The organism is Microbacterium aurum (assembly GCF_016907815.1).
Classification (GTDB): Bacteria; Actinomycetota; Actinomycetes; order Actinomycetales; family Microbacteriaceae; genus Microbacterium; species Microbacterium aurum.
In genome coordinates this window covers 1,743,522-1,970,230 of record NZ_JAFBCQ010000001.1, presented here as the reverse complement: position 1 = coordinate 1,970,230, position 226,709 = coordinate 1,743,522, and the positions used below count along the sequence as shown (strand labels likewise).

Here is a 226,709-nt window from a genome sequence, read left to right as displayed (position 1 = left end):
GCAGTTCGGAGATGTCGGGGTACGCCGTCACGTCGATGACGCGGGCGCCCTCCGCATCGGAACCGGGGAGCAGCGTCCGGGAATGGCCCCGCACGATCACGACGGCGTCGGTGTCGCGGGCGAGTCGTTCCAGATCGAGGAAGTCGACGATCTCGTCGCGGTCGTCGCGCCACGTCGGCGCGTAGAGCAGCACGCGGGCGTCCGGCGCGATCCCCAGCGCCGCCCGGACGGCGGCGCCGTCGCCGGTGACGAGCACGTCGTTGCGGGGGTAGCCCTCCACCCAGATCGGGCGTCGCAGGAAGACGTAGGCCTTGCGCAGGATGCGGGCGCCGTAGGCGTTCTGCGCCAGCAGCACGTCCCACCGGCGACTCTCGCGGATCACCGCGACGATCCGCCGCGGATCGAACCCGGGCCGGTGCAGCGCGAGGCGCTTCAGGGGCGTGCCGTGCCAGGTCTGCAGCACGACTTGGCCCGGCTGGCGGGTGTACCGCCGACGCAGCCAGTCGTTGACGACGAGCAGGCGGGCCGCTCCCCGTGCCCGCCACCACTGCGGGCTGCCCTCGATCACCGGGATGGCGCCCTCCGGCACGGCGACCGACAGGTCCACGACGCTCCAGTAGCGGGTGACACCCGGAGCGACACGGGCGAGCTCCCGGTCGATGGCCCGCGGATTGCAGCTCGCGTTTCGGCCGTAGAAGCTCTCGAAGAAGACGGCGTTCTCCAGCTCCGCACCGGGCGGGCGCGTCGCGTAGCGGCGCTCGAGCGCCGCCTGACCCTCCCCGGAGTCGTACGCCGGGTCGATCGGCGGCCGTACCGTGAGGCGATCGCCGTCCAGGCGTGCCCGCAGTGTCGCCGCGGCCGCCTCCGCGACGGTCGCCGGCACCTCCCGCACCGCGCCGTCCGCGTCGGTGAGGCGCACCTCGTACGCCCCGCTCGGCAGCGGAAGCGGCTGGCTGCCCCACCGCGCCGCGGCGAGCGGAAGCTCCACCGACCACTGGCCCTCACCGGCATCCTGCGGCGTCGCGGCGACGCGGGCGCGACGCCCGACGAGTTCCGCCGCGGCGGGAGCGGTGCCGTCACCGTGCAGGACGAGCGCGGGAGCCGGATCGATGTCGATGCGGGCGGTGATCGTCATGAACGCCTCTCTGCGGCCAGGGCGGCCTGTACGGCACGGTACACGCGCGCGGTGTTTTCGCCGTCATCGAACGCGTGCACCCTCGCGCTGAGCGCCCGCGCCCGCGCGACCCGGCGATCCCGCTCAGCGGGGTCGGAGAGGACAGCCCGCACGAGCGCCGTCGCCTGCGTCCAGTCCTGCGCGATGTCGTCGCCGGCGACCTCCGCGTAGGTGCCGTAGAACCCGCGGGATCGCGCGTAGTCGGCGAGGTCGGGCGCGAGGAACAGCGTGGGAACCGGGACGAGCGCGGCATCGAACGCCAGCGACGAATAGTCGGTGATGAGCACGTCGACGGCGGGTAGCAGCGGCGTGACGTCGACCACGAGGTCGCTGCCCAGCATCCGCCCCCCGGCGCCGAGGGCGGCCGCGTAGTCTCCCGCGCCGAGCGGATGCGAGCGGACGAGGAGGATCGCCTCGGCGTCTGTCAGGACGGTCCGCAGCGCCGCCGCCTGCGCCGCATCGGGCGCGGCCGGGTCGGGCGCGCCGTCGCGCCAGGTCGGGGCGTACAGCACGATGCGACGGTCGCCGATGCCCGGAACGAGCTCGGTCAGCCGCGCCCGGGCGAACGCCCGGCGCTCGGCATCCGTCCCCCGCGAGAGAACGTCGACGCGCGGCTCGCCGGTGACCGGGACGCGGTCGTCGGGAAGTCCGAATGCCGACTCCAGCCGCCCCCGCACCATCTCGGAGGCCGCCGGCAGCACCCGGATGCGGCGTTGCGTGCGCCGGTACGACGTCGCCAGCAGGCGTCCCAGGGCGCGGCGGACGACCGCCGGCGCACCGGGGAGGGGCGCCTGCGTCGTGACCGGCGCGTCGAGCCCGATGCGCTTGAGCGGGATGCCGTGCCACAGCTGCACGATCACCCCGCCGGTGGCGGCGTAACGGTTGACGTCGCCGAACCCGTGGGTGACGACGGTGACCGCAGCGCGCGCGGTGAGCCAGAGTCCGCGCAGCGAACCCTTGCGAGCCGAGGGGATGCCGCGGCGCCGCGCCTCCGCGTCCTCGGCCGGACTGCCGGTGAGCCACACCGCGTGCTCGCCGCGGTCCGCCGCGTGCTCCCACAGCGCCCACGCCCCGTCGGCGAGCCCTACGGCGCACCCGAACACCCAGAGGTCGCGCGTGCGCGGGATCGCGAAGGTCAGCGCGCGACCGAGTCCGTACAGCGGGATGCGAAGGAGCTTCCCGGCGTTGCCGGCGCCGAACGAGAAGGACGCCACCCGGCGAGCCTATCGTCCGGTGGCGTCCTTTTTTTCGAGCGGCCCCGGCGTCGCGATGACGCCGGGGCCGCGTGTCGAGTGTTACTGCGTGAGCGTGCCGAGGGTCACGGTCGCCGACAGCGTCTTGCCGTCGCGCTCGTACACGATGGTCGCCTTCGATCCGGCGGCGAGGGCGCGCACCTGAGCGGTCAGATCGGTCGCGTCGCTGATCGGCACCCCGTTGAACGACGTCACGACGTCGCCCTTCTGTAGCCCGGCCTCGGCGGCGGCGCCGCCGGCGGTGACCTCGCTGATGTAGGCGCCCGCGGTGGTCGCGCCCTCCTGCGCGGCGGCGTCCATCACGCCGGCGCCCAGCAGGCCGTGAGTGGCGGCACCGTCGGCGATGATCTCGTCGGTGATGCGCTTGACGATGTCGGACGGGATCGAGAACCCGACCCCGATCGACCCGGACGGGCTCGAACTGGAGCTGCCGGTCGAGGCGATCGCCACATTGATGCCGATGAGCTTGCCCTCACCGTCGACCAGTGCGCCGCCGGAGTTGCCGGGGTTGATCGCGGCATCCGTCTGGATGACGGCGATCGAGATCGTGCTCGTCGCGGAGGACTGCTGCTGGCCCTGACCGAAGTCGAACTGGAACGGCGAGTCGCCCTGGCCCTGCTGCGTGTCGTCGCCCTCGGGAGCGGCGGACGAGGCGATCTGGATCGAACGGTTCAGCGCGCTGACGATGCCTGTCGTGACCGTGTTGGACAGTCCGAGCGGGGCGCCGACGGCGACGGTCTGGTCGCCGACGTTGAGCTTGCTGGAGTCGCCGAACGTGATGGGCGTGAGACCCGACGCGTCGTCGAGCTTGATGACCGCGAGGTCGTAGGTCGGGTCGGTGCCGACGATCGTGGCGGAGTACACCTTGCCGTCCGAGGTCGTGACCGTGAGCTTCGCGTCGGAGGTCTCGCCGTCGAGTGTCACGACGTGCGTGTTGGTCACGACGTAGCCGTCTTCGCTCAGGATGACCCCCGAGCCGGTGCCGCCCGACGATCCGGAGGATGCCGAGATAGTCACGACGCTCGGCACGACCTTCGCCGCGATCGCGGTGGTCTGGTTCACCGAGTCGGTGTTGTTGACCGTGACGGCGCCGGGGCCGGTGGTGACGACCGTCTGCGGCTGCGCGAAGAACGACGTCCCCGCGGCGGCACCGCCAAGGCCGGCCGCGCCGCCGACGAGGGCGGCGGCCACCATGATGCCGACGATCTTGCCGGCACCGACCTTCGCCCCGGGAGCCGCGGTGTGACCGCTCGCGCCCGCGTCGTGCCCGTGCAGGCTGTGACCCTGGGTGGGGAGTCCGGATGCCGGGGCCGTCGCGTAGGCGTCGGTGGGCTGCTGCGCGTACTGGCCGTGCTGGCCGTGCTGACCGTAGGCGGGCGCGCCAGCGGGGGCGCTCGGCGCGGTGTAGGGAGCCTGCGACGCGTACGGCTGGGCGCCGGCCTGCGGCGCGGGCGCGGCGGCGGGCTGGCCGGCCGGCGCCGCGGCGGCGTGGGCGGCCGGCTGCTGCGGCAGCGGCGGGCGCGCGGGGGTGGCCGCGGCATCCTGCGATGCGGCGTCCTGACCCGGCTGGGGCTCGACGTTGGAGGGGATGTTCTCGCTCATGGCTGCTTTCCTTCTTCCCGGAACGACACCAGGATGACGCGGGTTCCTGTGCGTTGCTTATGCCGCCACCCGGCGCAGCCTATGCATGTAGCCTGAGCGCGATGCGAGACATTCCCGGAGCATGGCGCCGCACCGCGCGCGGTGCCGGCCTGCTGTCGCCCGACGGCGCGGCGGCGCCGACGATCTTCGCCGAGATGACGGGCCTCGCCCTGCGGACGGGCGCGGTGAACCTCGGGCAGGGCTTTCCCGATGAGGACGGTCCCGCGGAGGTGCTCGCCGCCGCCGCAGCGGCCATCGCCGCCGGGGAGAACCAGTACGCCCCCGGCCGCGGAGTCCCCGCCCTGCTGCAGGCGGTCGCCGACCATCAGCGACGCTTCTACGGCATCGAGCTCGATCCTGCCCGCGAGGTCCTCATCACGGCGGGCGCCACCGAGGCACTCGCCGCGACGCTTCTCGCCCTCATCGACTCCCCCGACGACGAGGTGGTGGTGTTCGAGCCGTACTACGACTCCTATGCCGCGTGCGTCGCACTCGCCGGCGCGAAGCTCGTCACGGTGCCCCTGCGGTGGCCCGATTTCCAGCCCGATCCGGATGAGCTCGCGGCGGCCGTCGGCGACCGCACCCGGCTGATCCTCGTCAACGACCCGCACAATCCCACCGGCGTCGTCTTCTCGGCCGCCGTGCGCGAGCAGATCGTCCGTCTCGCCGACCGTCACGACGCCATCATCGTCACCGACGAGGTCTACGAGCATCTCGTCTTCAACGGCCCGCACACGCCGATCGCGACGATGCCGGGGGCCGCCGCGCTCACCCTGTCGATCTCGTCGGCCGGCAAGACGTTCTCCACGACCGGCTGGAAGATCGGGTGGGTCACGGGACCCGCTGACCTCGTCGACGCGGTCCTGGCGGTCAAGCAGTTCCTCACGTACACCAACGGCACGCCGTTCCAGCACGCGATCGCCGCGGCTCTCGGCCTCCCGGACGCGTACTTCGACGGTGCCGCGGCGACGCTCCGCGACAAGCGTGACCTCCTCGGCGAGGGCCTGCGCGCTGCCGGCTTCGCCGTGTCGGTCGCCGCCGGGTCGTACTTCACGGTGGCCGACGCCGCCGATCTCATGGCCCCGGGCACGGATGCCGCGGACTTCTGTCGCACGCTCCCCGAGCGCGCCGGGGTGGTCGCGATCCCGCTCACGGCGTTCGCCTCCACCGAGCGACGCGGCCAGTACGCGAGTCTCGTCCGCTTCGCGGCGTGCAAGCGCACCGAGGTGATCGCGGAGGCCGGGCGCCGACTGGCGGCGCTGGCCGACGCCTGACCCGACGAGGTCAGCGGGGGTCGACGCGGAAGCGCCGCAGGGACAGCGCCGGATTGACGCGCCGCACCCGCTCGACGCTGCCGGCATCCGCGAAGGCGACCGCGACGTCCGTGCCGGTGCCGATACCCGCGATCTCCACACCCTGCGGATCGACCACGACGGAGGCGCCCACGCCGAGGGGTGGCGGGTGATCGGCGCCCGCGACGTACAGGGTGTTCTCGATGGCCCGGGCGCGCAGCAGCGTCCGCCAGTGGTGCTCCTTCAGCGGACCGCGCACCCATTCCGCGGCCACCAGCACGACGTGGGCGCCGGCGTCGGCGAGCCGCCGCGCGACCTCGGGGAAGCGCAGGTCGTAACACGTCATCAGGGCGAACCGCAGACCGCCGACCTCGAAGGTCTGCGGATCGGTGATCTCACCCGGCTCGACCCAGTCCGATTCGCGCTGCCCGAACGCGTCGTACAGGTGCAGTTTGCGCGACACCGCGCGGAGGCCCTCGGCATCCACCGCGATGACGGCATTGCGCACCCGCTCTCCCTCCCCGCGCTCGACGAGCCCGGCGACCACGACGACCCCGTGGCGGCGTGCGATCTCCCGCAGCGTCTGCGCGAACGGGCCGTCCAGGTCCTCCGCGTGCGCGGCCAGGGAAGGGTCGAACGGGTCGACGAAGTAGCTCGCGTACTCGGGGAAGAGCACGACTTTCGCGCCCCGGGCCGCGGCACGGGCGGTGAGATCCGCGATCGTGCGGAGGTTCGCCGCGGTGTCGGCGGTGGGGGCGAACTGCGCCACGGCGATCCCGACGGCATCCTCGCTCACGATCGCCCCCGCACCCGCAGGATGACCGGGACCATGCCCCAGAGGGTGATGAGCACGACCGCGGCGGCGATGCCGATGATCCATGAGGCCGCCGCCCCCAGCACGACGTCGAAGACGAAGGCGACCACCCCGACCAGCAGCACCGACACCGTCACGAGCGCCGTGATGAGCGCGATATGGCCGTATCGCACGACCGTTCCCTTCTCGCGGCGGCCGAACACCATGCGGTGCAGCGCCACCGGCGCCAGCGCGATCACCGCGCTGAGTGTCGCGAGCACCACGAGGACGAGGTAGAAGACGCGCTGACCCTGATCGAGATCCGCGAACGCCGGCTGGAAGGCGAGCGCCAGCAGGAACCCGGTGAGGATCTGCGTGCCGGTCTGCAGGACGCGCAGCTCCTGCAGCACTTCGGTCCAGTTGCGGTCGGCGCGCTCGTTGGGTGTCTCGTCGCGCCCGTCGGCGCGGTCGTCCCCGGGCACGCGGTCGCGCAGCATCGGGGGCTCGGTCATGCCTTCATCCTGGCGCGCTCAGCCGTCGGAGGGCAACGACGCCCGCCGGATGCGACCGCCGCCTCGAACCCGTGTTAGGCTATTCAACGTGCCGCGGGGTGGAGCAGCTCGGTAGCTCGCTGGGCTCATAACCCAGAGGTCGCAGGTTCAAATCCTGTCCCCGCAACGAAAGAAGAAGGCGTCCCGCACGGGGCGCCTTCTTCGTTTCCGGTTCGGGCGTCCTCCCGCAGCGCGGAGCCGACGGCGGCGCCGGTCTCAGCCCAAGGCCTCCTCCATGTCGCCGAGGAAGCGGATGACGGCGCGCAGCTCATCATCGCTGTAGTCGGCCATCGACTCGCGCATCCGCACCATCCGCTCCCCGAAACGGCGGTAGAACTCGCGGCGGGCGTGCTCGGTGATGGCCACGATCCGCGCGCGTCGGTCGTGCGGGTGGGGGCGGCGCTCCACGTGTCCGCTCTCGCTCAGCCGGTCGAGGAGCTTCGTCGTCGACGCGGTCGAGATCGCCAGGTGCTCGGCGATCTCGTGCGGGGACACCCACTCCCCCCGCTGCTCGCGCACGATCAGCATGCGCAGCGCCGCGAGGTCGGTCGCGTTCATGTCCATGTCCGAGCGGATGCCGCCGTGCATCCGGTCCATGGCGTCGGTGAACGAGCGCACCGAGGCCATCGCCGCCATCACGAGCTCATCGCGCTCGGTGCGCGGCACCCATCTCTCCACCACGGTGGACACCTCCCCTCGTTCAAAGGTAGTATCACTGGAAATCGCTAGCTAAACTAGCAATAGGGAGAAGATGGTGTCGGCGACAGAATACGTGGTGCTTCTGGACGAGGACGGGCAGGAGATCGGAACCGCCCCGAAGGCGAGCGTCCACGGCACCGAGACCGCCCTGCATCTGGCCTTCTCGTGCCACGTCTACAACTCACGCGGCGAGACGCTCGTCACGCGCCGGGCGCTCGACAAGCAGACCTGGCCCGGCGTCTGGTCCAACTCTTTCTGCGGCCACCCTCGTCCCGCCGAGCCGGTCTCCGACGCCGTCCACCGGCGCGCCGCGGAGGAGCTCGGCCTCGAGCTGCACGACGTGCGGCTCGCCCTCCCCCTATTCCGCTACCGCGCGGTGGACGCCAGCGGCATCGTCGAGTACGAGATCTGCCCTGTCTACACCGCCCTCGTCGACGCGGAACCGCGACTGAACCCGCGCGAGGTCGCCGACGCGCAGTGGGTCGACCCCGCCGACCTGGCGGTCTCGCTGCGGGCGACGCCGTGGGCGTTCAGCCCCTGGCTCGTGCTGCAGGCCGAGCAGCTCGGCATCTTCGACACCCCGGCGCCGCCGGCGGCGCGATGGGACCGGGCGTCGTGATCGCGCTCGATGCCCCCTCCCGCGAGCGGGTGGATGCCGCGATCACGGCGGCGCTGTCCCGGCTCGAGCAGCGCTCCGCGCGCCTGGGCGACGGCGCCGCGGCCCTCGGGGCGGCCACGCGCGCGGCGGCGGCCGACGGCAAGCGACTGCGCCCCGCGCTGCTCGTCGCCGCCTTCCGCGCGTTCGACGGCGACGCCGACCGCCAGCCGGGCGTCTGGGACGTCGCGGCGGCCCTCGAGCTGCTGCACACCGCGTTCGTCGTGCACGACGACCTCATCGACGGCGATGTGGAGCGGCGCGGCGCCCCCACTGTCGGCGGACGCTTCCGCATCCGCGCCCGCGATTACGGCGCCGACGCGCGTCAGGCCGCCGCTGTCGGCGACGCCGCGGCCGTGCTGGCCGGCGACCTCCTGCTGTTCGAGGCGTCGCGCCTGGTCGCCACCGCGGCGATCGACGAGGGCGCCCGCGCGGCGATGTTCGACCTGCTCGACGAGGCGATGCTCGTCTCCGCGGCCGGTGAGCTCGCCGACGTCGAACACGCCGCCCGTGCCGACTGCCCCGGCACCGACGCGCTGCTGAGCGCGGCCCATGACAAGACCGCGACGTACTCCTTCGAAGCTCCGCTCCTGGCCGGTGCCATCCTCGCCGGCGCCCCCGACGCCGCGCGGCAGCCACTGGCGGCGGCAGCGGCCGACCTGGGACTGGCGTTCCAGCTCGTCGATGACCTCATCGGGACCTTCGGCACCCGCCGGCAAGCGGGGCGCGCCCCCGGCGCAGACCTTCGAGAGGCCAAGCGCACCCCGCTCATCGCGCTCGCCCGCGACACCGCCTCGTGGCCCCAGGTCAGCTCGGCACTCGCCGTGGCCCACACCGGCCCCATCGCCGTGCGGCGCGCCCAGCGCGAGCTGGAGGCCAGCGGCGCCCGCGACGATCTCGTCGCCCTCGTGACCGACCGCCTGCGGCGCGCCCGCGGGCACGCTGCCTCGCCGGAGCTGCCGGCCGCCGCAGTCACACTCCTCGCGACCGTCGCCGCCGCGATCGAGGGGCGCATCCCGTGACGACCCTCTACGATCGCTGCGCGCAGGATGCCGCGGCATCCGTCATCGCCGCCTACTCCACCTCGTTCGCGCTCGCCTGCCGCCTGCTCGGTCCCCGCGTGCGCAGCCACGTCCGGAGCGTCTACGCCCTCGTCCGCGTCGCCGACGAGATCGTCGACGGCGCCGCCGAGAGCGCCGGCGTCCCGGCGACCACGCAGCGGCTGCTGCTCGACGCCTTCGAAACCGAGACCCTGGCCGCCATCGACCGCGGGTTCAGCACCGATCTCGTCGTGCACGCCTTCGCCCTGACCGCCCGCGAGTGCGGCATCGACGACGAGCTCGTGCGGCCGTTCTTCGCCTCGATGCGCACCGATCTCACCCGCACGCAGCACGATGGCGCGTCGCACGATGCCTACGTCTACGGCTCCGCGGAGGTCGTCGGCCTCATGTGCCTGCAGGTCTTCGTGAACGCCGGACGGCGGACGCCGCTCGCCCCTGCGCCGCACCTCGTCGAGGGCGCGCGGCGTCTGGGGGCGGCGTTCCAGGACGTGAACTTCCTCCGCGACCGCGCCGACGATGAGAGCCGACTGGGCCGCGATTACCTGGGCCTGCAGGGCGACCGCGGCGACCGCGCGGCCGTGCTCGCCCGGATCGACGCCGACCTCGCCGCGGCGGCTCGCGCGATCCCCGACCTCCCCGCCGACTGCCGCCGTGCCGTCGCGACCGCGCACGGCCTGTTCGCCGAGCTCGCACGGCGGCTGCGCGTCGCCGACGACAGCGTGCGCGTGTCGGTCCCCGCGCCCGTCAAGGCCTCGATCGCGGCGCGCGCCGTCATCGGCCTCCCGCCGCGGCAGCGCGTCGCATGAGCCGCTCCGCCGTCATCGTCGGCGCCGGGATCGCGGGACTCGCGACCGCCGCGCTCCTCGCCCGCGACGGGTGGGATGTCACGGTGCACGAGGCGCGAGACGAGATCGGCGGACGCGCCGGCTCGTGGCAGCAGGACGGGTTCCGGTTCGACACCGGCCCCAGCTGGTACCTCATGCCCGAGGTCTTCGAGCACTTCTTCCGCCTGTGCGGCACGACGGCCGCCGCCGAACTCGACCTCGTGCCGCTCACCCCCGCCTACCGTGTCTACCCCGAGCCGGACGCGGGCGCAGGTCCTGCGACGCCGGTGGACGTCGTCTCGGGACGGGCGGCCACGCGCGCGCTGTTCGAGTCCCGCGAGCCGGGAGCGGGGGCGGGTATCGACGCCTACCTCGACTCCGCGGCCGACGCCTACCGGCTCGCGGTCTCGCGATTCCTTTACGACCCGTACACCTCCACCCGCGGGCTGCGCGACCGCGCCGTGATCCGGCAGCTCCCCCGCCTCGTCCCCCTCCTCGTCCGCTCGCTGCACCGCCACGTCGCCCGACGCTTCCGCGATCCGGTGCTCCGGCAGATCCTCGGCTACCCGGCGGTGTTCCTCGGCACCTCGCCGTTCGACGCGCCGAGCCTGTACCACCTCATGAGCCACCTCGACCTCGACGAGGGCGTGCTGTACCCCCGCGGCGGATTCACCGAGGTCATCGCCGCCGTCGCCCGTGTTGCGCGGGCGCAGGGCGTGCAGATCCGCACCGGTTCGCCGGTGACCCAGATCATGACGGATGCCGGGCGGGCCACCGGCATCCGCCTCGCGGACGGCACCGTCCATGACGCCGACGTCGTCGTGTCGGCGGCCGATCTGCACACGACCGAGACCCGCCTGCTGCCCCCGTCGCAGCGCACCTACTCCGAGCGGTGGTGGCGGCGGCGCAATCCGGGTCCGGGGGCCCTGCTCGTGCTGCTGGGCGTCGACGGCGAGCTGCCCGCGCTCGCCCACCACACGCTGCTGTTCTCCCGCGACTGGCGCAAGAACTTCGGGGCCGTGTTCGGCCGCGGCGACGGCTCCCGCATCCCCGATCCGGCGTCGCTGTACGTCTGCCGCCCGTCCGCGACCGATGTGACCGTCGCCCCCGCCGGTGGGGAGAACCTCTTCGTCCTCGTCCCCATGCCGGCCGACCCCGCGCTCGGTCACGGCGGTGTCGACGGGGCCGGGGCGCCCGCGATCGAGGCCGCCGCCGACCGCGTCATCGCGCAGATCGCCGAGTGGACCGGCATCCCCGATCTCGCCTCCCGCATCCGCGTGCGCCGGACGATCGCGCCCGCCGACTTCGAGGCCGACCTCGGCGCGTGGCGGGGCGGTGCGCTGGGCCTGGCCCACACCCTCCGCCAGAGTGCGCTCTTCCGTCCGCGCAACGCCTCGCGGAAGGTCGCAGGGCTCTATTACGCCGGCACCTCCGTCCTCCCCGGGATCGGACTGCCGATGTGCCTCATCTCCGCCGAACTGGTCGCCAAGCGCCTGCGCGGAGACGCCACGGCGGCCCGGCTGCCCGAGCCGGGGACGACCCGCGCGACCGACCGGACGGTCTGACGTGCCGGGACTGTACCTCCTCGCCCTGCTCGTCTCGGCGGCAGGCATCGCCGCCCTCGATGCGCGCTTCCGCCTCGCGTTCTGGGCGGCGCCGGGGCGCACCGCCGGCGCGATCGTCCTCGGGACCGCGTTCTTCGTGGCGTGGGATGCCGTCGGCATCGCCACCGGGGTCTTCGTCAAGGGCGACAGCCCCGCGCTGCTCGGCCTCGACCTCGCGCCGCACCTGCCGCTCGAGGAGCCGGTGTTCCTGGCCTTCCTGTGCTACCTCGCCCTCGTCGTCGACGCCGCGGCGCGGCGGCGCGTCACCCGTCGGCGTGATCCGGCGACCCGCTCGGCGGAGGCACCGTGACGTACGCGCTCATCATCGTCCCGTTCGCCCTCCTCGCCGCGATCGTCGTCGCCGCGGCCGCCGTGCGGGTGCGCCGGCCCCGCCTCGGGCGGCGGCTGGCCGCCTCCGCCGTCACGGCGGTCGTGCTGGTGCTCCTCACGATCGTCTTCGACAACCTCATGGTCGCGGCGGGCCTGTTCACCTACCCGGAGCACCTCATCAGCGGCATCCGCGTGGGACTCGCCCCCGTCGAAGACCTCGCCTATCCGGTCGTCGCGGCCTTCCTGCTGCCCGCGATCGCGGACCTCCTGCGGCGGCCCGGCAACGTCCGGACCGCCGGCTCCGCGGCGCGGAACCCGAAAGAGCCCGCCTCGTGAGCGCGGTCGCCACCATCCGTCAGCTGCTCGTCGCGTCGCGCCCGGTCAGCTGGGTCAACACGGCCTACCCCTTCGCGGCCGCCTACCTCCTGACGACGCGCGAGATCGATGCCGTGCTCATCGTCGGCACCCTGTTCTTCCTCATCCCGTACAACCTCGCGATGTACGGGATCAATGACGTCTTCGATTACGAGTCGGACCTCCGCAATCCGCGCAAGGGCGGTGCGCACGGCGCGGTTCTGGACCGGCGCTTCCACCGGATCACCCTCTGGGCGGCGGGACTGTCGTGCGCCCCGTTCGTCGCGTTCCTCGTCGCGGTCGGGTCGCCCGCATCCTGGCTCGTGCTCGCCGCGAGCCTGTTCTTCGTCGTGTTCTACTCCGCGCCTCCGCTGCGCCTGAAGGAGCGTCCGGTGGCGGACTCGGTCACCAGCAGCATCCACTTCTTCTCCCCCGCGGTCTACGGGCTAGTCCTCGCCGGCGCGACCTGGACCTGGCCGCTCGCGGCGATCATCGTGGCATTCGCCCTGTGGGGTGTCGCCTCACACGCGTTCGGCGCCGTGCAGGACGTCGTCGCCGACCGCGAGGCGGGCATCGGCTCCATCGCGACCGCGTTCGGCGCGCAGCGCACCGTCCGTCTTGCGTTGGGCTGCTACGCGCTCGCGGGCCTCGTCATGCTGGCTGCGAGCTGGCCGGGCCCCCTGGCGGCGCTGCTGGCGGTGCCGTACCTGGCGACGGTCTGGCCGTATCGCAGCGTCGCCGACGCGGATGCCGCGACCGCCACCCGCGGCTGGGATCGCTTTCTCTGGCTCAACCAGTTCACCGGCTTCGCCGTGACGCTGCTCCTCATCTGGTACGCCCTGGGCGCCTGACCCCGCCACACCTGACTCCGCCGAGCGGCGTCAAGCCGAGTGCGCCCAATGTCGTCGAGTGCGCCCGCTCCCGCCCGCCGTAGCGGGCCCGCTCGGCGAAAGCCGGCCCGCTCGAGGAGCGGACCGGCTCGCGACGAGGATGCGGGTCAGTCGCCGCTCAGCTGCAGCAGCTTCTCGACGGCGGCGGTCAGCCGGGCATCGGCCTCGCCGTACTTCGTCCAGTCGCCCGCCGTCAGCGCCGCCTGGCGGTCGAGCATCGCCTGCTGCGCCTCCTGCAGTGCCGCCTGGAACGCGACGTCCGTGCCGGTGCCCGAACCGCCGTCGGTGGCACCGCCGTCACCGGGCTCGCCGGACTCGGTCGGTGCCGGCGTCGGGGTGACCTCGGTGCCACCGTCGCCCGCGTTCGCGCCGGAGTCGCCGCCGAAGAGCACGTCCAGCGCGCCCTGCAGGGTGTCCTCGAACGCGATCTGGTCGCCGAAGCCCACGAGCACCTTCTGCAGCGTCGGCAGCTTCGTCGAGCCCGAGGACTGCACGAACACCGGCTGCACGTACAGCAGGCCGCCACCGACCGGAAGGGTCAGCAGGTTGCCGTTGAGCACCTCCGACTGGCCCTGCTTGAGGATGTTGATGAACGCGGAGACGTCCGGGTCGGCGTTGAACGTGTTCTGCACCTGACCGGGGCCCGGGACGGGCGTCTCGGCGTTGATCTCCAGCATCCGGAGCTTGCCGTAGTTCTCGTTCCTCGTGCCGTCCTCGGCCCCGGCATCCGAGTCCACCGACAGGTAGCCCATGAGGACGTTGCGCGTGTCGTCGCCGCCGGGAATGAACGTCGTGAACATGGAGTAGCTCGGCGCATCCTGATCGGGCATCTGCATCGTCAGGTAGTACGGCGGCTGCAGCACGGGGTTCGTCTGGGTCGGGTCGTCCGGCGTCTTCCAGGCGTTGTCGCGCTGGTAGAACGACTGCGCGTCGTCGACGTGGTAGGTGCCGAGCATGGCGCGCTGCACCTTGAACAGGTCGGTCGGGTAGCGGACGTGGCTCATGAGGTCGCCGCTCATGTCCGAGACCGGCTTCAGCGTCGACGGGTACACCTTCTGCCACGCCTGCAGCAGCGGGTCGGTCTCGTCCCACGCGTACAGCGTCACCGAGCCGTCGTACGCATCCACGGTCGCCTTGACGGAGTTGCGGATGTAGTTGACGTCGTCCAGCGCGACGCGCGGCGTCGTGTTGGTGGTGTCGCTGATCGCGTCGCGCAGGCTCACGACCTGCGAGTACGGGTAGTCGGCGCTCAGGGTGTAGCCGTCGATGATCCACACGATCCGGCCGTCGACCACCGACGGATACGGGTCGTTGTCGAGCTCGAGGTACGGCGCGACCTTCTGCACGCGCTCGACGGGGCTGCGGTCGTAGAGGATCTGCGACTCCTCGTTGATCGCGTCGGAGAAGAGGATGTCGGTGGACTGGAACTTCAGCGAGTAGATCAGCCGGTTGAACGGATCGCCGATGTTCGGCCCGCCGTTGCCCGAGAAGGTGTTCGTGGTGCGCGCACCGCCGTCGGTGCCGCGCGGATAGTCCAGCTCGATCGAGTCGCGACCCTCCGGGGCGCCGACGATCGAGTACGTCGGCGAGGACTCGCCGAAGTAGACCCGCGGCTCGTACTCCTCCCCCGTGGTCAGGGCGCCGGTGGTGGGGATGCCCCGCTCGACGAAGACGGGGTTGCCGTCGGCGGTGCGCTCGTTGCCCTTCGCGGCGACCATGCCGTAGCCGTGGGTGTATACGAGGGTCGTGTTGTACCACGACGCCGCCTGGCCGAGCTCGTCCATGTTCAGCTCGCGCACCGAGACGACGGTGTCCTGGCTCTGCCCGTCGATCTGGTAGCGGTCGACGTCGAGCGGGTCGGTGAACTTGTAGTACGCCCGGTACTGCTCGAGCTGCCGCACGGTCGGCGAGATGATCGCGGGGTCCATGATGCGAATGGATGCCGTGGTCTCGGCATCGGCCCGCAGTTGCCCGGGCTCGACGTCGGTGACCGCCTGGAAGTCGTTCTTCTCCAGCCCGTCGATGCCGTACGCGGCCTTCGTGGCGTCGATGTTGCGCTGGTAGTACGGGCTCTCGAGCGTCTCCTGGTTGGGGCGCACCGAGACGTTGAAGAGCACCCACGGGTAGGCGACGGTGACGATCAGCGAGGAGATGATGAGCAGGCCCGTGCCGATCAGCGGGAAGCGCCAGCGCCCCACGATCGCGGTGACGAAGAAGAGCGCCGCGACGATGACCGCCGCGATCGCGAGGATCGTCAGGCCCGGGATGATGGCGTGGTCGTCGACGTAGCTGGCGCCGGTGATCCGATCGCCCTGCGACGTGAGGGTCTTGTACCGGTCGACCCAGAGGCTCACCGCCTGCACGAGCAGGTAGAGCCCCGCAAGCACCGCGAGCTGGATGCGCGCGGCCTTGGAGATGCGCAGCTCCCGCTGCCCGACGCGCACCGACCCGTAGAGGTAGGCCACCAGCGCCGTCACGATGAGGCAGACGAGCAGCACCGCCGATGCGAAGCCGAGCACCGTCGTGAAGAACGGCAGCGAGAACAGGTAGAACCCGGTGTCCATCTGGAACTGGGGGTCCGGGACACCCGTGTCCACGCGGTTGGCCCACAGCCACACGGTCTCCCACTGCGCCGATGCGGCGAAGCCGGCGAAGAACCCGAAGAAGACCGGGATGCCCCACATGGCCAGGCGCCGGAGGGGCTCCACGACCTCCTGGTAGTGGTCGAGCTGCGACGTCAGCCGTGCGTAGACCGGGCGCAGCCGGTACGCGAGCTGGATCGCCACGAACACCGGCACGGCCATCGCGAGGAACCCGATGACGAACATCACCACACGCGCGGTCCACTGCGTCCACAGCACGCTCGAGAAGCCCAGCTGGTCGAACCACAGCCAGTCGGCGTAGAGACTCGCGAAGACGAAGAACCCCACCACGATGGCGGCGATGACGGCGAGCGTGATCGCGATCGCGCGACGGAGGGGATTGGGCGTGGCCTGGTTCGGCGCTGAGGTCGTGGTCACCCGTCCATCTTAGGCGGGCCGACTCTGGGCGGATGCTGTGGCTATTCGCAGGTGGGCAGCGCGTCCAGGTCGCCGTCGCCGCGGATGGCGGCGAGCACGTCGAGCGCGTCGTCGAGGGTGGCGACCGAGAACACGCGCAGCCCCGCGGGGATGTGCCCGACGACCTCGTCGCAGTTGTCCTTCGGGGCGAGGAACCACGTGGCGCCGGCATCCTTCGCGCCGTACATCTTCTGCCGGATGCCGCCGATCGGCCCGACCGTTCCGGAGGAGTCGATCGTGCCCGTTCCGGCCACCTCCTCGCCCCCGTTGAGGTCCCCGCCGCTGAGGGTGTCGATGATCCCGAGCGCGAACATCATGCCCGCGCTGGGTCCGCCGACGTTGTCGAGCTGGATCGTGACGTCGATCGGGAAGTCGTAGTCGTGCAGCGTCGTGATGCCGATGAGCCACGTCGTCTCGCCGTCGACGGTGGCCTGCTTCGGGGTGATGCTCTCGGTGAGCGTCTGGCCGCCGCGGTCGATCGTGAGCTGCACCGGCGCCCCGTCGGCGTCGTTGATGATCGCCCGCAGCTCATCGGTCTCGGTGATGGGCTGTCCGTCGGCGGCACGGATGATGTCGTCGGGTTCGAGCACGCCTGCCGCCGCCGAGTCGTCGGTCAGGGCGTAGACGCGGACCATCGGCTTGACGTCGTAGCCGAGTTCCGTCAGCGCCGCAGCGGTCGCCTCCTTCTGGGAGTCGACCATCATGACGGCGCTCTCCTGATTGCGCTCCTCGGTGCTCTGTCCCTGCGGGAACACCTGATCGATCGGGATGACCGCCTTCGACGGATCGAACCACGCCAGGGCCAGCTCGAACCACGACGGCGTCCGGTCGCGGTTGCCGACGACCTGCACGGTCAGCAGGTCGAGCGAGCCGGAGGTGGGGAAGGTCTCCGCGCCGGACACCGAGATCAGCGGCACCTCGTCGCCGGCGGCGTCGGTGGAGGTGCCGAGCGTGTTGAAGACGGGACCGGGGCGCTGGATGACGAACGACGTAGGGATGAGGGTGAGCGCCAGCAGCGCCACGAGCGCGACCGCGAGCGACCAGACGCCGATGAGCGTCGTGCGGCTCATGGGCGCGCGACGCGCGGGCACGATCGTCGTGTTCTCGTCGAACAATGCCACGTCAGACCTTTCCGGCCGATCGTTCGCGATCGGCGTACACGCGACATCCTCCGTGGCGGGCCTCGGCGGCCGTGCGGGGAAGTGCTGCGACTAGCGTAGGACGGGACGAGAACCGCCCGCTGAAAGGCGCCTGACATGACTGATGACGACAGCCCGGACCGTTCCGGAGACGACGAGTTCCAGGAGCTGCTGCGCAATCTGCTCGGCGGCGGCGCGGCGGGCTTCGACCCCGCTCAGCTGGAAGGACTGTCCCGCATGGGCGTGGACCCGGCGATGCTGCAGCAGATCATGGCCCAGCTGCAGCACGCCTTCACCAGCGGTGGCGGAGCGGCCGACGGGATCGACTGGAGCGCCGCGAAGACGCAGGCGCTCCATCTGGCCAACAAGGACGGCCTGAGCATCACCACCGGCACCAAGCACGACTTCGACCAGGCGTTCTCGCTCGCGACGCTGTGGCTGAGCGAGGCCACGACGATCTCCGATCTCGCCGCCCCGCCGCAGGCGATCACACGGGGCCAGTGGGTGGAGCAGACGCTGCCGGTGTGGCAGGAGCTCGCCGAGCCGGTCGCCGACTCCATCGCCGGGGCGCTCACGTCCGCTCTCGACGAGCAGACCCCGGAAGAGATGCGCCAGCTCGTCGCCGGCGCCGGAACCTTCATGCGGCGCGTCGGCGGCTCGCTGTTCGCGGCCCAGCTCGGCGGCGTCATCGGGCGGCTGTCGCTCGAGGTGGTCTCCGGCGGCGATGTCGGCATCCCGGTCATGCCCGACGGCGTCGCGGCGATCCTGCCGCAGAACTTCGCGGACTTCTCACGCGATCTCGACGTGACCGACGACCAGCTCGCGCTGTACCTCGGTACCCGGGAGCTCGCTCATGCGCGCCTGTTCCGCCACGCGCGCTGGCTGCGCCTGCACGTCATCTCACAGGTGACGGAGTTCGCCCGCGGCATCCACGTCGACACCGGCGCCCTCGAGGAGCTCGCGTCGCGCTTCGACCCGTCCTCCCCCGAAGAGCTGAAGGCCGCCATCGAGTCCGGCGCCCTGCTGCCGCAGCGCACGCCCGCGCAGGATGCCGCCCTGACCCGCCTGGAGAATCTGCTCGCCACGATCGAAGGATGGGTCGACGTCGTGACCAGCGACGCGACCGGGCGCCTCCCTGCCGCGGCGAAGATCGCCGAGGCGGTGCGGCGGCGCCGCGCCGTGGGCGGCCCCGCCGAGCAGGCGATGGCGTCGCTCGTCGGGCTCGAGCTGCGCCCGCGGCGCCTGCGCGAGGCGGCCGCCATGTGGCGCGCGGTGACCGACGCCGTGGGCATCGAGGCCCGCGACAGCCTCTGGGACTACCCCGACCTCATGCCGGCGGCCGAGGACATCGACGACCCGCAGGCGCTGATCGCTCGGCTGCAGGCGCGCGCCCGCGGCGAGGAGCCCGCGCGCGACGCGTTCGATGAGGCGCTGGACGAGTTGCTGGCCCAGGCCGCGCAGGACCCGGCGGATGCCGCGGGTCCGGGTGCTACGAATACCCCGGCCGCCCCGGAGGATCCGGGCTCACCGGAGAATCCCGGCACCCCGGAGGATCCTCGCCCGGTCTGATCCGCCGCGCCGCAACACGCACCGCGCCGCAGCAGGCCCCGACGCCGAACCCTCACCTGTGCACCGAGCCCTCACCGCTGGGCGCGTCTGAGCGCGAGGGTTCGGCGCGGGGGTGAGGATTCGGCGAAGACGCGTGGGCACACGGGCTGATCCGCCGCGGTGATCATCGCCTCCTCCACAGGCGGCCGATTCGGCGGATCTCGAAACGGGCCTGTGGACAGCGCGCCCGCCGCGGGTGCGAGGCGGGCATGATCGGGGCATGCTCCGACTGGCCCCCTCGCACCCGCCCCTGTGGCGCACGCCCTCCAGCCTGCAGTTGGGGACCGATCAGGCGGTGCGCGTGGACGATGTCACCGGCTGGCAGGAGCGACTGCTCGACGCGCTGACCGACGGCATCCCCGATGCGATGCTGGTTCCGCTCGCGCGCACGATGGGCGCCGACGGCGACGACGCCGAGCGGTTCGCGGCCCGCATCGGCGGGGCGCTCATCACCGATGACGCGTCGGCGCCGGTCGTGCGGCTGGAGGTCCCCGAGAGTCTCGGCGTGGCCGGCCACGAAGCGCTCGAGGCGGGGTGGCGGGCCGCCGGCGTCCACGTCGCGTCGCTGACGCGCTGGGAGAGCGCGCCGCCGCCCTCGCGCCTTCCCGTGGTCGTCGTCGCCGAGCGGATGCTGGATCCGCGCCGTGCTGCCCGGCTGATGGCCGCCGACATCGTGCACCTGCCGATCGAGCTGGCGGGCGATCGGGTGCGCGTCGGTCCCCTCGTCGTCCCCGGACGCACCGCCTGCCTCGCGTGCGTGCACGCGCACCGCACCGACGCCGACCCGACGTGGCCGCTCCTGGCCGCGCAGCTGCTCGGGCGCGAGCCCACGCACACCGATCCGGCGCTTCTCGTCGAGGCGGCGGTCCTCGGCGCCCGCATGCTGCGCGGCATCGCCGTCGCCGACGCCGCGGGCGTGTCCGTGACGATCAGCTCGGACGACGTCCGGCGGATGTGGCACGCGCATCGCCCGCATCCGGCGTGCCTGTGCCGGACCGTCGAGGACCCGCCGCTCGACCCGCCGGCGGACGGCGACCACCGGTCGCGATCGGCCCCGGACCGATCTCCTGCAGAAAGCGAGAGCGCTGGCGCTGCCGCGCCCCCGATCGCTCCGACCAGCTCAGCGACAGCGTGCGCGCAGCCCGCGTGATGCCCACGTAGGTCAGCCGCCGTTCCTCGTCGATCGCCTCGGACCCGGTCGCGTACGAGATGGGCAGCAGGCCCTCCGCCAGGCCCACGAGGTGCACGTGATCCCACTCCAGGCCCTTCGCGGCGTGGAGCGTCGCGAGGGTGACCGTCCGCAGCGAAGGCTCGTGCTGGTCGCGACCGCGGGCGAGCAGTTCGTCGGTGAAGCGCCGCAGCGTCATGTCCGCCGGCGCCTCTTCGGCCAGGCGCAGGACGGCCGCGCGCGCCTCCCAGGCGTCGCGCAGCGCTCCACCGGCCGGCGGCGGGTCGTCGGTGAGGCCGAGGGAGCGCAGCACGTCGCGGACCGCCGCGAGGAACGTCGTCTCGACGGGCGCCACCGAGGCGCCCCGCAGCGCCATCACCGCCTGGCGCACCTCCGGCAGGTCGAAGAAGCGCTTGCCGCCCAGCACGGTCGCGGCGATCCCGCGCGAGGCCAGCGCCGCCAGCAGCGGCGCGGACTGCGCGTTGGCGCGGTACAGCACCGCGATCCGGTCGGGCTCGATGCCCGCCGCGATCTGCGCCGCGATCGCCGCGGCGACACCGTCGGCCTCGGCGCCGTCGTCCTCGTACGCCGTCACGACGGGGACCGGCCCCGCCCGTCGCGCCGACCGGAGCTCCAGTGCACCCGCACGCCCTCGCATGAGCGCGTTCGCGACGTCGAGGATCGCGGGGTCGGAGCGGTAGTTGCGCTCCAGCCGCACGACGGTGGCGTCCTCGTACCGGTCGGCGAACTCCAGCAGGTAGTGCGGGTCCGCCCCCGCGAACGAGTAGATAGTCTGGCTCGCGTCGCCGACGACACACAGATCGCGGCGATCGCCGAGCCACAGTTCCAGCAGCCGATGCTGCACGGGCGAGACGTCCTGGAACTCGTCCACCGTGAGGTGGCGGTACTGCTCGTGGACGGCGGCGGCGACACGGGGCTCGGACTCCAGCATCCCCGCGCACGCGAGCAGCACGTCCTCGAAGTCGAGCTGGCGGCGCTCGTCCTTGAGCTTCTCGTACCGGTGCTGCAGTTCCGCGAGCGCGTGCGCGTCCAGAGCCTGCGAGAGCCCCTCGGGGTGGGCCGCGGCATCCTGCTCGATCGTGCGCATCGCGACTTTGCGCCACTCGATGCGACTCGCCACATCCCGCAGGGTCGCGCCGTCCAGGCGCAGGCGCAGCGCATCAGCGGCCTGGCCGAGCACCCGCACCTTGTTGTCGATGATCGACGGCGCGGTGTCGTTCGCCAGCTGCGGCCAGAAGAAGTTCAGCTGGGCGAGCGCGGTCGCGTGGAACGTGCGCGCCGCAACGCCCTCCACGCCCAGGGCGCGCAGACGGCCGCGCATCTCCCCCGCCGCCTTGGCCGTGAACGTCACCGCCATGACCCGGCCCGGCGAGTAGGCGCCGGTGTCGACGCCGTGCGCGATGCGCCGGGTGATGACGCGCGTCTTGCCGGTGCCGGCGCCGGCGAGCACGCACACCGGTCCCCGGAGGACGGATGCCGCTTCGCGCTGCTGCTCGTCGAGTCCCTCGAGCGCCCGCTCGCTCATTCCGGCATCGCCACCCAATCGGCGATGAGGCGGTGCGCGATGGACGCCGTGCCCGGCAACGCGAAATCCGCCTCACCGGCGAACGCGGCGGTCAGCTCCGCGCGGGTGAACCAGCGGACATCGACGATCTCCTCGCCGTCGGCGCGGGCGGCCTCGGGGTCGGCGGCGGTCGCGTGGAAGCCGAGCATCAGCGAACGCGGGTACGGCCACGCCTGCGAGCCGCGGTAGGCGGCGGCGCTGACGGTGACGCCGGCCTCCTCCGCCACCTCGCGCACGATCGTCGCCTCCAGCGACTCCCCCGCCTCGACGAATCCCGCGAACGTCGAGTACATGTTGCGGTCGGCCCACAGGGCGTTCTTGCCGAGCAGCAGCCGCTCCCGGTCGGGCGTCGTGACCGCGACGATCACGGCGGGATCGGTGCGGGGGAAGTGCTCCCGCCCGCACGACGGGCAGTGCCGCGACCAGCCGGCGCTGCGCACCTCGGTGCGCCCACCGCACGCCGAGCAGAATGGCGCCGCCACGAGCCAGCCGCCGAGCGCGACAGCCTCGACGAACACCCCCGCGTCGACAGCGGGCATCTCCCCGCCGACCGCGCGCAGCGCGCCCCACCCGTCGGGCGCGGCTCCCGGTGCGCCCTCACCGGGGTCGGCGCGCAGCGGCGACGGGGCCTGCGCCCCCGCCGCGGCGACGAGGAGCGCGCGGCCGGTCTCGTCGCGTCCGAGAAAGCCCCACTTCACGCCGTCGCGGATCGCCTCGACCGCGACCGTGCGCAGGCTGCCGTCCGCCGTCAGCGGCGCGCGGTCGCCGTGGACGGCGACGACACGCGTGTCCGCATTCCCGCGCAGGCGGTCGATGAGCCCCGCCTCGGCGCGCTCCTCGGCGGCACGGTCGATGCCGGCGCGCGCCAGCGGCGGAGCCGAAGCTGCGGCATCCGGATCGGGAGACGGCGTCATCCGGGACCTTCCTCGCCGGGCGTGGCGCACACGGGGACGGGGCGCGGCACACCTACCCTGGGGGCATGGCACGCTCACCCCTCACTCTAGCCGCGTCGGTGACCTCCGCCCTGCCCCGCGTCGCCGTGGTGGGTGTGGGCCCGCTCACCGAGGGCGCCTCCGGACGCTACGACAGCGCCATCGCCGATCTCGACGACGGCCGGCGCGTCGTCGTGCGGGTGCCGGTGGACGACCGCGCCGACGCCGACCTGCGCGGTGAGGCCCGCGCGCTGGCCTCGCTGACGGCGGGCGTCCGCGGCGTGCTGCCCTTCGGCGCACCCGACGTGCTGGGTCAGACGACCGTCGACGGACGTCACACCCTCGTCCAGACCCTCCTGCCGGGGTATCGCGTCGACGCGGCGCACGTGCCCTCCGGCCGCGGCGTCGCCACGGCGCTCGGCGCCGCGATCGCCGCGGTCCACGATCTGCCGGTGACGGTGATCCGCGACGCCGGCCTGCCGATGCAGACCGCCGCGCAGGTGCGCGACGAGGCGGAGCGTCTGCTGGACCGCGCGGAGGCGACGGGCCTGCTTCCCTTCGGCCTGCTACGCCGCTGGAGCACCGCGCTCGGCTCGGACCCGCTGTGGCGGTTCGAGACCACCGTCGTGCTGGGCGGCGTCGACCCGGCATCCTTCGTCTTCGAGGACGACGCCGACGGGGTGCCCGTCGTGACCGGCCTGCTGAGCTGGGGCGGCCTGGGCGTCGGCGACCCCGCGGTGGACCTCCGCTGGACGGCGTCGGCGCCGGCCGCGCAGGCCGACGTGCTCGACGAGTACGGACACCGCTCGCATCGCGCCCCCGACGCGCTCGTCGCCGAGCGTGCGCGCCTGCACGCCGAACTGGAGTTCGCGAAGTGGCTCGTCCACGGCCACGCCACCGGCGACGAGACCGTCGTGACGGATGCCGTGGCCCTGCTCGAATCGCTCGACGAGAGCGTCCGCGACGAACCCGTCCGCGCGCGCGACGAGGTCACCGCCGACGACGCGATCGCGGCGACCGAGCGGGTCCCCGCCGGCTCGGGTGACGCCATCGACACCTCCATGCAGACCGACAGCTTCGACGCCGATACCCTCGCCGCCTTCCTCGCGGAGGAGGCCGGGGAGGAGCAGTCCGGGCAGATCGAGACCGTCCCGATCGAGCTGTCGGACTTCTCGCCGGCGCACCCGACGACGCCGGCGCCGCGGGAGGGCACCCCGGTGGCCTCCGCGCCGACCGGCGCCGACGAGCGCGACGCGGCATCCGCCGACGTCTCGGCGTACTCGGCGGACGAGATCGACCGCGACACCGCCGCGCAGAACGCGCTCCGCCGCTGGACCGGCACCGCTTGACCCGACGCCGCCCGGCAGGAGGGGGCGACGCCTGACCCGGCGCTGCCTCAGCCGCGCAGGATGAGCCCGTCGGCGACGTAGAACAGCACGACGTCGATCTGGTCCACGGGCACGCCGTGCTTGGCGTGGTAGGCCTGCCGGTACAGCTGCAGCTGCAGCATCCGCTCATCGCGCTCGGCCGCCGTGCGCGGCGCGCGCCCCGTCTTCCAGTCGACGATCTCGATGCGGTCGCCGCGGCGGTAGACCGCGTCGAGCTTGCAGATGATGACGTGAGGGCGGCCGTCGCCGAGCGCGTCGGGCATCGCGACATCGATCTCGGTCTCGACCTCGATCGGCTGCAGGTGTGCCCACTCCGACGCGAGGAAGCGTTCCTGCAACTGCGCGAGCTCGCTCGCCTCGGGTGCCGCACCGCTGCCGGCATCCTCCGCGGCGGCGTCGTCCCACAGCGCGTCGTCCAGCGTCGCCCCGGCCGCGACGACGCCCGCGCGCTGCTCGACCCACGCGTGGAACAGGGTGCCGAGCCGGGTCTGGCGATACGGCCGCTCCGGCAGCGGCCGCTGCAGCGCGGGCGCGGCGCCCAGGTAATCCTTGAACCGGGACGCCGGGATGCGCACCGGCGCGTCGGGCGCCGGCGGATTCTCCCGTGCGGCGCGTTCAGCCAGGAGCAGCGCCAGCTCCGGAGTCGGCTCCGGCGGATCGGCCGCTGCCTCACGGGCGCGCTTCGCCGCCTGTTCCACGATCGCTCGCCGGCTGCCGAGCGGGTCGAGCGGCCACTGCAGCAGGCGGCGCTGCCCCTCGTACGGGTTCTCGCCGGTGTCGTCGGGCTCCGCCAGCGTGATCTCCAGTGCGTCGGCGATCTCACGCAGGAACGGGCTCGGGGCTCGGGAGGACTTCGTGCCCGACCAGCTGGAGCCGGTGAGCAGCAGGTGATCGCGCGCCCGCGTGACCGCGACATAGGCGAGGCGCCGTTCCTCCTCGATCTGCCGGGCGCGTCCCGCCGCGACGAACTCGGCGAGGGCGTCTTTCAGGTCCTGCTGGGTCGGCGCGTCCGCCGCGCGCCACCGCAGCGCCGGGAGCCAGGGGGCGTCGCCGCGGAACTCGTACGGCAGCACGCCGAATCCCAGCCAGCCCTGCGTGTCCTTCGCCCGCGTCGGCAGTTCGTCCGCCACGAAGCGCACGACCGCGACGGCGTCCCACTCCAGGCCCTTCGAGCCGTGGATCGTGAGGAGCTGGACGACGTCGTCCTCGGGAGGCTCGGTGCGCGGCGCGAACTCGTCGAGTCGCTCGGCGTGGTCGAGCCACGCCAACAGGCTCGGCAGCGATCCGTGCTCGTCGGTCGCGAGGAAGCCGTGCAGCTCGTCCACGAACGCACGCAGCTGATCGCCGGCGGTGCGTGCCGGCCCGCGCGCCTCGTTCGCGGCGAGCTCGATATCGAGCCGCAGTTCGAGCTCGATCGTGCGCACGAGCTCGGGGATCGGCAGGGTCGCCTGCCGCCGCAGCCCGGCGAACACGGCGGCGGCGTCGCGCAGGCGTTCGCGGGCGGCGGGGGTGAACCCGGTGAGCCAGCCGTGGTCGAGCGGATGCCGGGTGAAGAAGTCGAGCGCGTCGATGAGCGACCCCTGCTCGTCGCCGGCCGACGTGCGCATCCGCTCGACGACCTCGGGGGCGAGCGGCTGCAGGGCGCTGTCGTGCCGCGAGATGCGCCGTGCGAGCTCCGCCAGCGCCCGGAGGTCCGCGAGCCCGATCGCCCAGCGAGGACCGGCGAGCAGCCGGATGAGCGCGGAGCCGGCGCGGGGATCGCTGATCACCCGGAGGGCGGAGACGACATCGACCACCTCGGGTGTGGACAGCAGCCCGCCGAGCCCCAGGATGCGATGCGGGATGCGGCGACGCCCGAGCGCGTCGGCGAAGCGGACCATGTGCTTCTTGCTGCGGAAGAGCACCGCACCGGTGGTCTTCCGTCCGGCCTGTGCCCGGGCGGCGCGCGTGGCGGCGAACCATTCCGCCACACGGTCGGCCTCGGCGTCGATGTCGGACTCGAAGCCGATCTCGACCTCGCCGGCGGGCGCGCCCGGTCGCGCCCGCAAGGGCTCGACGGCGACCGGCGCCGATGCCGCCAACGGCGCCAGGACCGCTCCGGCGGCATCGAGGACGCGGGCGCTGTTGCGCCAGCTGGTCATGAGGGAGAACGACACGGCCTCTCCGGAGGACGAGAACGCGGCCGCGAACCCGCCGAGGTTGCCCGCGCTCGCGCCGCGCCACCCGTAGATCGACTGGTGCGGATCGCCGACGGCCATGACCGCGGCATCCCGGAACGCGGCTGCCAGCAGATCGGTCTGCACGACGGAGGTGTCCTGGTACTCGTCGAGGAGCACCACCCGGTGGCGTTCGCGCAGCTCCGCCGCGACCGCCGGCTGCCCGGCCAGCACGCCGCACGCCCCCGCCACCTGGTCGGAGAAGTCGATGACGCCGCGTCGCCGCTTGCGATCGGCATACTCCCGCGCGAGGTCGGTGAGCACCGCCAGCCCTCCGACGCGGGCCGCCGCTCGGGCGATGTCGGCGTACACCCCGACACCCGCCTTCGCCGAGGGGCGTTCGAGGACCTCGGCGAAGGCGTCGGGGAAGGCGGCGAGCTCGTCGAGATCGACGCGGTTGTCGACCGCGTCGCGCGCGATGCGCAGCGCGCCGTCGATGATCGTCCGCAGCGCCTCCTCGCGCTGTTCCAGCCGTGCATCGTCCGACTCGAGCACGACGCGCCGCATGAGCAGCCACGCCGCGGACTCGCTGAGCACGGCGGCTTCGGGATCACGGCCGACGCGGACGGCGTGCTCACGGACGATGGCGTCGGCGAAGCTGTTGTAGGTCGCGATGGTGGGCCGGTGCAGGAGCGCGTCGGCGTCCGGCGCCGCGTCGGCGCTCGTCGCCCCCGTCAGCGCCACGAGCTCGTCGAGGACGGCGCGGCGCGCGCTCTCGGGCGCGCCGGCCCCCTCCATGTCGACGAGCATGTCCAGCCGTCCGGCGGCGTGCAGTGCGTCGAGGTGGGGCACGAGGCCGCGGCGCTCGAACTCCGCGAGGCGGTGCAGGCGTCGGTGGATGCGCTCGGCGAGTTCGCCCGCGGCCTTGCGGGTGAAGGTGAGCCCGAGGATCTCGTCGCGGCGGACGGCGCCGGTCGCGACGAGCCAGACGACGCGTCCGGCCATCGTCTCGGTCTTGCCGCTGCCGGCGCCGGCGACCACGAGCGCGGGCGCCAGGGGGGCCGCGATGACGGCCGCCTGCTCGGACGTCGGCGGGAACTGGCCGAGGGCCGCCGACAGGGCGGCGGGAGAGACCGTGACCGTCTCGACGAGGGCGGATGCCGGGGCGTTCACGAGGCGCTCACCGCCCCGATCGTGTGGATGCGGCAGAGTCCGTACGCGTAGTCGTCACGGCAGTGCTCCTCGTAGGGCGCGGCGAACGTGGTGCCGCTCATGACGTCGACGGCGGCCCGCACCCGCGCGAGGAACGCCGCGGTGGCCTCCGCATCCATCGGCGCCTGACGGGGCTCGACGTAGTCCTTCGTGGCCGCCGTCGGGCGCAGCACGAGTAGCTTCGCCCCGCCCGGGGTGAGGCCCTCCGCGGCGGGGATCGCTCCCTCCGCGAGAGCGAGCTGGTACGCCGCGAGCTGGGGGTTGTCGGCGACCTTGGCGTCGGTCTGCGGTTCGCGCTTGCCGGTCTTCAGGTCGACGATGACGACCTCGCCCGCGCCGGTGCGCTCCACCCGGTCGATGTATCCGCTGACGACCGCGCCGTGCGCGCGCGGCGGATCGAGGGCGACGGGCACCTCGAAGTGCGGCTCCGCCCCGAGCAGGGTGCCGCCGTCGGCCTCGAACCGCCGCAGGTACAGGGCGAGACGTCGCACGAGGTCCCGCGCACGCTGCTGCTCCGCGCGGTCCCGCCACGGCGACTCGAAGTCCAGCTCCCCCCACCGCTCGGCCACCACCGCCCACAGCGCCGCCTCGTCGATGCCGTCGGCGTGCTCCATGGCGGCGTGCACGAGCGTCCCGAGCCCGGCGACGGCTCCCCCGGCACCCGCCCCCAGGTCGCCGATCACCCAGTCGAGTTGGCACTCCTCGAGGGCCTGCAGCCGCGACGGCGAGACGCGCACATCCTCGCGGTCGAGGTCGCGCAACGGCGCGGTCGAGCTCGGCGGCAGAATGCCGAACCACTCCTCGGGCGCGGCACCCGGCACCCGCGCGGCGGCGAGCACGGCGAGCTGACCGGCCGCCGCGGCGGCCGCGGTGTCGGGGACATCCTGGCGCGTGAGGGTGCGGCGGTGCGCGGCGACGAGACCCCGCAATGACAGCGGATGCTCGGGTCCATGCGCCGCGGTCTCCGGCGGCGGCAGGAGTTCGAACAGCGGGCTCGGGCCGGTGTCGTCGTCGTCGACCGCGGTGACGACGAGCAGTCGGCGTGCCCGCGAGCACGCCCGCGCGAACAGGCGGAGCTCGTCGTGCAGCACATCGCGGCGCCGATCGAGGGTGCTGGCGGCGGCATCGGCTCCGCTCGCCGCGGCGGCGAGCCGCCAGGTCTGCAGCAGACTGCCCCGTGACCGCAGGTTCGGCCAGACGCCGTCCTGCACGCCCGCGACCACCACGGTGTCGAACTCGGCGCCGAGGGCTCCGGCGGGGGTGAGGATGCGAACGGCGTCCGCTCCGTCACCGGCACCGAGCCGATCCTCGGCGACGTCGGAGTCGAGCACACCGCGCAGGAACCCCAGCGCCGTGGTGCCGTCGGCGCGCTCCCCGTGACGTTTGGCCGCCTGGAACAGCGCGACGACGGCGTCGAGTTCTCGCCCGGCCTGCGCCGCGAGGGGTCCGGTGCCCGCCGCCGCGGCCGCCCAGCCGCGCTCCGCGCCGAGACCCTCCCACGCCGTCCACAGCAGCTCGTGCGCCGTCGCTCCGGTCGCCGGATCGGCGAGCCCCCGCTCCCACTGCTCCCGCAGCCGTTCGAGCGTCCGGGCGATGCGCTCGGCCCGCCGGCCCTCGCGCGTGTCGAGCAGCGCGAAGGCGATCGGGTTCGCGAGCGCCGCGCTCAGCAGCTCCGCGCCGGTCCGTGGGGCCGCGGAGTCCTCCGCCGGCGCGGATGCCGCGGCATCCTCTCCCGCCGCATCAGCGCGGAGCGAACCCGCTTCCGCGCCGTCCCCGGCGAGGTCGGCCGCGAGCGCTGCGTGCCGCAGCGCCGTGCGCAGCCGCCGGATCTCGACGGGGTCCATGCCGCCGCCGGACAGGGCGGCGATCACGTCGTCGTTCGACCATTCCGCCGCGGGTCGGGCCGCGAGCACGACGAGTCGGAGCAGGTCGGCGACGGCGCGGGTCTCGGCGAGCGGCCGCACCTGGCCCGTCGCGCGGGTAGGCACCTCCCGCGCCGCGAGCTCCGCCTCCAGCGCCGTCACCTGCCGGGTGTCGTGTGCGATGACGGCGCACGCGCGCCACGGCACGCCGTCGTGGACGTGCCGCTCCCGCAGCAGCCACGCGATCATGTCGTGCTCCTCGCCCGCCGAACGGGCGGACAGCGTCCGCACGCTCCGATCGGCCTCCGCGATCTCGTCGGTCGCGTCGGCGGGGAGCGGACGCCGGTGCGCGACGACGCCGACGGCACCGATCCGCGCGGTGATGCCCGCGACCAGCCGTCGCTGGGCCGGGGTGCCGCGATGGCCCTCGGGCAGCACGAACAGCGGGCTGGAGGCCGCCAGCCGCGCGAAGTTGGCCGGGCTCGCGCCGCGGAACGCGCCCGACCCGACGTCGGGGTCGCCGAACGCGAGCACGGCGACCCCGCGCGCCCGGCAGGCCTCGAGCAGCTCGACGCCGCCGAGGGTGAGCTCCTGGGCGTCGTCGACGACGATCGCGGCGAGGCGCTCGACGGCTGCGAGCGCCGGCGATCCCGCCGGCTGCGTGCGCACAAGGCCCAGCGCCTCGCGCACGAGTCCCGCCGCGTCGCGGTGCGCCCCGCGCAGCTGGTCGCGCACCGACAGATACTCCCTGGTGAAGGATGCCGCGGCCGCCCACTCCTCGACGCCGGTACGGGCGGCCAGGTGCGCGAGCCGGTCGGGCTCGATGCCCAACTGGGCGCACTCGGCGAGGAACGCGCGCAGCTCGGTGCGGAACCCGCGGGTGGCGCGCACCTGCGACGGCAGCGTCGACGGCCAGCGCCGGATGCCGTCGGCCTCATCCTCGGCGTCGCCGTCGAGCAGGTCGGCGATGAGCTGATCCTCGTCCGCGCCGGTGAGCAGCTGCGGCGGCTCGGCGCCGGTGTGCACGGCGTGCGCGCGGACGATCTGATACGCGAACGCGGCGAGGGAGCGTGCCAGGGCTCCGGGAGTCGCGATCCCCACCGCGAGGGCCAGCCGGTCGCGCAGCGCCGTCGCGGCGGGCCGCGTGGGGGTGAGCACCACGACCTGTTCGGGCTGGAGCGGGGGCACGACGCCCACGTCGGCGGGGGCACCGCCAGGGGCCGCGGGGCGCAGCAGCGCCGCCACGCGCGCCACGACCGTCGTGGTCTTGCCCGATCCCGGGGCACCGGCCACGACGCCGGAGACGTCGACGGGAAGGTCGGCCACGGCGCGCTGCGCGGGGTCGAGGACGGGCTCCGCGGCGGGGGCGACGGGGGCGGCATCCATGCTCTTCACGGTAGCCGCCCGCGCCGACACCGCCCCGCCGCGGGACGTTCGCGCACAGCGAGCACCGCGGCGGCCCACGCGCGGCCGTGACGGCGCAGCCGTGTCGTAGAGTCGAGATGCGGCCGGCACCTCGGTCGCATCGTCTTCAGCAAAGCGAGGCAGTCACCCGTGGAGATCCGCATCGGCATCGCGAACACGCCGCGAGAGCTCAGCTTCGAGTCCGCCCAGTCGGCGGCCGACGTCACCAAGACGGTCGAGAAGGCTCTCGACTCCGAGGTCTCGTTCGTGACCTTCACCGACGTCAAGGGCAACACCTACATCGTGCCGACGGCGGGCATCACCTTCATCGAGGTCGGGACCGAGGAGTCCCGCCGCGTCGGCTTCGTCGCCTGACCCGGCCCGCGCCGACGTGGACATCCTCCTCGCCCTCATCTTCGGCGCCGCCTACGGCGGCGTGCTGCACTTCCTCATGCCCGGCCGCACCTCGCGCGGCGCGGCCCTGGCGCCGATGATCGGCGCCGTGACCGGCGGGGCGACCTGGCTCGCGCTCACCTGGGCGGGGCTCGTGACCACCGATGCGTGGCTGTGGATCATCTCGCTCGCCGTCCCCGTCGCCGTGGTGCCCGTCGTCCTGACGGTGCTCACCCGCACGCGTGCGTCCCGCGACGCGCAGGAGCGCATCCGGCTGAAGATCGCCTGACTCCCGACGCGTCAGGCGTCGAGGTCCATCGCCGCCATGCGGCGGGAATGCGCGCCGAGCAGATCGGTGAACACCGGCTCCACCTTGCGCTCCTCCGCCGCATCCAGCGTCTGCGGGCGCAGCGCGCCGCGGGCGATGAGAAGCGTGTCGCCCACGAGGCGGCGGCCCCACAGCGCCAGCAGCGACTTCCACTCCTCGTCTGAGGCGATCGCCTGCGCGATGATCGCGACGAGCGCCTGCCGGTCGTCGTCCTGACCGAGGATCCGTGCGACCCGGTCTCCTGTGGCCCCGTAGCTGGCCGACAGCGCGACGTAGAAGTCGTCGAGCATGCCCGCCGTGATGTGCACCGACAGCATCGTCTCCAGCGGCCGTGCGCCGTGCGTCGCCCGCCGGAACGCGTCCAGCGGCTCGCGGAAGGGCAGCATGAGGTCCAGCGGGTCGTCGCCGCGCTCGCGGATCACCTCGACGAGCTCGCGGTGCTTCAGCAGCGCGGCACCGGCCGCCCGCGACAGCGACTCCTTGTGGCTGAGCTCCGGGGTGGGGGCGATCAGCGCGCTGAGGGTCTCGAAGAAGCCGAGCTGCAGGTAGGCCGCCTGACCGAGGAACGTGTCGATCGCCGGTGCCAGCTCGGCGAAGTCGACGCGACTGACGTCACCGAAGTCGCCGCGCGAGCGCACCTTCAACGTGCGGGCGGCGGTGCGATCGCGCTGCCAGGGCCAGGTCACCACGTCTACAGCCTACGGCCGCCGCCGTGCGCACCGCGGCATCCGTGTGCCGCGCGCGGCCCGCTTCCGCGGCCCCGCCGGCCGCCTCCGCTAGGCTGGTGGGGTCCCGGCGACGGATCGGGACCACCGCGCCTGTGGCTGAGTGAAGGGCGTGGACTTCTTCACCCGGCGGCTTCTCACCGCCAGACAGGCATGACAGCATGACGACTTTCGCAGAGCTCGGCGTCGACCAGGACATCGTCGATGCCCTCGCGGCCAAGGGCATCACCGACGCGTTCCCGATCCAGGAGCAGACCATTCCCCTGGGCCTTCCCGGCCAGGACATCATCGGCCAGGCCAAGACCGGCACCGGCAAGACCTTCGGCTTCGGCATCCCCGTCGTCCAGCGCCTCGGCCTCGACCCGGAGCCGGGTGTCAAGGCCCTCATCGTCGTGCCGACGCGCGAGCTCGCCGTGCAGGTCTACGAGGACATGGACATGCTGACCTCGAACCGCTCCACGAGCGTCGTCGCGATCTACGGCGGCAAGGCCTACGAGGGCCAGATCGACCAGCTGAAGGCGGGCGCGCAGATCGTCGTCGGCACCCCCGGGCGCCTTATCGACCTGAACAACCAGCGTCTGCTCGACCTGTCGCACGCGACCGAGGTCGTGCTCGACGAGGCCGACAAGATGCTCGACCTCGGCTTCCTCGCCGACATCGAGAAGATCTTCCAGAAGGTCGCCCCGGTGCGTCACACGCAGTTGTTCTCGGCGACCATGCCGGGGCCGATCGTCGCGCTCGCGCGGCGGTTCATGTCGAACCCCATCCACATCCGCGCCACCGACCCCGACGAGGGCCTGACGCAGGCGAACATCCGCCACCTCGTCTACCGCGCGCACTCGCTCGACAAGGACGAGGTCATCGCCCGCATCCTGCAGGCCGAGGGTCGCGGCAAGACCGTCGTGTTCACCCGCACCAAGCGCGCCGCGCAGAAGCTCGTCGATGAGCTCAACGACCGCGGGTTCAACGCGGGCGCCGTCCACGGCGACATGAGCCAGGAGGCGCGCGAGCGCTCCATGGCGGCGTTCAAGGCCGGCAAGAAGGACGTCCTCATCGCGACGGATGTCGCCGCGCGCGGCATCGACGTCGACGACGTCACCCACGTCATCAACCACACGATCCCCGACGACGAGAAGACCTACCTGCACCGCGCGGGGCGCACCGGCCGCGCCGGCAAGACCGGCATCGCGGTGACGTTCGTCGACTGGGACGATCTGCACAAGTGGGCCCTCATCAACCGCGCGCTGGAGTTCGGCCAGCCCGAGCCCGTCGAGACCTACTCGTCGAGCCCGCACCTGTACACCGACCTCGACATCCCCGCCGGCACGAAGGGGCGCATCGCGAAGGCACCGCGCACCGAGTCGGTCCGCACGCAGCAGCAGCCGGCGCGCGCCGCCGACGCCGCGGCCGAGGGCACCGGCGAGGGCGGCTCGCGCCGCCGGCGCCGCCGTCGCACCGGCACCGAGCAGGTCGGGGCGAGCTTCGCCGAAGGCGCGGATGCCGCGGCATCCGCCTCGGGCACGGGCGTCGCGACGGCGGAGCGCGACGCGGACGGCGCCGGCACGCACGACGGCGCCGGCCGCGAGCACCACGATGGCAAGCCCGCCCCCGCACGCCGGCGGCGTCGCCGCCGCGGCGGTGGCGGTGGCGCCGCGGGAGCCCCGGTCGCGGGAGCCTGAGCCCCGACCGCTCATCCGACGCGGGCGAATCCGGGCCTCCTCTTCCGGCACCGGGCGCGCCCGGGGTTCTCGGGTGAGCGCAAGCGGCATCCGCCGCCCTGCGTATCCGGAGAGGCTGTCATGCGCGTGTGGGACGCTGCCGTGGAGTACCGCGGCTTCTGGGGATCGTTCGCCGATCTCATCTGGTGGTTCCTGACCATCTTCATCTTCGTGGCGTACCTGTTCGCCCTGTTCGCGATCATCGGAGACCTCTTCCGCGACCGCAAGCTCTCGGGCGGGTGGAAGGCGGTCTGGATCTTCTTCCTGATCTTCTTCCCGATCATCACCGCGCTCATCTCCCTGATCGCGCGCGGTCGGGGCATGGGCGAGCGTCAGGTCGAGGCGGCGCAGCAGTACAAGGCGGCACAGGACGACGACATCAAGCAGGTCGCCGGCACGAGCCCGGCCGAGCAGATCGCCCAGGCCAAGAGCCTGCTCGACTCGGGCGCGATCTCGCAGGCCGAGTTCGACGCACTGAAGGCCAAGGCCCTGGCGTGACCGCCGGGCGCTGAGTGCCCAGCGAGCGCCCTCGTCTTTCCTCAGGGGAAGACGGGGGCGCTTCCCGTTGCGCGGTCGATGATGCGGGCGACCATGTCGTCGCCGGTCGTGTGCTCCCCCGGCAGGTTCGGCTTGCCGAGCCCGTGATAGTCGCTGGAGCCGGTGACGATGAGACCCTCGCGGGCGACGAGCTCGCGCAGCGTCGTCAGCGCCGGCTCGACGTTCTCGCGGTGGCCCAACTCGAATCCCGCCAGGCCCGCCGCCAGCATCCGCTGGACGAGCGGTGCCGGCAGGAGGCCCGCCCGCCCCGCGGGATGGGCGATGATCGGCACGCCCCCCGCGCCCGCGATCGCCGCGACCGCGGTCACCGGATCCGGCGCGTAGAGGTCGACGTAATAGGGGCTCCCCGGGTGCAGGATGCCGGCGAACGCCTCGCCGCGGTCGACGACGTGCCCCTTCGCGACGAGCGCATCCGCCAGGTGCGGCCGGCCGACCGTCGCCCCGGCGGCGGTCTGGTCCTCGATGTCCGCCCAGGACAGGTCGTAGTCGCGGCCGATGAGCTCGGCCATCGTGCGCGCGCGCGTGAGGCGGGAATGGCGGATGCGGTCGGTCAGCGCGCGCAGGTCGCCGTCATCCGGATCGAACAGGTAGCCGAGCACATGGACGCTGCGCCACTCGTGACGCGCCGACAGCTCCATGCCCGGCAGGAACGTCATGCCGAGGGATGCCGCGGCCTCCGCCGCCTCGGCCCAGCCGGACGTCGTGTCGTGATCGGTGAGCGCGGCCGTGCGCAGCCCCGCGCGGTAGGCGGCGGCCATGACGGCCGCGGGCGGCTCGGTGCCGTCGGAGTGGTCGGAGTGCAGGTGCAGGTCGCTGGGGCCGCGAAACCGTGCCCCGGTGGGCTCCTCGGAGTCGGTGTCCGTGACCATCCTCCGAGCGTACCGGCCGCCATCGGGAGGAGCCCGTGCGGACGTCGGGGTTCTTTCAGATGCGCTCCCGTAGAGTCGCTGACGTGCTGCGCCTGCTCGGAATCCTTCTCACCGTGGCCGCGGCGATCGCCGCCGCGATCGTGACGTGGCCGCAGTTCTTCCGCCTGGAGCGCAGCTACCCGTTCGCGCAGATCGTGTCGCTGCGCGGGGTCGTCGTGCTCGTGTTCGGCGCCGTGCTGGTGCTCGCGCTCATCGCGTGCCTCAGTCGCCGCACGCGCGCCTTCGCCGGCTCGATCGCCGTCATCGCACTCGTCGCCGGCGGCGTGAACGCCGGCATCCTCGTCTCCCGCGGGGTCGGCCCCGGCGCACTCCCGGCCCAGACCGAGACGAGCATCCGGGTGATGACGTGGAACACCGCCGGCGATGCCACCGACGCCCACCTCATCGCGCAGACCGCCATCGCGATGCAGGCGGACATCGTCGCCCTGCCCGAGACGACGATCGAGACCGGTGAGGCCGTCGCGATCGCGATGCGGGAGATGGGCTCGCCGATGTGGGCGCACCACGAGAACTACGGGGAGCGCGAGGGATATCCCGACTGGGCCGCGAACTCGACGACGCTGCTGATCTCCCCCGACCTCGGCGATTACGCCGTCGTGGACTCGACCGCCGACGGCACCACCAACACCTCGTCGGTGCCCTCGCTGGTGGCCATGCCCGTCGACGGCGCCGGACCGACGATCGTCGCCGTGCACGCCGTCGCCCCGCGGCAGGCGTTCATGGCCGATTGGCGCAGCGACCTGCAGTGGGTCGCCGACCAGTGTGCCGGCGGCGACGTGATCATGGCGGGCGACTTCAACGCGACCGTCGACAACATGGCACGCCTGGGGACCGGCTCCGGCACGCTCGGCGCCTGCCACGATGCTGCGGCGCAGACCGGCACCGGCGCGCTCGGCACGTGGTCGACCGACTGGCCACGCCTCATCGGCACGCCGATCGACCACGTCATGGCCACCGACGCGTGGACGCCGGTCGGCTCGGTCGTGCTCGACTCCCTCGACCCCAGCGGCAGCGACCACCGCCCCCTCGTCGTCCAGTTCGAGCCCGCCGGCTGACCTCCCGCGCGCGGCAAGTGGGAGACTGGGAGTATGAGCGAGACGACGCAGGCGAGCGAGACGGTCACGAGCGAGCAGCAGACGGCGCAGGCGTCGGCGGAGAACACGAACCGCAAGCAGCCCTTCCCGAAGGGGTTCCTCGAGACGATCTCCACCGGATGGGCCGAGCGCCCCGACCTCACCCCGCCGCAGCGTGCGCAGGCTCCCTACGCCGCCGCCCGTCGCGACGCCGTCTCGGCCGCCTTCCCGGGCAAGCGGCTCGTGATCCCGGCCGGCTCCTACAAGCAGCGCTCCAACGACACCGACTATCCCTTCCGCGCGCACTCCGCGTTCGCGCACCTCACCGGCTGGGCCAGCGACAGCGTGCCCGACTCGGTGCTCGTCTTCCAGCCGCGCGAGGACGCGGCATCCGGCCACGACGTGACCCTCTACCTCCGTGAGCGCGCCGACCGCACGACCGCAGAGTTCTACGGCGACGCCACGATCGGGGAGTTCTGGATCGGCCCGCGCCCCGCGTTGGCGGGCGTCGCCGCGGACCTCGGCGTGCCGACGGCGCACATCGACGAGTTCACCGCGACCGAGGGCGACCTCGTCCTCGATGAGGATGCCGACCTCACACGCTTCGTGTCGGAGCTGCGCCTGGTCAAGGACGAGTACGAGATCGCGCAGTTGCGCCTGGCCGTCGCGGTCACCGCGCGCGGGTTCGACGACATCGTCGCCGATCTCCCCCGCATCATCGACACCCCCCGCGGTGAGCGCGCCGTGGAGGGCGTCTTCCACCACCGCGCACGCATCGAGGGCAACGGCGAGGGCTACGACACGATCGCCGCCTCGGGGCCGCACGCCTGCTACCTGCACTGGACGCGCAACGACGGTGCGGTCGTGCCGGGCGACCTCATCCTCATCGACGCCGGCGTCGAGGTCGACAGCCTCTACACCGCCGACATCACCCGGACCCTGCCCGTCAACGGCACGTTCACGTCGATCCAGCGGAAGATCTACGAGACCGTCCGCGAAGCCGCCGACGCCGCGTTCGCCGCGGCGCGGCCGGGCGTGAAGTTCCGCGAGGTGCACGAGGCGGCCATGCGCGTCATCGCCGATCGCGTCGCCGAGTGGGGCCTGCTGCCGGTGACCGCCGACGAGGCGCTGGACGCCGACCGCGGCGGGCAGCACCGCAGGTACATGGTGCACGGGACGAGCCACCACCTCGGCATCGACGTGCACGACTGCGCGCAGGCGCGCCGGGAGATGTACTACGACGGCATCCTGGCGCCCGGCATGGTCTTCACGATCGAACCGGGACTGTACTTCCAGATCGATGACCTGACCGTGCCGGAGGAGTACCGCGGTATCGGCGTGCGGATCGAGGACGACATCCTCATGACCGCGGACGGGCCGGTAAACCTGTCCGCCGGCATCCCCCGCACCGCCGACGAGGTCGAGGCCTGGATCGCGCGCCTCGCGCGCTGACCCGGCTCGGTAGGACGCGCACCCCGCGGCAGAGGAACGTCAGGGCGGCGCACCGCAGCCGCCGATTCGGTCAGGCGAACCGGGCGCGCAGCCACGGCAGGATGGATGCCGCGACCTCGGCCCCGGTGACCTCGGGCGCCCGCCGCGCGCCGGCGACCTCGAACGAGTGGCCGCCGCCGTCGAGCCACAGCACCTCGGCATCGGGGCACGCGTCGACGGCATCCGCCAGCTGCGACACGGGCTGGACGAACGGGTCCCTCGTCCCCGACACGAACAGCTGCGGCGCCGTGACGAGCGGCAGGTGCGACACGCGCACCTTCTCGGGCTCGCCGGGCGGATGCAGCGGGTAGCCGAGGTACAGCAGCCCTGCCGGAGCGATCGCCCCCTCGGCCGCGGCCATGGACGCCATCCGGCCGCCGTAGGACTTGCCGGCGGCGATCAGCGGAACGCCGGGCGCGAGGTCGCCGAGCGCGGGCATGACCGCCTGCCAGGTGGCCACGGCGTGGGCGGCCGGTCCCGGCATCCGCCGACCCGCCTCGGCGTAGGGGAAGGCGAAGCGCAAGACCGTGACACCCGCGTCGGTCAGGGCACGGGCGAAACCCTCGAGGAACGGGTGGGTCATCCCGGCGCCCGCACCGTGCGCGAGCGCGACGGCCGCCCACGGCCGCGACGGCGACGTCGACAGCGTCGAGACCGTCACCGCCCCCTTCGGCAGCGCGACCTCGATCGCGCCGGGTTCAGCGGTCGTCGGCATCCGGACCCGTCGCCGGCGGCGCGGGCTCGTCGTCCGGGAGCCGCGGCGGATCGACGCGCTCACCGTACTGCGGGGGTGCGGGGTCGACCCGCTCGCCGTACTGCGGCGGCACGGACGGGTCCACCGGCGGCTGCGGAGCGGCCGGGGCCGGTGCCGCCGGCGCGACGGCCCGTCCGACGATTTCGCGCGCGCGGTGGATGCTGCGGGGCAGCACCGTGACCTCGTAGCGGTCGGCGAGGACCTGCGTCACCGACGTGTAGTCCCGGCGCCGGCGCACGATCGCGTACGTGATGAGACTCATGAGCATGCCGAGCGCGATGCCGACGAACATGACGCCGACGAACAGCTGGATCGCGGCGTTGGGCGTGCCGAGGACGAAGATCGCCGAGAACAGCAGGCCCAGCAGGATGCCGTTGATCGCGCCCGACCGGGCGGCGGCGGCGTAGCCGAGGCGTCCGGTGACCGTCTCGACGGAGCGCAGGGCATGGCCGATGATCGCGATGTCGCGAGCCGGGATGTCGGCCTCGACGAGCTGCGACACGGCCTTCTGAGCGGCCTGATACGTCGCGTAATCGGCGATCTTCTCGCCGTGTTCCTGAGGAATGCCGCCCACCATGCTCACCGTCCCATCTTGTCACGCCGTGTTCAGCGCCGTCCCCGTCCGGCCGGAGGCTCCCGGACTACGCTGGACGAGTGAGTACGCAGAGGGTTTTCGTGGCACGCCTGGTCGGCTGCACCGTCTTCGACCCCGCGGGCGACCGGCTCGGCAAGGTCCGTGACGTCGTCGTCATCTACCGAAAAGACGATCCGCCGCGAGTCGTCGGCCTCGTCGTCGAGATCCCCGGTCGCCGGCACGTCTTCCTCTCCATCGGGCGCGTCACGTCCATCCAGTCGGGTCAGGTCATCACGACCGGACTCATCAACGTGCGCCGCTTCCAGCAGCGCGGTGGCGAGGTGCGGGTGATGACCGAGCTGCTCGGCCGCAAGGTGTACTTCACCGACGGCTCCGGCGAGGCCGTCATCGAGGACGTCGCCATCGAGCGCGATCGCCTGGGCGAATGGGACATCGGCCAGCTGTTCCTGCGCAAGCCCAAGACCAGCGCCTCGCCGTTCGCGAAGGGACCGACGACGTTCGCGAACTGGACGGATGTGCGCGAGCACCTGTCCCCCGGTGAGTCGCAGTCGGCGGAGCAGCTCGTCGCCACCTACTCCGAGCTCAAGCCCGCCGATCTCGCCAACACGCTGCTGGATCTGCCCGAGGAGCGTCTGCTCGAGGTCGCCGAGGAGCTCTCCGACGACCGTCTCGCCGACGCTCTCGAGGAGATGCCCGAGGAGGAGCAGGTCCACATCCTCGAAGCCCTCGGCGATGAGCGCGCCGCCGACATCCTCGACCAGATGGAGCCCGACGACGCGGCCGACGTCCTCGCACAGCTGCCCGAGGAACAGCGCGAAGAGCTTCTCGAACTCATGGAGCCGGAGGAGGCCGAGGACGTGCGCGCCCTCCTGAAGTACGGCCCCGACACCGCCGGCGGCCTCATGACGAGCGAGCCGATCGTGCTCTCGGCCGACGCCACTGTGGCCGAGGCCCTCGCCCTCATCCGCCGGCATGAGCTGCACCCCGCCCTCGCCGCCGCCGTCTTCGTCACTCTCCCGCCGTACGAGACGCCCACCGGGCGCCTGCTCGGCACGGTCCACTTCCAGCGGATGCTGCGCTATCCCCCGCACGAGCGGCTCGGCGCGATCATCGACGACACCGTCGACGCGCTGCCGGTGACGGCCTCGGCCGCCGAGGTGGCGCGCCTGCTCGCGAGTTACAACCTCGTCTCGGTCCCGGTCGTCGACCAAGCCCATCGCCTCGTCGGCGCGGTCAGCGTCGACGACGTGCTGGACTACCTCCTGCCGGAGGACTGGCGCTCTCACGACGGCGATGAGGCGGATGCCGCGGCATCCGGCCCCGCTCCGGTGCGGCCGGGGGTGCGGCTGTGATGGCGCGGAAGAAACGGCAACCGGTTCTCGATGCGCCCCTCGGGCGCGGGACGCGGCGCGCGCCGCAGCCCTCGCGCGACCGGTTCGGGCGCTTCTCCGAGGCGTTCGCCCGGGCGATGGGCACGAGCGGATTCCTCATCGGGATGACGGTCTTCGTCGCGGTATGGCTGATCTGGAATACAACGGCGGATCGGCAGTGGCAGTTCGACCCCGCCGAGACGAACTTCACCCTGCTGACGCTGATCCTGTCGCTGCAGGCGTCGTATGCCGCTCCCCTGATCCTGCTCGCACAGAACCGGCAGGACGACCGCGACCGCGTGCAGATCGAGCAGGACCGTCAGCGCGCCGAGCGCAACCTCGCCGACACGGAGTACCTCGCCCGCGAGGTCGTGGCGCTGCGGATGGCGCTGACGGACGTGTCGGGACAGGTCGTGACGCGTGACGTGCTGCGCCAGGAGTTGAAGTCGCTGCTCGCGCAGCTCGACGACAGCCGCGATGCCCGCGAGAGCGCCGAACCGGCCGCAGGCAGTCGCGAGCCGTGACCGGCGACCTCTCCGCCGCGGTGCGCGCGGCCGTGGGCGCCGTCACCGATCCGGAACTGCGCCGGCCGCTCGCAGAGCTCGACATGGTGCGTGGCGTCGAGGTCGACGGCACCGTGGCGCACGTGCACATCGCGCTCACGATCGTCGGCTGCCCCGCCGCCGACCGGATCTCCCGCGAGGTGACGGATGCCGCGGCATCCGTCCCGGGCATCGACGAGGTCGACCTGTCGGTCGGGGTGATGACGCCGACGGAGCGCCAGGCGCTGACCGAGCGCCTGCGCGGCGGCCGCGCGGCGCGGCAGATGCCGTTCGGTCCCGACAGTCTCACGCGCGTCGTCGCGGTCACCAGCGGCAAGGGCGGCGTCGGCAAGTCGACGCTCACCGCGAACCTCGCCGTCGCGCTCGCCGCACGGGGTCTCGCCGTCGGCCTCATCGACGCCGACGTGCACGGCTTCTCGATCCCGGCGCTGCTGGGCCTGACGGACGACGACGGTCGGCCACCCGCGCCCACGCGCATCGACGACCTCATGCTGCCCCCGGTCGCCTACGGCGTGAAGACCATCTCCATCGGCATGTTCCTGCCGCGCGACCAGCCGGCCTCGGCGGCGGTGGCGTGGCGGGGGCCCATGCTGCACCGGACGGTGTCGCAGTTCCTCACCGATGTGTTCTTCGGCGATCTCGACATCCTCCTGATCGACATGCCGCCGGGCACCGGCGACGTCGCGATCTCGGTGGGGCAGCTGCTCCCCCATGCCGACGTCCTCGTGGTCACGACGCCGCAGACCGCGGCATCCGACGTCGCCGTGCGCAGCGGACTCGTCGCCGCACAGACCGGACAGCGCGTCATCGGGGTCGTGGAGAACATGGCGGCGATGACCCTGCCCGACGGCACGACCCTCGACCTGTTCGGCTCCGGCGGCGGCGCCGCCGTCGCCGCGGCACTGTCCACGACCGGGGGTGCGGGCACCGGGGGCCCGGATGCCGGGGGCGCAGACGCCGCAGGTCCGGACGCGGGGGCGGTGCCGCTCCTCGCCTCGGTGCCGCTCAGCCCCGCGCTGCGCCGCGGCGGCGATGCCGGGGTGCCGGTCGTCGTCGCCGAACCGACCGACCCGGCTGCCGTTCAGATCGCCCGCGTCGCCGACGCGCTCGCGATGCATCCGCGGGGCCTCGCCCGTCGGCCGTTGCCCTTCACGCCGCGCTGACGCGCGCGACGCACCGGAGACACCTGGGCGCGCGCGTCAGGTGGCCTCGTTGTCGAACGGGACGTCGCGCTGCGGGTCGAAGGAGGCCGCGAGCGGCGTCGTCGCGGTCGCGGCGATCGCCGTGCCGACGGCGGCGGCCTGCACAGTGGGAACCGGGGCGTCCTCGAGCAGCGCATCGCGGATGATCCGTCGCGGGTCGTACTGACGCGGGTCGAGCTTGCGCCACTCGACGTCGTCGAAGTCGTCGCCCAGCTCCTCCTTCACGCGCGTCTTGGCACCGCTCAGCCACTCGCGGGCGCGCACCGTGAGCCGCGCGAGCGACTCGGCGTAGCGCGGGAGGCGCTCGGGTCCCACCAGGAGTGCGGCCACGATCAGGATCAGGACGAGTTTGTCCCAGTCGAGGCCGAAGAACATGCCTCAAGGTTACCCGTGCGCCTGCGGGGCACCGCGCTCCGCGCGACGTACGCTGGCAGGGGAGGAAGCACATGGCCGATCACGACGCGATCCGCAGGTACGTCGACGAGGTGACCGTCGAGCCCGACCCCATCGAGCGGGCGCGAGCCCACGCTCTGGAGCTCGGCGCCGCCCCGGTCAGTCCCGCCGTCGGCGCGCAGATCGCCGTCATCGCCGCCGCGACCGCCGCCTTGAACATCGTCGAGATCGGCACCGGCGCGGGGGTGTCGGGCCTGTGGCTGCTGCGCGGCTCGCCGCGGGCGACCCTCACGACCATCGACAAGGAGCCCGAGCACCTCGCCGCCGCCCGCGCCGCCTTCGTGGACGCGAAGGTGCCGCCGGCGCGCGCTCGATTCATCACCGGCCGCGCCGCCGATGTGCTTCCCCGCATGAACGAGGCGTCGTACGACATCGTCCTCGTGGATGCCGACGAGGAGGGCGTCATCGACTACGTCGAGCACGGGCTGCGCCTGGTCCGCGCCGGCGGCACCGTGCTGATCCCGCGCGTCCTCGCCGGGGGCGCCGTCGCCGACCCGGTCCGCCGCGACGCCGTCACGACCGCCTACCGCACCCTCATTCAGGAGACGCAGGCCTCCCCCGCCGTCCTCGGCGCGCTCTCGATCGCGGGCGAAGGCCTGCTCCAGCTGACGACGGTGGCGGCGGAGCAGCGCTGAGACGCCGCGGAGACGACGAATGGCCGGTCCGCAGACCGGCCATCCATTCGTGAGCTGAGGTGTCAGGCGGCGCCGACGACCTCACCGAGCACTCCGTGGAGTTCCTTCGCCTCTTCGTCATTGACAGAGACGACGAGTCGTCCGCCGCCCTCGAGGGGAACGCGCACGATGATCAGGCGCCCCTCCTTCACGGCCTCCATCGGTCCGTCCCCGGTTCGCGGCTTCATGGCTGCCATTGCGGCTCCCTTTCGTCATCGGACTACACATCAAGTTTATCGGTACGCTGACAGTCCCGGCCGCCACACCGATACGCCTGAATACGGTCACGGGATCTGGGTATAGGAGTTGCCGAGGGCGAGCATCTCGTAGATCCACCACCATTGGCCGAGAAGGCCGAGCCCCAGCATCCCGAGCCGCCATGCCGGATGCCGGGGACCGGCGATCGCGCCGTATAACGGTGCGAGCGGCAGCAGCAGCCGGAAGATGCTCGACTGCGGGAAGAACACCAGCAGCAGGTACACGAGGTAGCTGGCCGACCACAGCCGCACCTCCGGACCCAGCCGTCGTACGTGGGGCTCGAACAGCAGCAGCGCCGCCAGGGCGAGCACCGCCGCCCCCAGTGCGACGTAGCCCAGCACCTCGGGCAGGCCCCACAGGCGGAACCACAGGGCCGCCGCCTGCACGAACCCCGACAGCGGCACGAACCCGCCGTCGCCCTCGCCGATCCAGCCGCGCCGCCACGACAGCTCGGTCTCGAGATACGCGCTCGGGTCGCCGGTGACGTAGCCGGCGATCACCTGCCACGAGAATCCGATGAGCACGGCGAGCAGGCCCAGCAGCACGATGTGCACGGCCTCGGGCGCCGGCAGCGGGTCGGCGCGTCGTCGCCACCAGCGACGGATGCCGTACAGCCCCAGCAGCAGCGCGAACGCGAGCACCCCGGGACGGGTGTATCCCATGAGCGGAATGAGGAGGTACAACCAGCCGAACCGGCGCTGCACGAGCAGCCACAGCGCGAGGAACAGCCAGAGCAGGAAGAGGCTCTCGGCATAGCCCATCTGGAAGATGGCGCCGAGCGGGGATGCCGCGAGCAGCGCGACCGCCCAGAGCGCGGTGCCCTTGCCGATGCGCTCGCGCAGCAGGTGGAACAGCACGAGACAGGCGAAATAGCCCGCGACGATGGCCAACATGACAGCCGCGAGCGGGTACTGACCGCCGAGCACCACCGACAGCGCGCGCGAGAGAGCGGGGTACACCGGCATGAACGCCCAGGCGTTGTTCGTCACGGTCCCGGCGTCATCGAGCGGCAGGTCGGTCGGGTAGCCCGACGTCGCGACCACCCAGTACCACTGCGCGTCCCAGCCCATCGAGAGCGTGCCGAGGGTGGCATCGGCTCCGAAGCGCGAGGTGGGACCCGACAGCCCGGCCGCGATGATCAGGAAGAGCGTCGTGATGATGCGCGCACCGGCATACAGCACGGCGACGGCCAGCGCAGGACGCAGCGCGAGCAGGCCCCGCTCCGGTGCGGGCGCCGCGGCATCCGACGTCAGCGCGCGCTCAGCCACGCGCGCAGGCCCCGCTCGACGTCCTCGATCTGCGCGTACGGCACGCGCTCCTCGTCGTGGTGAGCAAGGCTCGGGTCGCCCGGGCCGTAGTTGACGGCGGGGACGCCCAGCGCCGCGAAGCGCGCCACATCGGTCCAGCCGTACTTCGGCCGCTGCTCGGCGCCGACGGCGGCGAGGAACTCCTGCGCCAACGGGGCGTCCAGGCCCGGGCGGGCACCGGCCGCGCCGTCGACGACCTCGACCTCGAAGCCCTCCAAGACGGCGCGCACGTGCTCCGCTGCCTGCTCGAGGGTGCGGCTGGGCGCGAAGCGGTAGTTGATCTCGACGTCGCAGCGATCGGGGATGACGTTGCCGGCGACGCCCCCGGAGATGCGCACCGCGTTCAAGCTCTCCCGGTAGACGAGACCGTCGACCGCGACCTCGCGCGGACGGTACTCGGCGAGGCGGGCGAGGATCGGGGCGGCGCGGTGGATGGCGTTCTCCCCCATCCACGCCCGCGCGCTGTGCGCGCGGACGCCGTGCGTGCGGGCGACGACACGCAGCGTGCCGTTGCAGCCGCCCTCGACCTGACCGTTCGAGGGCTCCCCGAGGATCGCGAAGTCGGCCTCGAACAGGTCGGGTCGGCTGCGGGCGAGGCGCGCGAGGCCGTTGAGGTCGGCATCCACCTCTTCGTTGTCGTACCAGAGCCAGGTGATGTCGACGCGGGGCGCGACGAGCTCGGCGGCGAGGCGCAGCTGCACCGCGGTGCCGCCCTTCATGTCGACAGTGCCGCGGCCCCAGAGGTACGGCTCGCCGTCGATCTCGATGTCGCGCGTCGGGAGGTTATCGTTGATGGGCACCGTGTCGATGTGGCCGGCGATCGCGACCCGCTGCGCGCGGCCGAGCCGGGTGCGCGCCACGATCGTGTCGCCGTCGCGGTACACGTCCAGGTGGTCGAGGGCGCTCACGGCCCGGAAGATCGCATCCGCGAGCGGGGTCTCCTGCCCCGACACGCTGGGGATGTCGCAGATCGCGCGCGTGAGGTCGACGGACGTGGCGGTGAGGTCGAGCTCGGGCATGGCGTCGATTCTATCCGCGGCGGTCGGGCACGACCCGGGGCGGGATGCCGGCGGGACGCCGATACGCTGGATGCATGACCGACGAACGATGGATCTGGGGTGCCGGCCTTGCCACGCGGGCCGCCGACGGCACCGTGCTCGACACCTGGTACCCCGCCCCCGAGGCCGGGCGCGCCCCGGCATCCGCCGACACCTCGGCCTTGGAGCCGTTCGCCGGGCCCGACGAGCGCCGCGAGGTCACGGTCGAGGTCGTCGTGGTCGAGATCGACCTCGATGCCGCCCCGAGCAGCACGAGCGACGCCTACCTGCGTCTGCACGCCCTGTCGCATCTGCTGGTCGCGCCGAACGAGCTCGACCTCACGGGCATCTTCTCCCATCTGCCGAACGTCGCATGGACGACGGCCGGGCCCGTCCACCCCGAGGCGGCGGCACGCCTGCGTCCGGCGCTGCAGCGCGCCGGCATCCAGACCCAGGGCATCGACAAGTTCCCGCGCCTGACGGACTACGTCACCCCCGCCGGCGTGCGCATCGCCGATGCCTCGCGCGTGCGGCTCGGCGCACACCTGGCGCCCGGAACGACGGTCATGCACGAGGGTTTCGTGAACTTCAACGCCGGCACGCTCGGCGCCTCGATGGTCGAGGGTCGCATCTCGCAGGGCGTCACGGTCGGCGACGGGTCGGACATCGGCGGCGGCGCATCCATCATGGGGACGCTCTCGGGCGGCGGCACGCACCGCGTGTCGATCGGCGCGCGGACGCTCCTCGGAGCGAACGCCGGCATCGGCATCTCGCTCGGCGACGACTGCATCGTGGAGGCGGGCCTGTACGTCACGGCCGGGTCGAAGATCGTGCTCGCGAACGAGGCGCCGCTGCACGACGGCACCCGCCCCGTCGTCAAGGGCGCACAGCTGTCGGGTCAGAACGGCATCCTGTTCCGCCGTAACTCGCTGTCGGGTGCGATCGAGGCCGTGCGCCGCGAGGGTAAGGGCGTCACGCTCAACGAGGCGCTGCACGCCTGAGCACCACTACGCTCGACACATGAGCGAGCGGATGCCGAAGAAGGTGTACGAGAAGGAGCTGAAGGCCCTGCAAGCCCGGCTCGTCGATATGCAGGCCTGGGTGCAGGCAAGCGGCGCCCGTGTCGTCGTCATCTTCGAAGGGCGCGATGCCGCGGGCAAGGGCTCGACCATCAGCCGCGTCTCGCAGTACCTCAATCCCCGCGTCACGCGGGTCGTCGCCCTCCCGACACCGACCGAACGCGAGAAGACCCAGTGGTACTTCCAGCGCTACGTGCCGCATCTGCCGGCCGCCGGCGAGATCGTGCTGATGGATCGCTCCTGGTACAACCGCGCGGGCGTCGAGCACGTCATGGGCTACTGCACCAACATCGAGTACCACCGGTTCCTCCACCAGGCGCCGATCTTCGAGCGGATGCTGGTCGAAGACGGCGTCCTGCTCCTGAAGTACTGGTTCAGCGTGTCCGATGTGGAGCAGGAGAAACGGTTCCGCTCACGCAACGACGATCCGCTGCGGCGGTGGAAGCTCTCCCCCAACGACGTCCTGTCGATCACCAAGTGGGAGGACTATTCGCGCGCGAAGGACACGATGGTCGTGCACACCGACATCCCCGAGGCACGCTGGTTCGAGGTCGACAACGACGACAAGCGCCGCGGGCGGATCAACATGATCCATCACCTGCTGTCTCAGATTCCCTACGAGCATGTCGAGCGCGCCCCGATCGTGATCCCGCCGCGCCCGCCGTCGGGCGGATACGAACGCCCTCCGCGCGAACTGCAGAACTACGTGCCCGACTACGTCGCGACCATTCTCCCGGATGACGCCGCGGCGGAGTGATCCGGGTCAGGGTGCCCGGTCCCACGGTCCTTCCGGGGCATGCGCCTGCCAGTGCACGCGCGGGCCTTCGACCTCGCGCACGAGGCCGGTGAGCCAGTAGGTCTCGTCGGGGCCCCACCCACCGATGACGCTCGAGTACTCGGCATCCACCTCGATCTCGCGCGTCGCGGCGGTCAGGTAGGCGAGGCCCGTGAGGTGCACGGCGTCCCACTCCTGTGCGACGCGCGTCCAGTCGGGCAGCAGCCACCGGCCGTCGCGACCGGTGACGCGGTACCAGTCGTGGCGGCGGCCGGCCGTGACCCCGAGCGGGAAACGCCGACACAGCTCGGCCCAATCGTGGGCGGTGCGGATCTCGAACGTCCGGCCTGCGCCGCGTACCGGCACCGCGACCGCGTGGGTCCAGCCGAGGCCGTCCTCGACGAACGGGATGCCGGCGGGAACCCCCGTCGGCAGAGCGCCGGTCGTGTGCGGACAGCCCCACGGGTGTGACCACCACGTGCCGCTGTAGTTCGCCGTGACATCCGACGGGCGCTCGGCGCGAGCGTGTGCCTCTTCTGCGACGGTGTTCTCGCGCCACTTCTGCGCGCCGTCGGGAGCCGCATCGAACGGCGCGCCGTTCCCGCTCGGATCGAACTCGACGGCCCACTGCTCCGCCGTGCGATCGCGACTCCACCACGCGGTCTCGGGGAGCGCGGCAACCGCCCCGGCGATCGCGGCCAGCGATGCGCACACGGCGGCATCCGCCGCGATGGTGTCTTCACCGTCGGGCTCCTGCCAGTACCGCGCGCTGTCGACGGCGCGCAGCATCGCCGCGTACAGGTCGTCGGTGGTCGGCGTGAAAGCTCCCACCGCGCGGATCGCGTCGGCCAGCGCGGCCGTCGTCGCCGACGTCTCGACCTGCCCGCGCGTCTCGAACGTCGAGCCGTCGTCGTTCCAGCCGAACAGCACGACCGCGGCTCCGGCCGCGACGTCGGCGTTGTACGCGAGCTCGTGCAGCAGGCGGCGCACGGTGTCGGATACCTCGCACGCCAGTTGCAGACACAGGCGACGCCCGCGCGGACCGCTCAGCAGATCAGGGGTCATCCCTCGATCTTGGCAGTCGGGTCAGATGCCGGGGTAGTTGCGCTCGCCCGCGCCGATGTAGAGCTGCTGCGGGCGGCCGATCTTGGTCTGCGGGTCGTTCTGCATCTCGGTCCAGTGCGCGAGCCAGCCGGGCAGACGCCCGATCGCGAACAGCGGCGTGAACATGCGCGTCGGGAAGCCCATCGCCTTGTAGATGACGCCCGTGTAGAAGTCGACGTTCGGGTAGAGCCGGCGCTCCTTGAAGTAGTCGTCGCTGAGGGCGATCTCCTCGAGCTCCTTCGCGAGATCCAGCAGCGGGTCATGCACGCCGAGCTCGGCGAGCACCTCGTCAGCGGACTCCTTCACGAGCTTCGCGCGCGGGTCGTAGTTCTTGTAGACGCGGTGCCCGAAGCCCATGAGCTTGACACCGTCCTCCTTGTTCTTGACGCGCTCGACGAAACGCTCAACGCTCTCGCCGGAGTCGCGGATGCGCGCCAGCATGTCGAGCACCGCTTCGTTGGCGCCGCCGTGCAGCGGGCCGTACAGAGCGTTGATGCCGGCGGAGATCGACGAGAACTGGTTGGCGCCGGTCGATCCGACGAGGCGCACGGTCGAGGTCGAGGCGTTCTGCTCGTGGTCCTCGTGCAGGATGAGCAGCCGCTCCAGCGCGCGCGAGGTGACGGGATTGACCTCGTAGACCTCGGCGAGGTTGCCGAAGTTGAGCTTGAGGAAGTTGTCGACGAAGCTCAGCGAGTTGTCCGGGTACAGGAAGGCCTGGCCGATCGACTTCTTGTGCGCGTACGCCGCGATCACCGGGAGCTTGGCCAGCAGGCGGATCGTGTTGAGCTCGACGTGCTCGGGGTTGTCCGGGTCGGACTGGCCCTCGTAGTAGGTCGAGAGCGCCGCCGTGGCCGCCGACAGCACCGACATGGGGTGCGCCGTGTGCGGCAGCGAGGAGAAGAAGCGCTTGAGGTCTTCGTGCAGGAGCGTGTGGTGGCGGATCTCGTCGTCCCACTTGGAGAGCTGATCAGCCGTCGGCAGTTCGCCGTACAGCAGCAGCCACGCGACCTCGAGGTACGTGCTGTGCTTGGCGAGCTGTTCGATCGGGTAGCCGCGGTAGCGGAGGATGCCCTGATCTCCGTCGATGTAGGTGATGGCCGACTTCGTCGCCGCCGTGTTGACGAAGCCGTAGTCGAGCGAGGTGTGCCCGGTCTGCTTCGTGAACGTCGAGAAGTCGACGCTGGGGACGCCCTCGGTGCCGGTCAGGATCGGCAGTTCTGCGGTTCTGTCACCGACGGTGACCGTGGCCTTCGGGGGGTTTCCCACGTCGCTCACGAAGCCTCCTTGCGGTCGTTGGGGGATCCTTTACAGCCTACTGGCCGTGCGGGCCTACTCAGATCCACGGCAAAGGATCGGCGGATGCGTAGGAGGAAACCTACGACTGCGTCAGGCGTTGCGCCGCCGCCGCGATGCGCTCGTCGGTCGCGGTGAGCGAGAAGCGCACGTGCTGCGGGAAGTGCGTGCCGTAGAAGTGCCCGGGGCCGGCGAGGATGCCGAGGTCGGCGAGCCTTGCCATGCTCTCCCACGCGTCGACGCCTTCGGTGGCCCACAGGTACAGGCCGCCTTCGGAGTGGTCGATGCGAAAGCCCGCCGCTTCCAGTGCCGGCTTGAGCACGGCACGGCGCGCCCGATACCGCTCACGCTGCTCCGCGACGTGCGCGTCGTCGGCGAGGGCCACCGTCATCGCGGCCTGGACCGGAGCCGGCAGCATGAGCCCCAGGTGCTTGCGTGCCGTCACCAGCGCGGCGACGATCCCGGCATCCCCCGCGAGGAACGCCGCGCGGTAGCCGGCGAGGTTCGACTGCTTGCTGAGGGAGTAGACCGACAGCACACCCGAGCGGTCGTCGCCGACGACGCGGGGATCGAGGATGCTGGGGACGCGCTCCCCCGCCCACGGTCCCTCCCAGCCGAGCTCGGCGTAGCACTCGTCGCTGGCGATCACGGCGCCGAGCTCCCGCGCGCGGGCCACGGCGGCCCGCAACTCGGCGATATCCAGGACGCGACCGTCGGGGTTTCCGGGCGTGTTGAGCCAGACCAGGCGTGTGCCGTCGGGCCATTCGGCGGGGTCATCCGAGGCGAACGGCGTCGCGCCGACGAGCTTCGCGCCCACTTCGTAGGTGGGATAGGCCGCGCGCGGGTGCACGACGACGTCGCCCGCGCCGATGTCCAGCAGCAACGGCAGCAGGGCGACGAGTTCTTTGGAGCCGACCGTGGGCAGCACCTCGCCGACTCCCAGTCCGGGCACGCCGCGCCGGCGGTCGTACCAGGCCGCGATGGCTTCGCGCAGGGCCGGGGTGCCGACCGTCTGCGGGTACGCGTGCGCGTCGGTGGCCGCGCGCAGCGCGTCGGCGACGACGGCGGGGGTCGCGTCCACGGGCGACCCGATCGACAGGTCGACGGCACCCCCGGGGTGTGCGGCGGCGCGGCGCGCGTATGGGGCGACGGCGTCCCAGGGGTAGTCGTCGAGGTCGCGGACGGCCACGAAGGTCAGTGCTCCTGGGGCGGGAGCGCGGCGATGATGGGGTGGTCCTTCGGGATCACGCCGACCTTGGCAGCGCCGCCGGGCGAGCCGATGTCCTCGAAGAACTCCACGTTCGCGGTGTAGTAGTCCTGCCACTCGTCGGGCAGGTCGTCCTCGTAGTAGATCGCCTCGACGGGGCAGACCGGCTCGCAGGCACCGCAGTCGACGCATTCGTCGGGGTGGATGTACAGCGAGCGCTCGCCTTCGTAGATGCAGTCGACGGGACACTCGTCGATGCAGGCACGGTCCTTCACATCCACGCACGGCAAGGCGATCACATATGTCACGCCTTCGAGTCTAGTTCGTGGTGCCGGCCTCGGCGTCCGGCGCCGCCGGCACGGCCCGGTCGGATGCCGGGGAGGACCCGCTCGACCGCAGGGACGGCCAGGCGACGACGAGAGCGGTGAGGATCGGGACGGCGATGGTCCAGATGACGCCGGTCGAGATCGTGCCCTCCGCCGGCGCGGGCACCACGACCGATCCGCCCGGGCCGCGCCCGGAGAAGACGAGCGTCGCGATCATGGCACCCATTCCCGCCGCGAGGGCGGACCAGCGGTCGAGCGTCAGCAGTCGCACGGCGAGAAGCAGCGCACCGGTGCCGACGATCGCCACGATGAGGCCCACCGGCAGCGCACCCCACATGGCCGCCTGCCCGATGGTGCCGGCGACGCCGTAGACGAGCCCGATGACGACGGACACGACCCACGTGCCGATGCGCGCGATACCCACGCCGGGAGTCTACGCGGCGGCATCCGTTGGAGAGCCGGGAATGGCGATCCGGATGCCGGATTCACAGCCCGTGGCGCTTTTCGAACGGGCCCGCGGCGATCACGCGGCGAGTCCCCAGAGCCGCAACAGGGCTGCGACGAGCGCGGCGGCGACCACGACGACGAGGAACGGCGCCCGCACGATGAGGAGCCCGGCCGCCACGACGAGGGCGGGCACCCGCGCGTCGAGCACGATCTGCTGACCGACGCCGAGCGTCTGCACCGCCACGAGGGCGCCGAGGAGCGCCACCGTGAGCAGGTCGACGATGCGCGACGGCGCCGGCGCCTCGAACCATCGGGGCGGGATGAGGTAGCCGACGGCCTTCAGCGCGAAGCACAGCAGCGCCGCGGCCAACACGGCGGTCCAGAGGGTCACGTCCCCTGCCCCGGTCCCTCGGGCCGCCGCGGGGCGGGCGCCTCGCCGAGGACGGGCGCGGGCGTCGCAGACGCGCCGAGCCAGTTCGTCCATCCCACGACGATCGCGACGACCGCCGCGACGAGCACCGGCATACCCGGCATGAGCACCGGCGTCAACACCGTCGCGACGACCGCCGCCGCGATACCGACCGCGATCGCCTGCCGCTGCCGCAGCCGGGGCCAGAGCAGGGCGAGGAAGGCCGCGGCGGCCGCCGCATCCAGTCCGTACGCGCGGGGGTCGCCGAGCACATCGCCGAGGAGCGCACCGAGGAGCGTCGTGAGGTTCCAGCCGACGTAGATGCCGATCCCGGTCACCCAGAAGCCGACCCGGCGGGCGCGCGGCTCGGTGTGCGCCAGCGCGACGGCGGTGGATTCGTCGATCGTGAAGTGCGGCGCGATCAGTCGGCGCAGGCGGTCGACGCCGACGACCGGCGCCATGCGCAGTCCGTACGCGACGTTGCGGATGCCCAGCAGGCCCGCCGAGGCGATCGCGGCCGGGGCCGCCGCGACTCCCCCGGCGCCGATCACCCCGATGAACGCGAACTGCGATCCGCCGGTGAACATCACGAGGCTGAGCACGCAGGTCTGCCAGATATCCAGACCGGATGCCGTGGCGAGCGCCCCGAACGAGATCCCGTAGGCGCTCGTGGCGAGGGCGACGCCGAGCCCTTCGCGCCACGCGCGACGCGAGGCGTCCGCGGCGGCATCCGTACTCACCCGCCCGAGCCTACTGGGCTGGCGTACCCTGGCAGGCATGGACACCAGCGAGCTCGCGCAGAAGCGCATCCGCGCCCTCACCTTCGCGTCGGTCTACCCGCTGTACATCCAGAAGGTCGAGCGCAAGGGACGCACGAAGGCCGAGGTCGACGAGGTCATCCGCTGGCTCACCGGGTTCGACGACGCCGACATCGCCCGTCACGTTCGCGACGGCTCGACGTTCGTCGAGTTCTTCGACGACGCGACGCTCAACCCCCACGCGGGGCTCATCACCGGGGTCATCTGCGGGGTGCGGGTCGAGGAGATCGACGACCCGTTCATGCAGAAGCTGCGCTACCTCGACAAGCTCGTCGACGAGGTCGCCAGGGGCAAGGCGATGGAGAAGATCCTCCGCGCCTGACACACCCCGGCGGCGACCCGGCGGTCAGGCGCTGGCGTCCTGGCGCTTCGCGCGGGCCGTGGCGCGGCCGCGCTCGGTCGCGTCGAGCACGACCTTGCGGATGCGCACCTTCTCGGGGGTGACCTCGACGCATTCGTCGTCGCGGGCGAACTCGAGCGACTCCTCCAGCGAGAGCACGCGCGGCGGAGTCATCGACTCGAAGGAGTCCGACGTCGACGAGCGCATGTTCGTCAGCTTCTTCTCCTTCGTGATGTTGACGTCCATGTCGTCGGCGCGGGAGTTCTCGCCGATGACCATGCCTTCGTAGACCTCTTCGGTGGGCTGCACGAAGAAGCTCATCCGCTCCTGCAGCGCGATCATCGCGAAGGGGGTGACGACACCGGCGCGGTCGGCGACGATCGAGCCGTTCTGGCGCGTCGTGATCTGGCCCGCCCAGTCGTCGTATCCGTGCGAGATGGCGTTGGCGATGCCGGTGCCGCGGGTCGTGGTGAGGAACTCGCTGCGGAAGCCGATGAGGCCGCGGGAGGGGACGATGAACTCCATCCGCACCCAGCCGGTGCCGTGGTTGGTCATCGTGTCCATGCGGCCCTTGCGGGCGGCCAGCAGCTGCGTGATCGCGCCGAGGTACTCCTCGGGCGCGTCGATCGTGAGGTGCTCGAAGGGCTCCTTGAGCTTGCCGTCCTCGCCGCGGCGGGTGACCACCTGCGGCTTGCCGACGGTGAGCTCGAAGCCCTCGCGGCGCATGTTCTCGACGAGGATGGCGAGGGCGAGCTCGCCGCGGCCCTGCACCTCCCACGCGTCGGGACGGCCGATGTCGACGACCTTGAGCGAGACGTTGCCGATGAGCTCGCGGTCGAGGCGGTCCTTGACCATGCGGGCGGTGAGCTTGTGGCCCTTGACCTTGCCCATGAGGGGCGAGGTGTTCGTACCGATCGTCATCGAGATCGCGGGGTCGTCGACGGTGATCGCCGGCAGCGGGCGGACGTCCTCGGGGTCGGCGATGGTCTCACCGATCGTGATCTCCTCGATGCCGGCGATCGCGACGATGTCGCCGGGGCCGGCCGACTCGGCCGGGTAGCGCTCGAGGGCCCGGGTCTTCAGCAGCTCGGTGATCCGGGCGTTCGAGTGCGAGCCGTCGTGGCGGACCCACGCGACCGTCTGCCCCTTCTTCAGCGTGCCGTTGAACACGCGCAGCAGGGCCAGGCGCCCGAGGAAGGGCGAGGAGTCGAGGTTCGTCACCCACGCCTGCAGCGGCGCCTCGTCGTCGTACGACGGGGCGGGAACGTGCTCCAGGATCGCCTCGAACAGCGGCTCGAGGTCGTCGTTGTCGGGCAGCGACCCGTTCTCGGGACGGGTGCGGGATGCCGCGCCCGCCCGCCCGGACGCGTAGACCACGGGGACGTCGAGCAGCGCGTCGACGTCGAGGTCGGGCACGTCGTCGACGAGGTCGGAGGCGAGGCCGAGCAGCAGGTCGTGCGCCTCCTCCTCGACCTCGGCGATGCGGGCGTCGGGGCGGTCGGTCTTGTTGACGAGCAGGATGACCGGGAGCTTCGCCTCGAGCGCCTTGCGCAGCACGAAGCGGGTCTGCGGGAGCGGGCCCTCGGAGGCGTCGACGAGCAGGACGACGCCGTCGACCATCGACAGTCCGCGCTCGACCTCGCCGCCGAAGTCGGCGTGACCGGGGGTGTCGATCACGTTGATGGTGACGGGCGCGTCGGTGTGGATGCCGTTGTAGGTGATCGCCGTGTTCTTGGCGAGGATCGTGATGCCCTTCTCACGCTCCAGGTCGTTCGAGTCCATCGCCCGCTCTTCGACGTGAGCGTGCTCGCCGAACGAGCCGGTCTGGCGCAGCATCGCGTCCACGAGGGTGGTCTTACCGTGGTCGACGTGCGCGACGATCGCGACGTTGCGGAGGTCCGGGCGGAGGGCGTGCGCCATGAAGTGCCTAACGAAGAGTGGGGAAAGTCGGTGAGACGGCCCGGGCTTGCCGAAGGGGCCGACGTTCCAGGATACCGCAGTGAGGGGCGGGGCCCGCAGGCCCCGCCCCTCACCAGGCGTTCTCTAGGTTTGCTCAATAGAGCGAGTATCGAATGCCCCCTCCTCCGCCGGCCGGCGGCAACGCCGCCGCAGCGCAGGACCAGTACGTACGAATGTCGAAGCACCCGGCCAACCAGGCAATTCCAGCAAACGCATGAAACATCGTCACACCTCACTTCTCTGATCGGTTTGCGAGTGTAGATCGACGACGATGGCGAGGCAATGGCCTTGTTACGGGGCACGCAATTCGCCCGTGAGCCCCCAGGATCCGTAAGGTCGCGAAAGGGGCGGGCTCCCTACGGAACCCGCCCCCTCACGTGACGATGTGTACCGTCAGTGGATTAGGACTTCGCCCAGCCGACGATGGTCCAGTCGACGGTCGACGACACGCCGAACATCGTGGCGCCGTAGTTGACGAGGCCCTTCTTGACTGCCCACACCTCGGGAAGCGGCGCGATCGGGAACATCGGAACGTAGGCCCAGATGGCCTCGTTGATCTGGTTCGCGATCTCGATGCGCTTGTCGGGGTCAAGCTCCGCGTTGGCCTTCGTCCACAGATCGCCGAGCGAGTCGTCGGTCGTGCCGGTGAAGTTCTGACCGGAGTCCAGCGGGTAGAACAGCGCCTCCGACGACGAGATCGGGAACGCCGTACCCTGCCACGAGAAGCTGACCATCTCGAAGTTGCCGGGGATCACGTAGTCGCTGAAGTACTGCGCAGCAGGAACTGTCGTGAGCTCCACGGGAATGCCGAAGTCACCGAGGTCGGCCTGAACCTGCTCGGAGCGCTGAATGTTGGTGGCGGTGTCGGCCGGGACGGTGATCGTGAGCTTGAGCTGCTCGCCGTCCTTCGTCCAGCTGTCGCCGTCCTTCGTGTATCCGGCATCCTTCAGGAAGCCCTCGGCGGCGGTCAGGTCGTGGGGGTATGCCTTGTCCTCATAGCCGGCTTGGCCGTTCATGAAGATGTAGTCACCCTGTGTCACCGCGGGGACGCCGACCGGCGTGTTCGCGGCGGCCGCGATCTGCTCGCGGTTGACGATCGACGCGACGGCCTTGCGAACGTTGACGTCGGAGAGCGGGCCCTCCTTGGCATTCATCGTCACGTGCGTCCAGGTGAGACCGTTGGTGGCCTGCAGCTCGGCGTCGTCACGCGACTTCGCGGTCGCGTAGAGGTCGGCGTTGGCCGAGATCTCCAGCGCATCGATCTCCTTGTTGGCGAACGAGGAGCCCTGCTGGTCCTGGCTCACGACCTTGAAGAGGATCGTGTCGAGCTTCGGCTTGTCGCCCCACCACTTCGGGTTGGGCGTGAGCGTCACGACCTGGCCCGTCTGGTCGATGTTCGAGATGACGTACGGCCCGACCGAGGGCATCGGCTTCGACGTGAAGCCGGTGTTGAACGCGTCGGCGCTCTCGGTCACCGACGCTGGCAGGACAGTACCGAGGATCGACTGCCAGTCAGCGAACACCGAGTCGAACGTGATCTTCACGTCGAATTCGTCGGTGCCCTGCTCGACCGAGGCGATCTGGTCGTAACCCGTGGTCGAGACGACCTGATAGGCCTCGTCCTTGCCGCTCATGACCTGGACAGTGGCCTGCCAGTCCTTCACGGTGATGGGCGTGCCATCCTCCCACACCGCGTTCGGGTTCAGCTTCATCTCCACGACCTGCGGCGAATCGCTGATCAGCTCGACCGAAGACGCGTAGTTCTGGTTGACGAAGGGCTCACCGTCGGTGTTGATCCCGATAGGGCCACCCTGCGTCGCTGACAGGATCGTGTTGGTGTCGACGTCGTTGCCGTCGATCTGCAGGTTGTTGTAGTTGACGGGCAACGCGTTGACCGCGAGGTTCAGCGTGCCGCCGTCCTGAACGTCGGCGGCATCCGCCGCATCCCAGTCGACCGTCGGGAGTTCAGCGGCCGGTGTGCCACTCCCGCCATCACTGGGTGCCGTGTTGCCGGCGGCGCAGCCAGCGATGAGCAACGCCGCGGCGCTGAGCATCGCGAGAGCGCCGAGCGACTTCGCACTCCGTGTCCTCATGTGATCATTCCTCTCGTATTCCTTCTGGGGACCTCGACGACATGGTGCCGCCGTCGAGGGGGTCTGTCATGACACAGCAGCTAGCGCCGCCTGCTCGACCATCGCGGAACGGTCCACGTGGTGGCACGCAACACGCGCCCGGCCGTGGGGCGTGAGCGAGGGGTCCGACTCGCGACAGAGTCGCTGCGACGATTCGTCGAGCAGCGCGTACAGGGGGCACCGCGTGCGGAACCGGCATCCCGTGATCTCCTGTGTCGGACTCGGCAGGTCACCATTGAGCAGGATCCGCGTGCGCTCGCGCTCAATCCTCGGATCGGGGATCGGCGCCGCAGAGATCAGAGCCTTGGTGTACGGATGCCGCGGCTGATTGAACACTTCGGCGATGGGGCCCTGCTCGACGATCGCACCGAGATACATCACCGCGACGTCGTCGGCGATCTGACGCACGACGGCCAAATCGTGCGCGACGAACAGGTAGGACAAGCCGAGGCGGTCCTTGAGATCCTCGAGCAGATTGATCACGCCGGCTTGGATCGACACGTCGAGCGCGGAAACCGGTTCGTCAAGGATGAGCACGGCCGGGTTGGTCGACAGGGCGCGTGCGATGCCGATGCGTTGGCGCTGACCACCCGAGAACTCGTGCGGGTAGCGGTCCGCCATGGCGGGGTCGAGACCGACCAGTTCCAGCAGTTCCGTCACGCGCGCGTCGCGCTCGGCCTTCGGGACACCCTGCACCCAGAGCGGTTCGGTGATCACTTCGCCAATGGGCAGTCGAGGGTCGATGGCACCCATGGGGTCTTGGAAGACGATCTGCACGTCGCGGCGGAGAGCGGCGATCTGCTTCTTCGACGCCGACGCGACATCGGTGCCCTCGATGACGATCGAGCCCGACTGGGGCGCCGCCATCTCCATGATCTCGAGAATCGTCGTCGTCTTGCCGCAGCCCGATTCGCCCACGAGTCCGAGCGTGCGAGCAGGGCGCAGAGCGAAGGAGACGCCGTCCACGGCGCGCACCGTGCCGACGCGCCGAGCGAACACGGAGCCGCGCATGAGCGGGAAGTGCCGCTTCAGATCGGTCACCTCCACCACGGGGGCGCTGTCGGTCTCCGCGCGCTCCTCGGCGGGGAGGGGCTCCGGACGAGGAAAGACCTCGGCTCGACGGAGCTCGGCGCGGACGATCTCGCCCGCCCGAATGCACGCGGCGACGTGATCAGGAGCGCCGGGATCGTAGGCCAAGAGCGAGGGCTCGATCTCGCGGCACTCGTCGACCGCGATCGGGCAGCGGGCGGCGAAGGGGCAGCCCTGCGGCAAACTCGCGAGGGATGGCGGGCGTCCCTCCAGCGGCACGAGCCGCTGCGTTCCCGCCGTGAGCATGTTGGGCACCGACCGGAGAAGCCCGATCGTGTACGGCATCTGCGGGGCTGCGAACACTTCGTCCGTGGTTCCGAGCTCAACGAGCTTGCCGGCATACATGACGCCCACGCGGTCGGCGTGGCCCGCGACGACCCCGAGATCGTGAGTGATCAGCACGACGGCGGCGCCGGTGATCTCCTTCGCCTTCTCGAGCACCTCGAGGATCTGTGCCTGGATGGTCACGTCCAGGGCCGTCGTCGGCTCGTCGGCGAGAATCACCTTGGGGTCGTTCGCGATCGCCATCGCGATCATCGCGCGCTGGCGCATGCCTCCGGAGTACTCGTGGGGGAAGGCCTTCGCGCGACGCTCGGCGTCCGGGATGCCGACAGTCTTCAGCAGCTCGACGGCACGTGCGGCTGCCGCGTGCACCGACAGTCTGCTGTCGTGGAGGCGCAGCGCCTCGCTGATCTGGTCTCCGACGGTGTACACCGGAGTCAGCGCCGACAGCGGGTCCTGGAACACCATCGCCAATCCCTTGCCCCGGATGCGGGAGAGCTTCGCGTCGTCCATGCCGAGGAGGGATTGTCCCTCGAACTCGATCGCGCCGGTGATCTCGGCGGTCGAGGGCAGCAGCCCCATGACCGCGAGCGACGAGACCGACTTCCCTGATCCGGACTCTCCGACAATCCCGAGGAATTCACCGGGATGCACGTCATAGGAGATGCCCCGCACCGCTTGCACAGGGGCACCGTCGCGCTGCGGGAAGGTCACGCTCAGATCACGTACGGACAGTAGCGGCGCGCCGGCGGGGCGACGATGAACGGGGCTGGTGATCAGGGCGTCAGTCACGGTTCATTCCAGAGGTCGGGTCGATGGCGTCGCGCAGCGCGTCACCGACAAGGCTGATCGCGAACAGCAGGACGATGAGCACCATCGCGGGGAAGACGAACAGCCACGGCCTCGTCACGGCCGCCGCCGTGCCGTCTGCCAGAAGCGTGCCGAGCGACACGTCGGGTTTCTGGATGCCGAATCCGAAGTAGCTGAGGGCGGTCTCCGACATGATTGCCGACACCACGCCAAGCGTCGCGTCGATGATGAGGAGGGAGGCCATGTTCGGGATGATGTGGCGGCCGAGGATGGTGCGCGTCGGCATCCCCATGTAGCGCGCCGCACGCACGAAGTCCCGGTTGCGCAGGGAGCGGGTCTGGCTGCGCACGACCTGCGCCATGATCATCCAGCTGAACAGGGCGATGTAGAACATCAGCACCACCCAGGAGAGCCCCTTGATCAGCGGGCTCAGCAGGATGAAAAGGAAGAAGGCGGGAATCACGAGCAGCAGCAGGATGAACCACTGGATGACGCGGTCGACCCAGCCGCCGAGGTAGCCAGCTGTCGATCCGACGATCGCGGCGATGAGGGTCGCCGCAGGTCCCGCGACGAATCCGATCACGAGCGACTTCTGCAAACCCGAGAGGGTCTGCGCGTAGATGTCCTGCCCGATCGAGTTCGTCCCGAACCAGTGCAGCAGCGTCGGGCCCATGCCCATGTTCAGCGGGTCGCGGTCCGTGATCCCGTACGGGTAGAGGAAGGGGCCGATGAAGGCCCACAGCACGATGAATACGACCACCGTGATCCCGATCCAGAACCGCGGCATGCGCTTCAGGCGCAGCCACACCAGACCGCTGCGTGAGAGCGGCTTGCGCGTCGCGGTCACCTCCTTGCCCGGGTCGAGCGGCGCCGCGAGGGCGGTCTCCTGCATCACCGACATGTCAGCTCCTCACTCTCGGGTCGAGTGCGGCGTAGAGCACTTCGGAGAGCGTCGACGAGATCAGGTAGAGCACCGCGACGAAGAGCGCGGTGCCGGCCACGGCGTTGATGTCGTTCTTCACGATCGCCTCGATCTGGAACTGGCCCATCCCCCGCCAACTGAAGACGATCTCGAGCATTGCGGAGCCGGCGATGAGCGTGCCAAAGCTGTAGGCGAAGAACGTCGACATCGGGATGAGAGCGAGCCGGACGCCGTGGCGGAAGAGCGCCTTGGTGCGCGGGAGACCCTTCGCACGCGCGGTGCGGATGTAGTCGGCGCCCAGGACGTCGAGCATGACGCTGCGCTGATAGCGCGAGAACGACGCGGCGCTGATGAGGACGAGAGCGATCGTCGGCAGCAGCAGGTGGACCGCTCGGTCCACCGCGAGATCCCACCAGCTCCCGCTGATGCCGGCGGTGTACTCGCCGGTGAAGTTGATCAGCTGCACCCCGGCGAGGTTGTTCAGCTGCGTCGCGAGGATCATCAGCAGCACACCGATCACGAACGTCGGCGTCGCGAACACGACGTACGAGGCATACGTCACGATCTGATCGCTCAGACGGTACTGCCGTACCGCTCCCCAGACACCCAGGAGAACCCCGAGGATCGCTCCGATGATCGAGCCGATCAGCAAGAGACGCAGGCTGGCCCCCGATCGCGCGGCGATCTCGGCGGTCACCTGCGCACCGCCGACGGTGGTCCCGAGGGAGAACTGCGTGAACAAGTCCACCAGCCAGTGCCAGAGGCGCACGAGAACGGGGACAGCAGGGTTCACGCCCATCGCGTCCAGCGATGCGTCGATCGACGACTGCGGCGGGCGAGGGTTCATGCCGTAGAACCGCGCGGCAGGGTCCAGCACGACACTTGCAAGCACATACGCCATGCACGTGGCGATGAGACTCAGGATGGCGTAGTTGACGAATCGCCGGAAGATGTAGACGGTCACAGGCGCCCGCCCGGGTTTCCTGCAGCGGCGGTCGAACTCAGCATGACCACTTCCTCGTCCAGCGTCCGGCGCCTGGTGGGCGCCGGTTCGATGATCCCCGGAATGTGAACCCGGTGAATCGACCCTAACTCTGGGATCGGCTGTGATCGTGAGCCGACATCAGTCTTTGCAGGACCGTAACATTTCGTGACGCGCTCGCAAAATGACTCCGATAAGGATGCCGGAGTATGCACAGCGATCACGCCGGTCCCCCGGTGATCAGCAATGCGATCACCGCCCATGCGACGAGCGCGGCGAACGCCGCGATCGCGGCCACATCCCACGTCTTCGTCGGCGCCGCCGAGGCGGCGGCCGGTGCTCCGGCGTCTGCCGCGGCATCCCACTGCTCGCGGATCTCAGACAGCTCGCGCAGCGCGGGCGGCTCGCGGCGCGGAGCGTCGCGACCCGGTGCCACCCGGGCGGGACGCCCCGCCACCGGGCCGCCGAACGCCTTGACCTGCGCGCCGGAGTGCAGCACGAACACCACCTGATAGTGCAGGCGGATGTCGCTGACGGCACCCCAGGGAACGCGCGTGCGGCGGAGGAAGTTCTGCACGGTGGCGCCGCCTGCATCCGTCTGGATCATGGAGGCGTACATCACGGTGTAGACCGTCCAGACCGCCAGCAGCACCCAGGGCGCCAGCAGCAGCATCTCGCCCCAGCCCGCGCGCAGCACCGCATCGCCGAGCAGGACGATCGCGACGACACCCGCCACGATCAGCGTGACCGTCCCCGACCAGGCGCGGTAGACGCGCCCGGCCCCGTGGGGTCCGGGGCCCGGAGCGCGTCCGGGTCCCGGGATCCGCCCGATCAGCTCACGCCGCCCAGGGGGATCGACGCTCCCGGAATCGCATCCAGCAGCCGGCGCGTGTACTCCTCGGCGGGGTTCGCGAAGATCTCGTCGACGGTCCCCTGCTCGACGACACGGCCGCGCTCCATGACGCACACGAGATCCGCGGCGACCCGGACGACGGCGAGGTCGTGGGTGATGAACAGGTACGTCAGCCCGAGCTCGGACTGCAGGTCGGCGAGCAGCTTCAGGATCTGGTCCTGCACGAGCACGTCGAGCGCCGAGACCGCCTCGTCGAGGATGACGATGTCGGGTTTCAGCGCCAGGGCGCGCGCGATGGCGACACGCTGACGCTGACCGCCGGAGAGTTCATTCGCGTAGCGCGAGGCGAGGCTCTGCGGCAGCGACACCTGATCGAGAAGCTCCCGCACCCGCTGGCGGCGCGATGCCGTGTCGCCCACCTTGTGGATGTCGAGGGGCTCGGCGATGGTGTTGCCGATGTTGCGCATCGGGTCCAGCGACCCGTACGGATCCTGGAAGACCGGCTGCATGCGGCGGCGCAGGTCGAACGTCCGCTTGCGGGACAGCCCCGCGACGTCGACGCCGTCGACCTCGATGGACCCCGACGTCGGGTCCTCCAGCTTCAGCACCATCTTCGCGACGGTCGACTTGCCCGACCCGGACTCCCCCACCAGCGCGAGCGTCTTGCCTCGCGGGATCTCGAACGACACGGCATCCACGGCCCGGAAAGGCTCGCTGCGGAACGCGCCCTGGCGGATCTTGTAGTCCTTGGTCAGGTCGCGCACGCGCAACGTCGGCGCGGCGTCGGCGACGTCATCGATGGTCTGCACGCCGCGGTCCTCCACGACCGCCTGGATGCGCTGGGAGGCGATGGAGGGCGCCGCCGACACGAGACGCTGCGTGTAGGGATGCTGCGGATTCTCGAGGATCAGCCGGCTCGGGCCGGACTCGACGATCTCGCCGTCCTTCATGACGATGATCCGCTCGGCGCGCTCGGCCGCCAGGCCCAGGTCGTGCGTGATCAGCAGCACCGAGGTGCCCTTCTCGCGCGTGAGCTTCGCCATGTGGTCGAGGATCACCCGCTGCACGGTGACGTCGAGGGCCGAGGTCGGCTCGTCGGCGATCAGCAGCTTGGGGTCGGCCGCGAGGCCGATGCCGATGAGGGCGCGCTGGCGCATGCCGCCGGAGAACTGGTGCGGATACTGGTGCATCCGCTTCTCGGCGTCGGCCAGGCCGGCCTGCTTCAGCACCTCGATCGCGCGGGCTTCGACCTCACGCTTGCCGGAGGCGATGCCGTTGGCGCGCACGGCTTCTTTGACCTGGAAGCCGATCGACCAGACCGGGTTGAGGTTCGACATCGGGTCCTGCGGCACATAGCCGATCTCGCGTCCCCGCACGTACTCCATCTGGGAGCGCGAGTACTCGGTCAGCTCGGCACCGTCCAGCGTGATGCTGCCGGAAGTGACATGCCCGGTGCCGGGCAGGAGGCTCACGACGGCCGAGGCCGTCGTCGACTTGCCCGAGCCCGACTCCCCCACGATGGCGACGGTCTCGCCCGGAAAGATGTCGAAGCTGATGCCGTGCAGCACCTCGCGGGTGCCCGACTGGGAGTCGAACGCCACACGCACATCGCGCAGGCTCAGCAGCGGCGCACGGGTCGCATCGCTCATCGGCGTGCCCTCGCTCTCGGGTCGAGGGCGTCGCGGATGAGCTCGCCCAGAAGGATGAATGCCAGCACCGTCACCGTCAGGATGATCGACGGGTAGATGAGCGCCATCGGCGCCACGCGCAGCGACTGCTGCGCCTGGCTGATGTCATTGCCCCACGACATGACGTCGCTGCCGAGGCCCACGCCGAGGAACGACAGGGTCGCCTCGGCGACGATCGACGCCGCCAGGCTGATGGTCGTGATGACCAGCAGGGGTGCGATCGCGTTGGGGACGACGTGGGTGACGAGCGTCATGAACCGCGACTGCCCGAGGGCGCGGGATGCCGTGACGAAGTCGGACTGGCGCACGCGCAGCACCTCTGCGCGCACGACGCGCGCCGTCGACGCCCAGGCGAACCCACCGATCGCGAAGGCGAGGGTGAAGACGTTGCGGTTCGTGGAGAACACGCTCATCACCACGACTGCCGCCAGGATGTACGGGATCGAGAAGAAGATGTCGCCCACGCGGGAGAGCACCGAGTCGAGCCAGCCGCCGTAGAAGCCGGCGATCGCACCCATGATGAGGCCGATGACGGTGCCGATGAGGGTGGCGAGCAGACCCACCGTGAGCGACGTGCGCGCACCCCAGACCATGCGGGACCAGACATCGCAGCCGAGGAACGTGAAGCCGAGCGGGTGCCCATCGGTGGGGCCACCGTTGGAGTTCGCGAGCTGGCAGTCGTTGTTGGGCGGCACCTGTGTGAACAGCGTCGGCCAGATCGCCATCAGCAGCACGATCGCGACGACGAGCAGGCTGATCCAGAACGTGGGACGGCGGCGCAGGTCATGCCACGCGTCGCTCCACAGGTTGCTGGGCTTCTCGTCGACCTTCACGGCGTCGACGACGAGGGTCGTCGACGCCACCGGTGCGACGTAGTGGTTCACCCCCGTGGGGTCGTTGCGATCACTTGACATAGCGGATCCTCGGGTCGAGCAGGCCGTAGAGCAGGTCGACCAACAGGTTGACGAGCACGTAGATGATGACGAAGACGGTCACGAAGGACACGACCGTGGGTCCTTCGTGCTTCAGAATCGCGTCGAACAGGGTCTTGCCGACGCCCGGCACGTTGAAGATGCCCTCCGTGACGGTGGCTCCCACCAGCAGCACCCCGAAGTTGGTCGCGGAGTTCGTGATCACCGGGATGAGCGAGTTGCGCAGCACGTGCACGGGGATGACGCGCGAGCGCGACAGACCCTTGCTGTATGCGGTGCGCACCCAGTCCTGGTTGAGCGTGTCGATCACCGAGCTGCGCATCAGGCGCATGCTCGTGGCGTACAGGCTGAACCCGAGCACGATGGCCGGAAGCCACAGGTCACCCCAGTCGTTCTGCGCGCCCACCGTGGGCCGGAACCAGCCCCACTGGATCGCGAGGAAGTACTGCGCGAGGAAGGCGAAGACGAAGATCGGCAGCGCGACGAAGATGAGCGCGATGACGAGCATCGTGTTGTCGAAGACCTTGCCCTTGCGCAGGGCTGAGGCGGTGCCGATGATGATCGACAGCACGAACTCGATCGCGATCGCCATCACGGCCAGGCGCCCGGTCACCGGGAGGGTGCGGGCGAGCACGTCGTTGACGGACTGACCCGAGAAGGTCACCCCGAGGTTCCCCTGGAAGATGCCGGAGATGTAGTAGAAGTACTGCACCAGGAACGGCTCGTCGAGGTGGTACTGCGCGCGCAGCTGCGCGATGACCGCCGGGTTGGGAGTCTTGTCGCCGAAGAGGGCGAGGATGGGGTCTCCGGGCAGAGCGAAGACCATGAAGTAGATGAGCAGCGTTGCCCCGAAGAACACGGGTATGAGCTGCAACAGGCGTCTGAGGATGTATGCGGGCATCCCCTCTCCCTCCAGATGTGGGGTGCGTCCGGGACGGCGATCGGCGCATCCGGCGCACCCGCTAAGAGCATCGTGCCGTGTTACGGGTTCCGGCGCGATACCTGGGCGGACAGACCGCGAGGCGGTGACGTGTCGTCACCGCCTCGCGGGTCGATCGGATTACTTGGTGATCTGGTAGTACAGCGGCACCGAGTTCCAGCCGAACTCGACGTTCTGCACGCCCTCGGCGTAACCACCGGTCACGTTCGAGTACCACAGCGGGGTCGCCGGGAGGTCCTGCAGCAGGATCTCCTGCGCCTTCTGGAAGTCGGCGTTGGCCTCGTCGGGGTCGGTGGACGAGATGCCGGCCGTCAGCAGCGCGTCGAACTCGGGGTTCGAGTAGTCACCGTCGTTCGAGCCGGCGTTGGTCGCGTACAGCGGGCCCAGGAAGTTGTACAGACCCGGGTAGTCCGCCTGCCATCCGGTGCGGAACGCCGTCTGGATGGTGCGACCGGTCACCTCGGAGCGCAGCGACGCGAAGTCGACGTACGGGGCGCCGGACGCGTCGATGCCGAGCGTGTTCTTGATCGAGTTGGTCACCGCGTCGACCCACGTCTGGTGGCCGCCGTCGGAGTTGTACGCGATCTGGAACGAGCCCGACCACGGCGAGATGGCGTCGGCCTGGGCCCACAGCTTCTTCGCCTCGTCGGGGTTGTAGGCCAGTACCTCGGAACCGGCCAGGCTGTCGGACCAGCCCGCGATGACCGGCGACGTGAAGTCGCTGGCGGGGGTGCGGGTGCCCTGGAAGACGACCTTGGTGATCTCCTCGCGGTTGATCGCCATCGAGATCGCCTGGCGGCGCAGCTTACCCTCTTCACCCGAGAAGTGCGCGAGGCGCTCCGGGACGGTGAAGGACTGGAAGATCGCAGCCGGCTGGTTGACGGCTCGGTCGCCGAGCTCCGACTCGAACGTCGCGAGCGCTGCCGGCGGGATCGCGTCGATCACGTCGACGTTGCCACCCTGCAGGTCGGCGTAGGCGGCATCCTGCGTCGCGTAGAAGATGATGTCGAGTCCACCGTTCTGGGCCTGGCGGCCACCCTGGTAGTCCTCGTTCTTCACGAGCGAGATCTTCACGTCGTGCTGCCACGCGTCATCGCCGGCGAGCTTGTACGGGCCGTTGCCGATCGGGTTCTGACCGAACGCGTCCATGTCCTCGAACGCGACGTCCGGGAGCGGGTAGAACGCCGAGTAGCCCAGGCGTAGCGCGAAGTCGGATGCCGGCTTGTTCAGCGCAACGGTGAACGTGTAGTCGTCGACCTTCTGCAGGCCCTCCATGTCGCCGACGGCACCGTAGATGTCGTCATCGGTGCCGGCCTCGCCATCCGGACCGTCGTTGATCTGGAAGCCCTCGATGTCCTCGAAGAAGTAGCCCGACAGCTGAGCGTTCTCGCTCTGCGCGCCGTAGTTCCAGGCCTTGATGAAGTTGTCGGCCTTGACCTCGGTGCCGTCAGTGAACTTCTGGCCTTCCTTGAGCTTGATCGTGAGGTGCTGGGGGTCCTCGGTGGTGATCGACTCGGCCATGTCGTTCTGCGGCTCGCCCTTGGCGTCGTAGTAGACGAGGCCCGCGAAGATCTCGTCGAGGATCTTGCCGCCGCCGACCTCGTTGGTGTTGGTCGGGATGAGCGGGTTCTGCGGCTCGGATCCGTTCGTCGTGATGATGGCGGTGCTGCTTCCGCCGCCCGATGCGCTCGGGGTGCCGCTGCCGCTGCCGGAGCAGCCCGCGAGGGCGAGGCTTCCGGCGGCCAGCAGCGCGATGCCCGCGAGGGCGATCTTTGTGCGCTTCAAGGTGTTCCTCCTGTGCAAGGGTGATGCACCCACAGCGGTGCTGCGAGCTGGGGTGCGGATAGGGAAACACTAAGTAACTGTTCAGCCTGTGACAAATCACTCCCAGAAAAAGTTACAGACCCTTAACTCACGGTGTCGGCAATGTGGCAATCTGACAAGGTGACCGCGCAGGGAGCCTCCGACGGCCAGCCGGATCCGGCCGGTCTTGACTCGGCATCCGCATTTCTGCTGCGTCCGTCGCGGACCCGCCTGTGGTGGGAGATCGCGATCGTGCTCGCCCTGTCGGTGGGGCGCTCGGCGGTGTACTCCGTGCTCTCACTCGTGCAGGCCCTCACCCGGGAGCAGTCACTCGGCGACCAGTCGACATCGCTCAATCCGGGCGCGAACGCGCAGCAGTTCTGGGATGTGCTGTACCAGTTCGTCGCGCAGTTCTTCGCCCTCGCGCCGATCGCGCTGGCGATCTACCTGCTGTGGGAGCCAGGCGTCTCCGCGTTCCGGCGGATCGGGCTCGATTTCCGCGCCTTCGGCCGGAATCTCGGCGGGGGCGTGCTGCTGGTGGCGGTCATCGGCATCCCCGGGCTCGGTCTGTACGTCGCCGGCCGCGCGCTCGGAATCACGGTGCAGGTCGACGCCTCTCCGCTGGATCCGTCGTGGTGGACCGTCCCGCTGCTGCTGCTGGCCGCGGTGCGGGCCGGGCTGACGGAGGAGGTCATCTTCATCGGATACCTCTTCGACCGGCTGCGGCGCCTGGGCTGGGGCACATGGGCGATCATCCTGTCGACGGCCGCCCTGCGCGGCGCGTACCACGCGTACCAGGGCTGGGGTTCCCTGGCGGGCAACATCGCGATGGGCATCGTGTTCGGCTGGGTGTACCACCGCTGGGGCCGCGTCATGCCGCTCGTGATCGCCCACACCCTGATCGACGTCATCGCGTTCGCCGGCTATCCGCTCGCCGCCGCGTGGTGGCCGACCCTGTTCAGCTGAGCCCCGGCATCCGGTCGCGCCCGGGCGCCCGCGCCCGCCCGCGCCGCGCCCTTTTCCGCGAGAGAACAACTGGGCGCCGAGAGAACGGGTAGCACCCACACCCTCGGCGTGCAGTTGTTCTCTCGCGGGGGGGCGGTGGCGGGGGCGGGGGCCGGGACGCCGGAGCGAGCGGGGTTATCCACAGGCGCCGACGGGCGCGAGTTGTCCACGGATGCCGCGGAGACGGCGCCGCCGTCCGCGCCGACGAGGCACAGTGTCGCCATGCTGACGCTCTTCCCCTCGATCACGATCGTGTCGTCGCCGATCTCGCTGCTGCGCCCGGACGACCTCCCGCATCCGGAACGAGCTCTCGCGCAGGGCGAGGTCGTGCGCGTCCGTCGCGGCGTGTACGCCCCCGCCGCCCCGTGGCGGGCGTTGCGTCCGTGGGCGCGATATCTGGCACGGGTCCACGCCGTGGCGCTGTGCTATCCGGACGCGATCTTCACCCACGAGTCAGCCGCCGCATTGCTCGGCATGCCGGTCATCGGCGACCCGGTCACCGTGCACGTGTTGGTGTCATCGACGGATGCCGCGAGGGAATCCAGCGGCATCCGTACTCACCGCACGACTTCGCTGCCAGAGATCATCGCGATCGGCGGCGTGCTCGTCACATCACCCGCGGCGACCGCGGTCTCGCTCGCCAGGTACCGGCACCGCGCCTTCGGGCTCGCCGCGGCCGATGCCGCGCTTCGGATCGATCCCGCGATCACCCGCGAGGGACTGCTCAACGCCAACGAACGCCGGTCCAGCAGTCGCGGTCGACGCACCGCGCGCTGGTCTCTGACCCGCGCGACGAGCGCGCGGGAGAGCGTCCTCGAATCGATCAGCGATGCCGCGCGGGAGTGGCTCGGATTCCCTCCGCCGGAACTCCAGCACACGTTCATCGCCGCCGACGGCAGCGTGGATCGCGGCGACCAGTGGTGGCCCGAGATCGGCCTTCTGGGCGAACCCGACGGCGAGTTCAAGTACGACGGACGCTTCGGCGACCCCGCCCTGCTGCTGCGCCAGCGGCGTGCTCGCGACCGCCGGCTGCTGCGACAGGAAGTGAAAGCCGTCGCGCACTGGGGCTGGATCGAAGTGGCCCAGGTCTGGCCGCTGCAGAACATCCTCGCGGGCCACGGCCTACCGCAGCTCTACCCGGTGCAGCACGCACCACTGCGGTCGTTGATGGCCCTCCTACGCCCCTACGACGTGCTGCTCTTCGACGGCGCCCAGCGACGCGGGCACAGCACGCGTGCGTTCGAGAGAACAACTGGCGGCCGAGGGAACGGGTAACACCCGTTCCCTCGGCGCGCAGTTGTTCTTTCGCGAAATGGGGAACGTTGTTCTCTCGCGAAATGGGGGCGCCGCACCGGCCTAGGCGAAGGCCTCCGGCGGCGGGCAGGCGCAGACGAGGTTGCGGTCGCCGTAGGCGTTGTCGATCCGGCGGACGGGGGGCCAGTACTTCGTGCGAACCAGGGTGTGCACGGGGTAGACGGCCTCCTCGCGCGAGTACGGATGCTCCCACGCGCCCTCGATGACCGAGGATGCCGTGTGCGGAGCGTTCACGAGCGGGTTGTCGGCGGCATCCCACTCGCCCGCGCCCACGCGCGACGCCTCGGCACGGATCGCGATCATCGCCTCGATGAACCGTTCGATCTCGCCGAGATCCTCCGACTCCGTCGGCTCGACCATGAGCGTCCCCGCGACCGGGAACGACATCGTCGGCGCGTGGAAGCCGTAGTCGATCAGCCGCTTCGCGACGTCGTCGACGGTGACCCCGGTCTCCTCGCGCAGCGGTCGCAGGTCGAGGATGCACTCGTGCGCGACGAGCCCGCCCTCGCCCGAATAGAGCACGGGATAGTGCTCGCGCAGCCGCGTTGCGATGCAGTTCGCCGCGAGGACCGCGGCTCCCGTCGCCTCGCGCAGACCCGCCGCGCCCATCATCCGGATGTACGCCCACGAGATCGGCAGGATGGATGCCGACCCGTACGGCGCCGCCGAGATCGGCCCGCCGTCGAAGACGTACCCGCCCGCGTGCTCCGCACGCTGCGCGAGCGGGTGCGACGGCAGGAACGGCGCGAGGTGCGCCTTCGCCGCCACCGGCCCCACCCCGGGGCCGCCCCCGCCGTGCGGGATCGCGAACGTCTTGTGCAGGTTGAGGTGCGACACGTCGCCCCCCAGGTCGCCGAAGCGCGCGAACCCGACCAGGGCGTTCATGTTCGCCCCGTCGACGTAGACCTGGCCGCCCGCCTCATGCACGGCGGTCGTGATGTCCACGACGTCCTGCTCGTACACGCCGTGCGTTGACGGGTAGGTGATCATGAGGGCGGCGAGCGCATCGGCGTGCGCCGTGATCTTGGCGCGCAGGTCGCCGAGGTCGACGTTGCCCGCGTCGTCGCATGCCACGACGACCACCCGCATGCCGGCGAGGACCGCGGATGCCGCGTTGGTGCCGTGCGCCGATGACGGGATGAGGCACACATCGCGCTTCACGTCGCCGCGGGAGTGGTGGTATCCGCGGATCGCGAGGAGGCCCGCGAGCTCGCCCTGCGACCCGGCGTTCGGCTGCAGCGACACCGCGTCGTACCCGGTGATCTCGGCGAGCCACGACTCGAGCTGCTCGATCAGCACGAGGTAGCCGGCGACGTCCTCGGCGGGCGCGAACGGGTGCACGCGGGAGAACTCCGGCCATGACACGGCCGCCATCTCGGTCGCCGCGTTGAGCTTCATCGTGCACGACCCGAGCGGGATCATGCCGCGGTCCAGCGCATAGTCACGGTCGGCGAGCTGCTTGAGATAGCGCATCATCGCCGTCTCGGAGTGGTGCACGTGGAAGACCGGGTGCGTCAGGAACTCGTCCTCGCGACGGAGTCCGTCGGGAATGTTCGGCTCGGATGCCGCGACGAGCGGCTGGACCGCGAACGCCTCACCCATGCTCCGGACACCGCGCATCGCGTCGTCCGGAACCCCGAGCGCGCGGGCGACCGCGACGAGCTCGCCGATGGTCGTCGTCTCGTCGACCGACACCCCGACCGAGTCGCTGTCGCGGAACCACAGCTGGAATCCGCGCTCACGAGCCGCGGCGATGATCGCCTCGGCCCGCCCGGGCACCGCAACGACGATCGTGTCGAAGAACGCCTCGTGCAGCACCTGGCCCCCGGCGTCCACGATCCAGTCGCGCAGCAGCGCAGCCTTTGCGGCGATGTCCCCGGCGATGCGGCGGAGTCCGTCGGGGCCGTGGTAGACCGCGTACATCGACGCCATGACCGCCAGCAGCACCTGCGCGGTGCAGATGTTCGACGTGGCCTTCTCGCGGCGGATGTGCTGTTCCCGCGTCTGCAGCGACAGGCGATAGGCGGGCTTGCCCTCGGCATCCTGCGACACGCCCACGAGCCGACCCGGCAGCTGCCGCTCGAGACCCGCCCGCACGGCCATGTAGCCGGCGTGCGGCCCGCCGAAGCCGAGCGGCACGCCGAAGCGCTGCGTCGTTCCGACGGCGATGTCGGCGCCCAGTGAACCCGGCGACCGCAGGAGCGTGAGGGCCAGCAGGTCGGCCGCGACGACAGCGAGGCCGCCCTGGGCCTGCACGGCGGCGATGGCCTCCGACGGGTCCCAGACCCGCCCGGTGGCGCCGGGGTACTGGATGAACGCCCCGAAGACCTCGACCGGTGCGGGCGCCCCCGCCGCGACCGACCCCGCCGCGGGCTCAACGCCCGGTGCGGGCGCCCCCGCCGCGGGCGCCACGACCGACCCCGCGAAGTCGGTCTCGACGAGCTCGATCCCGAGCGCGGCGGCGCGATGCGCGAGCAGCGCCTTGGTCTGCGGCAGCGCGTCGGCGTCGACGAGGAAGACGTTCGACGTCGACTTCGAGGCGCGGCGCGCCACCAGCATCCCCTCGACGACGGCTGTGGACTCATCGAGCATCGAGGCGTTCGCCGTCGCGAGACCGGTCAGGTCGGTCACCATCGTCTGGAAGTTGATGAGCGCCTCGAGGCGACCCTGCGAGATCTCCGGCTGGTACGGCGTGTAGGCGGTGTACCAGGACGGATTCTCGAAGACGTTCCGCGCGATGACCGACGGCGTGATCGTGTCGTAGTAGCCGAGCCCGATCATGGGCCGGGCGGGGCGGTTCAGGGCGGCGAGCGACCGCAGCTCCGCGAGCGCCTCGGACTCCGTCGCCGCCGGCGGCAGCACCGAATCGGCGATCGGCGCCGCGTGGATGGATGCCGGGACCGCCCGCTCCACGAGCGCCTCGACACTGTCGTAGCCGAGCGCACCGAGCATGGCGGACCGTGCCGCGGCGTCGGTGCCGATGTGACGGTCGACGAACGCGGTCACGCCTCGCCGCCCGTGAGCGCGACGTAGGCGGCGCGGTCGAGAAGCGCGGCGACGTCGGCGGGGTCGACCTGGATCTTCACGAGCCAGGCGCCGAACGCGTCGGCGTTGACCTGCGACGGGTCGTCGACGACGGCGTCGTTGATCTCGACGACCTCGCCGGTGAGCGGCGCGTACAGCTCGCCCACCGACTTCGTCGACTCGATCTCACCGCAGACCGCGCCGGCGGTGACGGTCGTGCCGACTGCCGGGAGGTCGACGTAGACGACGTCGCCGAGTTTGTCGGCCGCGTAGTCGGTGATGCCGACGGTGGCGACGTCGCCGGACAGGGCGACCCACTCGTGCTCGGCGGTGTACTTGAGGTCGGTCAGCTCGGTCATGCGGTCCTCCGGTAGAAAGGCAGTGCGGTCACGGTTGCGGAAATGCGGGTTCCCCGCACGTCGATGAGGAGCGAGGTGCCCACCGCGGCGGATGCCGGGGCGACGAACGCCAGCGCAATGGGGTAGCCGAGGGTGGGACTGAGCGCGCCGCTCGTGATCTCGCCGACGGGCACGCCGCTGTCGGCATCGAGCACGGCGTAGCCGGCACGGCCGGCGCGGCGTCCGTCGGCGACGAGACCGACGAGCACCGGCAGGTCGTCGGATGCCGCGGCCAACGCCGCCTTGCCGATGAAGTCCGCTTTGTCCATCGCGACGACGCGGCCGAGACCCGCCTGCGCCGGCAGGATGTCGGTCGACAGCTCGTGTCCGTGCAGCGGCATGCCCGCCTCGAGGCGGAGCGTGTCACGGGCGGCGAGACCGGCGGGAACGAGCCCGAGCGGCGTACCGGCCACCAGCAGCGCGTCCCACAGCGCCGGCGCGAGCGCGTTCGGGATCATGAGCTCGAAGCCGTCCTCGCCGGTGTACCCGGTGCGGGCGATGAAGAGCGGCTCCCCCTGGAATGTGCCGCCCGACCAGGCGTAGTAGCCGAGATCGGCGAGCGCCGGGGCGACGTCGGCGATGCCCGCGGTGGTCTCGACGATCTCGAGGGCGCGGGGTCCCTGCACGGCGATGAGCGCGTACGCGTCGGAAACGTCCTCGACGGCGGCGTCGGCGGCGTGGCCGCGCACGCGCTCCGCGAACGCCGCGGCCACTGCCTCGCGGTTGCCGGCGTTGGAGATCACGAGGAACCGCTCGTCGGCGAGGCGGTAGACGATGACGTCGTCGAGAACGCCACCGGCATCCGTCAGCAGCAGCGAGTACTTCGCCTTGCCGGCCTTCATGGTCGAGATCCGGCCCGCGAGCGCGTGGTCGAGGAAGGTGCCCGCGCCCTCGCCGGTCACCAGGAACTCGGCCATGTGCGAGATGTCGAACAGGCCGGCCGCCTGCCGCACCGCGTGGTGCTCGGCGAGGTCGGAGGTGTAGCGGACGGGCATGTCCCAGCCGCCGAAGTCGGTGAAGGACGCGCCGAGCGCGGCGTGGCGCTCGTGCAGAGGGGTGGTGCGGGTGGCGGACATGAGTTCTCCCGTCGCGGGCGGGCGGATGCCGGGACCGGCAGCCGGGAACTCCCCCTCTGTCATGGGCCTGAGAGCTTCACCCCGTGGGGCTTTCACCGTCGGCGGATCGTGAGCGTGGCGGGAAGATGTCCCGCTGCGCTCGAAATCGCTTTTCAGAGCGGCCGGACGAGAGCGGTACGCGGACCTGAGAGATTGGCGGGGAGGCTTGCTCCTTCGGTGCCCGGTCCACCAGGGGCGGATGCCGGGGCTCTCCCGCACTCGTCATGCGGCCTGTGTTCGGTTGTCGGGCCAGCATATCGCGCGGCGGCGCCGGGCACGACGCGGGATTTGCCCTTCAGGTCGAGGTGACTATAAGATCGACGAGAGGTTATGGTCACTATGACTCAAACACACGCAGCCCCCACCGCCGCCGGCGACATCCGCGTCGCCGTGTCGACCGTGATCTTCAGCCTGCGCCGCGACCCCGGCAGCGACCGCGCCAGTGTCGTCCTGCCCCTCGTCCGGCGCACCCGCGATCCGCACGAGGGCGCCTGGGCGCTCCCCGGCGGCTGGCTGGACACCGCCGAAGAACTGGAGACCGCGGCATCCCGCACCCTCGCCGAGACGACGGGACTGGCGCCGAGCTACCTCGAACAGCTGTACGCGTTCGGCGATGTGCACCGCTCCCCCACGCGCGTCGTGTCGATCGTGTACTGGGCGCTGTTGCGGGAGGGACCGCTGCTGGCGCCGGCATCCGAGAACGTCGCGTGGTTCGACGCGGCCACGCTGCCGCCCCTCGCCTTCGATCACAACCACATCGTCGACTACGCGCTGTGGCGCCTGCGCAACAAGGTCGGCTACAGCCGCATCGCCCACGGGCTGCTGCCGGAGCTGTTCACGCTCGCCGACCTGCGCGAGGTGTACGAGGCGATCCTCGGCCGCGACCTCGACCCCGCCAACTTCCGGCGCCAGGTCGAGAACTCCGGCACCCTCATCTCCACCGAGCAGTTCCGCACCGGCAGTCACCGTCCGGCGCGGCTGTACCGCTACAACCACGACGTCGAGCTCGCCGAACGCGGGCCACTGCCGACCGAACCCCACCCGGAGGTGCTGTCATGACCGCCCTGCCCCTCACCCTGCAGCCGCGCCCCGCGGAGCCCGTCGACCCGAGCGTCGACCACGCGATCCTCGCGATCGTCTCCGGAGCCTCGACCGCGGCGACCTGCACGACCGACCTCGCCGCCGGCCCCTGGGACTTCGACACGCGGCCCGGCTACGGTCCCGGCTCGTCGATGGGTGACGTCATCCCCACCGGCGCGCCCCGCCAGGGCGAGCTGCCGGCGGAGTACCGCGAGGCGTCGGAGGCCGAGCTGCACGCCCGCATCACCGCCGCCAAGGAGGTGCTCGGCGACCGGGTCGTGGTGCTCGGCCACTTCTATCAACGCGAAGAGGTCGTCACCCACGCCGACTACGTGGGCGACTCGTTCCAGCTCGCGAACGCCGCGCTCGAGCACCCGCACGCGGAGGCGATCGTCTTCAGCGGCGTGCACTTCATGGCCGAGACCGCCGATCTGCTCTCGCGTCCCGAACAGGCCGTGATCCTGCCGAACCTCGCCGCCGGCTGCTCGATGGCCGACATGGCCTCGATCGACGACGTCGAGGAGTGCTGGGAGCAACTGGCGGACCTCTACGGGCCGCTCGAGGTCCCGGACGCGGACGGGCTCGTCCCCGTCATCCCCGTCACGTACATGAACTCGTCCGCCGCGATCAAGGGCTTCGTCGGGCGGCACGGCGGCATCGTCTGCACGTCGTCAAACGCGCGCACCGTGCTGGAATGGGCGTTCGCCCGCGGCCGCCGCGTGCTGTTCTTCCCCGACCAGCACCTGGGGCGCAACACCGCGAAGGCGATGGGCGTCCCCCTCGAGCAGATGTCGATGTGGAACCCGCGCAAGCCCCTCGGCGGGTCGTCCGCCGCGGACCTCGCCGACGCCCGCGTCATCCTCTGGCACGGCTTCTGCTCGGTACACCGCCGGTTCACCGTGGAGCAGATCGAGCGCGCCCGCGCCGAGCACCCGGGCGTCCGCGTCATCGTGCACCCGGAGTGCCCGATGGCGGTCGTCGATGCCGCCGACGAGGCCGGCTCGACCGACTACATCCGCAAGGCGATCGCCGCGGCGACCGAGCCGACGACGTTCGCCATCGGCACCGAGATCAACCTCGTCCAGCGGCTCGCGGCGCAATTCCCGCAGCACGAGATCTTCTGCCTCGACCCGGTCGTCTGCCCGTGCTCGACGATGTACCGCATCCACCCCGGCTACCTCGCCTGGGTGCTGGAGCGACTCGTCGCGGGCGAGGTCGTCAACCGGATCACGGTGCCCGCCGACGTCGCCGAGCCGGCACGTCTCGCGCTCGAGCGGATGCTGGCGGCGAAGCCGTGACACGCGGCGACCTCGAGCGGGCGCAACCCGGCGACGACCCGACATCGCCGCGGGTCGTCGTCGTGGGCTCCGGCATCGCCGGGCTCACCGCGGCGCTGCATGCCGCGGCATCGGGCTGCGCGGTCACCGTCGTGACGAAAGACGTCCTCGAGCACGCCAACACGCGATTCGCGCAGGGCGGGATCGCCGGGGTCATGTTCGACGACGACAGCGCCGCCGCGCACGAGCGCGACACCCTCATCGCGGGGGCGGGTCTGTGCGACCCGGACGCCGTGCGGGTTCTCGTGACCGAGGGGCCGACACGGATCCGGGAGCTCATCGCGCTCGGGGTCGCGTTCGACCGCGCCGCCGACGGCACGTATGTCAAAGGGCTCGAGGCCGCTCACTCCTATCCGCGTGTGCTGCACGCCGGGGGCGACGCGACCGGCAGCGTCATCGAGAAAGCGCTCGTGGCGCGCGTGCGCGCCAGCGGGGCGCAGATCATCGAGCACGCGTTCCTCGTCGACCTCCTCCTTCGTGGCGGCCGGGTCGCGGGGGTCGACCTGCTCGTCGACGACCGGCGCCGCGCGGCGATCGAGGCGGATGCCGTCGTGCTCGCCACCGGCGGCGCCGGCTGCCTCTACGCGCACACGACGAACCCGTCGGTCGCCACCGGCGACGGCATCGCCGCGGCGCTCCGCGCCGGGGCGACGGTGTCGGACCTGGAGTTCTTCCAGTTCCACCCGACGGTGCTCGCCGACGGCGACGCCTTCTTGGTGTCCGAGGCCGTGCGCGGCGAGGGCGCCGTGCTCCGCGACGAGCAGGGACGCCGGTTTATGCTCGACGTGCACCCCGACGCCGAGCTGGCGCCGCGCGACGTCGTGGCCCGCGCGATCGCGGAGGCGATGGCGGGGCAGGGTGCTCGACCGGTGCTCCTGGACGCCACCGGCCTGCGCCCGACACGCAAGCAGACGGCATCCTTCCTCGCGCAGCGCTTTCCGACGATCGACGCCGCCGTGCGCGCGCGAGGGCTCGACTGGGCGCGCGAGCCCATCCCCGTGACGCCCGCCGCCCACTACCTGATGGGCGGCGTCGACACCGACCTGCACGGGCGCACGGACATCCCCGGGCTGTACGCGGTCGGCGAGGTCGCCCGAACCGGTGTGCACGGCGCCAACCGGCTGGCGTCGAACTCGCTGCTGGAGGGCGCGGTGTTCGGCGCTCGCGCCGGCGACGCGATCGCGTCCGACGCCGCCGGGTCGAGCTGGCCGGCCGCGGCCGCCGCCCCCGGAGCAGCCGCCCCCGCCGCGCCCGCGCCCGCCGCTCCCGCCGCGACTGCGTCCGCCGACCCGGCACCGGGTGCCGGTGTGACCGCCACGCACCGGCAGCCTGCGCCGGATCCCGTGCCGGCGTTCACGCGACGGGCGCTGCAGGAGCTCATGTGGCAGGAGGCGGGGCTCGTGCGCGACGGCGCGGGCCTCGCGCACGCCGCGTCCGTGCTCGATGCCTGGCGCGCGCAGCCGCGCACCCCCGCGACCGAGGCCGAGTTCGAGGACGAGAACCTGCTGCAGGTCGCCGCCGCCCTGGTCGCCGCCGCCCTCGCGCGTACCGACTCGGTGGGTGCACACGTCCGGCGCGACGAGACTCCACGGATTCGTGCGCTCACACCCGCAGAAGGGCCGGAAACGGCCGCGGAGCGCACGGATCCGTGGAGTTCGATCACCGCCGCCGCGCAGAAGGAGTCGGCCGCATGCTGAGCCGCAGCCACATCGACACGGTCGTGCGCGCCGCGCTCGACGAAGACGCCCCCTGGGGCGACCTCACGAGCCAGACCCTCATCCCGGCGGACGCCGCGGCCACCGCCGACCTCGTCGCGCGCGAGGACGGCGTGTTCAGCGGCGGCGAGGTCTTCGCCGCCGCCTTCACGCTGACCGACTCGCGCATCGCGGTCGAGGTGCACGCCGCCGACGGTGACGGGTTCGCCGCCGGCGCCGTGCTCGCGAGCGTCACGGGCCCCGCCCGCGGCGTGCTGACCGCGGAGCGGATCGGGCTCAACTTCGTGCAGCGGATGAGCGGCATCGCCACCCTCACCCGCCGCTACGTCGACGCCGTCGCGGGCACCGGCGCGCGCATCGCCGACACCCGCAAGACCACGCCCGGCCTGCGCGCCCTCGAACGGCATGCCGTCCGCAGCGGCGGCGGCCACAACCACCGGTTCTCACTGTCGGACGCGGTCATGGCGAAGGACAACCACCTCGCCGTGCTCACGGCGGACGGGCAGAGCATTCCCGACGCACTGCGCGCCGCGATCGCCGCGCTCCCCCACACCGCGCACGTCGAGGTGGAGGTCGACCGGCTCGACCAGATCGAGCCGGTGCTCGCCGCAGGAACCGGGCCGCGCGGGGTCGGCACCATCATGCTCGACAACTTCTCCCTCGCCGATCTCCGCGCGGGCGTCGCGCTGATCGCCGGTCGCACGACGGTGGAGGCGTCCGGGGGTGTGAGCCTGGAGACCGTGCGCGCGATCGCCGAGACGGGCGTCGACGTCATCTCGGTCGGGGCGCTCACGCACTCCGCCCGCGCGCTGGACCTGGGCCTCGACGTACGCATCGCGCTGCGGGGCTGAACCGCCGATGCGCTACCTGGATCACGCCGCGACCACGCCAGTGCGCCCCGAGGTCCTCGAGGCGATGCTGCCGTTCCTCACCGACCGCTTCGGCAACCCGTCGAGCCATCACACCGTGGGCGAGGCCGCGGCATCCGCCCTCGACGACGCCCGCCGTCGGGTCGCGCGCATCGTCGGCATGCGCCCCGGCGACATCGTGTTCACCTCGGGCGGCACCGAGGCGGACAACCTCGCGATCAAGGGCCTCGCCATCGGCGCGGCCCAGCACCGGGGCGCGCCGGTCCACGTCATCACGACGACGATCGAGCACGAGGCCGTGCTCGCGTCGTGCGACTACCTCGAGCGCGTGCACGGCTTCGCGGTCACCCGCGTCGGCGTCGACGCCGACGGTCGCGTCGACCCCGCCGACATCGCGGCGGCGCTCCGGCCCGACACCGCGCTCGTGACCGTCGGCTACGCCAACAACGAGATCGGCACGGTGCAGGATGCCGCGGCCATCGCCGCGGCGCTGCGCACGGCATCCGCGGCGGTCCCTCTTCACCTGGACGCCGTGCAGGCGGCGGGGTGGCTGCCGCTGTCGGGGACCGGCGCCGACGCCCTGTCGATCGCCGGCCACAAGGTCGGTGCGCCGCAGGGGATCGGCGTGCTCGCCGTCCGCGGCCGCCTGCCGCTGGAGCCGCTCCTGCACGGCGGCGGTCAGGAACGGGACCGGCGCAGCGGCACCGAGAACGTCGCCGGCGCCGTCGCCATCGCCACCGCGCTGGAACTCGCCGAGGCCGAGCGCCCCGCCGCGGCCGACCGCGTGGCGCGGCTGCGCGACGGGTTCATCGCGCGGGTGCTCGAACGGGCCCCCTCCGCGCGCCTGACGGGGCACCCGGTGCACCGGCTGCCGGGAACAGCGAGCTTCACGTTCGCCGGCACGAGCGGCGAAGCGGTGCTGCTCGAGCTGGAGCGCCGGGGCATCGTCAGCTCCAGCGGCTCGGCGTGCGCGGCCGGCAGCGACGAGCCCTCGCACGTGCTGCTCGCGCTCGGCATCGCGCCCGAGGTCGCGCAGACCGCGGTCCGCTTCACGTTCGGTCACGACCTCGGACGGTCCGGACCGCACCGCGCCGCGGGCGCGCCCCGCATGCCGAGTGAGGCCCGGGACGCGGCCACGGCGGACCTCGCCGCTGTCGCCGACGCGGTCGCCGCTGCCATCGCGGCGGTACGATCAGGCGCGTGAGCCCGACACCCGCCGGCCCGATCGTCACCGTCATCGTTCCGGGTCGCGACGTCGCCGCCTACGCTGCCGAAGCTCTCGCCTCGCTGCAGGCACAGAGCCTCGACGCGTGGCGGGCGATCCTCGTCGACGACGGGTCGACCGATGCCACCGGGGCGCTGTTCGCGCAGGCCGCGGCATCCGACCCCCGCTTCACCGTTGTCACCCACCCGACCCCGCGCGGACTGGGCGCGGCGCGCAACGCCGCGCTCGATCTCGTCGAGACGCCCTTCGTCGGGTTCCTCGATGGCGACGACGTGCTCACCCCCGACGCGCTGCGACGGCTCACCGCGACGCTCACCCGCAGCGGCAGCGACATCGTGGCGGGGGCCTACGTGCGGCTGCGGCCCGACGAGACCGGCGGCTACACCCCCGGGATCGTGCAGCCGTGGGTGCGGGCGGCGACCGAACCGGAACGGCTCGGCGTCTCACTCGCCGAGCATCCCGACGTGTCGGGGAACATCGTCGCGTGGTCCAAAGTGAGCCGCGTCGAGCTGTGGCGCCGCGCCGGCATCCGCTTTCCGGAGGGCAGGCTCTACGAGGACCAGGTGGTCGCGCAGCGCCTGTACACGACCGCGCGGGCGATCGACGTGATCCCCGACGTCGTGGTGCGCTGGCGCGAGCGCGCCGACGGCTCGTCCATCACCCAGCACAAGGACTCCGTCGCGGTGCTGACGGACTACCTCGAGGCGATGCGTGCCGGAATCGCCGTGCTCGACGCCGCCGGCCATCGCGCCGCCGTCCGCGCCCGCGTGCGCCTCATCCTCGACATGGATGTGCCGCCCCTCGTCGCGATCGCGCAGCGCCACCCCGACGACGCCTACCGGCGGGCGCTCGGCGCGTTCGTGGCCGAACTCGCGACGCGGGCGGATGCCGAGGACATCGCTCTCGATGATGCGACGGAGTCGCTGCGTAGCGCCGCCGTGCTGTGGTGACAACCCCCGGGTGCGCCGCCGCATCGCGCCGTGAGAGTGTGCGCATGAGCGACACTCACGCGATCCCCGAAGAACCCCACGGCCCCGACCTGACCGAGCTGCGTGCGGAGATCGACGAGCTCGCCTCGCAGTCGACGGAGGAGCTGGTCAGCCCGGCCCCGAAGATCGTCGAGGAGAACGAGCCGACGCCCGCGCCGACCGACCCGGTCGGCTCGGAGGACTGGGACGACACCGAGCCCGCCTGAGCCGCGGTCACTCCAGCGGCGGCCACCCCGCCTCGTCGACCGCCCTGTCGGCTGCGCCTGTCGGATCTGCCACGAGCCGCGCCGCGTCGGCCCCCGCGGCGCCCGCCGGCGCCCGGTCCGCGCGCCGGTCCGGGAGGTCCGCCGCGGGCTGAGCCTCTTCGAGACCCTCGATGCGCGCGGCGGCCATCTGCTGGGCGGCCAGTTCGGCGTAGAGGCCGCCGAGCGCGAGCAGTTCGGCATGGGTGCCGGACTCCACGATCCGGCCGGCTTCGATGACGTGGATGACATCGGCGCCGATGACCGTGGACAGCCGGTGCGCGATCGACAACGTGGTCCGGCCCTGCGCGACGCTGTCGATCGCCTCCTGCACGACGCGCTCCGACACGGTGTCCAGCGCGCTCGTCGCCTCGTCGAGCAGCAGCACCGGCGGGTCCTTCAGCAGCACCCGTGCGATCGCGATCCGCTGCTTCTCACCGCCGGAGAGCCGGTAGCCGCGCTCCCCCACGATCGTGTCGTAGCCGTGCTCGAACCCGGTGATGATGTGGTGGATGTTCGCGGCGACGCAGGCGGCCTCCACCTCGGCATCCGTCGCATCGGGCTTGGCGTACCGCAGGTTCTCGCGGATCGTGGCGTGGAAGAGGTAGGTCTCCTGCGACACGATGCCGACGTGGTCGATGATCGATTCGTGCCGCAGCGACCGCACGTCGGCGCCGCTGAACAGCACGCTGCCGGCGGAGGCCTCGTAGAACCGCGGTGCGAGGTAGAGCACCGTCGTCTTGCCCGCCCCGGAGGGACCGACGAACGCGACATGCTGTCCGGGTTCGGCGACGAACGACACCCCGCCCAGCGTGGGGCGTGCGTCGGCGGCGGCGTCGGGATAGCGGAAGACGACGTCCCGGAACTCGATCCGCCCGACCGGTCCCGGCGCCTGAGCGACGTCGATCGCGTCGGGGGCATCGCTGATGGCGGGGACGAGATCGAGGTACTCGAAGATGCGGGCGAACAGGGCGCGCGAGGTCTGGAGGTCCAAGGCGACGCGCATGAGCCCCATGAGCGGCTGCAGCAGCCGTGCCTGCACCGTCGTGAACGCGACGACGGTGCCGGCGGTGATCGCGCCGCTGCCGCCGGCGATCAGGTATCCCGACACGAGGTAGATGACCGCGGGCACCGATGCCATGAGCACCTGCACGACGGCGAAGAACCCCTGGCCGCTCATGGCGCGCTGCACCTGGAGCCGCACCTGGTTGACGTTCTCGTCGCGATAGCGCTGCGACTCGGTGCGCTGCCGGTTGAACGCCTTCGACAGCAGGATGCCGCTGACCGACAGCGTCTCCTGGGTGATGCTGGTCAGCTCCGACAGCGACTCCTGCGTCTGCCCCGCGATGCGCGCCCGCACCTGACCGACGCGTCGCTGCACGAAGATGAGCACCGGCATGAGGATCACGGCGATGAGGGTCAGCCGCCAGTCGATGAGGATCATCGCGACGAGTGCGGACACGACGGTGACGGCGTTGCCGAGGATGCTCGTGACGGTGTTCGTGAGCACGCCCGAGACGCCGCCGACGTCGTTCTGGAGGCGCGACTGGATGACGCCGGTCTTCGTCCGCGTGAAGAACCCGAGCTCCATCGCCTGCAGATGATCGAACAGCTTCGCCCGCAGATCGCCCGTGACGCGGTTGCCGACGGTGGCGGTCAGCCACGTCTGCGCGACGCCGAGCACCGCCGACAGCAGGAACAGCCCGATCATCGCGGCCACGAGGCGGACGAGCAGACCGAGGTCGGGCGCGCCGCCGGCGGTCGGGAACAGCGCGTCGTCGAAGATGCGCTGCACGATCAGCGGCGGGATCACCCCGATGGCCGCGCCGGCGACGACGAGGATGCCGGTGACGACGATCCGGCCGAGGTACGGCCGGAACAGTGCCATGACGCGCGCGCCGAGGTCGGGGATCTCGGGCGCCTGCGCGTTGAGCCGGCGCTGGGCCGCCTCGTCGACGCCGCGGAAGGCCGCGCCGCCGCGGCCGGCGGGACCGCCGCCCCCTCCGCCCATTGCCATGATCGCCAGCCTACGACCGGATGCCGACAGCCCCGCCCGGTCGCATCACGCGCGCCTCAGCCGAGCCCCGCGACGAGGTTGATGACGGTGGCGAGGATGACGGCGCCGAACAGGTAGGCCAGCATGGTCTGCCCGATGACGATGCGCCGGATCGCTCTCGAGCCGACGTCGGTGTCGGCGACCTGATAGGTCATGCCGAGCCCCACCGAGAAGTAGGCGAAGTCGACGTAGCTCGGGTCCTCGTTCTGGTGGAAGTCGATGCCGCCGGAGGGGTGGGAGAAGAACAGGTGCGCGTAGCGCAGCATGTAGTCCACCTGGATGAGCGCCCACGACGACGCGACGGCGATGACGGCGAGGCCCGCGAGCACCGAGGCGCGCACCGGGTCGGCATCGCGGGTCTGGATCAGCACGATGCCGACCGCGCTGAGGCTCACGAGGCTTCCAGGGCGCGACCGCGATCGCGACGACGACGCCGATCACGATGCTCACGGTCCCGCGGAGGAGGAGGGTGTGGTGCGGCGGGGTCTTCATGGACCGATGGTGCAACTGGAGGCGGGAATGCGATGTCGCACCGCGCGGTTATCGTTGAGGTTCGCCCGGCTGACCGCGGCGCGCTCCCGCTGCCTGCACGACACTCGAGGAGACACCGCCATGACCGCGACCGACACCGTGAAGACGACCACCGGCCCGATCCTCACCCCGGCGCAGAACCGCGTCGTGTGGCTGCTGCTGGCGGCGGCTTTCGTCGCGATTCTCAACGAGACGACGATGGGCGTCGCGATCCCGCACCTCATCGACGACCTCGGCATCACCGCTGTCGCCGCGCAGTGGCTGACGACGGCGTTCATGCTCACGATGGCCGTCGTCATCCCGACCACCGGCTTCCTGCTGCGCCGCTTCACGACCCGCGCCATCTTCGGCGCGGCGATGGGGCTGTTCTCGACCGGAACGCTCGTCGCCCTTCTGGCTCCGGGGTTCGAGGTGCTGCTCGTCGGCCGGGTCATCCAGGCGTCGGGCACGGCGATCGTCATGCCGTTGCTCATGACGACGCTGATGAGCGTCGTGCCGGCTCAGCACCGCGGCCGAATGATGGGGCGCGTGAGCGTCGTCATCTCGCTCGCACCGGCGATCGGGCCGACGATGGCGGGGCTCGTCCTCGACAACCTCACGTGGCGGTGGATCTTCGCGATCGTGCTGCCGGTGGCCATTGCGGCACTCATCGCGGGCGTGCGCTGGATCCCGAACATCGGCGAGCAGACGCACGCGCCCATCGATGTGCTGTCGGTCGTGCTGTCGGCGCTCGGCTTCGGCGGTCTGGTGTTCGGTCTCAGTCAGATCGGCGGCGGGGGCCACGGCACCGACCCCGCCGCGCTGGCCGCGGCGACCGCCGCCACCACCACTCTCGTGGTGGCTCTCGTGATCGGCGCCGTGACGCTGGGCCTCTTCCTGTGGCGTCAGGTCGCGCTGCAGCGCAAGGACGACGCGCTGCTGGACCTCCGCATCTTCCGATCCGGCAACTTCTCACTGTCGGTCGCGCACTTCGCCGTCATGTCGATGGCCTTCTTCGGCACCATCACCGCCCTGCCGCTGTACCTGCAGAACACCGTCGGACTGTCGGCGAGCGAGTCGGGTCTGGTCGTCCTGCCCGGTGCGCTGGCGATGGGACTGCTGGGGCCCGTGATCGGGCGCATCTACGACCGCTGGGGCACGCGTGTGCTCCTACTGCCGGGGACGATCGTCGTGCTGGCGATCCTGTGGGGCTTCACGACGCTGACCGAGTCGACGCCGGTGTGGATCCTCGTGGTCACGCAGACGGTGCTCTCGATCGGGCTGGCGATGTCGTTCACGCCGCTGTTCACGGCATCCCTCGGCTCACTCGAGCCGAAGTACTACTCCTACGGCAGCGCGACGGTCTCGACGGTGCAGCAGGTCGCCGGGGCTGCGGGGATCGCGGTGCTCATCGCCGTCATGTCGTCGGTGTCGCAGGCCGCCGTGGACTCCGGTGCGGCGGATGCCGCCGCGGGTGCGGCCGGGGCGCGCGCGGCGTTCCTGCTGGCCGCGATCATCGGGACCCCCCTGCTCATCAGCGCGTTCCTCATCCGCAAGCCGGCCGACGCCCCCGAGGGGATGCCCGCCGCGCACTGACGCGGCTCGATGTATCCGGCGGGCACTGCCCGCACTCCTCTCAGCGACGACACCGGCGTACCATCGGCGGTGCGAGAAGGAGACGGTCATGATCATCACGACCCCGGACCCCGCTGCTGCCGCCGGCTACGTTGCCGACCTCTATCGCGAGGACCTGGAGACGGACGGGTTCGTCTTCAGTCACACGCGTGCCATGGCCGTGAACCCGGAGGCGCTGCAGGCATTCGAGACGCTGATCCACGCGATCGTGCCTTCGATCGGGATCCGCACCTACGAGCTGGCGACGCTGGCCGCGGCCGCCGCGATCGGCTCACCCCACTGCCTGCTCGCCCACGGACGCAAGGCGCTGCGTGCCGAGGCGGTGGACGAGACCCAGTTGGCGAACATCGTCACGGGAGCGGACGATGAGACGCTCAGCGCGGCCGACCACGCCGTCCTCGATTTCGCTCGCCGACTGTCGACCGATCCCGGCGACATGACCGACGCCGAGGCGCAGGCGCTGCGCGACGTGGGATTCGACGACCGTCAGATCGTCGACATCACCCTGGCGGCCGCCGCGCGCAACTACTTCAGTCGCGCGCTGCAGGCGCTCGCCGTTCCTGTGGAGGATGGCCTGGCCGGGCTCGACCCGCACCTGCGCCGCGTGCTTCGCGCCGCCGGAGGACCGGAGGCGGACGCCGCCGCGGAGGCGTGAGGCGAGGCGGTCAGTTCGTGCCGCAGCATCCTCCGCCGCAGCAGGACGCGCCGTCCTCGACGACGGTCAGCAGGTTCTTGTCATCGCTGACGGGCTGGAGCTGCGGGGTGGGGAGGTTCGAGGTCGCCATGAATCGATGATACGTCGCTGTCAACCCCCGGGCGCGGCGGCAGGCCGGGACGTAGCGTCGATGTCATGAGCACTCTGACAGGGAAGAAGGTCGCGTTCGTCGCGACCGACGGTTTCGAAGACAGTGAGCTGACCTCGCCGTGGAAGGCGCTGACGGATGCCGGCGCCACAGCGGTCCTGGTCTCCCCCGAGTCCGGAAGCATCGAGGGAAAGAACGGGCATTCGCAGTCGGTGGACCTCGCCTCGCGCCACGCCAGCGCGTCGGATTTCGACGCGCTCGTGCTGCCGGGCGGCGTCGTGAACGCCGATCATCTGCGGATGGACGAGGCGTCGGTCGCGTTCGCGCGCGACTTCTTCGCGCAGCACAAGCCGGTCGGCGCCATCTGCCACGCGGCGTGGCTTCTGATCGAGGCCGACGTCGTCGATGGGCGCACGCTCACGAGCTACCCCAGCCTGAAGACCGACCTCGTCAACGCCGGGGCTGAGTGGGTCGACGAGGAGGTCGTCGTCGACCAGGGGCTCGTCTCGAGCCGCACGCCCGACGATCTGCCCGCGTTCAACGCGAAGGTCGTCGAGGAGATCGCCGAGGGCGAGCACGCCGGTCAGACGACCTGACACCTGCGACCGACAGACGGATGCCGCGGCGAGATCGATCTCGCCGCGGCATCCGTCTGCGTGTCGGTCAGTCCCAGTCGAGGTAGTCCTCGATGAACCAGGAGGTCTCGCCGGGGTGCGTGAGTGCGAAGAAGTGCCCCGCGCCCTCGACGCCCTTGACGCTCACCAGACCCGGCGCCGTCGCTTGCAGCGCGGCACCGTTGTCGGCGGGGGTGACACGGTCATCGGCGCCCTGGATGACGAGCACCGGCGTGCCGTCGGCGATGGGCGCCCACTCGTCGGCCGGCGTGGCGGCCAGCGCCGCGGTCTGGACGGCGGCGAGCTCGGCCTGCGGCGCGAAGCTCTCACCGAAGACGGCGGCGAGCTCGCCCGTGAGCTCATCGGCGGTGGCGTCGCCGGTCTCGACGCCGAGCAGCAGCACGCCGTTCACGCGGTCGTGATGGTCGAGGGCGATGGTCCGCGCGACGGCGCCGCCGAAGGCGTGCCCGCCGACCCACGCGTCGTCGACGCCGAGCCCCGTGAGCACGTCGACGACGTCCTGGGCCAGGTCGTGCAGCGTGACGGCATCCGTCTGCGCGGTTCGCGTGCCGATGCGGATGACGCGGAAGTCCTCCTCCACGAGGATGCTGCCCAACGTGCCGAGGTAGGCGAAGTCGAGGCCCGCGGCGGGCAGGAGGACGACCACGGGGCCGGCGCCCTCGTCGAGGTACGGGACGGCGCGGCCGTCGGGTTCGAAGATCTGGCGCTCGGTTGCTGTCACGGTTCTCCATCTTAGGTGGACCTTCCCTGTCGCTCGGAGCCCGGCGGGGGCGGCGGGGGCGGCGGGGGCGGCGGGCAGTGAGCATCCCGCCGATCGCGATACGGTCGAGCGGAGCGGAGGCGACGTGAAGATCAAGAACCTGACGGCGTTCGTCGCGGTGGTGGATGCCGGAATGCACGCGCCGCGGGCGGCGCAGGCGCTGGGGGTGCCGCTGGCGTCGATCCACTCCTCGATCGAGAAGCTCGAAGACGAGGTCGGGCACCCGCTGATCGGGCGGGATGCCTCCCCGTGGCGGCTGACACCGGCGGGCGAGCTGCTGCTCGACGAGGCACGGCGGAGGATCGCGGACTCGCCCGCATCCGCGCCGCCTCGCACCACCGGCGGCGGCAAGGCCAAGGCCTCGAAGGGCACGGGCCGCGCGCCGATCGTCAAAGGTCAGCCGAAGCCCTACAAGAAGCGCCAGGGCCGCTGAAAGCAACAGCGGCGCGCCGCCGCGTACGCCTCGAGGCACTCGGACCCGAGCCGCAGCCGGGCGTAGACGTCGATCGTCTCGAGCGCGGCTTTCACGTCGTCCCGCGTCCCGCACAGGGTCAGCTTCCGTCCGAGCACCTTCGACACCCACGCATCCGCACCGAGGGCGATGCTGAAGCCCCAATTGCCGCGGCCGTAGTCGTCGTACGCGTCGCCGGGGGGATCCGGCCCTCGGCGACGTCGATGTGCTGGCGGTTCCCGGTACGCGGAACTTGCCCAAAATCGCCTCGAGGCCGTTCGGATTGTGCACGCTCGAGTCGAGGAGGTCGAAGTAGTTCCGGTCGCTGATCCCCGGCGGCTTGCGGATCGCGCTCGGCGCGTAGGGAACCGTCGAGGGTCAGGGTCGCGGGACTCCGACCGGGTCGAACGCGTCCAAGCCTCTCACCTTGAGGAGGAGGATGTGGACGTGGTCATCAGACGTTGACGCGGAACTGGAGAAAGTGCCTCTCGTGCACTTCCGGCTTCGAGGGCCAGACGTCGTATCGTTCAACGCCGAGTGCGTGCACGATGCGAACGGCAAGTCCGGTCTCCTCCAGGACCTCACGTACGACGGCAGCCGCCGGCGTCTCGCTCTGCTCGATCGTCCCCGCTGGCACCTGAACACCCGCCACGTCGAGCGGCACGCCGTCGTGCGTGAACACAAGGAGCTGGTCGTCATGCACGACATCTCCGACGACCTTCCGAACGGGCCTGCGTTCCGGACCGCCGCTCATGCATCGCCCCGACGGGCCACGCCCGTATCCAACGGGCCGGGCGCGATCACGTCGAGCCCTACCTCACCCGCAGAGTCGCCGAGCCGCTTGTCGTACGTGAGGATGGCGTCGACATCCAGGCGAATCGCCGCCTCGAGATGCAAGGCGTCGAGGGTGCGTAGGTACGGCATCGGCAAGAACCCGGCGGATCGGTACGTTGCTCGGTCGAGCGCCGCGAGCGACACGCCATCGAGGATCGCGCTGACCTTCGCTTGATCCCGCCCTTCCCGCACTGCCATGCGACGCAGTTCGGTTTCGAGCAGATCGCTTGAGACGAGCCTGGCGCGCGTCTGATCGAGCCAATCCAGCAGGGCTCGCGTTTCCGGCTGCAGGACGAGCAGCGCTCCGAGCGCAGACGTGTCGGCATAGACGAGCGGAACACCGCTCACGCGCGGTCCTCACGTAGCTCATCGATGATCTGAGTCATTGGGCGGTCGTTTTCGGCTCCCGCCGGCTTCAGCGCAGCCCAGCCACCGACGCGCTTCGCATGACGAACGATCGGCAACGTGGGGCTCGGCGCATCGAGGGGGACGATACGGCCGACGGGAATTCCGCGGTTCGTCAGCACGAACGAATGCCCCTCGCCCACCTCCCGAAGCACGCGCCCGGACTCGTTGCGCAACTCGCGCTGCGACAGGCTCTCGATCTGCGGCTCGCCTGCACTCATGAGCACGATCGTAGCACCCGCGCTACACGTTGAAGCGGAACTCCACGACGTCGCCGTCAATCAACCGATCACAAGTCCCGCCCCGCACCGACTCATCACGCTGCCGGTCATGGTTAGTCCGCCGATTGCGCTCGACCGCGCGTCGAACCGGACGTCTGTGCCGCCAACGACCATGGCAATCTCAACGGTCACGAGCGGATAGGAAATCTCGTCCCCAAGAACGAGGATTCTCGGGTGCTTGAGGGCCAGGCTCTCCGCCGAATCCCACTGCCGAAACTGGACCTGAACATCATCGCCGTTCGGGTAGCGCACGCGAAGATAGCTCCCGTTCGGCGGGCTCTCGACATCTGACGGGTCACCCGCGATATCCCAGTCATTCGCGAGGAGTTGAGCGCGGCCCTCGTGCGATGTCGTTAGCATCCGCATGCTGAGGAGAAGGTAGCCCTCCTCATCGCGCTCAAACCAGATCAGCGGCGCGCCACGAAAGACGACCATGTGAGGGGTCTCGTGATAGTAATTGCCGCCCACAATCGCGACGACCTCACGTCGCATCCACTCGAACCGACCGCGCACGGTAGAAGATTGCGGCTTCGCCTTGAGCTCTCGACATTGCTCGGCGGTCAGAGCATCGGCCTTCGCGTGGTGAGTCGCACAAAGGGCGAGCATCCCGGCTGGATTGTGATGCGGGCCTTCATGCCAGGGTGGATCGAAGTGGTGATACTCGAGGTAGGGATTCCCGCACCCGACCACGGGGCAGCCGAAGCCGACTTCACGCCGCAATTGCCGCCGTACATCAGCGGGAGGTCGGCGCGGAATGTCTTGCATTATCGGGATCTCCTGATACCTAACTGTGGCGGAACTCCACCACGTCGCCGTCCTGCATGATGTAGTCCTTGCCCTCCAGGCGTGCCTTGCCGGCGGCGCGCGCCGCGGCGACGGATCCAGTCTCCACGAGGTCGTCGAACGAGATGACCTCGGCCTTGATGAAGCCCTTCTCGAAGTCGGTGTGGATGACGCCGGCCGCCTGGGGAGCCTTCCAGCCCTTCCCGATCGTCCACGCCCGCGCTTCCTTCGGCCCGGCGGTGAGGTAGGTCTGCAGGCCCAGCGTGTCGAACCCGATGCGGGCGAGCTGGTCGAGCCCGGACTCGTCCTGACCGGTCGAGGCGAGCAACTCCGCGGCATCCTCCGGATCGAGGTCGATGAGCTCGGACTCGATCTTCGCGTCGAGGAAGACGGCTTTCGCGGGGGCGACGAGCTCCGCCAGCGCCGCCTTGCGCGCGGCATCCGTCAGCACCGCCTCGTCGACGTTGAAGACGAAGATGAACGGCTTGGCCGTGAGCAGGCCGAGCTCCTTGATCGGCGCGAGATCGAGGCCGGATGCCGAGAGCAGCTCACCCCGCTGCAGCGCGTCACGCGCCGCCTCGGCCGTGGCGAGCACCGAGGGGTCGAGCTTGCGGCCGCGCACCTCCTTCTCGTAGCGCGTGATCGCCTTCTCCAGCGTCTCGAGGTCGGCCAGCTGCAACTCGGCGTTGATGGTCTCCATGTCGGATGCCGGGTCGACCTTGCCGTCGACGTGCACGACGTCGTCATCGGCGAAGCCGCGCACGACCTGCGCGATCGCGTCGGCCTCGCGGATGTTCGCGAGGAACTTGTTGCCGAGCCCCTCGCCCTCGCTCGCGCCGCGCACGATGCCGGCAATGTCGACGAACGAGACCGGAGCCGGGAGGATCCGATCGGAGTGGAAGATCTCCGCGAGCTTGGTCAGCCGCTCGTCGGGCAGGTTCACGACGCCGACGTTCGGCTCGATCGTCGCGAACGGATAGTTCGCCGCGAGCACCTCGTTCTTGGTCAGCGCGTTGAACAGGGTCGACTTGCCGACGTTGGGAAGACCCACGATTCCGATGGTAAGAGCCACGGGATATCAGTCTACGTGGCTGCGACTACGGCCTCCGCGCCCGGTACGCGTGCGTGACATACGGCAGCGCTACGCTCTGGTCTCCGACCGCGCCGACCTCGTCGAACAGCGCGCCGATCTCGCGGTCGATGCGCGCTCGCTCGTCGGCGGATGCCGTGATGATGTAGCTCCGGGAGTGCACCATCGCCGTCAGGGTCTGCCGCGTCACCGGGCGTTGCCAGCGCCAGGTGCGCGTCTCCAGCGGCCCGAAGGCGACGCCACGACCGGTCCATCGCCCGCCAGCAGCTGCTCCGCGTGGCTGCCCTTCATGATCGCCGTCAGCCGCGCCACCCACGGCACCGATTCATCGCGGATGTTCCAGATGAGCCCCAGCACCCCGCCGGGGCGGAGCACGCGACCGATCTCCGCGCTCCCGGCGACGGGATCGACCCAGTGCCAGGCCTGGCCCAGTACCGCGGCATCGAGGCTCTCGTCGGGAAGGCTCAGGGTCTCCGCGGCGCCGATCAGCGTCTGCACACCCGGCACCACGTCGCGCAGGCGCGCGAGCATCGCGGCATCCGGGTCGACCGCGACCACGTCGGCGCCGAGCGTCGCGACGACCTTCGTGAGCTTGCCCGTCCCCGCACCGATATCGGCTACGCGCGGGCGACGACCTGCCGGCTCGAGCAACCACGCCACGGCCTCGGCGGGATAGTCCGGCCGGCCCTCGTCATATGCCCCGGCCGCCGCCCCGAAACTGGTCGCCATCTCGTCGCGCGTCGCCATGATCCCGACCCTACGCGTCGCCTCGCCCCCGGAGGGCGTTCCGAAAGCAGGGTCGATCGGCACACACGCCGCCCGAGGACCTCGTCTGGACCGATTCGCCCTGTTTCGGAACGGACAGCGCCCGAGACCCGGCTGGCCGCCTCGGCCGCCGGGCCGCCGGGTCGCCGGGCCACCGGGGTCGCCGACCGCTGCTCCCCCGGGACGAGGTTCGAGACGGCGCGGCGCGCCTCCGCCGGACGACCGCGCCGGCGACGGAGGCTGTGGGCGTGGCCCTGGACTTCACCGCGATCGACTTCGAGACGGCCAACAATTCCAGCGCCTCGGCGTGCGCCGTCGGCCTCACCCGCGTCCGCGACGGTCGCGTGGTCGCCACCGCCGGCTGGCTCATCAAGCCACCGGCCGGGCACGACCGCTTCTTCGAGCTGAACATCGGCATCCACGGCATCGGCCCCGCTGATGTCGTGGACGCCGCCGACTGGACGACGCAGCTGGCCGACCTCACCGCCTTCATCGGCGACGACGTGCTCGTGGCGCACAACGCCGGTTTCGACATGACGGTCCTGCGTCGCGCGTGCGAGGTGACGGATGCCGAGTGCCCGCCATACCGCTACGTGTGCAGCTTGCAGGTGTCGCGGAAGACGTACGACCTCGCGTCGTACCGGCTCCCCCTTGTCGCAGCAGCCGCCGGTTTCCTCGACTTCGCCCACCACGACGCCACCGCCGACGCCCTGGCCTGCGCGCACATCATGATCGACGCGGCGCACCGCGCGGGCGCGCAGGACGTCGTCGAGCTCGCCATGCTCCTGGGGCTGCGCGTGCCGCAGATCCCGGCCGCTGCGCCGGCCGTGACGGCGGCCGTCTGACCCGCCGTCTGGGCGGTGTCGCAGGCGCATGCGCCGCGATGTCGGAAGGGTGCGGCACGCTGTGATCATGGATGCCGTCATCGTCACCGCCCTCGTCGTCGCGAGCCTGTTCGCCGGCCTGCTGGCCGGCTGGTTCGCCGGCGCGGCCCGCGCGTCCGAGCGCGCCGCGCGTGAGCGCGCCGACCTCGTCGCGCGCGTGGCCGCCGCCGACGCCTCTGCGCGCTCGCTCGCCGACCAGCTCGAGCAGCAGCGCTCCCTCACCCGCGAGCTCGGCGCGCAGTCGCGTGCGGAGCAGCTCGCCCAGCAGGAGCGCGATCGCCGCGAGCAGCTCGTCCTGCGGGCGCTGGCGCCGGTCCAGGAGTCGCTGCAGTCGATGCAGCACAAGGTCGACGAGCTCGAGCGCGAGCGACAGACCCAGTACGGCTCGCTCGCCGAGCAGCTGCGTCGCTCCCACGAGGCGGACGAGGCGCTGCGCGCGACCACCGAGTCGCTCGCCGGGGCGCTGCGCTCCAACGCGACGCGCGGCGTCTGGGGCGAGACGCAGCTGCGCCGGGTCGTGGAATCGGCAGGACTCACCCGCTACGTCGACTTCGACACGCAGTCCACGCTGACCTCGGATGCCGGGGCGGGTCGCCCCGACCTCGTCGTGCGCCTTCCTGGCGGCAAGGCGCTCGCCGTCGACGCGAAGGTTCCCCTGGATGCGTATCTCGAGGCATCCGCCATTCCGTTCACCGCCCAGGGGGAACAGGGCGCCCGACGCGCGCAGCTGCTGCAGAAGCACGTCAAAGCCGTGCGCGCCCACGTCGACGCGCTGGCCGGCAAGCGGTACTGGACGGGATTGGACTCCAGCCCGGAGTTCGTGGTCTGCTTCATCCCCAGCGAGTCGCTGCTGGCCGCCGCGCTCGAGGAGGATCCCAGTCTGCTCGACTACGCGTTCTCGCGGCGCGTGGCGCTCGCCTCGCCCGTGAACCTCTGGGCGGTGCTGAAGACCGTCGCCTACACCTGGACGCAGCAGGACGTCTCCACCGAGGCGCGGCGGCTGTTCGACCTCGGCAGCGAGCTGTACCAGCGCCTCGGCGGGCTCGCGTCGCACGCCGAGGACCTGCGGCGGGCGATCGAGCGGACGGTGGACAGCTACAACCGCTTTGCCGGTTCGCTGGAGTCGCGCGTGCTCGTCAGCGCGAGACGGTTCCCCGGCATCGATGACACGAAGCTCGAGGCGACCGCGGCCCCGGCTGTCATCGAGAAGACGCCGAGGAAACTCGTCGCTCCCGAACTCGTGGAAGGCATCGCGGCAGATGTCGGCGCGCTGCGCGATCGCCTCTCAGCCGCCGGGGAAGAAGTTCAGCAGGCCGATGACGGAGAGGGAGACGGCCACGAACGCACCGATCATCCACCAGGCACTGATCTGATGGCCTTCCGGCAGGCGTCGGCGCAACAGGACGTCCGGTCGCCGCGCGGGGTCGACGGGAACCGCGATCTGCCCTGTTCTCGGACTGCTCGATGCTGCGGACACTGTGACCCCCGGATTGCGTGATGCGAACGTGTCGCCGGTGACACCGCCTCATATTCTGCCAGACGCACCCCTCGTTGTCCCTGGAGGCACCCCGGGAAAGGCGTCAGCCGGTCACAGCCATTTCGAGGTGAGGTGCTCGGAGGAGATGCGCCGCAGCGTCCCCGAGGCGCCGCGCAGCACCACGCTCTCGGTGTAGACGAAGTCGCCGTCGCGACGCACGCCCCCGACGAGCTCGCCGTTGGTGACACCGGTGGCGACGAAGATCGTGTTCTTGCCGGTGACGAGTTCGTCGGCCTCGTAGACGTAGTCGTCCAGGCGCAGTCCGGCGTCGATTCCGCGCTGCTTCTCGTCGTCGTCCCGGGGCCACAGCCGCCCCTGGATGTGACCGCCCAGCGCCTTGATCGCGCACGCCGTGGCGACACCTTCCGGACTGCCCCCCACCCCGATGCACATGTCGGTGCGGGCATTGTGCCGCGCTGCGTTGATGCCGCCGGCGACATCGCCGTCGCTCATCAGGCGGGTTCCGGCACCGGCTTCGCGGATCTCGTCGATGAGACGGGAGTGGCGCGGCCGGTTCAGCACCGACACGACAAGCTCTTCGACGGGCTTGCTCAGCGCCTTCGCGAGGCGGCGGATGTTCTCCCCGACGGGAAGGCGGATGTCGACGACTCCGATGCCGGCGGGGCCGGTGACGATCTTGTCCATGTAGAACACGCTCGATGCGTCGAGCATCGAGCCCCGGTCCGAGACGGCGAGCACGGACAGGGCGTTGTTGCGCCCCTCCGCGGTGAGTGAGGTGCCGTCGATGGGGTCGACGGCGACGTCGCACTGCGGGCCGCGCCCGGTGCCGACGTGCTCGCCGTTGAACAGCATGGGCGCGTTGTCCTTCTCCCCCTCCCCGATGACGATGACGCCGTCGAAGTTGACCGTCGTGAGGAAGGCGCGCATCGCATCGACGGCAGCACCGTCGGCGAGTTCCTTCTGACCGCGGCCGATGTAGGGCACCGAGCGGATCGCCGCCGCCTCGGTCGCGCGCACCAGTTCGAGTGCGAGGTTGCGGTCAGGGTGCAGAGGACTCATGTCCGCGGTCAGGCTCACCATGCCGCCAGCCTAGGCCGCGACCGCCCCCGCCGAACAGGATTCCGGTGGCACGGACGTGAAGGAACCGCGTTTCTTTCCACGTCGGCAAGCCGCCCGGGCGCGCGTTTTGTCCGGCGGCCCCCTCACGGGCCGGTGGCGTGCTTCGCTAGGCTGGGCATGCAATCGCCGCAGAACGTCAGGAGCAGAAGTGCCAGTCGCAACCCCCGAGCAGTACGCCGAGATGCTGGACAAGGCGAAGGCGGGCGGATACGCCTTCCCCGCGATCAACGCCGCCAGCTCGCAGTCGGTCAACGCCGTGCTGCAGGGCCTCACCGAAGCAGGCTCCGACGGCATCATCCAGGTCACCACCGGCGGCGCCGATTACTTCGCCGGGCACACGGTCAAGGGTCGCGCCACCGGCGCCATCGCCTTCGCGAAGTTCGCCACCGAGGTCGCCAAGAACTACCCGGTCACGGTCGCGCTGCACACCGACCACTGCCCCAAGCCGGCACTCGAGGACTTCGTGCTTCCGCTGATCGCGGCATCCGAAGAAGAGGTCAAGGCCGGTCGCAACCCGATCTTCCAGTCGCACATGTGGGACGGCTCGGCCGTGCCGCTGGACGAGAACATCGAGATCGCGAAGCAACTGCTCCCCCGCATGAAGAACATCAACGCGATCCTCGAGGTCGAGATCGGTGTCGTCGGCGGCGAGGAGGACGGTGTCAAGCACGAGGGCTCCAACGAGGCGCTCTACACGACGATCGCCGACGTGGCGAAGTTCGTCGAGGCTCTGGGTCTCGGCGAGAACGGCCGCTACCTCGCGGCGCTGACTTTCGGCAACGTGCACGGCGTCTACAAGCCGGGCAACGTGAAGCTGCGCCCCGAGCTGCTCGGTGAGATCCAGGCCGCTATCGCGGAGAAGTTCGGCACGGGCCCCAAGCCCCTCGACCTCGTCTTCCACGGCGGCAGCGGCTCGACCCCCGAGGAGATCGCGCTCGCGGTCGCCAACGGCGTCGTGAAGATGAACATCGACACCGACACGCAGTACGCGTTCACGCGCTCGGTCGCGGGCTTCATGTTCCGCAACTACGACGGCGTCCTGAAGGTCGACGGCGGCGTCGGCAACAAGAAGGTCTACGACCCGCGCGCGTGGGGCAAGGTCGCCGAATCGGGGATGGCCGCCCGCGTCGTCGAGGCCACGCAGCAGCTGGGCTCTGCGGGTCACTCGATCAGCGCCTGATTCCGCGCGCCGCGCGTTCGCGCGGTCGAAAACAGCATGCGCGCCCGATTGTTTCGGGCGCGCATGCTGTTTTGTGGCACGCATGCCGCGAGCGGGAGCGGATGCCGGGCCGCGTTGCCCCGGGTCCCGCAGGCGCAGGTGGGCGGATGCCGAGCCTCGCGGCGCCGGGCGCTATGCGCCGAAGTGGCTCGCGACGGCGGGGTCTCCCAGCAGCGGGACCGTCAGGCAGATGCTCGCGATCACGAAGGTGACGATCGCGCCGACCAGCGGGATCCACCAGCTGAGGCGGCGTGCCACGAGCGAACGCCAGGCCGTGACGGCGGTGGCGACCCACCCCACGACGAACACCACCGCACCGATGCGTCCCCAGAGGTCCCCCTGCGCGGTGTTGGTGAACGTCTCGTCGATACCGGCGACCTGCATCCAGGTCTGCGCGAAGTCGGTGAAGTGCCACAGCTGCGGCACGGCGCTCAGCACGGTCACCAGACCGTAAGCGAGCAGCGCGACCGTGATGATGCGGTCGGCGGGGCGCGTCGGGCGCGCCGGCGCGGTCGTCGGACGCGCCGCCGGCGGATGCGCCGGCGCCGCGGGCGGGGCCGCGACGGGGGCGGGAACCTGCGGCAACGGCTCGCGGATCGCGGCGCGCTGCTGCTCGGGGGTGGCGTACTCGCCGTACTGCGGCCGGTCGGGCAGCGTGCTCGCCGCCGGCGACGTGCTCGCCGCGGGGACCGCGGCGCCGTGCGGTCGGGCGGCCGCGGCATCCGCACCGGGCGTCACCGAGCGCTCATCCGCCCCGGGCGTCCCGGGTGCCGGTCGCGGCTGGGGGGCCTGCTCGCTCACGCGCGCGACCGTCCCCCCAGCGCGCGCTCGTCGCGACGACCGCTGGAGTCCTGGCGCAGCTCCTTCGGCAACGAGAACATGAGGTCCTCCTCGGCGGTGCGCACCTCCTCGACGTCGCGGTACCCCGCGCCGGAGAGCTCAGCAAGCACCTCCTGCACGAGCACCTCGGGAACCGATGCGCCGCTCGTCACACCCACGGTGACCACGCCGTCGAGCCACGACTGCTGGATCTCGTGCGCATAGTCCACGCGGTAGGCGGCCTGTGCGCCGTACTCCAGCGCCACCTCGACGAGCCGCACGGAGTTGGACGAGTTGGCCGATCCCACGACGATCACGAGGTCGGCATCCTTCGCGACCTTCTTGATCGCGACCTGGCGGTTCTGCGTCGCGTAGCAGATGTCGTCCGACGGCGGATCGTGCAGTTCGGGGAACCGCTCGCGCAGCCGCCGCACGGTCTCCATGGTCTCGTCGACGGACAGCGTCGTCTGCGAGAGCCACACGACCTTCGACGGATCCTTCACTTCGACCCGGTCGGCCTCGTCGGGCGAGTTGACGACGGTGACGTGATCGGGCGCTTCTCCGGCGGTGCCTTCGACCTCCTCGTGACCGTCGTGGCCGATCAGCAGGATCTCGAAGTCGTCGCGGGCGAAGCGCACCGCCTCGCGGTGCACCTTCGTCACGAGCGGGCAGGTCGCGTCGATCGCCTGGAGACCCCGATCGGATGCCGCGTTCACGACCGCGGGAGAGACGCCGTGCGCGCTGAAGACGACGTGCGCGCCGCTGGGGACCTCGTCGACCTCCTCGACGAAGATCGCCCCCTTAGCCTCGAGCTCGGTGACGACGTGGATGTTGTGCACGATCTGCTTGCGCACGTAGACGGGGGCGCCATAGCGCTCGAGCGCCTTCTCGACGGCGATGACGGCGCGGTCGACGCCGGCGCAGTAGCCGCGCGGCGACGCCAGCAGCACCCGCTTGGCGCCGGCCACCGGGTTATCCTGAAGCCGTCCGCGCGGCCCGGGAATGTGGGGCGTCGGAAGACGGATCGCGGTGCTGGTCACCTCTCGATTCTAGAGAGCCCACACTGAGCGACGGCCGCATGCGCGGCGGAAAGGCAGTCGATGGCTTCGTTCGAGCCCGCCCCGGGGCAGACTCCGCCGCCGGACTCGGTGCATCCTCGCGAGTCCTCCCCCGACGCGCCGACGTCGGTGTCGCGGCTGAACGAGACGATCCGCGGCTTCATCTCCGGGTGGGGCTCGGTCTGGGTCGAGGGCGAGATCACGGCGTGGAACCTCCGCGGCGGGCACGTGTTCGGACGGCTCAAGGATGCGTCCGGCGACGCCATGATCTCCTTCCGCCTGTGGTCCTCGACGCTGCAGCGGCTGCCCGCCGATATGCGCGATCTGAAGCTCGGCGACCGGGTCGTCGCGTGCGTGAAGAGCGACTACTTCGTGAAGTCGGGCGACTTCACCTTCACGGTCTCCGCGATGCGGCACACCGGGCTCGGCGATCAGCTCGAGCGTCTCGAGCGCCTGCGCGCGCAGCTGCGCGCCGAGGGCCTTTTCGATCCGGCGCGCAAGAAGCGATTGCCGTTCCTGCCGCACGTCATCGGCCTCATCACGGGCGAGCGCAGCGACGCCGAGAAGGACGTGCACCGCAACGCCGAGCTGCGCTGGCCGCAGGTGCGGTTCCGCACGATCCACGCCGCCGTGCAGGGCGACCGCTGCGTCCCCGAGACGATCGCCGCGCTGAAGGTGCTCGACGCCGCCCCCGAGGTCGACGTGATCGTCATCGCCCGCGGCGGCGGCGACCCGCAGACGCTCCTCGGGTTCAGCGACGAGCGACTGCTGCGGGCGGTGGCCGCGGCATTCACCCCCATCGTCTCCGCGATCGGCCACGAGAACGATCACCCGCTCCTCGATGACGTCGCCGACCTCCGCGCATCGACGCCGACGGATGCCGCCAAGCGCGTGGTCCCGGATGTCGCCGAGCAGCGCGCGCTGGTCCAGCAGCTGCGGGCCCGCGCGCGCACCCGGTTGACCCAGCGCGTCGCCCACGACATCGCCCAACTGGAGCAGCTGCGCTCGCGCCCCGTGCTGCGCACCCCGGAGTCGATGCTCACGGCGCGCTCGCACGAGATGTGGACGCTGGTCTCCCGCGGCCGCGAGATCGTCACTCGGCGGGTGGATGCCGCGGACCGCCAGTCGGCGCAGCTGCGGGCGTCGCTTCGCGCCCTCTCCCCCGGCGCGACCCTCGCCCGCGGCTACGCCATCGCCCACGTCGGCGACGGCGTCATCGTGCGCGACGCGGCGCAGGCGCCCGCCGGCGCCGCCGTCACGGTGACCGTCGCTGAGGGATCCTTCGCCGCCCGTTCGGAAGGTCCCGTCGCCGAAGGCCGCGCCGACGCCGACCAGTGAGGCGCGCGCACGTCACGTCGCCGTTGCCGCGCGGCGGGGCCGTCACCGCTCCCGCCTAGAATGGACGCCATGACCAGCGACAGCGCCGCCGACGTCGCGGACCTCACGTTCGAGCAGGCCAGGGACGAGCTCGTGCGCGTCGTCGCCGAGCTCGAACAGGGCGCCCCGACCCTGGAGCACTCGCTGACGCTGTGGACCCGCGGCGAGGCCCTCGCGGCACGCTGCGAGGAGTGGCTGCTGGGCGCGAAGCGTCTGCTCGACGCCGCCCGGCCGACGGACACGGCGTCGTGATGGCCACGACACCGCGCGTCGTCGCCGAGCTCGGTCGCCCCGAGACCCCGCAGGAGACCGCCGACCGCAAGGCCGCGTCCTCGCAGGCGTACCGCCAGAGCAAGACCTTCCGCAACTTCGTGACCGCTCTGCTGGTGACGGTGGCGATCGTCGCGGTGGTGTACTTCGGCGTCCCCCGGGGATCCCTGCCCGAGCCGGAGCCGGTCGACGTCGCCGCAGCGGCGGAGAGCGCGTCGGCATCCATCGGCCACCCCGTCCTCGTCCCGACGGTGCCGGACAGCTGGCGCGCGAACTCCGCGCGGCTGGAGGGCAGCAGCATGTGGCGCGTCGTGTACGCACCGAAGACCGGCTACATCCGCATCGCGCAGGGCATCGGGCAGTCGGCCGACGCCGACGCCGACGCGTGGACATCTCGCATCCTCGGCGGATTCGCGCCGACCGGCACGGTGAACATCGACGGCATCGAGTGGGACGAATACACGATCGCCTCATCGGCACGTTCCGACACGGTGTCGTATGCGATCTCGACGGATGCCGGGAGCGATGTCGTCCTGATCTACGGCGCGACCGACGCCGACACGGCCGCGACAGCGGCCGAGGGTGTCGCCGACCAGATCCGCGACCTGCGGGAGGAGACCCGATGACCGATGCCGTGCGCCCCACCCCCGCGAGCGTCTGGGCCGAGATGCGCGAGGGCAACGAGCGCTTCGTGACGGGCGCGCCCCGGCATCCGCGTCAGGACGTCGACCGTCGCGCCGAGCTCGCACACACGCAGACCCCCCGCGCCGCGCTGTTCGGCTGCTCCGACTCGCGACTGGCGGCGGAGATCATCTTCGATCAGGGGCTCGGCGACCTGTTCGTCGTCCGCAACGCCGGCCAGGTGGCGTCCGACTCCGCGATCGCCAGCCTCGAGTACGCCGTCGCGGTGCTCGACGTGTCGGTGATCATCGTCCTCGCCCACGACGAATGCGGTGCCGTGCGCGCCGCCATCGACTCCACGGCGATCGACTCCCCCGAACTCCCGCCGCACATCTGGCGCCTCATCGCCAAGATCGTGCCCGCCGCCCGCACCGTCCTGCGCGCGAGCGACGCCATCGACCCGCGGTCGCTCGATGCCGAGGACGTCGGCATCGAGCACCTCGGCAACACGATCGAGGACGTGCTGGCCAGCTCCCGGCTCATCTCCGACGCTGTCGCCGACGGGCGCCTCGCCATCGTGGGCGCCAACTACCGCCTGAGCGAGGGCCGGGCCATCCCCCACGTGATGGTCGGGCTCGACGCCTGACCCGCCGACACCCGCACTGCACCCGCAGCCACCAGGAAACGAGGACGTGACCGCCATGACCGACACCGCCGACTACCGCATCGAGCACGACACGATGGGAGAGGTGCGCGTCCCGAAGGACGCGCTGTACGCCGCGCAGACCCAGCGCGCCGTCGAGAACTTCCCCATCTCGGGCACGGGCCTGGAGTCGACGCAGATCGCCGCGCTCGCCCGCATCAAGAAGGCCGCCGCCCTGGCCAACAAGGAGCTCGGCACGCTCGACGGCGCGATCGCGGACGCCATCGCCTGGGCGGCGGATGAGGTCATCACCGGCCGCTACGACGCGCACTTCCCGGTCGACACGTACCAGACCGGCTCGGGCACGAGCTCGAACATGAACATGAACGAGGTGCTCGCCACCCTCGCGACGCAGCACCTCGGCGCCACCGTGCACCCCAACGACCATGTCAACGCGTCGCAGTCGTCGAACGATGTCTTCCCCACGTCCGTGCACATCGCGGTGACGCAGGCCCTCATCGACGACCTCATTCCGGCGCTCGACCACCTCGCCGTCGCCCTCGAGGCGAAGGCAGAGCTGTGGAAGGATGCCGTGAAGTCCGGCCGCACGCACCTGATGGACGCGACGCCGGTCACCCTCGGCCAGGAGTTCGGCGGGTACGCCCGCCAGATCCGCCTCGGCATCGAGCGCGTGCAGGCCGTCCTCCCCCGCGTCGGCGAGGTTCCCCTCGGCGGCACCGCCGTCGGCACCGGCATCAACACCCCGCTCGGCTTCCCGCAGAAGGTGATCGAGCTGCTCGCCGCGGAGACCGAGCTGCCGATCACCGAGGCGAAGGACCACTTCGAGGCGCAGGCGAACCGCGACGGTCTCGTCGAGGCATCCGGTGCCCTCCGCACCATCGCCGTCTCGCTCACCAAGATCAACAACGACCTGCGCTGGATGGGCTCGGGCCCCAACACCGGCCTCGGCGAACTGCACATCCCGGACCTGCAGCCCGGGTCCTCGATCATGCCCGGCAAGGTGAACCCGGTCGTCCCCGAGGCGACCCTGATGGTGTGCGCGCGGGTCATCGGCAACGACGCGACCGTCGCCTGGGCGGGCGCGTCGGGCTCGTTCGAGCTCAACGTCGCGATCCCCGTCATGGGCACCGCACTGCTGGAGTCCATCCGGCTCCTGTCCAACGCGATGCGGGTGCTCGCCGACAAGACGATCGACGGCCTCGTCGCCAACACCGAGCGCGCCGCCGCGTTCGCCGGCATGTCGCCGTCGATCGTGACCCCGCTGAACAAGCTCATCGGCTACGAGGCGGCCGCGAAGATCGCCAAGCACGCCGTCGCGAAGGGCATCACGGTGCGCGAGGCGGTCATCGACCTCGGCTACGTCGAGCGGGGCGAGCTGACCGAGGCGCAGCTCGACGAGAAGCTCGATCTGCTGTCGATGACCCACCCGGGTTGATAATCGGAGAGTGAACCGCACCGCCAGCACCACACGGGCCGTTCCGGCGCGGCGCGTGCGCACGCTGGTGCTCCTGCTCGCCGTCGTGGCGGCGGGGTTCGCGGTCACCGCGCTGGCGCTGCTCGTGCTGCACGCGTTGACCGCGTTTCCGCTGTCGTGGGCCGGAGTGGCGGTGTTCGCGGCATCCGCCGTGATCACGCTCGCCGTCATCGGAGTCGTCGGGTGGACGCTGCTCGCCGACGTCCCCGCCGCCGACACCGCGGAGGGGTCGTTCGACGCCCACCGGCGCCTGCTCGACGACGTGCGGCACGAGCTGAAGACCCCGATCACGATCGTGCGCGGCCACCTCGAGGTGATGAATCCCACCGACCCCGAGGACGTCGCCGCGATCCGGGCGCTCGGCATCGCCGAACTCGACCGCATGACCCGCCTCATCGGCGACATCGATCTGCTCGCCACCGTCGAAACCGACCAGCTGACGATCGGCGACGTGGAGCTCACGGGCCTCACGCAGCGCATCGCCGAGATGGTCGCCGTGATCCCAGGGCACGACTGGGCCGTGGAACAGACCGCGCAGGGCGTCATCCGCGGCGACCGCGATCGGCTGCTGCAGGCGTGGCTGCAGCTCGCCGACAACGCCGCCAAGTACACCGCTCCCGGCACGCCCATCGAGCTCGGCAGCGCCGTGTACCCCTCCGGAGCGCAACTGTGGGTGCGTGATCACGGCCCCGGCATCCCTCCCGCGATGCGCCATCGCATCTTCCGCCGCTTCGACCGCGGCGTCGGCCGCCGCACCGTCGGCGGGTCGGGATTGGGGCTCGCGATCGTCGATGCCATCGCGAAATCGCACGGCGGGCGGTGCATCGTCGCCGACACCCCCGGCGGCGGTGCTACGTTCACGGTGGAGATCCCGATCGGCACCCGAGCGACCCTCCCGACGCCGGTGCGTGCCGGCGACGTCGTTCTGCAGCGAGAGGCCTCTGGATGACCCGCATCCTCGTCGTCGACGATGAACCGCACATCGTCTCCCTCGTGACCCGGGCGCTGCGCGCCGAGGGCTTCGACACCGTCGACGCGGACGACGGCCAGGCTGCGCTGGACCGCGCGCTCGCCGGCGACATCGGCCTCATGATCCTCGATGTGGGCCTGCCCACGATGGACGGCTTCGACGTGCTGCGCCACCTCCGCGCCGCGGGCGAGACGCTGCCGGTCATCATGCTCACGGCGCGCAGCTCGGCCCACGACGCCGTCGACGGGCTGGATGCCGGGGCCAGCGACTACGTGCCGAAGCCGTTCTCGGTCGCCGAGCTCATGGCCCGCGTGCGGTCGCGGCTGCGGGAGCGCACCGGCGCCATCACGATGATCCTGACGCAGGGCGAGGTGACCCTCGACATCCTCGCCCGCCGCACGACCGTCGCGGGTCGCGAGATCGACCTGTCGGCACGGGAGTTCGCCCTCGCGGAGCAGTTCCTGCGCCACCCCGGCGCGGTGCTCACCCGCGAGGAGCTGCTGAGCCGCATCTGGGGGCTCGATTTCGATCCCGGATCCAACGTCGTGGACGTGTACGTCCGGTATCTGCGCACGAAGCTCGGCGCCGACCACATCGTGACGGTGCGCGGCGAGGGCTACCGCTGGGAGTAGTCCCCACCCCGAGGCAGTAACCGCGAGGGCTGTGGCCCCGAGGCCGACGCCCCGGGGCCACAGCGGGTCAGCCGAGCTCCCCCTGCTCCAGCAGGTCGGTCACGAGCGCCGCGATCGCCGAGCGCTCGGAGCGCGTGAGCGTGACATGCCCGAACAGGCCGTGGCCCTTGAGGGTCTCGATGACCGACGCGATGCCGTCGTGGCGACCGACGCGCAGGTTGTCGCGCTGGCCGACGTCGTGGGTGAGGACCACGCGCGAGTTCTGCCCCATGCGGCTGAGTACCGTCAGCAGCACGTTGCGCTCGAGAGACTGCGCCTCGTCGACGATCACGAACGCGTCGTGCAGCGAGCGGCCGCGGATGTGGGTGAGCGGCAGGACCTCGAGCAGTCCGCGGGCGACGACCTCCTCCAGGACGTTGCCCGAGACGACCGACCCGAGGGTGTCGAAGACCGCCTGACCCCACGGGTTCATCTTCTCGGCCTGGTCGCCGGGCAGGTAGCCGAGCTCCTGCCCGCCGACGGCGAACAGCGGCCGGAAGACGATGATCTTCTTCTGCTGCTGCCGCTCCAGCACCGCTTCCAGACCCGCGCACAGCGCGAGCGCGCTCTTACCAGTGCCGGCGCGCCCGCCGAGGGACACGATGCCGACCTCGGGGTCCAGCAGCAGGTCGATCGCGATGCGCTGCTCGGCCGAGCGGCCGTGCAGCCCGAACACGTCGCGGTCGCCGCGGACCAGGCGGTACTCGCCGTCGCCGGTGACGCGCCCGAGGGCCGACCCCCGCTCGGAGTGGATGACGAGGCCGGTGTTCACGGGCAGTCCCTTGACCTCCTCACCGGCGGCGACCTCGCTCTCGTAGAGATCGCTGATCTCGTCGCCCGACACGTCGATCTCGGCGATGCCCGTCCAGCCGCTGTCGACGGCCTGCTCGGCGAGGTATTCCTCCGCGTGGATGCCGAGGGATGCGGCCTTCACGCGCATCGGCAGATCCTTGGAGACGACGGTGACCTCCTGCCCCTCCTGCGCGAGATGCATGGCGACGGCGAGGATGCGCGTGTCGTTGTCGCCCAGCCGCATGCCGGCGGGCAGGACCGTCGGGTCGGTGTTGGTGAGCTCGACCCGCAGGGTGCCGCCGTCGCCGACGGGCACGGGGAAGTCCAGGCGGCCGTGCTCCACGCGCAGCTCGTCGAGGTGGCGCAGCGCCTGACGGGCGAAGTAGCCGATCTCGGGGTCGTGCCGCTTGCCCTCGAGCTCGGTCACCACCACGACCGGGACGACGACGGAATGCTCCGCGAACCGGAAGAAGGCCCGGGGATCGCTCAGCAGGACCGACGTGTCCAGCACGTAGGTGCGGAGGTCCTCATCGGCGTAGTCCGCGTCGTGCCGCTGGATCTGCCGCTGCTGCTGTGGTGCTCGTGTGGTCACAACCCGCTCCCGCCCCGGGGGTCTCACCCGGAAATCTCGAGTCGGCCGTGAGCCACGAGTCAGTGGAAGGCCGACCCGACCGGGCGCCTTGCCCGATGTGATGAACGTACGTCCGCCCGGGGGTCGGCAGCATCCGCGACACGCCGCGCGGAGATGACGGGGACGTTAACTTTCGAGAGCGCCGAGATCGAGTTCGCCGGTGGGCGCGTCGATCACGACGACGCGCGTCGTCGCCACCTGGGCTAGCGCGTCGCCGAGCAGCTGCAGGCTGTCGGCACCGGTGCCGATGTGCGGCGACACCCGGATGGTGGCGCCGCGGGCGGTGACCGTGACCCCGTGGTTGGCGAGAGCCGCCGCGAGGGGAGCTGCGTCCTGCGGATCCGGCAGCAGCGTTACGATGCCGGCGTGCCGGTCGCGAGGCGTGAGCACCGGAACGCCGTAGCGGTCGGCGAGGTTCATGACGTCCTGTGCCCGCGCGCGCAGCTCCGCCGCGACGGCGGGGATGCCGGCATCGACCACATCGCGCACGGCCACCGCGAGACGCGACGCGGCCAGCGGGTCGCTCGGCGCGATCGAGTACGCGCCGGCCGTCGGCAGCGGCGGCGGGAAGCCCGTCGTGGCCGCGTCGCCCTGCATTCCGGAGATGCCCGACAGCACGGGCTCGATGCGCTCGCGCGCCCGGTCCGAGAAGCGCGAGAATCCCGTGCCGCGACCGGCCCGCAGCCACTTGTACCCGTTGCCGCACACGACGTCGGCGGCCGCCCAGTCCACATCCACGACGCCGAAGGCCTGCACGGCGTCGACGATGAGCAGGCGATCGCCGATGAGCTCGCGCAGCCCCGACAGGTCGGCGAGGGCTCCGGTGCGGAAGTCGACAAGGCTGACCGCGACGGCGGTGACGTCGTCGGTGAGGGCTTCGGCGACCGCGTCGACGGTGACGATGCCGTCGGCGGGGTCGATCTCGCGCACGGTCAGCAGGCCCCGCGCGTCCTGCGCGCGGCGCGCGGTGATGCGCAGGGCGGGGAACTCCTGCGCCGACACGACCACCGCCCCTGTCAGGCCCTGCATCGCGTGCAGGAGACCGTGGGTCGTCGAGGGCTGCAGGACGACCTCGTCGGCGGCGCAGCCGAGGACCGTCGCGACCAGCTCGCGGGCTTCGTCCACGCGGGAGGCGACGAGGTCGATGCCGGTGCGTCGACCGGTGCCGAGGAGCGCCGCGTCGGCGTTCATCTCGGCGCGCACCGCGGGAGAGAGCGGGCCGAACGCCGCCCAGTCGAGGTATCCGGCGGCGGCGTCGAACGTCTCGATCAGCGGTTCCAGTTCACTCACGCCTGCCATTGTTTCACTCCGCGCGCATCAGGGAGGGCGGCGGAGGGCGACGCCCCGCCGCCCGTGGCGAAGCGAGGGGCGACGAAGCCGCGATCAGCCGCCGAAACGGCGGTCGCGCGTCGCGTAGTCGCGGATCGCGCGCAGGAAGTCCACCTCGCGGAGGTCGGGGCCGAGGGCCTCCACGAAGTAGAACTCCGAGTGCGCCGACTGCCACAGCAGGAAGTCGCTCAGCCGCTGCTCACCCGAGGTGCGGATGACGAGGTCGGGATCGGGCTGCCCGCCGGTGTAGAGGTGCTCGCCGATCTGCTCGGGCGTGAGGCTGGCGGCAAGGTCCTCGAACGAGCCGCCGCTCTGCTGGTGCTGCGCGATGATGCTCCGCACGGCATCGACGATCTCACCGCGTCCTCCGTAGCCGACGGCGAGGTTGACGTGCAGGCCGGTGTTGCCCGCGGTGCGGTCCTCCGCGGTCCGGAGCACGCGCGCGAGGTCGGGCGGCAGGATGTCGTCGCGGCCCACGTGCTGCACGCGCCAGCCCGGCTCGTGGGAGAGCTCGTCGGCGAGCTCGGCGATGATCTCGATGAGGTCGGCGAGCTCCTGCGAATCGCGCTTGCGCAGATTGTCGGTGGACAGCAGATACAGCGAGACCACGCGGATGCCGAGGTCATCGCACCAGCGCAGGAACTCGTGCATCTTGGCGGCGCCGGCGCGGTGCCCGTCGGCGACGGTCGCGAAGCCGTACTGCCGCGCCCAGCGGCGGTTGCCGTCGATCATCATCGCGACGTGGTGCGGCACCGTCTCGGGGGTCAGCGCGCGGCGCAGCCGTGAGCTGTAGAGGCGATACAGGAAGCCCTTGCCCTCGCCCGCGCCGGTCGCTGTCACGCCCCTACGCTATCGCGCCGACGCGCGTGCCGATCCGGGACGGCGTATGTGCATGCCCGGGCATGCACCCCGGCGTATGCTCATGCCGTGACCCGAGCCACGCACGACGAGGGCGCCGAGATGCCCCAGCTTCCCCTTCTCGAAGCCGCGTCCGTCAGCGCGCAGGTCGACCTGCGGCCGACCTGGCGCGGCTGGATCCACGCCGGTACTTTCCCCGTTGCGATCGTCGCCGGGATCGTGCTCATCGTCGTCGCCGAGGGCGCGGCAGCGAAGTGGGCCGCCGCGGTGTTCATGGCGACCTCGCTGCTGCTGTTCGGCAACTCCGCGCTGTACCACCGGTTCGACTGGGGGCCGACGACGAAGGCGGTGCTCAAGCGCATCGACCACGCCAACATCCTGCTGCTGATCGCGGGCACCTACACCCCGATCGCCGTGCTCGCCCTGCCACCGGGCAAGGGGACGCTGCTGCTCGTACTGGTGTGGTCGGGCGCGCTCGCCGGCATCCTGTTCCGTGTCTTCTGGATCCATGCGCCGCGCTGGCTCTACGTGGCGCTGTACCTGCTGCTCGGCTGGGCGGCGGTGATGTATCTCGTCGACCTGATGAACGCGAACCTCGCCATGATGATCCTCGTGATCGTCGGCGGCCTGCTCTACACCGGCGGCGCGATCGTCTACGCGATGAAGAAGCCGAACCCGTGGCCCGGCCACTTCGGGTTCCACGAGATCTTCCACGTCTGCACCGTGCTGGCCTTCCTCTGCCACTGGACGGCGTGCCTGCTGATCGCGCTCGACCCGCTCCGGCCCTCGCTCGGCGCCTCCTGAACACGCGGCGCGCGTCGCCGCCGCGCGTTCAGCGCTGCTGCGGGTCGATGTCCTGATCGTCGACGTCGCTGGCCCGGGTGGCCTCCTCCGCCTGCCGGGCGGCCTCCTCCTCGGCATCCAGCTCTTCGCGGATCTCGGCGCGGTAGCCCGCGCGGCGGATGCGGCGGAGCATGTCGATGATGAGGAAGATGACGACGACCGCCAGCAGCGCGATCGCGACGAATCCGGCGAACCCCGGCGTGATGCTGTCGGGGTCGTAGGTCGGGGTGGGCGACGGCGTCGCCGTGGCGGCGCGCACCAGGGCGAGCGGCAGTTCGGGCATCGTTCCTCAGTTCCGCGCAGAGCGCATAGCCTGGAAGTCCAGCCTAGAACCTCGGGAATGCCATGACTCTCACCCGCACCCAGCAGGAGCTCGACGATCGCTACGGCCGCGCCCGCGGCAGCCGCGGTCGCCGCTGGGCCTGGATCGGCGTCGGCGCCGTCGCCGTCGCCGTCGTGGGCTACCTCGGCTGGACCACGGTGGCGCAGACGACGGATGCCGTGGACATCGACGTGACGGGATTCCATCTCGTCGACGAGCACCGCGTGACCGTCGACTTCCAGGTGACGCTGCGGCAGGGTGAGCCGGTGACGTGCATCATCGAGGCGCAGGACACCGAGCACGGCATCGTGGGCTGGCGCGTCGTGGAGTACCCCGCCGACCCCGCCCACACCCGCCGGTTCAGCGAGACGGTGCCGACGACGGCGGAGGCGACGACCGGTTTGGTGCCCTCCTGCTGGATCCCGTAGGCTGATCCGACATACACGCGCCCTGGCTGCTGCCGGGGCGTTTGGCTTACACCCCGGGCGGCGCGATGCGGCCCGGACGAGTCCATGAGACTCGACCCGACTCGACCAAGGAGACGACGTGCCCGAGAACACGGAGACCTTCCTCACCCAGGACGCCTACGACCGGCTCGCCGCCGAGCTGGAGCACCTGTCGACAACGGGACGCGAGGAGATCGCCAAGCGCATCGAGGCGGCGCGCGAAGAGGGCGACCTGAAGGAGAACGGCGGCTACCACGCGGCGAAGGACGAGCAGGGCAAGCAGGAGGCCCGCATCCGCACCCTGCAGCAGCTGCTGAAGGAGGCCGTCGTGGGCGAGGCGCCGGAGTCCGACGGCACGGTCCGCAGCGGCACCGTCGTCACCGCGATCGTCGCCGGCGGCGAAGAGGTGTTCCTCCTCGGCAGCCGCGAGATCGCCGCAGGATCCGAGCTCGACGTCTACAGCGAGGCGTCGCCGCTGGGTGCGGCGATCCTGGGCCTCGCCGAGGGCGAGAAGACCTCGTACACCGCGCCCAACGGCCGCGAGATCGCCGTCGAGATCATGAAGGTCGACACCTACAACGGGCAGTGACCCGACCGGGCGAGGTCAGTCCTGCACGACGCGGGGGTGGAAGCCCGCCTCCTCGAGCACGCCGATGACGTGCGCGCGGTGCTCCTCACCGCGCGTCTCGACGCTCAGCTGCAGGATGACCTCGCTGATCTGCAGGCCCTGGCCATGCCGGGTGTGCAACACCTCGATGACGTTCGCTCCGGCGATCGACAGCAGCTCCGACACCCGGGCGAGCTGGCCGGGTCGATCCGGCAACGGGATCTGCAGGGTCATGTAGCGACCGGATGCCGCGAGTCCGTGCGCGACGACACGCTGCAGCAGCAGGGGGTCGATGTTGCCGCCGGACAGGATCACCGCGGTCGGACCGGTCGCGGTGACCTTGCCGGAGAGGATCGCGGCGACGCCGACGGCACCGGCCGGCTCGACGACCTGCTTCGCGCGCTCCAGCAGCACCAGGAGCGCTCGGGCGATGTCGTCGTCCGTGACGGTGACGACCTCGTCGACCAGCTCGCTGATCACCTCGAACGGGATGTCGCCGGGTCGGGCGACGGCGATGCCGTCGGCGATCGTCGGCGAGGTCTCCACCGTCAGCGGCTCCCCCGCCGCGAGCGATGACGGGTAGGCGGCGGAGTTCGCCGCCTGCACGCCGATCACGCGGACGGTGCGCCCGGCCGCGGCGGCGCGGGCCTTGACGGCCGCAGCGACGCCCGCGATGAGCCCTCCCCCGCCGATGCCGACGATGACGGTGTCGAGCTCGGGCACGGCATCCCACAGCTCGAGGCCGAGGGATCCCTGCCCGATGATGACGTCGCGGTGGTCGAACGGGTGGATGAGCACGGCGCCGGTGCGCTCGGCGAACTCGGCGGCCAGCCGCAGCGGCGTCTCGACGGTCGCGCCCTCGAGGATCACCTCGGCGCCATATCCGCGGGTGGCGAGGAGCTTGGGGACGGGGACGCCCAGCGGCATGAAGATCGTCGCGGGGATGCCGAGCTTCTGCGCCGCCAGCGCGACGCCCTGCGCGTGGTTGCCGGCCGAGGCGGCGACGACACCGCGCGCACGCTCGGCGGCCGTCAGGCGCGAGAGCCGGTACGTCGCCCCGCGGATCTTGAAGGATCCGGTGCGCTGCAGGTTCTCGAGCTTCAGGTACACCGGCGCTCCCAGCACCTCGGTGAGGTGCTCGGAGACGTCGAACGGGGTCTTGACGACGACACCGTCGAGCACGGCGGCGGCGTCCTCGAACTCCGCCAGGGTCGGGATGTTCACGCGGGGGTCCTCCTGCTGCGGGGCACGGTGCTCCAGATGAGATCGACGTCCTCGGGCGAGACCGGCGGCCCGACGCCGTCCCGGCGGCGCCCGAGATAGACGGCGACGACGTTGACGAAAGCCGCCAGCGGCACGGCGAACAGGGCGCCCGGAATGCCGGCGATCATCGCACCGCCGGCGACGACCAGCACGACGGCGAGGGGGTGCACCTTGACGGCCGATCCCATCAGCAGCGGCTGCAGGATGTGCCCCTCGATCTGCTGCACCGCGAGGACGACGACCAGCATCCACAGCGCGATCCACGGCCCGTTGTAGACGAGCGCGAGGAAGACCGCGAGGGCGCCGGTGACCACGGCTCCGACGAACGGGACGAACGCCCCGAGGAAGACGAGGACGCCGATCGGGATCGCGAGGGGCACCTGCAGCAGGAACGCGCCCAGCGCGATGCCCGTCGCGTCGATGGTCGCCACGAGCAGCTGCGTGCGCGCATAGGTGACGACGGTGCGCCACCCGGCGCGGCCGGCGCCGTCGACATCGGCGCGCGCACGCCGCGGGAACAGGCGCACGACCCACCGCCAGATGCCGGCGCCGTCGGCGAGGGTGCACAGCAGGATGAACAGGGCCAGCACGGCGCCGGTGACGACGTGGCCGACGGTGGAGCCGACGACGAGGGCGCCGGACCAGAGCAGCTCGACCTGCTGCTGCAGGAAGGCCCCCGCCTGACTGAGCAGGTCGTCGATCTGCGTGGAGGTGAGGTGCAGCGGTCCATCGATGAGGTACTGACGCAGGCGCGCGACGGACTCGACGGTGCGGTCGCGCACACTCGCCCACTGCCGCGTGATCTGCCAGACCGCGAGCCACATGAGGCCGCCGACGATCGCGATCGTGCCGAGCACCGACACCACGATCGCGAGCCACTTCGGCACGCCGCGGCGCAGCATCCAGCTGAACGCCGGCCACAGCAGGGCCGTCACCAGGAGCGCGACCAGCAGCGGGATCACGAGCAGCTTCAGCTGGATGACGAGCCAGATCAGGATGCCGACGGCCACCGCCAGAACGACGAAGCGCCACGCGTACGCGGTGGCGACCCGCAGGCCGCGCGGCAGACTCGCGTCGATCTCGGTCGTGACGGTGCGATTGCGGATCGCGTCGAGGAACGTGCCGCGATCGGTGTCCTTCGCCTTGTCGCCGGAGCCGCTCATCCCGCCAGTCTAGGACGCCGCATATTCCGTGCCGGGTGTGGGATGCCGGGGTCACCGGCGGCGCGCACCGGCGGCCGCCGGCGGGCACCGCCGGCGTGTCGGCGGCCGTGCGTAGGCTGAGGCGCGTGCCCGCCTTCCGCTCCGCCGTCCCGGTGCTCAGCCGCGCGCAGGCGCGCCGGATCGCCCTCGCAGCGCAGGGGTTCGGGCGTGCCCGCCCGGCCGCCGACGCGCCACCGCCCGGGCCACGGCTGCTCGCGGGCACGCTGCAGCGCATGGCCGCGCTGCAGATCGATTCGGTCAACGTCTTCGCCCGCTCGCACTATCTCCCGCTGTTCTCGCGACTGGGTGCCTATGACGCCGACCGCCTCGACCGGATGCTGATGGCGCGCCGCTCCGCCTTCACCGAGTACCGGGCGCACGAAGCGGCGTTCATCCCGCGCCGGGACTGGGGCCTGTTCGCGTTCCGCATGCGCGCGATGCGCGAGAAGTACGGTCCGGGCACCGACGGGTTCGTCGACCACCACGCCGCGATCGTGCAGTGGGTGCGCGACGAGCTGGCCGCGCGCGGACCGCTCCGCCCGGCGGAGTTCGACCACGAGCTGCGCCGGGTGCCGCGGGGTCCGTGGTGGGACTGGGATGCCGTGAAGAACAGCCTCGAGCACCTCTGGCTGTTCGGTGAGGTCGCGATCGCGGGCCGGCGCGGGTTCGAGCGCGTCTACGCGCTCGCCGAGCAGGTGATCGGCGACGACGCGCGCGCTGAGGTGCCGCGCGCGGACGCGATCCGCGAGCTGGTGCGCCGCGCGGCGCGCGCCTACGGGGTGGCCACGGCATCCGACCTCGCCGACTACTGGCGCATCCGCGACCGCGCCGCCGTCCTCGACGCCCTCGCCGATCTCGCCGACGCGGGCGAGGTGGAACCCGTGCACGTCGCGGGGTGGGAGCGCGCGGGTCGGCCGCTGCCGGCGTGGCGCCACCGCGATGCCGTCCTGCCGCGCCGGATCGAGGCGGCGACGGTCCTCACGCCCTTCGACCCTGTCGTGTGGTTCCGCGACCGCGCGGCACGCCTGTTCGACTTCGACTACCGGATCGAGATCTACACGCCCGCCCCCCAGCGTCGGTTCGGCTACTACAGCCTCCCCGTGCTGATCGACGACGACCTCGTGGGACGCGTCGACCTCAAGGCCGACCGCGGGCGGTCGACCCTGCTCGTGCAGTCGGCGTGGTGGGAGCGGCCGGCGGCGGGGGCGCCGCACCCGCGCGACGCGGTCGAGCGCATCGGGGCGGCCCTGCGGGATGCGGCGCGCTGGCAGGGCCTGGAATCGGTCTCGGTGGGCCGGTGGGGCGACGCCGCCGACGAGGTCGCCGGCGCCCTGGGCGCCGTCCGCCACGAGCGCGCCACGGGTCGCTGACCCGCCCGGCCGGTCAGCGCGCAGAGGAGACCCCGCACCCCGTCAGAATCGGTCGCCCATGTGCTGCAGCCGCGCGATGCGGTCCGGGATCGGCGGGTGGGTGGCGAACAGCCGTGACACCGCGCCGGGGCGCAACGGGTCACTGATCCACAGGTGGGCCATCGACGTGTTGGCTTTCGCGAGGGGTCTGCCGTACTCCCCCAGCTTGCCGAGGGCGGACGCGAGGCCGTCGGGGTCGCGGGTCGTCAGGGCGCTCGTCGCGTCGGCGAGGTATTCGCGCTGGCGGGAGATGGATGCCTGCACGACACCGGCCAGCAGCGGCGCGACGATCGCCGCCACGAGTCCGAAGACGAGGAAGAGCACCTGCGTCTGGTTGTTGCCCCCGCGCCGGGCACCGCCGAAGAAGGCGAAGCGCATGAGCAGGTCGGCGACGAGTCCGACCGCGACGACGAGTCCGAACACGGCGAGCGAGACGCGGATGTCGTAATTGCGGATGTGTGCGAGTTCGTGACCCAGCACACCTTCCAGCTCCCGGTCGGTCATGATCTCGAACAGGCCGGTGGTCACGGTGATCGCGGCCTTGTCGGGCGTGCGGCCGGTCGCGAACGCGTTCGGCGCCGGGTCGTCCACGACGTACAGCGCGGGCATGGGGGTTCCCGTCGTGATGCAGAGATTCTCGACGAGACGGTAATAGCGCGGCGCTTCCTCACGCGTGACCGGTTGCGCGCCCGAGAGGGCGATGGCCTCACGGTCGGCGAGGAAGTACTGCGCGGTGGCGTAACCGGCAGCGCCCACGAGGACGAACGCGGTGACCCACCAGTTGTTGCCGGCGAGCCACCCCGCCGCGAGGCCGATGAGGCCGAGCACGACGACGAAGCCGCTGAGAATCAGCCAGGTGTTGCGCTTGTTCCGCGCGATCGCGGAGTACATGCGCTCAGAACTGGATTCGCGGCGGCTCGGCGATGGCCGCGCCGTCGACGACCTCGAAGAACTCGCGCTCGTGGAAGCCGAGGTTGCGCGCGAAGAGGTTGTTGGGGAACACCTTGATCTTCGTGTTGAGCTCGCGGACGCCGCCGTTGTAGAACCGGCGCGACGCCTGGATCTTGTCCTCGGTGTCGACGACCGACTGCTGCAGCTGCAGGAAGTTCTGGCTCGCCTGCAGCTGCGGGTAGGCCTCGGCGACGGCGAACAGCGACTTCAGCGCCTGCTGCATGTGCCCCTCGGCCACTCCGGCCGCGGCGGGAGATTCGGCGGTGAGCGTCTCGGCACGAGCACGGGTGACGTTCTCGAACACCGCTTTCTCGTGCGCCGCGTAGCCCTTGACCGTCTCGATGAGGTTCGGCAGGAGGTCGGCGCGGCGTTTGAGCTGCACCGTGATGTCACTCCAGGCCTCGTCCACCCGCACGTTCAGCGCGACGAGCGAGTTGTACGTCGCCCACAGGTAGATCCCGACGATCACGACCAGCGCGACGACGATCAGGACCGGGATCAGCCATTCCATACGACTCCCATCGACTGAGGCTCATCTTATCGGCGCGGATGCCGGGGGCTTCCTCCCGTGCCCGCACTCTCAGGCGTTTTCCACCCTCGTCCGCACCATGGGGCCAGGGCGGCGGCGCGCGCCGATCAGGCGCCGAGCACGCGGTCGAGGTAGGGGTTGCGGAACCGGCGCTCGGGGTCGACCCGGTCGCGCAGCGCGATGAACTCCTCGAACCGCGGGTAGCGGGTGCGCAGCGCCGCGGCGTCGAGCGTGTGCATCTTGCCCCAGTGCGGTCGGCCATCGTGGGCGAGCATGACCTCTTCGACCGCGGCGAAGTAGTCGGTCGGGTCGGCGCGCCAGTAGCGATGGACCGCGATGTAGCCGCTGTCGCGGCCGTGCGCCGTCGACAGCCACCGATCGTCGACGGCGGCGGCGCGCACCTCGATCGGGAACTCGATGCGCCAGCCGTTCGCGTCGATGACCCGCTGCACGGCGGCGAACGCGTCGGGCAGGCGCTCGAGGGGGACGGCGTACTCCATCTCGCGGAAGCGGACGCTGCGGCTGGTCGCGAAGACCCGGTGCGACAGGTCGGAGAACTCCCGGTCGCCCCAGACCCTCGCCGACAGGCGATTGATGCCGGGGACGAGGGCCGGCACCGCTCGACCGGCGCTGCAGACGGCCTGGTGCACGCCGTTGCCGATCAGCGCGTCGTCGACGAACCTCGTGACGGCGCCGAGCGGGTGGGTCGCGGCATCCGACGGCAGACGCGTGTTGGTCTTGGTGAGGGCGACATCGGTGTGCGGAAACCAGTAGAACTCGAAGTGGTCGGCATCCTTCACCCGCTCGCCGAAGCCTGCGACGACGTCAGGCAGCGGCTCGGGACGCTCGACCGCGCGCAGGACGAAGGCGGGGACGCACTGGATCGTGACGTCGACGAGGATGCCGAGGGCACCGAGTCCGAGGGCGACGGCCGGAAGCAGTTCGGCGTTCTCCTCCTCATCGACGGTGAGCAGCTCGCCGTCGGCGGTGACGAGGGTGGCGCCGACGACCTGAGTGGCCAGTCCCCCGAAGCGGAGTCCCGTGCCGTGCGTGCCGGTGGAGACGGCTCCAGAGATCGACTGCCGGTCGATGTCGCCGAGGTTGGTCATCGCGAGCCCGTAGGGAGCGAGAAGAGCGGGGATGCGGTGCAGCCGCGTTCCCGCGAGCAGGCGCACTCGCGAACGCTCGCGGTCCACCGAGACGAGGCCGGACAGGTCGCTGAGATCGAGCAGGGTGCCCGGCGCGACGGCGATGCCGGTGAAGCTGTGACCCGCGCCGACGGCCTTGATCGCGCGGCCGCGGGCGGAGGCCGAGCGGACCGATCGGCGGACGGCGGAGATGGTCGTCGGGTACTCTACGAGCTGGGGCCGCACCTTCTCGGTGCGTCCCCAGTTCTGCCAGGTTCCGCCGGGCCTCGTCACAGGAACGCCTTCCCCTCGCCCCGGTAGGTCGGCGCCTCGCCGACCAGGCGATCGCCGGAGGTCAGGTGGTAGCGGTCGACGCGTTCGGCCAGCTCGCCGCTCTTCGCGTGCCGGAACCACACCCGGTCGCCCACCCGCAGGCCGCGCGCCGCCTCGCCCTGCAGCGGGGTCTGCACCTCACCGGCGCCTTCGCGGCCGAGCGTGTGCAATCCCTCCGGCCAGACCGGCAGGGGCTGGCGGCTCGCGACGGGCGGGCCGGAGGCGATCCATCCGCCGCCGAGGACCGTCGCGATGTCGGGGGTGGGCTTTCGGACGACCTCGAGGGCGAACGCGGCCGCGGGCGCCGGCGTGAAGGCGCGGTAGCCGTCGAACAGGTGGCCCGCGAGCAGTCCGCTGCCGGCGGTGGTCTCGGTGACGGCGAGGTCGGATGCCGTGGACTCCAGCGATCCGGTGCCGCCGCCGTTGACGAACTCGACGGGCGCGATCTCGCGGAGGGCGGCGACGATCGCGCCGCGACGGTCCAGCAGCTCCTGGCCGGAGCGCCGCTGCATCCATCGGATGACGGCGTCGCCCGAGCCGGTGTCGTCGGGCTGCCCGGCGATCTGCGCTTCGTACATCATGAGCCCGACGAGACGGAAGCCGGGGCGCCGGGCGATGCCGCGTGCGAGCCGGGCGACCTCGGCGGCGTCATGCACGGGCGACCGGCGGACGCCGATGTGGCCGAGCACCGGTGCCCGCCAGGAGGCGTCCGCGTCGATCGCGACGCGGATCTCGGCGCGGGATGCCGGCGCCGCGACGGCGTCGACGAGGTCGAGTTGGGCGAGGTCGTCGACCATGAGGGCGATGCGGGACGCCGCCTCCGCATCGGCGGCGAGGGTCGCGAGCGCGGCGCGGTCGACCGTCGGGTACCCGAGCACGATGTCATCGTGCGTCTCGGCGAGCCAGAGCGCCTCGGGGAGGGTGAAGGCGAGGATGCCCCGGTACCCGGGCAGGGCGAGGGCGGCGTCGAGCACGTCCCGGACACGGATCGACTTGCTGGCGACGCGGATGGGGACGCCGCTGGAGCGCACGACGAGGTCGAAGGCGTTGTAGCGGAGCGCGTCGACGTCGATGGCCGCTACCGGGCCGGAGAGACCTGCGATGGCGGCGGTGCGTTCGCGCCACGACGTCGCAGGGTCGCGCCACGGCTCGGCCGTGGCGGGCGCAGCGGCGCTCGCGGGCGTGGGGGGGAGCAGGTCGAGGCTCATGGATCGGGCTCCTTCGCGCGGGTGCTCTCAGCGTAGTTGAGCCGCAGTGTCACGCACGCGAGGACGCGGGTTCACCGCAGCGCAGACGTCCCGTCGGCGGCGCGGCTCGCGGCATCCGCGAATCGTTCCGCGAGCGTCGCGCAGGCCGCGCTGAGTTCTGCGGGCCCGATGACCTCCATCGGCGCGTCGAAGCGTGCGAAGGATGCGGCAAGTGCGACCCACGACCACGATCCCGCCTCGAGCGTGCAGGCCTCGTCGCCGATCGCGACGACGATGCCGTCACCGGCGAAGGGCAGCACGTCGCGCGCCGGCAGGCGCAGGAGCACCGTGCCCCGGCACGGCCATTCGCCGCTCTCCGAGCCGCGGAACCGCCCCGAGACGAACGCGGCGGCGTCCCCGCCGGGCACCGGGCGGGGCGCGAAGCGCGCGCCGTTGTGGGTGCGCAGCCGCAGCCGATCGAGCGCGAACACCCGCCAGTCGACGCGGTCGACGTCCCACGCCAGCACGTACCAGCGCCCGCCGGCGGTCACGAGATGGTGCGGCTCAGCCCGTCGCGGCGGGCGGGCGGTATCGAGGGTCTCGCCGTCCGCTCCCCTGGGGCTGTAGTCGAAGCGGAGCGTCTCGCGGGCTCTGATCGCTGCGGCGACGGTGGCGACGGCATCCAGGGAGACGTCGGGTGCGGGGCCGTCACCGGGGACGGACACCGTCGTGACCTCGACGGCGTCCAGGCGGTGGCGCAGCGGTGCCGGCAGCACCTGCCGGATCGTCCCGAGCGCGCGGCGCGCGGCCTCGTCCATCGGCGTTCCGCCGCGTACGGTCTGCAGCGCGATGGCGACCGCGAGTGCTTGATCGGCGTCGAACAGCAGCGGCGGCAGGTCGCTGCCGGCCTCGAGGCGGTAGCCGCCGGCGGGCCCGACCCGTCCCGCGATGCGGTAGCCGAGGTCCCGCAGCCGTTCCACGTCGCGACGCACGGTGCGCTCGCTCACGTCGAGGCGTGCGGCGAGGAGGCTGCCGGGCCACTCGCGCCCCGTCTGCAGCAGCGAGAGCAGCTGCAGCAGTCGCGCGGTCGTCGTCATGACCCCGAGGGTAATGCGGATCACGGACAGAACCTGACCTGAATGCGGGGAAGAGTGAGCCCAGCCGGTCATCCGGACCGGCGCCGAGGAGGAACCGCAATGACCGTTCAGACCACCACTCACCTCAACTTCGGCGGCGAGGCTCGTGCCGCACTGGAGTTCTACCGTTCCGTGTTCGGCGGCGAGGTCGTCGTCACCACCTACGGCGAACTCGGAATGCCCACCGACGCGCCCGGCGCCGACCGCGTCGTCTTCGGTCTCGTGACCGCAGACAGCGGCTTCCGCATCATGGCTTACGACGTCCTCGGCGAGACGACCCGCGGGATCATCGGCGGCCGACGGACGCGCCGGGAGAACAGCGCGACGCTGACCGATCAGGCGATGTTCGTGTCGCTGTCGGCGGCGACCCTGGACGAGCTGCTGCCCCTGTGGCGCGCTCTCGCCGTCGACGGCACTGTGATCGAACCCCTCGCGGCGTCAGCGTGGAGTGCCGGCTTCGGCATGCTCACCGATCGTTTCGGCGTCACGTGGAGCGTGACCGTCGCCGCCTGATCACACGGCGCAGCCCGCCGTGCGCGGCTCCCACCGGATGCCGTGCACGGCGGATGATCACACGGCGCGCCGCGCGACCATCCGGTTGAGGCGCTCCGACATCACCAGACCGAGCGCGACGAGGACGAGCAGGAACAGCGGCAGGATCCACAGGCCGGCCCACGCCGAGAGCGCGCCGAACAGCGGCGGGGCGAGGGTCGAGCCGGCGTACGCGGCGGCCATCTGGATGCCGATGATCGCCTGCGAGTTGCGGCGGCCGAAGTTGACCGGCGTGGAATGGATGATCGCCGGGTAGATCGGAGCCGACCCGAGGCCCGCCACGACGAGGCCGGCGAGGGCGACGATCGTGGTGTCCAGGGGCAGGGCGAGCATCAGCGCGCCGAGGCCTACGGCGACGAACCCGCCACGGATGAGCTGCCGGTCCCCCACGCGATCGGCGACGAAGCCGGCGAGGAAGCGGCCCGCCGTGATGCCGAGGAGGAAGAGGGAGCCGAACGCCGCGGCGGTCGCGGGGTCCACGGCGCGCTCTTCGACGAGGTAGGTCGACGCCCAGAGGATCGAGGTGCTCTCCAGCGCGCAGTACGCGAAGAATGCGGCGAGGATGAGGACCACTCCCGGGATGCGGAGGGCCGTCGCGAGTGAGACGTGGGCGCTGCCCTTGCCGGCCGGCGTCTCCCCGGCATCCGGATCTGCGTCGACATCACCCGCCGCGTCGGCGGCCGGCGCCGTGACGGTGTTGACCTTGCCCCACAGCGGCAGGCTCACGAGGAGGGCGAAGGTGAGGACGGCCTGGATCACACCGACGATGAGGTACGCGCCCGACCAGCCGAGGCCGGAGGTGATGGCATAGCTCATGATGAACGGGCTGATGGAGGCGCCGACGCCCCAGAAGCTGTGCAGCCAGTTCATGTGTCGCGCCGCGTAGTGCAGGGCGACGTAGTTGTTGAGCGCGGCATCCACCGCGCCGGCGCCGAGTCCGTACGGGATCGCCCACAGGCAGAGCATCCAGAACTCGCCCGAGGCGGAGAAGCCGAAGAGCGCGGCGGCGGTCATCGCGACGCTGACGGCGGTGACCAGGCCCGCGCCGAAGCGGCGGGTGAGGCGCTCGGAGGCGAGGCTGGAGAGGACCGTGCCGCTCGCGATGATCATGGTGACGATGCCGGCGAAGCCGACCGGGACGTCCAGGCTCTGCTGCATGACGGGCCATCCGGCGCCGAGGAGCGAGTCGGGCAGGCCGAGGCTAACGAAGGCGATGTAGATGATCGCGAGCAGGAGGGAGTACACAATGTACGATCGTACACATCAAGGAAGGTGACGTATGACGCGACGGTCCCCGACAGCGGATGCCGCGGTGCCGCCCGCTGACGACGGCACTCCCCCGCGGCGTCCCCGCCGGACCGACCCCGACCGGCGCGACCGGATCATCGACGCGTGCCTCGACGTCATCGCCGAGGTGGGCGTCGCCGGTGCGTCGCACCGGCGCATCGCGCAGGCGGCCGGGGTTCCGCTGGGGTCGATGACTTATCACTTCGCGGGGATCGACGAGCTGCTGCACGAGGCGTTCACCCGCTTCGCGACCACGGTGAGCGCAGGATTCGAGCGGCGAATGGCCGCCGCAACCGATCTCGCGTCGGCGCGCGCTGCGGTGGCCGCCATCATCCTGGACGACGTGTTCGGGACGCAACGCGACCAGGTGCTGACGCACGAACTATACACGTTGGCAGCGCGCGAACCGCAGTATCGCGCGCTGACCACGGCGTGGATGGCGCGCAGCCGCGCGGCGCTCGAGCGCCACTTCGACCCGCAGACGGCCCGCCTGGTGGACGCGCTCATCGAGGGGCTCACGATCCACTACGCGCTCGACGACATGCCGCGCGACCGCGATGAGGTCGCGCTGGCGATCGCGCGGGTGACGGCGGGCGGAGCGCCGGATGTTGCGGTCCGCGCCGCGCGCCCCCTATCGTGAGGCGCAGCCGCGAAGACCGCGGCCGCCACAACTGAACGGCTCTGTCACAGACCTGGTGCAACCGCGATCCACATTCGTCACCGCGGAGGTTTCCATGCACCGACCACGACTCCTGTCGACGGCGTCCCCCGAGAGGCACGCGCGATGAGCGCGGCCGATCGCTTCGAGTCGATCAGCGACAGCCTGGCTGCCGGCGTCCGCGCGACCGATGCGCTGATCGGACTGGTTCTTCTCGGTTCGGCATCCGCTGCGGGCAGGGGCCGTCGCGACGAATGGTCGGACCACGATTTCTTCGCGATCGCGGCACCCACCAGAGGCGACGAGGCGCGCGCATCGCTCGACTGGCTGCCGGACCGGGAGCGGGTACTGCTGACCGCGCGCGAGGGCGGGCTCGGCTTCGTCGCGCTGTACGACGACGGCCATGTGCTCGAGTTCGCGATCGCCGAGCCAGCAGAGCTCGCGGGGAGCGTGGCAGGCGAGGCCAGCGTCGTCGTGGATGAGGACGGCGCGACGGCCGAGGTGATCGCCGCCGGCCAGGCCACGACCGAGACGCGCGATGCGTTCGATCCCGAGAACGATGTGCGACTCGTGCTCGTGAAGCTCCTGATCGGAGTCGGCCGAGTGCGACGGGGAGAGATCCTGAACGGCGGCCAGTTCATCCGCACCTGGGCGGCGAACCACCTGCTCCGGGCGATCCGCGGTCGGCTTCCTGGTCGGGCGCCCGCAACACGCGATGCGATCGACCCGACGCGCCGCTTCGAGACGGACTACCCGGGATGGGCCGCGGAGATCTCCTCAGCGCTCGACGCGCCCGCCGAGCAGGCTGCGCATCGACTGTTCGAGCTGACCCGGCGGATCCTCGAGCCCGATTGGGACGGTTTCCCCACGGCCGCCGCGGAGGCCGTCGCTCGACGCCTCGGGTGGTGAACGTCGGCGGCCGACCTACCAGATGACGCCGCCGCCAACCGAGATGCCGCCCCAGGTGAGCGCGATGAAGATCGCGGCGAAGACGACGGGGGCGATGCCCTTGCCGCTGCGCGCAAGCCCCTTGAGCAGCGCGATCACTGCCAGGATCGCCGCGATGACGGACAGACCGCCGCCCACGATCAGCCCGATGAACAGCGGGATGGGCATGAGGACGAGGCCGGCGAGGGCGACCCAGAAAGCAGCCCAGGCGGTCGGATTGGAACGACGTTCGACGGAGGAAGACATGCTCATCACGCTACGGCACCGACGCAGGACGGACGCTTGACCCGCTGGACCGTTCCTTGCGTGACGCCAAGCTCGGCGCGCAGCGTCCTCACCATCCGCACTGCGGCGGCCTTCTCCTCGACCGAGTAGCGACGCGTCGTCGGCTTCCCATTCGCCAGTTCCTTGGGCATAACCCCATCCTCGTTTCCAAGGTCAGGAGCCTCCGACAAACTCAGGGCGCTTCAAACGGCTCGCCCGTCTCGGTTTGCCAGGCGGTCACAAACGTACGTCGCTCCGCAGCGGTCAGGACGTGGGTTTCTGGCCGCACGTCGCCTGCGGATCGACGGGTCCAGCCGTGCGCCTGGAGGCGGTCACCGCTCATGGTCACAAACCATCGTTTGCGCCGCGCATAGGGATCGTGCCCGAGGGCAATGGAGACTGCGTTTTCGTTCGCCGCAGGGTAATGGGCAGAAGAGCAAGAGCTGATCATAACGCGGCCGGAAGGCCAATCAACAGAAAGGCCATCACATGGCAACTGCAACCCTGACCTTCTCTCTCGAACTGCAGGAAGACGGTCCTGACGACTACGTAACCCGATGGACTTACCCCGAGGTGCGGCTCCTCGATATGGATGTCATCGACGACGCCGACCGCGACGTTGAACTGGACTCCGCCCAAGGCGTCACCGTCACACTCCGCGTCGTGGTCTCCCCGGAAGACCTCAGCTTCATGCTCGGTCACGAGCCCTACGAACGTCACGAGGCCAGCAGCTACGGCAGCGCGCTCGACGTATGGATGCATGCCGGAGAAGTCATCCAGCCGACGGTCTCAGACCTTCTCAGCGCCATCACGGAACTACTCCCCGAGCTGAGCACCGACCGACGCGAAGAGGATGCCTGGCTTGCCGAGCAGGCAGCGCGTGAAGCCGAATACGCCTGACCACCTGAGGGAGGGCCGGTCGGCCCTCCCTCTCACCCGCCGCGCCCGCGACACATCAAGAAGGAGAACCACATGTGCGGATCCACCACCGAGGAGCACACCTGCGCCTGCTGCCGGCCGGGCGAGCCGCGTCGCGCCCGTCAGCGCGCGCTCGACGCGCGCCAGAAGGCGGCACGAGCCGGCGGTGAACCTGCCGACGCCGAGGTTCGCGAATATCGCCGCGTCAACCGTGCGCGAGCGCCGCGTCCCGGCGTCGTCGTCGAGGGCGGCTTCGTCACCGAGCTGCCACAGGATCCGCGCCACGTTGTTGCGGCCGCCGGCATCGCGGATCTGGGTGACGACGTGCGCGACGCGCAGGGCCGCGTGATGTGGCTGCGCGTTCCCGCAGATAAGCGCTGGATGCGCGCCTTCGAGGGCAAGCCGGTTCCGCCACCAGTGCGACTTCCGCGAGCCCTGGTCGACGCCGAGGGCCGGATCGACGAGGCGCACCTCGGCACGTATGACGCGCGCAAGCAGGCGATCCTGCGCGGCCTGGTCCGGGCCAGCTTCCAGGAGCAGGGAGCCGCGGCATGAGCGCGCCGCTTGTCACGACGACCCGCGCCGCGCAACTGCTCGGCATCTCGCGCACGACGCTCTGGGAGCATCTCTCGCGCGGTGAAGTCCCGGTCGTGTACACGGCGCCGCGCAAGCGGTGGGTTCCGGCTCGGGTTTTGCCCTCACCGAACGGCTCGGCTCGTGCTGCGCACGAGCCTCACCAGGGTCCACAGCGACTCGGCTTCGAATGGACCGGCGGCGCACGGACACGGCGGGAGTTTGCCGAGGCCATCGGCGCTAGCTACAGCGCGGTCGTGCGGGCTGTCGCTGCGGACTTCATTCCCGTCGGTCCTGACGGACGCGTACCCGAGCTCTGGATCGCCGCGCTGTGCTCCCTGGACGAGTACCGGCGGCAGCAGGAGATAGCCACGTTCTAGCCGACGCGAGACCTGCGCCCTGCTGCTGCCTCAGCCGTTGTACTCCTCGTCGACGAGGTCGTCGGCATTCCCCGGGACACACAGGGACGAGCCAGCGATGTAATAGTTCCCAGGACCGGTCCCAAACGACAATCCCTCGACAGGGCCGCCCTCGGCGTAGACGACGGGATCGTTCGAGGTGTCGATGCGAACTGTCATGCCGAGTGACTTCCAATGGTCGGCGACGGTGTTCGCGTCGGCGAGGTGGTCACCGTCGGGTGGTGGCGATGAGTAGCTGTACCCGTACTTGACGCCGTTGCCGCCATCGCAGTCTTGGATGGTCGGCGCGGAGGCGCGTTCCCATCCGGGAACGTCGAGCAGGGCGCCGGTCTCTTCAATGGTGGCGACGAGCTGGTCGCGTGCCTCATGCGGTGTCATTGCCTCTCCTGATTGGCAGGCTGTGAGCAGACCGACCGTGACCGCGAGGAGAGCGATGGTCACCGTTCGGCTAGTAGAGACCACCGCTCGCTCCTTCGATGAGTGCCTTCTGAAGCATCGTCGGTTCTGACGGTAGCCGCTCCGTGAGCCTATCGGCGTGCCCGGTGGTCGCATTAGCAACGTTGTTCAGCGATTCGGTCTGAAGGTCGAGGTATCCGTTGCCTGAGGCTGTTGCGGTGCCGTGGTCGGTGACGGGGCTGCCTCCGACGCCCGAGTCCGTTCCGAAGGTCACGGCACCGAACGTGGGTCCGGCCGGGTCGACCGGATGGTTACCGAGGCGGCCCGACCATGCCCATTGGTCTCCCGGCTCAGGATCAATAGCCATGACGGATCTGGCCTGACCGGCGTAGACGGCGTCCGCGCGCAGGTCCCTGGCCTCGTCGATGTCCGAAGGCAACCCCGCAGAACCCAAAGAGACAAACGCATCCACGTGCGACCCGGGAGTGGACAGGGCGATAGCGGTTGTAGTAGTGCCGTACGAATGCGCGACGATGTTGGTGACCGCGTCGGGACGCACGGCACTGAGCCCGCCGAGTGCCGTGTTCAGCTCGACCGCGCCAGCTTCGGCGAGCTTCGTGTCGAGCACGTCGAACCCGCCCTGCAGGACCGGCACGGGCGGAGTCTCATAACCCATCCACGCGATAACGGCGTGCGTACGCCCCGGATCCACGACTGCCTGGCGGTTCAGCAGGTTCTCCGCTGATTGCGCCCATCCGCGCATGTCTGCGGTGGTCGCGCTCATCCCGGGAACCGTGTAGCTAACGGTATCGGCGGTGTCGACGTTGCCGATGGCGACCGCCGCCAGTGGAGGCGTGTCTGCGGTGAGCGAGATCAGGTAGCGCGGCTCAGCGCCATCGACCGTGCGCAGGGATCGCTGCACTCCCTCGAGGCCTTCCAGCCGTTGACGGGCCTCAGCGATGGCGAAGGCCTGCGCGTCGCTCGTGCCGCGCGGATTCATGAGGAGCTGCCAGAAGTCCGGCGACTGCTCAGCATTGTCCAGGGCGTTTCTCGCCTGCGCGAGTTGCTGGTCGAGCCAGATACGGTTCGCCTGGTCGCGGTCGGCGTACAGCACACCCTCCAGGTTCCCGATCACACCTGGCGCCGCCTCGATCAGGCGATGCCGGTCAGCCTCCGGCATCGCATCCCACCACGTCGCCGTCGCCGCCGGGTCATTCCCGGTCATCGGCGCCAGGGCGTCGGGGTCGTTGCGCGCCAGCACCAGCAGGTTCGTCACAGACAGTCCCAGCAGCGTCGCCCCGGTGACGTTACCCGCGAGCAAGGCAGGTGAGAACCCCGTCACCTCAGCACCCGACAGCGCGTCGACACAGGCGCGGTCCGCGGCCTGTCGCTGCGCGACCAGTTCGTCCCAGTCGCCCTGCAACCGGGTCAGCAGCGCGTCTGTCTCGTTGATCTCCCAGGACAGCCAGTTCCGCCGCTGGGTTGCCTCCTCCGCGGCGAGCGGCGCGTACGCAATAGCAGACTCGAGCTCGGCGTCCGCGTACTGCAAACCCAGCGACCGCCGATCATCCGCCGCGTCCTCCAGCCGCAGGCGCAACGGCAGTTGCGCGTCCTGAATCTCCTGCACGGCTCGGGCGTACGTCGACAACGCTGCCGCTTCCGCTTCCCACCGGGACGCGAGCACCTCCAACTCGGTCGATGCGCGTGCGGCGGATGACGCGAACTCGACCTGCGCCACGCCCGCCCACACGTTGCCTGACTCGCCGGCAAGCCTGGCCATCGTCGTCGCCGCGGTGCGCACCGTGGCCGCCTTGTCGGCACGTTCCTCGGCCGTGCGCAGGATGCCAGCCGGGTCACCCTTGCCCGGGTTCGTGGCGTCCACGCTCACAGGATGCTCCGGGCGAGACCCTGATCGGTGGCCGCGAACCGCTCCGCCACGCGGGCCGGGAACCCCGCCACCCGTCGCGTCTCCTCAACGAGCACATCCGCTCGCCCGTGCTGGAGCGCGCCCACGCTGGAGACAGCGTCAGCAACCTCCACGCACCCGAAGGTCCCGGAGCCAGGAACGGTGAGATCCCACGTCACATCCGCCGGAACGCTGGCCAGCGCCGCGGCGTACTCCGCCAGGATCGCTCCCTCCAGCAGGACGTCTGCCATGCCCTCACCCTAAACCCGCGAGATTGCGTGCCCCCACTGGGACTCGAACCCAGACTGAAGCGATTTTAAGTCGCCTGCCTCTGCCATTGGGCTATGGGGGCCCTGGCTCCAGGGTAGTCGCCGCGTTTCGTCTCGCTCGTTCCTCGCTCGCTCAACGACCGCCGGGATGCACCTCGCTCGCTCGACGACCGGGGGCTTGCAACGGTGGGGACGAGGCGAGCCCCCGTCCGGAAGGGACGGGGGCTCGCTGACGTGTGAAAAGCGGGTCAGGCCTTAGCCTTCGCCGGGGCCTTCTTCTTCGCGGGAGCCTTGGTCTCCGTCTTCGCGGGCGCGGCAACAGCAGACGCCTCCACGGCTGCAGGCGTCGCGGCATCCGTCGGCTTGTCGGCCTTCTCGCCGGCGACCGGGGCCGCCTCGCCGACGACGGACTTCGGGTCGATCGCCGGGGCGGCCGGAGCCGCGGCGGGCGCCGCAGGCGCCTCGGGAGCGGCCGGACGCGGACGCGCGGCGAACTCCTCGAAGACGTAGCGCGGGTTCTGCACGGTCTGCAGCGACACGTTGTCGCGGCCCAGCCAGAAGTTGTGCCACCAGTCGCCGATGACGCGCCACTTGCGTTCCCACGAGGGCATGGCCAGGCCGTGGTAGCCACGGTGCGCGCACCAGGCGATGAAGCCCTTGAGCGCGAGGTTGCCCGACTGGAACACGCCGTTGTAGAGCCCGAGGCCGGCGACGGCGCCCAGGTTGTTGTGGATGTACTCGCGGGGCACCTCGTCGCGCAGCACGGCGACGAGGTTCTTCGCGAGCAGCTTCGCCTGACGCACGGCGTGCTGCGCGTTGGGGACGCAGTATCCGCCCACGCCCTTGCCCGTGAGGTCGGGCACGGCCGACACGTCACCGGCGGCCCACGCGCCTTCGACGACCTCGTCGGGCGTACCGACGCGCAGGTCGGCGCGGGTGCGGATGCGGCCCCGCTCCTCGACCGGCAGGTCGCTCCCGCGGACGACGGTCGGGTTCGCCATGACGCCGGCGGTCCAGACGATGAGGTCGGTCGGCAGCACCTCACCGGTCGACAGCTCGACGTTCCCGTCGACGGCACCGGTGACCTGCGTGTCCAGGTGCACGTACGCGCCCCGCTTGGCGAGGTCCTTCAGCACCCACTCGCTCGTCTTCAGCGACACCTCGGGCATGATCCGGCTCATCGCCTCGATCAGGTGGAAGTGCGTGTCTTCGAAGCGCAGCTGCGGGTAGTCGGGCAGCAGCGACGACGCGAGCGCGCGCATCTCGGCGAACACCTCGATGCCCGCGAACCCGCCGCCGACCACGACGACCGTCAGCAGGCGGTCGCGCTCCGGCCCGGGCGGGAGGTTCGCGGCGCGGTCGAAGTTCGTGAGGATGCGGTCGCGGATCGCGACCGCCTCCTCGATCGTCTTCAGGCCGATCGCGTTCTCGGCGATGCCGGGGATCGGGAACGTGCGGGAGACCGCACCGGCGGTCACCACGATCTGGTCGTAGCTCTCCTGCCAGGGCTCGCCGACCTCGGGCGTGATCGTCGCGGTCTTGTGCGCGTGGTCGATGCCGGTCACCTTCGCGGTGATGACCCGCGTCTTCTTCAGGTGACGGCGCAGGCCCACGACGACGTGGCGCGCCTCGATCTCGCCCGCAGCGACCTCGGGGAGGAACGGCTGGTACGTCATGTACGGCAGCGGGTCGACGATCGTGACCTCGGCCTCGCCCTTGCGCAGGTGCTTCTCGAGCTTCCACGCGGTGTAGAAACCGGCGTAGCCGCCGCCGACGATGAGGATCTTGGGCACGGCAGAAGACGCCGTGCTGGTCGCTGTGCTAGTCACAGGGGGGAGTACTCCTTGGATCAACGGCTCGGAGTGCGGTGGGCCCGTTCCGATCTGATGCGCCGGGCAGCAGCGGTGACGCCGAGCGCGACCAGTATAGCCGCCAGGGTGGCACCCACGAGCGGCACCGTGCCGTAGCGGAGGGTGTCGGCGCTCGGCAGCAGCGGCGATCGACGCTCCACCTGATCGGCTTTCGGCAGCGGATCCAGCTGCACCGGCGTCGCCGTCGGTGTCGGCTGCGGCGCCACCTCGGCCCGCCGATACAGGCGGATCCATTCCTCAAGAGTCAGGCCCGGGAGCGGGCTGGCGCTCACCGTCGCGACGTTCGCCGAGACCGCGGCGGCAGCGTCGATCAGCCCGAATCCGTACGTCGCATCGGGCACGCGCGTCGCCGCGGCGGCGGGCTTGGCGGTCTTGAGGATCCGATTGATCACATTGTTCGCGTCGAGTTCGGGATGCGCCGACCGCACGAGGGCGGCGATGCCGGCGACGAGGGGCGCGGCGCCGCTCGTCCCGCTCCACTCCACGATCTGCCCGTCCGCCGAGACGCCCAGCAGCTGTTCGCTGGGCGCGGAGATCCCGATCGTGATCCCCTGCGTCGACGCCTCCACGCTGGCGACGCCGGCCCGGTTCACCCCGCCGACCGTCAGCACGCCGGGGATCGTCGCGGGCGCCCCCACCTGGTCGGTGCCGGTCCCCCGGTTGCCGGCCGCGACGACGACGACGACGTCGTGATCGAACGCGTACTGGAACGCGGTGTCCCACAGCGGGTCCCACGTCAGCGTGTTGGTCGTGAACGACAGGTTGATGACGTCGGCGCCGTGATCGACGGCCCACGTCATCGCGTCGGCGACCTGCTGCACGAACGGCACCGAGGATGCCGCCCCGAACCCGATCGAGATCGACAGTAGGCTCGCCTCCGGCGCGACACCGATCATCCCGGTCTCCGCGCCCGTGCCGCGTGCCGCGGCGAGGGAGGCCACCCAGCTGCCGTGGTTGCCGTCCACGGCGCCGACCGGCGTGCGGCCGTCGGAGGACCCCGCCCCAGAGAAGTCCGCTCCCCCGACGACGGCGCCGGAGAACTCGACCGGGTTGCGACCGATGCCCGTGTCGATGATCGCGATGGTCGTTCCCTTGCCCTTCGTGGTCCCCCACGCCGTGCGCACGCCGTACTCGTCGAGCCAGTACTCGGCGGCGCGGACCGGGTCGACCTCTCCCGCCGGCGGGGTCGCCACGGCAGGCGCGGCGACTCCGGCGGGCGGCGCTACCTCGGCGGGCGCGGTGACGCCGGCATCCGCCGACGTCGCACCCACGCCCGCCGCGCTCGTGAGGACGAGCCCGGCGGCCACGAGAAGGCGCGCGGCGCGGACCGTCATGCCGCCCCACCGCGCGGCTGCGCGCAGGTGCACCGCTGCGGCGACCAGTCGCCGCGCTCCAGGGCGAGATCGCCGATGGGGTTCACCCCGGGACCGGCGGCCAGCGCGTGGCCGGCGAGGGCGTGCAGACACTTCACGCGCGTCGGCATCCCCCCGGCCGAGATCCCCTCGATCTCGGGGACCTCGCCGTACACCGCACGGTCAGATAGATACGCCTCGTGCGCGGCGGCGTACGCCGCCGCCACGTCCGCGTCGTCCTCGAGCACCTCGGACAACTCGCGCATGACCTGCGTCGCCTCCAGCGCCGACATCGCTGCCGTCGCGCCGGGGTGGGTCAGGTAGTAGAACGTCGGGAACGGCGTTCCGTCCGGCAGCCGCGGCTCGGTGGCGACGACCGTGGGGTTGCCGCACACGCAGCGTGCCGCGATGCCCACCACGCCCCGCATCGGCCGCCCGAGCTGCGCGCGCATGACCTCGAGGTCGGCGGCGGTCGCCTCGGTCAGCGCGGGATGGGTGTTCGACTGCGGATGGGACACTGCTCCAGGCTACCGGCGGCGGCTGATCTCCTGCTGAGCCGTCACCCGGCGGGGGCGGTGCCCGTCTCGGCCGGCCCCGTCGCCGTCTGGGTGAGCCCCGCGCCGGTGACGGAGCGGACGAGCTGCGACATCCAGTCCACCCGTGTCTGCTCGACCTGGTCGCTGACGGCGGTCTGCTCGGGCGGGATCGCGGTGTCCGGCAGGTCATCGTCGATCAGGTAGACGACCTCGCCGGGCTGGAAGTAGTACAGCCGGGCGCGCGCCTGCGAGGCGATGTACGCGGGGTCCGCCCAGCGGTCCTTCTCCTGCTGCAGCTGAGCGACCTGCTCGGTGGTGACGCGGACGGAGTTCTCCAGCGCGGCGATCTGCTGCCGCTGCCCGAGGTAGGTGCCCACCGTCGGCACCAACACGAACACCGCGAGGACGACGAGTCCCAGCATGATCCCCGTGAACGCCGAGAAGCGGATGCCGCCGGCCCACTCCCGCACGTCCACCCGCCCGCGCGTGCGGGTGCCGCGAGCGCCGCGGGAGGCGTCCCCGGATGCACGAAGAGAGGGGGCCGGCGCGGCGCGTCCGGCTCCCTCTCTCATCATGCGATCCAGCCTACGTGGCGATCGTCGGGTTGCCCGGACGGCGCCACGCGGCGGCGGGATACTCAGCCTCTGCTCAGCCCTTGAAGCGCGGGAATGCGCCACGGCCGGCGAAGACCGCGGCATCCCCCAGCTCCTCCTCGATGCGCAGCAGCTGGTTGTACTTCGCGACGCGCTCGCTGCGGGCGGGCGCACCGGTCTTGATCTGACCCGCGTTGACGGCGACGGCGAGGTCGGCGATCGTGGTGTCCTCGGTCTCGCCGGAGCGGTGCGAGAGCATCGACCGGTAGCCGTTCTGGGTGGCGAGGGCGATCGCGTCGAGCGTCTCGGACAGCGTGCCGATCTGGTTGACCTTCACGAGCAGCGCGTTCGCGACGCCCAGGTCGATGCCCTTCTGCAGGCGGACCGGGTTCGTGACGAACAGGTCGTCCCCGACGAGCTGCACCTTCGAGCCGATGGCGTCGGTGAGGTGCTTCCAGGCGTCCCAGTCGTCCTCGGCGAGGGCGTCCTCGATCGTGACGACGGGGTAGTTCGCGACGAGGTCGGCGAAGTAGTCGGTGAGCTTCTCGGCCGACCAGGTCTGCCCCTCGACGATGTAGACGCCGTCCTTGTAGAACTCCGTCGCGGCGACGTCCAGTCCCACGGCGACGTCGGTGCCCGGCGTGAAGCCGGCCTTCTCGATCGCCTTGATGAGGAAGTCGAGGCCCTCGCGGTTGCTGGGGAGGTCGGGCGCGAAGCCGCCCTCGTCGCCGAGGCCGGTGTTGTAGCCCGCGGACTTCAGCTCGCCCTTGAGGACGTGGTAGACCTCGGTGCCCCAGCGCAGCGACTCACCGTAGGTCTCGGCGCCGATGGGAGCCAGGAAGTACTCCTGGAAGTCGATGCCGTTGTCGGCGTGCTCGCCGCCGTTGATGACGTTGAACAGCGGCACGGGCAGAACGTGCGCGTTGGGTCCGCCGAGGTAGCGGAACAGGGGCAGGTCGGCGCTGTCGGCGGCCGCCTTGGCGACCGCGAGGCTCACGCCCAGGATCGCGTTCGCGCCGGTGCGCGACTTGTTCTCGGTGCCGTCGGTCTCGATGAGGATCTCGTCGACGACGCGCTGCTCGCTCGCCTCGACGCCCTCGATGGCCGGGCCCAGCTCGTCGATGACGGCGGCGACGGCCTTCAGTACGCCCTTGCCGCCGTAGCGGCTCTTGTCACCGTCGCGCAGCTCGTACGCCTCGAACGCGCCGGTGGATGCGCCGGAGGGGACGGCTGCGCGCTGGACGATCCCGTCGTCGAGCAGCACCTCCACTTCGACGGTGGGGTTGCCACGCGAATCCAGGATCTCGCGTGCGCCTACAGCCTCGATCAGTGCCACAGGGGAACTCCTTGCTTGTGGAGGATGGATCTCGGAGCGTCGTCGGTCCGGTTTCGAGCATAGTGACCCGGATGCCGCGGCCACAGTGGGTGGCGCCGGATCAAGTCCGTGGGTCACGTCCGTGTGGGTGGTGCGGGGTCGCGCGCGCCGGCTCAGACGAGGACGGCGAGCGCGATGCCGTCCCACCCCTTGGCATCCAGCGTCTGCAGCGCCGTCGCGTCGAAGCGGGGGTCGTCGCGCAGCATCGCAAGTCCCGCGCGGACGCCCGCGACCTGTGCGCTGTCGTCGGCCGGGTCGGCGACCCGACCCGAGCGCACGACGTTGTCGACGACGATGAGCGTGCCGGGCCGGCCGAGCCGGGCCGCCCAATCGAGGTAGATCGAGTTGGACTCCTTGTCGGCGTCGATGAAGACGAGATCGAACGGCTCGGCATCCTCGAGCGTCGGCAGCACATCCGCACCACGGCCGACGCGGATCTCGACCTTCTCCCCCACACCCGCCCGATCGATGCTCGCCCGCGCGACGGCGGCGTGCGCGGGCTCGGCCTCGATCGTGACGACGCGGCCCCCGTCGGGCAGCGCCCGGGCGAGCCAGATCGTCGAATACCCGCCGAGCGTGCCGATCTCGAGCACGCGACGCGCGCCGATCGCCCGCGCGAGCAGGTGCAGCAGCTTGCCGCCCGTCGGCGCGACCTCGATGGCGGGCATCGCCGCCGCCCGCTGCGCGTCGACGGCCGCGGCGAGCGCCGGGTCTTCGCCGACCAGCGTGTCGACGAGGTAGCGGTCGACGGCATCGGCGGCATCCGCACTCAGCGGGAGTGGTTCGCTCATGCCGCCAGCCAACCCGCACGACGGGCTCGCGTCAACGGTCACGCCACCTGCGCGGTCGACTCGCGCACCACGAGGGTCGGCGTCGCGACCTCGTGCCGGGCGGGGTTTCCCGCGAGCATGTCGGTCAGCTGCCGCAGCGCGAGCGCGCCCATGTCGCGGCGCGGCTGGTCGACGCTCGTGAGCGTCGGGCGCAGCTTCGACGCGAGATCGATGTCGTCGTAGCCGGCGACGCTGAGTGCGTCCGGCACCCGGATGCCCGCGTCGAACGCCCGCCCGATGAGGTCGACGGCCAGGCGGTCGTTCGCACAGCACACCGCCGTCGGCGCCTCGCCAGCGCGCTCCACGACCGCGGCGATCAGCACCGCCGGTTCGGCCTCCACGACGGGTGAGCTACGGATACCGCATGCTGCCGATCCTCATCGAGGAGTTCAGCATCGTGTTCGAGGGCTATCGGCTGCGCACGGCGCCGCCGGCGAAGAAGGGCCTGCTGGGATGGCGCGTCGGCGTCCAGTGGGCGCAGCTTGCGGTGCTGTCGTTCTACCCGATCTTCCTCAACACGGCGAAGTCGGTGCGCACGACGGTCGAGGCGCTCGAGACCCGCGGGTTCACGCACGGCGCCGCGAACGCGAACGGCCGCCGCATCCGCATGGCGAAGCTGCGCATCCGCCCCCTCGACGTGATCGTCATCGTCGTGACGCTCTTCGCGATCGCCGTCGCCTTCGCCGCCGGCGCCGCCTGGCCGGTGTACCGGTAGCGGACTGCGGGTCAGGCCTTCGCGCGGGCGGCGAGGGCCCCGAGGAGGGCAGCACCCGTCGCGGCATCCTCGACCGTCACCGTGACGACCTTGCCGTTCGTCCGGTGCACGCGGATGCCGGGGCCCGAGCGCAGCACCACGCCGAAGCCTCCGCCGGGAGCCCAGCGCATGCCCCAGCCGCCGAACTCCCCCATCGGGTTGACATCGACGGCCTCGACCGACGCGATGTCGCGCAGCGGCACGTGCACCCGAGGGAGGCCCACGATCGAGTTCACCGTCAGACCGGCGGCGTCGACGCGGACGTGGAAGGCCAGCGTCGAGACGACAGCCGCGGCACACACGATGGTGACGACGATGAGAACCACGACCGAGCCGGCCGGCGCGTCCGCGAAGACGCTCACAAGAGTGACCACGACCAGCAGCACGAACGCCGCGACGAGCGCGATCGCGGCTCCGCGCGCAAGCTGCACTCGTTGCAGCCAGACGGCGCGCTCGTCGCCGTCGAGCTCGATGGGCGCGCCCGCGGCGAGCAGCGTCGGACAGTACGGCTCGTCAGGCTGAACGAACCATCCGAGCGCCCCCGCGACGACCGCGACGGCGAACGCGACGACGAGCGGGATGACGACCGACGGAGCATCCTGCCACGATGCGAGACCCGCCTGCGCGGCGAACGTCCACGCGCCGAGCACGCCCATCAGCACCGAGGTCGCGAGGGCGACCGCCCCGAGCAGGCGGTAGGTCGCGCCGCGGTCGCCGCGGCGCAGCCCGGCATGCGCCGACAGTGCGATCAACAGCGGCGCACCTACTCCGACGACGAGGGTCACGACGATCATCAGCCACGCGGGGCCCGAGCCGTTCGGCCCACCGCCGGAGCCCCAGTGGATCGCCATCGGATCGGGCACGCGTGGCAGCAGGATCACCTGGATCGCCACCGCGAGCGCAGTCACGATGATCGGCAGCACGATCGCCACGAGAGTGAAACGGCGGACGGCGAGCGGGGCACGGTCGGTCATGCGGATTCCTCCAGGGTCAGGGCGGCGTGGCGGGCCAGCGCGGCGAATGCGTCGGCGGGCATGCCGAGGTCGCGTGCGCGGCGGGCGACCTCGGTGAGGTCGGCGTGCAGCGCGGCGGACTGCGCCGCGGCGGCGGTCACGACGGCGCCGCGGCCGCGGTGCATCTGCACGAGGCCCTCGTCGCGCAACTGCTGGTAGGCGTGCAGCACGGTGTGCAGGTTCACCTCGAGCGCTGCGGCCAGTTCGCGCGCCGACGGCAGGCGCTCCCCCGCGCGCACGCGGCCGGCGACGACCTCGGCGCGGACGGCGTCGGCGAGCTGCGTGAACAGCGGCGTCGTCGCCTGCGGATCGATGCGGAGGAGCATGCATCCATTCTAGTACAACTAGAACACTTGTGTGCGAGACACAATCGATGTGCGCGGCGACCGTCGAGTTGCACGTCAACGTGCTCACGCGCAACTACGTGAAGACCGCCTTCGGCGGGTCGCTGTCGGCGATGACCGATCCGTACTTCTTCATGCTCGTGATGCACCAGCTCGGCCGCGATTACGTCGTGTGGGACACGCGCGGCGAGATCGAGATGCTCAAGCCCGGGCGCGGCGTGCTGACGGCCCACTTCCACGTGCCGAGCGAGCAGGCCGCTGCCCTGCGTGAACGCGCCAAGGGCGGCGCGAAGGTGCTCGAGTGGTTCGAGACCGAGATCACGGACGCCGCGGGCGACGTCGTCGCCCGGGTGCGCCGAGAGGTCTACGTCCGCGAGAAGCGGCGCGTGACGGATGCCGCGGCGGGCTGAGCGTCAGGCGCTCGGCTGGGGCTCGGGCCGGCGTCTGTCCTTGAGGGCTGCGCGCACGGCGGGCAGCAGCGCCTCGGCTGTGCGGCGGTAGCCGAGCGCACTCGGGTGGAAGCGGTCGAGGCTGAACATCTCCTCCGGCTGCGTCACGAAGAACGGTCCGACCGCACGGCGCAGCGACACCGTGCGGGCGCCGCGGCGGACGACGACATCCGCCTGCGCGTCGGCGAGCTGGCGCGAGAGGCGCGCGCCGAGTGCACGCAACGGCTGCGGCACGGGCCGCAGCGACCCGAGATCAGGGCACGTCCCGACGACGACTGCCGCACCGAGTTCCTGCAGGCACCCGATCGCTGCGTCGAGGTGCCCGACCGACGCCGAGACCGGCACGCGGTGGGTGACGTCGTTGCCGCCGACGACGATGACGGCGACGTCGGGCCGGTAGTCGTCCGGCAGGTCGTCGATCTGCGCCGCGAGCATCGACGACTCGGCGCCGACGACGGCGGCTGTGCGCAGCCGCACGCGGCGCCGCTCGGCTCGCGCGAGCCCCTTCGCGAGGCGTGCGCCGAGGGTGTCCTTGCGGCGCTCGGCACCGAGGCCCGCGGCGATCGAGTCGCCGAACACGGCGAGCTTGAGCGGCGGCCCGTCGAAGCGGCCGCCCCATACCCGGTCGGCGTCGAGGGCGTTCTCGTCGAGCGGCTTGCCGATGCGCCGCCGCGCGAGCGCCGCCTGGCGCACGAGCATCGCGCGTCCGCCGACGAACACGAGCCCCACGGCGGCCACGCCACTGGCGGCCCCGAGGATCGACGGCCAGGGCACGACGTCGCGTGGACGAGTCATGCGCCCATGCCAGCTCATGCCGATGAACGCCGATCGTCCCGCGGGTGACGCGCCGGTGGACACGCGCCCGCGGAGCCTGACGCGCGCGCAGTCAGGACAGCGGCTTGAGCTCGAGGTCGGCGCGGAGGGCACCGGCCGACACCATCGCGAATGCCGTGTAGCCGTCGGCCGCGGCGCGCTCGAGGAGCGCCTTGAGGTTCTTCGTGCGCTGTTCGAGCCGCACGCGTGCGCCCTCCGCGACGAGCGCGGCCTTGAGGGCGACGAGCTCGGCGACCGGCACGTCGCGATCGTGAACGAGGACGACAGCGGATGCCGCGGCATCCTCACCGTCCGCGACGAGGTCGACGATGCGCTCGAACCCGATGGAGAAGCCGACGGCGGGGACGTCCTGCCCGAGGAAGCGGCCGATCATGCCGTCGTAGCGGCCGCCGCCGCCCAGGGAGTAGTCGACGCTCGGGTGGGCGAGCTCGTAGATCGTGCCGGTGTAATAGCCCATGCCGCGCACGAGGAACGGGTCGAACACGATCGGGATGCCGCTGCCCGCCCCCGCGCCTGTCGAGGGTCGGGCAGCCCCGACCGCCTCGCCGATGGCGACGAGGTCGACGACGATCTCGTCGGGCACGCCCTCGGGCAGGGCCTTGCGAATCTGCCCCTCACCGTACGGGCGGAACTCGAGCGTCTGCGGGCGGCGCAGGAACGCCTCGAAAGCGTCGACGGCGGCGGTCGTCGCGCCGCGCTCGCGCAACTCCGCGGTCACTCCGTCGGGTCCGATCTTGTCGAGCTTGTCGATCGTGATGAGCACCCCGGGGCGCTCATCGGCGGTGAAGCCGAACGACTCCAGCATCCAGTCCAGAGCACGGCGGTCGTTGATCCGAATGGTGCCGCCCTCGAGGCCCAGCGCGTCGAGGGTGTCGAGGGTCGCGACGACGAGCTCCGCCTCGGCGCGGCCGGTCGCATCGCCGATGATGTCGATGTCGCACTGCACGAACTGGCGGTAGCGACCCTTCTGCGGCCGCTCCGCGCGCCACACCGGGGCGATCTGGATCGCGCGGAACACCGTCGGCAGCTCCGCCCGGTGGCTGGCGTAGAACCGCGCGAGCGGGACCGTCAGGTCGTACCGCAGGCCGAGGTCGGCGAGCGCGGCGGGGTCGTCGGCGCCGGAGCGGATGGCATCGGCATCCAGTCCCCGCCGGAGGACGTTGAAGGCGAGCTTCTCGTTGTCGCCGCCGATGCCCGCGTGCAGGCGGTCGTAGTCCTCCATGACGGGCGTCTCGATCTCGTCGAACCCGTGCGCACGGTAGCGGTCGCGGATGACGGCGAGCACGCGCTCGCGGCGGGCCTTGTCGGCGGGGAGGAAGTCGCGCATGCCGCGCGGCGGGTTCACGGTGGGCACCGGGCCATTCTTCCAGGTCGCGATGAAACTCCACGGATCCGACGTGCGGCGACCGCCGACGGCGACTTTCTCCGCGATACGACCGCAGATCTGTGGAGTTCTGGCCGCCGGCCGGCGCGGTCAGCCGCCCTCGACGGCGCGGACCTCGTCCTGCAGCACCCGGATCCGCTCGCGGAGCGCCCGCTCGGCGTCCCAGCCCCGCTCCCGCGCCACACCGACGAGCGCCAGCAGGGCGTCGCCGAGCTCGGCCTCGGTCTCCGGGCTCGGCTCCGCCGCGGCGCCGTCGGCGCGAGACACCGGTTGTGCACCGAGACCGTGGTGCACATCGCGGGTCTCGGTGCCCGCGGCGTGTCTCGCGGGCGGGCGGATTCCGAGGGGGGCGGACTTGCCGAGGACTTTCTGCGCGAGGGCGAGCGCGGGCATGTGCTCCGACACCCCGTCGAGCACCGACCGGCGCTCGTGCTTCTCGGCGGCCTTCGCCGCGTTCCAGTGGATCAGGACCTCCTCGGGCGTGCGCGCCACGGCATCCGCGAAGACATGCGGATGCCGGCGAACCATTTTCTCGACCAGGCCCGCCGCGACGTCGTCGATGTCGAACGGGTCGGCCTCGTCCTGTGCGGCGATCGCGGCGTGGAACAGCACCTGCCACAGCAGGTCTCCCAGCTCTTCGCGGAGGTCGGCCCTCGTTCCCGCCTCGACGGCGTCGATCAGCTCAGCGGACTCTTCGACGAGATACGGAACGAGATCCTCGTGCGTGATCCGCTGCGACCACACGCACCGCTCCCGCACGGCCCGCATGGTCTCGGCGGCCTGCCGCAGCGGATCGGTGCTCAGCTGTCGCGGGTCTGCGCGGTCGTGCGCCTGTGGTGCCATGCCCGCCACGATACGAGCATCGCGGCCAGAACGAGGGAGATCGCCGAGCCCGCCAGCACGCCGAGAGTCGCCTGGTCGCGGATGCCGGGAGCACCGGCGAAGGCGAGCTCGCTCAGCAGGAGCGACACCGTGAACCCGATGCCGCCGAGCGCACCGGCGGCGAGCAGGTCGCCCATCGTGAGGGCCGCCGGGGCCGGAACCCGCAGCATCCGCTGCGCGATGCCACCGGCGACGGCGATGCCGACGAGCTTGCCGATGGGCAGCGCGACGAGCGCACCCCAGAACGCCGGGGAGAGCTCCCGCGCCGGCACCGCCGGGATCACGACGAGCGCGGCGCTCAGCGCGAACAGCGGCAGGACGAGTCCGTTCACCCACGGCTCGAGGGCGTGCAGGGCGCGCATCGCCGGATGCTGGGCCATCGCGAGTCCGAGAGCGACACCGGCGATCGTCGCGTGCACGCCCGACTGGTACACGGCGTACCAGGTGACGAGCGAGGACACGATGAGGCCGATGACCGCGGCCCCGCGCGCACGCGTGTCGAGGATCCGGCTGCAGACTGCGAACACCGCGAGGGCGACGACGGCGAGAAGCAGCATCCCGAAGTCGACGTCGGACGTGAACAGCACCGCGATGAAGACGATCCCGACGATGTCGTCGAGGATCGCCAGCGCCAGCAGGAACACCCGAACGCCGGACGGCAGCCCGCGGCCGAACACCGCGAGCACACCGAGCGCGAAGGCGATGTCGGTCGCGGTCGGAATCGGCCAGCCGGATGCCGCGTCGGACCCGCCGGCGATCGCGAGATACACGGCGATCGGCACGAGCACGCCGCCGGTAGCGGCGATCGCGGGCAGGACCGCACGCTTCGGCGAGGCGAGCTGGCCGTTCGTCAGCTCGAACTGCAGCTCGACCGCGGCGACGAAGAAGAAGACCGCGAGCAGGCCGTCCTGGATCCAGTGCCCGACGGACATCTCGAACACGCCCGGCACGCCGAGGTACGCGTCCTTCACGGCGAAGGCGGCATCTGCGAGGGGGGTGTTGGCCAGCACCAGGCCGACGACAGCCGCGATCAGCAGGAGGAGGGCGGGGAAACGGGCGGAGCGCAACAAGGCCATGCGTCTGCTTTCAGGGTCGGGAACGTGGACGCCGACCAGGCTTCCCGGCACACCCACTTCGATGCTACGCGACCCTGCCGGGAAGGTCGTGGGCGGGATCCTACCGCGTGACGAACCCGAAACACCGGGACAGTACCGTGGAGGGATGCGCGAACTGACCCGCACCGAAGCCATCGACCTCGTCGGCCGCGACGAGGCGGAGAACGAGCTGCCCGAACGCATGCGCGCCGACGTGCGCATGCTCGGCGCCCTCCTCGGCCGGGTGCTGCGCGAGAGCGGGTCTCCCGGCCTCTACGAGGACGTCGAGCGGCTGCGCCAGGCGACGATCGCCGCGTACACCGACGAATCCCCCGAGGCCTTCGAGCGTGCCGCCCGCATCGCCGACTCGTTCTCCATCGAGCGCGCCGACGAGGTCGCGCGGGCCTTCACGGTGTACTTCCACCTCGTCAACCTCGCCGAGGAGCACCAGCGCGTGCGCGTGCTGCGCGAACGCGACGGCCGCCCCGAGAAGGAGGATGCCGCCGACTCCGTCGCGGCCGCGTTCGTGCGCCTGTCGGCCGAGGTCGGCGACGACACCGCCCTGCAGCGGCTGCAGGGCCTGCGCTTCCACCCCGTGTTCACCGCCCACCCGACCGAAGCGCGGCGCCGCGCGGTGTCCTCCAGCATCCGTCGCCTCGTGGCGCTGCTGACCGAGCACGACGCGTCGCTGCAAGGCGGCGCCGACGAGCGCCGCGCCGAACGGCGGATGCTGGAGGAGATCGACACCCTGTGGCGCACCGCGCCGCTGCGCGCCGAGAAGCCCACCCCCGTCGACGAGGTGCGCGCCATCATGGCCGTGTTCGACGAGACGCTGTACACGGCCGTCCCGCACGTCTACCGCCGCGTCGACGACGCGCTGCAGGGGCCCGCGGCGGGGAGCCGCACCCCCGTCGTCCGGCCGTTCGTGCGCCTGGGCACGTGGGTCGGCGGTGACCGCGACGGCAACCCGTTCGTCACGGCGTCGGTCACGAAGAAGGCAGCGGGCATCGCCGCCGAGCACATCCTGCTGGGGTTGCAGCACTCCGCCGACCGCATCGCCAAGACCCTCACGCTGGCGGCGGACACGACGCCGCCGAGCGCTGAGCTGACGGCGCTCCTGCAGCGGCTCAGCGCCGCGGACGAGGACGGCGCGGCCGACGCGGCGAAGCGCGCGAAGGTCGAGCCGCACAAGCGCGCCATGCTGCTGATCGCCCGCCGCATCGCCGCGACCCGTCGTCGCGACGCCGACCTGTCCTATCGCGACCCCGAGCTGCTGCTGCGCGACCTTCGCACCGTGCAGGACTCGCTGGCCGCCGCGGGCGCACCGCGCCAGGCGTACGGTCACCTGCAGCAGCTGCTGTGGCAGGTCGAGACGTTCGGGTTCCACCTCGCCGAGCTCGAGGTGCGCCAGCACTCCGCCGTGCATGCGCGGGTGCTCGCCGAGGCCGCCGCCGGCGGACCGCTGAGCACCCAGTCCGAGGAGGTGCTCGAGGTCTTCCGCACGATCGCGCAGATCCAGCACCGGTACGGGCCGCGGGCCGCAGGCCGCTACATCGTCTCGTTCACACAGTCCGCCGCCGACCTCGTCGCGGTGCACGAGCTCGCCCGCATCGCGGTCGGACCCGGCGGACGTCCGCCGGTGCTCGATGTCATTCCGCTGTTCGAGACCTTCGCCGACCTGCAGGCGGCGCCGCAGATCATGGCCGAGATCGTGCAGCATCCGGACTTCGCCGCCCGCTTGGAGGCCACCGAGCGCCGCCTGGAGGTCATGCTCGGCTACTCCGATTCGTCGAAGGACGTCGGCCCCGTCGCCGCGAACCTCGCCCTGTACGAAGCGCAGGCGAAGATCGCGGCGTGGGCGCAGGATGCCGGCATCCACCTCACCCTGTTCCACGGCCGCGGTGGCGCGCTCGGGCGCGGCGGCGGGCCGGCCAACTCCGCGATCCTCGCGCAGCCGCCGCACTCGGTCGACGGCCGGTTCAAGCTCACCGAGCAGGGCGAGGTCATCTTCGCCCGCTACGGCGACCCCGCGATCGCCATGCGTCACATCGATCAGGTCGCGGCGGCGGTGCTCCTGGCATCCGCCCCCTCCATCGAGCGCCGCAACAGCGAGGCGGCAGAGCGATACGCCGACGTCGCCACGACGATGGATGCCGCGTCGCGCGAGCGGTTCTTCTCCCTCGTGAAGGCCGACGGATTCGCGCCGTGGTTCGCGACGGTCACGCCGATGGAGGAGATCGGGCTGCTCGCGCTCGGCTCGCGGCCCGCACGCCGGGGACTGTCGGTCGAGTCGCTGGAGGACCTGCGGGCGATCCCGTGGGTCTTCGCGTGGTCGCAGGCGCGCATCAACCTCGCCGGCTGGTTCGGCCTCGGCACCGCGCTGGAGGCCGTCGGCGACCTCGACCTGCTGCGCCGCGCCTACGACGAGTGGCCGCTGTTCCGGACGGTCATCGACAACGTCGGCATGAGCCTCGCGAAGGCGGACGGGCGCATCGCCCGCCGCTACCTCGACCTCGGCGACCGGCCCGACCTCGCCGACCTCGTCGTGGGCGAACTCGAGCTCACGACCGACTGGGTTGTCCGCATCGTCGGCGGCGACGGACTGCTCGCGAACAAGCCGGTGCTGCAGCGCGCCGTGAAGATGCGCAGCCCCTACGTCGATGCGCTGTCGCTGCTGCAGCTGCGCGCGCTGCGGGCGCTGCGCGCGGGCGAACTCACCGACGAGGAGCTGCCGCAGTGGCAGCGTCTGCTGCTGCTGAGCGTGTCGGGCGTCTCGGCCGGCCTGCAGAACACCGGGTGACCCCCGGCCGGCGGATCAGTCCAGGCGGCGGTCGAGGGCGTGGCGGGCGAGCGCGGCGCCGTAGCGTTCGGTGAGCTGGATCATGAGATCCGGGGTCGCGCGATCGAGACCGAACACGAACCCGGGGAAGTCGAGGTCCTTCTGTAGCGCCCAGATCTCCTCGTGCCGATCCGGGGAGAACATCTGCGCCGGGTCGCCCACTGCGACCCACCCGATCGGCACCGTCGATTCCGGCGGCAGCACCGTCCGCAGATGCACGACGGCGTTGATGCGCACCTCGCTGCGCCGGCCGACGCGCGCGCCGTTGAACACGCGCGTGCCGGTCGCGAGGAACACCTCCTCGGCCACGGTCGCCCCCGAGATGCTGGCGGTCGGTCCGACGAGGACGTGCGAGCCGATGTGCACCGGGTGGGTGGCGCTCGCCCGGACGAGCGCGTTCTCCATCACGATGACGTTCTCGTCGAGGGTGATCGGGCCGCCCTCCGCGGTGAGCACGGCGCCGTGCAGCACCTGACAGCCCGCGCCGATCGTCACGTCGCCGGAGACGACCGCCGTCGGCGCCACGACCGCTTCGGGATGGATGCGGGGACGCGCCCCGAGATGCTCGAACTGCATGGTGTCCTCCTGCGCCCCAGGGTATGACGGCTTGTCATACGCGTCGAGGGCGCCCCGACGCGCCGCTAGGGTGAAACAGGCCGTTCCGCCCGTGAGCGTTGCCGGAAAGCCCCACTGTGACAGAAACCCTCTCTCCCCTGCCGTCCTCCGTGTCCGCCGTGTTCGACACCGTTCAGGCTCGCAGCCCCCATGAACCCGAGTTCCAGCAGGCCGTCCACGAAGTGCTGCACTCCATTGCGCCCGTCATCGACCGGCATCCGGAGTTCGTCGCCAGCGGCGTCGTGGAGCGCCTCGTCGAGCCGGAGCGCCAGATCATGTTCCGCGTTCCGTGGGTGGATGACAGCGGCACCGTGCAGGTCAACCGCGGCTACCGCATCCAGTTCTCCTCGGTGCTCGGCCCGTACAAGGGCGGCCTGCGCTTCCACCCGAGCGTGAACCTCTCGATCATCAAGTTCCTCGGCTTCGAGCAGATCTTCAAGAACGCCCTCACCGGTCAGGGCATCGGCGGCGCCAAGGGCGGCAGTGACTTCGACCCGCACGGCCGCTCGGATGCCGAGATCATGCGCTTCTGCCAGTCGTTCATGAACGAGCTGTACCGTCACCTCGGCGAGCACACCGACGTCCCCGCGGGCGACATCGGCGTCGGCGCGCGCGAGATCGGCTACCTGTTCGGCCAGTACCGCAAGGTCACCAACCGCCACGAGTCGGGCATGTTCACCGGCAAGGGCGTGCAGTGGGGCGGCGCGGAGGTGCGCACCGAGGCCACCGGCTACGGTGCGGTGTTCTTCGCCGAGGAGATGCTCGCCGTCCGCGGCGAGTCGCTCGAGGGCAAGCGCGTCGGCGTCTCCGGGTCGGGGAACGTGGCGATCTACGCGATCGCGAAGGCCCACCAGCTCGGCGCACTGCCGGTGACGGCGTCGGACTCGTCGGGGTACGTCGTCGACGACGCCGGCATCGACGTGGACCTGCTCCGCCAGCTCAAGGAGGTCGAGCGCGTCCGCATCGCCGAGTACGCAGCACGCCGCCCGTCGGCGCGCTTCGTCGAGGGCGCTCGCCCGTGGGAGGTCGCCGTCGACATCGCGATCCCGTCTGCCACGCAGAACGAGCTGGACGAGGACGACGCCCGGGCACTCATCGCGGGTGGTGTGCGCGCCGTCTCGGAGGGGGCGAACATGCCCTCGACGCCCGGCGCGGTGGCTGCGTTCCAGCAGGCGGGTGTGCTGTTCGGTCCCGGAAAGGCCGCGAACGCCGGAGGCGTGGCGACCTCGGCGCTGGAGATGAGCCAGAACGCGTCGCGCCAGCGCTGGAGCTTCGGCGACAGCGAGCAGAAGCTGCGGGACATCATCGCCGACATCCACCACGCGGCCTTCGACGCCGCCGAGCGCTACGGCCACGACGGCGACTACGTCGTCGGGGCCAACATCGCCGGATTCGAGCGCGTCGCGCACGCGATGCTCGCACAGGGCGTCATCTGACCTGAGGCGCCCGCGCGGGGTGTGCCCGCGGCGAGACCCCGTTCGCCGTCAGGCCTCGACGGCGTCGGCCACGGGCAGTGGATACAGCTGGTCGATGAGCTGACCCACCCAGGCGATGAGGTCGCCGTCGGCGACGCGCTCCCCGCCGGCCGTCGGCAGCGGCACGACCATGGCCTCGCCGCCGGCGAGCACCTTCGACTTCGGGTACAGCCGCTGCAGCCGCACGCGCAGCGAATCGGATGCCGGGGCCGGCGCCACCCGCAGGTTCGGCCCCATGGCGACGACGTCGGTGAGCCCGGCCTGCGCGGCGCGACGCCGCAGCCGCGCGACGGCGACGAGCCCCTCCACCTCGCGCGGCGGCGTGCCGTACCGGTCGGTGAGTTCGTCCACGACGAGATCGATCGCGTCGGCGCTGGCCGCGGCATCCGCCCCCGTCTGCCCTCCCCCGCTCGTGCGCGCGTTCGGCGATGCGGCCGCGGAGAGCTTCTGATACGCCTCCAGGCGCAGCCGCTCGCTGTCGATGTAGCTCTCCGGCAGCCGGGCATCGACGGGCAGCTCGAGCCGGAGCTCGGCGGGACCCTCCACCTCGTCGCCGCGGAAGGTCGCGACAGCCTCGCCGATCATCCGCAGGTACAGGTCGAACCCGACACCGGCGATGTGACCGGCCTGCTCGGCGCCGAGGAGATTGCCCGCGCCGCGGATCTCGAGGTCCTTCAGCGCCACCTGCATGCCCGAACCCAGGTCGTTGTTGACGGCGATCGTCTCGAGGCGGTCTGCGGCGGTCTCGGACAGCGGCTTCATCTCGTCATAGAGGAAGTACGCGTACGCGCGTTCCCGCCCGCGCCCGACGCGCCCGCGCAGCTGGTGCAGTTGCGAGAGACCGTACTTGTCGGCGCGGTCGATGATGATCGTGTTGGCGTTGGCGATGTCGAGCCCGGTCTCCACGATGGTCGTCGAGACGAGCACGTCGAACCGGCGCTCCCAGAAGCCGTCGACGACCTCCTCCAGCGCGTGCTCCCCCATCTGCCCGTGCGCAACGGCGATGCGCGCCTCGGGGACGAGTCCGGCGAGGTCGGCGGCGACGCGCTGGATCGACTGCACGCGGTTGTGCACGTAGAACACCTGCCCCTCCCGCAGCAGCTCACGGCGGATCGCGGCGGCGATCTGCTTGTCGCTGCGGGGGCCGACGTAGCTGAGGATCGGATGCCGGTCCTCGGGGGGCGTCGCGAGGGTCGACATCTCCCGGATGCCGGTGACCGCCATCTCGAGGGTGCGCGGGATCGGCGTCGCGCTCATGGCGAGGATGTCGACGTTGGTCTTCAGCTTCTTCAGCGCGTCCTTGTGCTCGACACCGAAGCGCTGCTCCTCGTCGATGATCATGAGACCGAGGTCCTTGAAGATCACCTTCTCGGTGAGGATGCGGTGCGTGCCGATGACCATGTCGACGGTCCCGTCGGTGAGGCCTGCGAGGGTGTCGCGGGCCTCTTTGTCGGTCTGGAAGCGCGAGAGCGGCCGCACCTTGACGGGGAAGCCCGCGAACCGCTCGGTGAAGGTGTCGAAGTGCTGCTTGACGAGCAGGGTGGTCGGCACGAGCATCGCGACCTGCTTGCCGTCCTGGATCGCCTTGAACGCGGCGCGCACGGCGACCTCGGTCTTGCCGAAGCCGACATCGCCCGAGAGCAGCCGGTCCATCGGGATGGGCCGCTCCATGTCGGCCTTGATCTCGTCGATCGTCTGCAGCTGGTCGGGCGTCTCGGCGAACGGGAACGCCTCCTCGAGCTCGCGCTGCCACGGCGTGTCGGGGCCGAACGCGTACCCCTTCGCGGCCATGCGCGCCGAGTACAGCTTGACGAGCTCGACGGCGATGTCGCGCACCGCCTTGCGCGCCTTGCCCTTCGCGGCGGCCCAGTCGCTGCCGCCCATCTTCGACAGTGTGGGCGCGTCGCCGCCGACGTACCTGCTCAAGAGGTCGAGCTGGTCGGTCGGGACGTACAGCTTGTCGCCGGGGTGACCCCGCTTGGACGGGGCGTATTCGAGCACGAGGTACTCGCGCGTCGTCTTGACGGCGTTGCGACCGCCGCTGGACACCTCGCGCTGCACCAGCTCGATGAACCGGCCGATGCCGTGCGTGGAGTGCACGACGATGTCACCCGTCTTCAGCTGCAACGGGTCGACGACGTTCTTGCGCCGGGAGGCGAGCTTCTTCACCACACGCCCGTCGGCGCCGATCGTGCGACCGTAGAACTCCGCCTCGGTGAGCACCGCGAGCTTCGCGTCGGGCAGCTCGAAACCGCCCTCGAGGGTCGCGAGGACCGCGACGGCGACGCCCGGTTCGGGCACGTCGTCGAGGTCGTGGGCGGAGCGCGCGGCGATGCCGCGTTCGGCGAGGACGTCGCGGGCGCGGTCGACGAGGCCGGTGCCGGATGCCGCGATCACGACCCGCCAGCCGCCCGCCACCAGGTCGCCGACGTGCGCGGTCGCCCCCTCCACGTTGCCCTGGAAGGACGGCACCGGGTTCGCGGCGACGCGCACGACCCCGGCCGCGGCATCCGGGACCTGGGGGGAGGCACCCGCGTCCGCCGCCTGTCGCAGGTCCGCCTCCGCCGCCGCGGCGCCGGAGTCGAAGCCGCTGAAGGTCCACCACACGCCGCCCCGCTCGGCGGTCGCGGCCTGCAGTTCGGGGAGGGTGAGGAAGTCGCCCGCGCCGAGGTCGACCGGGGTGTCGGCGCCGGCGACGGCGGCGCTCCACGCCGCCTCGAGGAACTCCCGGTTCGTCTCGCCCAGCGTCATGGCGCGCCCGACGGCGCGTTCGGGGTCGACGAGGGATGCCGCGGTGCCGCGAGGCAGGTAGTCCACGAGCGGGACGACGGCGTCGGCGACCGCCGGCAGGAGCGATTCCATGCCCTCGACGGGGATGCCCTCGCTCATCTTCTCGAGCATGGTGCGCAGCCCCGGGAACCGGTCCTGCAGGGCCGCCGCGCGAGCGCGCACCGGCGGCGTCAGCAGCAGTTCGCGGCTGGGCAGCAGGGTGACGGCGGTGACCTCTCCGGGCAGCGAACGCTGGTCGGCGACCGAGAACGCGCGGATCTGGTCCACCTCGTCGCCGAAGAACTCGACGCGATACGGGTGGTCGGCCACCGGGGGGAAGACATCGAGGATGCCGCCGCGCACCGCGAACTCGCCGCGGCGGGACACCATGTCGACGCGATGGTAGGCGAGGTCGACGAGACGACGCACGACGGTGTCCAGTCCGGCGCCGCGCGCGCCCACGGCGAGCTCGACCACGCCCGCGTCGGTGAGACCCGCGGCAAGTGGCTGCAGCGCGCCCCGGACGGATGCCGTGATGATCAGCGGCGTCGTGCCGCCCGCCGCCTCCCAGGCCGCGGCGGCGCGCAGGACGGCCAGCCGCCGGCCGACGGTCTCGGTCGACGGGCTCAGCCGCTCATGCGGCAGCGTCTCCCACGCGGGGAAATGCAGCACCTGCGCGTCGGGCACGAGACTCTGCAGCGCCGCACCGAGCCCTTCGGCGCGGCGGCCGGTGGGGGCGATCGCCAGCAGCGCCGCCGGAGCGCCGCTCGCCCGGCGGCGCTCGAGGAGCGCGGCCAGCATCGGCGCGTCGAGGCCGGTGACCATCGAGAAGTCGGTGTCGACGAGGGCGGCCTCGACGGCGGTGCGGACCCCGCTCGCCTCGCCGTCGTCCTGCAAGAGGGCGCGCACGATCCCGGAAACTGTCACCGGACGAGTGTACGGCGCGTGACCGACACGACGGCCGCCGCCGGGGTCCGCCGCGCTGCCCCGGGCGCCGCGCTGGCCGACCCCCGGCGCCGCGAGGCCGACCGTGGGCCACGCGAAGCCGACCGTGGGCCGCGCGAGGCCGACCCTAGGATGAGGTCGTGACCGAGAACCCGCCCCCGACCCCGGCCCCGCCGCAGTGGGGATACGTGCAGCCGGCCCCCGGTGCTCCGCCCGTGTACGCGGCGCCCGTCGGATACGGTGCGCCGTACCCGTCGGCGGAGCCGCCCGCGGCCGGGCGGGCGACGCTCGGCGCGAGCGCGCTGGGCGTCGCGCTCCTCGGCGTCGTCGGGGCGACGCTGCTGAGCGCGCTCACCGGCTTCGCCGCCGCCCAGGGCGCCATGCGCCACGCCATCGGGATCTCGCCCGAGGGCCTGGAGAACCTCAGCGAAACGCAGCTGCTGGCGCTGCTGAGCCCCGTGCGCACACTCGTGCTATGGGCCGAGATCGGGTTCTGGGCCGGGACCGTCCTGGGGATCTGGGCCCTCATCCAGGGCATCGTCGCGATCGCCACCCGCCGCGGCCGGGGGCAGGGCATCGCCGCCGTCGTGATCGCGGCCCTCGGTCCGATCGTGTACGGCGTCGCCGTCGGGATCGCCGTGACCCTCGGCGTCGCCGCCGGCGCATCGGGCTGACCCGGCGCGGCGCTCGCCTAAGCGCGAGGCGCGTGGTGCCGCTGCTGCGCGGCGAGCAGACCTTCGCCGATGAGCTGCTCCACGGCATCCGCCGCCTCATCCAGCACGAGCGGCAGCTGCGTGCGCTCGGCGGACGAGAACGGGTCGAGCACCCAGTCCGCCGGATCCTGCCGGCCCGGCGGCCGGCCGATCCCGACGCGCACCCGGGGGAAGTCGGCCGTCCCGAGCGCCTTGGCGACGTCGCGGATGCCGTTGTGCCCGCCGTGTCCGCCGCCGACCTTGAGCTTGAGGGAGTCGAAGGGGATGTCGAGCTCGTCGTGCACGAGCACGACGCGCTCCGCCGGGACGTCGTAGAACCGCGCGAGCTGCGACACCGGACCGCCGGAGGTGTTCATGAAGGAGTTCGGCGTCGCCAGCACGAGCTTGGCCGCACCCGGCCGCAGCCACGTCTCGGCGACCCGGGCGTTCGCCTTGTGCGCCCGCAGGGTCTCGCCGCGACGGGCGGCGAGTTCCGCGATCACCATCTGGCCCACATTGTGGCGCGTGCTCTCGTAACGGGGACCCGGGTTCCCGAGCCCCACGACCAGCCAGGTCTCAGCCATCTGCGTCCTCTCCCACGACTCGCGGTGCACACGGGAACGACGGAGCCCGCCCCACCAGTATCGGTGGCGGCGGGCTCCGGACGTTGCGTTCCCGATTACTCGGCGGCCTCTTCGGCGGCCTCGGACTGCTCTTCGGCGGCAGCCTCGTCGGCGGCCTCGATCTCGTCCGACTCCGCGATGGTCGCGGCGGGCACCGAGATCGCGACGACGAGCGTCTCGGGCTCCGTCACGAGCGCCGCACCCTTGGGGAGGGTCAGGTCGGCGGCGGTGATGTGCGTGCCGTCCTCCAGGCCCTCGACGTCGACCTCGACGGTCTCGGGGATGTGGGTGGCCTCGACCTCGAGCGTGACGGTGGCGTTGTCGAGGTTCGCGATCGTGCCGGCGAAGGGCTCGCCCAGGACGACGACGGGCACGTCGACCTGGATCTTCTCGCCCTTCTTCACCACGAGCAGGTCGATGTGCTCGATGATCTGGTGCACCGGGTCCTTCTGCACGTCCTTGACGAGGGTCAGCTGCTGCTTGCCGGCGACCTCGAGCTCGAGCACCGCGTTGGCGCGACGGATGAGCAGCGAGACCTGGTGGCCCGGCAGCGACACGTGCACCGGCTCGGTGCCGTGGCCGTAGATGACGGCGGGGATCTGGCCGGCGGCGCGCAGGCGACGGGCGTATCCCTTGCCGAAGTTCTCGCGGACCTCGGCGATGACCTTGGTGTCGGTCTCGGTCGACATGATGATTCTCCTTGCGGGCGGCTGATCCGCCCTGATCTGGGGTCTGGGTCTCGACTCGAACGCACGCGCGTGAGGAACGCCCCGCAAGGCCTCACCGCGTCGATCACGGATGCCGGCGCCCTCGCGGGCGGCATCCCTCGCCGAAGTACGGCACGAGTCTACCAGTGACCCCGGTACGATGAGGACGACCCCTTCCCCACTCGCGAGGAGTACCCATGGACTACGGCTGGATGTCGCACGCACTCCTGTGGCTGGTCGGACTCATGACGGTGGGCGCCACCGTCGGCGTCATCGGCGCCCTCTGGTCGATGGGCCGCTCCGGCTACCGCAAGGACTGACCCGTCACCAGCGCGGTGATCCGCGCGACGACCGCCGGCAGGTCGGCATCGTTCGCGACCCGGAAGCCCGCCTCGTCGCTCGCGAGCGGCTCGAGCGTGGCGAGTTGCGAGTCGATCAGGGTCGCCGGCATGAAGTGGTCGCGCCGCGACACGCGCGTGCGCAGCTGCGCCGGCGGCACCACCAGTTCCACGAACACCGTGCCCGGCGCGAGCGAGCGGATGCGGTCGCGGTAGGCGCGGCGCAGCGCCGAGCAGGCGACGACGATGCGGGGACGGTGCAGCGCGGCGGCCACGGCATCCAGCCACGGGGCACGGTCGGCGTCGGTCAGCGCGACACCGGCAGACATCTTGGCGATGTTGGCCCGCGGATGCAGGTCGTCGCCGTCGATGAACTCCGCGCGCAGCGCCGCCGCTACCGCCGCGCCGACGAGCGACTTGCCCGATCCGCTGGGGCCCATGACGACGATGCGCATGCCGCCATCGTGTCACGCCGCGCGACGTCACACGGCGGGGCACGCCTGCCGCACGGGACTACGCTGGAGACACCGACCGACAACAGGAGCGCGTGTGTCTTCGAACGACTCTTCCCCCAGCGGCGACCAGGCCGAGACCAAGATCTCGCACGATCAGGATCAAGCCCCGCACGAGGCGACCACCCGTCACGAGGGGGCACCCGCCCCCGAGGACGTGCCCCGCGAGACACCCGACACCGCGAGCACCGCCGCGCCCGCCTCCGCCGGTGAGCCCACCGCCAACATCGGAGTCGTCGGCCTGGCCGTCATGGGCTCGAACCTCGCACGCAACCTCGCCAGCCGTGAGGGCAACACCGTCGCGGTGTTCAACCGCAGCCGCTCCAAGACCGACGAGCTGGTCGCCGAGCACCCCGAGGCGGGTTTCGTCCCGGCTTTCAGCTACGAGGAGTTCGCGGCGAGCCTGCAGAAGCCGCGCACCGCGATCATCATGGTCAAGGCCGGCGGCCCGACCGACGCGGTCATCGACGAGCTCATGAACGTCTTCGAGCCCGGCGACATCATCATCGACGGCGGCAACTCGCTGTTCACCGACACGATCCGCCGCGAGAAGGCGGTGCGTGAGCGGGGCTTCAACTTCGTCGGCATGGGCGTCTCGGGCGGCGAGGAGGGCGCCCTCAACGGCCCGTCCCTCATGCCCGGCGGCCCCGACGAGGCATGGGTCACGCTCGGACCGATCCTCCGCTCCATCGCCGCGGTCGCCGAGGGCGAGCCGTGCGTCACCCACATCGGCCACGACGGCGCCGGGCACTTCGTGAAGATGGTGCACAACGGCATCGAGTACGCCGACATGCAGCTGATCGCCGAGGCGTACGACCTCATCCGCCGCGCGACCGGAAAGACCCCCGCCGAGATCGCCGACATCTTCGCCGAGTGGAACCGCGGCGAGTTGGAGAGCTACCTCATCGAGATCACCGCCGAGGTGCTGCGACAGACCGACGCCGCCACCGGCAAGCCCCTCGTCGACGTCATCCTCGACCAGGCCGGCGCCAAGGGCACGGGCGCCTGGACCGTGCAGACGGCGCTGGACCTCGGCGTGCCGGTCTCGGGCATCGCCGAGGCCACCTTCGCCCGGTCGCTGTCGAGCCACCCCGAGCAGCGCGCGGCGGCATCCGCCCTGCCCGGCCCGGAGCTGAGCGGCGGCGAGGTCCTCGCGGGCGAGGATGCCGCGGCGTTCATCGAGCAGGTCCGTCTCGCGCTGTACGCGTCGAAGATCGTCGCCTACTCGCAGGGCTTCGACGAGATCCGCGCCGGCGCCGCCCAGTACGGCTGGAACATCGACCTCGGGGCGGTGTCGAAGATCTGGCGCGGCGGCTGCATCATCCGCGCGCAGTTCCTCAACCGCATCGCCGACGCGTACGCCGCCACGCCGGACCTTCCCGTGCTGCTGACCGCGCCGTACTTCGTCGACGCGCTCACCCGCGCACAGGATTCGTGGCGGAGCATCGTCGCCCTGGCGGCGGCCTCCGGCATCCCCGCCCCCGCGTTCTCGTCGTCGCTGGCGTACTACGACGGCCTGCGCGCCGAGCGCCTGCCCGCCGCCCTCATCCAGGGTCAGCGTGACTTCTTCGGCGCCCACACCTACAAGCGCATCGACAAGGAAGGCACCTTCCACACGCTGTGGTCGGGCGACCGCACCGAGGTCGAGGTCGAAGACACCCACTGACGGGTTTCGCCGAGCGGGCCCGTTGCGCGCGAGCGGGCCGGTTGCCGACAGTACGCAACCGGCCCGCTCGGCGATAAGGGGCCCGCTCGGCGCGCGTGGCGGCTCCGGCGCGGATGGCGGCTCCGGCGGGGCGCGGCGCGGGGCTACAGCCAGTCGTTGCGCTTGAAGACGAGGTACAGGCCGGCGCTGACGGCGACCATCAGTCCGAGCGCGAACGGGTAGCCCCACGCCCAATCGAGCTCGGGCATGACCCGGAAGTTCATGCCGTAGATACCGGCGATGAGCGTCGGCGCGAAGCCGATCGCCGCCCAGGACGAGATCTTCTTCACCTGGTCGTTCTGCAGGATGCTGGTGCGGGTCATCTCGCTCATCTGATCGTTGCGCCGCTGGTCGATGATCGTCGCGTGGATCGTCAGCGCGTCGTCGAGGGTGTGGCGGAAGGCGCTGACGCGCGCATCGATGTAGCGGGCGCGGTCGGCGATCTCGCGGAACCCGGGCACCTCGGCGTCGGGTGAGGCGGCGCCGACGACCTGCTGCAGCCGGTCCATCATGTCGGGCAGCGGCGATGTCGCATGCTGCAGATCGATGACCTCCCGCTGCAGCGCGAAGATGCGGCGGGAGACCCCGGCGTCCTCGCCGAAGAGCTCCTTCTCGATCTCGTCGATGTCGTGCTCGATGCCGTCGAGCACATCGCGGTAGCCGCGGGTCACGAACTCGAACATGCCCCACAGCACGCCCATCGGGCCGCGCTGGGCGATCTCGGGATGCTCGTCGAGCAGCCGCCGCATCCGCTCCAGATCGACCTGCCCGCCCGGGGAGATGGCGACGAAGAAGTCGGGGCCGACGAACACGTCCACCTCGCGGCACTGCACCGTCTCGGCCGCGTCGTCGTACTGCGCCGGCTGCGCCACGACGAACAGGTGCTCGCCGATGCGGTCGAGCTTCGAGCGCTGGTGGGTGCGCAGCGCCGTGGCGACGCCCAGGCGCTCCAGGCCCAGCGTCGCGGCGACCTCCCGGACCTCGTCGGGACTCGGCGCGGTCAGGGCGACCCACAGCATCCCGCCGTCTCGTCGGGCGTCGGCGAGCGCCGCGTCCAGCGGGGCGTCGGTGGGGTGGGCCGTCCCGTCGCGGTAGACGACGCAGTGCGGCTGGGCCATGGGTCACACCCTAGGCCCAGCCGCACGTCGGCACGGTGAGGAACCGGCCCGCGTCAGCGGGTGATGTCCTTGATCGTCCCCTTGTCCAGCCGCAGCCGGCGGCGCGCGCGACGGGCGACCGCGGAGTCGTGGGTCACCACGACGAGCGTGAGGCCCTCGGCGTTCAGGTGCTCGAGCACCGCGAGGATCTCGTCGCGCATGTACTCGTCGAGGTTCCCGGTGGGCTCGTCTGCCAGCAGCACCCGGGGCCGCTTCGCGATGGCCCGGGCGATCGCCACGCGCTGCTGCTGTCCCCCGGAGAGCTCACCGGGGCGGTGATCACCGCGGTCGGACAGGTCGACGCGCGCGAGGGCGTCGGCGACGCGCTCGGCCCGCTCCGCGGGAGCAAGACCCAGCGGCTCGAGGCCCATCGACACGTTCTCGGCCGCCGTCAGGGTGGGGATGAGGTTGAACGCCTGGAACACGAACCCCACCTCTCGCGCCCTCACGTGCTCGAGATCCTTCGCGGATGCCGTGGCGAGATCGGTCTCCCCGATCATGACGTGTCCGGCGGTCGGGGTGTCCAGCGCCCCCAGCAGCTGCAGCAGCGTCGACTTGCCGCCGCCGGTGGGCCCCTGGATCGTGACGAAATCGCCGGCGGCGATCTCGACGTCCACCCCCTTCAGCGCCTGCACGACGCGTCCCTTCTGCTGGTAGGTCTTCGTGACGCCGGCGAGCCGGTAGGCCGGCATGGTGAGGGTGGCCGCGGCATCCGTCACGGTCTGGTCGATCATGGTCATCTCTGTCTCCTCGGTCGGGGTGTGCGCACGGGTCGGAAGGGGGGATGCCGCGCTCACGCGACCGCTCGCAGGGCTTCGGCGGGGCTGAGCTTCGCGGCACGCCAGCCGCCGAACGCGCCGGCGACGAGGCCGCCCGCGACGGCGAGCAGCAGGGCCGCCACGACGATCCACAGCGACAGCGGCGCGTGCAGCACGATGTCGGTCGCGGTCTGGGTGAACTGGGCGCCGAAGCCCCCGCCGCCCATCCCGCCGGCGCCATCGCCGCCGGCGCCCGGGCCGCCCTGTCCGCCCATGCCGGCCGTCGTCGCCGGGGCCGATGAGATCGTCGGGGAGACGAGGTTGATCACGAGCACACCAACAAGCCCCAGCACGACGCCGGCCGCACCGCCGATGAGCGCCTGGACGACGGACTCCCCCGCCACCTGTCCGACGACGCGCGAGTTCGACCAGCCGATCGCCTTGAGGGTGCCGAGTTCCCGCGTCCGCCGGGAGATGCCCGAGATCGTGAACAGCACCGCGAGGGCGACCGCCACGGCGAGCACGATGATCGACAGCCACGTGCCGAGGCTCGTGATGAGCGAGCTCGCGCTGGAAAGGGAGCCGGAGACCGTCGAGGCGAGGTCGGACTGCGAGCTGACGGTCGCGTCGGGCAGGGCATCCTGCAGCGCCGTCTGCACCGCGGAGATGTCGTCGCTGGAGGCGGCCTGCACGTACACCGTCGACAGCACGTCGCCGGCGCCGGAGAGGGTCTGCGCGACATCCAGCGGGATGTAGACGTTCGAGGCGGTGTCGGCGCTCGACGAGGCCGAGGTCACGATACCGACGACCTCGAAGCTCGTCCCGCCGATGTCCATGGTGTCGCCGACGGCGAGGCCGGCGCTCGTCGCGTACGTGGCGTCGAGCACGGCGACGTCGGCTCCGGCGTCGGAGGCTTCGAGCGCGCGCCCGTCGCTGACGGTGACGGCCGACATCGGTCCGACGGCGTCGGCGTCGGGGTCGATGCCCAGCACCGTGAACGAGTCGACGCCGAACGATCCGCCGCCGAAGCCGCCGCCCGGACCGCCCTGGCCCTCCTGCGGGGCCTCTCCCCCGGTCTGGCCGTCGGTGGTCCCGCTCTCGCTGGGCGCCTGCGGCAGTTCGCCGGAGAAGGTCGTGTTGGTGAGGCTGAGGGCGCCGGATGCCGCCGCGACGCCGTCGATCGCGGTCACCGTGTCGAGCGTCGAGGCGTCGAGCGTGCCGCGCCGGAAGTCGGTCGTCAGTCGCGACTGGCTGAGGGTCGTCATGCCGTCGTCGGACGTGCTGCCCCCGTCCTCGTCGAAGTCGAACTGCGGCCGCGCGCCGCCGTCGGCGCCCGGCTCGGTCTGGGCGCCCGTGACGGTGAGGTCGGTGCCGACGCCGTAGACGGATTCCAGCGCCTGCGCCTGGGCATCGCGGATGCCGGCGGACAGCGAGTTGACGATGATGACGAGCGCGATGGCGATGGCGAGTCCGATCGCCACGATCGCGGTCTGCTTCTTGCGCCCCGACAGCTCGCGGCGCAGGTACGTCCAGTACATGGGTCTCCTTCTGGCGCCCCGGCTGATCGAGAGGGCGCCGACGCATCGACGTTAGGAGCGCCCATGATGCGGATCCTCGGTCGCGGTTATGCGGAACCTATGGCCTGCTCTCGCCCCTCCTGCCGGGCGCGCGGCGGCATCCTCGCCTGATCCATAGGTTTCCCATAGCCGCAGCCATAGCCATTCCACAGAGTCGTCATGAGAATGGAGGACATGACCGCTCCCGCCCCCACTGCCGCCCTTCACCGCGCCGACGGCTCGCCGCTGCGCGTGCTCGTCGTCGACGACGAGCAGATGCTCACCGACCTGCTGTCGATGGCCCTGCGCATGGAGGGGTGGGAGGTCCGCAGCGCCGGCTCAGGGTTCGACGCCCTGGCCCAGGCGCGCGAGTTCGACCCCGACGCGATGGTGCTCGACATCATGATGCCCGACCTCGACGGCATGTCCGTCCTGCAGCGGCTGCGCCACGCGGGCAACGACGTGCCGGTGCTCTTCCTCACCGCGAAGGATGCCGTGGCGGACCGCGTCGCGGGGCTCACCGCCGGCGGCGACGACTACGTCACGAAGCCGTTCAGCCTCGAGGAGGTCGTGGCGCGCCTGCGGGGGCTCATGCGCCGCGCCGGGACGGCGATGGCGGAGGGCGCCGACCCGATCCTGCGGGTGGGCGACCTGACCCTCAACGAGGACTCGCACGAAGTCGAGCGCTCGGGCACCGAGATCGAGCTGACGGCCACGGAGTTCGAGCTGCTGCGCTTCCTCATGCGCAACCAGCGCCGCGTCGTATCGAAGGCGCAGATCCTCGACCGCGTCTGGAACTACGACTTCGGCGGGCGCTCCTCGGTCGTGGAGCTCTACATCTCGTACCTGCGCAAGAAGATCGACGCCGGCCGTGAGCCGCTCATCCACACGGTGCGCGGCGTCGGCTACATGATCAAAGCGCCGCAGTGAGCTCCGCCCCGGCCGTGACCGACGCGCGGGACGCCCCGCGCGCCCGGCATCGCTGGAGCCTGCAGACCCGCCTCATCGTCACGGTCGTCTCCTTCGTCGCGCTGATCCTCGTGGGGGTCGGGTTCGCGACCGGGACCATCCTGCGCTCGATCATGGTCGAGAACCTCAACGCGCAGGTGTCGGAGGCCTCTAACATCGTCCAGCGCATGATCCAGCCCGGCAGCACGGCGGTGGACGTGCTGAGCGCGGGCCGCCAGGAGAACGGCACCCTGCTCGTGCTCCAGACCTTCAGCGGGCTCTCCGGCGCGTACGTCGACCACGACGGCAACGTCGTGGAGCTGACGCAGAGCGAGATCTCCGCCCTCATGCCGCAAGGCGTCGACGAGCAGGGCTGGGGAACCCTGCCGGTCGCGGACGTCGGAGAGTATCGCGTCAAGTTCCAGGGCACGCCGGGCGGGATGTTCTACCTCGTCGGCATGCCGACCTCGGAACTGACCTCGACGGTCGCGCAGATCCTCACGACCGTGGCCCTGTTGACCGTCGGCGGCCTGCTGGTGCTCGCCGCGCTTCTCGCCCTGGTCATCCGACAGTCCCTGAAGCCGCTGCGCTCGGTCGCCGACACGGCGGCGCGGGTCGCCGCGCAGCGTCTCGACTCGGGCGATGTCACCATCACCGAGCGGGTGCCGGCCTCCGAAGCCGACGCCTCCGACGAGATCGGCCGGGTCGGCGCGGCGCTGAACACTCTGCTCGATCACGTCGACACCTCTCTCGCCGCCCGCCAGCGCAACGAGGAGCGGATGCGGGCGTTCGTCGCCGACGCGAGTCACGAGCTGCGCACGCCGCTCGCCGCGATCCGCGGCTACTCGGAGCTGTCGCTGCGCTCGCTGAAGCTGTCGCGCGACGCCGGCGACCACGCGACGACGGCGCAGTTGGCGGCGACCGCGGACCAGTCGCAGCAGGGACTGGAGCGCATTCAGGCGGCATCCCTTCGCATGACGACCCTCGTGGAGGATCTGCTGCTGCTGGCGCGCCTGGACGAGGGCAAGGAGCTCGTCTACGGCGCCGTGGATCTCACCCGCGTCGTCGTCGACGCCGTCGCGGACGCGCAGGCCGCCGGCCCCGAGCACGAGTGGGAGCTGGATGCCGGGGAGGAGCCGGTCGTCGTCGCGGGCGACGCGGTGCGGCTGCACCAGGTCGTCGCGAACCTGCTGACGAACGCGCGGGTGCACACGCCCGCGGGCACCCGCATCGTCGCGAGCGTCGAGGTCGCCGACGGCGGGGCCGTCGTGCGGATCGCCGACAACGGGCCGGGCATCGATCCCGCCATCGCCGACGAGCTGTTCGAGCGCTTCGCGCGCGCCGACACCTCCCGGGCGCGTCAGACCGGCGGCACTGGGCTCGGTCTGTCGATCGCGAAGGCGATCGTGACAGCCCACCACGGCACCATCACCGTCGACAGCGAGCCCGGCGCGACGGTGTTCGAGGTGCGCCTGCCGGCACGGCCCGCGACGCCGGCATCCTGACCCCGGGCCCCTCGTTCGACAGTCACTTACGCACAGTCCCCGTGGCGACACCGTGCCCGAGCGACTGCGCAACGTGGGTGCGCCCGCCCGACCCTCGTTCGACAGTCACTTACGCACAGTCCCCCGTGGCGACACCGTGCCCGAGCGACTGCGCAACGTGGGTCAGTAGCCGGAGAACGCGTCGGTCGTGAGGGAGCGCGCCCGCTCCAGCGCGGGAGCGAGGTCGGCGATGAGTCCGGGCGGGCCGGAGATGAAGGCGTGACGCGCACCGATGTCGGGGACCACCTGCAGCAGGCCGTCGGCATCCAGGCGCACACCCTTGGCCCAGCGCCAGTGCGGCGGGAGGGTGGCCGGCTCGTTGCGGGTGAACACGATGACGGGGATGCCGGCATCCTCCAGATCCTGGCGGAAGGCGAGCTCCTCGGCATCCGAGGCGACGTAGACGAAGACGATGTCGCGGTCCTCCCCCGACAGCCGCTGGTGCCGCAGCTGCGAGACGAAGGGCGTCACGCCGATGCCGGCCGCCACCATCAGCACGGGTGCCATCGGCCGCGTGGGCAGCACGAAGTCGCCCCACACGCCCGTCACCGCGAGCGTCTGCCCGGGTTCGACGGCGGCGAGGGCCTTCTTGTAGCTCGACTGCGAACCCTCCCGCAGCGCGATGCGCACCTCGGGCAGCTCCTCCGGTGCCGACACGATGGAGAACTCCCGCCGCGTGCCGCGCGCATCGGGATGCGGGTGCGGCACCTCGAGCTCGAGATACTGCCCCGCGACGAAACGGAACCGCCGTTCGGCGCGGAACGCGAGCTCGCGGACCGTCGGGGTCAGCGGGATGCGGCCGAGGTAGGTCAGCCGGACGGCGGTGCGCACCGCGAAGGCGAACGCGAGCAGGTTGCCGATGAGCAGCGCGCGCTCCTGCCCGAGGCTCACCTCCCCGACGTCGATCGGCCAGCCGGCCAGCACGCCGACGAGGGCCGCGACGGTGAACTGCTGCCAGCGCCGGGGCGGGAGCGTCAGCGGTTCGGAGAGCATGAACGCCCCGAGGAAGAGGAACGGCGAAGACCACAGGATCTGCCAGAACACGGTGGCACCGTCGAGCTCGAGCCCGACCTGCTGGTACTGCACCGAGGTGCGCACGAATGCGACGGCGCACGCGATGAGGACGAACACCGCCACGACACGCACCTTCTCGGTGCGCACCAGCACGACGAGCCCCAGGATGATGACGGGCGCGGCGAGGCTCGGCGTCCCGACCCACCACGACGACGATCCGAGATCGGGCAGCCAGACGCTCAGCACCGTGAGGACCGCCGCGCCGACCGCCGCGGGGTTGAAGATGTGCCGGCCCTGCCAGGCGAGCAGGTACTTGGATGCCGACGCCACGACTCCGGCGACCGCGAGGCCCACAAGGCCCAGCGGCTCGAGGGTCGGCCGCAGCACGAACAGCAGGATGAGCGTCGTGATGAGCGAGGACTCCCAGCGCCAGGGGGTGCCGAGGATGCGGTGGGCCACGGCATCCGTCGCCGCGCACGCCGCCGCCAGCACTGCCAGCGCGGCCAGGAGCTCCCCCGGCGTGGGGCCGGCGAGGCCGAAGAACGACAGCGCGAACGCGATGGCGGCGAGGGCGGCGAGGGCCAGCACGACGAGCCGGTACATCGAGACCCGCCCGACGACGGCGAAGACGCGGTTCCAGACGACGGTGAGGGAAGACATCACAGGAACAACTCTGCCGTACTGCCGGGCGACCACTCCACGCGGCCGTCGGTGGTCATCCGCACCCACTGCGCGTCGCGCTCGGCCGCGAAGCGGGGACCGCCGTCGAAGAACAGCGTCGTCGCGACCGCGTCGGCGGTGATCGCGTCGGCGGCCAGAGCCCACGTAGCCGCGATCGTGCGCACCGGCTCGCCGGTGCGGGCGTCGAGCACATGGTGCAGCCCGGCCCCGTCGGCGCCCGGCCACGCGCGGCGCCCCGTCGCCGACGCGCACAGGGCGGCGTCGGTCACCTCCCACACGCCGATCGCGCGCGTCGGATCGTACGGATGCTCCAGCGCGATGCGCTCGGTGGCACCGGCCACGGCGATGTCACCACTCGCCTCGACGGTCACCGCGCCGACGACCCGGCGGCGCACCTCAGCGAGCACGAGGTCGACGAGACGCCCCTTGCCGAGCGCGCCGACGTCGATCGTCGCCGGCGCGCAAAGGCTCAGGATGCCGTCGTCCCAGCGCAGCAGATCGCGCCACGCGGCCGGGGCGGGCTGCGCGCCGCGGTCGACGAACCCGTACCCGGCGTCGTAGCCGCGGCGCGCGAGCGCGTCGCCGATGAGAGGGTTCACGGCGCCGTCGGTGGCGGCGGATGCCGCGGCGAACAGGTCGAGCATGGGCACGGCATCCGCGGTCGGCGCGTCCGCCGTTCCGCCGGCGGCGAGCCGGGTGACGAGGGAGTCGGGGCGGAAGCGCGACCAGTCGCGGTCGAAGGCGTCGATCAGCGCGGTGACCGCGGCGCGGGTGGCGGCATCCAGGGGCGCGGCGGTGTCGATGCGCCACACCGTGCCGATCGCGGCGAACTCCCAGCGCTCCCGCGGCCGTTCAACCGCGGACCTCGCCGGTGGGGACCGCGCCCCCGCCGCCGCCACCTCGGCAGCCGCCCCGGCCGCCGACGCGCCCGCCGCCCCGGCCACCACCGGTCGGCCCGCGGCGGGCATCACGCGGCCGCTTCGGCCTTGATCGCCTGAATCGCCTCGTTGAACCCGCCGCTGGTCAGCGAGGAGCCGGCGACGCGCGAGACCGAGATCTCGTCGATGTTCTTGCCGACGACCTCCGCGGAGATGCCCCCGATGAACTTGCTCTGATACTGCTCGGACTCCCGCTTGGTGGGGTTGCCGGTGACCTCGACGTCCGTGATGACGTCGTCCTCGAGCGTCACGGTCACCGTGATCGTCTCGACCGACTCGGGTGTCGCATACGAGCCGTCGGCGGTGTAGGTGCCGTCGGCGTAGGCGCCGTCGGAGGCCCCGTCCGCAGAGCCGGTGCTCTGCTCCCCCGCCGACGCGGTCGCGGCGGGCGTGGCCGCCGCGTCGGTCTGGGTCGATGCGCTCTCTTCGGCATCGGCGGCGGAGGCGCAGCCGGCGAGGGCGATGACGCCGAGGACGGATGCGGCTGCGACACCCGTGCGGGCCGAGGCGCGCGTGCGGCGCGTGGCGGGGACGGCGGTGGTGCGGATCATGATGGTCCTCCTGCTGTCGTGCCCTGCGGTGAGGGTCGGCCCGGCACGCAGCGGCCGGTCGCGTTCCACGCTAACTCGCGCAGCGGCGGTGAAGGCTCGGGAAGACCTATGCGTTTGCATTGAGTGCAGGCGCGGCGGTGCGGCCGCGCCGCAGCGCCTTGAGGGCCTCGACCGCGAGGAAGACCACGACCGACATCCCGATCGGCAGCAGCCATCCCACGGCGTCGAGCGGCTCCGAGGCGAACAGGTCGTTCATGAACGGCAGGTAGATGTATCCGGCCTGCAGCACGATCAGCACGAGCGCCGACCACCAGATCACCGGGTTGCCGCGCAGCACATCCACGGTGAGCGAGGACCGCGTGAGGAACCGGCAGTTCAGCAGATACGCCAGCTGCCCGAGCGCCAGCATCGTCACCGCCTCCGTGCGGGCGACCTCGAGGTCGGCACCGCGGGCGAGGGAGATGCCGAACACGGCGAGCGTCGCGCCGCCGATGAGCAGCGACACCACGAGGACGAACCCGAGTTCGCGTCCCGAGATGATCGACCCGCCCGGCGCGCGTGGCGGGCGGGTCATAATGCCGCGCTCGGCCGGCTCGTACGCGAGTGCGAGCGACAGGGTCACGGCGGTGACCATGTTGACCCACAGCACCTGCACCGGGGTGAGCGGCAGCGTGAGCCCGAACAGCACCGCGACGAGGATCACGAGCGACTGCGCACCGTTGGTCGGCAGCAGGAAGACGACCGACTTGCGCAGGTTGTCGTAGATGCGCCGCCCCTCGGCGATGGCGCTGCGGATTGTGGCGAAGTTGTCGTCGGCCAGGACGATATCGGCCGCCTCCTTCGTGGCCTCGGTGCCCTTGATGCCCATCGCCACTCCGACATCGGCGCGCTTCAGGGCGGGCGCGTCGTTGACGCCGTCGCCCGTCATCGCGACGACCTCGTGGTGTGCCTGCAGCGCCCGGACGATGCGGATCTTGTGCTCCGGGCTCGTACGGGCGTAGACGTCGACGTCCCGGACGACCGCCTTCAGCTGCTCCTGGCTGAGCGCCTCGAGCTCGGCGCCGGTGAGGACGCGCACCTCGGCGTCGCCCGCGGAGCCGGCCGCGGGGAGCAGTCCCATCTCCCGGCTGATGGCGACGGCCGTGCCGGCGTGGTCGCCGGTGATCATCTTCACGCGGATGCCGGCGGCATGGCAGTCCGCGATCGCCTCGATCGCCTCGGGGCGCGGGGGGTCGACGATGCCCCAGAGCCCCAGGAACTCCAGGTCCACCAGGTCGCTCTCGCCCAGCTCGTCGGCGCGCGTGGCCTTGCGGGCGGCGGCGAGGACGCGCAGGCCCTGTCCGCTGAGTTCGTCGATCGCCGCTTCCCAGAACGATCGGTCCACCGGCTCGGAGCCGTCACGGCCGCGCTGTGTCAGCGACCGATCCAGCAGCCGGTCGGGCGCGCCCTTGACGAGGATCGCGCGGGCGCCGTCGCCGGCCTCGTTGAGGGTGGCCATGAACTTGTTCGCGGAGTCGAACGGCACGACCGCGAGGCGCTTCGTCCCGGCATCCGTCACGCCGCCCTTCATCGCCGCGACCTTCAAGGCGCCCTCGGTGGGCTCGCCGACCAGGCGCCAGCCGCCCTCGCCGTCGGGTGAGAGCTCGGCGTCGTTGCAGAGATCCGCGACGGCGAGGATCGCCGCGAGGTCGCGACCCCCGGCCGGGGTGATGCCGCCGTCGGGCTGGTAGCCGAGCCCGGAGACCTCGTAGCGGCCGACGGGGGTCACGATGCGGCGGACCGTCATCTCGTTCTTCGTGAGCGTCCCTGTCTTGTCCGAGCACACCGTCGTGACCGACCCGAGCGCCTCGACGGCGGGGAGCTTGCGGGTGATGGCGTTGCGCCGCGCCATCTGCTGCACGCCGATCGCGAGGGTGATCGTGACGAGCGCCGGTAGTCCCTCGGGGATCGCCGCGACGGCGAAGCCGATCGTCGCCGAGATCAGTTCGGGCATCGGCATCTGGTGCAGGTACCGGCCGATCAGCATCATGACGAGCGCCATGCCGAGGATGACGAGGGTCAGCGCCTTGCCGAAGCCGTCGAGCTGCTTGGTCAGCGGCGTGTCGAGCGACCCCGCCTCGCCGACGAGCGCCTGGATCTTGCCGATCTCGGTGGCCGCGCCCGTGCCGGTGACGACGCCGACGCCCTGACCGGCCGAGACGATCGTCCCCGAGAAGGCCATCGACGCGCGGTCGCCGACACCGGCGTCGACGGCGACGGGTGCCGTCTGCTTGGACGACGGCACCGACTCGCCGGTGAGGGCGGCTTCGTCGATGCGCAGCTGCGTCGCCTCGACGAGCCGCACGTCGGCGGGCACCTTGTCGCCCGGCATGAGCCGCACGACGTCGCCCGGCACGAGATCGGCGGCGGCGATCGTCGTCCACGCACCGTCGCGGCGAACGGTGGCATCGGCCGAGAGCATGCCGCGGATGCCGGCCAGCGCCTTCTCTGCCCGCCCCTCCTGCACATAGCCGATGACCGCGTTGATGACCGCGACGGCCATGATGACCCAGAAGTCGAGCCAGTCCCCCATGACCGCTTTGATGGCCGCGGCGGCCAGCAGGATGTAGATGAGGGTGTCGTTGAAGTGCGACAGGAAGCGCAGCCAGCCGGGCGTGCGCTTCGCCTCCGGCAGGAGGTTCGGCCCGGCGACCTCGCGGCGCGCCGCGGCCTCGTCGGCCGTCAGTCCGTCGGCGCCGACCCGCAGCGCCTCACGCACCTCGTCGGCGTCGAGCGCGTAGGGCCGCGCGACGGTGAGCTGGGCGTCGGTGAGCGTGTCGGCCATAGCGCAAATCTACGGCATCCGGTTCGGGCGGCGTCGCCGCGCAGCGTCAGGCGTCACCGCCGAACATGCTCGTGACCGACCCGTCCTCGAAGACCTCTTTGATCGCGCGTGCGAGCAGCGGCGCGATCGGGAGCACGGTGAGCGAGTCGAACCGCTTCTCAGGCGGCAGCGGGACGGTGTCGGTGACGACGACCTCGTCGATCGAGTCGTCCTGTAGGCGCTGGGTGGCGGGGTCGCTGAAGATCGCGTGGGTGGCCGCGACGATGACGCGCTCGGCGCCGTTGGCCTTGAGCGCCTGCGCGGCCTTCACGATCGTGCCGCCGGTGTCGATCATGTCGTCGACGAGGAGGCACACGCGCCCGGCGACGTGTCCGACGATCTCGTTGACGGTCACCTGGTTCGCGACGTTCGGGTCGCGGCGCTTGTGGATGATGGCAAGCGGGGCGCCGAGCGAGTCCGACCACTGGTCGGCGACGCGCACGCGGCCGGTGTCGGGCGAGACGACGGTGAGCTTGTCGCGGTCCTCGGGCGACAGGCTGTCCTTGAAGTACTGCAGCAGCACGGGCTTGGCGAACAGGTGGTCGACGGGACCGTCGAAGAATCCCTGGATCTGCGCGGCGTGCAGGTCGACGCTCATGACGCGGTCGGCGCCGGCGGTCTTCAGCAGGTCGGCGACGAGGCGGGCGCTGATCGGCTCGCGGCCGCGGCCCTTCTTGTCCTGCCGGGAGTAGGGGTAGTAGGGGGCCACGACGGTGATCCGCTTCGCGGACGCGCGCTTGGCGGCATCCAGCATGATGAGCAGCTCCATGAGCCACTCGTTCACCGGCGGCCCGAACGACTGGATGATGAACGCATCGCAGCCGCGGATCGAGACCTCGAAGCGGGTCAGGATCTCACCCGACGCGAACGTGCGGTGCTCGGTGGGCACGAGCTCCGTGCCGAGGGCGTCGGCGACGGCCTTCGAGAGCTCGGGATGCGAACTGCCGCTCGCGATGACGAGCCGCTTCTTCGTCTTGGCGATGATGCCCGGGGCGATGCCGCGTTCGACGTCGAGATCAACCGTGTGCTTCTTGCGACCCATCGCCCTGTTCCTGTGCGGACCGGGCACGTGCCGCGGCATCCGCCGCTGCCGTTCCCGGTCGGTGGTTCTCGACCCACCCCTCGACGTTGCGCTGAGGGGCGACGCTCAGGGCGAGAGCGCCGGCGGGGACGTCCTTGCGGATCACCGCGCCGGCGCCTGTCTTGGCGCCGTCACCAATCCTAACGGGGGCGACGAACACGTTGTGCGAGCCGGAGTGCACCTCGTCGCCGATCTCGGTGCGGTGCTTGGCGATGTCGTCGTAGTTGGCGGTGATGGCCCCGGCGCCGAGGTTGACGCCGCGGCCGATCGTGGTGTCGCCGATGTACGACAGGTGCGGCACCTTGCTCCCCTCGCCGATCGTGGAGTTCTTCGTCTCGACGAAGGTGCCGATCTTGCCGCCGGCGGCGAGCTTGGTGCCGGGACGGAGGTACGCGAACGGGCCGACGGTGGCACCGGCGCCGATGACGGCGAGGGTCGCGTCGGCGCGGCGGACGACGGCGTTCTCGCCGACCTCGCAGTCTTCCAGCGTCGTGTCGGGGCCGATCGTCGCACCGGCGGCGACGGCCGTCGCGCGCAGGATGTGCGTGTTCGGCAGCACCGTCACGTCGGGGGCGAGGGTCGCGGTCACGTCGATCCAGGTGGTCGCCGGGTCTTGGATGGTGGCGCCTTCGAGCTGCCACCGGCGCACGGTGCGGGCGTTCAGCAGCCGCCCCGCCTCGGCGAGCTGTGCGCGATCGTTGACGCCGAGCGTGAGGGTGACGTCCGAGACGACGGATGCCGTGACCGTCCGCTCCGCGCGGCGGGCGAGCCCGATCACGTCGGTGAGGTACTTCTCGCCCTGCGCGTTGGCGGTGCCGACGTCGGCGAGGTGCTCGCGGAGGGCGGCGGCCTGGAAGACGTAGACCCCCGCGTTGATCTCGGTGACGGCGGCCTCGGCATCCGTCGCGTCCTTCTGCTCCACGATGCGCTCGACGGTGCCGTCGGCGCCGCGGATGACGCGGCCGTAGCCGGTCGCGTCGGGGAGCACGGCCGACAGCAGCGTCACGGCGGCGCGGGAGGCGCGGTGATCGCGCACCAGGGCGGCGAGCGTGTCGGCATCCAGCAGCGGCACGTCGCCGGAGAGCACGAGCACGTCGCCGTCGAAGTCGGGTACGGCGGCGAGCGCGACCTCGACGGCGCGGCCCGTGCCGGGGATCTCATCCTGATCGACGACGACCACCTCGTCGGAGACGCCCGTGACCGCCTCCGCGACCTGGTCGCGCTCGTGGCGCACGACGACGAGGACGTGCCCGGGCGCGAGGTCGCGCGCAGTGTCGAGCACGTGCCCGACGAGCGGGCGGCCGCCGATGCGGTGCAGCACCTTCGGCAGCGCCGACCGCATCCGGGTGCCCTGACCTGCGGCGAGGATCACGACGGCGAGCGAGGTGTCCAGTGTGGTATTCGTCATGCTCCGCCGCCAGGATTCGAACCTGGGCCTCACAGCTCCAAAGGCTGTCGTGCTGCCGTTACACCACGGCGGACCGGGCGGCCGTGGCCGCGCCGCCCTCCAGTCTGCCAGCCCGACACCCGCGGGACCGCATCGAGCGGCCGAAACGGCGGGGATCGCCCGCCGCCCCGGGCCCCGCGTGCGGTCTCGCCGAGGCCGGGCCGGATAATGGGGGGATGGCTGCTGAGCATGACGAGGTCGACCGGATCGTCGACGCATGGGGCTCGCAGCGCCCCGACCTCGACTTCTCGCCGCTGGAGGTGCTGTCGCGCGTCGACCGGCTCTCCCGTCACCTCGACCGGGCGCGGCGCGAGGCGTTCCGCCGCAGCGAGCTGGAGCCGTGGGAGTGGGATGTGCTGTCGGCGCTCCGGCGGGCGGGTGAGCCGTACCAGCTGAGCCCGAAGCAGCTGCTGCAGCAGACCCTCGTCTCCAGCGGCACCATGACGAACCGGATCGACCGGCTCGTAGGCCGGCGGCTCGTGCGACGCGAAGCCGATCCCGCCGACGGCCGCAGCGTGCTGGTGACGCTCACCGAGGAGGGCCGGACGCGGGTGGATGCCGCGATCACGCGCCTCGTCGACGCCGAGGCGGTGCTGCTGGGCGTGCTGTCCCGGAGCGACCGGGAGCGGCTCGCGGGGCTGCTGCGCAAGCTCAGCCTGAGCTTCGACACCTGACGCGCGCTTCCCGCGGCGGCGGGTTCAGCCGAGGAGCTCGGTGAGGACGAACCAGCGCTCTTCGAGGGCCGCGATCTCGGCGTCGAGCTCGCCGATCGCCTTCATCTTCTCGCCGAGCCCCACGTAGTCGGACTGGTCGTGGTCGGCCAGCGCGGTGCGCGCCGCGTCTGCCTGCGCCGTCAGTTTCTCGATGCGCCGCTCCGCTGCGGCGAGCTCCTTCTGCGCGGCGCGGAGGTCTGCGCCGGCGAGGGCGGGGGCGGATGCCGGGGTGGCGGCGGCCTGTCCGCGAGGCCCGGTCTGCGCGCCGCGCGTGCGCTCGAGTTCGCGCAGGCGCAGGTACTCATCGATCCCGCCGGGGAGGTGGCGCAGGCGCCCGGCGCCGTCCGGCCCGGCCAGGACGGCGTACTGCTGGTCGGTGACGCGCTCGAGGAAGTACCGGTCGTGGCTCACGACGAGGAGCGTCCCGGCCCACGAGTCGAGCAGGTCCTCGATCGCGGCGAGCATGTCGGTGTCGAGGTCGTTCGTGGGCTCGTCGAGGATGAGGACGTTGGGCTGGTCGAGCAGGATCAGCAGCAGCTGCAGCCGGCGCTGCTGGCCGCCGGAGAGATCCTTCACGGGTGTCGACAGCTGGGCCGAGCTGAAGCCCATGCGCTCGAGCAGCTGCCCGGGCGTGAGCTCGGTCGCCTTCGACCCGGCGCCGATCGTGTAGCTCGTGCGGAGTCCCGAGATGACGACGCGCACGGGATCGTTCAGGTGCTCGTCGAGCTCGTCCATCCGCTGCGTGAGGGTCGCGACCTTCACGGTCTTGCCGCGCTTGACGCGGCCGCTCGTCGGTTCGACGGTGCCGGCCACGAGCCCCAGCAGCGTCGACTTTCCGGCGCCGTTGACGCCGAGGATGCCGGTGCGCTCCCCCGGCGCGATGCGCCAGGTCACGTCGTGGAGAACGGTGGTCCCCGAGCCCGTCGACGGGTCGGGGTAGGTCACCCCGGCGTCGAGCAGGTCGACGACGTCCTTCCCGAGCCGTGAGACGGCGAGGGACTGCAGCTGCACCTTGTCGCGGATCTCGGGCACGTCGGCGATCAGCTCGTTGGCCGCGTCGATCCGGAACTTCGGCTTCGCGGTGCGCGCGGGTGCGCCGCGGCGCAGCCACGCCAGCTCTTTCGTCGCGAGGTTCTTGCGCCGCTGCTCGATGACGGCGGCCTGCCGGTCGCGCTCCACCCGCTGCAGGATGTAGGCGGCGTAGCCGCCCTCGAAGGGCTCCACGATGCGGTCATGGACCTCCCACGTCGTCGTGCACACCTCGTCGAGGAACCATCGATCGTGCGTGACGACGAGCAGCGCGCCCGCGTTCTTCGCCCACCGGCTCTTCAGGTGCGCCGCGAGCCACGCGATCGCCTCGACGTCGAGGTGGTTGGTGGGTTCGTCGAGCGCCAGCACGTCCCAGTCGTCCGCGAGCAGCCGCGCGAGCGCGACGCGCCGGCGCTGGCCGCCCGAGAGGGTGCCGAGCGTCGCATCCCACGGCAGGTCGGCGACGAGCCCCGCGATCACGTCGCGGACCCGTGCGGACCCGGCCCACTCGTGCTCGGCGGCGTCGCCGACGACGGCGTGCCCGACCGTCTCGGCGTCGTCGAGCACGTCGCCCTGGTCGAGGACCCCCACGGTGACGCCGCCGCGGACGGTGACGCGTCCGGCATCCGGCTCGAGCCGGCCGGCGAGCATCGCCATGAGGCTCGACTTGCCGTCGCCGTTGCGCCCCACGATGCCGATGCGGTCGCCCTCGTCGACGCCGAGCGAGACGGAGTCGAAGACGACCTTGGTGGGGAACTCGAGGTGGAGGCTCTCGCCGCCGAGAAGGTGTGCCATGTCCCGTCCAGGCTACGCGAGCGGCTGCCCGGACTCCGCCCCACGTAGGCTGGAGAGGTGCCGAATCGTCGCCGGGTGTTCTCGCTTCCGCTCGGAGATCGCGAGGCCGTGCTGGTCAGGTCGCGCCTGCGGCCCGGCCGGTACGAGCTCCGCGTGGACGGCGTGCCCCAGTCGATCGTGTCGACGAAAGACCCGACGACCCTCGCGTACGGATACGTGCGCCACATCGCCCGGGCCATCGATGCCGCAGCGCCCGCGGGCTCGCGGCTGTTCACCGTGCACCTCGGAGCGGGGGCGCTGACCCTCGCCCGCTACGTCGAGGCGACACGCACCGACTCGCGGCAGCTTGTGGTGGAGTCCGAGCCCGCGCTGTACGCGGCGGTGCTCGCGGCGCTGCCGCTCCCTGCGCAGGCCGATGTGCGGGCCGTCTTCGGCGATGCCCGCGACGTCGCCGACTCGGCGGAGCCCTCGGACTGGACGGACGCGCAGTTCACCGTCGTCGACCTGTGGGACGCCGCCGTCATCCGCCACCGCGTGGCGAGCCGGGAGTTCTACGCGCGGGTCGCGGCGCGCTCCGTGCCGGGCGGGGTCGTCGCGGTCAATCTGCTCGACGGGCACCCGTTCGACTACTCCCGGCGCCAGGCCGCGACGCTACGGTCGCTGTTCGCGCATGTCGCGGTCGTGCTGGACTTCGATCCCGACGATGAGGCCGGGCCCCTCGGGAACGTGCTCGTGTTCGCGAGCGACCGGCCGTTGCGCGTCGCGGAGGATCCCGCTCTCCTCGGCGCCCCCGCGCCGCAGCTGTTCGCCGGTGACGAGCTGACCGCGTGGATCGGGTCGGCGCGGATCATGACGGATGCCGACGGGACCGACTCCCCCGACCCCGACCACCCGCGGTGGGGCTAGCTCGGCGACGAGCATCGAGCGGGCGGCGACCCGTTCAGTCGATGAAGCTGGCGTCGCGGAACGCCCTCGCGTAGATCTCGCGGGTCGTATCCGACTTGCGTTCGTTGCACTCCGATACACGCTCGCCGCGGGCGTTCGACGCCGCCGCCGCCGCGCGCTTCGCGTCGCGGTAGACCTCGCGGTCCTCCGGGTGCGCCCGAAGCCAGTCACGGAAGATGATGTGACGCGCCGGCTCGGGGGCGTCGGAGAACCGGACGATGTCCTCGGGCGATGGATGCTGGGCGCGCATCCGGTCAGTACCAGAAGCTCAGCCGCGGGGCGACCGTCGTCGCGAACAGCCGCGCGATGCGCGCCGGGTCGTCGGCGTGCAGGCGCCCGGCGCGCGCGAGCGTCACCGCGGACACGCCGCCGAGCAGCAGCGCCGACAGCTCAGCGATGCCGAGGGTCACGACCGGAAGGCCGACCGGCGGCGCGTCGACGATGTCGACGGATGCGGTGCCCTCGGCATCCGTCGTCAGCGCGAACGTGCCACCGGCGATCTCGAGCGGATCGGTCACCTCGAGCACGACCGCGTCGGCGACGTCGAACCGGCGCGCGGCGAGCGTCGCCGGCACGTCGAGGATGCGGAGGTAGTGGTGGTCGCGCAGGCTGATCTTCGCGGCGCGCTGATCGGCGATCATCCACCAGAGCGGCTCGTCGACGGCGAGTTCGGAGACCCGCACCGTGCTGATGAGGTCGAGCGAGAGCAGGAACCGCCACAGCCCCGCGTATGCGTCGTCGGTCGCCGCGAGGAGCAGCGCCACATCGAGGGACGACTGGGTGAAGTCGTCGTGGTTCTCGGTAACCCTGTAAAGCGCCAGCCCGTCGACCTCGCCGTCCGGCGACCGGTACTGCACGACCCGCAGCTGGTCGGCCTTCTCGGCGTCGGGCCGCGTGCCGAAGAAGCGGTCGGGGTGCCCGCCGGGCAGGTCGATCTCGCCCGGCATGCCCCGGCGCACGCGCTCGTGCAGCGTGTCGGCGAGCGCGCGGCCCTGCTCGCGCGTGACGAAGTCGATGCGTCCCGGCGCGTCGGGGCCGATCCACCGCGCGCGGCGCACGTCGATCTCCCATTGCGCCGCGACCACCGCCGGCGCGAAGCCGAACCGTCCGTAGATCGTCGACTCGCTCACCGTGAGAGCGGCGATCGGCACCCCCAGCTCGACCGCCGCGCGCAGCTCGCCGCGCATCACGGCGCGGAGGATCCCGCGGCGCCGGTGCGTCGGGGCGACCGTGACCGAGCTGATGGCGGATGCCGGGACCGCCCCGCCGCCCGGCAGCGACAGCTCGGCGATCCACGACGCGAACGTCGCGACCGGCGTCTGCGCGACGGGCGCCGCGGGGTCGTACACCCCGATCTTGCGGCGGTACGCCGTGTGATCGAAGAACGCCTCCCGCCGCGCGTCGTTCGGCTCGCCGTCGAGAAATCCGCGCGCGACGGCCTCCAGCCACGCGTCGGTCGCGTCGCGGTCGGCGTCGCCGACGCGCGCGACCGTCAAGCCGTGCGCGGCGAGGCCCTCGACGGCGCCGCGGTCGATGCCGGCATCGTGGTAGCGGGTGCGAAGGTCGGTCACGGTTCCTCCCGGGAAATCAGCGGCTCAGCGGGTCACGACGCGGGCGCCGGGGACGGGCCCGTGCACGTGGAAGACGCGCAGGCCCGTCGCGGCGAGTGCGGCGGTGAGGTCGTCGCCGGCGCGCTCGTCGGCGGCGAGGAAGGCGATCGTCGGGCCCGAGCCGGAGACGAGGCCGGCGAGCGCGCCGGCATCCGTCCCCGCGCGCAGCACGTCGGCGAGCGCGGGGCGCAGCGAGAGCGCTGCCTCCTGCAGGTCGTTGCGCACGGCCGCGGCGAGTGCGGCCGGGTCACCCGCCCGCAGCGCCTGCAGCACGGCGGGGTCGACGCGCGGCACGCCGTGCGCGGGCGCGATGTCGGGAAGCGCCCGCAGCCGGTCGAGCTCGCCGTACACCGCCGGCGTCGACAGGCCGTCGGCGCTCGTCGCGAGCACCCAGTCGAACCGGCCCCGCACGAGGGCGGGGGCAAGCTCGTCGCCGCGCCCGGTGCCGATCGCGGTGCCGCCGAGCACGGCGAAGGGCACGTCGGCGCCCAGCTGCGCCCCGAGCTCCTGCAGCTCGAGGGTGCTGAGCCCGGCATCCAGCAGCTCGTTCACCGCGACGAGGGCGGCCGCGGCATCCGCCGACCCACCGCCCATGCCGCCGGCGACCGGCACGCCCTTGTGGATCTGCAGACGGATGCCGCCGGTCCAGCCGGCGCGCTGGGCGACCAGGCGCGCCGCGCGCACCGCCAGGTTGCCCTCGTCGAGCGGCACCCCGGCGACGTCGACATCGCCGGTCACGTCGATCGCGTACGCGTCGTCGAGCGACGCCCACAGGTCTTCGTGGACCGACACCGCCTGATACACCGAGGCGACGTCGTGGTAGCCGTCGGACTGCACGTCGCCGACGTCGAACGCGATGTTGATCTTGCCCGGGGCGCGCACATGCACGCGCGGGGCGGAGACGCCGGCCAGGCTCACGCTGTCGCCGATTCCGCCCACAGGTCGACGTCGATCGAGTCCGAGACGGCGTCGATGCGCTCGATCTCCTCGGTTGTGAACGCGGGGCCGTCGATCGCCGCGAGGTTCTCGTCCAGCTGCTCGGTGCGCGATGCGCCGATGAGAGCCGAGGCGACGACCTCGTCGCGCAGGACCCACTGCAGCGCGAGCTGCGCGAGCGACTGGCCGCGCTCCTTCGCGACGACGTCGAGGCTGCGGAGGGCTGCCAGTGCCGACGCACTGAGTCTGCGGCCCGGCAGCGACGCGCGCTGCTGCGCGCGCTCGGCGGTGCCGTCGCCGAGGTACTTGTCGGTGAGCAGGCCCTGCGCGAGCGGCGTGAACGCGATCGCGCCCATGCCCTCCTGACGAAGAGCACCGGTGAGGCCGTCCTCGATCCAGCGGTTCAGGATCGAGTACGACGGCTGGTGGATGATCAGCGGCGTGCCGAGCGATCGGGCGATCGCCGTCGCCTCGACGGTGCGCTCGGCGCTGTACGACGAGATGCCGACGTAGAGCGCCTTGCCCTGGCGCACGAGCGTGTCGAGGGCGCCGATCGTCTCTTCGAGCGGGGTGACGGGGTCGTAGCGGTGCGAGTAGAAGATGTCGACGTAGTCGAGCCCCATGCGCTGGAGCGACTGCCCGGCGCTCGCGAGCAGGTACTTGCGCGAACCGAGGTTCCCGTAGGGGCCGGGCCACATGTCCCAGCCTGCTTTCGACGAGATGATGAGCTCGTCGCGGTACGGGCGGAAGTCCTCCCGCATCATGCGGCCGAAGTTCGTCTCCGCAGACCCGTAGGGCGGGCCATAATTGTTGGCGAGATCGAAGTGCGTGATGCCCCGGTCGAATGCGTGGCGCAGCACCGCCCGCTGCCGGTCGAACGGGATGTTGTCGCCGAAGTTCCACCACAGGCCGAGCGAGATCGGCGGCAGGTAGAGCCCGCTGGAACCGACCTGACGGAACCCGGCCCCCGTGTAGCGGCTCTCAGCGGCGATGTACGGACGATGGATGTCTCCGCCGCGCGCGGGCGGGAAGCGCTCTTCGATGTCGGTCACCTTCCCAGGCTAGCGACGGCGCCCCCCGAGCAGGCGTCATCCGCTGGAAACGTGGACTGGCCTAGGGTGGGCGGACTGGGGAGATCACCGGCGCGCAGGCACTGGCAGACGAGAGGAGAGACGATGACGACATTGAAGGCACTGCCCTCTCACCCCCATCCGTGGTCGCGGGTGCTGGACCGGTCCGACGTGAGGTGGGTCGACGGCATCCTGCATCTGGTCCACGACGATCTCACTCCCGAGCAGGCGCACACCGCCGACCTCGTGATGGTGGCGGATGCCGTCATGACGGCGGGCGTCGATCCGCTGCTCGTGCGGCACGACCGCCGCAGCCCCGCGATCGTCGTCGACGCCGGCGACGCCCCGCGCGCCCTCGCGGCGATCGCGGCCCTCGCCGAGCGCGACCCGGTCTATGTGAAGCCGCGCGGCCAACACGCCCGCATCGCGTCGGACCTGCGCGCGGCGGAGGTGCCGGTGCCCGCGTCGATGCGCCTCTTCCGGCCGCGCGTGACCGCGAGCGGCACCCGGCGGTACGGCGCCGCGAACGGCGTGCGCCTGGAGGTATGGCAGACCCGTGACGGTCTCGTCCACGCGCCGCACGCGAACGCGCTCACCCGACGAGTGTTCCCCGCCGGCGACCTGATCGAGTCGACCGTGCGCCGATACGGGCGCAGCTGGCGCACGATCGCGGGCATGTTCGACCCGCAGCCCGACGAGGTGACGTTCGACATCGACATGGTCTTCTCGTGGGTCGACGGGTCATCGAGTGAGTTCCAGCGCCAGCGCGCCGCGCAGATGAAGGAGTACGTCGTCGGTGAAGGGGACGACGGCCCGGCGCGGTACCGCCACGTCGACGAGCTGCGGTACGCCCTGCGCAGCGTGCACATGTACGCCCCGTGGGTGCGGCGCATCTTCATCGCGACCGACTCGCCGCATCCGGCCTGGCTCGCGGAGCACCCGCGCGTGACGATCGTGCGGAGCGAGGAGTTCTTCGCCGACCGGTCGGTGCTGCCGACGCACAATTCGCACGCCGTCGAGGCGCAGCTGCACCGCATCGAGGGGCTCGCCGAGCATTTCCTGTACTCCAACGACGACATGTTCTTCGGGCGGCCGGTGTGGCCCGAGCTGTTCTTCACGTCGGCGGGGATCTCGAAGTTCGTCGAGCGCGGCATCCGCATCGGCAGCGGGCCGGCGCGGCTCGAACGGTCGGGGCACGACAATGCGCTGCGGGTGAACCGGGATCTCCTGAAGGACCGGTTCGGCCGCACGATCCTGCGCGATCTCGAGCACTGCGCGGCGCCGCTGCGCCGCAGCGTGGCGGCCGAGCTGGAACGCGAGTTCGCCGAGGAGTTCCGGCGCACCGCGGCATCCCGCTTCCGCAGCGCGACCGACATCTCCGTGACCAACAGCCTGTACCACTACTACGCGCTGATGACCGGGCGCGCGCTCGCGTCGAGCGAGCCGCGCGTGCGCTACGTGCAGACGACGCTCGCCGCGTCGCTGCAGCAGATGGACCGGCTCGAGAAGCGGTCGGATGTCGACATGTTCTGCCTCAACGACGGCGGCGAGTCGGAGATGCCGGAGCATGTGCGCGTGCAGCGGCTGCGTGGCACGCTCGAGCGCATGTTCCCGATCCGCGCGCCGTGGGAGCGCGACGACGTCAGGTCAGCACCGGCAGCGGGCGAGTCGGGGGCGACGACCGGCGCCGCACGCTGACGCCGGAGACGCCGGCGTCGGCCAGGCGCCGGCGGGCGGTCGCGGCGTCGGTGTACTCCATGACGCGCGGGGCGTCGACCGGGACGACCGAGTGCACGACCGTGTCGTCGAAGACGTGGATGAGGTTGTACGACTGGGCGCCGTCCTGCGGGCGCGTGCCGCCGACCGGCACCGTGAGGTCCTGCGCGTAACACGTCGACGACGCCACCGAGACGGGGATGCCGGCGAAGGTCGCGAACGTCGAGTAGTGCAGGTGCCCCGCGATGATCGCGCGCACGTCGGTGCCGCGGAGGACCGTCGCCAGGCGCCGCTGGTCGCGCAGCTCGACGCTCGCCGCGAGGGCGAGGACGCTCGGGACGGGCGGGTGGTGCATCGCGAGGACCGTTCCGAGCGGTGCGGGCGCGGCGAGCACGTCGGCGAGCCAGGCGAGCTGGTCGTCGGAGAGCTCGCCGTGGTGGTGTCCGGGGACGGACGTGTCGAGGGTCACGATGCGAAGACCGTCGAACTCCTGCAGCCGGTCGACGGGGCGGAGGTCGTCGGGACTCTCGTCCCACAGCTCCGCGCGGAAGGCGCCGCGCGCGTCGTGGTTGCCCATGACCCACACGACGGGGGCGCCGAGGCGATCGGCGAAAGGGGCGACCATCGCGCGCAGCTGGGCGTACGCCTCACGCTCGCCGAGGTCGACGAGATCGCCGGTGAAGACGATCGCATCGGGGTGGACGCCGGATCGCTCGATGCCCGTGAGCGCGCGCTGGAGGTTGTCGGCACCGGAGACGACGTCCCAGATGCGTGATCCGCGCGCACGCAGATGCGTGTCGCTCAGGTGCAGCAGAATCCGTTCGGGTGCCGGATACTCGGCCGTGCGCATGGCCGTCATGCTACGGGGGCGAGTTGAGCATCCGGTGAACGCGGGCCGACGTGTCGGCAACCGGGGCGCGGGCTGCGGAGCGTCAGCGCACGAGGCGGGCGACGCGGACGAAGTCGTCGATCGTGAGCTGCTCCCCGCGCGCCGTCGGGTCGACGCCAGCGGCGGCGAGGGTTTCGCTCGCGGCGGCGGACGACCCGCCGAGCACGGGGGCGAGCGCCTGTCGCAGCATCTTGCGGCGTTGCTGGAAGGCGGCATCCACGATCTGGAACGTCTTGCGGCGGAGACTGTCGTCGCCGCGCGGCTGCGGGTCGCGGTGGAAGCCGACGAGCACGCTGTCGACGTTCGGCACGGGCCAGAAGACCTGCCGCGAGACGGTGCCGGCGAGGCGCCACGGCCCGTACCAGGCGGCCTTGACGCTCGGGGCGCCGTAGACCTTGGATCCGGGCGGGGCGGCGAGTCGCTCCCCCACCTCGGCCTGCACCATGACGACGCCGCGGGCGATGTGCGGGAAGGTCTCCATGAAGTGCAGCAGCACCGGGACGCTCACGTTGTAGGGCAGGTTCGCGACGAGCACGTTCGGCTCGCCGGGCAGGTCGCGCACGCGCAGTGCGTCGGCGTCGATGACGGTGAGCGCGCCCGCCGCGACACCGTGCGCCGCGGCCGTGGCGGGCAGCCGCTCGGCGAGCCGGTGGTCGATCTCGACCGCCGTGACGCGCGCGCCCGTCTCGAGGATCGCGAGGGTGAGCGACCCGAGACCGGGGCCGACCTCGACGACATGATCGGATGCCGTGACCTCGGCCACGTGCACGATCTTGCGCACGGTGTTGGCGTCGACGACGAAGTTCTGGCCGAGCTTCTTGGTCGGGGTGACGTCGAGCTCGGCGGCGAGGGCGCGGATCTCGGTGGCGCCGAGCAGGGTCACGGGCATGCATCGAGCGTACCGACCGACACACAGCAGTTCGTCACATGATGTTCACCGGACTGGAACCACAATGACCGCACGGTCACGCACCCTGGTTATGAGCGCCGACGTCGCCGCCCGCATACATGCCATCAACCGGGGGGTAGACATGGCACGAGCGACAGAGCTGAGGGCTGTCCATCCGACGAGACCATCACGGGGTCCGAGTCCCGTCATGGTGCTGTTGGTGCTGATCGGGACGATCGGCATCCTGGCCTACGCGGGGTTCCTGCTGGATCCCTCGCACCGGGGCGACCTGCTGCCCTACGCGATGGTCATCACCGCCGAGACGATCCTCGTCGCACAGGCGCTGCTGGCGATGTGGACGATCCTGTCCGGCTCGAGCGACCCGCGCGACTACGTCTACCACGACGCGGCCGCGCGGCTCATGCCGGGCGCGGGCGACGGCGATGACACGGTGCACCTGGCGGGCGCACCTGTCATCGTCGACGTCTTCATCACGGTGTACGGCGAGGATGTCGAGACGATCCGCCAAACGGTCCGCGCCGCCGTCGCGATGCGCGGTGCGCACCGCACGTGGGTGCTCGACGACGGCCGGTCCGACGAGGTGCGCGTCCTCGCCGCCGAACAGGGTGCGAGCTACGTCCGCCGGCTCAGCTCCAACGGAGCGAAGGCCGGCAACATCAACCACGCGCTCTCGATCGCGAAGGGCGAGTTCTTCGTCATCCTCGACGCCGACTTCGTCCCGAAGGAGAACCTCGTCGTCGAGATGCTGCCGTTCTTCGCGCACGACGACGTCGCCTTCGTGCAGTCACCACAGGCCTACGGCAACCTCACGACGGTCGTCGCGCGCGGCGCCGCCTACATGCAGACGGTCTTCTACCGGTTCATCCAGCCGGGACGCAACCGGTTCAACGCCGCGTTCTGCGTCGGCACGAACGTCATGTTCCGCCGTCGCGCGATCGACGACGTCGGCGGCGTGTGCACGGACTCGAAGTCGGAGGATGTCTGGACCTCTCTCCGCCTGCACGAGCGGGGCTGGCGGTCGGTGTACCTCTCCGACGTCCTCGCGATCGGCGAGGCGCCCGAGACAGGGGTACTCGGCACTGGCGGGTGCCGAGGCGGCGAGCGCGGCCGCGTCGGCGCTCGCCGCGCGCGACGAGTTCGACGACGGGTGGTCGAAGGCCCTCGCCGAGGCGTGGGTTGCGGCCGTGCAGCTGCGGGGCTGGTGATCAGCCCGCCGCGGCACGCGCCGCGGCGGGCAGCGCCGCCGCGATGCGTCCGATGACCTCGTCATCGTGCGCGGCTGTGACGAACCACGCCTCGAACGCCGACGGCGGGAGCGAGACACCGGCATCCAGCATCGCGTGGAAGAACCGGCCATAGGCGGCGGAGTCCTGCCGCTGCGCCGTCCCGTAGTCGGGCACCCCACCGACGACGGCCTCGCCGAAGAAGACGCTGAAGAGCGTCCCGGCGCGCTGGAGGACGTGCGGCACCCCCGCGGCGTCGAGGGCCGCACCGGTGGCGGCGGCCACGGCATCCGCCGCCGCCGCGAGCCGCGCGTACGCGTCGTCGTCGGCGTGCCGGAGGGTCGCCAGACCCGCCGCGACCGCGACCGGGTTCCCGCTGAGGGTCCCCGCCTGGTAGACGGGGCCGACCGGGGCGAGCAGGTCCATGATGTCCGCGCGGCCGCCGACCGCGGCGACCGGCAGCCCGCCGCCGATCACCTTGCCGAAGGTGACGAGATCGGGGGTGACCGCCTCCCCCGCCTCCGCGAGCACCTCGGCGTAGCCGCCCGCGGCGGCACGGAAACCGGTGAGGACCTCATCGCTGATCAGCAGCGCACCCTCGGCGCGGCACAGGTCGGCGAGGAAGGTCGTGAACCCGGATGCCGGTGCCACGACCCCCATGTTCGCGGCGGCGGCCTCGGTGATGACGGCGGCGATGCGGCCGGGGTGGGCGGCGAACACGGCGGCGAGCGCGTCGCGGTCGTTGTAGGGCACGACGAGGGTCTGCGCCGCGACGGCTTCGGGAACGCCGGCGGATCCCGGCAGGGCGTAGGTCGCGAGGCCCGAGCCCGCCGCCGCGAGCAGCCCGTCGGAGTGGCCGTGGTAGTGCCCCGCGAACTTCACCAGCAGGTCGCGCCCGGTCGCGCCGCGCGCGAGGCGGATCGCCGTCATCGTCGCCTCCGTGCCCGTCGAGACCAGCCGCGCCTTCTGCACGGCGGGGACGCGCCGCACGATCTCCTCCACGAGTTCCGCCTCGGCCGGCGTCGGAGCGCCGAACGACAGGCCGCGCCGCGCCGCGGCGAGGACCGCGGCGACGACCTCCGGGTGCGCGTGACCGAGGAGCGCGGGCCCCCAGCTCGCGACGAGGTCGACGTAGCGGCGACCCTCGGCATCCGTCACGTACGGCCCCGACGCCTCGACGAGGAACCGCGGCGTGCCGCCCACCGACCCGTAGGCGCGCACCGGCGAGTCCACCCCGCCGGGGATCACCGCACGGGCGCGGTCGAACAGCTCGTCGTTGCCCACTCCGGCGATCATGCGAGGCTCCGTCCGTCGCGCAGCCACCCGGCGACCTCGATCGCCCAGTACGTCAAGATCGCCTCGGCGCCCGCGCGGCGGATGCCGACGAGGCTCTCGCCGATGGCGCGCTCGCGATCGATGACGCCGGATGCCGCGGCGTGCTCGATCATGGCGTACTCCCCCGACACCTGGTACGCCCAGACGGGAACGGGCGAGACGGCCGCGACCTCGGCGAGCACGTCGAGGTACGGGCCGGCGGGCTTGACCATGACGATGTCGGCGCCCTCGTCGACATCGGCGAGCGCCTCCTGGACGCCCTCGCGTCCGTTGCCGGGGTCGAGCTGGTAGGTCCGCCGGTCGCCCTGCAGCGTCGATTCGACGGCGTCGCGGAACGGCCCGTAGAACGCGGAGGCGTACTTCGCGGAGTAGGCCAGCAGCACGACGTCGGTGCGCCCGGCGGCATCGAGCGCGGCGCGGCACGCGGCGACCTGGCCGTCCATCATGCCCGACAGCCCCAGGATCGCGGCGCCGGCGTCGGCCTGTGCGAGCGCCATCCGCGCGTAGACCTCGAGGGTGGCGTCGTTGTCGACGCTGCCGTCGGCGGCGAGCACGCCGCAGTGGCCGTGATCGGTGAACTCGTCCAGGCACAGGTCGGCCTGCACGGTGAGCCGGCCGGCGGCCGCCTCGGCCGCGACGCGGATGGCCCGGTTCAGGATGCCGTCCGGATCGATCGCGCCGGAGCCGACCGCGTCGCGGTGGGTCGGGACGCCGAACAGCATGATGCCGCCGATACCCGCAGCGGCAGCCTCCTCGACGACGGCCGGGAGGCCGTGGAGCGGATGCTGCGACACGCCCGGCATGCTCGCGATGGGCTGCGGCGCGTCGATGTCCTCTTTCACGAACACCGGCAGCACGAGCTGCGCGGGGTGCAGCCGGGTCTCGGCGACGAGGCGCCGCAGGGCGGGGCTGTGCCGCAGGCGGCGCAGGCGCCGGACGGGATACGCGGTCATGGGGTGACCTCCGGGGATCGGGGACGGGAGTCGAGCTCGGCCAGCAGGGCATCGACGCTCTGGGTGTGGGCGGTATGGCCGACGGTGAAGCCGAGGCGCTCGGCGTCGCGCGTCGTGCCGGGGCCGATCGAGGCGACGAGGACGGATGCCGCCAGCTGCGGCACCTGACGGCGCAGCTCGCGACCGACGCTGAGCGAGGTCAGCAGCACGACGTCGATGCGCCCGTCGGCGAGGTCGCGGGCGACGGGGTCCGGCAGATCGACGCCGACCGTCCGGTAGCCGATGCACACGTCGACGGCGTACCCCTGCAGCTCGAGCTCGTCGCTGATGACGGCGGCGGCGAGGTCGGAGCGCACGACGAGGCACCGGCCGGTGGATGCCGCCGCACGCCCGGCGGACCACTGCGCGATCATGGCGCGTGCCGAGGACTGGCCGACGGGCACGAACGCGACGTCCGCCCCCAGGTCGGCGACCGCCCGCGCGGTGGCCTGGCCGACGGCCGCGACCTGCGTCGTGGCGGGGAGCGTGAGGCCGCGCGGGGTGAGGAACGCCGCCAGCTGCTCGATGCTCGCCGCGCTCGTGACGAAGAGCCAGTCGTAGCGGCCCGCGGCGAGCTCGGCGAACATGCCGTCGCGCACGCTCGGGTCGCGCGGCGGCGCGGTCCGGATGAGCGGCGCGACGACGGGGTCGGCGCCGCGGCGGCGCAGCTCCGCCGCGACCCGCTCCCCCCAGGCGCCCGCACGCGGGACGAGCACCCGGGCGCCCTGCAGCGCGCCGGTCACGGGCGATCGCCCGTGCTGAGCGGGCCGGCGCCGCCGCCCGCGCCGCCCGGGCCGCGCGACCCGAGGTCGGCCAAGTCGCCGGCTCCGGCGGCCATGAGGTCATCCACGACGAGGGCGGCGAACCGGTCGCGGCCGGCGGCGTCGGCCAGGTCCGGGCGCGGGATGCGGCGCTCCACCCGGACGGTGCGCGATCCGTCGAGGGCGTACACCTCGGCGATCACCGCCACGACGGGCTGCGACGCGTCGGTCAGGCGCGCGGAGATCCCCACCGGCGCGGCGCAGCCGGCTTCCAGGCGCCGCAGCACGGCGCGCTCGGCGAGGGCGGTGGTCTCGGCATCCGGATCGGTTATGGCCGCCACCAGCGCCGCCGACGCGTCGTCGTCCCGCACCTCGACGGCGAGGGCACCCTGACCGGCCGACGTCGGCCACGCGGTCGCGTCGAACACCTCGGCGATGCGGTCGGCGCGGCCGATGCGCACGAGCCCCGCCTCGGCGAGGACGATCGCGTCGTACTCGCCCTCGTCGACCTTGCGGAGCCGCGTGTCCACGTTGCCGCGGATGCCGCGGACCTGCAGGTCGGGCCTACGGCGCAGCAGCTGCGCGACGCGGCGCGGCGATCCGCTGCCGACGACGGCGCCCTCGGGGAGGTCCGCCAGGCTGACACCGGCGCCGGCGCGCTGCCGTGTGCACAGCGCGTCACGGACGGGCGCGCGCGGGGGGACGGCGCCGATGCGCAGCCCCGCGACATCGGCGGTCGGCAGATCCTTCATCGAGTGCACGACGAGATCGCACTCCCCCCGCAGCAGGGCTTCGCGCAGCGCCGCGACGAACACGCCGGTGCCACCCAGCTGCGCCAGCGGCCCGGTCAGCACGTCGCCGGCGGTCGTGATCGGAACGAGCTCCACCTCGCGCCCGGTCGCCGCGCGCAGCGCGTCGGCGACGTGACCGGACTGCGTCGTGGCGAGCAGGCTCGCCCGGGTGCCGAGCCGCAGCGGCGGGGCGGATGCCGGGGTGCCGGCTGCCGTCACGGTGCGACCCCGGCGAGAGCGGGCTGGAAGCCAAGCCGCTTGTTCTCGCAGCATCCGGGCCGGCAGACGTCGTCCCAGGGGCCGAGCGCGGTCTCGTGCGGACGGTCCGCGGGGTCGGTCCCGTCGAGTCGCTCCGTGATGAGGTCGACGAGGCCCGCGACGTAGGCGGGATGGGTGCCGGGCGTCGGCGTGCGGATCGCGGTGAGGCCGAGCTCGCCCGCGGTCTCGAGCGCTTCGGTGTCGAGATCCCAGAGCACCTCCATATGGTCGCTGACGAACCCCAGCGGCACAATGAGCACAGCCTTGCGGCCCGCGGCCGGCAGCTCCTGCATGGCGTCGTTGATGTCGGGCTCGAGCCACGGCACCTGCGGCGGACCGGACCGGCTCTGGTACACCAGCTGCCAGGCGCACGCCGACCCCAGCCGCGCCATGATGGCCTCGGCGACGGCGGTGTGCTGCGCGACGTAGGCGCCCCCGGCGCCGAGGTCGCGCTCGGGCGGGCCGGAGCGATCGGCGTCGCTGTTCGGGATGGAGTGCGTCGAGAACAGGATCTCGATCTCGTCGTCGCCGAACCCGTCGGCGTGCAGCCGCGCGAGGCCCGCGGCGACCCCCTCGGCGAACGGGGTGACGAAGCCGGGGTGGTCGAAGAACTGGCGCACCTTGTCGATCTCGACCCGGCCCGACAGCCCGGTCGCCTCGACCGCGTCGGCGAGGTCTTCGCGGTACTGCCGGCACGACGAGTACGAGCTGTAGGCGCTCGTCGCGATGGCGAGGAGCCGAGTGTGGCCGGCGTCGTGCGCGGCCTGCAGGGCGTCGGCGACGTAGGGCATCCAGTTGCGGTTGCCCCAGTACACCGGCAGGTCGAGCCCGCGGGCGGCGAGCTCGGCGTCCAGGGCCGCCTTCAGCTCGCGGTTGTGGTCGTTGATCGGCGACACCCCGCCGAAGTGGCGGTAGTGGTGCGCGACCTCCTCGAGGCGTTCGTCGGGGATGCCGCGACCGGCCGTGACGTTGCGGAGGAACGGGATGACGTCGTCCTGGCCTTTGGGGCCGCCAAAGCCCAGCAGCAGCACAGCGTCGTAGGCGACGGGTGTCGTCGCGAACCGGTCGCCGGCGCACGTCGCCGTCGTGGCGGCGGGCACCCGGCATCCGTCGCCGCATACCGGCGCCGCACTCGCGCGCGGCGGCTTGGGACGGAACCCGGTGATGTTCTCCGCCATCAGCTCAGCACCTCCGCGAGATCGGCGACCTCGATGCGGCGGCCGGTGTAGAACGGCACCTCCTCGCGCACGTGGCGGCGGGCGCCGGTCGCGCGCAGGTCGCGCATCATGTCGACGAGGTGGATGGGGTCGTCGCTCTCCAGTGGCAGCAGCCACTCGTAGTCGCTGAGCCCGAACGTGGAGACCGTGTTGGCGACGACATCGGTGAACCGCGCGCCCTTGCGGCCGTGCTCGGCGAGCATCGCGGAGCGCTCCTCGTCGGGCAGCAGGTACCACTCGTAGCTCCGGACGAACGGGTAGACGCAGAGCCAGCCGCGGGCGTGCTCGCCGCGCAGGTAGCCCGGCACGTGCCGCTTGTTGAACTCCGCCTCGCGGTGCACACCCACGGCGGTCCACACCGCCGTGGCGCCGGCGAGCACCGTGGTGCGGCGCAGGGCGCGCAGCGCCTGCTGGAGGACCGCCGGGCTCTCGAGGGCGGTCTGCTCACCGGTGTGCAGCCACACCAGCAGATCGGCCTCGCCGCGCATGCCGGTCACGTCGTAGAGCCCCCGCAGCGTCACGCCGTCCGCCTCGATGGCGGCGACGGCGGCCGTGAGGTCCTCGAGCGCCGCCGCATCCGGCGCGCCGTGGCGCGGCCGGGGCAGGGCGAGGACGGCGAACAGGGTGTAGCCGAGCGGGATGGTGTCGGTCATGCGGTGCTCCTGTCTGAGGCGAGGGGGCGGGGAAAGGCGGGGGCGGCGGTCAGCTGGGCGGCGAGGTCGCGCGCGTGCGGGATGACCGAGGCGAGGCCGGTGCCGGCGACGGCGGCGCCGGTGAGGTGGATGCCGCCGCGCGCGCTCGCACGCGCGAGACGAGCGGCCGCGCTGCCGGCGGGGGCGATGTCGACGGCATCCGTCCAGCGCTGCACGATGACATCGGCGATGTCGCACGCCGTGACGGCGACGCCGGTGAGCAGTCGCAGCTCGCGGGCGATGTCGTCGGATGTGCGCAGCCGCGCGGCGGCGCCGTCGCGAGCCGAGAGCCGCACGAGATGGATGCCGGCGGCGTCGGCCGCCCGGCGCGCCCACCCCCACTTCGCGGTGACGTGGGTGAGCGCCTTGGCCGCGGTGGCCAGTGCCGGGTCGACGATGACGCCCGACCCCACCGGGTCGGCGTCCAAACCGGGGTGGGTGATCGCGGCCGCGACGAGGTTCACGTCCCCGGTCGCCGCGTCGCGGGCGCGGCTCGGCGGGTCGGCGACGGCGGGCACGGCGGCGGCGTTCGGCAGCGCGGCGGCGTTCGGCAGGGCGGCGAGCAGCCGGTCGGTCGCGGCCGGTCCGGTCGCGACGACGACGTCGCGCGCGCGGATCGGGCCGGCGGCTGTGTGCACCGTGACGCCGGCGGCGTCTGCCGTGAGCGCGGTGACCGCCGTGTCGGTGCGGAGGTCGGCGCCGCGGCGGGCCGCGGCGTCCGCCAGGGCCACCGGCAGCCGCCACATGCCGCCGTCGATCCCGCCGACCGCGGCGCCGGCACGGGCGGTCGTGGCCACGGCATCCGCCGCCTGCAGCAGCGAGCCGTGCTGGCGGAACGCGCGCCAGAGTGCGGGGTGCACCGCCTCGAGGGTCACCTCCGTCGCGGGCCGCGAGTAGACGCTCCGGCAGAGCGGCTCGACGAGACGGTCCGCGACGAGCGGGCCGAGGCGCTCGGCCACCAGCGCGTGCAGCGAGGCCGGGGCGGCCGTCCCGTCCGCGGTCGGGATCGCGCCGGTGGGCTCGTCCGCCGCGCGACGGGCGGCGGTCTCGCCGAGGATCGCCACGACGTCGGGCGCGAGCGGATCGGCGGGGATGCCGAGGACCGTCCGGCGCGGCAGGCGCGCGCGCATCGGGCCGTCACTGGTCGCCACGGCCAGCCAGGCGCCGGCGGGCTCCGGGCTCACCAGCTCGAGATCGAGGCCCGCGTCGGCGACCAGCCGCGCGACGGCGTCGGTGCGCGTCGCGAACGACTCCGCGCCGAGGTCGATCGCGACGCCGCCGACCGTGCCGCGCTGCAGCAGGCCGCCGAGCGCGCCGGACGCCTCGCAGAGGACGACGGATCTCCCGGCGCGGGCGACCTCGTGCGCGACGACGAGTCCCGCGATGCCCCCGCCGATGACGACGACGTCGGCGTCAGCGCTCACGCGAGATCCCTGCGGCCGGCCGCCGGGCGCCAGTCGTGCACGGTCTGCACGAGCGCGGTCAGCACGGCGGGGTCGGTGTCCATCGGCACGCCGTGACCGAGGTTGAACACGTGCGCGCGGGCCGCCGTCCCCGCGTCGAGCACGGCGTGCGCGGCGGCTTCCCGCACCTCGGCGGGCGCGAACAGGAGCGCGGGATCGAGATTGCCCTGCAGGGTCAGGTCGCGCCCGATGCGGGCGGCGGCGGCATCCAGCGGCACGCGGTAATCCACCCCCAGCGCGTCGATCTGCAGCGACGCCATGTCGGCCAGCAGCTCGCCGGTGCCGACGCCGAAGTGGATGAGGGGGACCTCGACGTCCAGAGCCCGCACCGGCTCCAGCGCCGCGGCCGAGGCCGGGAGCACCGCGCGGCGGTAGTCGGCCGGCGCGAGCGCCCCGGCCCACGAGTCGAACAGCTGCGCGGCGCTGGCGCCCGAGCGCACCTGCAGCGCGAGGAAGCGCCCGGTGACCTCCGCGAGCCAGGCGGTCAGGTCGGCCCACGCCGCCGGATCGGAGTGGATGAGGCTGCGCGCGGCCAGGTGGTCCTTCGACGGACCGCCCTCGACGAGGTAGGCGGCGAGCGTGAAGGGCGCCCCGGCGAAGCCGATCAGCGGAATCGCCTCGCCGCGGCGTTCGCCCTCCTCGGCGAGCATCGCGGTGGTGCGCGCCACGGCATCCGCCACGGCCTCGCCGCGCTCCTCGACCAGCGCGGGGTCGGTCTGCACGAGCCGGGCGATGTCGGCGGCCGTCCGCACCGGGCGGGCGAAGACGGGGCCGCGGCCGGCGGCGATTTCCACTTCCACGCCGACGAGGTGCAGCGGCACGATGATGTCGCTGAAGAACACCGCCGCATCGACGCCGTGACGGCGCACCGGCTGCAGCGTGATCTCGCTCGCCATCGCCGGGTCCAGGCACGCGTCGAGCATGGTGCCGGTCTGCCGCAGCGCGCGGTACTCCGGCAGCGAGCGGCCCGCCTGGCGCATGAACCAGACGGGCGTGATCTCGGGCCGATCCCCGCGCAGCGCCCGCACGAGGCGGGAGTTCGCGGTGCCGTGGGCGACGAGCGGGTGAGACGGGGTGGCAGGAAGGATGATGAGCTCCAGGCAGCAGGTTCGCGCACGTTTTCGACGGCGGTTAATCGTTATACTAACCCGCGTGCTCGTCTGCCTGTCCGCCCATCAGCGCACCACGCCCCTCGAGGCGCTGGAGCGCCTGTCCGTCGTGGGCGACGGCGTCGCGACGGACCTGACCGCGGCCCACGAGACGATCCGCGGCGCCGTGGTCCTCGCGACCTGCAACCGCTTCGAGGCGTACTTCGACCTCGTAGACGAGCCCGACGAGGCGTCGCCGGTGCCGGCGATGGATGCCGTGATGGAGCGCCTCGCGGACCTTTCCGCGCTGCCCTTCCGCGACGTCCGCGAGACCGTCGACTTCGCGCACGGCAACCGCGTCGCCCAGCACCTGTTCGCCGTCGCGTCGGGTCTGGACTCCGTCGCCGTGGGCGAGGACGAGATCGCCGGTCAGGTGCGCCGTGCCCTCGACGCCGCGCGCGAGGCCGGGGCCACCACCGCGCCGCTGGAGCACCTGTTCCAGCGGGCGACCGAGACCTCCCGCGCCGTGAAGAACTCCACCCGGCTCGGCGAGTCGGGCCGCTCGCTCGTGCGTCTCGCGGTCGAGCTCGCCGGCTCCCGGATCGAATCATGGGACAGCGCTCGCGTGCTGCTCGTGGGCACGGGGCGCTACGCAGCGGCCTCGCTCGCGGCGCTCCGCGCCGTCGGCGCCGTCGACATCCGCGTGCACTCCCGTTCCGGCCGCGACCGCTTCGCACGGCGCGAGCATCTGACACCGGTAACCGCGGCCGACTTCGCCGCCGAGGCCGCCCACGCCGACGTCATCGTCACCTGCACCACGACGACGGACTCCTACGCACTGGACACCGAGCATCACAGCGCCGCCCGCGCGGGGCTCACGACGCCGCAGCTCGTGATCGACCTCGGCATGCCGCGCAACGTCGACCCCGGGCTCCGCTCGCTCCCCGGCATCGACGTGCTCGACCTCGACACGATCCGAGTGCACGCGCCCATCGACGAGTTCCAGGCGATCGGCCAGGCGCGGATGATCGTGCAGACCGCTGCGCAGCGGCACGCGATGGCCCGCCGCGTGCACGAGGTGGCTCCCGCGGTCGTCGACATGCGCGCCCACGTGCACAGCGTGCTCGAGCAGGAGATCGCGCGCACGCGTGCGCGCGGCGGCGACGCCGACACGGTCGCGGCGACCGAGGCCGCCCTGCGCCACTTCTCGGGCGCGCTGCTGCACACCCTCATTGCACAGGGCCACGGCCTGGCCGCCGCCGGTTCCGGCGAAGCCTGGGTCGACGCGGTGCGGACGGTCTTCCCGCGGACGGCCCCCTCCGTCGAGGCCACCCCCGCCGGAGTCGCGGCCGATGAGCCGGATGCCGCGGCATCCGCCCCGACGGGACCCGGCCCCGCATGAGCCGGGTCACGCTCCGCGACGTCGCCGCGCGGGCGGGCATGTCCACGGCGGCGATCAGTCAGGCACTCAACGACCGCGGGAACCTGCGTCCCGAGACCCGCGAACGCATCAAGACGCTCGCGGCCGAACTCGGCTACGCGCCCAACAAGCACGCCGCGGCCCTGCGCAGCGGGCGGACGATGTCGATCGGCTTCGTCATGGCGCAGGGGTCGCTGCAGGACGGCCGGCGCGCGCTGCAGCGGGCGCGCCAGCTCGACGCGCTCGTGCAGGCCGGGGCGGTGCGCGGCTTCACCGTGACCGTGCTGCCCGACAGCCGGCCCGACCTCGTCGCCGGCACCCAGATCGACGCGCTGTACTTCCCCGACCCCGCCGACGACCGCACCGTGCTGCGCGCGGCGCAGGCCCGCGGCATCCCGGTCGTGGCCAGCGACCTGACGGTGCCGGGCGGGCTGACCATCCGCACCGGATACGCGGCCGCGGTGCGCGCGGGGCTCGCGCACCTCGCCGCCGCCGGCGCCGAGCGGATCGGTTTCCTCGTCGACGAGAGCGAGGTGCCGCGCGATCAGCAGGGCGAGAGCGCGTACCTGGCATGGAGCGCGCTCGGCGGCCGCACGCCGCTCGTGGCGCGGGTCGACGCGGGGCGGCGACGCCTCATCCCCGCGCTGCACACGCTGCTCGACGCGGGCGCCGACGCCGTCTTCGCGTTCTGCGAGGAGGGGCCGGAAATCTACCTCCACCTGGAGCAGATCGGCCTGGTCATGCCGCGCGATCTGCAGCTGATGGCGCTGTGCACGATCGACTGCGAGCTGAACGAGCGCCTCGGCGTCACCCACGTGTGCCTGTACCCGGAGCGCGCCGCCGAGATCGTCCTCGGCTCGCTCGACGCCCTCGACGCCCCGGACGCCTCCCCCGCCGGCACCGCCCCGTCGCGCGCGATCGATCTCCCCTTCGAGGTCGTGCGGGGCACCACCACCCGCTGACCCCCCGCTCCCACCCCCTCCCTCCCCGTCCTCCCCGTCCACGACGGATGCCGAGTGCGCCCCTTTCCGCCGAGCGCGCCCACTCTGGCCCGACAACACGGGGCCATCTCGCGCGCAACGGGCCCACTCGGCGAGCTGGCCGGGGCCCGGGGCCCGGGGCACGGGGCACGGCGAGGGGGAGGCGGCGCAGGGACGCGAGGCGACGTAGGGGCGGGGGTGGCGCGCCCTAGGATGGCGAGGTGCCATCGCTGGGTGAGATCGTCGCGCCGCGTCGGCTCGGCCGGGATTTCCGGTGGCTGCTGGCATCGTCGTGGACGAGCAACATCGGCGACGGCATCGCCCTGTCGGCCGCTCCCCTGCTCATCGCCTCGATGACGACCTCGCCCCTCCTCGTGGCGGCGGGCGCCATGATGCAGTTCCTGCCGTGGCTGCTGTTCGGGCTGTTCGCAGGCTCCGTCGCCGACCATCACGACCGGCGCCGCATGGTGATGATCGCGAACGCCTCGCGCGCGGTCGTCGTCGCGGGGCTCGTGGCCTTTCTCGTCACTGGCCACGCGACCGTGTGGATCGTGCTGGCGACGGCCTTCCTGTACGGCACCGCCGAGGTATTCGCCGATTCGGCCGGGAGCACCCTGCTGCCGATGCTCGTGCGGCCGGGCGACCTCGGCATCGGCAACGCGCGGCTGCAGGCCGGCTACCTCGTCGCCAATCAGCTCGGCGGACCGCCCCTCGGGGCCTTCCTCTTCGCCATCGGGTCGTTCTGGCCGTTCCTCGTCCAGATCCTGTGCGTCGCGATGGCCGTCGTCCTCATCTCCCGGATCGCGCGCACCCCGGTCCCCGACCACGGCGACGTGGAGCCCGGAGTGAAGCCGCACCCCATCCGCGAGGGACTGCGCTGGCTGCGGCACAACGCGCCGGTGCGGACGCTCGTCGTCATCATCCTGGTGTTCAACATCACGTGGGCCGCACCCTGGGGCATCCTCGTGCTGTACGCCACCGAGCACCTCGGCATGGGCGCCGTCGGATACGGTGCGCTGACCACGGCATCCGCGCTGGGCGGTCTCGTCGGCGTCGCGAGCTTCGGCTGGCTCGAGAAGCACATCTCCTTCGCGACGCTCATGCGGGTGTGCCTCACGCTCGAAGTGCTCATGCACCTCGCATTCGCGCTGACGACGCACGCCGTTGTCGCGTTCGTCATCATGTTCGGGTTCGGCGCCTACGCGTTCGTGTGGGGCACGATCTCCACGACGGTGCGCCAGCGCCTCGTGCCGCTGCCGCTGCAGGGCCGGATCTCGTCGGTGAACATGGTCGGCATCTTCGCCGGACTCGTCATCGGCCAGTTCCTCGGCGGGCTGATCGCCCAGACGTGGGGGCTGACGGCGCCGTGGTGGTTCGCGTTCGGCGGTTCGGCGGTGACGCTCATCGTCATGTGGCGCTCGATCGCGCACATCGCCGCGGCGAAGCCGGTGCTCGCGGACGATCAGGACGTGAAGGAGCCGTAGACCTCGAGCGTGTTGGCGGCGAGCTGCGCGCACAGCTCGTCGATCGGCATCCCCAACTCCGCAGCCATGAACCGCACCGTCACGGGAACGAGGTACGGCGCGTTCGGCCGGCCGCGCAGCGGCGTGGGCGTGAGGAACGGCGCGTCGGTCTCGACGAGGATCCGCTCGCGCGGGGTGACGGCCAGCGCATCGCGCAGGTTCTGCGCATTCTTGAAGGTGACGTTCCCCGCGAAGCTCAGCCAGTAGCCGCGGTCGGCGGCGATGCGGGCCATGTCGGCATCGCCGGAGAAGCAGTGGAACACCGTGCGCTCGGGCGCCCCGACGCGCTCGAGCGTGTCGAGGACGGCGTCGTGCGCGTCGCGGTCGTGAATCTGCATCGCGATGTCGTGCTTCTTGGCGAGGGCGATGTGCGCCTCGAAGCTCTCGTACTGCGCGGGCAGTCCCTCCTCGCCGGTGCGGAAGAAATCGAGCCCCGTCTCGCCGATCGCTCGCACGCGCGGCTGCGCGGCGAGCTCGTCGATGACGGCGATGGCCTCATCGAGCATGCCTCGTTCGGCATATGCGGGCGCCTCGTTGGGGTGGATGGCGACCGCCGCGAGGACGCGCGGGTGCGAGGCTGCGGCCCACGCCGACCATCTGCTCGACTCGATGTCGCCACCGGCCTGCACAACCCCCACCACGCCGACCGCCGCGGCGCGCTCCAGATGGTCGGCGAGCGCCAGACCCTCGCCGTCCTCGATCTCGAGGTGGCAGTGGTTGTCGTAGACCGGCACCGGCAGGGGCTCCGGCGCCGGCGGGTACGACACGTCTCGCGCGCTCTTCTCGCGCACGCGGACGTAGCTCGACGGGTCGGTCGACGGGTCGGTCACGGCGTGTCACCTCCTCGGGCTCGCGCGGCCGATTCCGGCACGCGCGGCGGAAACTTTCGGGTGCGCATGCCACTTTCGACCGCGCATGCGGCGCGGCGCGCGGGCGTCACTGCTCGATGCGCGGGAACAGCGGCGCGAGGCCGTTCACCGACGTCCCCGGCCGAAGGACGCCCCACGCGCCCGCCTCGCGCAGCGGCTGATCCTGCAGGCGCCCGCTGTGGCCGAGCGCCTCCCACAGCTTCTGCGTCGCCTCCGGCATGAACGGACTCAGCAGCACCGCCAGCGCCCGCAGGCCCTCCGCCGCGGTGTACAGCACGGTGCCGAGGCGTTCGCGCTCACCCGCCTTCGCGAGCGCCCACGGCTCGTTGTCGGTGATGTAGCCGTTCAGCGCGTCCACGATGGTCCAGATGCCGGCGATGGCCTCGTCGGGGCGGAAGCGCTCCATCGCCGCGTCGGCGTTCGCCGCGGCATCCGTCACGATCTGCTGGACACGCAGATCGCCGTCGGTGTACGCGGATGCCGGCGGCACGACGCCCTCGAAGTACTTCTCGATCATGGCCGTGGTGCGGGAGGCGAGGTTGCCGAAGCCGTTGGCGAGCTCGGCCTGGTAGCGGGCGGAGAGGTCCTCCCACGAGAACGACCCGTCCTGGCCGAAGGCGATCGCCGACAGGAAGTAGAACCGGTAGGCGTCCGACCCGAAGACGTCGGTGATCTCGGTCGGCGCGATGCCGGTGAGCTTCGACTTCGACATCTTCTCGCCGCCCACGAGCAGCCAACCGTGCGCGAAGACGCCGCGCGGCACATCGAGCCCCGCGGCCATGAGCATCGCGGGCCAGATGACGGCGTGGAAGCGGAGGATGTCCTTGCCGACGACGTGATACGCCGGCCAGCGGCGCTCGAACTGCGCGGGGTCGGTGCCGTAGCCGACCGCCGTCGCATAGTTGAGGAGCGCATCGACCCACACGTAGATGACGTGCGACGGATCCCACGGCACCGTGATGCCCCAGTCGAACGCCGAGCGCGAGATCGACAGGTCCTTCAGGCCCGACCGGACGAACGAGACGACCTCGTTGCGCGCCGACTCGGGGCGCACGAAGTCGGGCTCGTTCTTGTAGAGCTCGAGGAGCCTGTCGCCGAACTCGCTGAGCTTGAAGAAGTAGTTCTTCTCCTGCAGCAGCTCGAGCGGCTTGGAGTGGATCGCGCAGACTTTGAGCCCCTCGAAGGCGCCGGTGCCGTCGACGATCTCCGCCTCGGGCTTGAACTCCTCGCAGCCGACGCAGTACAGCGCCTCGTACTCGCCCGCGTAGATGTAGCCCCGGTCGTACAGCGTCTGGACGAACTGCTGCACGCGCTCCTCGTGGCGCGGCTGGGTGGTGCGGATGAAGTCGTCGTTTCGGACCTCGAGGGTCTCCAGCAGCGGGAACCACGACTCGGTGACGAGCTTGTCGACCCACTCCTGCGGCGTGACGCCGTTCGCGGCGGCGGCGCGCAGCATCTTCTGGCCGTGCTCGTCGGTGCCGGTCAGCATCCAGGTGTCGTCACCGGACTGACGGTGCCAGCGCGCGAGCGCGTCGACGGCCACCGTCGTGTACCCGTGCCCGATGTGGGGCAGATCGCTCGGGTAGTAGATCGGCGTCGTGATGTAGAAGGACTGACCGGTGCTCACCCGACGATTCTAGGCGGCGCCCCGGGGCGCTCCTGCTCTGTGACGAGCAGCGGCGCTCTCACGCAGCCGCGCCGTCAGGCGCTCTCGCGCACGACGAGGGTCGTCGGCAGGACGACGGGCTCCCGCGGCACCCCGGCGACGATGTCGAGCACCATGTCCACCATCGTCGAGCTGATCTGCGCCCAGGGCTGACGGATCGTCGTCAGCGGGGGCTGGTGCGTGGCGGCGAGGCCGGAGTCGTCGAAGCCTGCGACGGCGACGTCCTCGGGCACCCGCCGGCGGGCACGCCGCAGCGCGGCGATCGCGCCAACGGCCATGATGTCACTGGCCGCGAACACCGCGTCGATGTCGGGGGCCCGCTCCAGCAGCCGGGTCATGGCGGCATCCCCGCTCGCGCTCTCGTAGCTGCCGTGCTCGACGAGCTGCGGATCGAACCGCGCGCCGAGCTCCGCCTGGAACCCCTCGAGACGGAACTTGCCGCCCGGGGTGTCGGCGGGTCCGGCGATGAGCGCGATGCGGCGGTGCCCCTGGTCCATGAGATACCGGGTCATCATGCGCGCCGATCCCACCTCATCGACGGCGACGTTCGGCACCGACGCCGCGGCACCGGTGGGGATGCCGGTGCACACCGTCGCGACGCCTGCCGACACCAGCGACGCGAGGAGGGCGTCGGAAGTGTGGGAGGAGACGAGCAGCACGCCGTCGACGTGGCCGGCCCGGACGTAGCGCTCCACGCCGGCCTGCTTGTCGGCACTGTCGGCGATGAGGAGCACCAGCGTCATCGACCGCTCGGCCAGCGCCTCGGTGGCACCGCGCAGCAGCAGCGAGAAGATCGGGTCGGAGAACAGCAGATGCTGCGGTTCGGTGAGGAGGAACGCGATCGAGCCGGAGCGGCCGGTCGCAAGGCTCCGGGCGGCGTGGTTGGCCGTGTACTCCGTCGTGCGGATGGCCTCCTCCACCGCGGCGCGCGCTTCCGGCGACACCCAGTGGCCGCCGTTGATCACGCGCGAGACCGTGCCGTGGGACACGCCGGCGACCGCCGCGACGTCGCGGATCGTCGGTTTTCGGGAGCTCTCGGTGGATGCCACGAGAGCAGACTCTACATCGTTCCGGCGCTGTGATAACGTGATCGAACCGCGTACCCTGTGACCGGTCACAGTTGCATAACGAAACGCCTTGCGAGACGGCGTCGGGAGTCAGAATGGCCCCGCCGGCGATTCGCGCGGCAACAGCGCGTGGGCGCAGCGGGACACCTGTTCCCCGGCCCCGTCACAACAGAGAGGCACACCAATGAAGGTGAAGAAGAAGGGCGCCGTCGCCGTCGGGATGCTCGTCGCGACGAGCATCCTCGCGCTTGCCGGCTGCGCCGGCGGCACGACCGCAGAGCCGACCAGCAGCGACGACGCGGCCAGCGCCGGCGCGCTGACCGTCTGGGTCGACGCCGACCGCGCCCGCGCGCTCGAAGACGTCGCGAAGACGTTCGAGCAGGAGAAGGGCGTCAAGGTCAACCTGGTCGTCAAGGACTACGGCAAGATCCGCGACGAGTTCACGGCGCAGGTCCCCACCGGCAAGGGCCCCGACATCACGATCGGCGGCCACGACTGGATCGGCGCGTTCGTCAAGGACGGCATCGTCGCCCCGGTCGAGCTCGGCGACAAGACCGCCGACTTCGAGAAGGTCGCCATCCAGGCCGTGACCTACGACGGCAAGAACTACGGGCTGCCCTACGCGATCGAGAACATCGCGATCCTGCGCAACACCGCCCTCGCCGACTCCACGCCCGGCACCTACGACGAGATGATCGCCAAGGGCCAGGCGGCCGGCACCGAGTACCCGTTCGTCGTGGGCCTCGACCCGCAGGCCGCGGACCCGTACCACCTGTACCCGTTCCAGACGTCGTTCGGCAACTCGGTCTTCGCGCAGAACGCCGACGGCTCGTACGACGCGAGCCAGCTGACCATCGGCGACGAGGCGGGCCAGGCGTTCGCCGCGTGGCTGACCGCGCAGGGCGACACCGGCACGAAGGTGCTGAACCTCAACCTGTCCGGCGACCTCGCCAAGGAGGCGTTCAACGCCGGCAAGTCGCCCTACTTCCTGACCGGCCCGTGGAACCTCGCGGACGCGCAGAAGGCGGGCATCGACGTGGCCGTCGACGCCATCCCCACCACCGGTGACTCCGCGGCGCAGCCGTTCGCCGGTGTGCAGACGTTCTTCCTGAGCGCGAAGAGCAACAACGCCCTCATCGCCAACGAGTTCCTCGTGAACTACATCGCGACCGCCGATGTGCAGACCGCGCTGTTCGAGGCCGGTGGACGCCCGCCGGCACTGACGGAGTCCTTCGAGGCCGCGCAGTCCGACCCGCTCATCGCGGGCTTCGCCCAGGTCGGCGCCAACGCCGTCCCGATGCCGAGCATCCCGCAGATGGGCTTGGTCTGGGACGACTGGGGCAAGACCGAGGCCGCCCTCATCAAGGGCTCCTCCGACCCGGCCGGTGACTGGGTCAAGATGGCCGACGCCATCAAGAGCAAGCTCGGCTGAGCCTCACCATTCCGGGGCGGCGTCTGGACCAGGCGCCGCCCCGACTCTTACACTCCCCTTAAGGCCACGACTGGAGTCGACGATGACGGGATCCACGCTCACCGATCCACCCCCCACCCGCGCACCCGAAGACCGCGCCGTCGCCCGCCGCCGCAAGCGCGCCGAGGCCTGGGCCGAAGCCGCCGGTGCCGGCTGGAAGGTCTGGCTCGTCAAGATCGTCTGCCTCGGCATCATCGACGCGATGGCCCTCTACGCCATCTTCGTGCTGCTGGGCGAGGGTAACCTCCTCGTCGCCGCGATCATCGCCCTCGGCGTCATCGCGATCAACGTGGTCTATCTGGTGCCGGGCATGCTGCCGGCCAAGTACCTGACGCCGGGGCTCGTGTTCCTGTTCGTCTTCCAGATCTTCGTGGTGCTCTACTGCATCTACATCGCCTTCACCAACTACGGCTCGGGGCACATCTCCACGAAGGACGACGCCGTCAACGCGCTGCTGATCCAGAACCAGCAGCGCGTCGAGGACTCCGCGGCCTACCCCGTGTCGATCCTCGAGCAGAACGGCCAGTTCTTCCTGCTCGCGACGACCCCCGACGGCGACGCCGAGATCGGCGGCACCGAGCGACCGCTCGAGCCGGCGCCCGACGCGGAGTTCTCCGGCGACCGCGCGGTGTCCGTGCCCGGATACACCACTCTCGACTTCAGCCAGATCGTCGCGAACCAGGATGCGATCACCGCGATAGCCGTCCCCTTCTCCGACGACCCCAACGACGGCACCCTGCAGACCCGCGACGGCTCGACGGCGTACCGGTTCGTCTCGACGCTGGAGTGGGACCCGGATGCCGACACGATGACGAACACCGACACCGGCGTCGTCTACCACGACAACGGCAACGGCTCGTTCGAATCCGACGACGGTCAGACCCTCGCCACGGGCTGGCAGGTGTGGGTCGGCATGGACAACTTCGTCCGCGCCTTCACGACCGACTCGATCCGCGGGCCGTTCTTGGCCGTGCTGGTGTGGACGTTCGTGTTCGCGACTCTGTCGGTCGCGACGACCTTCGCGCTCGGCCTGTTCCTCGCGATCGTCTTCAACGATCCGCGGATGAAGAGCAAGAAGTACTACCGCGTGATCATGATCCTCCCCTACGCGTTCCCGGCGTTCCTGTCGGCGCTCGTGTGGCAGGGCATGTTCAATCAGGACTTCGGCTTCATCAACCAGACGCTGCTGGGCGGAGCATCCATCCCCTGGCTGCAGGATCCGTTCCTGGCGAAGGTCTCGATCCTCATCGTCAACCTGTGGCTGGGCTTCCCGTACATGTTCCTCGTCACGACGGGCGCCATCCAGGCGATCCCCGAGGACATCCTGGAGGCCGGCCGCGTCGACGGCGCGGGCGTGTGGCAGATCTTCCGCCGCATCAAGTTCCCGCTGCTGCTGGTGTCGGTGGCGCCGCTGCTGATCTCGTCGTTCGCGTTCAACTTCAACAACTTCAACCTGATCTACATGCTCACCGGCGGCGGCCCGCGGTTCGCGGATGCCTCCATCAACGTCGGCGCGAGCGACATCCTCATCTCGATGGTCTACAAGGTGGCCTTCGTCGGCGCGGATCGCGACTACGGCCTGGCGAGCGCCTTCTCGATCATCATCTTCATACTGGTGGCGGCGATCTCGTACCTCAGCTTCCGTCAGACCAAGGTTCTCGAGGAGCTGAACTGACATGACCACCATTCCTGAGACCCTGACCGTCCCTGGCGCTGTTCCCGGCGTCGGCAGCAGCGGCGGCGCCGGCAGCGCCGGCGACCCCGGGGCGAAGGAGCCACGGCGCCCCTTCGGCCGCTGGTTCCGCGAGACCGGCTGGCGCCACATCATCGGCATCGTCATGCTCGTGTTCGCGGGGTTCCCCCTCGTCTACGTGCTGTCGGCCTCGCTCAACCCCGGTGGAACACTGCTGACGGCCAACAACCTGTTCGCGAACGTCGATCTGGGCGCCTACATCGCCCTCTTCCAGGACCCGCTGCGCCCGTACGGCAACTGGTTCGTGAACACGATCTTCATCGGCCTCACGACCTCGTTCTTCACGGTCGTGCTGTGCGCCCTGGCGGCGTACGCGTTCTCGCGCCTGCGCTTCTCGGGGCGCCGGTTCGGCCTGCTGACGCTGCTGCTGGTGCAGATGTTCCCGCAGCAGCTCGGCGTCATCGCGATCTTCCTGCTGATGACCGCGATCGGCGACATCTTCCCGGCGCTCGGCCTGAACTCGCAGCTCGGCCTGATCATGGTGTATCTGGGCGGTGCGCTGGGCGTGAACACGTTCCTCATGTACGGGTTCTTCAACACCGTCCCGGCATCCATCGACGAGGCGGCCAAGATCGACGGCGCCGGCCACGCGCGCATCTTCTTCACGATCATCCTGCGCCTGGTCGCGCCGGTGCTCGCCGTCATCGGTCTGCTGAGCTTCATCGCCACGACCAACGACTTCCTGATCGCGTCGATCATCCTCGTCGACCCGGACAAGCAGACCCTCGCGGTCGGCCTGTACCAGTTCGTCTCGCAGGAGACGGCGCGCAACTGGAGCGTCTTCGCGGCCGGTGCCGTGCTTGCGGCGATCCTTCCGATGGCGCTGTTCCTGTCGCTGCAGCGGTTCATCGTGGGCGGCCTGACGGCCGGTTCGGTGAAGTAGTCGGATGCCGGGGCGCCGCGCCGCCGCGGCGGCGATGATCGCCGTGCTCGCGGCATCCGCCCTCGCCGCGTGCACGGCGCCCGTCGCCGTCGACCGCGAGAAGCCCGCGGATGCCGGCGTGCAGCTCTTCCAGCGACCGTGGACGTCGATCGCCGAGGAGTGCGAGTCGACGATCGGACCGGCCGGGTTCGCGTGGGTGCTGACCTCTCCCCCGCAGGAGCACATCGAGGGCGCGCAGTGGTGGACGAGCTACCAGCCGGTCTCGTACCGGGTGGAATCGAAGCTCGGCACCGAGGCGGAGTTCGCCGACATGGTGTCGCGGTGCGCCGCCGTGGGCGTCGCGGTGATCGCGGATGCCGTCGTCAACCACATGGCGGGCATCGACGCCGGCACGGGCGTCGCCGGGACGGCGTTCACCCACTATGACTACCCGGGCCTGTACGACGAGGGCGACTTCCACCACTGCGGCCTGACCGCGGACGACGACATCGCCGACTACAGCTCGCGTGAGCAGGTGCAGACGTGCGAGCTGTCGAACCTCGCCGACCTCGATACCGGGTCGGCCACCGTGCGCGAGACGATCGCCGGCTCCCTCCGGCATCTGCGGGACCTCGGTGTGGCCGGGTTCCGCATCGACGCCGCCAAGCACATGGCCGCCGCCGACGTGCAGGCGATCGTCGACCTGCTGCCGGAGGACACCGTCATCATGAGCGAGGTCATCCGCGGCTCGGGGTCGGAGCCCGTGCAGCCGGAGGAGTACACCGGCGCCGGGAAGGTGTTCGAGTTCCAGTACGCGCGGGACCTCGGGCCCGGGCTGAAAGCGGGCGTCATCACCGACCCCGCGCTCGGTGCGGGGCCGGCCTCCGCGCGGCCGCTGCACGTGCCGAGCGCGGATGCCGTCGTGTTCGTCGACAACCACGACACCGAGCGTGGCGAGGCATCCGTCACCTACCGTGACGGCGGCCTCTATCTCATCGCGAACGCGCTCATGCTTGCCGACGATTACGGCACGCCGGTGGTCTACTCGGGCTACGCCTTCAGCGACCGTGACGCGGGCGCCCCGCAGGACGCCGACGGCCGGGTCATCGGCTGGGACTGCGCCGGCGTCACCGGCCCGAAGGCGCAGTACGCCGATGGCGAGGGCGTCTGCACCGAGGCGTGGACAGCGATCGCGGGGCTGCTGGAGCTGCGCCGAATCGCGGCCGACGCGCCGCGGCTGCCCGGTGTCGGCGACGGCGATGTCGACGGCTTCGAACGCGACACGCGCGCGCTGCTGCTGGTGAACCCCTCCGAGGCGGATGCCGCGGCCACCGTCCCGGTCGGACTGCCCGACGGCCGGTACTGCGACGTGATCTCCGGCGGCGCCGGCGGCGGGATCTCGGCCGGCGCGTGCGCCGGCACGACCGTCACGGTGAGCGGCGGAACCGTCACCGCAGACGTCCCCGCGGAGGGCGCGATCGCTCTCCACATCGGTGCGCGTCTGTCATAGGATCGAGGCACAACTCAAGGGCTCTGTCATGGCTCCCGCTGTGCAACCACGTCGCATCCGTGCCGACGTCGGTGTCGGCGTCTCCTGGAGGTCATCATGACAACCCCTGCCCTGCGTCCCCACCACGACGGCTCCCCGCTGTACGTGTCGCATCCCGCGCCGGTCCTCGGCGACGAGGTCGATGTCCGCATCCGCGTTCCCGACGGGTACGGGCCGGTCACCCGCGTGCTCGTGCGCTCCAACCCCGATCACGAGCCGGCGTGGGTCGACGCGGTCCGTGACGGCGCCGCCGACGGCTGGGAATGGTGGACCGCCCGCATCACCGTCGCCAACCCCCGGCACGGCTACCGGTTCCACCTGGTCCACGCCGACGGCCGCGTCGAGGTGCTGAACCAGGGCGGCCTCGGCGACATCGATGCCCTCGACGGGCAGGACTTCGCCCTCGTCGCCGGCAACCCGCCGCCGTCGTGGCTCGCCGACGCCATCATGTACCAGATCTTCCCCGACCGCTTCGCGCGGTCGGCGGCGGCCGACGAGCGCCCCGCGCCGGCGTGGGCGCTCCCCGCCGCGTGGGACGAACCGCTCGACCCGGTGCACCCCGGGCGCGGGCGGCAGTTCTACGGCGGCGACCTCGACGGCGTCATCGAGAAGCTCGACCATCTCGTCGACCTGGGTGTCACCGTGCTGTACCACACGCCGGTCTTCCCGGCGGAGTCCAACCACCGCTACGACGCGTCGAGCTTCGACCGGATCGATCCCGTCCTCGGCGGCGACGACGCGTACCGCCGGATGATCGAGGCGGCGCACGCCCGCGGCATCCGCGTCATCGGCGATCTCACGACGAATCACTCGGGCATCGCCCACGAGTGGTTCCGCGCCGCCCACGGCAACCCGGATGCGCCGGAGAGCGGGTTCTACTACTTCACCGACGACGACAACACGACGTATGAGACGTGGCTCGATGCGCCGACACTGCCGAAGTTCAACTGGAACTCCGGCGAGCTGCGCCGCCGTTTCATCGACGGGCCCGACTCGGTCGTCGCACGGTGGCTGAAGCCGCCGTACTCGATCGACGGCTGGCGCATCGACGTCGCGAACATGACCGGGAGGCTCGGCGCGGAGGACCTCAACGCCGAGGTGCGTCAGGCGCTGCGGCGGACGATGATCGATGTCGCTCCCGACACGCTGCTCGTGGCGGAGTCGACCAACGACGCCGCGACCGACCTGCAGGGCGACGCCTGGCACGGCGGCATGACCTACCCGGCGTTCACGCGCGGGGTGTGGGCGTGGCTGGGCGAGGCGCGCCGCATTCCGCACTACGGCTGGGACGGCGAGGAGACGGACGACATGTGGTTCTTCGGCATCCCCACCGGGATGCCGCGGTACACCGCCCGGCAGTTCGTCGCACAGCTGCAGCGGTTCACGAGCCAGATCCCGTGGCGCGTGCAGCTGGGAACGATGTCGGCACTCGACACGCACGACACGGCGCGGTTCGCGACGTACGCCACGGACGGCGCCGTGCCGGTCGCCCTGGGTCTGTCGGTGAGCCTGCCGGGACTGCCCGTCGTCTACGCCGGGGACGAGTTCGGCCTGGAGGCCGTGGACGGCGAGATGAGTCGCGCGCCGATGCCGTGGGACCGTGCCGCCGAGCCCGCGCACGCCGCGCGCATCGCGCTGTACCGCGACATGCTCCGGCTGCGCCGTGATCATCCGGTGCTGGCGACGGGGGGCCTGCGGTGGCTGTACGTCGACGACGCGGCGGCGGTGTTCGTCCGCGAGAGTGCCGAGGAGAGCGTGCTGGTGCTCGCCACGCGCGGCGCGGCCGACGCCACGATCCCGGCGGTGCTGCTGCCGGGCGCCGAGGCGGCGACGGCGCTGTACGGCGATGCGACGGTGACCGTGACGGATGCCGGCGACGTGCGCGTCCGGGCCGCGGGCACCGCGTTCGCGGCCTGGGCACTGCCCGGTGTGACGGCGCCGCCGTCGCGCGCGGCGGAGACGGAGGCGACCCCGGAGGCCTTCGCCCAGCTCGGCGGGCCCGCCCGGTAACCGCTCAGCGCGCGGCGAGCACCGCCTGGTACAGGTCGCGCGAGCTCAGCCCGGTCGCTGCGGCGACCTCGGCGGCGGCATCCTTCAACCGGATGCCGTCGCCGACGAGCTGCTGCACCTGGGCGACGGCGTCGTCGGCGCTGACCTGACGCGCGGGCGCTCCGCCCACGACGACGACGATCTCGCCGCGCACCCCGCCGGCGGCCCACTCGGCGAGCTCGGCGAGACCGCCGCGCACGACCTCTTCGTGCAGCTTCGTCAGCTCCCGGCAGACGGCGGCGGGGCGGTCGGCGCCGAAGGCGTCGGCCATCGCGGCGAGGGTCTCCGTCAGCCGCGAGGGGCCCTCGAAGAACACCATCGTCCGCGGCTCGGTCGCCAGCTGCTCCAGCGCGCGCCGCCGGTCCCCGGTCTTCCGCGGCAGGAAGCCCTCGAACGTGAACCGGTCGGTCGGCAGTCCCGCGACGGCGAGCGCCGTGACGACGGCGCTCGGCCCCGGGATCGCCGTCACGGTGACGCCGGCGGCCGCCGCCGCGGCGACGAGGGAGTAGCCGGGATCGCTGACGGTCGGCATGCCGGCGTCGGAGAGCACGAGGAGGTCCTCGTCCCGGGCCCGCTCGACGAGGTCGGCCGACCGCTGCCGCTCGTTGTGGTCGTGCAGGGCGACCAGGCGCGGCCGGTTTGCGACGCCGAGCGCCTGCAGCAGCCGCTGCGCCGTGCGGGTGTCCTCCGCGGCGATCGTGCCCGCCTCCTCGAGCGCCGCGACCAGGCGCGGCGAGGCGTCGCCGAGGTTTCCGATCGGCGTCGCGGCGAGGATGATCACCGCCCCAGCATAGGCTTGTCGCCGTGACGATCACCGCCGAGCCGCTGCTGCCGACCCAGCGCCCGTCGTTCTACGACCGCTGGCGCGAGCGGGTCGCCGCAGAGCCGCGACTGCAGCGCCTGTACGGCTGGCTCGCGCCCCTTCTCATCACGGTCGTCGCCGGCATCCTGCGCCTGTGGAACCTCGGCCACCCGCACGCGCTCGTCTTCGACGAGACGTACTACGTGAAGGATGCCTGGAGCCAGTGGAACCTCGGCTACGCGGCGACCTGGCCCGACGGCGCCGACGCCCGCTTCGCGGCGGGCGAGACCGACATCTTCACCACCGACCCGAGCTTCGTCGTCCACCCGCCGCTCGGCAAGTACCTCATCGGCGTCGGCATGTGGCTGTTCGGCCCCGACAGCTCGTTCGGCTGGCGGATCATGACCGCCCTGTTCGGCACCGCGCTCGTGCTGCTGCTGTACCTCGTCGCCAAGGCGCTGACGAACTCGACGGTGTTCGCCGCCGTCGCCTCGGGCATGCTCGCGATCGACGGTCTCGGCATCGTCATGAGCCGGGTCTCGCTCCTGGATGTGTTCCTGGCGTTTTTCATCCTGCTGGCGTTCTGGTTCGTCATCCTCGACCGGCGCCGGCACCCCGACCGACTGGCGGCTGCGACCGTCGCGCGCATGCGCGGCGACGAGCCGCCGGCGTGGGGCGCCGTGCTGTGGAACCGGCCGTGGGTGATCGCGGCCGGCGCGGCGGCGGGCGCGGCCTCGGCCGTCAAGTGGTCCGGCGTGTGGGTGCTCGCCGCGATCGGCCTCTACCTCGTCGTCACCGACGCGCTGGAGCGGCGGCGCCTCGGCGTGGTGTTCTGGCCGATGGATGCCGTGCGTCAGGGCCTCGTGTCCTTCGTCCTGCTCGTGCCGGTCGCGTTCATCGTCTACCTCGGCTCGTGGACGGGATGGCTTCTCAGCGACGGCGGCTACGACCGTCACGCCGCCGACGCGAACCCCGCGACGGGTGTCTTCTCGTGGGTGCCGCTGGCCCTGCAGAGCCTGTGGCGCTATCACGTCACGATCTACAACTCGATGACGGGGATGACCTCGCCGCACAGCTACCAGAGCCCGGCGTGGCAGTGGCCGCTGCTGTGGCGTCCCACCTCGATGTACGCCCAGGCGACGCCGGACGGCCAGGGCGGCTGCGTCGGGCAGAACGGCTGTCTGCAGATCCTCTACAGCATGCCGAACCCGCTGCTGTGGTACGCGTCGGTGGCGGCGGCCGGGTACCTCGTCTACCGGTTCGTCGTGAGCCGCGATTGGCGGCACGCCGTCGTGCTCGTCGGCATCGCCGCGACGTGGCTGCCGTGGCTGGCGTACCCCGAGCGGACGGTGTTCCAGTTCTACACGATCGTGATCTGGCCGTTCCTGCTGCTCGCGCTGACCTTCGCGCTGCGCGAGATCGCCGGTCCCGCCCATGCGAGCGTGGACCGGCGGACGGCCGGTCAGCGGGTCGTGCTCGTCTTCCTCGGGGTCGCCGTCGTGCTGTCGCTGTTCTGGTACCCGCTGTGGTCGGCGACCCAGGTGCCGTACGACTTCTACCGCCTGCACAACTGGATGCAGGGCTGGGTGTAGGGATCGCGGGCGGCGTCGTCGCCGACCGTCACGCCGCCGGTCAGTTCACGTCGTCGGGGTGCGCCGAGACGCGGCCGCCGCGCTCGAGAGCGGTGATCGCGGCCTGCTCGTCGGCGGTCAGCTCGAAGTCGAACACGTCGAGGTTCTCGCGGATGCGCGCGGAACTCGTCGACTTCGGGAACACGATGTAGCCCTGCTGCAGGTGCCACCGCAGCACGACCTGCGCCGGCGTCTTGCCGTGCGCGGCGGCGGCCGCCGCGACGGGCTGCTCCTCGAACAGCGGGTACTTGCCCTGGCCGAGCGGACCCCACGACTCGATGAGGATGCCGTGGTCGGCGGCATACTGCGTGACGTCGCGCTGCTGGTAGGCGGGGTGCAGCTCGATCTGGTCGACGGCCGGCGTCACGCCGGTCGCGGCGATGATCTCGTCGAGGTGTCGCGGAAGGTGGTTGGAGACGCCGATCGAGCGGGTCTTGCCGGCATCCCGGATCTGCACGAGCTTCTCCCACGCGTTGACATAGTTGCCGTTCGCCGGGGCCGGCCAGTGCACGAGGTAGAGGTCGACGGCCTCGAGGCCCAGCTTGTCGAGGCTCTCGTCGATCGCCGCGAGCGGCTCGTCACCGGCCTGGCGGTCGTTCCACAGCTTCGTCGTGATGAACAGCTCGTCGCGCGGGATGCCGCTGGAAGCGATCGCGCGGCCGACGCCCTCCTCATTGCCGTAGATCGCTGCGGTGTCGATGTGGCGGTAGCCGGCCTCGAGCGCGTCGGACACGATCCGCTCGGTCTCGGCGGGGTCGACCTTGAAGACGCCGAAGCCGAGCTGCGGGATGGAGTGGCCGTCGTTGAGGGTGAGAGTGGGGATCGTCATGACTCCAGCGTAAGCATCTCTGGACGCACCGGCGTCTTAGGATGGAGGGCTATGCCTTCTGCCGTCCCCGTGATCTCCTATCCCCCGGAGCTGCCCGTCAGCGCCGCGCGGGACGAGATCGCGCGCGCGATCGACGGGCACCAGGTGGTGATCGTCGCGGGCGCCACCGGGTCGGGCAAGACGACGCAGCTGCCGAAGATCTGCCTCGAGCTCGGCCGCACCCGGATCGCGCACACGCAGCCGCGCCGCATCGCCGCCCGCACGATCGCGGAGCGCATCGCCGAGGAACTGCAGGTGCCTCTCGGCGGCGCCGTGGGCTACAAGGTGCGCTTCACCGATCAGGTCTCGGCCGACACGAAGATCGCGCTCGTCACCGACGGCATCCTGCTGAACGAGATCCACCGCGACCGGCTGCTGCGCCGCTACGACACGATCATCGTCGACGAAGCGCACGAGCGGTCGCTCAACATCGACTTCCTGCTGGGCTACCTCGCCCGCATCCTGCCGGAGCGCCCCGACCTCAAGGTCATCATCACGTCGGCGACGATCGACCCGGAGAGCTTCGCCCGGCACTTCGCCGCGCCCGGCGGCGACCCCGCCCCCATCGTCGAGGTGTCGGGGCGCACGTATCCCGTCGAGATCCGCTACCGCAGTCCTGACGAGGACCCCGACGACGTCGACACGCTCCTCGCGGCCCTGCGCGAGCTCGATCGCGAGCCCGACGGCGATGTGCTGGTCTTCCTCCCGGGCGAGGCGGAGATCCGCGACGCGGCGGATGCCGTGCGCGGCATGTACGCGAAGGATGCCCGGCCGACCGAAGTGCTCCCCCTCTACGGGCGCCTGTCGGCCGCCGAGCAGCACCGGGTCTTCGAGCCGTCGAGGGTCGCCGGCGTCCGCCGGCGGGTGATCCTCGCCACGAACGTCGCCGAGACGAGCCTCACCGTGCCCGGCATCCGCTACGTCGTCGACGCCGGGACGGCGCGCATCTCGCGCTACAGCGTGCGGTCCAAGGTGCAGCGCCTGCCGATCGAGGCCATCTCGCAGGCGTCGGCGCAGCAGCGATCGGGGCGCGCGGGGCGCACCTCCGACGGCATCGCGATCCGGCTCTACGGCGAGGAGGACTTCCTCGCCCGTCCGGAGTACACCGAGCCCGAGATCCTGCGGACCTCGCTCGCGTCGGTCATCCTGCAGATGCTCGCCCTCGGGTTCGGCGACATCGAGGAGTTCCCCTTCCTCACCAAGCCCGACAGCCGGGGCGTCAAGGCGGCGTTCGAGCTGCTCACCGAACTGCGTGCCGTCACCGCCTCACGGCGGCTCACCAAGCTCGGCCGCGAGATCGCGCGGCTGCCGATCGACCCGCGCTTCGCGCGAATGCTCATCGAGGCCCGTCGGCTCGGCGTCACGCGCGACGTGCTCGCGATCGTCGCGGGCCTGTCGATCCAGGACGTCCGCGAGCGTCCCTCGGCCGACGACGCTGCCGCACGCGAGCAGGCCGACCGGCTGCACGCCCGGTTCGCCGACCCGACGAGCGACTTCCTCAGCATCCTGAACCTCTGGAATCACCTGCAGGATCAGCAGCGCGAGCTCGGCTCGAGCGCGTTCCGCCGCATGTGCCGCGCCGAGTACCTCAACTACGTGCGGGTGCGCGAGTGGTTCGACGTGCACCGTCAGCTCCGTCAGCTCACCGGCCCGTCGACAGGCCCCGCGGCCGACGGCGCCGCCGATCCGGCGCTCGTGCACCGGGCGACCCTGGCCGGGCTCCTCTCGCACATCGGCATCCTCGACACCCGCTCGGTCTCCCGGACGGTGCCCGACAAGCGCAAGAAGCCGATCGCCGAGTACCGCGGCGCGCGCGGCGCGAAGTTCTCGATCTTCCCCGGCTCCGCCCTGCGCAAGGCCTCGCCCGACGCCGTGATGGCGGCCGAGCTCGTGGAGACCTCGCGGCTGTACGCACGCACCGTCGCCGTCATCGACCCGGCGTGGGCCGAGGAGCTCGCCGGCGATCTGGCGCACCGGCAGCTCAGCGACCCGCACTGGTCGAAGGATGCCGGTGCCGCCGTGGCGGCCGAGAAGGTCACCCTGTTCGGGGTGGAGATCATCCCCCGCCGGCGCGTGCAGCTGGCGCGCATCGACCGCGAGCAGGCCCGCGAGCTGTTCCTGCGACACGCCCTCGTCGAGGGCGAGTGGAGCGTCGCGCACCTGGACAAGAAGCTGACCGCTTTCGAGCGGCGGAACCTGGAGCTGCGCCGGCGGCTCGAGAAGGTCGAGGAGCGGGAGCGTCGCCGCGACATCCTCGTCGGCGACGAAGCGGTCTTCGCGTTCTACGACGCGCGCATCCCGCAGGACGTCTTCGACGTGCGGTCGTTCGAGACGTGGTGGCGCGAGGCGTCGGCCCGTACCCCGCATCTGCTCGACATGACCGAGGCCGACCTGCTCGATGACGCCGGGCGCTCGGACGAGCGGGACTTCCCGGGCCGGTGGACGCAGGGCGACCAGGTGCTCTCGCTCGCCTACCGCTTCGAGCCCGGCAGCCCCGAGGACGGCGTCAGCGTCGTCGTCCCGCTGCCGCTGCTGGCGGGCCTGCGGCCCGACGGCTTCGACTGGCAGGTGCCAGGCCTGCGCGCCGAGCTCGTCACCGCGCTGCTGAAGGCACTCCCCAAAGCGATCCGCCGCCACGTCGTGCCGGCGGCGGACTGGGCCGCTAAGCTCGGTGAGGAGATCGCCGGCGACGGCCCCGAGCACCACGACGGCCTCCCCGCCCAGTCGCTGCGGGCCGCTCTGGCCCAGCGCATCCAGCGGGTCGCGAACCAGCCGGTCACGCCGGCGGACTTCGACCTCGACCGCGTCCCGACGCACCTCGGCATGACCTTCCGCGTCGTCGACCACCGCGGCCGCACCGTCGGGACCTCCCGCGACCTCGCCGACCTGCAGTCCCGTCTCGCCGGCCGCGCTCGCGAGCAGGTCGCCCGCACGCTCGCCCGTCCCGGAGCCGCGGCGCGGTCCGGTCCCGGGCCGGCCGGCGGCGCCATCGCGCGGGATGCCGCGGCGGGGGCGGCACCAGGAGGCGTGCCCGCGGCATCCGTCGTCGAACGGACCGGCCTTCTCACGTGGGACATCGGCACGCTCCCCGACGTCGTCGACACGAAGGTCGCCGGCGGCGTCGTGCGCGGCTACCCGGCCCTGGTGGACGAGAAGGAGAGCGTCGCCCTGCGGATCGAGGCGACGCCCGAGCGCGCCGCCCGACTGACCCACGCGGGGGTGCGCCGTCTGCTGCTGCTCGCGGTGCCCTCGCCCAGCGCGTACGTCCTCGAGCATCTGACCGCCGCCGAGAAGCTCTCGCTCGCGGCATCGCCGTACCCGTCGGCGAAGGCGCTCATCGAAGACGCCCGCATCGCCGTCGCCGACGCGGTCCTCGCGCGGACGGCGCCGGGCGGCGTCCGCGCTCCGGACCAGTTCGCCGCCGCCCGCGATGCCTTCTCCGCGGCGGTCGTCGACGAGCTGTTCCAGGCGGTGTCGCTCGTGGCCCGCATCCTCACACTGCAGCGCGACGTCGAGCGGGCCATCAAAGGCCAGAACTCGATGACGCTGCTCGCGGCCCTCGGCGACGTCAAGGCGCAGCTGGCGGGTCTGGTGTTCCCCGGCTTCGTCTCCCGCACCGGCCTCGCGCGGTTGGCGCACCTGCCCCGGTACCTGCAGGGCGCGCTGGAACGCGTGCAGCGCCTCGCCGACAACCCCGGCCGCGACCGGCAGCGCATGACCGAGTTCGAGCGCGCGGCGACGCTCTACGCCGAGGCCGGGGGCACGCTGCCGCTCGCGCCGGATGCCGCCGCGCACCTCGCCCGCGCGCGGTGGCTGCTCGAGGAGTACCGCGTAAGCCTGTTCGCCCAGCAGCTGGGCACAGCGGAGCAGGTGTCGCTGCAGCGCGTGACGAAGGCGCTCGCCGGCAAGGAATAGGTTCCGCCACGGCCGCGGTTGCACCCGGTATGAGCACCGCCATCGTGTACACCGAGTTCGGAGGACCCGAGGTCCTCACCGCCACCGAGATCGCCGTGCCCGCTCCGGCCGCCGGCGAGGTCGCCGTCCGCGTCGAGGCGGCGGGCGTGAACCCCATCGACTACAAGCTGCGCGCGGGGCTGCGCGTGTCGGCGCCGATCACCGAACCGCGCCGCGTCGGGTCGGATGCCGCGGGCATCGTCACCGCCGTCGGCGACGGCGTCGAGGGCTACCGTGTCGGCCAGCCGGTCGTCGTGTTCGGCGCGAACGGGGCGTACGCCTCCGACATCGTGGTGCCGGCGGAGAACCTCGTGCCGCGGCCGCCGCAGGTCTCCGCCTCCGAGGGCGCTGCCCTCGGCATCCCCGTGGGGACGGCCTATCAGACGCTGCGTTCGCTCGCCGTCGGCGCCGGCGACACGGTCCTCATCCACGGCGGTTCGGGCGCGGTCGGCCAGGCCGCGATCCAGTACGCGGTGCTCTTCGGGGCGACGGTGCTCGCGACGACGAGCGACCGTCGCGCCGACCGGGTGCGCGCACTGGGCGCGACCCCCCTGCCCTACGGCGAGGGCGTCGTGACGCGGGTGCGCGAGCTCGCCCCGCAGGGCGTCACCGTCGCGATCGACCTCGCCGGAACCGACGAGGCGCTCGCGCAGTCGATTGAACTCGTCGCCGACAAGAGCCGCATCGCCACACTGGTGCGGGGCAAGGATGCCGCGGGCCTCGGCATCCGTGCCTTCAGTGGCGGCAACCCGGTGCCGCTGACCGACCAGGAGCAGGCGTGGCGCGCCGAGGCGATCCCGGTGACGGTCGCGCTGCTGGCCGCGGGACGCTTCAGCGTCGAGCTCGCCGAGCAGCTGCCCCTGACCGACGCCGCCGCCGCGCACCGCCTCGTCGAGGCCGGAGCCGACGGCAAGGTCGTGCTGGTCCCCTGACCTCGTGCCCCGCCAGCGGCGAAAGACTCTCAGCTGGCGGCGATGAGGTCGCGGTAGAAGCCGATCTCCCGCAGCCACACCTGCACCCGGATGCGCTCGTTGTGCGAGTGCAGCGCGTCGCGCTCGGCGCGGGTGAGGTGGAACGGGGTGAAGCGGTAGACGTGCGCGCTGATGGCCGTGAACCAGCGGCTGTCGCTCGCGCCGAGCTGGATGTACGGCGTCGTCACGATGTTCTCACCCGAGCTCGAATCACTCAGCGCCGAGGCGACCGCGCCGGCGACGCGCCGCCACGGCTCCCCACGCCACGGCGAGACGGGTGACGGGTCGGAGCCGTGACGCACCTCGACCTCGACCTCCGGGTCGGCGATCACGCGGCGCACGTAGTCGGTGGCGGATGCCACAGTGTCGCCCGTCAGCAGACGGATGTTGACCGCGGCGCGCGCGGTCGTGGCGAGCACGTTCTCGCCCGGCGCGCCGGAGAGCTCCGTCGCCACCGCGGTCGTGCGGACGAGGGCGTTCATCTCGGGCCCGAACCGCGGGAACACCCGTGCGAGCAGCGGCCCGGTCAGCGCAAGGTTGCCGAACACCCACCGCAGCGGCTGCGGAGCGTGCGGGGCGAGGGTCGCGAACAGGGCGCGCACGGGCGGCGCGATGCGCACCGGGAACGGATGCCGGTGCAGTCGCCCGATCGCGCGCGCGAGCCGCGCCGTCGCGGGGAACGCGGGCGGCGTGGACGCGTGGCCGCCGCCTTCGCGCGCCGTCAGCAGCGCCGTCATGACACCGCGCTCGGCGACCCCGACCATCGCCGTCGGCACCGTGACGCCTGGGACGACACCCTCGACGACCGCGCCGCCCTCGTCGATGACGAGTCCGGGGCGCACGCCGCGCTCCCGCAGCAGGTCCACCACGGCGCGCGCCCCGCCGCCGGCCGTCTCCTCGTTGTGCCCGAACGAGAGATACACATCGCGGGCGGGGCGGAAGTCCGACCCGGCGAGCTGCTCGACGGCTTCGAGGATCGCAACGAGCGAGCCCTTGTCGTCGATCGCTCCCCGCGCGTGGATCGCGGCATCCACCCCGTCGCCCACGATCTCCGCCGCGAACGGCGGCCGGTCCCACTCTTCCTCGACCACCGGCACGACGTCGTAGTGCGCCATGAGCACGAGGGGGTCGGATGCGGCGGCGCCCGGCCACCGGTACAGGAGCGAGTGCCCGTCGACGATCTCGCGCTCGAGGCGCTCGTGCGTCCGCGGGTACAGGCGTGGCAGCGCTGCGACGAACGCGTCGAACGGCTCCCACTCGATCTCGGTCTCGTCGGCGTGCGACACGGTCGGGAGCTGCAGCAGCTCGCGGAACCGCGCGACGGCGGCGTCGTTGTCGGGCATCACGCGTCGAGCCTACGCCGCGCGCACGCGCCACTAGGCTCGGTCCATGACTGAGATCCGCTGGGGAATCCTCGCCACGGGCGGCATCGCCCACGCCTTCACGCAAGACCTCCGCACGGCGGGTCGCACCGTCACCGCGGTCGGGTCACGAAACGCCGACTCGGCCCGCGCCTTCGCCGCCGAGTACGACATCCCGCACGCGCACGGCTCGTATGAAGAGCTCGTCGCCGATCCTGACGTCGACATCGTCTACATCGCCTCCCCGCACAGCCATCACCGTGACCACGCGATCCTGGCGCTGGAGGCCGGCAAGCACGTCCTGATCGAGAAGGCGGTGACGCTGGATGCCGACGAGGCGATCGCGATCCGCGACATCGCCGCCGGCCGCGGCCTTCTCGCGATGGAGGCCATGTGGACCCGGTACCTGCCGCACATGGTCCGCATCCGCGAGATCATCGCCGACGGCGCACTGGGGGAGGTGCGGGCGGTGATCGCCGACCACACCCAATCGCTTCCCACCGACCCGGAGCACCGTCTCAACGCCCTGGAGCTCGGCGGCGGCGCCCTGCTCGACCTCGGCATCTACCCGGTGTCGTTCGCGTGGGACGTCCTCGGCCCGATGACCGGCATCCGCGCGATCGGCCGTCTCGGCGAGACCGGCGCCGACACCGAGGTCGCGATCGCCGCGACCCACACCGGCGGGGCCGTGTCGTCCCTCGTGGTGAGTTCGCGCGCCGCGGGACCCAACACGGCATCCGTCATCGGCACCGAGGCCCGCATCGACATCGACCGGGTCTGGTACACGCCGACCGCGTTCCGCGTCACCGCGACCGACGGCACCGTGATCGAGGAGTACCGCTCCGAGGTCGAGGGCCGCGGCATGCACTACCAGGCCCGCTATGCCGAGCGGCTCATCGCCGAGGGCCGGACCGACAGCGACCTGCTCCCCTTCGACGAGTCGGTCGCGATCATGGCCGCCCTCGACGACATGCGCGCCCAGCTGGGCGTGTCCTATCCGACGCACCGCTGAGCGTCGTCGAGCCCCCCGCGCCTGTCACACTGGGGATATGCCCGACCTGCAGAACCCCCGCGTCGCCGTCTACCTGGACTTCGACAACATCGTCATGAGCTGGTACGACCGCGTGCACGGGCGCAACGCCTATGCCGCCGACCGGCAGAAGATCATCGCCGACCCCGACCAGCCCGAGATCGCGCAGAAGCTGAAGGACGCGACGATCGATGTCGGCGCGATCATCGACTATGCGGCATCCTTCGGCACCCTCGTTCTCACCCGGGCATATGCCGACTGGTCCTCCCCGGTCAACGCGTTCTACCGCACGCAGCTCGTCGCGCGCGCGGTCGACCTCGTGCAGCTGTTCCCCGCCGCCGCCTACGCGAAGAACGGCGCCGATATCCGTCTCGCCGTCGACACCGTCGAGGACATGTTCCGCCTGCCCGACCTCACCCACGTCGTGATCGTCGCCGGCGACAGCGACTACGTCCCGCTCGCGCAGCGCTGCAAGCGTCTCGGCCGCGTCGTCGTGGGCGTCGGGGTGGCGGGATCGACCGCGAAATCGCTCGCCGCCGCGTGCGACCAGTTCGACGCGTACGACTCCCTGCCGGGTGTGCCGACCCTCGAGAAGCCGAGTGCGAAGAAGACGGATGCCGCGGCCGCGCCCGCCACGGCCGGCTCGCGTCGCCGCAAGAAGCCCGAAGACCCGACCGCCGAGCTGCTGCGCCGGGCTCTCATCCTCGAGCGCGAGCGCACCGACGACGAGTGGGTGCACCTGTCCGCGGTGAAGAACCTGCTCAAGCGCATGGACCCGTCCTTCAGCGAGAAGGCGCTCGGGCACCGGTCGTTCTCCGACTTCGTCAAGGCGCATCCGACGATCGCCGACATCGACGAGACGACCAACATCGTGCGCGTGCGCCTGCACAACGCAGAGGACGCCGCCGCCCCGCAGGATTCCGACGCCGTCTGACCTGCGTGCGTGGTCGCACACCGACTGTGCACAGCTGACCCTTGTACCTGAACCACCTCTCAGGTAACGTCGCTGACCGCGGCATCCCCTCGCCGCGCAGCGCTCTACAAGGAGGTATCAGCGCATGGCTTCAGCCACCGCATCCGGCGCCCCGTACAAGGAATCCAGCCTTCGCCGGGTCGTCACCGCATCCATGGCCGGCACCGTCGTCGAGTGGTACGAGTTCTTCCTCTACGCCACCGCCGCGACGCTCGTCTTCAACATCATCATGTTCCCGCCGTCGGACGATCCGTACACCCCGATCATCCAGGCGTTCCTCACCTACGCCGTCGGCTTCATCGCCCGCCCGCTCGGCGGCATCGTGTTCGGTCACTTCGGCGACAAGTACGGCCGAAAGAAGCTGCTGCAGCTCGCGATCATCCTCGTCGGTGCGGCGACCTTCCTCATGGGCTGCCTGCCGACCTTCGACCAGATCGGCTACTGGGCCGTGGCGCTGCTGATCTTCCTGCGCTTCGTGCAGGGCTTCGCGGTCGGCGGCGAATGGGGCGGCGGCGTCTTGCTCGTCGCGGAGCACTCCCCCGACAAGACCCGTGGCTTCTGGGCCTCATTCCCGCAGGCCGCGGTGCCCATCGGCAACCTGATCGCGACGATCGTGCTCCTCGTGCTGTCGTCGACGCTGTCGCAGGAGGCGTTCCTCGCGTGGGGGTGGCGCATCGGCTTCTGGCTGTCGATCGTCATCGTCGCGATCGGCTACTACGTGCGCACCCGCATCACCGACGCGAAAATCTTCGTCGACGCCCAGAAGGAGGTCGAGCAGCAGGAGCAGGTGCGCTACGGCGTGCTCGAGGTGCTCAAGCGGTACCCGCGCGGCGTCATCACCGCGATGGGCCTGCGCTTCGCCGAGAACATCATGTACTACCTCGTCGTGACGTTCTCGATCACGTACCTTCGCGTCTACCTCGAGATGGATGTCGCCGCGATCCTCACGTGGCTGCTGATCGCCCACGTCGTCCACATGATCGTCGTGCCGCTCGTCGGTGCCCTCGCCGACCGGCTGGGCCGTAAGCCCGTCTACGCGATCGGCGCCGTGGGAGCCGCCGCGTGGGGCTTCATCGCGTTCCCGATGTTCAACACGAAGGACCCGCTGATCATCATCCTGGCCGTGTGCCTGGGCCTGGTGATCCACTCGTTCATGTACGCGCCGCAGCCGGCGATCATGTCGGAGATGTTCCCCACGCGCATGCGCTACTCCGGCGTCTCCCTGGGGTATCAGGTGACCTCGATCGTCGCCGGATCGCTCGCCCCGATCATCGCGACGGCGCTGCTGTCGGCGTACGGCACCTACATCCCTGTGGCGGTGTATCTCGCGATCGCCGCAGCGATCACACTCGTCGCGGTGATCTCGCTGCGCGAGACCAACGGCATCTCGCTGCACGAGGTCGATCGCATCGACCGCGAGCGCCTGATCGCCGAGACCGGCACCGTGAAGGTGCCGACGACGCGCTGACGCGCTGCCTGCCCACTGAGGGAGCGCGAATGGTCCCCTGCACGCCGCGCAGGGGACCATTCGCGCTCCTCGAACCGTCTGAGGCGGCGAAGGGGATCGACCCCACCAGGACGCCGACCGCGAGCATCGCGAGCGAGACGACGCACGCGCGCCACAGCACCTTCTTGTGGTGGTCGCCGAGGTTCACGTTCGCGAGCGAGACGAGCAGCAGGATCGCCGGCACGAGCGGGCTCTGCAGGTGCACCGGCTGGCCGGTGATCGACGCGCGCGCCATCTCGACCGGCTCGATCCCGAAGTGCGCGGCGCTCTCCGAGAGCACCGGCAGGATGCCGAAGTAGAACGCGTCGTGGGACATGAAGAAGGTGAACGGGATCGACAGGATGCCGGAGAGGCCGAGGAACCATGCGAAGGCGAGCGCGATCCGCGGTGCTCGCCGAACTGCCCGACCTGCTGCTGGTCGACGCGTACCTGCCCGACGGCGACGGCATCGCCTTCGTGCAGTCGGTCTCGGTCGACGCCTTCGTGCTGTCGGCGGCCACCGAGGCCGCGACGGTCCGCCGGGCGCTGCGGGCGGGTGCGCTCACCTACCTCATGAAGCCGTTCGAGGCGCAGACGCTCGCCGACCGGCTCGCCCGGTATCAGCGCTACCGGAACCTCGTGGGCGGCGACGGCACGCTCCGGCAGGAGGATCTCGATCGCGCCCTCGCGATCCTCGGCGGCGACCCTGGTGGGTCGGTGTCGCGTTCGGCGACCGAGCAGGTCATCCTGACCGCGCTGGGGACGGCCGAGGCTTCATCGACGGAGATCGCCGAGCGCGCGGGAGTCTCACGCGCGACCGCGCAGCGCCACCTGTCCGCCCTGGCCGCGCGGTCTCGTGGACGTGCGGCTGCGCTACGGCACCACGGGACGACCCGAGCACCTGTACTCGCCACGCGAGCGCTGACGTCGCCCGGGACGCACCTGCGAGCGGCAGGTGAGCGGCGGCCGGCCGCCGGGGGCTCAGCCCGGGAGGAGCGTAGTCGGCCCCGTCCGCGCGGCGATCATGCCCGGGTCGACCAGAGCGCCCAGCACACGAGCAGCGGCTGGAAGAACAGCCGTGCGATGCGCGCAGCATCGCTGTCGAGGCCGAACGCCGGTCGCTTGTCCATCGCCTGGGCGATGTTGCCCGGGAAGATCGCGATGAAGAACGCGGCGAGGATCGCGCCGACCCGCCGACGCTCCTTCGGCAGCACGACGAGCGCGGCGCCCAGCATGATCTCGACGGCGCCGGATGCCACGACCACGCCGTCCTTGTCGATGGGCAGGACATCGGTCACGAGGTCGGGGACTTGCGCCTGGAACTCCTTCCGCGCCCAGAACAGGTGGCTGAGCCCTGCGAACACCATTCCTCCGGCCAGCAGCCAGCGCGTGAACGTCCTCATCGGGCCAGTATGCCGCCGTCGCCATCGAGCCGCATTCGCCTTGTAGACGCCATCGCCATCCAATGGCCGTCGGTAGGGTGGAGGGGTGGGCGATGGGGCGAGATCTGCGATCAGGCGACTTCCGGATGGGACGGTCAAGCAGGTCGGGCCCCTCACCGGCACGCGGGTGTGGACCGTGCCGGGGCGTGCGAACCGTCCACTGGCGACGCCGCCCGAGCACGCCCGCACCCTCGCCCCCGGCGAGGAAGGGCGCCTGTGCGCCTTCTGCAGCGACCGCTACCTCGAGACCACCCCCGAGAAGGCGCGCCTCGTGGGCCCGGACTTCACCGAGATCCGGCACGTGGCGGCATCCGACCTGACCGACACGAGCGCCGAGTTCCGCCGCTTCGGCAATCTCTTCGAGATCGTGTCGGCCGCGTACTGGCGCGAGAACCACGGGTTCCGCCAGCCGGCGGCGGTGTTCGAGTGGGCCCAGGAATACCTCTCCGACCCGGTCGGGCGCGTACACATCGAAAAGCTCGCCGAGATCCGCGCCGCCGCCACCGGTGAGGCCGTGAGCCTCGAAGAGGCCGCGCTCGACCTGCTCGGCGGGTCGCACGACGTCGTCGTCGCACGCCGGCACGTCGTCGACGGCGCCACGACCGATGCCGAGCTCGCGTCGTCGGGAACCCTCACTCGCGACGAGCACGCCGCCTATGTCGCGTTCACGGTGCGTTCGCTCGCCGAGATCCAGGCCGCGCAGCCGTACGCCGCGTACGTGGCCGTCTTCCAGAACTGGCTGCGCCCCGCGGGCGCGTCGTTCGAGCACCTGCACAAGCAGCTCGTCGCGATCGACGAGTACGGCCCGCAGGTCGACCACGAGCTGCGGCTGCTCGCCCACAGCCGCGACCTGTACCAGCGGGAGATCGCCGACCTCGCCGTCGCGGAGGGGCTCGTCGTCGCGGCGACCGACGGCGCCGTCGCACTCGCGGGCGTCGGGCACCGCTACCCCGCGTTCGAGGTGTTCTCGACGTCCGAGGCGAATCTACCGCAGGAGCACTCGGATACCGGCATCCGCGCCGTCTCGGACCTTCTGCACGCGTTGCACGCGGCGACGGGCGTGCACGTGCCGACGAACGAGGAGTGGCACTACCGCCCGCCCGGAGCGCCGTGGCCCATGCCGTGGCGCATCGTGCTGAAGTGGCGCATCTCGAACCCGGCGGGCTTCGAGGGCGGCACGAAGATCCACGTCAACACGATCGACCCGTGGGAGCTGCGCCGTCGCGCCGTCGCCGCGCTGCGCGACCTGCGAGATGCCGGTGCGATCGCTCCCGGCATCCGCATCGGCGATGAGTGCACGCCGGAGGATGCCCGGCTGCGCTACGCGGACGCGCCGTGACCTTCGCGTTCGACGCGCTGCGGCGCTGGCCCGACATCGAGGGCGAGGGCCTCGTCGCCGCGGATGCCGCGGACCGGCTGATCCTCGACGAGTCGGCCGCCGCGCGCGCCGGCGCCGCGACGGGCGACGTCGTCGTGATCGGCGACGCGTACGGCGCGCTGGCGCTGGGTTCGGCGTGGGACGGATGCCGCGGCATCCGCGTGCACCAGGACGCGCTCTCCGGGGAGCGGGCCCTCGCGGCCAACGCCGCAGAGCTCGGGCTCGCCGACGCGGTCGTGTCGCATGCCGAACTCGACGCGGAGCTCGTGCGCGGCGCGCGGGTCGTGCTGCTGCGCCTGCCGAGGTCTCTCGACGCGCTGCGCGACATCGCACGGCTCATCGCGGCGCACGCCGACCCCGCCGTCGTGGTCGTCGCGGGCGGCCGGTTGAAGCACATGACCGTCGCGATGAACGACGTGCTGCGCGAAGCGTTCCACCGCGTGGACGTCACGCACGCACGGCAGAAGTCGCGGGTCCTCATCGCGCGTGATCCGCACGACGGCGGCGATCCGGCGCCGGCGGCGGCGCGGGTGGAGGCGCCGGGCGCGCCGGGAGGCGTCGAGGTACGGGCCTTCGGCGGGGCGTTCGCAGGGACGCGGCTCGACATCGGGACCCGGATGCTGCTGGCCGCTCTCGCCGAGGCGTCGAGCCTTCCCGGCGGCACGAGCGATGACCCGTGGATCGACCTCGCGTGCGGGACGGGGATCGTCGCGGCATCCCTCGCTCTCCGCCATCCTGCGGCGGCGGTGTATGCGACCGACCAGTCGGCGGCAGCGGTCGCGTCGGCCAGGGCGACGGTGGACGCGAACGCCCTGGCGGACCGGGCGGTCGTCGTGCGCGACGACGCGCTGCAGGCACGGGCGGATGCCTCGGCCTCGCTCATCGCGCTGAACCCGCCGTTCCACTCCGGCGCGGCGCTGACGACGGGCATCGCCGAGCGGCTCTTCACCGACGCGGCGCGCGTGCTGCGGCCCGGCGGCGAGCTGTGGTGCGTATGGAACTCGCCGCTGCGCTACCGTCCGACACTGGAGCGCCTGGTCGGCCCGACCCGCCAGGTGGCGCGCGACCCGAAGTTCACCGTGACGGTGTCGACGCGGCGCTGACGGCGGGCCGCCCACGCGCCCTGCTGCGTGGCCTCGCGGGGTCGCAAGGTGTCGCTATGGCACGCCCAAAGCGACCACACGCGACCCCTCGACGCCGATCTGTCAGCGACCGCCGCGCGCGCCCGCGCCTGCCCAGACCGCCCAGGCCACGAGCACAGGCTGCAGGAAGAGACGCGCGAAGCGCCTGGCATCGGTGTCGAGGCCGGGTGCCGAGGTGCCCTGCTGCCACTGGTACAAATTCCCGGGGAACACGGCGACGAAGAAGGCGGCGATCGCGAGTCCGATCCGCCACCGCTCGCGGGGCAGCAGGGCGAACGCGAGTCCGAGCATGACCTCGACGACGCCTGAGACGAGGACGATCGTGTCCTTGTCGGTGCGGAGCACGCGGGTCGCCCAGTCCGGCACGGCGATGCGGAACCCGCGGCGCAGGGTCGTCAGGTGCCCGACGCCCACCGCGACGAGGAGTGCCGCGAGACCCCAGCGCGCGAGCGCGCGCATCAGACGATGCCGGCGCGGATGCCGTCGAGGGATGCCGCGACCTTCGGCAGCCGCTGCGCGAGGGCGCCGTCGAGCTCGGCGAGGCGATCGCGGGCGTCCTGCAGCACGCGGGCGCCCTTCGGGGTGACGTGCAGGTCGCTGGCGGCGCCGGCGTGCGAGGTGGCGTCTTCGACGAGCCCCTCGTCGACGAGCGTGCGGACGGCGGTGTGCGCGGACTGCACCGTGATGTGCGAGCGGCGGGCGAGCTCGGAGAACGAGATGCCCGGCTCGGCGTAGATGTGGCCCAGCAGGCCGAACTTGCGGGTCGTGATGCCGAGGTCCTTGAGGATCGCCGAGAGCTGGCCTTCCCAGGCAGCCGACACGGCCAGCAGCGCGATGACGGGGCTGAAGCGCTGCGGCTGCTGTGTCATGGGCACCATGCTAGCGATCCGCCCGCGCCCCGGGCGTAAGGCCGCGCCGGAAATACCCCCCGGGGGTATTATGTTGGTGTCGGCGAGGCGCTCTCACCCGGGGCGTCCGGACCAAGGAGCGAGATCATGAGCGACCCGCACGTACACCATCAGTCCCCCACGATGACGTCACATCCCGGCGATCACGGCGACCACGCTGCGCACGCCGGGCACCCCGACAACACCGAGCACCCGGACCACACCGAGCACCCGGACCACATCGACCACGCCGGCCACGGCGACCACGCCGGCCACGCCGGGCACGTCGAACGGTTCCGGCGGCTGTTCTGGATCAACCTGCTGCTCGCGGTGCCGGTCGTGGCGTTCTCGCCCATGTTCGCGATGATCCTCGGCTACTCCGTGCCCGACGGGGCGACGTGGATCGCGCCGCTGCTGGGCAGCGTGATGTTCTTCTGGGGCGGATGGCCGTTCCTGACCGGCGCGGTCGGCGAGCTGCGGTCACGCAGGCCGGGCATGATGCTCCTGATCGGGCTCGCGATCTCCGTCGCCTTCGTCGCGTCGTGGGGTGCGACGCTGGGCCTGCTGGATCATGCGCTCGAGTTCTGGTGGGAGCTCGCACTGCTCATCGTGATCATGCTGCTCGGGCACTGGATCGAGATGCGCTCGCTCGCACAGACCACGTCGGCTCTCGATTCGCTGGCGGCGCTGCTGCCGGATGAAGCGGAGCGCGTCGAGGGTGACCGGGTCGTCGCGGTCGCGCCGGGCGACCTGCGCGTCGGCGATGTGGTGATCGTGCGCCCCGGCGGCAGCGTGCCGGCGGACGGGCGGATCGTGGACGGCCGCGCCGAGATGGACGAGTCGATGGTCACGGGCGAGTCCCGCACCGTCGCCCGGAGCGTCGGCGACGCCGTCACCGCCGGCACCGTCGCGACCGATTCCGGGCTCCGCGTCGAGGTCACCGCGACCGGCGACGACACGGCGCTGGCGGGGATCGGGCGGCTGGTCGCCGAGGCGCAGGCGTCGTCGTCCCGGGCGCAGCGGATCGCGGATCGCGCCGCGGCGCTGCTGTTCTGGTTCGCGCTCGGCGCGGCCGTCGTCACCGCCGTCGTGTGGACCGCCGTCGGGATGCCCGACGACGCCGTGGTCCGGGCGATCACGGTGCTCGTGATCGCGTGCCCGCACGCGCTCGGTCTCGCGATTCCGCTGGTCGTGTCGATCGCGACCGAGCGCGCCGCGAAGGGGGGCGTGCTCGTGAAGGACCGCCTCGCTCTGGAAAGCATGCGCACGATCGACGTCGTCGTGTTCGACAAGACCGGCACGCTCACGCGCGGTGAGCCCACGGTCACGCACACGGCTGTCACCGGGGCGACGGATGCCGACGAGCTGCTGGCGATCGCGGCGGCGGCCGAGAACGACAGCGAGCATCCGTTGGCGCGCGCGATCGTCCGAGCGGCGCAGGATCGCGGCGTGACGATCCCCGCTTCGTCGGGCTTCTCCTCCTCCCCCGCGGTCGGCGTGACGGCGACGGTGGCCGGCCGGGAGGTCCGCGTGGGCGGGCCGCGCCTGCTCGATGATCTCGGTGCGCGCGAGGTCGCCGATGCCGAGGCGTGGCGGGCGGAGGGCGCGATCATCCTCCACGTCGCCGTCGACGGCGACGTGATCGGCGGGCTGGCGCTCGCCGACGAGGTGCGCCGGGAATCTCGCGAGGCGGTCGACGCCCTGCACGCCGCCGGCGTTCAGGTGGTGATGATCACGGGCGATGCGGATGCCGTCGCCCAGACGGTCGGAGCGGAGCTCGGCATCGATCGGGTGTACGCCGGGGTGCGTCCGGAGGACAAGGCGGCGAAGATCGGCGAGCTGCAGGCCGAGGGGCTGCGGGTCGCCATGGTCGGCGACGGCGTGAACGATGCTCCCGCGCTCGCGCAGGCGGATGTCGGCATCGCGATCGGTGCCGGGACGGATGTCGCGATCGCGTCCGCCGGGGTCATCCTGGCGAGCTCCGACCCGCGGAGCGTGCTGTCGGTGATCGAGCTGTCGCGCGCGGCGTATCGAAAGATGACGCAGAACCTGTGGTGGGCGGCCGGGTACAACCTGATCTCGGTTCCGCTCGCGGCCGGGGTGCTCGCACCGCTCGGGTTCGTGCTGCCGATGTCGATCGGGGCGGTCCTGATGTCGCTGTCGACGGTCGTCGTGGCGCTCAACGCACAGCTGCTGCGCCGCCTCGACCTGACGCCCGAGGCGAGCGCCCGCGCCGTGCGTGAGCGCGCCGCCTGATCGCCGATCACGCGCGCTGACGCCGGTCTGCGATTTCCGAGGACCGGCGTACCGTGACGCGGGTCCGACTCGAGCCGGGGCAGCAGAGCACGATTCAGGTGGTCGTTCCCGATGCGGATGCCGCCCTCGCGCAGTTGCGCGAGGCGGGAGTCGACGCGGAGGGCGTGGCGGACCTGGGGTGGGGTCGATTCGTGACGTTCGACGACCCCGATGGGAACACCTGGATGCTGCAGCAGCTGCCCGCTCGCGAGTGAGACATCAGGCCTTGGTGCCGCCGGGAGGTCCGAGGATCAGCAGCACGGAGTAGACGGCGACGACCGCGACGGCGATCCCGCCGAACAGCAGCGCGGGGCGCGCGAGGAACCAGGCGAGCGGCCGGTCGTACCAGCGCGCTTGCGTGCCGGCATCCGTCGTCGTGTCCGTGCGCCACGTGCCGGCGAGGAGT

The 226,709-nt window shown here is 71.5% G+C and carries 208 protein-coding genes, 3 tRNA genes, 3 pseudogenes and 1 riboswitch (2 of these 215 cut by a window edge); of the genes and pseudogenes, 89 read left to right on the top strand and 125 right to left on the bottom strand.

All coding sequences use genetic code 11. From position 1 onward, the window contains the following. The 3 genes from JOD60_RS09785 to JOD60_RS09775 all read right to left on the bottom strand — a co-directional run. Positions 1–1,135, bottom strand: the 5' portion of a protein-coding gene (locus JOD60_RS09785; RefSeq protein WP_076690449.1) for a CDP-glycerol glycerophosphotransferase family protein. The gene continues 332 nt to the left of window position 1, outside the view; the window shows 1,135 of its 1,467 coding nt (coding positions 1–1,135); its start codon is at positions 1,133–1,135; the stop codon falls past the left edge of the window. Next, on the bottom strand, positions 1,132–2,388 hold the full coding sequence (locus JOD60_RS09780; RefSeq protein ID WP_076690448.1) for a CDP-glycerol glycerophosphotransferase family protein: 1,257 nt from the start codon (positions 2,386–2,388) through the stop codon (positions 1,132–1,134). Before JOD60_RS09780 ends, JOD60_RS09785 begins: the two co-directional genes overlap by 4 nt. An 81-nt stretch (positions 2,389–2,469) precedes the next feature. After that, the gene (locus JOD60_RS09775) at positions 2,470–4,029 is read right to left on the bottom strand and encodes a S1C family serine protease (RefSeq protein WP_076690447.1); all 1,560 of its coding nucleotides are present in this window, start codon (positions 4,027–4,029) and stop codon (positions 2,470–2,472) included. Positions 4,030–4,130: 101 nt separating this feature from the next. On the opposite strand from JOD60_RS09775, the gene JOD60_RS09770 reads away from it, so the two are divergent. Continuing rightward, the gene (locus JOD60_RS09770; protein ID WP_076690446.1) at positions 4,131–5,342 is read left to right on the top strand and encodes an aminotransferase class I/II-fold pyridoxal phosphate-dependent enzyme; all 1,212 of its coding nucleotides are present in this window, start codon (positions 4,131–4,133) and stop codon (positions 5,340–5,342) included. Between the two features lie 10 nt (positions 5,343–5,352). On the opposite strand, the gene JOD60_RS09765 is transcribed toward JOD60_RS09770, so the two are convergent. Beyond that, positions 5,353–6,156, bottom strand: coding sequence for a carbon-nitrogen hydrolase family protein (locus tag JOD60_RS09765; protein ID WP_076690445.1), 804 nt, complete (start codon positions 6,154–6,156; stop codon positions 5,353–5,355). Next, on the bottom strand, positions 6,153–6,665 hold the full coding sequence (locus JOD60_RS09760) for a DUF6328 family protein (RefSeq protein ID WP_232321742.1): 513 nt from the start codon (positions 6,663–6,665) through the stop codon (positions 6,153–6,155). The genes JOD60_RS09765 and JOD60_RS09760 overlap by 4 nt, the downstream gene beginning before the upstream one ends. A gap of 92 nt (positions 6,666–6,757) precedes the next feature. Here JOD60_RS09760 and JOD60_RS09755 point away from each other — a divergent pair. Further along, positions 6,758–6,831 (top strand) — tRNA-Met (locus tag JOD60_RS09755). Positions 6,832–6,920: 89 nt separating this feature from the next. On the opposite strand, the gene JOD60_RS09750 is transcribed toward JOD60_RS09755, so the two are convergent. After that, positions 6,921–7,394 carry a MarR family winged helix-turn-helix transcriptional regulator gene (locus JOD60_RS09750; RefSeq protein WP_372430947.1) on the bottom strand — a complete coding sequence of 158 codons (474 nt, stop codon included), beginning with the start codon at positions 7,392–7,394 and terminating at the stop codon, positions 6,921–6,923. Positions 7,395–7,458: 64 nt separating this feature from the next. Here JOD60_RS09750 and idi point away from each other — a divergent pair, with 64 nt between their 5' ends. Genes idi through JOD60_RS09715 form a run of 7 tightly spaced genes read left to right on the top strand, consistent with a single transcriptional unit; the run spans position 7,459 to position 13,082 of the window. Beyond that, positions 7,459–8,022: an isopentenyl-diphosphate Delta-isomerase gene (gene idi / locus JOD60_RS09745; RefSeq protein ID WP_076692154.1), complete on the top strand. Its 564-nt coding sequence runs from the start codon at positions 7,459–7,461 to the stop codon at positions 8,020–8,022. Then, positions 8,004–9,080: a polyprenyl synthetase family protein gene (locus JOD60_RS09740; RefSeq protein ID WP_084201974.1), complete on the top strand. Its 1,077-nt coding sequence runs from the start codon at positions 8,004–8,006 to the stop codon at positions 9,078–9,080. The genes idi and JOD60_RS09740 overlap by 19 nt, the downstream gene beginning before the upstream one ends. Next, entirely contained in the window at positions 9,077–9,925 is an 849-nt protein-coding gene (locus tag JOD60_RS09735; protein ID WP_076690444.1) for a phytoene/squalene synthase family protein, read from the top strand. The genes JOD60_RS09740 and JOD60_RS09735 overlap by 4 nt, the downstream gene beginning before the upstream one ends. Next, positions 9,922–11,508: a phytoene desaturase family protein gene (gene crtI, locus JOD60_RS09730; protein ID WP_076690443.1), complete on the top strand. Its 1,587-nt coding sequence runs from the start codon at positions 9,922–9,924 to the stop codon at positions 11,506–11,508. The genes JOD60_RS09735 and crtI overlap by 4 nt, the downstream gene beginning before the upstream one ends. Before the next feature lies 1 nt (position 11,509). Beyond that, complete coding sequence (locus tag JOD60_RS09725; RefSeq protein WP_076690442.1) at positions 11,510–11,857, top strand: lycopene cyclase domain-containing protein; 348 nt, start codon at positions 11,510–11,512, stop codon at positions 11,855–11,857. After that, entirely contained in the window at positions 11,854–12,213 is a 360-nt protein-coding gene (locus JOD60_RS09720; protein WP_076690441.1) for a lycopene cyclase domain-containing protein, read from the top strand. Before JOD60_RS09725 ends, JOD60_RS09720 begins: the two co-directional genes overlap by 4 nt. Next, a complete protein-coding gene (locus JOD60_RS09715) occupies positions 12,210–13,082 on the top strand; it encodes a prenyltransferase (RefSeq protein WP_076690440.1) in 873 nt (290 codons plus the stop codon). The genes JOD60_RS09720 and JOD60_RS09715 overlap by 4 nt, the downstream gene beginning before the upstream one ends. Positions 13,083–13,228: 146 nt before the next feature. On the opposite strand, the gene JOD60_RS09710 is transcribed toward JOD60_RS09715, so the two are convergent. Together JOD60_RS09710 and JOD60_RS09705 are read right to left on the bottom strand one after the other, a co-directional pair. After that, positions 13,229–16,141 carry a UPF0182 family membrane protein gene (locus JOD60_RS09710; RefSeq protein WP_076690439.1) on the bottom strand — a complete coding sequence of 971 codons (2,913 nt, stop codon included), beginning with the start codon at positions 16,139–16,141 and terminating at the stop codon, positions 13,229–13,231. A gap of 41 nt (positions 16,142–16,182) precedes the next feature. Beyond that, positions 16,183–17,301, bottom strand: coding sequence for a YlbL family protein (locus tag JOD60_RS09705; RefSeq protein ID WP_076690438.1), 1,119 nt, complete (start codon positions 17,299–17,301; stop codon positions 16,183–16,185). Between the two features lie 135 nt (positions 17,302–17,436). Between JOD60_RS09705 and JOD60_RS09700 the strand changes: the two genes are divergently transcribed. Continuing rightward, positions 17,437–18,888: a zinc-dependent metalloprotease gene (locus JOD60_RS09700; protein ID WP_076690437.1), complete on the top strand. Its 1,452-nt coding sequence runs from the start codon at positions 17,437–17,439 to the stop codon at positions 18,886–18,888. Between the two features lie 968 nt (positions 18,889–19,856). On the opposite strand, the gene JOD60_RS09695 is transcribed toward JOD60_RS09700, so the two are convergent. Both JOD60_RS09695 and nudC read right to left on the bottom strand, forming a co-directional pair. Further along, positions 19,857–21,641, bottom strand: a complete 1,785-nt coding sequence (locus tag JOD60_RS09695; protein ID WP_076690435.1) for an ATP-dependent helicase — start codon at positions 21,639–21,641, stop codon at positions 19,857–19,859. Next, complete coding sequence (nudC, locus tag JOD60_RS09690; RefSeq protein WP_076690434.1) at positions 21,638–22,594, bottom strand: NAD(+) diphosphatase; 957 nt, start codon at positions 22,592–22,594, stop codon at positions 21,638–21,640. The genes JOD60_RS09695 and nudC overlap by 4 nt, the downstream gene beginning before the upstream one ends. Positions 22,595–22,659: 65 nt before the next feature. On the opposite strand from nudC, the gene JOD60_RS09685 reads away from it, so the two are divergent. Beyond that, complete coding sequence (locus tag JOD60_RS09685) at positions 22,660–23,961, top strand: phosphotransferase (protein WP_076690433.1); 1,302 nt, start codon at positions 22,660–22,662, stop codon at positions 23,959–23,961. Between the two features lie 47 nt (positions 23,962–24,008). On the opposite strand, the gene JOD60_RS09680 is transcribed toward JOD60_RS09685, so the two are convergent. Beyond that, on the bottom strand, positions 24,009–27,329 hold the full coding sequence (locus tag JOD60_RS09680) for an ATP-dependent helicase (protein ID WP_076690432.1): 3,321 nt from the start codon (positions 27,327–27,329) through the stop codon (positions 24,009–24,011). Further along, positions 27,326–30,616, bottom strand: coding sequence for an ATP-dependent helicase (locus tag JOD60_RS09675; protein WP_076690431.1), 3,291 nt, complete (start codon positions 30,614–30,616; stop codon positions 27,326–27,328). The genes JOD60_RS09680 and JOD60_RS09675 overlap by 4 nt, the downstream gene beginning before the upstream one ends. Positions 30,617–30,784: 168 nt before the next feature. Here JOD60_RS09675 and JOD60_RS09670 point away from each other — a divergent pair, with 168 nt between their 5' ends. Then, complete coding sequence (locus JOD60_RS09670) at positions 30,785–31,009, top strand: DUF3107 domain-containing protein (protein WP_076690430.1); 225 nt, start codon at positions 30,785–30,787, stop codon at positions 31,007–31,009. A gap of 16 nt (positions 31,010–31,025) precedes the next feature. Beyond that, positions 31,026–31,316, top strand: a complete 291-nt coding sequence (locus JOD60_RS09665; protein ID WP_076690429.1) for a hypothetical protein — start codon at positions 31,026–31,028, stop codon at positions 31,314–31,316. A gap of 11 nt (positions 31,317–31,327) precedes the next feature. Here JOD60_RS09665 and JOD60_RS09660 read toward each other — a convergent pair whose 3' ends face one another. Continuing rightward, positions 31,328–32,044: a ferritin-like fold-containing protein gene (locus JOD60_RS09660; protein WP_076690428.1), complete on the bottom strand. Its 717-nt coding sequence runs from the start codon at positions 32,042–32,044 to the stop codon at positions 31,328–31,330. A 197-nt stretch (positions 32,045–32,241) separates the two neighbouring features. Here JOD60_RS09660 and JOD60_RS09655 point away from each other — a divergent pair, with 197 nt between their 5' ends. Both JOD60_RS09655 and JOD60_RS09650 read left to right on the top strand, forming a co-directional pair. After that, positions 32,242–33,759 carry a DEAD/DEAH box helicase gene (locus JOD60_RS09655; protein WP_076690427.1) on the top strand — a complete coding sequence of 506 codons (1,518 nt, stop codon included), beginning with the start codon at positions 32,242–32,244 and terminating at the stop codon, positions 33,757–33,759. 120 nt (positions 33,760–33,879) lie between these two features. Next, the gene (locus tag JOD60_RS09650; RefSeq protein ID WP_076690426.1) at positions 33,880–34,296 is read left to right on the top strand and encodes an SHOCT domain-containing protein; all 417 of its coding nucleotides are present in this window, start codon (positions 33,880–33,882) and stop codon (positions 34,294–34,296) included. A 41-nt stretch (positions 34,297–34,337) separates the two neighbouring features. Here JOD60_RS09650 and JOD60_RS09645 read toward each other — a convergent pair whose 3' ends face one another. Continuing rightward, positions 34,338–35,225, bottom strand: coding sequence for a PHP domain-containing protein (locus JOD60_RS09645; RefSeq protein ID WP_076690425.1), 888 nt, complete (start codon positions 35,223–35,225; stop codon positions 34,338–34,340). Positions 35,226–35,308: 83 nt separating this feature from the next. On the opposite strand from JOD60_RS09645, the gene JOD60_RS09640 reads away from it, so the two are divergent. Together JOD60_RS09640 and JOD60_RS09635 are read left to right on the top strand one after the other, a co-directional pair. Continuing rightward, positions 35,309–36,340: an endonuclease/exonuclease/phosphatase family protein gene (locus JOD60_RS09640; protein WP_076690424.1), complete on the top strand. Its 1,032-nt coding sequence runs from the start codon at positions 35,309–35,311 to the stop codon at positions 36,338–36,340. A 33-nt stretch (positions 36,341–36,373) separates the two neighbouring features. After that, the gene (locus tag JOD60_RS09635) at positions 36,374–37,810 is read left to right on the top strand and encodes an aminopeptidase P family protein (RefSeq protein ID WP_076690423.1); all 1,437 of its coding nucleotides are present in this window, start codon (positions 36,374–36,376) and stop codon (positions 37,808–37,810) included. Between the two features lie 70 nt (positions 37,811–37,880). Here the strand turns inward: JOD60_RS09635 and JOD60_RS09630 are convergent, their stop codons facing one another. Together JOD60_RS09630 and JOD60_RS09625 are read right to left on the bottom strand one after the other, a co-directional pair. Beyond that, positions 37,881–38,564: an alpha/beta hydrolase family protein gene (locus JOD60_RS09630; protein ID WP_157127923.1), complete on the bottom strand. Its 684-nt coding sequence runs from the start codon at positions 38,562–38,564 to the stop codon at positions 37,881–37,883. After that, on the bottom strand, positions 38,548–39,180 hold the full coding sequence (locus JOD60_RS09625; RefSeq protein ID WP_076690422.1) for a YflT domain-containing protein: 633 nt from the start codon (positions 39,178–39,180) through the stop codon (positions 38,548–38,550). Before JOD60_RS09625 ends, JOD60_RS09630 begins: the two co-directional genes overlap by 17 nt. Positions 39,181–39,257: 77 nt before the next feature. Here JOD60_RS09625 and JOD60_RS09620 point away from each other — a divergent pair, with 77 nt between their 5' ends. From JOD60_RS09620 to JOD60_RS09610, 3 genes are read left to right on the top strand one after another with little or no spacing between them, the layout of a single operon-like run. Beyond that, complete coding sequence (locus tag JOD60_RS09620; RefSeq protein WP_204981589.1) at positions 39,258–40,550, top strand: magnesium transporter MgtE N-terminal domain-containing protein; 1,293 nt, start codon at positions 39,258–39,260, stop codon at positions 40,548–40,550. Beyond that, positions 40,550–41,092 (top strand): DUF1003 domain-containing protein, encoded by a 543-nt coding sequence (locus JOD60_RS09615; RefSeq protein ID WP_076690420.1) that lies wholly within the window; start codon positions 40,550–40,552, stop codon positions 41,090–41,092. The genes JOD60_RS09620 and JOD60_RS09615 overlap by 1 nt, the downstream gene beginning before the upstream one ends. Further along, positions 41,089–42,294 carry an Mrp/NBP35 family ATP-binding protein gene (locus JOD60_RS09610; protein ID WP_076690419.1) on the top strand — a complete coding sequence of 402 codons (1,206 nt, stop codon included), beginning with the start codon at positions 41,089–41,091 and terminating at the stop codon, positions 42,292–42,294. Before JOD60_RS09615 ends, JOD60_RS09610 begins: the two co-directional genes overlap by 4 nt. A 36-nt stretch (positions 42,295–42,330) precedes the next feature. On the opposite strand, the gene JOD60_RS09605 is transcribed toward JOD60_RS09610, so the two are convergent. Further along, entirely contained in the window at positions 42,331–42,708 is a 378-nt protein-coding gene (locus tag JOD60_RS09605) for a twin-arginine translocase TatA/TatE family subunit (RefSeq protein ID WP_076690418.1), read from the bottom strand. A gap of 71 nt (positions 42,709–42,779) precedes the next feature. On the opposite strand from JOD60_RS09605, the gene JOD60_RS09600 reads away from it, so the two are divergent. After that, positions 42,780–43,421, top strand: a complete 642-nt coding sequence (locus JOD60_RS09600) for an O-methyltransferase (RefSeq protein WP_076690417.1) — start codon at positions 42,780–42,782, stop codon at positions 43,419–43,421. A gap of 62 nt (positions 43,422–43,483) precedes the next feature. Here the strand turns inward: JOD60_RS09600 and JOD60_RS09595 are convergent, their stop codons facing one another. From JOD60_RS09595 to dapE, 3 genes are all read right to left on the bottom strand, one after another. Continuing rightward, complete coding sequence (locus tag JOD60_RS09595; RefSeq protein WP_076690416.1) at positions 43,484–43,657, bottom strand: DUF3117 domain-containing protein; 174 nt, start codon at positions 43,655–43,657, stop codon at positions 43,484–43,486. 87 nt (positions 43,658–43,744) lie between these two features. After that, entirely contained in the window at positions 43,745–44,986 is a 1,242-nt protein-coding gene (locus JOD60_RS09590; protein ID WP_076690415.1) for a hypothetical protein, read from the bottom strand. Beyond that, a complete protein-coding gene (gene dapE, locus JOD60_RS09585; protein ID WP_076692152.1) occupies positions 44,968–46,044 on the bottom strand; it encodes a succinyl-diaminopimelate desuccinylase in 1,077 nt (358 codons plus the stop codon). Before dapE ends, JOD60_RS09590 begins: the two co-directional genes overlap by 19 nt. Before the next feature lie 74 nt (positions 46,045–46,118). Between dapE and dapD the strand changes: the two genes are divergently transcribed. Both dapD and ppk2 read left to right on the top strand, forming a co-directional pair. After that, positions 46,119–47,063: a 2,3,4,5-tetrahydropyridine-2,6-dicarboxylate N-succinyltransferase gene (gene dapD, locus JOD60_RS09580; protein ID WP_076690414.1), complete on the top strand. Its 945-nt coding sequence runs from the start codon at positions 46,119–46,121 to the stop codon at positions 47,061–47,063. 31 nt (positions 47,064–47,094) lie between these two features. Next, positions 47,095–47,898: a polyphosphate kinase 2 gene (ppk2, locus tag JOD60_RS09575; protein WP_076692151.1), complete on the top strand. Its 804-nt coding sequence runs from the start codon at positions 47,095–47,097 to the stop codon at positions 47,896–47,898. A 6-nt stretch (positions 47,899–47,904) separates the two neighbouring features. Here the strand turns inward: ppk2 and JOD60_RS09570 are convergent, their stop codons facing one another. The 7 genes from JOD60_RS09570 to JOD60_RS09540 all read right to left on the bottom strand — a co-directional run bounded on the left by JOD60_RS09570 (position 47,905) and on the right by JOD60_RS09540 (position 53,481). Then, a complete protein-coding gene (locus tag JOD60_RS09570; RefSeq protein WP_076690413.1) occupies positions 47,905–48,981 on the bottom strand; it encodes a hypothetical protein in 1,077 nt (358 codons plus the stop codon). Positions 48,982–49,002: 21 nt separating this feature from the next. After that, positions 49,003–50,295 (bottom strand): citrate synthase, encoded by a 1,293-nt coding sequence (locus JOD60_RS09565; protein ID WP_076690412.1) that lies wholly within the window; start codon positions 50,293–50,295, stop codon positions 49,003–49,005. Positions 50,296–50,395: 100 nt separating this feature from the next. After that, positions 50,396–51,502: a succinyldiaminopimelate transaminase gene (dapC, locus tag JOD60_RS09560; RefSeq protein WP_076690411.1), complete on the bottom strand. Its 1,107-nt coding sequence runs from the start codon at positions 51,500–51,502 to the stop codon at positions 50,396–50,398. 5 nt (positions 51,503–51,507) lie between these two features. After that, complete coding sequence (gene fdxA, locus JOD60_RS09555; protein ID WP_076690410.1) at positions 51,508–51,828, bottom strand: ferredoxin; 321 nt, start codon at positions 51,826–51,828, stop codon at positions 51,508–51,510. A 10-nt stretch (positions 51,829–51,838) separates the two neighbouring features. Then, entirely contained in the window at positions 51,839–52,270 is a 432-nt protein-coding gene (locus JOD60_RS09550; RefSeq protein WP_076690409.1) for a histidinol dehydrogenase, read from the bottom strand. A 99-nt stretch (positions 52,271–52,369) separates the two neighbouring features. Continuing rightward, entirely contained in the window at positions 52,370–52,684 is a 315-nt protein-coding gene (locus JOD60_RS09545; RefSeq protein ID WP_076690408.1) for an AzlD domain-containing protein, read from the bottom strand. After that, a complete protein-coding gene (locus JOD60_RS09540; RefSeq protein ID WP_084201973.1) occupies positions 52,681–53,481 on the bottom strand; it encodes an AzlC family ABC transporter permease in 801 nt (266 codons plus the stop codon). Before JOD60_RS09540 ends, JOD60_RS09545 begins: the two co-directional genes overlap by 4 nt. Here JOD60_RS09540 and JOD60_RS09535 point away from each other — a divergent pair. Then, positions 53,480–53,842: a DUF2200 domain-containing protein gene (locus JOD60_RS09535; RefSeq protein ID WP_076690406.1), complete on the top strand. Its 363-nt coding sequence runs from the start codon at positions 53,480–53,482 to the stop codon at positions 53,840–53,842. The two genes, JOD60_RS09540 and JOD60_RS09535, sit on opposite strands and share 2 nt — an antisense overlap. 24 nt (positions 53,843–53,866) lie before the next feature. On the opposite strand, the gene typA is transcribed toward JOD60_RS09535, so the two are convergent. The 10 genes from typA to JOD60_RS09485 form a co-directional block, all read right to left on the bottom strand. Continuing rightward, positions 53,867–55,780 carry a translational GTPase TypA gene (gene typA, locus JOD60_RS09530; protein ID WP_076690405.1) on the bottom strand — a complete coding sequence of 638 codons (1,914 nt, stop codon included), beginning with the start codon at positions 55,778–55,780 and terminating at the stop codon, positions 53,867–53,869. 440 nt (positions 55,781–56,220) lie between these two features. Then, positions 56,221–57,912, bottom strand: a complete 1,692-nt coding sequence (locus JOD60_RS09525; protein WP_076690404.1) for an ABC transporter family substrate-binding protein — start codon at positions 57,910–57,912, stop codon at positions 56,221–56,223. A 66-nt stretch (positions 57,913–57,978) separates the two neighbouring features. Then, positions 57,979–60,114: an ABC transporter ATP-binding protein gene (locus JOD60_RS09520; protein WP_076690403.1), complete on the bottom strand. Its 2,136-nt coding sequence runs from the start codon at positions 60,112–60,114 to the stop codon at positions 57,979–57,981. Continuing rightward, positions 60,107–61,033, bottom strand: coding sequence for an ABC transporter permease (locus JOD60_RS09515; RefSeq protein WP_076690402.1), 927 nt, complete (start codon positions 61,031–61,033; stop codon positions 60,107–60,109). The genes JOD60_RS09520 and JOD60_RS09515 overlap by 8 nt, the downstream gene beginning before the upstream one ends. A 1-nt stretch (position 61,034) precedes the next feature. After that, entirely contained in the window at positions 61,035–62,018 is a 984-nt protein-coding gene (locus tag JOD60_RS09510; protein ID WP_076690401.1) for an ABC transporter permease, read from the bottom strand. 238 nt (positions 62,019–62,256) lie between these two features. Beyond that, entirely contained in the window at positions 62,257–62,772 is a 516-nt protein-coding gene (locus JOD60_RS09505) for a PH domain-containing protein (RefSeq protein WP_157127922.1), read from the bottom strand. Positions 62,773–62,867: 95 nt separating this feature from the next. Beyond that, a complete protein-coding gene (locus JOD60_RS09500) occupies positions 62,868–64,538 on the bottom strand; it encodes a dipeptide ABC transporter ATP-binding protein (RefSeq protein WP_076690400.1) in 1,671 nt (556 codons plus the stop codon). Beyond that, entirely contained in the window at positions 64,535–65,491 is a 957-nt protein-coding gene (locus tag JOD60_RS09495) for an ABC transporter permease (RefSeq protein WP_076690399.1), read from the bottom strand. Before JOD60_RS09495 ends, JOD60_RS09500 begins: the two co-directional genes overlap by 4 nt. Continuing rightward, positions 65,481–66,410 (bottom strand): ABC transporter permease, encoded by a 930-nt coding sequence (locus JOD60_RS09490; RefSeq protein WP_076690398.1) that lies wholly within the window; start codon positions 66,408–66,410, stop codon positions 65,481–65,483. The genes JOD60_RS09495 and JOD60_RS09490 overlap by 11 nt, the downstream gene beginning before the upstream one ends. Before the next feature lie 159 nt (positions 66,411–66,569). Beyond that, positions 66,570–68,234, bottom strand: a complete 1,665-nt coding sequence (locus JOD60_RS09485) for a peptide ABC transporter substrate-binding protein (protein WP_084201972.1) — start codon at positions 68,232–68,234, stop codon at positions 66,570–66,572. A 159-nt stretch (positions 68,235–68,393) separates the two neighbouring features. Between JOD60_RS09485 and JOD60_RS09480 the strand changes: the two genes are divergently transcribed. Continuing rightward, entirely contained in the window at positions 68,394–69,218 is an 825-nt protein-coding gene (locus tag JOD60_RS09480; protein ID WP_232321740.1) for a CPBP family intramembrane glutamic endopeptidase, read from the top strand. Positions 69,219–69,479: 261 nt separating this feature from the next. After that, a complete protein-coding gene (locus JOD60_RS09475) occupies positions 69,480–70,532 on the top strand; it encodes a type IV toxin-antitoxin system AbiEi family antitoxin domain-containing protein (RefSeq protein WP_076690396.1) in 1,053 nt (350 codons plus the stop codon). Between the two features lie 81 nt (positions 70,533–70,613). Here JOD60_RS09475 and gcvP read toward each other — a convergent pair whose 3' ends face one another. From gcvP to gcvT, 3 genes are read right to left on the bottom strand one after another with little or no spacing between them, the layout of a single operon-like run. Continuing rightward, complete coding sequence (gene gcvP, locus JOD60_RS09470; protein ID WP_232321771.1) at positions 70,614–73,523, bottom strand: aminomethyl-transferring glycine dehydrogenase; 2,910 nt, start codon at positions 73,521–73,523, stop codon at positions 70,614–70,616. Between the two features lie 50 nt (positions 73,524–73,573). Further along, positions 73,574–73,954 (bottom strand): glycine cleavage system protein GcvH, encoded by a 381-nt coding sequence (gcvH, locus tag JOD60_RS09465; protein WP_076690394.1) that lies wholly within the window; start codon positions 73,952–73,954, stop codon positions 73,574–73,576. Continuing rightward, positions 73,951–75,069: a glycine cleavage system aminomethyltransferase GcvT gene (gene gcvT, locus JOD60_RS09460; protein ID WP_076692148.1), complete on the bottom strand. Its 1,119-nt coding sequence runs from the start codon at positions 75,067–75,069 to the stop codon at positions 73,951–73,953. Before gcvT ends, gcvH begins: the two co-directional genes overlap by 4 nt. Positions 75,070–75,231: 162 nt before the next feature. Next, a riboswitch (glycine riboswitch) is annotated at positions 75,232–75,334 on the bottom strand. Positions 75,335–75,447: 113 nt separating this feature from the next. On the opposite strand from gcvT, the gene JOD60_RS09455 reads away from it, so the two are divergent. From JOD60_RS09455 to JOD60_RS09425, 7 genes are read left to right on the top strand one after another with little or no spacing between them, the layout of a single operon-like run. Next, positions 75,448–76,167 carry an NUDIX hydrolase gene (locus tag JOD60_RS09455; RefSeq protein ID WP_076690393.1) on the top strand — a complete coding sequence of 240 codons (720 nt, stop codon included), beginning with the start codon at positions 75,448–75,450 and terminating at the stop codon, positions 76,165–76,167. Next, positions 76,164–77,486: a quinolinate synthase NadA gene (nadA, locus tag JOD60_RS09450; RefSeq protein ID WP_076690392.1), complete on the top strand. Its 1,323-nt coding sequence runs from the start codon at positions 76,164–76,166 to the stop codon at positions 77,484–77,486. Before JOD60_RS09455 ends, nadA begins: the two co-directional genes overlap by 4 nt. Then, entirely contained in the window at positions 77,483–79,222 is a 1,740-nt protein-coding gene (gene nadB / locus JOD60_RS09445) for an L-aspartate oxidase (RefSeq protein WP_076690391.1), read from the top strand. Before nadA ends, nadB begins: the two co-directional genes overlap by 4 nt. Next, positions 79,216–80,091, top strand: a complete 876-nt coding sequence (gene nadC / locus JOD60_RS09440) for a carboxylating nicotinate-nucleotide diphosphorylase (protein WP_076692147.1) — start codon at positions 79,216–79,218, stop codon at positions 80,089–80,091. The genes nadB and nadC overlap by 7 nt, the downstream gene beginning before the upstream one ends. 7 nt (positions 80,092–80,098) lie before the next feature. Further along, positions 80,099–81,313: a cysteine desulfurase family protein gene (locus JOD60_RS09435; RefSeq protein WP_076690390.1), complete on the top strand. Its 1,215-nt coding sequence runs from the start codon at positions 80,099–80,101 to the stop codon at positions 81,311–81,313. Beyond that, positions 81,310–82,284: a glycosyltransferase family 2 protein gene (locus JOD60_RS09430; protein WP_076690389.1), complete on the top strand. Its 975-nt coding sequence runs from the start codon at positions 81,310–81,312 to the stop codon at positions 82,282–82,284. The genes JOD60_RS09435 and JOD60_RS09430 overlap by 4 nt, the downstream gene beginning before the upstream one ends. Before the next feature lie 44 nt (positions 82,285–82,328). Continuing rightward, positions 82,329–82,529 carry a hypothetical protein gene (locus JOD60_RS09425; RefSeq protein ID WP_076690388.1) on the top strand — a complete coding sequence of 67 codons (201 nt, stop codon included), beginning with the start codon at positions 82,329–82,331 and terminating at the stop codon, positions 82,527–82,529. 7 nt (positions 82,530–82,536) lie between these two features. Here JOD60_RS09425 and JOD60_RS09420 read toward each other — a convergent pair whose 3' ends face one another. Both JOD60_RS09420 and JOD60_RS09415 read right to left on the bottom strand, forming a co-directional pair. After that, complete coding sequence (locus JOD60_RS09420; protein ID WP_076690387.1) at positions 82,537–84,576, bottom strand: ABC transporter ATP-binding protein; 2,040 nt, start codon at positions 84,574–84,576, stop codon at positions 82,537–82,539. A gap of 62 nt (positions 84,577–84,638) precedes the next feature. After that, positions 84,639–85,016, bottom strand: a complete 378-nt coding sequence (locus JOD60_RS09415; protein WP_076690386.1) for a DUF1345 domain-containing protein — start codon at positions 85,014–85,016, stop codon at positions 84,639–84,641. A gap of 217 nt (positions 85,017–85,233) precedes the next feature. Here JOD60_RS09415 and JOD60_RS09410 point away from each other — a divergent pair, with 217 nt between their 5' ends. The 3 genes from JOD60_RS09410 to JOD60_RS09400 all read left to right on the top strand — a co-directional run bounded on the left by JOD60_RS09410 (position 85,234) and on the right by JOD60_RS09400 (position 88,165). Continuing rightward, positions 85,234–86,727, top strand: a complete 1,494-nt coding sequence (locus JOD60_RS09410) for an MDR family MFS transporter (RefSeq protein WP_076690385.1) — start codon at positions 85,234–85,236, stop codon at positions 86,725–86,727. Positions 86,728–86,815: 88 nt separating this feature from the next. Continuing rightward, positions 86,816–87,421 (top strand): carboxymuconolactone decarboxylase family protein, encoded by a 606-nt coding sequence (locus JOD60_RS09405; RefSeq protein ID WP_076690384.1) that lies wholly within the window; start codon positions 86,816–86,818, stop codon positions 87,419–87,421. Positions 87,422–87,616: 195 nt separating this feature from the next. Beyond that, entirely contained in the window at positions 87,617–88,165 is a 549-nt protein-coding gene (locus JOD60_RS09400; RefSeq protein WP_076690383.1) for a type 1 glutamine amidotransferase domain-containing protein, read from the top strand. A gap of 67 nt (positions 88,166–88,232) precedes the next feature. Here JOD60_RS09400 and JOD60_RS09395 read toward each other — a convergent pair whose 3' ends face one another. Then, positions 88,233–88,925 (bottom strand): alpha/beta fold hydrolase, encoded by a 693-nt coding sequence (locus tag JOD60_RS09395; RefSeq protein ID WP_076690382.1) that lies wholly within the window; start codon positions 88,923–88,925, stop codon positions 88,233–88,235. A 124-nt stretch (positions 88,926–89,049) separates the two neighbouring features. Here JOD60_RS09395 and JOD60_RS09390 point away from each other — a divergent pair, with 124 nt between their 5' ends. After that, entirely contained in the window at positions 89,050–89,397 is a 348-nt protein-coding gene (locus JOD60_RS09390) for a LysR family transcriptional regulator (protein ID WP_076690381.1), read from the top strand. A gap of 472 nt (positions 89,398–89,869) precedes the next feature. Here the strand turns inward: JOD60_RS09390 and JOD60_RS09385 are convergent, their stop codons facing one another. The 7 genes from JOD60_RS09385 to JOD60_RS09360 are packed head-to-tail and all read right to left on the bottom strand — an operon-like array spanning position 89,870 to position 93,555. Further along, positions 89,870–90,169, bottom strand: a complete 300-nt coding sequence (locus JOD60_RS09385) for an NUDIX domain-containing protein (protein WP_076690380.1) — start codon at positions 90,167–90,169, stop codon at positions 89,870–89,872. After that, positions 90,166–90,597, bottom strand: coding sequence for a type II toxin-antitoxin system VapC family toxin (locus JOD60_RS09380; protein WP_076690379.1), 432 nt, complete (start codon positions 90,595–90,597; stop codon positions 90,166–90,168). Before JOD60_RS09380 ends, JOD60_RS09385 begins: the two co-directional genes overlap by 4 nt. Next, entirely contained in the window at positions 90,594–90,875 is a 282-nt protein-coding gene (locus tag JOD60_RS09375; protein ID WP_076690378.1) for a type II toxin-antitoxin system Phd/YefM family antitoxin, read from the bottom strand. The genes JOD60_RS09380 and JOD60_RS09375 overlap by 4 nt, the downstream gene beginning before the upstream one ends. 60 nt (positions 90,876–90,935) lie before the next feature. Next, a complete protein-coding gene (locus JOD60_RS09370; protein ID WP_157127921.1) occupies positions 90,936–91,700 on the bottom strand; it encodes an HNH endonuclease signature motif containing protein in 765 nt (254 codons plus the stop codon). Positions 91,701–91,719: 19 nt separating this feature from the next. Next, entirely contained in the window at positions 91,720–92,790 is a 1,071-nt protein-coding gene (gene ychF, locus JOD60_RS09365) for a redox-regulated ATPase YchF (protein WP_076690376.1), read from the bottom strand. Between the two features lie 25 nt (positions 92,791–92,815). Next, complete coding sequence (locus tag JOD60_RS16745) at positions 92,816–92,998, bottom strand: hypothetical protein (protein WP_232321739.1); 183 nt, start codon at positions 92,996–92,998, stop codon at positions 92,816–92,818. Then, positions 92,995–93,555, bottom strand: coding sequence for a class I SAM-dependent methyltransferase (locus JOD60_RS09360; protein WP_232321738.1), 561 nt, complete (start codon positions 93,553–93,555; stop codon positions 92,995–92,997). The genes JOD60_RS16745 and JOD60_RS09360 overlap by 4 nt, the downstream gene beginning before the upstream one ends. Positions 93,556–93,821: 266 nt before the next feature. Between JOD60_RS09360 and JOD60_RS09355 the strand changes: the two genes are divergently transcribed. Beyond that, on the top strand, positions 93,822–94,418 hold the full coding sequence (locus JOD60_RS09355) for a 3'-5' exonuclease (RefSeq protein ID WP_076690375.1): 597 nt from the start codon (positions 93,822–93,824) through the stop codon (positions 94,416–94,418). 67 nt (positions 94,419–94,485) lie between these two features. Continuing rightward, the gene (locus tag JOD60_RS09350) at positions 94,486–95,955 is read left to right on the top strand and encodes a DNA recombination protein RmuC (RefSeq protein ID WP_084201969.1); all 1,470 of its coding nucleotides are present in this window, start codon (positions 94,486–94,488) and stop codon (positions 95,953–95,955) included. Between the two features lie 90 nt (positions 95,956–96,045). On the opposite strand, the gene glpX is transcribed toward JOD60_RS09350, so the two are convergent. After that, positions 96,046–97,035 (bottom strand): class II fructose-bisphosphatase, encoded by a 990-nt coding sequence (gene glpX, locus JOD60_RS09345; RefSeq protein WP_076690374.1) that lies wholly within the window; start codon positions 97,033–97,035, stop codon positions 96,046–96,048. A gap of 187 nt (positions 97,036–97,222) precedes the next feature. Here glpX and fbaA point away from each other — a divergent pair, with 187 nt between their 5' ends. Then, positions 97,223–98,254, top strand: a complete 1,032-nt coding sequence (gene fbaA / locus JOD60_RS09340; RefSeq protein WP_076690373.1) for a class II fructose-bisphosphate aldolase — start codon at positions 97,223–97,225, stop codon at positions 98,252–98,254. 171 nt (positions 98,255–98,425) lie between these two features. Here the strand turns inward: fbaA and JOD60_RS09335 are convergent, their stop codons facing one another. After that, complete coding sequence (locus tag JOD60_RS09335; protein WP_232321737.1) at positions 98,426–99,094, bottom strand: DUF6264 family protein; 669 nt, start codon at positions 99,092–99,094, stop codon at positions 98,426–98,428. Then, a complete protein-coding gene (locus tag JOD60_RS09330) occupies positions 99,091–100,080 on the bottom strand; it encodes a 4-hydroxy-3-methylbut-2-enyl diphosphate reductase (protein ID WP_076690372.1) in 990 nt (329 codons plus the stop codon). The genes JOD60_RS09335 and JOD60_RS09330 overlap by 4 nt, the downstream gene beginning before the upstream one ends. Positions 100,081–100,212: 132 nt before the next feature. Between JOD60_RS09330 and xseA the strand changes: the two genes are divergently transcribed. The 7 genes from xseA to JOD60_RS09295 all read left to right on the top strand — a co-directional run bounded on the left by xseA (position 100,213) and on the right by JOD60_RS09295 (position 106,178). Continuing rightward, the gene (gene xseA / locus JOD60_RS09325; RefSeq protein ID WP_076690371.1) at positions 100,213–101,508 is read left to right on the top strand and encodes an exodeoxyribonuclease VII large subunit; all 1,296 of its coding nucleotides are present in this window, start codon (positions 100,213–100,215) and stop codon (positions 101,506–101,508) included. Positions 101,509–101,577: 69 nt separating this feature from the next. Next, positions 101,578–101,799, top strand: a complete 222-nt coding sequence (locus tag JOD60_RS09320) for an exodeoxyribonuclease VII small subunit (RefSeq protein ID WP_076690370.1) — start codon at positions 101,578–101,580, stop codon at positions 101,797–101,799. Next, entirely contained in the window at positions 101,799–102,443 is a 645-nt protein-coding gene (locus JOD60_RS09315; protein ID WP_076690369.1) for a DUF4245 family protein, read from the top strand. The genes JOD60_RS09320 and JOD60_RS09315 overlap by 1 nt, the downstream gene beginning before the upstream one ends. Beyond that, positions 102,440–103,084, top strand: a complete 645-nt coding sequence (locus JOD60_RS09310) for a carbonic anhydrase (RefSeq protein WP_076690368.1) — start codon at positions 102,440–102,442, stop codon at positions 103,082–103,084. The genes JOD60_RS09315 and JOD60_RS09310 overlap by 4 nt, the downstream gene beginning before the upstream one ends. A 55-nt stretch (positions 103,085–103,139) precedes the next feature. Continuing rightward, a complete protein-coding gene (locus tag JOD60_RS09305) occupies positions 103,140–104,537 on the top strand; it encodes a class II fumarate hydratase (protein WP_076692144.1) in 1,398 nt (465 codons plus the stop codon). 10 nt (positions 104,538–104,547) lie between these two features. Then, positions 104,548–105,525 (top strand): sensor histidine kinase, encoded by a 978-nt coding sequence (locus tag JOD60_RS09300; RefSeq protein ID WP_232321735.1) that lies wholly within the window; start codon positions 104,548–104,550, stop codon positions 105,523–105,525. Then, entirely contained in the window at positions 105,522–106,178 is a 657-nt protein-coding gene (locus tag JOD60_RS09295) for a response regulator transcription factor (protein ID WP_076690367.1), read from the top strand. Before JOD60_RS09300 ends, JOD60_RS09295 begins: the two co-directional genes overlap by 4 nt. A gap of 67 nt (positions 106,179–106,245) precedes the next feature. On the opposite strand, the gene phoH2 is transcribed toward JOD60_RS09295, so the two are convergent. From phoH2 to JOD60_RS09280, 3 genes are all read right to left on the bottom strand, one after another. After that, the gene (gene phoH2, locus JOD60_RS09290; protein ID WP_076690366.1) at positions 106,246–107,601 is read right to left on the bottom strand and encodes an RNA 5'-3' helicase PhoH2; all 1,356 of its coding nucleotides are present in this window, start codon (positions 107,599–107,601) and stop codon (positions 106,246–106,248) included. 165 nt (positions 107,602–107,766) lie between these two features. Further along, positions 107,767–108,930, bottom strand: a complete 1,164-nt coding sequence (locus JOD60_RS09285) for an aminotransferase class V-fold PLP-dependent enzyme (protein ID WP_372430921.1) — start codon at positions 108,928–108,930, stop codon at positions 107,767–107,769. 93 nt (positions 108,931–109,023) lie between these two features. Next, positions 109,024–109,809, bottom strand: a complete 786-nt coding sequence (locus tag JOD60_RS09280; protein ID WP_076690364.1) for an isoprenyl transferase — start codon at positions 109,807–109,809, stop codon at positions 109,024–109,026. Positions 109,810–109,929: 120 nt separating this feature from the next. Here JOD60_RS09280 and trhA point away from each other — a divergent pair, with 120 nt between their 5' ends. After that, positions 109,930–110,631 (top strand): PAQR family membrane homeostasis protein TrhA, encoded by a 702-nt coding sequence (trhA, locus tag JOD60_RS09275; protein ID WP_076692142.1) that lies wholly within the window; start codon positions 109,930–109,932, stop codon positions 110,629–110,631. A 28-nt stretch (positions 110,632–110,659) separates the two neighbouring features. Here the strand turns inward: trhA and JOD60_RS09270 are convergent, their stop codons facing one another. Beyond that, positions 110,660–110,953, bottom strand: coding sequence for a hypothetical protein (locus JOD60_RS09270; RefSeq protein WP_076690363.1), 294 nt, complete (start codon positions 110,951–110,953; stop codon positions 110,660–110,662). 62 nt (positions 110,954–111,015) lie between these two features. Between JOD60_RS09270 and JOD60_RS09265 the strand changes: the two genes are divergently transcribed. After that, on the top strand, positions 111,016–111,420 hold the full coding sequence (locus JOD60_RS09265; protein ID WP_076690362.1) for a DUF4307 domain-containing protein: 405 nt from the start codon (positions 111,016–111,018) through the stop codon (positions 111,418–111,420). 118 nt (positions 111,421–111,538) lie between these two features. After that, complete coding sequence (gene greA, locus JOD60_RS09260; protein ID WP_076690361.1) at positions 111,539–112,027, top strand: transcription elongation factor GreA; 489 nt, start codon at positions 111,539–111,541, stop codon at positions 112,025–112,027. Positions 112,028–112,042: 15 nt separating this feature from the next. On the opposite strand, the gene ilvA is transcribed toward greA, so the two are convergent. Continuing rightward, the gene (gene ilvA, locus JOD60_RS09255) at positions 112,043–113,269 is read right to left on the bottom strand and encodes a threonine ammonia-lyase (protein ID WP_076690360.1); all 1,227 of its coding nucleotides are present in this window, start codon (positions 113,267–113,269) and stop codon (positions 112,043–112,045) included. After that, a complete protein-coding gene (locus JOD60_RS09250; protein ID WP_076690359.1) occupies positions 113,266–114,471 on the bottom strand; it encodes an AI-2E family transporter in 1,206 nt (401 codons plus the stop codon). The genes ilvA and JOD60_RS09250 overlap by 4 nt, the downstream gene beginning before the upstream one ends. A gap of 125 nt (positions 114,472–114,596) precedes the next feature. Between JOD60_RS09250 and JOD60_RS09245 the strand changes: the two genes are divergently transcribed. Next, positions 114,597–115,880, top strand: a complete 1,284-nt coding sequence (locus tag JOD60_RS09245; RefSeq protein ID WP_232321734.1) for a winged helix-turn-helix domain-containing protein — start codon at positions 114,597–114,599, stop codon at positions 115,878–115,880. Between the two features lie 42 nt (positions 115,881–115,922). On the opposite strand, the gene JOD60_RS09240 is transcribed toward JOD60_RS09245, so the two are convergent. The 5 genes from JOD60_RS09240 to JOD60_RS09220 all read right to left on the bottom strand — a co-directional run bounded on the left by JOD60_RS09240 (position 115,923) and on the right by JOD60_RS09220 (position 121,143). Then, positions 115,923–116,810, bottom strand: a complete 888-nt coding sequence (locus JOD60_RS09240; RefSeq protein ID WP_076690358.1) for a M48 family metalloprotease — start codon at positions 116,808–116,810, stop codon at positions 115,923–115,925. Between the two features lie 4 nt (positions 116,811–116,814). Next, positions 116,815–117,381 (bottom strand): LemA family protein, encoded by a 567-nt coding sequence (locus tag JOD60_RS09235; protein WP_076690357.1) that lies wholly within the window; start codon positions 117,379–117,381, stop codon positions 116,815–116,817. Between the two features lie 125 nt (positions 117,382–117,506). Beyond that, on the bottom strand, positions 117,507–118,820 hold the full coding sequence (locus tag JOD60_RS09230; protein ID WP_076690356.1) for a D-arabinono-1,4-lactone oxidase: 1,314 nt from the start codon (positions 118,818–118,820) through the stop codon (positions 117,507–117,509). Next, on the bottom strand, positions 118,817–120,067 hold the full coding sequence (locus JOD60_RS09225; RefSeq protein ID WP_084201967.1) for an alanine racemase: 1,251 nt from the start codon (positions 120,065–120,067) through the stop codon (positions 118,817–118,819). Before JOD60_RS09225 ends, JOD60_RS09230 begins: the two co-directional genes overlap by 4 nt. A 71-nt stretch (positions 120,068–120,138) precedes the next feature. After that, a complete protein-coding gene (locus JOD60_RS09220) occupies positions 120,139–121,143 on the bottom strand; it encodes a helix-turn-helix transcriptional regulator (RefSeq protein WP_076690355.1) in 1,005 nt (334 codons plus the stop codon). A gap of 99 nt (positions 121,144–121,242) precedes the next feature. On the opposite strand from JOD60_RS09220, the gene JOD60_RS09215 reads away from it, so the two are divergent. Next, on the top strand, positions 121,243–121,695 hold the full coding sequence (locus tag JOD60_RS09215) for a VOC family protein (protein WP_076690354.1): 453 nt from the start codon (positions 121,243–121,245) through the stop codon (positions 121,693–121,695). 57 nt (positions 121,696–121,752) lie between these two features. On the opposite strand, the gene JOD60_RS09210 is transcribed toward JOD60_RS09215, so the two are convergent. Continuing rightward, positions 121,753–122,979 (bottom strand): MFS transporter, encoded by a 1,227-nt coding sequence (locus JOD60_RS09210; protein WP_076690353.1) that lies wholly within the window; start codon positions 122,977–122,979, stop codon positions 121,753–121,755. Positions 122,980–123,013: 34 nt separating this feature from the next. Between JOD60_RS09210 and JOD60_RS09205 the strand changes: the two genes are divergently transcribed. Continuing rightward, the gene (locus JOD60_RS09205) at positions 123,014–123,661 is read left to right on the top strand and encodes a TetR/AcrR family transcriptional regulator (RefSeq protein ID WP_084201966.1); all 648 of its coding nucleotides are present in this window, start codon (positions 123,014–123,016) and stop codon (positions 123,659–123,661) included. A 144-nt stretch (positions 123,662–123,805) separates the two neighbouring features. Continuing rightward, positions 123,806–124,588 carry a hypothetical protein gene (locus JOD60_RS09200; RefSeq protein WP_076690352.1) on the top strand — a complete coding sequence of 261 codons (783 nt, stop codon included), beginning with the start codon at positions 123,806–123,808 and terminating at the stop codon, positions 124,586–124,588. Between the two features lie 15 nt (positions 124,589–124,603). On the opposite strand, the gene JOD60_RS09195 is transcribed toward JOD60_RS09200, so the two are convergent. Then, the gene (locus JOD60_RS09195; RefSeq protein ID WP_076692138.1) at positions 124,604–124,873 is read right to left on the bottom strand and encodes a hypothetical protein; all 270 of its coding nucleotides are present in this window, start codon (positions 124,871–124,873) and stop codon (positions 124,604–124,606) included. A gap of 38 nt (positions 124,874–124,911) precedes the next feature. Next, positions 124,912–125,043 (bottom strand): annotated as a pseudogene (locus tag JOD60_RS09190) (IS3 family transposase); the annotation flags it as partial. A 337-nt stretch (positions 125,044–125,380) separates the two neighbouring features. Between JOD60_RS09190 and JOD60_RS09185 the strand changes: the two are divergent. From JOD60_RS09185 to JOD60_RS09175, 3 genes are all read left to right on the top strand, one after another. After that, positions 125,381–125,791, top strand: a complete 411-nt coding sequence (locus JOD60_RS09185) for a hypothetical protein (RefSeq protein WP_157127920.1) — start codon at positions 125,381–125,383, stop codon at positions 125,789–125,791. 72 nt (positions 125,792–125,863) lie between these two features. Then, positions 125,864–126,364, top strand: coding sequence for a hypothetical protein (locus JOD60_RS09180; RefSeq protein WP_076690350.1), 501 nt, complete (start codon positions 125,864–125,866; stop codon positions 126,362–126,364). Further along, positions 126,361–126,762 carry a DNA-binding transcriptional regulator Fis gene (locus JOD60_RS09175; protein ID WP_076690349.1) on the top strand — a complete coding sequence of 134 codons (402 nt, stop codon included), beginning with the start codon at positions 126,361–126,363 and terminating at the stop codon, positions 126,760–126,762. Before JOD60_RS09180 ends, JOD60_RS09175 begins: the two co-directional genes overlap by 4 nt. 30 nt (positions 126,763–126,792) lie before the next feature. On the opposite strand, the gene JOD60_RS09170 is transcribed toward JOD60_RS09175, so the two are convergent. The 11 genes from JOD60_RS09170 to JOD60_RS09120 all read right to left on the bottom strand — a co-directional run bounded on the left by JOD60_RS09170 (position 126,793) and on the right by JOD60_RS09120 (position 136,270). After that, complete coding sequence (locus JOD60_RS09170) at positions 126,793–127,179, bottom strand: hypothetical protein (protein WP_076690348.1); 387 nt, start codon at positions 127,177–127,179, stop codon at positions 126,793–126,795. A gap of 70 nt (positions 127,180–127,249) precedes the next feature. After that, positions 127,250–129,079, bottom strand: a complete 1,830-nt coding sequence (locus JOD60_RS17205; protein WP_076690347.1) for an alpha/beta hydrolase — start codon at positions 129,077–129,079, stop codon at positions 127,250–127,252. 2 nt (positions 129,080–129,081) lie between these two features. Next, positions 129,082–129,354 carry a hypothetical protein gene (locus JOD60_RS09160; protein WP_076690346.1) on the bottom strand — a complete coding sequence of 91 codons (273 nt, stop codon included), beginning with the start codon at positions 129,352–129,354 and terminating at the stop codon, positions 129,082–129,084. Between the two features lie 28 nt (positions 129,355–129,382). Then, positions 129,383–129,455, bottom strand: a tRNA-Leu gene (locus tag JOD60_RS09155). A 165-nt stretch (positions 129,456–129,620) separates the two neighbouring features. Next, positions 129,621–131,165 carry an NAD(P)/FAD-dependent oxidoreductase gene (locus JOD60_RS09150; RefSeq protein WP_076690345.1) on the bottom strand — a complete coding sequence of 515 codons (1,545 nt, stop codon included), beginning with the start codon at positions 131,163–131,165 and terminating at the stop codon, positions 129,621–129,623. 56 nt (positions 131,166–131,221) lie between these two features. After that, positions 131,222–132,577 carry a S8 family peptidase gene (locus JOD60_RS09145; RefSeq protein WP_076692137.1) on the bottom strand — a complete coding sequence of 452 codons (1,356 nt, stop codon included), beginning with the start codon at positions 132,575–132,577 and terminating at the stop codon, positions 131,222–131,224. Continuing rightward, entirely contained in the window at positions 132,574–133,047 is a 474-nt protein-coding gene (locus JOD60_RS09140; protein WP_076692136.1) for a DUF501 domain-containing protein, read from the bottom strand. The genes JOD60_RS09145 and JOD60_RS09140 overlap by 4 nt, the downstream gene beginning before the upstream one ends. A gap of 107 nt (positions 133,048–133,154) precedes the next feature. After that, positions 133,155–133,706 carry a septum formation initiator family protein gene (locus JOD60_RS09135; protein ID WP_084201965.1) on the bottom strand — a complete coding sequence of 184 codons (552 nt, stop codon included), beginning with the start codon at positions 133,704–133,706 and terminating at the stop codon, positions 133,155–133,157. 73 nt (positions 133,707–133,779) lie between these two features. Continuing rightward, complete coding sequence (eno, locus tag JOD60_RS09130; protein WP_076690343.1) at positions 133,780–135,060, bottom strand: phosphopyruvate hydratase; 1,281 nt, start codon at positions 135,058–135,060, stop codon at positions 133,780–133,782. 152 nt (positions 135,061–135,212) lie between these two features. Continuing rightward, positions 135,213–135,890, bottom strand: coding sequence for an O-methyltransferase (locus JOD60_RS09125; protein ID WP_076690342.1), 678 nt, complete (start codon positions 135,888–135,890; stop codon positions 135,213–135,215). A 38-nt stretch (positions 135,891–135,928) separates the two neighbouring features. Then, the gene (locus tag JOD60_RS09120; RefSeq protein ID WP_076690341.1) at positions 135,929–136,270 is read right to left on the bottom strand and encodes a substrate-binding domain-containing protein; all 342 of its coding nucleotides are present in this window, start codon (positions 136,268–136,270) and stop codon (positions 135,929–135,931) included. Positions 136,271–136,293: 23 nt separating this feature from the next. On the opposite strand from JOD60_RS09120, the gene JOD60_RS09115 reads away from it, so the two are divergent. After that, positions 136,294–136,644 (top strand): energy-coupling factor transporter transmembrane component T family protein, encoded by a 351-nt coding sequence (locus JOD60_RS09115; protein WP_076690340.1) that lies wholly within the window; start codon positions 136,294–136,296, stop codon positions 136,642–136,644. Between the two features lie 11 nt (positions 136,645–136,655). On the opposite strand, the gene JOD60_RS09110 is transcribed toward JOD60_RS09115, so the two are convergent. After that, a complete protein-coding gene (locus tag JOD60_RS09110) occupies positions 136,656–137,657 on the bottom strand; it encodes a DUF1648 domain-containing protein (protein WP_076690339.1) in 1,002 nt (333 codons plus the stop codon). Continuing rightward, positions 137,654–138,022: a GntR family transcriptional regulator gene (locus tag JOD60_RS09105; RefSeq protein WP_076690338.1), complete on the bottom strand. Its 369-nt coding sequence runs from the start codon at positions 138,020–138,022 to the stop codon at positions 137,654–137,656. Before JOD60_RS09105 ends, JOD60_RS09110 begins: the two co-directional genes overlap by 4 nt. A 47-nt stretch (positions 138,023–138,069) precedes the next feature. Between JOD60_RS09105 and JOD60_RS09100 the strand changes: the two genes are divergently transcribed. Beyond that, positions 138,070–138,450, top strand: coding sequence for a DUF4442 domain-containing protein (locus tag JOD60_RS09100; RefSeq protein WP_084201963.1), 381 nt, complete (start codon positions 138,070–138,072; stop codon positions 138,448–138,450). A 3-nt stretch (positions 138,451–138,453) separates the two neighbouring features. Here JOD60_RS09100 and JOD60_RS09095 read toward each other — a convergent pair whose 3' ends face one another. The 4 genes from JOD60_RS09095 to JOD60_RS09080 all read right to left on the bottom strand — a co-directional run bounded on the left by JOD60_RS09095 (position 138,454) and on the right by JOD60_RS09080 (position 142,665). Next, positions 138,454–139,284 carry an SGNH/GDSL hydrolase family protein gene (locus JOD60_RS09095; protein WP_084201962.1) on the bottom strand — a complete coding sequence of 277 codons (831 nt, stop codon included), beginning with the start codon at positions 139,282–139,284 and terminating at the stop codon, positions 138,454–138,456. Positions 139,285–139,375: 91 nt separating this feature from the next. After that, positions 139,376–140,650, bottom strand: a complete 1,275-nt coding sequence (gene hisS, locus JOD60_RS09090) for a histidine--tRNA ligase (protein ID WP_232321770.1) — start codon at positions 140,648–140,650, stop codon at positions 139,376–139,378. Positions 140,651–140,797: 147 nt separating this feature from the next. After that, positions 140,798–141,550 carry a nucleoside triphosphate pyrophosphohydrolase gene (locus JOD60_RS09085; RefSeq protein ID WP_157127919.1) on the bottom strand — a complete coding sequence of 251 codons (753 nt, stop codon included), beginning with the start codon at positions 141,548–141,550 and terminating at the stop codon, positions 140,798–140,800. Further along, complete coding sequence (locus tag JOD60_RS09080) at positions 141,508–142,665, bottom strand: Na+/H+ antiporter NhaA (RefSeq protein WP_076690334.1); 1,158 nt, start codon at positions 142,663–142,665, stop codon at positions 141,508–141,510. The genes JOD60_RS09085 and JOD60_RS09080 overlap by 43 nt, the downstream gene beginning before the upstream one ends. A 145-nt stretch (positions 142,666–142,810) precedes the next feature. Here JOD60_RS09080 and JOD60_RS09075 point away from each other — a divergent pair, with 145 nt between their 5' ends. Beyond that, positions 142,811–145,483, top strand: a complete 2,673-nt coding sequence (locus JOD60_RS09075) for a phosphoenolpyruvate carboxylase (RefSeq protein ID WP_076690333.1) — start codon at positions 142,811–142,813, stop codon at positions 145,481–145,483. A gap of 15 nt (positions 145,484–145,498) precedes the next feature. Here JOD60_RS09075 and JOD60_RS09070 read toward each other — a convergent pair whose 3' ends face one another. Beyond that, positions 145,499–146,098, bottom strand: a complete 600-nt coding sequence (locus JOD60_RS09070) for a gamma carbonic anhydrase family protein (RefSeq protein WP_076690332.1) — start codon at positions 146,096–146,098, stop codon at positions 145,499–145,501. Positions 146,099–146,235: 137 nt separating this feature from the next. Between JOD60_RS09070 and gdhA the strand changes: the two genes are divergently transcribed. Continuing rightward, positions 146,236–147,573 carry an NADP-specific glutamate dehydrogenase gene (gene gdhA / locus JOD60_RS09065; protein ID WP_198159178.1) on the top strand — a complete coding sequence of 446 codons (1,338 nt, stop codon included), beginning with the start codon at positions 146,236–146,238 and terminating at the stop codon, positions 147,571–147,573. Between the two features lie 48 nt (positions 147,574–147,621). Here the strand turns inward: gdhA and mfd are convergent, their stop codons facing one another. Continuing rightward, on the bottom strand, positions 147,622–151,308 hold the full coding sequence (mfd, locus tag JOD60_RS09060) for a transcription-repair coupling factor (RefSeq protein ID WP_372430911.1): 3,687 nt from the start codon (positions 151,306–151,308) through the stop codon (positions 147,622–147,624). A 158-nt stretch (positions 151,309–151,466) separates the two neighbouring features. On the opposite strand from mfd, the gene JOD60_RS16735 reads away from it, so the two are divergent. Then, on the top strand, positions 151,467–152,000 hold the full coding sequence (locus tag JOD60_RS16735) for a hypothetical protein (protein ID WP_076690330.1): 534 nt from the start codon (positions 151,467–151,469) through the stop codon (positions 151,998–152,000). Positions 152,001–152,017: 17 nt separating this feature from the next. On the opposite strand, the gene pth is transcribed toward JOD60_RS16735, so the two are convergent. Both pth and JOD60_RS09045 read right to left on the bottom strand, forming a co-directional pair. After that, positions 152,018–152,602 carry an aminoacyl-tRNA hydrolase gene (gene pth, locus JOD60_RS09050; RefSeq protein WP_076690329.1) on the bottom strand — a complete coding sequence of 195 codons (585 nt, stop codon included), beginning with the start codon at positions 152,600–152,602 and terminating at the stop codon, positions 152,018–152,020. Between the two features lie 95 nt (positions 152,603–152,697). Beyond that, positions 152,698–153,330: a 50S ribosomal protein L25/general stress protein Ctc gene (locus JOD60_RS09045; protein ID WP_076690328.1), complete on the bottom strand. Its 633-nt coding sequence runs from the start codon at positions 153,328–153,330 to the stop codon at positions 152,698–152,700. Between the two features lie 215 nt (positions 153,331–153,545). On the opposite strand from JOD60_RS09045, the gene JOD60_RS17035 reads away from it, so the two are divergent. After that, positions 153,546–153,668, top strand: a complete 123-nt coding sequence (locus JOD60_RS17035; RefSeq protein ID WP_268252388.1) for a hypothetical protein — start codon at positions 153,546–153,548, stop codon at positions 153,666–153,668. Here JOD60_RS17035 and JOD60_RS09040 read toward each other — a convergent pair. Then, positions 153,653–154,141 (bottom strand): gluconokinase, encoded by a 489-nt coding sequence (locus JOD60_RS09040; protein ID WP_076690327.1) that lies wholly within the window; start codon positions 154,139–154,141, stop codon positions 153,653–153,655. The two genes, JOD60_RS17035 and JOD60_RS09040, sit on opposite strands and share 16 nt — an antisense overlap. A gap of 214 nt (positions 154,142–154,355) precedes the next feature. Here JOD60_RS09040 and gnd point away from each other — a divergent pair, with 214 nt between their 5' ends. After that, complete coding sequence (gene gnd / locus JOD60_RS09035) at positions 154,356–155,864, top strand: NADP-dependent phosphogluconate dehydrogenase (protein ID WP_076692133.1); 1,509 nt, start codon at positions 154,356–154,358, stop codon at positions 155,862–155,864. A 143-nt stretch (positions 155,865–156,007) separates the two neighbouring features. Here the strand turns inward: gnd and JOD60_RS09030 are convergent, their stop codons facing one another. The 3 genes from JOD60_RS09030 to JOD60_RS09020 are packed head-to-tail and all read right to left on the bottom strand — an operon-like array spanning position 156,008 to position 159,356. Then, the gene (locus JOD60_RS09030; protein ID WP_076690326.1) at positions 156,008–157,021 is read right to left on the bottom strand and encodes a magnesium and cobalt transport protein CorA; all 1,014 of its coding nucleotides are present in this window, start codon (positions 157,019–157,021) and stop codon (positions 156,008–156,010) included. A gap of 53 nt (positions 157,022–157,074) precedes the next feature. Further along, a complete protein-coding gene (locus JOD60_RS09025; RefSeq protein WP_076690325.1) occupies positions 157,075–157,800 on the bottom strand; it encodes an ABC transporter ATP-binding protein in 726 nt (241 codons plus the stop codon). Positions 157,801–157,853: 53 nt separating this feature from the next. Continuing rightward, complete coding sequence (locus JOD60_RS09020; RefSeq protein WP_076690324.1) at positions 157,854–159,356, bottom strand: ABC transporter permease; 1,503 nt, start codon at positions 159,354–159,356, stop codon at positions 157,854–157,856. Positions 159,357–159,569: 213 nt separating this feature from the next. Between JOD60_RS09020 and JOD60_RS09015 the strand changes: the two genes are divergently transcribed. After that, complete coding sequence (locus JOD60_RS09015) at positions 159,570–160,304, top strand: response regulator transcription factor (RefSeq protein ID WP_076690323.1); 735 nt, start codon at positions 159,570–159,572, stop codon at positions 160,302–160,304. Continuing rightward, positions 160,301–161,827 (top strand): sensor histidine kinase, encoded by a 1,527-nt coding sequence (locus JOD60_RS09010; RefSeq protein WP_084201961.1) that lies wholly within the window; start codon positions 160,301–160,303, stop codon positions 161,825–161,827. Before JOD60_RS09015 ends, JOD60_RS09010 begins: the two co-directional genes overlap by 4 nt. A gap of 162 nt (positions 161,828–161,989) precedes the next feature. Here JOD60_RS09010 and JOD60_RS09005 read toward each other — a convergent pair whose 3' ends face one another. From JOD60_RS09005 to JOD60_RS08975, 7 genes are all read right to left on the bottom strand, one after another. Then, positions 161,990–163,540 (bottom strand): FAD-dependent oxidoreductase, encoded by a 1,551-nt coding sequence (locus JOD60_RS09005; protein ID WP_076692131.1) that lies wholly within the window; start codon positions 163,538–163,540, stop codon positions 161,990–161,992. Then, positions 163,540–164,529 carry an FAD:protein FMN transferase gene (locus tag JOD60_RS09000; protein WP_084201960.1) on the bottom strand — a complete coding sequence of 330 codons (990 nt, stop codon included), beginning with the start codon at positions 164,527–164,529 and terminating at the stop codon, positions 163,540–163,542. Before JOD60_RS09000 ends, JOD60_RS09005 begins: the two co-directional genes overlap by 1 nt. Beyond that, a complete protein-coding gene (locus JOD60_RS08995; RefSeq protein ID WP_076690322.1) occupies positions 164,529–165,050 on the bottom strand; it encodes an FMN-binding protein in 522 nt (173 codons plus the stop codon). The genes JOD60_RS09000 and JOD60_RS08995 overlap by 1 nt, the downstream gene beginning before the upstream one ends. Positions 165,051–165,156: 106 nt before the next feature. Then, positions 165,157–167,874 (bottom strand): HAD-IC family P-type ATPase, encoded by a 2,718-nt coding sequence (locus JOD60_RS08990; RefSeq protein ID WP_076690321.1) that lies wholly within the window; start codon positions 167,872–167,874, stop codon positions 165,157–165,159. A 46-nt stretch (positions 167,875–167,920) separates the two neighbouring features. Beyond that, positions 167,921–168,955, bottom strand: coding sequence for a ribose-phosphate diphosphokinase (locus JOD60_RS08985; RefSeq protein WP_076690320.1), 1,035 nt, complete (start codon positions 168,953–168,955; stop codon positions 167,921–167,923). Further along, positions 168,930–170,402, bottom strand: coding sequence for a bifunctional UDP-N-acetylglucosamine diphosphorylase/glucosamine-1-phosphate N-acetyltransferase GlmU (gene glmU, locus JOD60_RS08980; protein WP_076690319.1), 1,473 nt, complete (start codon positions 170,400–170,402; stop codon positions 168,930–168,932). The genes JOD60_RS08985 and glmU overlap by 26 nt, the downstream gene beginning before the upstream one ends. Position 170,403: 1 nt before the next feature. Continuing rightward, positions 170,404–170,475, bottom strand: a tRNA-Gln gene (locus JOD60_RS08975). Between the two features lie 142 nt (positions 170,476–170,617). Here JOD60_RS08975 and JOD60_RS08970 point away from each other — a divergent pair. Next, positions 170,618–171,115, top strand: coding sequence for a MarR family winged helix-turn-helix transcriptional regulator (locus tag JOD60_RS08970; protein WP_076690318.1), 498 nt, complete (start codon positions 170,618–170,620; stop codon positions 171,113–171,115). Between the two features lie 24 nt (positions 171,116–171,139). Here the strand turns inward: JOD60_RS08970 and JOD60_RS08965 are convergent, their stop codons facing one another. After that, positions 171,140–172,978 carry an ABC-F family ATP-binding cassette domain-containing protein gene (locus JOD60_RS08965; RefSeq protein ID WP_076690317.1) on the bottom strand — a complete coding sequence of 613 codons (1,839 nt, stop codon included), beginning with the start codon at positions 172,976–172,978 and terminating at the stop codon, positions 171,140–171,142. Positions 172,979–173,035: 57 nt separating this feature from the next. On the opposite strand from JOD60_RS08965, the gene JOD60_RS08960 reads away from it, so the two are divergent. Then, complete coding sequence (locus JOD60_RS08960) at positions 173,036–173,884, top strand: spermidine synthase (protein ID WP_157127917.1); 849 nt, start codon at positions 173,036–173,038, stop codon at positions 173,882–173,884. Positions 173,885–173,918: 34 nt separating this feature from the next. Here the strand turns inward: JOD60_RS08960 and JOD60_RS08955 are convergent, their stop codons facing one another. From JOD60_RS08955 to JOD60_RS08940, 4 genes are read right to left on the bottom strand one after another with little or no spacing between them, the layout of a single operon-like run. Continuing rightward, positions 173,919–174,173 carry a GrpB family protein gene (locus JOD60_RS08955; RefSeq protein ID WP_076690315.1) on the bottom strand — a complete coding sequence of 85 codons (255 nt, stop codon included), beginning with the start codon at positions 174,171–174,173 and terminating at the stop codon, positions 173,919–173,921. 4 nt (positions 174,174–174,177) lie between these two features. Then, positions 174,178–175,494, bottom strand: a complete 1,317-nt coding sequence (locus JOD60_RS08950; protein WP_076690314.1) for a GNAT family N-acetyltransferase — start codon at positions 175,492–175,494, stop codon at positions 174,178–174,180. 24 nt (positions 175,495–175,518) lie between these two features. Then, positions 175,519–176,472 (bottom strand): 4-(cytidine 5'-diphospho)-2-C-methyl-D-erythritol kinase, encoded by a 954-nt coding sequence (locus JOD60_RS08945; protein ID WP_232321733.1) that lies wholly within the window; start codon positions 176,470–176,472, stop codon positions 175,519–175,521. Next, positions 176,448–177,521 carry an aldo/keto reductase gene (locus tag JOD60_RS08940; protein ID WP_076690313.1) on the bottom strand — a complete coding sequence of 358 codons (1,074 nt, stop codon included), beginning with the start codon at positions 177,519–177,521 and terminating at the stop codon, positions 176,448–176,450. Before JOD60_RS08940 ends, JOD60_RS08945 begins: the two co-directional genes overlap by 25 nt. Before the next feature lie 123 nt (positions 177,522–177,644). Here JOD60_RS08940 and JOD60_RS08935 point away from each other — a divergent pair, with 123 nt between their 5' ends. Then, complete coding sequence (locus JOD60_RS08935; protein ID WP_076690312.1) at positions 177,645–179,237, top strand: stealth family protein; 1,593 nt, start codon at positions 177,645–177,647, stop codon at positions 179,235–179,237. Here JOD60_RS08935 and JOD60_RS08930 read toward each other — a convergent pair. Together JOD60_RS08930 and rsmA are read right to left on the bottom strand one after the other, a co-directional pair. After that, positions 179,182–180,105, bottom strand: a complete 924-nt coding sequence (locus JOD60_RS08930) for a phosphodiesterase (protein ID WP_076690311.1) — start codon at positions 180,103–180,105, stop codon at positions 179,182–179,184. The genes JOD60_RS08935 and JOD60_RS08930 overlap by 56 nt on opposite strands. A gap of 82 nt (positions 180,106–180,187) precedes the next feature. Further along, positions 180,188–181,033: a 16S rRNA (adenine(1518)-N(6)/adenine(1519)-N(6))-dimethyltransferase RsmA gene (gene rsmA / locus JOD60_RS08925; protein WP_076690310.1), complete on the bottom strand. Its 846-nt coding sequence runs from the start codon at positions 181,031–181,033 to the stop codon at positions 180,188–180,190. Between the two features lie 208 nt (positions 181,034–181,241). Here rsmA and JOD60_RS08920 point away from each other — a divergent pair, with 208 nt between their 5' ends. Further along, on the top strand, positions 181,242–182,315 hold the full coding sequence (locus tag JOD60_RS08920) for a glycosyltransferase family 2 protein (RefSeq protein WP_076690309.1): 1,074 nt from the start codon (positions 181,242–181,244) through the stop codon (positions 182,313–182,315). On the opposite strand, the gene hemL is transcribed toward JOD60_RS08920, so the two are convergent. Genes hemL through hemE form a run of 8 tightly spaced genes read right to left on the bottom strand, consistent with a single transcriptional unit; the run spans position 182,260 to position 190,886 of the window. Further along, positions 182,260–183,573: a glutamate-1-semialdehyde 2,1-aminomutase gene (gene hemL, locus JOD60_RS08915; RefSeq protein WP_076690308.1), complete on the bottom strand. Its 1,314-nt coding sequence runs from the start codon at positions 183,571–183,573 to the stop codon at positions 182,260–182,262. The two genes, JOD60_RS08920 and hemL, sit on opposite strands and share 56 nt — an antisense overlap. After that, positions 183,570–184,565, bottom strand: a complete 996-nt coding sequence (gene hemB, locus JOD60_RS08910; protein WP_076690307.1) for a porphobilinogen synthase — start codon at positions 184,563–184,565, stop codon at positions 183,570–183,572. Before hemB ends, hemL begins: the two co-directional genes overlap by 4 nt. Then, positions 184,562–185,347, bottom strand: coding sequence for a uroporphyrinogen-III synthase (locus JOD60_RS08905; RefSeq protein WP_076690306.1), 786 nt, complete (start codon positions 185,345–185,347; stop codon positions 184,562–184,564). Before JOD60_RS08905 ends, hemB begins: the two co-directional genes overlap by 4 nt. After that, on the bottom strand, positions 185,344–186,375 hold the full coding sequence (hemC, locus tag JOD60_RS08900) for a hydroxymethylbilane synthase (RefSeq protein ID WP_076690305.1): 1,032 nt from the start codon (positions 186,373–186,375) through the stop codon (positions 185,344–185,346). Before hemC ends, JOD60_RS08905 begins: the two co-directional genes overlap by 4 nt. Continuing rightward, positions 186,372–187,592, bottom strand: coding sequence for a ferrochelatase (locus tag JOD60_RS08895; protein ID WP_076690304.1), 1,221 nt, complete (start codon positions 187,590–187,592; stop codon positions 186,372–186,374). Before JOD60_RS08895 ends, hemC begins: the two co-directional genes overlap by 4 nt. Beyond that, the gene (gene hemQ / locus JOD60_RS08890; protein WP_076690303.1) at positions 187,592–188,284 is read right to left on the bottom strand and encodes a hydrogen peroxide-dependent heme synthase; all 693 of its coding nucleotides are present in this window, start codon (positions 188,282–188,284) and stop codon (positions 187,592–187,594) included. Before hemQ ends, JOD60_RS08895 begins: the two co-directional genes overlap by 1 nt. Continuing rightward, the gene (locus JOD60_RS08885; RefSeq protein ID WP_076690302.1) at positions 188,281–189,747 is read right to left on the bottom strand and encodes a protoporphyrinogen/coproporphyrinogen oxidase; all 1,467 of its coding nucleotides are present in this window, start codon (positions 189,745–189,747) and stop codon (positions 188,281–188,283) included. Before JOD60_RS08885 ends, hemQ begins: the two co-directional genes overlap by 4 nt. Next, entirely contained in the window at positions 189,744–190,886 is a 1,143-nt protein-coding gene (hemE, locus tag JOD60_RS08880) for a uroporphyrinogen decarboxylase (RefSeq protein WP_076690301.1), read from the bottom strand. The genes JOD60_RS08885 and hemE overlap by 4 nt, the downstream gene beginning before the upstream one ends. A 52-nt stretch (positions 190,887–190,938) precedes the next feature. On the opposite strand from hemE, the gene JOD60_RS08875 reads away from it, so the two are divergent. The 3 genes from JOD60_RS08875 (at position 190,939) to JOD60_RS08865 (ending at position 194,758) form a co-directional block, all read left to right on the top strand. Continuing rightward, positions 190,939–192,276, top strand: a complete 1,338-nt coding sequence (locus tag JOD60_RS08875; protein ID WP_076690300.1) for a glutamyl-tRNA reductase — start codon at positions 190,939–190,941, stop codon at positions 192,274–192,276. Next, positions 192,273–193,256 (top strand): LacI family DNA-binding transcriptional regulator, encoded by a 984-nt coding sequence (locus JOD60_RS08870; protein WP_076690299.1) that lies wholly within the window; start codon positions 192,273–192,275, stop codon positions 193,254–193,256. The genes JOD60_RS08875 and JOD60_RS08870 overlap by 4 nt, the downstream gene beginning before the upstream one ends. 239 nt (positions 193,257–193,495) lie before the next feature. Continuing rightward, the gene (locus JOD60_RS08865; protein WP_076690298.1) at positions 193,496–194,758 is read left to right on the top strand and encodes an MFS transporter; all 1,263 of its coding nucleotides are present in this window, start codon (positions 193,496–193,498) and stop codon (positions 194,756–194,758) included. On the opposite strand, the gene JOD60_RS08860 is transcribed toward JOD60_RS08865, so the two are convergent. From JOD60_RS08860 to JOD60_RS08850, 3 genes are all read right to left on the bottom strand, one after another. Beyond that, positions 194,737–195,627 (bottom strand): TatD family hydrolase, encoded by an 891-nt coding sequence (locus tag JOD60_RS08860; protein ID WP_076690297.1) that lies wholly within the window; start codon positions 195,625–195,627, stop codon positions 194,737–194,739. The genes JOD60_RS08865 and JOD60_RS08860 overlap by 22 nt on opposite strands. Positions 195,628–195,733: 106 nt before the next feature. Further along, positions 195,734–197,293, bottom strand: a complete 1,560-nt coding sequence (metG, locus tag JOD60_RS08855) for a methionine--tRNA ligase (RefSeq protein ID WP_076690296.1) — start codon at positions 197,291–197,293, stop codon at positions 195,734–195,736. Between the two features lie 74 nt (positions 197,294–197,367). Further along, positions 197,368–198,381: a LacI family DNA-binding transcriptional regulator gene (locus tag JOD60_RS08850; protein WP_076690295.1), complete on the bottom strand. Its 1,014-nt coding sequence runs from the start codon at positions 198,379–198,381 to the stop codon at positions 197,368–197,370. Between the two features lie 202 nt (positions 198,382–198,583). On the opposite strand from JOD60_RS08850, the gene JOD60_RS08845 reads away from it, so the two are divergent. The 5 genes from JOD60_RS08845 to JOD60_RS08825 all read left to right on the top strand — a co-directional run bounded on the left by JOD60_RS08845 (position 198,584) and on the right by JOD60_RS08825 (position 206,044). Further along, positions 198,584–199,831 (top strand): sugar ABC transporter substrate-binding protein, encoded by a 1,248-nt coding sequence (locus tag JOD60_RS08845; protein ID WP_076690294.1) that lies wholly within the window; start codon positions 198,584–198,586, stop codon positions 199,829–199,831. 82 nt (positions 199,832–199,913) lie between these two features. After that, entirely contained in the window at positions 199,914–201,545 is a 1,632-nt protein-coding gene (locus tag JOD60_RS08840) for an ABC transporter permease subunit (RefSeq protein WP_076690293.1), read from the top strand. A gap of 1 nt (position 201,546) precedes the next feature. Then, a complete protein-coding gene (locus JOD60_RS08835) occupies positions 201,547–202,506 on the top strand; it encodes a sugar ABC transporter permease (RefSeq protein WP_076690292.1) in 960 nt (319 codons plus the stop codon). Between the two features lie 4 nt (positions 202,507–202,510). After that, complete coding sequence (locus tag JOD60_RS08830; protein WP_076690291.1) at positions 202,511–203,995, top strand: alpha-amylase; 1,485 nt, start codon at positions 202,511–202,513, stop codon at positions 203,993–203,995. Positions 203,996–204,091: 96 nt separating this feature from the next. Further along, a complete protein-coding gene (locus tag JOD60_RS08825) occupies positions 204,092–206,044 on the top strand; it encodes a glycoside hydrolase family 13 protein (protein ID WP_076690290.1) in 1,953 nt (650 codons plus the stop codon). 4 nt (positions 206,045–206,048) lie between these two features. Here the strand turns inward: JOD60_RS08825 and rsmI are convergent, their stop codons facing one another. Further along, entirely contained in the window at positions 206,049–206,864 is an 816-nt protein-coding gene (gene rsmI, locus JOD60_RS08820) for a 16S rRNA (cytidine(1402)-2'-O)-methyltransferase (protein ID WP_076690289.1), read from the bottom strand. Between the two features lie 23 nt (positions 206,865–206,887). Here rsmI and JOD60_RS08815 point away from each other — a divergent pair, with 23 nt between their 5' ends. Continuing rightward, entirely contained in the window at positions 206,888–208,477 is a 1,590-nt protein-coding gene (locus JOD60_RS08815) for a dolichyl-phosphate-mannose--protein mannosyltransferase (RefSeq protein ID WP_076690288.1), read from the top strand. A gap of 40 nt (positions 208,478–208,517) precedes the next feature. On the opposite strand, the gene JOD60_RS08810 is transcribed toward JOD60_RS08815, so the two are convergent. Then, on the bottom strand, positions 208,518–209,345 hold the full coding sequence (locus JOD60_RS08810) for an aldo/keto reductase (protein ID WP_076690287.1): 828 nt from the start codon (positions 209,343–209,345) through the stop codon (positions 208,518–208,520). A gap of 51 nt (positions 209,346–209,396) precedes the next feature. Between JOD60_RS08810 and hrpA the strand changes: the two genes are divergently transcribed. Beyond that, complete coding sequence (gene hrpA / locus JOD60_RS08805; RefSeq protein ID WP_076690286.1) at positions 209,397–213,299, top strand: ATP-dependent RNA helicase HrpA; 3,903 nt, start codon at positions 209,397–209,399, stop codon at positions 213,297–213,299. 29 nt (positions 213,300–213,328) lie between these two features. Next, complete coding sequence (locus JOD60_RS08800) at positions 213,329–214,270, top strand: quinone oxidoreductase family protein (protein ID WP_076690285.1); 942 nt, start codon at positions 213,329–213,331, stop codon at positions 214,268–214,270. A 29-nt stretch (positions 214,271–214,299) separates the two neighbouring features. Here the strand turns inward: JOD60_RS08800 and JOD60_RS08795 are convergent, their stop codons facing one another. Continuing rightward, positions 214,300–215,652 (bottom strand): M20/M25/M40 family metallo-hydrolase, encoded by a 1,353-nt coding sequence (locus tag JOD60_RS08795; protein ID WP_076692128.1) that lies wholly within the window; start codon positions 215,650–215,652, stop codon positions 214,300–214,302. Positions 215,653–215,698: 46 nt separating this feature from the next. On the opposite strand from JOD60_RS08795, the gene JOD60_RS08790 reads away from it, so the two are divergent. From JOD60_RS08790 to JOD60_RS08780, 3 genes are all read left to right on the top strand, one after another. Beyond that, the gene (locus JOD60_RS08790; protein ID WP_076690284.1) at positions 215,699–216,682 is read left to right on the top strand and encodes a Gfo/Idh/MocA family protein; all 984 of its coding nucleotides are present in this window, start codon (positions 215,699–215,701) and stop codon (positions 216,680–216,682) included. Positions 216,683–216,719: 37 nt separating this feature from the next. Beyond that, positions 216,720–217,634, top strand: coding sequence for an NYN domain-containing protein (locus tag JOD60_RS08785; RefSeq protein WP_076690283.1), 915 nt, complete (start codon positions 216,720–216,722; stop codon positions 217,632–217,634). A 124-nt stretch (positions 217,635–217,758) separates the two neighbouring features. Next, positions 217,759–219,141, top strand: a complete 1,383-nt coding sequence (locus JOD60_RS08780) for an MFS transporter (protein WP_076690282.1) — start codon at positions 217,759–217,761, stop codon at positions 219,139–219,141. Between the two features lie 82 nt (positions 219,142–219,223). Here JOD60_RS08780 and JOD60_RS16730 read toward each other — a convergent pair. Next, positions 219,224–219,532 (bottom strand): annotated as a pseudogene (locus tag JOD60_RS16730) (citrate:proton symporter); the annotation flags it as partial. Between the two features lie 11 nt (positions 219,533–219,543). Between JOD60_RS16730 and JOD60_RS17390 the strand changes: the two are divergent. After that, positions 219,544–219,711 (top strand): annotated as a pseudogene (locus tag JOD60_RS17390) (response regulator); the annotation flags it as partial. 470 nt (positions 219,712–220,181) lie between these two features. Here JOD60_RS17390 and JOD60_RS08765 read toward each other — a convergent pair. Then, positions 220,182–220,562, bottom strand: a complete 381-nt coding sequence (locus JOD60_RS08765; protein WP_076690281.1) for a DoxX family protein — start codon at positions 220,560–220,562, stop codon at positions 220,182–220,184. 85 nt (positions 220,563–220,647) lie between these two features. On the opposite strand from JOD60_RS08765, the gene JOD60_RS08760 reads away from it, so the two are divergent. Further along, on the top strand, positions 220,648–221,940 hold the full coding sequence (locus tag JOD60_RS08760; protein ID WP_076690280.1) for a DUF4921 family protein: 1,293 nt from the start codon (positions 220,648–220,650) through the stop codon (positions 221,938–221,940). Beyond that, positions 221,937–223,082 (top strand): class I SAM-dependent methyltransferase, encoded by a 1,146-nt coding sequence (locus JOD60_RS08755; RefSeq protein WP_076690279.1) that lies wholly within the window; start codon positions 221,937–221,939, stop codon positions 223,080–223,082. Before JOD60_RS08760 ends, JOD60_RS08755 begins: the two co-directional genes overlap by 4 nt. A 102-nt stretch (positions 223,083–223,184) precedes the next feature. Here JOD60_RS08755 and JOD60_RS08750 read toward each other — a convergent pair whose 3' ends face one another. Beyond that, positions 223,185–223,580, bottom strand: a complete 396-nt coding sequence (locus JOD60_RS08750) for a DoxX family protein (RefSeq protein ID WP_076690278.1) — start codon at positions 223,578–223,580, stop codon at positions 223,185–223,187. After that, a complete protein-coding gene (locus JOD60_RS08745; RefSeq protein WP_232321731.1) occupies positions 223,580–223,990 on the bottom strand; it encodes a MarR family winged helix-turn-helix transcriptional regulator in 411 nt (136 codons plus the stop codon). Before JOD60_RS08745 ends, JOD60_RS08750 begins: the two co-directional genes overlap by 1 nt. Before the next feature lie 126 nt (positions 223,991–224,116). Here JOD60_RS08745 and JOD60_RS08740 point away from each other — a divergent pair, with 126 nt between their 5' ends. Beyond that, positions 224,117–226,264: a heavy metal translocating P-type ATPase gene (locus JOD60_RS08740; RefSeq protein WP_076690276.1), complete on the top strand. Its 2,148-nt coding sequence runs from the start codon at positions 224,117–224,119 to the stop codon at positions 226,262–226,264. Positions 226,265–226,317: 53 nt separating this feature from the next. Then, on the top strand, positions 226,318–226,518 hold the full coding sequence (locus tag JOD60_RS08735) for a VOC family protein (RefSeq protein WP_372430892.1): 201 nt from the start codon (positions 226,318–226,320) through the stop codon (positions 226,516–226,518). A gap of 4 nt (positions 226,519–226,522) precedes the next feature. On the opposite strand, the gene JOD60_RS08730 is transcribed toward JOD60_RS08735, so the two are convergent. After that, positions 226,523–226,709, bottom strand: partial view of a DUF3817 domain-containing protein gene (locus JOD60_RS08730; RefSeq protein WP_076690275.1) — the final stretch only. Its footprint extends 284 nt past the window's final position; 187 of the gene's 471 nt are visible here — the last part of the coding sequence; its start codon lies beyond the right edge, outside the window; it ends in the stop codon at positions 226,523–226,525.

What these genes read in the sequence shown, in the direction of transcription:
- JOD60_RS09020 (WP_076690324.1), bottom strand. Translation starts at nt 159,356, where the DNA reads ATGTACTGGACGTACCTGCGCCGCGAGCTGTCGGGGCGCAAGAAGCAG.
- JOD60_RS09175 (WP_076690349.1), top strand. Translation starts at nt 126,361, where the DNA reads ATGAGCGCGCCGCTTGTCACGACGACCCGCGCCGCGCAACTGCTCGGC.
- JOD60_RS09075 (WP_076690333.1), top strand. Translation starts at nt 142,811, where the DNA reads ATGCGCGAACTGACCCGCACCGAAGCCATCGACCTCGTCGGCCGCGAC.
- JOD60_RS09540 (WP_084201973.1), bottom strand. Translation starts at nt 53,481, where the DNA reads ATGCCTGCCAGGGTACGCCAGCCCAGTAGGCTCGGGCGGGTGAGTACG.
- JOD60_RS09490 (WP_076690398.1), bottom strand. Translation starts at nt 66,410, where the DNA reads ATGCCCGCATACATCCTCAGACGCCTGTTGCAGCTCATACCCGTGTTC.
- JOD60_RS08790 (WP_076690284.1), top strand. Translation starts at nt 215,699, where the DNA reads ATGACTGAGATCCGCTGGGGAATCCTCGCCACGGGCGGCATCGCCCAC.
- JOD60_RS09305 (WP_076692144.1), top strand. Translation starts at nt 103,140, where the DNA reads ATGACCGACACCGCCGACTACCGCATCGAGCACGACACGATGGGAGAG.
- JOD60_RS09500 (WP_076690400.1), bottom strand. Translation starts at nt 64,538, where the DNA reads ATGAGCGATGCGACCCGTGCGCCGCTGCTGAGCCTGCGCGATGTGCGT.
- typA (WP_076690405.1), bottom strand. Translation starts at nt 55,780, where the DNA reads ATGGCGCACGCCCTCCGCCCGGACCTCCGCAACGTCGCGATCGTCGCG.
- JOD60_RS08985 (WP_076690320.1), bottom strand. Translation starts at nt 168,955, where the DNA reads ATGGGTCGCAAGAAGCACACGGTTGATCTCGACGTCGAACGCGGCATC.
- JOD60_RS09030 (WP_076690326.1), bottom strand. Translation starts at nt 157,021, where the DNA reads ATGGCCCAGCCGCACTGCGTCGTCTACCGCGACGGGACGGCCCACCCC.
- trhA (WP_076692142.1), top strand. Translation starts at nt 109,930, where the DNA reads ATGCCCCAGCTTCCCCTTCTCGAAGCCGCGTCCGTCAGCGCGCAGGTC.
- JOD60_RS09635 (WP_076690423.1), top strand. Translation starts at nt 36,374, where the DNA reads ATGAGCGAGACGACGCAGGCGAGCGAGACGGTCACGAGCGAGCAGCAG.
- JOD60_RS08870 (WP_076690299.1), top strand. Translation starts at nt 192,273, where the DNA reads ATGAGCCGGGTCACGCTCCGCGACGTCGCCGCGCGGGCGGGCATGTCC.
- JOD60_RS09385 (WP_076690380.1), bottom strand. Translation starts at nt 90,169, where the DNA reads ATGAGCGGCGGTCCGGAACGCAGGCCCGTTCGGAAGGTCGTCGGAGAT.
- glpX (WP_076690374.1), bottom strand. Translation starts at nt 97,035, where the DNA reads ATGGTGAGCCTGACCGCGGACATGAGTCCTCTGCACCCTGACCGCAAC.
- hrpA (WP_076690286.1), top strand. Translation starts at nt 209,397, where the DNA reads ATGCCTTCTGCCGTCCCCGTGATCTCCTATCCCCCGGAGCTGCCCGTC.
- dapE (WP_076692152.1), bottom strand. Translation starts at nt 46,044, where the DNA reads ATGCCCGAGCTCGACCTCACCGCCACGTCCGTCGACCTCACGCGCGCG.
- gcvT (WP_076692148.1), bottom strand. Translation starts at nt 75,069, where the DNA reads ATGTCCGCCACCCGCACCACCCCTCTGCACGAGCGCCACGCCGCGCTC.
- JOD60_RS08920 (WP_076690309.1), top strand. Translation starts at nt 181,242, where the DNA reads ATGGTGCTGTTGGTGCTGATCGGGACGATCGGCATCCTGGCCTACGCG.
- JOD60_RS09315 (WP_076690369.1), top strand. Translation starts at nt 101,799, where the DNA reads ATGGCCACGACACCGCGCGTCGTCGCCGAGCTCGGTCGCCCCGAGACC.
- JOD60_RS09200 (WP_076690352.1), top strand. Translation starts at nt 123,806, where the DNA reads ATGAGCGCGGCCGATCGCTTCGAGTCGATCAGCGACAGCCTGGCTGCC.
- hemQ (WP_076690303.1), bottom strand. Translation starts at nt 188,284, where the DNA reads ATGACCGACACCATCCCGCTCGGCTACACCCTGTTCGCCGTCCTCGCC.
- JOD60_RS08835 (WP_076690292.1), top strand. Translation starts at nt 201,547, where the DNA reads ATGACCACCATTCCTGAGACCCTGACCGTCCCTGGCGCTGTTCCCGGC.
- crtI (WP_076690443.1), top strand. Translation starts at nt 9,922, where the DNA reads ATGAGCCGCTCCGCCGTCATCGTCGGCGCCGGGATCGCGGGACTCGCG.
- JOD60_RS08825 (WP_076690290.1), top strand. Translation starts at nt 204,092, where the DNA reads ATGACAACCCCTGCCCTGCGTCCCCACCACGACGGCTCCCCGCTGTAC.
- JOD60_RS09695 (WP_076690435.1), bottom strand. Translation starts at nt 21,641, where the DNA reads ATGAGCGAGCGGGCGCTCGAGGGACTCGACGAGCAGCAGCGCGAAGCG.
- JOD60_RS09405 (WP_076690384.1), top strand. Translation starts at nt 86,816, where the DNA reads ATGATCATCACGACCCCGGACCCCGCTGCTGCCGCCGGCTACGTTGCC.
- JOD60_RS08800 (WP_076690285.1), top strand. Translation starts at nt 213,329, where the DNA reads ATGAGCACCGCCATCGTGTACACCGAGTTCGGAGGACCCGAGGTCCTC.
- nudC (WP_076690434.1), bottom strand. Translation starts at nt 22,594, where the DNA reads ATGACGCCGTCTCCCGATCCGGATGCCGCAGCTTCGGCTCCGCCGCTG.
- JOD60_RS09455 (WP_076690393.1), top strand. Translation starts at nt 75,448, where the DNA reads ATGACTCAAACACACGCAGCCCCCACCGCCGCCGGCGACATCCGCGTC.
- glmU (WP_076690319.1), bottom strand. Translation starts at nt 170,402, where the DNA reads ATGACGAATACCACACTGGACACCTCGCTCGCCGTCGTGATCCTCGCC.
- JOD60_RS08780 (WP_076690282.1), top strand. Translation starts at nt 217,759, where the DNA reads ATGGCTTCAGCCACCGCATCCGGCGCCCCGTACAAGGAATCCAGCCTT.
- JOD60_RS09475 (WP_076690396.1), top strand. Translation starts at nt 69,480, where the DNA reads ATGCTGACGCTCTTCCCCTCGATCACGATCGTGTCGTCGCCGATCTCG.
- JOD60_RS09080 (WP_076690334.1), bottom strand. Translation starts at nt 142,665, where the DNA reads ATGGCCTTGTTGCGCTCCGCCCGTTTCCCCGCCCTCCTCCTGCTGATC.
- JOD60_RS09515 (WP_076690402.1), bottom strand. Translation starts at nt 61,033, where the DNA reads ATGTCGGTGATGCAGGAGACCGCCCTCGCGGCGCCGCTCGACCCGGGC.
- JOD60_RS09045 (WP_076690328.1), bottom strand. Translation starts at nt 153,330, where the DNA reads ATGTCGACCGAGACCGACACCAAGGTCATCGCCGAGGTCCGCGAGAAC.
- nadA (WP_076690392.1), top strand. Translation starts at nt 76,164, where the DNA reads ATGACCGCCCTGCCCCTCACCCTGCAGCCGCGCCCCGCGGAGCCCGTC.
- JOD60_RS09105 (WP_076690338.1), bottom strand. Translation starts at nt 138,022, where the DNA reads ATGCTCCTCCGCATCGATCCGCAGGCGACGACGCCGCTGTTCACGCAG.
- JOD60_RS09100 (WP_084201963.1), top strand. Translation starts at nt 138,070, where the DNA reads ATGTGCGCGGCGACCGTCGAGTTGCACGTCAACGTGCTCACGCGCAAC.
- JOD60_RS09700 (WP_076690437.1), top strand. Translation starts at nt 17,437, where the DNA reads ATGACTGATGACGACAGCCCGGACCGTTCCGGAGACGACGAGTTCCAG.
- gcvH (WP_076690394.1), bottom strand. Translation starts at nt 73,954, where the DNA reads ATGACCGAGCTGACCGACCTCAAGTACACCGCCGAGCACGAGTGGGTC.
- JOD60_RS09410 (WP_076690385.1), top strand. Translation starts at nt 85,234, where the DNA reads ATGACCGCGACCGACACCGTGAAGACGACCACCGGCCCGATCCTCACC.
- JOD60_RS09645 (WP_076690425.1), bottom strand. Translation starts at nt 35,225, where the DNA reads ATGGTCACGGACACCGACTCCGAGGAGCCCACCGGGGCACGGTTTCGC.
- JOD60_RS08810 (WP_076690287.1), bottom strand. Translation starts at nt 209,345, where the DNA reads ATGACGATCCCCACTCTCACCCTCAACGACGGCCACTCCATCCCGCAG.
- JOD60_RS09140 (WP_076692136.1), bottom strand. Translation starts at nt 133,047, where the DNA reads ATGCGCGCGCAGCTCGGGCGGCCGATGCGGGGCGTGGTGGGCATCGCG.
- JOD60_RS09775 (WP_076690447.1), bottom strand. Translation starts at nt 4,029, where the DNA reads ATGAGCGAGAACATCCCCTCCAACGTCGAGCCCCAGCCGGGTCAGGAC.
- JOD60_RS09270 (WP_076690363.1), bottom strand. Translation starts at nt 110,953, where the DNA reads ATGCCCGAACTGCCGCTCGCCCTGGTGCGCGCCGCCACGGCGACGCCG.
- JOD60_RS09495 (WP_076690399.1), bottom strand. Translation starts at nt 65,491, where the DNA reads ATGTCAAGTGATCGCAACGACCCCACGGGGGTGAACCACTACGTCGCA.
- JOD60_RS09675 (WP_076690431.1), bottom strand. Translation starts at nt 30,616, where the DNA reads ATGGATGCCGCCCCCGTCGCCCCCGCCGCGGAGCCCGTCCTCGACCCC.
- JOD60_RS09215 (WP_076690354.1), top strand. Translation starts at nt 121,243, where the DNA reads ATGACCGTTCAGACCACCACTCACCTCAACTTCGGCGGCGAGGCTCGT.
- JOD60_RS09005 (WP_076692131.1), bottom strand. Translation starts at nt 163,540, where the DNA reads ATGTCTTCCCTCACCGTCGTCTGGAACCGCGTCTTCGCCGTCGTCGGG.
- JOD60_RS08740 (WP_076690276.1), top strand. Translation starts at nt 224,117, where the DNA reads ATGAGCGACCCGCACGTACACCATCAGTCCCCCACGATGACGTCACAT.
- JOD60_RS09400 (WP_076690383.1), top strand. Translation starts at nt 87,617, where the DNA reads ATGAGCACTCTGACAGGGAAGAAGGTCGCGTTCGTCGCGACCGACGGT.
- JOD60_RS09265 (WP_076690362.1), top strand. Translation starts at nt 111,016, where the DNA reads ATGACTCTCACCCGCACCCAGCAGGAGCTCGACGATCGCTACGGCCGC.
- JOD60_RS09095 (WP_084201962.1), bottom strand. Translation starts at nt 139,284, where the DNA reads ATGACTCGTCCACGCGACGTCGTGCCCTGGCCGTCGATCCTCGGGGCC.
- JOD60_RS08765 (WP_076690281.1), bottom strand. Translation starts at nt 220,562, where the DNA reads ATGAGGACGTTCACGCGCTGGCTGCTGGCCGGAGGAATGGTGTTCGCA.
- JOD60_RS09655 (WP_076690427.1), top strand. Translation starts at nt 32,242, where the DNA reads ATGACGACTTTCGCAGAGCTCGGCGTCGACCAGGACATCGTCGATGCC.
- JOD60_RS09770 (WP_076690446.1), top strand. Translation starts at nt 4,131, where the DNA reads ATGCGAGACATTCCCGGAGCATGGCGCCGCACCGCGCGCGGTGCCGGC.
- dapD (WP_076690414.1), top strand. Translation starts at nt 46,119, where the DNA reads ATGACCGACGAACGATGGATCTGGGGTGCCGGCCTTGCCACGCGGGCC.
- JOD60_RS08830 (WP_076690291.1), top strand. Translation starts at nt 202,511, where the DNA reads ATGCCGGGGCGCCGCGCCGCCGCGGCGGCGATGATCGCCGTGCTCGCG.
- xseA (WP_076690371.1), top strand. Translation starts at nt 100,213, where the DNA reads ATGGCTTCGTTCGAGCCCGCCCCGGGGCAGACTCCGCCGCCGGACTCG.
- JOD60_RS09240 (WP_076690358.1), bottom strand. Translation starts at nt 116,810, where the DNA reads ATGTACTCCGCGATCGCGCGGAACAAGCGCAACACCTGGCTGATTCTC.
- gcvP (WP_232321771.1), bottom strand. Translation starts at nt 73,523, where the DNA reads ATGCTCGGTGCGCTCGGCTACGACAGTGTCGAGGCGCTCGTGGAGCGG.
- JOD60_RS08795 (WP_076692128.1), bottom strand. Translation starts at nt 215,652, where the DNA reads ATGCCCGACAACGACGCCGCCGTCGCGCGGTTCCGCGAGCTGCTGCAG.
- nadC (WP_076692147.1), top strand. Translation starts at nt 79,216, where the DNA reads ATGCTGAGCCGCAGCCACATCGACACGGTCGTGCGCGCCGCGCTCGAC.
- JOD60_RS09320 (WP_076690370.1), top strand. Translation starts at nt 101,578, where the DNA reads ATGACCAGCGACAGCGCCGCCGACGTCGCGGACCTCACGTTCGAGCAG.
- JOD60_RS09125 (WP_076690342.1), bottom strand. Translation starts at nt 135,890, where the DNA reads ATGAGCGAACCACTCCCGCTGAGTGCGGATGCCGCCGATGCCGTCGAC.
- JOD60_RS09685 (WP_076690433.1), top strand. Translation starts at nt 22,660, where the DNA reads ATGGCACGCTCACCCCTCACTCTAGCCGCGTCGGTGACCTCCGCCCTG.
- JOD60_RS08965 (WP_076690317.1), bottom strand. Translation starts at nt 172,978, where the DNA reads ATGGCACACCTTCTCGGCGGCGAGAGCCTCCACCTCGAGTTCCCCACC.
- JOD60_RS09225 (WP_084201967.1), bottom strand. Translation starts at nt 120,067, where the DNA reads ATGAGCCTCGACCTGCTCCCCCCCACGCCCGCGAGCGCCGCTGCGCCC.
- JOD60_RS08935 (WP_076690312.1), top strand. Translation starts at nt 177,645, where the DNA reads ATGACGACATTGAAGGCACTGCCCTCTCACCCCCATCCGTGGTCGCGG.
- JOD60_RS09425 (WP_076690388.1), top strand. Translation starts at nt 82,329, where the DNA reads ATGAGCGACACTCACGCGATCCCCGAAGAACCCCACGGCCCCGACCTG.
- pth (WP_076690329.1), bottom strand. Translation starts at nt 152,602, where the DNA reads ATGGCTGAGACCTGGCTGGTCGTGGGGCTCGGGAACCCGGGTCCCCGT.
- JOD60_RS08845 (WP_076690294.1), top strand. Translation starts at nt 198,584, where the DNA reads ATGAAGGTGAAGAAGAAGGGCGCCGTCGCCGTCGGGATGCTCGTCGCG.
- JOD60_RS08840 (WP_076690293.1), top strand. Translation starts at nt 199,914, where the DNA reads ATGACGGGATCCACGCTCACCGATCCACCCCCCACCCGCGCACCCGAA.
- JOD60_RS09350 (WP_084201969.1), top strand. Translation starts at nt 94,486, where the DNA reads ATGGATGCCGTCATCGTCACCGCCCTCGTCGTCGCGAGCCTGTTCGCC.
- JOD60_RS17035 (WP_268252388.1), top strand. Translation starts at nt 153,546, where the DNA reads ATGGACTACGGCTGGATGTCGCACGCACTCCTGTGGCTGGTCGGACTC.
- JOD60_RS08995 (WP_076690322.1), bottom strand. Translation starts at nt 165,050, where the DNA reads ATGATCCGCACCACCGCCGTCCCCGCCACGCGCCGCACGCGCGCCTCG.
- JOD60_RS09435 (WP_076690390.1), top strand. Translation starts at nt 80,099, where the DNA reads ATGCGCTACCTGGATCACGCCGCGACCACGCCAGTGCGCCCCGAGGTC.
- JOD60_RS09630 (WP_157127923.1), bottom strand. Translation starts at nt 38,564, where the DNA reads ATGCCGACGACCGCTGAACCCGGCGCGATCGAGGTCGCGCTGCCGAAG.
- hemL (WP_076690308.1), bottom strand. Translation starts at nt 183,573, where the DNA reads ATGATCGCCGGAGTGGGCAACGACGAGCTGTTCGACCGCGCCCGTGCG.
- rsmA (WP_076690310.1), bottom strand. Translation starts at nt 181,033, where the DNA reads ATGCCCGTGACCCTGCTCGGCGCCACCGAGATCCGCGCCCTCGCCGCC.
- JOD60_RS09570 (WP_076690413.1), bottom strand. Translation starts at nt 48,981, where the DNA reads ATGACCCCTGATCTGCTGAGCGGTCCGCGCGGGCGTCGCCTGTGTCTG.
- JOD60_RS09760 (WP_232321742.1), bottom strand. Translation starts at nt 6,665, where the DNA reads ATGACCGAGCCCCCGATGCTGCGCGACCGCGTGCCCGGGGACGACCGC.
- JOD60_RS09525 (WP_076690404.1), bottom strand. Translation starts at nt 57,912, where the DNA reads ATGAGGACACGGAGTGCGAAGTCGCTCGGCGCTCTCGCGATGCTCAGC.
- JOD60_RS09000 (WP_084201960.1), bottom strand. Translation starts at nt 164,529, where the DNA reads ATGCCCGCCGCGGGCCGACCGGTGGTGGCCGGGGCGGCGGGCGCGTCG.
- JOD60_RS08955 (WP_076690315.1), bottom strand. Translation starts at nt 174,173, where the DNA reads ATGCGCGCCCAGCATCCATCGCCCGAGGACATCGTCCGGTTCTCCGAC.
- JOD60_RS08930 (WP_076690311.1), bottom strand. Translation starts at nt 180,105, where the DNA reads ATGCGCACGGCCGAGTATCCGGCACCCGAACGGATTCTGCTGCACCTG.
- JOD60_RS08745 (WP_232321731.1), bottom strand. Translation starts at nt 223,990, where the DNA reads ATGACACAGCAGCCGCAGCGCTTCAGCCCCGTCATCGCGCTGCTGGCC.
- JOD60_RS09535 (WP_076690406.1), top strand. Translation starts at nt 53,480, where the DNA reads ATGGACACCAGCGAGCTCGCGCAGAAGCGCATCCGCGCCCTCACCTTC.
- JOD60_RS08970 (WP_076690318.1), top strand. Translation starts at nt 170,618, where the DNA reads ATGGCTGCTGAGCATGACGAGGTCGACCGGATCGTCGACGCATGGGGC.
- JOD60_RS09650 (WP_076690426.1), top strand. Translation starts at nt 33,880, where the DNA reads ATGCGCGTGTGGGACGCTGCCGTGGAGTACCGCGGCTTCTGGGGATCG.
- hisS (WP_232321770.1), bottom strand. Translation starts at nt 140,650, where the DNA reads ATGCGCGACTTCCTCCCCGCCGACAAGGCCCGCCGCGAGCGCGTGCTC.
- JOD60_RS09220 (WP_076690355.1), bottom strand. Translation starts at nt 121,143, where the DNA reads ATGACGACGACCGCGCGACTGCTGCAGCTGCTCTCGCTGCTGCAGACG.
- JOD60_RS09180 (WP_076690350.1), top strand. Translation starts at nt 125,864, where the DNA reads ATGTGCGGATCCACCACCGAGGAGCACACCTGCGCCTGCTGCCGGCCG.
- JOD60_RS09015 (WP_076690323.1), top strand. Translation starts at nt 159,570, where the DNA reads ATGACCGCTCCCGCCCCCACTGCCGCCCTTCACCGCGCCGACGGCTCG.
- JOD60_RS08990 (WP_076690321.1), bottom strand. Translation starts at nt 167,874, where the DNA reads ATGGCCGACACGCTCACCGACGCCCAGCTCACCGTCGCGCGGCCCTAC.
- JOD60_RS09235 (WP_076690357.1), bottom strand. Translation starts at nt 117,381, where the DNA reads ATGGAATGGCTGATCCCGGTCCTGATCGTCGTCGCGCTGGTCGTGATC.
- JOD60_RS09740 (WP_084201974.1), top strand. Translation starts at nt 8,004, where the DNA reads ATGGGACCGGGCGTCGTGATCGCGCTCGATGCCCCCTCCCGCGAGCGG.
- JOD60_RS09600 (WP_076690417.1), top strand. Translation starts at nt 42,780, where the DNA reads ATGGCCGATCACGACGCGATCCGCAGGTACGTCGACGAGGTGACCGTC.
- JOD60_RS09025 (WP_076690325.1), bottom strand. Translation starts at nt 157,800, where the DNA reads ATGACCATGATCGACCAGACCGTGACGGATGCCGCGGCCACCCTCACC.
- JOD60_RS08785 (WP_076690283.1), top strand. Translation starts at nt 216,720, where the DNA reads ATGCCCGACCTGCAGAACCCCCGCGTCGCCGTCTACCTGGACTTCGAC.
- JOD60_RS09170 (WP_076690348.1), bottom strand. Translation starts at nt 127,179, where the DNA reads ATGACACCGCATGAGGCACGCGACCAGCTCGTCGCCACCATTGAAGAG.
- JOD60_RS09205 (WP_084201966.1), top strand. Translation starts at nt 123,014, where the DNA reads ATGACGCGACGGTCCCCGACAGCGGATGCCGCGGTGCCGCCCGCTGAC.
- JOD60_RS09310 (WP_076690368.1), top strand. Translation starts at nt 102,440, where the DNA reads ATGACCGATGCCGTGCGCCCCACCCCCGCGAGCGTCTGGGCCGAGATG.
- JOD60_RS09250 (WP_076690359.1), bottom strand. Translation starts at nt 114,471, where the DNA reads ATGAGCGGCTCCGGCGACAAGGCGAAGGACACCGATCGCGGCACGTTC.
- JOD60_RS09605 (WP_076690418.1), bottom strand. Translation starts at nt 42,708, where the DNA reads ATGTTCTTCGGCCTCGACTGGGACAAACTCGTCCTGATCCTGATCGTG.
- JOD60_RS09370 (WP_157127921.1), bottom strand. Translation starts at nt 91,700, where the DNA reads ATGCAAGACATTCCGCGCCGACCTCCCGCTGATGTACGGCGGCAATTG.
- JOD60_RS09615 (WP_076690420.1), top strand. Translation starts at nt 40,550, where the DNA reads ATGGCGCGGAAGAAACGGCAACCGGTTCTCGATGCGCCCCTCGGGCGC.
- JOD60_RS09185 (WP_157127920.1), top strand. Translation starts at nt 125,381, where the DNA reads ATGGCAACTGCAACCCTGACCTTCTCTCTCGAACTGCAGGAAGACGGT.
- JOD60_RS09135 (WP_084201965.1), bottom strand. Translation starts at nt 133,706, where the DNA reads ATGATGAGAGAGGGAGCCGGACGCGCCGCGCCGGCCCCCTCTCTTCGT.
- JOD60_RS08895 (WP_076690304.1), bottom strand. Translation starts at nt 187,592, where the DNA reads ATGGCGGAGAACATCACCGGGTTCCGTCCCAAGCCGCCGCGCGCGAGT.
- JOD60_RS09375 (WP_076690378.1), bottom strand. Translation starts at nt 90,875, where the DNA reads ATGAGTGCAGGCGAGCCGCAGATCGAGAGCCTGTCGCAGCGCGAGTTG.
- JOD60_RS09040 (WP_076690327.1), bottom strand. Translation starts at nt 154,141, where the DNA reads ATGCGCATCGTCGTCATGGGCCCCAGCGGATCGGGCAAGTCGCTCGTC.
- ppk2 (WP_076692151.1), top strand. Translation starts at nt 47,095, where the DNA reads ATGCCGAAGAAGGTGTACGAGAAGGAGCTGAAGGCCCTGCAAGCCCGG.
- JOD60_RS09160 (WP_076690346.1), bottom strand. Translation starts at nt 129,354, where the DNA reads ATGGCAGACGTCCTGCTGGAGGGAGCGATCCTGGCGGAGTACGCCGCG.
- JOD60_RS09070 (WP_076690332.1), bottom strand. Translation starts at nt 146,098, where the DNA reads ATGCAGTTCGAGCATCTCGGGGCGCGTCCCCGCATCCATCCCGAAGCG.
- JOD60_RS09625 (WP_076690422.1), bottom strand. Translation starts at nt 39,180, where the DNA reads ATGGTGGGCGGCATTCCTCAGGAACACGGCGAGAAGATCGCCGATTAC.
- JOD60_RS08750 (WP_076690278.1), bottom strand. Translation starts at nt 223,580, where the DNA reads ATGCGCGCGCTCGCGCGCTGGGGTCTCGCGGCACTCCTCGTCGCGGTG.
- JOD60_RS09115 (WP_076690340.1), top strand. Translation starts at nt 136,294, where the DNA reads ATGCTGCCGATCCTCATCGAGGAGTTCAGCATCGTGTTCGAGGGCTAT.
- JOD60_RS09295 (WP_076690367.1), top strand. Translation starts at nt 105,522, where the DNA reads ATGACCCGCATCCTCGTCGTCGACGATGAACCGCACATCGTCTCCCTC.
- hemB (WP_076690307.1), bottom strand. Translation starts at nt 184,565, where the DNA reads ATGACCGCGTATCCCGTCCGGCGCCTGCGCCGCCTGCGGCACAGCCCC.
- JOD60_RS09595 (WP_076690416.1), bottom strand. Translation starts at nt 43,657, where the DNA reads ATGGCAGCCATGAAGCCGCGAACCGGGGACGGACCGATGGAGGCCGTG.
- JOD60_RS09360 (WP_232321738.1), bottom strand. Translation starts at nt 93,555, where the DNA reads ATGGCGACGCGCGACGAGATGGCGACCAGTTTCGGGGCGGCGGCCGGG.
- JOD60_RS09145 (WP_076692137.1), bottom strand. Translation starts at nt 132,577, where the DNA reads ATGACGGTCCGCGCCGCGCGCCTTCTCGTGGCCGCCGGGCTCGTCCTC.
- JOD60_RS09085 (WP_157127919.1), bottom strand. Translation starts at nt 141,550, where the DNA reads ATGGCACCACAGGCGCACGACCGCGCAGACCCGCGACAGCTGAGCACC.
- JOD60_RS09195 (WP_076692138.1), bottom strand. Translation starts at nt 124,873, where the DNA reads ATGTCTTCCTCCGTCGAACGTCGTTCCAATCCGACCGCCTGGGCTGCT.
- JOD60_RS09110 (WP_076690339.1), bottom strand. Translation starts at nt 137,657, where the DNA reads ATGACCGACCGTGCCCCGCTCGCCGTCCGCCGTTTCACTCTCGTGGCG.
- JOD60_RS09420 (WP_076690387.1), bottom strand. Translation starts at nt 84,576, where the DNA reads ATGGGCGGAGGGGGCGGCGGTCCCGCCGGCCGCGGCGGCGCGGCCTTC.